Genomic DNA, 230,686 nt, shown 5'->3' with positions numbered 1-230,686 from the left:
TGCTGTTCGTCGGCGGCGCCGTGCTGGCGTACTTCGTGCTGTCCAAGGCGCTGGGCTTCCTGCTGACCGTCGGCAGCGACGTGCAGGTGACCGCGTTGTCCGGCGACCGCTACTTCGGCTTCCTGATCAACCTGCTGATCGTGTTCGGCGTCAGCTTCGAGTTCCCGTTGCTGATCGTCATGCTCAACATGGCGGGACTGCTGACCTACGAGCGGCTCAAGTCGTGGCGGCGCGGCCTGATCTTCGCGATGTTCGTGTTCGCGGCGGTGTTCACGCCCGGATCAGACCCGTTTTCGATGACGGCGCTCGGCGTCGCGCTGTCGGTGCTGCTCGAGCTCGCCATTCAGATCGCCCGGCTGCACGACAAGCGCAAGGCCAAGCGCGAGGCCCAGGCCACCATCCCCGACGACGAGGCGTCGGTCGTCGAGCCGCCCGAGCCGATACCCGAGCCGTCGCTGTCCGCCGGGCAACATGACGACGTCACCTGAGCTGACCGAGCTTGCCCGGTTCGCCGCGGAGCTGCCGTTTGCGCTCGACGACTTTCAGCAGCGGGCCTGCGCGGCGCTGGAACGGGGCCACGGCGTGCTGGTCTGCGCGCCGACCGGGGCCGGCAAGACGGTGGTCGGCGAATTCGCCGTGCACCTGGCGCTGGCGGCCGGCGGCAAGTGCTTTTACACCACACCGCTGAAGGCACTGAGCAACCAGAAGCACACCGACCTGACGCTGCGCTACGGCCGCGACCGCATCGGGCTGCTCACCGGCGACATGTCGGTCAACGCCGACGCGCCGGTGGTGGTGATGACCACCGAGGTGCTGCGCAACATGCTCTACGCCGATTCGCATGCGCTGCAAGGACTTTCGTATGTGGTGATGGACGAGGTGCATTTCCTGGCCGACCGGATGCGGGGCCCGGTGTGGGAGGAGGTGATCCTGCACCTGCCCGACGAGGTGCGGGTGGTCAGCCTGTCGGCGACGGTGAGCAACGCCGAGGAGTTCGGCGGCTGGATCCAGACGGTCCGCGGCGACACGACCGTCGTCGTCGACGAGCATCGGCCCGTTCCGCTGTGGCAACACGTGTTGGTGGGCAAGCGGCTGTTCGACCTGTTCGACTACCGCAAGACCGAAGCCGGCGAGCACCAGCCGCGCGTCGACCCCGATCTGCTGCGCCACATCGCGCATCGCCGGGAGGCCGACCGGATCTCGGACTGGCAGCCGCGCCGGGGACGTCGGGCAGGTCCCGGACGGCCCCGCTTCTACCGGCCGCCGTCGCGTCCGGACGTCATCGCGACCCTGGATGCCGAGGGGCTGCTGCCGGCGATCACGTTCGTGTTCTCCCGGGCGGGCTGCGACGCCGCGGTCCAGCAGTGCCTGCGGTCGCCGCTGCGGCTGACCAGCGAGGAGGAGCGCGCGCAGATCGCGGAGGTGATCGAGCACCGGTGCGGTGATCTCGCGGACTCCGATCTGGCGGTGCTGGGCTACTACGAGTGGCGCGAGGGGCTGCTGCGCGGGTTGGCGGCCCACCACGCCGGCATGCTGCCGGCGTTCCGGCACACCGTCGAGGAGCTGTTCACCGCCGGCTTGGTCAAGGCGGTGTTCGCCACCGAGACCCTGGCGCTGGGCATCAACATGCCCGCCCGCACAGTGGTGCTGGAGCGGCTGGTGAAGTTCAACGGCGAGCAGCATATGCCGCTGACGCCGGGGGAGTACACCCAGCTGACCGGGCGCGCCGGGCGGCGCGGCATCGATGTCGAGGGCCACGCGGTGGTGCTGTGGCATCCCGCCGAGGAGACCACCGAACCGTCGGCGGTGGCCGGCCTGGCCTCCACCCGGACGTTCCCGCTGCGCAGCTCGTTCGCGCCGTCGTACAACATGACCATCAACCTGGTCCAGCGGATGGGGCCCGAGCAGGCGCACCAGTTGCTGGAGCAGTCGTTCGCCCAATATCAGGCCGACCGGTCCGTCGTGGGCCTGGTGCGCGGCATCGAACGCGGGCGGCAGATGCTCGACGAGATCGCCGCAGAGCTCGGCGGGGCGGACGCGCCGATCTTCGAGTACGCCCGGCTGCGGGCCCGGGTGTCGGAGCTGGAGCGCGCGCAGTCGCGCGCGTCCCGGTTGCAGCGACGGCAGGCGGCCAGCGACGCGCTGGCCTCGCTGCGGCGCGGGGACATCATCAACATCACCCACGGGCGGCGCGGGGGGCTGGCGGTGGTGCTGGAGTCGGCCCGCGACAGCTCCGATCCCCGGCCGCTGGTGCTCACCGAACACAGGTGGGCGGGGCGCATCTCGTCGGCGGACTATTCGGGCGCCTCGGCGCCCGTCGGATCGATGTCGTTGCCCAAGCGGGTCGAACACCGGCAGCCGAGGGTGCGGCGCGACTTGGCCTCGGCGCTGCGCTCCGCCGCCGTCGGGCTGGCCATCCCGCCCACGCGCCGGCACGCCGCGGAGGACGGCGCGTTTCACGACCCGGAGTTGGCGTCGCTGCGGGAGGAGCTGCGCCGCCATCCCGCCCACAACAGCCCCGGCCTCGAGGAGCGGATGCGTCAGGCCGAGCGCTACCTGCGCATCGAGCGCGACAACGCGCAGCTGGAGAAAAAGGTTGCCGCGGCGACCAATTCGCTGGCGCGGACGTTCGACCGGATCGTGGGGCTGCTCACCGAGCGCGAGTTCATCCGGGGCCCGGCCACCGACCCGCGCGTCACCGACGACGGCCGCTTGTTGGCCCGCATCTACAGCGAGAGCGACCTGCTGGTCGCCGAATGCCTGCGCACCGGGGCCTGGGCGGACCTGAAACCGGCCGAGCTGGCGGCGGTGGTCTCGGCGGTGCTCTATGAGAGCCGGGGCGGCGACGGACCCGGCGGGCCGTTCGCCGCCGACGCGCCCACACCCCGATTGCGCCAGGCGCTGCAGCAGACGTCGCGGCTGTCGCTGGCGCTGCGCGCCGACGAGCAAACCCACCGGATTGCCCCGACCCGCGAGCCCGACGACGGCTTCGTCACCGTCATCTATCGCTGGGCGCGCACCGGCGACCTGGCCGCGGCGCTGGCCGCCGCCGACCCGGCGGGCACCGGTTCGCCGTTGCTGGCCGGCGATTTTGTACGGTGGTGCCGCCAGGTGCTCGACCTGTTGGACCAGGTTCGCAACGCCGCCCCGGATGCCGAGTTGCGGGCAACCGCCAAACGTGCCATCAATGACGTCCGGCGCGGCGTCGTCGCAGTTGACGCCGGGTAGGCTGGGCCCGAGCTACCGTTGCACCCGGGATGTGAACACCGACCCGTTCGGGCCAGACAGGGACTGAGGAGAAACGATGAGCGGACCGCAGGGATCGGACCAGCAGTGGCAGCCGCCCGGCGAGGGCGGCGATCGGTCCCAGGAACCGACCCAGGTGGGATCGCCGTGGCAACAGCAGCAGCCGGCCCAGGAGCCGACCTGGCAGGCGCCGGCGTACACGCCGCCCGCCGAGTACCCGCAGTACCAACAGCCGACCGAGCAGGCCTACCCGCAGCAGCCCGGCCAGTACGGGCAGCCGGGCCAGTACGGCTACGGCCAGCCGGGCCAGCCGCAGTACGGCCAGCCGGGGCAGTACGGGCAGCCGGGCCAGTACGGCTATGGCCAGCCGGGCCAGCCGCAGTACGGCCAGCCCGGCCAGTACGGGCAGCCCGCTCAGTACGGTCAGCCGGGCCAGTACCCGCAGCAGTACCCGCCCTATGAACAGCCGGGCAAGAAGCGTTCGATGGCGCTGATCGGCGGTGTCGCCGGTGTGATCGCCTTTCTGCTCATCGCGGTCGTGCTGGTGCTCGGCTTCTGGGAGCCCGGGTTCTTCGTCACCACCAAACTGGACGTCAACAAGGCGCAGGCCGGGGTGCAGCAGATCCTCAGCGACGAGACCAACGGGTACGGCGCGAAGAACGTCAAGGACGTCAAGTGCAACAAGGGCCAAGACCCCACCGTCACCAAGGGCGGCACCTTCGACTGCAGTGTCAGCATCGACGGCGCCCAGAAGCACGTCACGGTGACCTTCCAGGACAACAAGGGCACTTACGAGGTGGGCCGGCCCCAGTAGGGCCTCACGCGGGCAGCGCGTCGAGCGCTTTCTGCAAGCGGCCGATCGACGACCCGACGCCCAGTTCGGTCGCCAGCTTGGCGGTGCGTCTTGGGTGCGCGGCGGCCAGCGGCAGCTCGTCGGTGCGCGTCGACAGCGTGACCGGCGCGTCGGTGGCCACCCGGACGACCCGTCCCGCGGCCTCGATGTAATCGGTGGCGGCAAGCAGTTTCGCCCGCAGGCCCTTGGCCATCTTGGATTTGGGATCGTGCGCGGCGGCCAGGATCCGCTCCAGCGAGCCGTGCTGGGCCAGCAGGGTGGCCGCCGTCTTCTCGCCGACGCCGGGCACGCCGGGCAGCCCGTCGGACGGGTCGCCGCGCAGCAGCGCCAGTTCGGCGTAGGCCGCCCCGGCCCGATTCGCCGGCACGCCATAGAGTTCGGCCACCTCGGCGGGCCCGAACAGCGTGGCCTTCGACAGCCCGCGGCCCAGGTAGAGCACCCGAACCGGGACGGGATCGTCGGCGACCACTTGCAGCAGGTCGCGGTCCCCGCTGACCACGACGACGGGGTCGCGGCGCTCCTGCGCGGCCAGCGTGCCCAGCACGTCGTCGGCCTCGAAACCCTCCGCGCCCGCCGTCGGAATCCCGAACGCGTCCAGCAGCTCCAGGATCATGTCGATCTGCGGGGTCAGGTCGTCGGGCACCTCCTCGATGTCGGGCTCGCCCGGCGGTTCCGGCTCGGCCACCCGATGCGCCTTGTACGACGGGATGAGGTCCACCCGGAATTGCGGGCGCCAATCCAGGTCGAGGCAGACCACCAGCCGGGCGGGCCGCTGCTGGCTGATCACCACCGCCATCGAGTCGATGAACCCGCGCACGGCGTTGACCGGCCGGCCGTCGGGGGCGGTGATCGACGACGGCACCCCAAAGTACGAGCGGAACCACATGCTGGCGCCGTCGAGCAGCAACACGGGTGTGGGCATGCGGGCTATGGTCTCACGGTTGCTTGGCCGCGCGGTTAGCCTGGCTGCCGTGGGTTCTGACCGATTCGACGCCGCGGTGTACGCCCGACGGCTTGCGGCCGCCGCCGGCGCGACCGCCGCCGCCGGGCTGGCCGGCCTGGTCATCACCCCGGGATACGACCTGCGCTACCTGATGGGGTCGCGGGCACAGACGTTCGAGCGGCTCACCGCGCTGGTGCTGCCGGCCTCCGGTGACCCGACGGTCGTGGTGCCGCGGCTGGAGTTGGCGTCGCTGCGCGGGTCGGCCGTCGCGGAACTGGGCCTGGCGGTGCGTGATTGGGTCGACGGCGACGACCCGTATCGGTTGGTGGCCGACGCCCTGGGCCGCGGTGCACCGGTCGCGACCGCCGTCACCGATTCCATGCCGGCGCTGCACCTGTTGCCGCTGGCCGGTGTGCTCGGCGCGATGCCGGTGCTGGCCACCGACGTGCTGCGCACCCTGCGGATGGTCAAGGAGCAGTGCGAGATCGACGCGCTGCGCAAGGCCGGGGCGGCCATCGACCGGGTGCACGCCCGGGTGCCGGAGTTCTTGCGTCCGGGCCGCACCGAGGCCGACGTCGCCGCCGACATCGCCGAAGCCATTGTGGCCGAAGGGCATTCGGATGTGGCCTTCGTCATCGTCGGCTCCGGCCCGCATGGCGCCGACCCGCACCACGGTTATTCGGATCGCGAACTACAGGCCGGCGACATCGTCGTCGTCGACATCGGCGGAGCCTACGAGCCCGGATATCATTCGGACTGCACCCGCACCTATAGCATCGGCGCCCCGGAACCCGAAGTGGCCCAACAGTATTCAGCGTTGCAGCGCGCCCAGCGCGCGGCGTTCGACGCGGTGCGCCCGGGGGTGACGGCCGAGCAGGTCGACGCCGCCGCCCGCGGCGTGCTGGCCGAGGCCGGGCTCGCGGAGTTCTTCGTGCACCGCACCGGGCACGGCATCGGGCTGTCGGTGCACGAAGAGCCCTACATCGTCGCGGGCAACGACCTGCCGCTGGCCGCGGGCATGGCGTTTTCCATCGAGCCGGGCATCTACTTCCCCGGCCGCTGGGGCGCGCGGGTGGAAGACATCGTCATGGTGACCGAGGACGGCGCGGTGGCCGTCAACAACCGGCCGCGCGAGCTGGTCGTGGTGCACGCGTAGGTTGGGCTTGGTGTCGATCCTGGACCTGGCCCTGCTCCCGATCCGCATTGCCCGACATGTCACCGACGCGGTGTTGCGCCCCGCCCCTCCATCACCGGCGCCGCCGGCCGAGCTCGTCGTGCTCGACGGCATGCCCGAGGGCGCGCCGGCCGCGCGCCGGCCCGAGCCGCGGCTTCGGTCGCCGTCGGGATGGCCGTTCGGCGAGGAGTTCCCGCGCACCTGCGGCAGCGGCCGGGTGGCCGGGGGTGCCCTGTTCTGGACCGACTTCCTCTACGACGACCACGGCGCGACCGGCCTGCCCGTCGGCGACCTGAAAATCCAGGCGCCGCCGCGCGGCACCTACGTCTATCCCGACGGCCCCGCCGCGGGCAACGGCGCCGACATCTTTCGCGTCGCCATCGGGCTCACCGAAACCGACACGTGGTGGCGGATCGACTGGAACACGCTGGTGGACGCCTCGGTGCCGATCGCGCTGTTCGCGTTCGACACGGACGCGCGCCGGGAGGGGTCGGGGCAGTGGCCGGCCGGGGCGGGCGTGCGCTCGCCGGGCATCGACCTGGCACTGCGGGTTTCGGATTCCGGGGCCGCGCTGATCGACCTGGCCACTGGGATGAGCACGCCCGTGGAGCACAGCGTGGACATGGCGTCGCGGTCGTTTGTGGCGCGGGTTCCGCGGTCGCTGGTGGATCCCGTCGGCGCCTGGACGGTGCGGCTGGTCGCCGGCTTGGCCAACGCGGCGGGCGACGGGTTCGCCGACGTGCCCGCCGGGCATGGCGCGCTGCCCGGGCAACCGAACGTGTACAACGTGGCGTTCCGGACCAACGAGCAGGAGCCGCCGCATCTGAACTTCTGGTCCGATGCGGCCCAGGCCGCGGCCCTGACCCGCGGCGACGTCTCGGACTTTGCGGTGACGGTGCAGTGGGACCGGCTAGCGGCCGGCGAAACCACGCCCGAACCGGTGATCACCGGGCCGTCGACGCGGTGGTACGTGTCGTCGATCGAGCTCGGGCAGGGCGTCGCGTCGTCCGACGACATTTTGAGCACCAAGCCGCAATTCCTCGGCAGGGTACAGCCGTATGCGATATGCGTGCCGTCGACATATGCGCCCGGCCGGGTGTTGCCGCTGACCCTGCTGCTGCACTCGCTTGCGTTGGGGCAGAGCCAGTTTGCGGCGATCGACCCGCGGCTGCTGCACGAGGTGTGCGAGGGCCGCGACTCGGTGGTGGTCACGCCGCTGGCCCGGGGGCCGTCGACGTGGTATTTCGACACCGGCGAACTCGACGTCTGGGAAGTGTGGGCGCGGGTGGCCGAACAGCTGGGCACCGACCCCAATCGCACTGTGGTTTCCGGTTATTCGATGGGCGGCTATGCGGCGTACAAGTTCGGGTTGAGCTATCCGGAGGTGTTCGCACAGGCGGTGGTGCTGGCCGGACCGCCGACGTGTGGTGTGCGTCTGCTGCCCGACGTCGACGTCCCGGCCGACCTGGACCCGGACTCGCCGTGCGCCCGCGAGGGCGACACGTGGAAGTCGTTGGTGAACGCCCGTTGGCTTCCGTATGTCATTGCCCACGGGCTGGTCGACGAGCTGGTGCCGTTCGCGTCGGCCGCCGAGCAGGTGCTCGAGCTTGACCGGCTCGGCTACCGCCACCGCTTCACCGTGTATCCGTTCGAGGATCACATCGCCTGGGTGTTCCAGGATAGGTTCGAGGATCCGATCGCCCACATGGGAACGGGTCTGCGCCAAGCGGATCCGGGACACATCACGTTCGCGTGGTATCCGCAGCTGGTGCGGGCCGACCTGGGCATCGGGCCCGATCGGGTGTGGTGGCTGTCGGGCCTGACCGCGGATCCGTCGGTGGCGGCGCGGCGCGGGGCCGTCGCGGAGGTCGACGCGCGGTCGTATGCCCGCCCGGACCCGACGCACACCGTTCGGCATCGCCGCGGCGTGGTCCTCGACTTCGACCCGTCGCCGGGGGTGTACAGCGAATTGGATTGGCGGATCGGGTTGCCCGTCGACCCGTTGCCGTATCTGACGCTGCGGCTCAGCGGGGTCGCCGCTGTTACGGTGGACTTGCAGCGCGCCGGGTTGGCGTCGTTGCCGTCGTCGACGATCACGGTGTCCACAGATGCGGTGGTGCAGATCACGCTGGGCGAGCTACCCGCGGGGGTTCGGGTGCGACTCGATGGTCAGCCGGCGGGCCCGACGGTGGCCGTATCGCCCGGGCGGCACCGGATTATGTTGGGGGAGCAGGTGACTCGCTAATTGGTTTCGGCTGGGCCGGGGCGCACCGACCGCAGCTGCGCGGCGTTGCGTCGCTCCATGTCGGTGAACCCGTCGGCGGCAGTGTGTGCGTTCTTGCCTACTGTAGTCAGCGTTTCCTGGTGGCCCTGAAGGGTTTTCGCGTGGCGGGCTTGCGCCGAGGTGACCGCCTCGTGAAACGATTCGGCCGCGGCGAACTGTCCGAACATCCCGGGCGTCAGCGACCCCCGCGATAGGTTATTCGCCGCCTCTTGGGCGTGCTCACCCGCGCGGTGCGACTCGTTGCCTCCCGAATGCAGCAACCCCGTATCGACTTCCATCACAACCCCTTCCGAGCAGGTGTGACATTACTACCGCTGATTTGCTCGTCAATTCACCCTTGGCGGGGCTTGTCCGGTTGCCGTTGTGCTGCAGGCCTTGAACCAGGCGAGGTGATAATTCGCGGCGGTCTTGTCGCCGGCCACCAGCGCGTCAATGGCGGCCAGCAGCTGCCAGTTGCCAACGTCGTTGGAATCCACGTTGTCGGGATAGCTGTCGAGGACGCGGGCTGTGATTGCGGTCAGGTGTTCGCGCAGTTGGTCGACTTCCTTGTCCAGCACGCCGGTACCGGCCGATGCGGCTTTGGCCAGTGTGTGGGCAAGCCGCGGCAGTCCGTCGCGCCACTGGGTCGCCTGATTGAGTTCCCAGCCGAGCTCCTCGATGTCGGGTACACGCCGGGGCCGCGGTGACGTGGCGACCGGCTCGTCATCCTCGGGGATGTGGTGGATGGGGGTATAGGCGGCGGCGACGCTGACTTCGCCGAGGAGGGATGCCAGATCGCCTCGGCGTCGCTCCGGGGGCAGCAATTTGACCGCGGCGGGGAGGTCGATGCCCGGCGGTATCCAGCCGCTCGCGAGATCGGTCGCCAGCACGGTGGTGTCATCTGGACGATCCCCTGCCGCCCAGGCCAGCCGCGGTTGTTGGCGGGCCACCGCAAATACCAGACGCTGCAGCCGCGCACGCGCCGTCGCGTCCGCCGATGCCGCGCCGGCCACCGCGCCGGTGGCAGTCGCCGTGACGGCTTGGGTTCCCAGGCTTGACGGTGACGACGGCGGCACCGGCGGGGCCTCTCGACGCACGACCGTGGGTTGAGCCGGGCTGCTCTGCCCGGCCGACGGGTGGACCGGCGCCGACGCCGGCATCGTCGACGGGGGAGGGGTTGGCGGTGCGGCGGGTGTCGTGGCCGCCGAGATCGTCGGTCGCAGGTCGGAGGCGTATGCCGGTAGTGGGCCCGACGGCGGGGGCGTCGCCGCGACCGGTCCAGATGTGGCCGCCGGCCCTGCCACCACCTGCGGTGCGGGGGTTGCGTCGGCCGTCGGCGCGTGCGCGACCGGCGGCGGCGAGTCAAACACCGGCGCGTTGACCACCGGTGCGCCCGCGCCCGCCGACGGGTTCGTCGCGGCCGTCGGGTCGGTCGGCGCCATCTGGGCCGGCGGTATCGCACCGGCTGCATTCGAGAACGGTGCGCCTGTCTGCAATCCCTTGTCGAAGCTTTGCATCAGTTCGCTCGGCGTCACGCCTTGGACAGGGCTGGTCGGCGCGAGTGGTGTGCCGCCGGTTAGAGGCCCGATACCAGCGGAAGGCATCGAACCGGTGCCAGGCGTTGACAGGCCTGCAGTTGGGATCGAAGCGCCGTGGCCAGTGAGCGTAACGGGTGGCGATGCTGATGCCGGAGTCGACGCAGGAACTGGTGTTGGCGGGACGCCACCGGTTTGGGTAAAGCTCATCGGCGAGCCCGTCGGCTGTCTTGGCGCAGGTGGTCCTGGTGGTGCGACGGCAGTGTTAGTGAAGGCCAGTGGGCCAGAAGAAGGGATTTCTTGTGCCGGAGGCGCTTGAGTTGAAGGAGCTTGAGACGGTGCGAGGTTGGTGAGTCCTTGTTGTGTTCCAGCGTTATTGGAAATTCCCGCGGTTGAACTGGTGGAATTCTGCAACATCGTACGCACGCGGTCAGTCAGTTCGTTCTCGCCCTGGGATTGTCGAAACATTTGCCCGACATCGAGGCCGTGAGTTTGCGCGAACTGACGGGCTGACTGCCCGGGCGCTTCTTCGTCCAAGATCCGCTGCATCGCATCGAATACGTTGCCGCTGTATTTCGCTGCTGCGATATTGGCCAGCGCGCGATACTGGTTTATCGCGGCCACAATCTGCGGAACCTTGGCTTCCACGGGCTCTTTCGAGTCTTGGATCTCTTTGATCCGTTGGTTGCCTTCGTCGGCCAAAGCCGTCAGATCGTGCTGGAGGCTTTGCATGCTGTCGTAGGCAGAGTCATAAGCGCTCTGCTTAACCCCGTTCTTTTCAGCAACCCGACGCGCTTGCACCTCACCCTGGCGGAAAACATCGCGGAGATCGTCAGCTGTGTAACCCTGCTGCTCGGCAAGCGGCCCGGTTTGCGCATTGCGCAGCATATCTGCAAAATGCACGAATCCAGTTTTGATCTGTCCGCGATTCATCTTTCCATGGGAAAGCGCCATCAGGTCTTGGTCATCAGGCCATTGATCGCCGACAAGCAAGAATGACCATTCGCCAGGTGGGAAAATCATTTGCACAGACTTTCAATTGTTGAATGGGCTTCATCTCCCGCCTGGAGTAGCGGACCTAGTTGCGGGTCGGAATTAGAAAGGCCGTCCAGGTAATCAATCGTCATTTCTTGATAGACCTCAGCCAGCTTTCGAACCGCTGCCGCGAGATCAGGCGGCGTTGCTGGCTCCTTGGCCAGTTTCGTACTGAGGTAGCGGCTCCCTACATCGAGCACTTGCCGCGTGCTCGTGGCCACCGTCAGTATTGCCGTCGGGTCTGAACCACCAGATCGCGTACCCGCCATATCGCCTGCTTTCCGTACTTGCTCATAGGCGGCGCACACACTTGACTTGGCGTCGGCGACTTGCTGCTGGCTGTATGTCACCGCGGGTGGTGGAGAAGTGGGTTTGTGGTCCTGCGCAGGATGGAACCAGGCGCCTATCGCGACACCCAGCGCTGCCAACGCGATCAGCAGGGCGGCAATCGCAGGCCACGACGGGCGACGCGTGGGTGCCATTGGCGGCCCAGGCGGCCAAGAAGGAGGTGGCAGAGGAGAAGGTGGCATAGGAGGCAGCTGCGACACAGAGCCAATGGTATCGCCCTCAGGCGAGTGTGCTAGTCACTCACTATTGGCGAACAAATATCGCCAATCGAAATTCGGCTGCCGGTAATCGATGGAGATATCATATTGCTCTGGGCTTCACACAGCTTCACCAGCATCAATTAGCAAGTGAGCAGGCTTATTTGCAGAGTCTTTCAATTGTTAATGTCGCGTCATTTCCTGCTTGTAAAGGCGACGCCATTTGAGATTCGTTCCAGCCATTCAGGTAGTCGACTACAAGTTCCTGGAACACATCCGTGAGTTTTCGGATCGTCGTCGAGAGTTCATTCGGCGCTGCCGGTTCAGCGGAAAGCACAGTCCGAAGATATTCGCTGGCGGCAAGAAGTGCTTGTCGCCCATTCAAAGCGAACGCCAGTTGGGAAGTCGGGTCGGTGCCCTCGTCTCGTGCTGAGCTCGCTTTGATTGCGCCGTGGACTTTGTCATACGCTGCGCACACTTTGGCTTTAGCATCGGCGGCCTGCTGGTCAGTGTACGTAGGTGCGGGCGGTGGCTTGGTTGGTAGAGGCCGAAACCAGCCGACGATTGCTACGCCGAGTGTTATCAGCAGAGCGCCAATCAATAGGGCGAGGATGGGCCACTGCCGCGTGCGTGGGACCGGCATTGCAGGTGGCCAAGGGGGCGGGACAGGCGGCACAGTTTGGGATGGTGGCAGGTCCGGCACGCTCTGATCGTATCGTCCAACAGCAAAGGGCTGCCGTTCTGACACGGTCGAGATAAACCGGCAGCCAAGAGAAGCAGCCGAAACTCATTCCTTCACAGTGGCTCTGACGCGCAGCCGGTCGTAATGAACGTCCCAGCAGCGACTGTGGCTACCGGCTTGAGTCCGTGTCCTCGTCGCGTTTGTGATCGGGCAGCAGAATCCGCCGACTCGCAATCGGTTTGCCCTCAACCCGTTTGGTCACCTCCGGTGTCGGCGGTGGCGTGGTGATGCGCCCCTGCACGGGGGCACCGTTCTTCACCGACGGCGCGACGACGCGTTTGGTGTCGGGCTTCGCATCACTGCCCGCCCCGGCCGCGCCGTGCATGGCGCCCGGCGGCACCATCGGCATCGCACCCATCGCACCCCTCGGCCCGGCGGGCGGCGTCGACGGATTGGAAGGCGGTGGCGAAGCGATGTGCGCCGACGCAGGCTCTGTACCCGCGGATGGGGCGGGAAGCGGCCCGAGCATCGCAGTCGGCGTGGTGGCGCCAAGGCCGCCGCCTAAACCGCCGCCACCACCGCCAAGCTCACCCGCGGAACCGGTAGCTCCGAGCAATTCACCAGGGATGGCCTCGCCCGTCCCTGCCGCTGCTCCGGCCGCGTGTTGCAGTCCTCCCATACCCGCTTGCATCACTTGCTGGCCGATCTGAGCGACCTGCTGCGAGATCTGGCCCAGCGGTTGCATGAGGCCGCCGAGGGCACCCGAGAGGCCGCCGGCAAGCCCAGACGCCATCTGCGGAATCTGCTGCAGCATCTGTGACATCTGGTCTTGACCGCCGACACCGGCCATCTTCGCCGACGAGTCTGCTTCGTTGGCAGGGAATTTCGTAAGTGCGTCACCGGTTTTCAGGCTGCGTTCGTCATATCCTGCCAGCGCCGCGCTGATGTCGGCGGGATCGCCGCTATTGGAAGCTATACCAAGCACTTTCAGTAGCTGGCTGATCATCGAGGGGCCCGGCGCCAGCGGATCGGGCGTGATTCCTGGCGGTGGCGGCGAATCACTCAACTGCGCGAGTCGGTCAAGGATTATTCGTAGTTGGTCGTCGCCCCCAGCCATCTAGTCCTCCCGCGCAGTATGGTCTGCTTCAGCAACGTGGGCATGTCCACGTCGTGGCGTCTTGCTGAGCCGTCTCCGGTATCAGCCGATGGTATCGCCGATACGGTGTTCAAGTTATTCAGGTTTGCGGCGACCAGGCATTTGGTGGTCCCACGCGGCTCACCACCAAGCTTCAGTTGGCGATAACGCTGGGCATGTAGCACCAAGGCGGCTGAGGGGACACGTCTGGCTCAACGGTGTAGCTGCTCGCCACATCTATACCCAATACAGGATCGCAAATAGAGCCACAAAAATAGAGACGCCAAAAAAGGCAGCGAAGGCACCGACTGAGAACGCGGTCGTCCGTCGGAAGATCATCGTCACCCCGCAAAGCAAGAGAGGAAATATTGGAGCGAAGAACCAAAGGAAACCGAAGGTCAGCATCGTCGACATTACACCGACAAATAGGCCAGCGACGAGTTGCACCGGTCGGCTCCGGGCCTGGTCGAACGGACTTACATATTCTGAAGAGGCCACGTTAGTGCGTCCTGTGCATCGGAAGGACGATGGTCAGCGTAACGAACAGCAGGATCGACCATCCTGTCAGGGGAGCCAAGACAACTCCGATCGCCGTACTGCGCCAAAATGAAGTTCGCGTACAAAAGTAAAAAACTACTCCGAGCAGAAGGACACCAAGGGAGGCTGAGGAGAGAAACACGTAAAGGTAGCGAGTCGATATTTCGCCGTGCGTTAGTACGGACAACACCTTCACCATGATTGCCCACAGAAGTCCACCAAAGATTGCGCCGGAAAACACCGCACGTATCCAATCGATTGGCTCTTTCATGTGACTCCACTTGCCCTTTCTCATCTCGCCGGCAATGGCGGCAGCATGACGACGGGATCGTGCACTCCGATTTCAGGCGGATGATCCACGGGCCCGAGGGGATACGTCCCCGGTGGGCTCGCCACAAGCGGTGGGGCAATAGGCGCTACGTGCGGCACCTGTCCTGCGTGGGGGGCGGGAATCCTCGGAGCCGGATATTGATCGTTAAAGCCCAGTTCAATGCTCGCGTCTCCAATCGGCTTGTGCCACCAGAGCCCCGTTGCGGGCCCGGCGGCCCGGGCCTCGACAAGAGGCCACGATTGAACGAGCGGCGTCGTCCTTCCTGCCCGGTCACTGTAGATCTCGATTGCCGGGAAATTCGTCGCCGTTCCACCGACCCGGGGGCCTCCAGGCGTCGGCTCAATCGCGATAGTCCCATTCACGTCGAACGACGTCGCCTTGGCGAGACCTTCGCCCCCGGGTGAGAACGGGTCGGCGGCGCTGTACTTGACCAGGACCGAGCCGTTACTTTGTTGGACCGCTGAGATGGTGGGTGTGCCGGCCCGAATCTGTCCGGTCGTCGCGTCGACCGAAGGATTCTGTCGGGCGACAATGATGCCGTTCTCGTAATCGACAAATATTGACACCCGCGACGCCTCGGGACCGGCTGTGGGAGAGAAACCTCGGTTATCACCCAAATTGTCGTGGTACGGCGGCAAATCGACCTGGGGGTCCCAAACTGCTCGGCCGGGGATGAACAGGTTTGTACGTACCACGCCCTGGCCAGGCACTGGCTTGATTCGCCCGACAACGATGCTAGGAGGCACGCCGCCGTTCTTCGGGTCGTAGCTATGTGGATCCAGAGCCGCGGCGGTCTCCCAGTCGGCCGAGGAACTCGGTGGTCGGCCGAAAACCTTTGCGAACGCATCGATCTGGTTTTGCTGTCGGTTGGCCTCGGGTTCGGCCTTCGACGGCATTCCATGCGCGTCCACAGGCTGAATCACGCCGGGGTCATAGCCTTCGTTGCGCAAGGAATTCAGCGAGCCTTGTAGGCAGTCGGAGTAACCGTTGCGTATTGACTGAACTTGGCCCAGCGCTGATTTGGTGTCATCGATGGCTTGTTGCTCGAGATGAGAGATCAGCGCATCGAGCGCGGTTATGTCGGCCGCACTGAGACGGATATCTCTCTCCTGTTCTACCGCTTGGCCGATTTCATTGTCGAGCTGCTGGAGTTGGCCCTCCAGGGTCGAGATCACCCCAGCGCTCATTCGCTGCGCTTCGGCAAGGGTGGCGGCGATGTTTTCCAGGTCGACGCCGATCTTGGGCAGCTGTAGCGACTGGGCCCCCAGCGACGCGGTCACCCGTTGCACTTCGGCGGAGTCGTTGATCGGGTTCTCGCCGTTGTCCCGATTCCACGACGCCTCAAAGCGGCGACGGGCCTCGTCGAAGGCGTTGCTGGACTCGGCGGTGCATCGGCCCGCGGCGTGAAAGGCCTCGGCCAGATCGGAAACCTGCGCGGGACGGCCGGCTTGCAGGCTTTGGTTGATCGCCCAGGGATCCCCACCGGCCTCGGCGATCAGCGCCGCGACGCTTATGTAGCCCAGCTTCATCGCACCGCCTTGGGCTTCTCGGCACCGCGCTCATCCATGTTCGAACTGCCTACCGTGCGCCTCGCTTGTCTTGGTGGTGAGGCTAACCAGGGCAAATGATGCTGGTCAATTCAGTGTTGCCCCCGCAAAATCGGGCCCGACCACCCAAAGAGCTACTCGCTGCGGTCGAGCAGATCCGACGACCCCAGCACCCGTTCCACCTGGACTTCGATGACCACCCGGCGCGGGTTGGGACGTGGGGTGCGATAGCGCTGGGCATAGCGCAGCTCGGCGTCGCGCACGGCGTCGACGTCGCTGTTGACCTTGGACCGGCCCTCCAGCGACAGCCACCGGGCTCCGTCGACCTGACTGAGCACGGCCATCCCGGCACGATCGGCGTTGATGGCCTTCTGCGACCCGCCGGTGGTGATGACCCGCGCGATATGCGTCTTGGGGTCGAAGGTGAAACCGACGGCCACCACATGCGGCGAATTGTCGGCACGCAGCGTGGTCAGCATGGCCAGATGACGCTCGGAGAGAAACGCCAAGGCGTCGTCGGTGAGCCGCGTGGTGGTGTTCGTCATCACCGCTCACGCTAGCGCAGGTGATAATCGCAGCCGTGGATGACACGGGCGCAGGTCCGGTACTAATTCTGGGCGGCCGCAGCGAGATCGGCATCGAACTCGCGCGACTCCTGGCCAAAGGGGCGACGGTGATCCTGGCCGCGCGGAATGCCGACCGCCTGGACGAGCAGGTCGCCGCGCTGAAAGAAGCCGGGGCCGAGGCGGTGCACACCAGGGAGTTCGACGCCGACGACCTGGCCTCTCACGGCCCGCTGGTCGCTTCGATCGTCGCTGATCATGGCCCCATCGGCGTCGCGGTGCTGGCCTTCGGCATCCTCGGCGACCAGGCCCGCGCCGAGGCCGACGCAGCCCACGCGATCTCCATCGTGCACACCGACTACGTCGCCCAGGTCAGCATGCTCACCCACCTGGCGACCGCGATGCGTACGGCCGGCAAGGGGTCACTGGTGGTGTTCTCCTCGATCGCGGGCGCGCGGGTGCGTCGCGCCAACTACGTCTACGGCTCGGCCAAGGCCGGGCTGGACGGCTTCGCCAGCGGGTTGGCCGACGCCCTGCACGGCAGCGGCGTCAAACTGCTGATCGCGCGCCCGGGTTTTGTGATCGGACGCATGACGGAGGGCATGACGCCCGCACCGCTGTCCAGCACCCCGCAGCGAGTCGCCGCGGCCACCGCGCGTGCGCTGGCCAAGGGCAAAAGGACGGTCTGGATACCCTGGGCGCTGAGACCCGCCTCCGCCGTCATGCGGCTACTCCCGCAATCCATCTGGCGCAGGATGCCGCGATGATCACCGTGGTCGGCATCGGCGCCGACGGCATGGCGGGGCTTGGCGAAGCATCACTCGCCGAATTACGAAGGGCAACAGTGATTTACGGCGCGAAACGACAACTCGCCCTGCTCGACGACACGCTTCGCGCCGACCGCCGGGAGTGGCCCTCGCCGATGCTGCCCGCCCTGCAGGCGCTCCCCGTCGACGACGACGTCCACATCGTCGCCAGCGGCGACCCGCTGATGCACGGCATCGGCGGCACCCTGATCCGCCTCTACGGCGCAGAAAAGATACGGGTCCTGCCGCACGTGTCTTGCGTGACGCTGGCCTGCGCGCGGATGGGCTGGAACGTCCACGACACCGAAGTGATCAGCCTCGTCGCCGCCCCGCCGCGCGCCGCGGTGCGCCGCGGCGGCCAGGCGATCGTGCTGTCGCAGAACGGATCCACACCCAAGGAACTGGCGGCACTGCTCACCGAACACGGCCGCGGGGACTCCCACCTCACCGTCCTCGAGCAACTCGGCGGCCCAAGCGAACGGCGCCGCGACGCCACCGCGCACCAATGGGCCCACGACGCGCCCGCCGACGTCGACGACCTCAACGTCATCGCCGTCCGCTACCTGCCCGACGAGCGCATGTCGCCGCTGTCCGACGATGCCTTCGTCCACGACGGGCAGATCACCAAATACGGAATCCGGGCGGTGACGTTGGCGGCGCTGCAGCCGCGGCCGGGGGAGCGGCTCTGGGACGTGGGTGCGGGATCGGGCAGCATCGCGGTCGAGTGGTGCCGAAGCCACCGAGGCTGCAGCGCAGTGGCTTTCGAACGCGACGAGCGCCGCCGCAACAACATCGGGTTCAACTCCGCGGGCCTGGACATCGACGTGCGCGGCGAGGCCCCCGATGCGTTCGACGGCGCCCCACCGCCGTCCGTGCTCTTCATCGGCGGCGGCCTGACCCGGCCGGGCCTCCTGGACGCCTGCCTCGACCACCTGCCCACCGGCGGACGGCTGGTCGCCAACACCGTCACCACCGAGTCCGAAGCCGTTCTGCTGCAGGCACATTCACGCCTCGGCGGACAACTGCGAAAATTCCAGCACTATCAGGGCGAGCCGCTGGGCGGCTTCACCGGCTGGCGACCACAGCGCCCGGTCACGCAGTGGTCGGTGACAAAGTGACGGTGTACTTCATCGGCGCCGGGCCCGGTGCCGCCGACCTGATCACCGTGCGCGGCCAACGACTGCTCCAACGCTGCAAGACGTGCCTCTACGCGGGTTCGATCATGCCCGACGACCTGCTGGCCCTGTGCCCGCCCGACGCGAAGATCATCGACACCGGCCCGCTCACGCTCGACCAGATCATCGCCGAACTCCAGAACGCCGACGCCGCCGGCCACGACGTGGCGCGGCTGCACTCCGGTGACCCCTCGCTCTACAGCGCGCTGGCCGAGCAGTGCCGCCGGCTCGACGCGCTGGGCATCGGCTACGAAATCGTCCCGGGTGTACCGGCTTTCGCCGCGGCCGCCGCCGCCCTGAAGCGCGAGCTCACCGTCCCGGGGGTGGCGCAGACCGTGACGTTGACCCGAATCGCCACGCTGTCGACACCGATGCCGCAAGGAGAAGACCTGCAAAACCTCGCCCGGTCCGGCGGCGCCCTCGTGCTGCACCTGGCCGCGGCCCAGATCGACAACATCGTCCCGCAACTACTCGAAGGCGGCTACCCACCCGAAACCCCCACCGCGGTGGTGGCTTTCGCGAGCTGGCCGCGAGAGATCGTGCTGCGCGGCACGCTCGAAAGCATCGCCGCACAGATGCACGACGCCGACGTCACCAAGACCGCGGTGATCATCGTCGGCGACGTGCTGGCCGCCGAGGGATTCACCGACAGCTACCTCTACTCAAAAGCGCGCCGCGCCAAAGGCGCACACTGATGCGGGTGTTGTTGCTCGGCGGCACCGCCGAGGCCCGCGCCCTGGCCAAAATCCTGCACCCGCGGGTCGACATCGTCAGCTCGCTGGCCGGCCGGGTGCCGGAGCCGGCGCTGCCGGTGGGGCCGGTGCGCATCGGCGGATTCGGCGGCGTCGACGGGCTGCGGCGCTGGCTACAGGAGGAGCGCATCGGCGCCGTCGTCGACGCCACCCACCCGTTCGCGGCGACGATGACCGCGCACGCCGCCGAAGCATGTGCGCAAACACAGATACCCCACCTCGTGCTGGCCCGCCCGGCGTGGGATCCCGGCGCCGCAACAGTCGTACAGTCCGACACCGAAGCCGCGAAAACCATCGATCAACAACAATATTCGCGCATATTCCTGACCACCGGCCGGTCCGGCGTCAACGCCTTCGCGAACAGCGACGCGTGGTTCCTCATCCGCACAGTCACCGAAGCGGACGCGGCCGCGCTGCCGCGCCACCACGAGCTGCTGCTGTCCCGCGGCCCCTACCGATACGACGACGAACTCGCCATCATGCGCGAGCACCGCATCGACGCGCTGGTCACCAAGAACAGCGGCGGCGACATGACCCGCGCGAAGCTGGATGCCGCTGCCGCCCTGGGCATTCCGGTGGTGATGGTGGCCCGCCCGCCGCTGCCGGACGGCGTCCGAGCGGTGGGCACCGTGCAAGAGGCGGCCGACTGGGTCGCCGAGCTGACTAAGGACTAACCGGTCAGGTCGTCGCGCTCGGTGTCGGCGAGCAGCGCATCGCGGGCGCGGGCAACCCGGGACCGGATGGTGCCAACCGGGCAACCGCAGACCGCCGCGGCGTCGGCGTAGGGCAGCCCCAGCAGCTGGGTGAGCAACAGGGCTTCCCGTTGTTCGGTGGTCAGGCCGGCGATCATCGTCGTCACCTCCACCAGGTCTTCGAATCCGCGGGCGTGGCGATCGCCGGTGAGCACCTGCTCGGGATCGGCGCCGGGAGCGGTGCGGGGCCGCGCTTGGACGTGGCGGATGTGATCGGCCACCACCCGACGCGCGATGGCCAGCAACCAGGTTCGGGCCGTGGAGCGCGCGGAAAATCGTTCGATGGCGCTGATCGCCCGCAGGTACGTTTCCTGGGTCAGATCGTCGGCGCTGCCCGCGTCGGACAGGTAGGCCACGAAGCGCCACACGTCTTGCTGGGTGGCCTTGATGAACGCCTCGAGCGCCCGCGCATTCCCCCGTGCGGCTGCCAAAGCGAGTTCGGTAACGGCCTCGTCGTCGCTTGACGCGGTCATGGCCAACCACCTTAGTTGCGCGGGCGCGGTCAGTCTACGACGGATTGTCGTAGGCCCTGAGCCCGGATGCGACGACCGGTTGATCGGCCACAGGTGCCCGCGCCGCCGGACGGCGTTCGACGCGGCGCGGGGGCGATCGGCCGAAGCATCGGAGCCATCGGTGTCGCGCCGGCGCGATCCGTGCGAGCCGGCACGCTCGCGCGCCACCAGCAGCGTGAACACCAGACCCAGCAACAAGGGCACGTGGCTGGCGATGCGCGCCGCGGTCACCTCGCCGTTGAACGCGTCGACGACGACGTAGCCCAACAGCGCGACCGAATACACACCGGTGATCGCCGCGACGCCGATCGCGGTGACGGGCCAGATGCCGGCGGCCATCATCGCCAGGCCCAACGCCAGCAGCCACGCGGTGGACTCGTGCATCAGATGCTCGCCGGACATCGCGCCGTGCATGTGAGCCGCCACCATGCCGAAATCGGTTCCACTGATTTGCGCCGCGGCGATCGCCACCTGGAACGCGCCAACGCCGATCAGGCCCCACCGCCGATAGTGCGATCGCAACCAGCGCATCCCGCGGCGATAGGTACCGGATTCGGCGGCGCTGGCCAGAATCTTGTCGACCAGGTCCGGCGCGTCGCCGGGCTCCATCGAGGCCAGCCGCCGGGTCTGCACGGCCGCGCCGATCAGCCATGTCCGGCAACTCCGGCACGACTGAAGATGGGCGTCCACCTGCTGCGCGAGCACTTGGGGCCGCTCGCCGTCCAATCGCGCGGAAAGCGCCTCACGTGCAACGTCACACCGCATCTCTGCATCGTTGCGCATGCCCGGGCCGCGCGCAAAGGCCGCGCGCAAAGGAAGCGGGGAACCAAACCGCTCCGCAAACCGACCACTGGAGGCAAGCAACAGCCCCTTGAGAACCGAAGAGGTATCCGTGTCCCCGCTCGACGGCCGCCGACGATGACCGCCCCGATCTGGATCGCCTTTCCGCCGGAGGTGCATTCGACATTGCTCAGCAGCGGCCCGGGACCCGGGCCGCTGCTCGCCGCTGCGGCGGCGTGGTCGGCGCTGGGCACCGAATATGCAGCTGCGGCAGACGAACTCACCGCGCTACTGGGCGCCGTGCAGGGCGGCGCCTGGGACGGCCCCAGCGCCGAACGGTACGTGGCGGCGCATGCCCCCTACCTGAGCTGGCTGCTCGAAAGCGCCACCAAGAGCTCGGCCGCGGCCACATTGCACACGACGGCGGCCACCGCCTACACCACCGCGCTGGCCACCATGCCGACGCTCGCCGAGCTCGCGGCAAACCACGCCACCCACGCCGCCCTCGTCGCCACCAATTTCTTTGGCGTCAACACCATCCCGATCGCCGTGAACGAGGCCGACTACGCGCGCATGTGGGTGCAGGCAGCCACGACGATGAGCACCTACCAGGCCGTCAGCGAATCCGCACTCGCCGCGGTTCCGGCGACCACGCCCGCGCCGCAGATCGTGGCCCCGGGCGGCGAGGTTCAGGCAGCGGCAGCGAATACCGCTTCCGAGACTCCTACCGCCACCTCGTGGCAGGACGAGCTAGCGAAGCAACTTTCGGACTTCACCCAAAACGTCCTCTGGCCGCTCGGGAAGGAGATATACCCCAACGGCTGGCCAATTGACGCGGTTCCATTTGCCAACGCGGTGTCCTCCTTCTTCATGCAAATTCCCGGCATGAGCCCCGCGCTGGCCACAGCGTTGGGTTGGTTCATCTTTCACTCGTTGATGCTCGTCTGGCCCTTAGTACAAACGGCTCAGCTGGGAGTAATGCTTGCTCCGGTCATGATCGCGGCTGTTTCCGCCGCCGCTGCCGCAGGCGTGGCCGCAGCTGTCGCCGGTGCTGTGAGCGCCGCCGCCGCCGCGCCGGCGGTAAGCGTGCCGTTGGCAACGGCACCGCCGGCGCCGATGGCCACCACGCCGGCTCCGACGCCGACAATGTCCGCCAGTACCCCGGCGAATGCGAGCAGCGCCACGGCTTCCAGCCCGGCGCCAAGTGTGGCCACGGCGTCGGGTGGCGGACCGGTCGGCGGCGGTCCGGGCGTCGGCTTCGGTCCGACGGCCACCGACGGAGTCGGCGCGGGAATCGGCGCGGGCATCTCCGACTCGCTGTATGCCGTGGGCCTGACGGGATCGTCGGCGCATTCCAGCGCGAGCAGCCGGGCACGTCGCAAGTCCGAGGAGCCGGCGCCCGACGACGTCGACGCGCCCGCCGCGGCCGCGGCGGCGGACAAAGACCGGGCCCGGGCCCGTCGGCGCGCCACGGCCAAGGATCGCGCGCACCGCTACGAATTCATGGAACTACACGAACCGGACCCCGTGCACACCTCCGAGCAGGGGGCCGGATCGCTCGGATTCGCCGGTGCCGCAGCCAAATCCGGCGATCCCGGGCCCGCCGGGCTGATCTCCCTGGCCGGCGACGGGCTGGGCGAACGTCCGACCCTGCCCATGGTGCCGCGCAGCTGGGACCGGGACTAAACCGCGGCCCTCAGCCGGCGGCCCACTCCGTGGCGCGCTCGAGCTCGTCCAGGCCGAACACCGCGAGCTCGCCGGGAATCATCCACGCCAGCGCATGCAGGGTGTGGGCGACCCATTCCTTGTCGGACACGACCGCGATTCGCTTGAAGGCCGAATGATGCCGGAAGAGGGCGCCGAGGCCCAGCCTTAGGTCCTCGGCCAACCCGCCCGGCCCGAAGCCCTCGTAATCAGGCGCGATGACCTCCACGATCCTGATCTCGCCGGTGTTCAGCATTTCCTCCATCTGCGGCTTGAACTCGCGGAGATCGTCACCGCGCAGCCGGCCCGACACCCGGATACCGGTCACACCGTCCGGCATGTCCGGCAGCATTTCGATCATCGAATTCTCCTTCCGCGTTGACGGCCCCGTCAGCCAGGGTAGCGGCGTGGGGTGAACACCCGGTCCCCGGAATCGTCTGAGTACCACTGGGTTTGCGAAGATCCGACGATCAGCAGGCAGCGCATGTCGACCTCGTCGGGGTCGAGATCGGCCAGCCGCACCACGCGCACCTCTTCGTCGGGCCCGGAGACACTGCGGCCGATCACCACCGGCGTGCCGGGTTCGCGATGCGCCAGCAGCACATCGCGCATCGCACCGACCTGCCAGCGTCGCGACTTCGAGGCCGGGTTGTAGATGGCCAGCACCAGATCGGCGGCGGCCGCGGCGGCCAGCCGCGCCGAGATCACCTCCCACGGCTTGAGCCGGTCGGACAGCGAGATCACCGCGTAGTCGTGACCCAGCGGCGCGCCAACCCGGCTGGCGACGGCCTGCGCGGCGGTCATCGCCGGGATTACCCGGATCCGCACCCCCGGCCACTGTTTGGCCTCTTCCAACACGGCGGTGGCCATCGCGAACACGCCTGGATCGCCCGACGACACCACCGCGACGGTGTGCCCCTTCTCGGCCAGAGTGCACGCCAGCCGGGCGCGGGCGGGCTCGTCGGTGTTGTCGCTGGGGTGGCGCCGCTGCCCGTCGCGGACCGGAACTCGGTCCAGGTAGCCGCCGTAGCCGATCAGGTCGGTCGCCGCGGCCAGCTCGCGTCGGCTCTGCGGCGTCATCCAGTCGAGGTCGCCGGGGCCCAGGCCCACCACCGCGACGGTGCCGGCCAGCGACGGCTCACCGCGCCGCCCACCCGGCAGCATCGCCAGCGAGAAGTACGGGACGCTGCTCTCGTCGACCTCGGCGGCGGGCAGTATGCGCTCGCCGGCGGTGCTGGCGCGCTCCACGTAGAACGCCCCGTCGAGCTGCCCGGCGGCCGAAAGCGCTTCCCGCACAGCGTGATACGAGCGCCCCAGTTTGAGCACGACGGCGGCGTCGGCGTCGGCGAGCCGGCGGGTCAGCTCGGCGACCGGCAGGGTGCCCGGCAGCACCGACAGCACCTCGTCGCCGGCCACCAGCGGCGTCGCGATGGCCGCCGAGGCGGCGCTCACCGACGTCACACCCGGCACGATCACGGCTTCGAACCGCTGCGTCAGCCGGGTGTGCAAATGCATATACGAGCTGTAGAACAGCGGGTCGCCCTCGGCGAGCAGCGCCACGTTGCGGCCCGCGTCGAGGTGCGCGGCGATCCGCCGGGTGGCGTCGGCGTAGAAGTCCTCGATCGCGCCGGCGTAGCCGCCGGGATGATCGGTCACCTCGGTGGTCACCGGGTAGATCAGGTGCTCCTCGACCTGGCCGGGCCGCAGGTACGGCTCGGCGATGCCGCGCGCGATGCTGCGGCCGTGCCGGGCGCTGTGATACGCGACGACGTCCGCCTCGCCGATCACTCGGGCCGCCTTGACGGTGACCAGCTCCGGGTCGCCGGGCCCCAGGCCGACTCCCCACAGGGTGCCGCGCTTGGTCATTCGCTGCGGCTCGCGATCGCGTTGACGGCGGCGGCGGCCATGGCGCTGCCGCCGCGGCGGCCCCGCACCACCAGATACGACATCCCGCGCGGGTTTTCGACGAGCTCCTGCTTGGATTGCGCCGACCCGACGAACCCGACCGGCCCACCCAGCACCGCGACCGGCGGCGACGCGCCCTCGTCGATCAGCTCGAGCAGCCGAAACAGCGCGGTCGGCGCGTTGCCGATCGCCAGCACGGCCCCGGCCAGCCGGTCGGCCCACAGCTCCACCCCGGCCGCCGAGCGGGTGGTCTGCCGGCGCGCGGCCAGGTCGGCCGCGCGCGGGTCGGCCACCAGCGACACCACCCGGTTGTCGGCGGGCAGCCGCGCGGTGGTGATCCCGGCGGCCACCATCGACGAGTCGCACAGCACCGGCGCGCCATGGCGCAGGGCGGCGCCGGTCCGCTCGACGACGTCGTCGGTGAAGGCGACGTGCTCGGCGACGTCGACCTGTCCGCAGGTGTGGATCAGCCGGACCACGACGCGCGCGACGTCGTCGGGAAATCGCGTCAGGTCGGCCTCGGCGCGGATGGCCGCGAACGACTGGCGATAGATCTCGGCCGCGTCGCGGATGTAGTCGAGCACCCGATTACCGTAGCCGCCGGTATCCGTCGCCCGTCGCCAGCAGCACCTCACCGGCCGGCGGGCTGCCGCAGGCCCGTTCGCAGCCGACGAAGTGCCGGTGCACCGCCGAATCCTCCTCGAGCAACAGCGCCGCGTCGGCCCGCACGTCGGCGGCCGAGCGTGCGCATCCCGGGCTGCCGATGCAGGCGCTGACGTTCAGCCAGGGGGAGTTCTCGTCGAACACCAGGCCCGACGGCGCGAGCGCGCGCAGCGCGGCGTCGGCGGAAGGCTCGTCGAGGTCGCACACCAGCACCGACCGCCACGGCGTGACCACCAGCGGCGCCCCGACGGCGGCGAGCAACTCCGCGACGGTTGCCGGCAGCGCCCCGAACGGCACCGCGGCGCCCAGCGCGACCCGGCCGTCGTCCTGGTCCATCCAGCCAACCGGGGCCCTGGTGACGGGCGGAAAGGGGGCGTCACCGAGCGCGGCACCGGGCAGCAGCCCCGCGGCATCGCCCAATTCGTTGACACGCCAAGCCCTTCCGCGCATCTGCACGAACCGGACGGCAACGCCGACGAGGGCCTCGACCGCGGAGCCCACACCCACCCGGACGCCGGTGTCGCGCCCCGCCAGCAGCACCGCGCAGTCGTCGCCCAGGACGTGCGCGCCGACGTCGGCGCCCAGCCCGGACACGTCGGCGCGGCCGTCGTCGAGGCTGAACCAGAACCGCCCGCCGAGCTCCGCGAGCCGCGGCTCGGCGCGGATCGCCGCGTCCAGCACGCCGACCAACGGACGCACGTCGAGTTTGCCGTCGGCCCGGCCCGACAGCGGCGACGCGACGATGTTGCGGGCCCGCTCGTGCGTCGTCGACGGCAACAGGCCGGCGCCGGCGATCGCCTCGGCGGCCGCCGTCACGTCGGTGATGCCGCGCAGCTGCACGTTGCCCCGCGATGTCAGCTCCAGCGTCCCCGAGCCGAACCGCTGCGACACCAAGGACAGCGTCGCCAGCTGGGCGGCCGTGATCATGCCGCCGGGTAGCCGCACCCGAACCAGCGCGCCGTCGGCCGCCTGATGCACCTGCAGCGCACCCGGGCAGCCGTCGACGTCGCGGGCCCTGGCCATCCGCCTACGGTACGCACAGGGGGCAATCCGGCGTAACGTGCGCACCAGCGAGAGGTCGGGTGATTGCTATGACACCGAAGCGCCCACTGAAGGTCGCGATCATCGGCGCCGGGATGTCCGGCATCTGCATGGCCGCCAAGCTGCAGGACGCCGGCATCGACTCCTTCACCATTTACGAGAAGGCCGACGACGTCGGCGGCACCTGGCGCGACAACACGTATCCGGGACTCACCTGCGACGTCCCGTCGCGCTACTACTCCTATTCGTTCCGGCCGAACCCCAACTGGTCGCACTGGCTGCCGCCGGGTCCGGAGATCCAGGCGTATTTCCGGCAGGTTGCCGCCGAACGCGGCATCCGCAAGAACATCCGGTTCGGCGCCAACGTCACCAGGGCCGAATACGACGACGGCCGCTGGCGGCTCGCCACCCCCGACGGCGAGGAGACGTTCGACGTGCTCGTCACCGCGACGGGGGTGTTGCGGGTGCCCCGTTACCCGGACATCCCCGGGCGGGAGTCGTTCGCCGGCCCGGCCTTTCACTCGTCGCGCTGGGACCACTCGGTCTCGTTGCCGGACAAGAGGATCGGTTTGATCGGGACCGGGTCGACGGGCGTGCAGATCGTCGCGGAGCTCGGCGGCAAAGTGCGCCAGCTGAAAGTCTTCCAGCGCACCGCGCAGTGGGTTTACCCATTCCCCAACCCGCGTTATTCAAAGTTGGCTCAGGCGGCGCTGTCGAGGTGGCCGGCGCTGAACGGTCTGCCTTATCGCTTCTGGGGGTGGCTGATGCGGCACTGGTTCGGCGTGGCGCCGATCCGCCCGGGCTGGCAGCGCCGTCAGATCCAGGCGTGGTGTCGGTGGAACCTGCGGCTGTCGGTGCGCGACCCGCAGCTCCGGGCCAAGCTGACCCCCAGTTACCAACCGATGTGCAAGCGGCAGGTGATGGCCGGGCATTTCTATCGGTCCGTGCAGAAGCCCGGCGTCGAGATCATCACCGACTCGATCGACCACATCGAGCCGCGCGGCATCGTCACCGCCGACGGCAGCCTGCACGAACTCGACCTGCTGGTCTACGCCACCGGCTTTGATGCCCGCGCCTACGTGCGCCCGCTGGAGGTGATCGGGGAGGGCGGGCTCTCTCTGGACGAGGCGTGGGCCGACGGCCCGATGGCGTACCGGTCGGTCGCGGTGCCCGGGTTCCCGAACCTGTTCATGCTGATGGGCCCGCATTCGCCGATCGGCAACCAGTCACTGGTGCCGATCGCCGAAGACCAGGCCGACTACGTGATGTGGTGGATCGAGCAACTCCGTGATGGTGTCGTACGCGCCGCGGCGCCGACCGAGGCGGCCACCAAGGAATACAACGAGCGCATGAAAGCCGCCATGCCGCAGACCATCTGGGTTAGCGGCTGCAACAGCTGGTATCTCGGCAAGGATGGCCTGCCGGAGCTCTTTCCGTGGTCACCCGATACCCACCGCGAGCTGTTGCGCCGACCAGAGCCGGCGCACTTCGAGGTGCGCACCGCCTGACGATCACGACGTCCCGGTCCGGCGGGCGTATGACGCGCGCTTGGCCACGTCGAGGTCGCTGGTGCAAACGCGATCCGTGCCCAACGCGCGCCCGAGCGCCTCAGCTACCCCTTGCGGCATGAGGCGCTGAGCCGAGACGACGATGCCCATCGAACGGGGAACCACCACACGGGGTTTCGGCTTGGCGATCACCGCGGCGACCGCCCGGGCGACGTCGTCCGGCTCGGCGTTCTTGAATCCCCTCGCGTGTCCGAATCCGGCGACCATCTCGGTGTTCGTCAAAGTCGGCATGATCACCGAGAAGTGCACACCGCGCCCGCGGTTCTCCATGCGAACGGTTTCGGTGTACCCGAGCACGGCATGCTTTGTGGCGCAGTAGGTTGCGAGGCCGGCGGTTGGCAGCACGCTACCCAGCGACCCGATGTTGACGACGTGACCGCGACCGCGGGGCAGCATGCGTTGCGCGGCCAGCTTGGTGCCCAGGATGACGCCGTGGACGTTGACATCGAACACCCGTCGGGTGACGGCGTCGGGCTCGTCGACCGCGCTACCGACCGCGATCACGCCGGCGTTGTTCACGACGACGTCGACGGGCCCGAGTTCGTTTTCGACGCCGTCGAGAAAATCGGTGAAGGATTGGCGATCCGTCACGTCCAGCCCGCGGCAGACCTCGAGCCCCAACCGGGCGCCCGCCTCCTTGACGGCGGACTCGTCGATGTCTCCGATGGCCACCCGGCCGCCGAGACCCTGCAGAACCGTGGCAATCGCCAGGCCGATTCCGCGCGCTCCGCCCGTGACGGCGATGACCTTGTCTGCAACCGCGGCATTCCTCATGGCCCCACGCTAGCGGTGCCGCCGCGAATCACCGAGTCCCGCTGCGGTACGAATGGTGGGTGGCCGAGCCGACCATCCTGCTGCTGTCGACGTCCGACACCGACCTGATCAGCGCCCGGTCCAGCGGCAAGAACTATCGATGGGCCAATCCGTCGCGGCTGTCAGAGGACGAGCTGCCCGACCTGCTGGCCGGCGCCGCGGTGGTGGTGGTCCGGATTCTCGGCGGCTACCGCGCCTGGCAGAGCGGCATCGACGCCGTCGTCGCCAGCGGCGTCCCGGCGGTGCTGGTCAGCGGCGAGCAGGCCGCCGACGCCGAGCTGACCGGCCTGTCCACGCTGGCCGCGGGGATCGCGGTGCAGGCGCACATCTACCTGGCCCACGGCGGGGTGGACAACCTGCGCCAGCTGCATGCGTTCCTGTCGGACACCGTGCTGATGACCGGCTTCGGGTTCACGCCGCCGGTGGTGACCCCGACCTGGGGTGAGCTGGAACGGCCGAATGCCAAGGACGCCCAGGGCCCGACGATCGCGGTGCTGTACTACCGCGCGCAGCACCTGGCCGGCAATACCGCCTACATCGAGTCGCTGTGCCGGGCCATCGAGGACGAGGGCGCCCGCCCGCTGCCCGTCTACTGCGCGTCGTTGCGCACCGCCGAACCCGAACTGCTGCAACGGCTCGGCGACGCCGATGCCATGGTCGTCACGGTGCTGGCCGCCGGGGGACTGAAGCCCGCCGCGGTGGCCGCCGGGGGTGACGACGACAGCTGGAACGTCGAACACCTTGCGGCCCTGGACATCCCGATCCTGCAGGGCCTGTGTTTGACCAGCCCGCGGGACCAATGGCGCGCCAACGACGACGGGCTCAGCCCGCTGGACGTGGCCAGCCAGGTGGCGGTCCCGGAGTTCGACGGCCGCATCATCACGGTCCCGTTCTCGTTCAAGGAGATCGACGACGACGGCTTGATCTCCTATGTCGCCGACCCGGAGCGCTGCGCGCGCGTCGCGGGCCTGGCGGTGCGGCACGGGCGGCTGCGCCACGTCGCGCCGGCCGATAAGCGGGTGGCCCTGGTGTTTTCGGCGTATCCCACCAAGCACGCCCGCATCGGCAACGCGGTCGGGCTGGACACCCCGGCCAGCGCGGTGGCGCTGCTGCGTGCGCTGCGCGAGCGCGGGTATCGGATCGGCGAGCTGCCCGGGGTGGATGCCAACGACGGCGACGCCCTGATCCACGCGCTGATCGAACGCGGCGGCCAGGATCCCGACTGGCTCACCGAGGGGCAGCTGGCCGGCAACCCGATCCGGGTGTCCGCCAAGGACTATCGGGCCTGGTTTGCGAAGCTGCCCGCGGAACTCGCCGACACCGTGCAGGAGCATTGGGGCCCGCCGCCCGGCGATCTGTTCGTCGACCGCAGCAACGATCCCGACGGCGAGATCGTCGTCGCCGCAATGCAAGCGGGCAACCTGGTGCTGATGGTGCAGCCGCCGCGCGGCTTCGGGGACAACCCGGTGGCCATCTACCACGACCCGGACCTGCCGCCCAGCCACCACTACCTCGCCGCCTACCGCTGGCTGGAAACCGGGTTCAAGGCCGACGCGGTGGTGCATCTGGGCAAGCACGGCAACCTCGAGTGGCTGCCCGGAAAGACGCTGGGCATGTCGGCGGCCTGCGGGCCCGACGCCGCGCTGGGCAACCTGCCGCTGATCTACCCGTTCCTGGTCAACGACCCCGGCGAGGGCACCCAGGCCAAGCGGCGCGCACACGCGGTGCTCGTCGACCATCTCATCCCGCCGATGGCGCGCGCCGAAACCTACGGCGACATCGCGCGATTGGAGCAATTGCTCGACGAACACGCCACGGTCGCCGCCCTCGACCCGGGCAAGCTGCCCGCGATCCGCCAGCAGATCTGGACGCTGATCCGGGCCGCCAGGATGGACCACGACCTCGGCCTGACCGAGCGGCCCGCGGAGGACTCGTTCGACGACATGATCCTGCACATCGACGGCTGGCTGTGCGAGATCAAGGATGTCCAGATCCGCGACGGATTGCACATCCTGGGCCAAAAGCCAACCGGCGAACAGGAACTCGATCTGGTGCTGGCCATCCTGCGCGCCCGGCAGCTGTTCGGCGGTGCGCACGTCATCCCCGGCCTGCGGCAGGCGCTGGGCCTGGCCGAGGACGGCCACGATGACCGGTCCGCGGTCGACCGGGCCGAGGCCGCCGCGCGTGAGCTCGTCGCGGCACTGCAGGCAGCCGGGTGGGATCCCGATGCCGCCGACCGGATCACCGACAACCCCGAGGTGGCAACAGTGCTGCGGTTTGCGGCCACCGAGGTGGTGCCCCGCCTGGCCGGCACGGCATCCGAAATCGACCAGGTGCTGCGGGCGCTGGACGGCCGGTTCATCCCGGCGGGTCCGTCGGGTTCACCGCTGCGCGGCCTGATCAACGTGCTGCCCACCGGACGCAACTTCTATTCCGTCGACCCCAAGGCGATACCGTCCCGGCTCGCGTGGGAAGCCGGTGTGGCCCTCGCGGATTCGCTGCTGGCCCGCTACCGCGGCGACCACGGGCGCTGGCCGCAGTCGGTGGGGCTGTCGGTCTGGGGCACCTCGGCGATGCGCACCGCGGGTGACGACATCGCCGAAGTCCTTGCGCTGCTGGGCGTCCGGCCGGTCTGGGACGACGCGTCGCGGCGGGTCGTCGGGCTGACGCCGATCCCGCTCGCCGAGCTGGGCCGGCCGCGGATCGACGTGACGGTGCGGATCTCGGGCTTCTTCCGCGACGCCTTCCCGCACGTCGTCACCATGCTCGACGACGCCGTGCGCCTGGTCGCCGACCTCGACGAACCGGCCGACCAAAACTACATAAGGGCGCACGCCCGGGCCGACCTCGCGCAGCACGGCGATCAACGGCGGTCCACCACAAGGATTTTCGGCTCCAAGCCCGGAACGTACGGAGCCGGTCTGCTGCAGCTCATTGACAGCCGCAACTGGCGCGACGACGCGGACCTCGCGCAGGTGTACACCGCCTGGGGCGGCTTCGCCTACGGCCGCGACCTCGACGGTCGCGAGGCGGTCGACGACATGAACCGCCAGTACCGGCGAATCGCGGTGGCCGCCAAGAACACCGACACCCGCGAGCACGACATCGCCGACTCCGACGACTACTTCCAGTACCACGGCGGCATGGTGGCCACGGTGCGCGCGCTGACCGGCCAGGCGCCCGCCGCCTACATCGGCGACAACACCAGGCCCGACGCGATCCGCACGCGGACCCTGTCGGAGGAGACCACGCGGGTATTCCGCGCCCGCGTGGTCAACCCGCGCTGGATGGCCGCCATGCGCCGGCACGGCTACAAGGGCGCGTTCGAGATGGCCGCCACCGTCGACTACCTATTCGGCTACGACGCCACCGCGGGCGTAATGGCCGACTGGATGTACGAACAGCTCACCGAGCGCTACGTGCTGGACGCCGAGAACCGGAAGTTCATGGCGGAGTCCAACCCGTGGGCACTGCACGGCATGGCCGAGCGGCTGCTGGAGGCCGCCGGCCGCGGCATGTGGGCGGACCCGCAACCGGAAACGCTCGACGGGCTGCGCCGGGCGCTGCTGGAAACCGAGGGCGACCTGGAGGGCTGAGGTTCCCTGCCGAGCAGACGCAAAAGCACCCAAAACCCGTGGTTTTGAGGTGCTTTTGCGTCTGCTCGCCGGCAGGGCAGCACTCAGACGAAATCCGACCCGCCGTCGACGTTGACCGTGGCGCCCGTGACATAGCCGTTGCGCCGCGACACCAGGTACGCGGTGAGGGATGCGACCTCCTCGGGAAGGCCGGCGCGACCGAGGTCGCACGGTTGGTGAAAGTTGTTGTCGATCCACGTCATGACGTCGCGCGGATTCGTGGCGTCGAGGCCCTCGGCCGCGAGGATGTCCTTGAGCACCTCGGTGAAGCTCGCGGTCACGATGGTTCCGGGGCACACGCAGTTGACCAGGATGCCGTCCTTGGCAAGGCTTTTGGACAGGTTCTTGGTGATGCTGGCCAGCGCCGCTTTCGACGCCGTGTAGGCGACGAGGCGCGGATTCTGCCGCTGAATCGAGTGCGCCGACAGGGTCACGATGCGCGCCCAATCCGCAGCGCGCAGCAGCGGCAGGGCGGCGCGGATCGATCGCACGGCCGACATGGTGCCCAGCGTGAACGCGGCGTCCCATTCGGCGTCGTCCATCTGCTCGAAATAGCCGTCGCCCGGCCCGATCGTGTGGACCAGGCAATTGAGTTGACCCCACCGCTGCGAGACCGCGGCGAAACCGTCGGCAATCGATTCGGCATCGGCCATGTCCACGCTGATCCCCACCGCGTCCGGGGCGCCGGCCTCGCGCAGCGACGCGACGGCGGCGTCGAGTGCCCCTTGGCCGCGCGCCATCACCGCGACTCTGGCCCCTTCGGCCGCAAGGGCTTCGGCGATCGCCAGCCCCATCCCCTTGCTGCCGCCCGTGACCACGGCCGTCGATCCGGTGAAACCCAGGTCCATCGAATGCCTCCCTCTGTTTGATTCTCAGGCGCCGGCGCCCAGCCCGCGCAGGCAAAACCGGAGCATGCGGTCGCGGATCTCGTCGCGGTCGCAATCGCCCGTCGCCCATTGCTGGTTGATGCCCGCCCACACCACCCCGTGAATGAACTGCGCGTCGGTCACGGGGTCGATGTGCGGGAACGCCCCGCCCTGCAGACCGCGCCGAAGCGCGTCGCGCAGCGGCTTGAGCATTACCGCGTAAGCGGGCTGAACCAGCGCGGGGGACTGCGACTGAGCCTCCAACGACATGCGACGCAAATCGGATTCGACGCTGTCGTCGAACGCCAGGTCGAGCCGCCCATCGATCCACGCCGCGACCGCATCGATCTCCGTTGTGGCGGAGGCCATTCGGCGTCGCAGCCGCCGTTCCTCCGCGCGGGCCGCGTCGAGGAAGAGCGCGGCCACCAATTCGTCCTTCGAATCGAAATGCCGATAGAACGCGCGGGTTCCCAGCGCGGTCCGTTCCAAGACCGCGCCGACGCTGAGCTTGCCGATTCCCTGCTCGCGCACGACGGTCGACGCGGCCGCCAGGATCGCGCGACGCACCGCCGCGTCGGGAGCCAGCTTGTCGCGTCGCCTCGCGCGGGGGGCGCTCACGGGGTCAGGCGCTCGCATCGTAGGTGGCGAGGTAGTCCGCGAACCGCTCGCGAACACCCTCCGGGGTCAGGCCGTAGTCGGCGAGGTCGTATTCGTGCGCCCCGCGCGAGCCCGGCTGGTGTGCCCGCGCCCATTGCTGGACCGAGCGCAGAGTGGCATCGGTGAACGTCAAACCCAGCCTCTCGTAACCGGTTTGCAGCGCGCGCACCGGATCGGTCTGCAAATCGGCGAAGGAGACATCGGCGAATCGGTCTTTGCCATCTTTCGAGCCCACCCGTCGACGGAAATCCATGGCCCGCCGCACGCCCTCGGCCCAGCTGTCGACTTGTTCCGCGCCCAGCTCCCTGGCGTCGTCGCGGTCGCTGCTCCAGCTGCGCACGTACCGGATGAGGCTACACACCGAGCCCATCACCTTGGCCGGATCGCGATGGCTCCACAGGAATTTGGCGTTCGGGTAGGCGGCGACGAGCGCGTCGAGGGCGAACATGTGCACCGGGGTCTTGAGGTGCCACAGCACCGGCGGGCAATGCCATTGCAGCAACTTGAGCACTCGCCGGTGATAGGTGTACGTCTCACGCATGTCGCAGCCCATCAGCCAGGCCAGGTAGCCCGGCGCGTGGACGGCGCCGTCGAAGTGGAAGGTGCGAAAGCTCATGCCCATCAGGTCCTGACATTCGGTCGGGGCCGTGGGCTCGGAGTTGTACATCGTCTTCATCAACGGGAACATGTCGTTGAGCATCTTCAGACCGGCCTCGGCCTGGGCGATCCGCGGATCGGTGTGCTGGGTGGCGGCCTCCGGCGGCGGGGTGGGCGCCTGGGATTCCCACATTCGCAGCGACCGGAATTGCGGATCGGCGGCCACCAGCTGGCTCAGCGCCGTCGTCCCGGTGCGAGGTAAACCGATGACGAAAACGGGGCCGCCGACCACCTGGTCGTCGATCTCGGGGTGCCGGCGGTAGGTGTCCTCGATCTTGAGCCGCTGAATCAGGGCGTTGCTGATGGTGGCGTGCTGGATGACCCGGCCGATGTCGTTGAGGTCCGCCTCGGTGTTCAGCGCATCGACGATGCGTTCCAGACCCTCCCGGTAGTAGGGGGAGCCGAAGTCATCCAGACCCGTTGCGGCGCGGGCGCCTTCCTCCAACTCGTCGGCGTCGAACGTCACCGTCCGAACCTTTCGCGCACGGCGCGCCGACGCGCCGCGAGGACGGCTGCCCGTTCGTCCGTCGTGACCGTCGCCGTGCCCGGGGGCAACTCGGTGCGCACGTCGTCGAACGACACCAGCCGCGTCGTCGGTGTCGGCGCCGTCTTGGTTCGCACGCAGCGCAGGATGATCGGGCCGTTGCTGTGGCCCGCGGTGTCGAGCCAATTCGCGATCCCGGGATCCTCGGCGCACAGCACCACACGCACCCGCCCGTCGGAGTCCACCGCGGCCTGATGGGCGTTCAGGCTGGACTGGTGGTGCCCGTAGTGAATCGTTTCCCACCACGGGTTGCCGATGGAAAAGCTCCAGTAAATCCCTTCGGGCGGTTCGACTTCCACGATCAGCGCCTCGCCCCGGTCCAGTTCCCACCGACCGATGACCGGCTTGTTCTCCGCCGCAGCGCCGATGTCGGTGCGGTCGATCGGGGGCAGGAAGCCGTTCGGCGGCGGCGCGGCGCCGAATTGCAGAAAAAAGGCCAGGTTGTCCTGAACGAAGTCGCCCAGGGCGATCAGCTGGCGCGAGAGCGCGGCGTCGGGATCGACGGCCGGGCGGGTCGCCGGCGCCGCGTCGCCCAGTCGTTCGATGCGCAGCGACGACGCCGTCTCGGTCTCCCAGTCGTAGAAGAAGTGCCGCACCGTAAGCGTGGGGTGCTTGCCCTCGATGCGCATCCAATTTCCCGCTCGCCCCGTCGGCTCCGAGGCCGACAGCACCACCTCGAAGTTTCCGTCGGCGTCCACCTCGAGTTCGTCGACCAGTTCGTTCGCGGTCGCCGCAATGCCGTTCATCGTCTGCAGCCCGACGTAGCGGGCGGTGCCGCGATTGCCGAACAGCCGGTATCTCTCCCCGCCCCGCAGCACGGCCCGGGTGTAAAGGCAGTCCGGGCACTCCATTCCCCAGGTCAGGATGTCGTCGGTGCTGGTGCGTTGGACGCACAGCACCGGATCGGGATCGAACCGCAGCGCCTCGTCGATGCCCGCGGCGAGCAGGACGAGCAGATGACGCATGCCCGCGGCGAAATCGGCCCGATTCCGGCACGCCGGATCGGATTCCACGACCCGGGCGGCGTCGCGAAGCCCGTCCATCAGGTGCGACCACGCCCGGGACGGATCGTCGTCGCCCGCCGCCCCCGATAACGCCGCCTCGGCGATCGAGAACGGCAACCACGCCAACGGCTTCTTCGGGTCGCCCACGTTGCCCCGCTCCGGTCGTAGCTGTAAGCCCTTAAGCGAAAATATAATTTTCACTTAATCCGGTCGACTATTGCAGCCGAGGGCGGCGAAGTCAACGGCACGATCACCCGGCGGTAGGTTGACAGCGTGACGCCCACCCTCGCCGACCTCGCCAAGGCGCAATACATCCTGCTGACCACCTTCACCAAGGACGGCCGGCCCAAGCCGGTTCCGATTTGGGCCGCGGCCGACGGCGAGCGGCTGCTCGTCATCACCGAGGGAAAGTCGTGGAAGGTCAAGCGAATCCGCAACACCCCCCGCGTGACGCTGGCCACCTGCACCCTGCGCGGCCGCCCGACCAGCGAGGCGGTCGAGGGCACCGCGGCGATCCTGGACAAGTCGCAGACCCGGGCCGTCTACGACGCGATCGGCAAGCGCTACGGCATCCAGGGCCGGCTGTTCAACTTCGTCAGCAAGCTGCGCGGCGGGATGGAGAACAACGTCGGCCTCGAGCTGAAAGTGCTTGGAAGCTAACCGGACACAGATCATGGGCGCCGTCCTGATCCCGATCCCGGACCGCGACTTCGACCCTACCGAGGTCGCGGTCAGCTGGCGGGTTCTGACGCGCAACGGTCATCGGGTTCTGTTCGCCACCCAGAGCGGCGCCCCGGGCGTGGCCGACGACATCATGGTCACCGGCCGCGGCCTCGACATCTGGTCCGCGCTACCGATATTGGGCGCGGTCCCGGCGATCGGGCTGGCGCTGCGGGCGAACAAGGACGGCCGCGAGGCCTATGCCGCGATGGTCGGCTCCACCGAATTCCGCCGTCCCGCCAGCTGGTCGCGGGCCACCCTCGACGACGTCGACGCGCTGCTGCTGCCCGGCGGGCACCGCGCCCGCGGCATGCGCGGCTACATCGACAGCGACATCCTGCAGCGCCTGGTCGTGGACGCCTTCGCCCGCGGCCTGGTGGTGGCCGCGATCTGTCACGGTGCGCTGCTCGCCGCGCGCAGCGTCGATCCCGCCACGGGCCACTCGGTGCTCTACGGGCACAAGACCACGGCGTTGACGTGGGCGATGGAGCGGCTCGCCTGGCGGCTGACCCGCGTCACCCGATTCTGGGACCCCGACTACTACCGGACCTACACCGAGGAGCCCGGCCAGCCCGGCGGGTACATGTCGGTTCAGTCCGAGGTCACCCGCGCCCTGAAGGACCCGGCGGATTTCTGCGACGTCGTCCGCGGATCGCCGCACTGGCGGCGCAAGTCCTCGGGAATCGCACGCGACACCGCGACGGACTCGCGGCCCGCATTCGTCGTCGACGACGGCAACTACCTGTCGGCGCGCTGGCCCGGCGACACGCACACCTTCGCCACCGTGTTGTCGCGCAAGCTGCGGCCCTAGCTATAGCTAAGGTGCTCGCCGAAGAACGCGAACACCCGGCTCCACGCATCGTCGGCCGCGTCCCGGTTGTAGCCGAAACCGGCCACGCGAAGCAGCGGCTGGCCGGGCAGCTGGTTCGCGAAGCTGTGACCCGCGCCGGGGTAGGACTTGATGTCGGCGGTGATCTGCTTGGCCGCGGTCACCTCCCGCAACTTCTTGGCCGCGCCGATTCCCAGCGGGTCACGGCTGCCGAAGCTGGCCACGATCGGGCACGCTCCGTCCAGCGTCTCGCTCAGGTGGCGCGGCAGCGGCGTGCCGTAGAACGGCGCGGAGGCGCCAAAACCCTTGGGCGACATGATGAGTGCGAAGCCACCGCCCATGCAGAACCCGGCGATGCCGACGCGGCCGGAACACTCCGGCATCGACTGCAGGTGATCCCGAGCGGCCAGGACGTCGTCGAGTGCGCGACCACGCTTGGTCATCAGCTCGCGCATGACCCGCGTGATGCATCGCGCGCGGCCGCCCCGGGCGTACATGTTCGGGGTCAGCGCCAGGTAGCCCGCCTGCGCGATGCGCCGCGAAATCATTTCATTGTCCGGGCCATAGCCGACCGCGTCGTGGATCACCACCACGCCCGGCCACGGGCCGGTTCCCTCGGGGATGCCGAGCAGCGCATCGATCGGTCCGTCGGGGGCCTCGATCTGAATCGTCGTCATAGCGTCATCTAACTGCAGCCGAGTTGTGCATCACCAGGGGAACTCGGGAGCGATCCGCAGACGTTGGCGTGACATGCTGTCGCGGCTGTTGCTCGTCTACGCGGTCGTCGAACTGGCGGTGATCTTCGCGCTGGTGTCGACGATCGGGTGGGGCTGGACCCTGCTGGTGCTGCTGGCCACCTTCCTGCTCGGGTGGGGCCTGCTGGCGCCGATGGCCGGATCGCAGCTCATCCGCCAACTCGGGCAGCTCCGATCCGGCCTGGCCGAACCGCAGTCCGCCGTTAACGACGGCGCAATGGTCGGCCTGGCCATGGCGCTGGTGCTGGTGCCCGGGTTGGTCACCTCGGCGTTGGGCCTGTTGTTGCTGATGCCGCCGATCCGGACGCTCGCCGGGCCCGGCCTGGCCGGGATCGCCCTGCGCGGTTTGCAGCGGCGGGTACCGCTGATCACCGAAAGGGTGACCTTCACGGCCGACTCGGGCTACGCCGGCGACGGCCGCGACTACATCGACGGCGAAGTCATCGACGTCACGGACGTCGAGCCGCCACCGCGGCCCCCGTTGTCACCGGGCCCCATCTAAGTTTTGGCGTGTGGCGCAATCCGATCGTCGGGCCATGACGATTTCTACGACGCTGCTGGTGAACGGCCGGGTGCACAGCCCCAGCCACCCCGACGCCACCGCCATGGCGGTGCGCGGCGACGTCGTCGCGTGGTTGGGCAGCGACGACGTCGGCCGCGGCCAGTTCCCGGACGCGCAGGTCGTCGACCTGGACGGCGGCTTCGTCGCGCCGGGATTCGTGGACAGCCACATCCACCTGAGCGCGACCGGCCTGGCCCTCACCGGCCTCGACCTGCGGCCCGCCACGTCGCGCGCGCAGTGCGTGCGGATGATCGCCGACCACGCCGCCGCTCACCCCGGCCGGCCGGTGTGGGGGCACGGCTGGGACGAGTCGTCGTGGCCCGACAACACGGCGCCGAGCACCACCGACCTCGACGCGGCGCTCGGTGACCGGCCGGCCTACCTGGCCCGCGTCGACGTCCACTCGGCGCTGGCCACCTCGGCGCTGCGACGCCTGGTCCCGGAGCTCCCGGCGGCCGCCGGCTTCAGCGCGGAGCGGCCGCTGACCGCCGACGCGCACCACCTGGTCCGCGCCGCCGCCCGGGAGCTGCTGACCGCCGAGCAGCTTTCCGACGCCCGGGCCGCGGCGCTGCGGGCCGCCGCGGCGGCGGGCATCGTCGCGGTGCACGAATGCGCCGGCCCCGAGATCGGCGGGCTCGACGACTGGCTGCAGCTTCGCGCCCTCGATCATGGCGTCGAGGTGATCGGCTATTGGGGTGAGGCGGTGAGCACCCCGGCGCAGGCCCGCGCGCTGATCGACCGGACCGGGGCCCGCGGGCTGGCCGGTGACCTGTTCGTCGACGGGGCGCTCGGGTCACGCACCGCCTGGCTGCACGAGCCGTACGCCGACGCGCCCGACCGCGTCGGCAGCCGCTACCTGGAACCCGACGCCATCGAGGCGCACCTGCGGGCCTGCACCCAGGCGGAGGTGACGGCCGGTTTCCACGTCATCGGGGACGCCGCGGTCGCGGCGGTGGTCGACGCCCTGGAACGGGTCGTGGAGGACCTCGGCGTGGCCGCCGTCGCCCGCTGCGGGCACCGGCTCGAGCATGTGGAGATGGTGACGGCCGAGCAGGCCGCCAAACTGGGCGCGTGGGGCGTCATCGCCAGCGTGCAGCCCAATTTCGATGCGCAATGGGGCGGCGCCGACGGCATGTACGCCCGCCGGCTTGGCCCCGAACGAGGCGGCCGGCTCAACCCACTCGCGCTGTTAGCATCCCAAGGCGTGCCCCTCGCGCTCGGTACCGACGCCCCGGTGACGGGTCTCGACCCGTGGGAAAGCGTGCGCGCGGCCGTCAACCATCGCACCCCGGGCAGCGCGGTGTCGCCGCGGGCCGCGTTCGCCGCCGCGACCCGCGGCGGCTGGCGGGCGGCCGGTGTCCGCGACGGCACGACCGGGACCCTGGTGCCCGGCGCGCCCGCCTCCTACGCCATCTGGGACGCCGGACCCCTCGACGTGAGCGCACCGCGCGACGCCGTCCAGCGCTGGTCCACCGACCCGCGCTCGCGGGTGCCCGCGTTGCCGCGCCTGGGCCCGGCCGACGCCCTGCCGCGCTGCCGCCGGACCGTGCACAGGGGCGCGGTCATCTATGGCTAGGGGCCGGCACGAGCGGCCCGACGAGCCCGACGAGCTCGAGCCGGGGCCGGAGACCCGGGAAGGTGCGACGAGGCGCGTCGGCGCGCTGGCACGTCGGGCGCTGGCCGGGGCCGTCGCCGCGGCGGCCGCGCGGTTGCCGGGTCTGCGGGCGGCGCTGCGGCCACGGCTGTCGCGGCTGCTGGTCACCATCGTGGCCGGATTGCTGCTGTGCGCCAGCTTCCCGTCGCTGAGTTGGTGGTGGGCCGCCGTCGTCGCCGCCGCGCTGTTGGCCTGGGTGCTCAAGCACCCCGCCACCACGGTCATGGGCGGCCTGGGCTACGGATTTCTGTTCGGGCTCGCGTTCTACCTGCCGCTGCTGCCGTGGATCAGCCTGCTGGTGGGCGCCGTGCCGTGGCTGGCGCTGGCGACGACGTGCGCGCTGTTTCCCGCGCTCTTCGGCCTCTTCGCCGTCGTCGTCCGGGACCTGCCCGGCTGGCCCGTCTGGTTCGCGTTGGTGTGGGCCGGCCAGGAGTGGGTGAAGTCGGTCTTCCCGTTCGGCGGCTTTCCCTGGGGATCGGTGGCCTTCGGCCAGGCGGACGGCCCGCTGCTTCCGTTGGTCAAGCTCGGCGGCGTCGCGCTGCTGTCGACGGCGGTCGTGCTGGTGGGATTCAGCGCGACCGCGATCGCCCAGGAGATCGCGACATGGTGGCGAACCGGTGCCCGCCCCCGCGACACGGCCCCCGAGCAACAGCCGCCCGCGGTGCTGCTGCCGGGCATCTGTATCTGCCTGGTGCTGTTCACCGCCGTCATCGTCTGGCCGCAGGTGCGGCACGCCGGCGCCGGATCGGGCGGCGAGCCCACAGTCACCGTCGCCGCCGTGCAGGGCAACGTGCCCCGGCTCGGAATCGACTTCAATGCGCAGCGCCGGGCGGTGCTGGACAACCACGTCCAGGAGACGCTGCGGCTGGCCGACGACGTGCGTTCCGGAGCCGCCGCGCAACCCCAGTTCGTCATCTGGCCGGAGAACGCGTCGGACATCGACCCCCTGCTCGACGCCGACGCGGGCCAGCAGATCGCGCAGGCGGCCCACGCGATCGGCGCGCCGATCCTGCTGGGAACCGTCCTCGCGGTGCCGGGCCACCCCCAGGATCCCGAGCAGTACACCAACACGGTGATCGTCTGGAACCCCGTCACCGGCCCGGCCGACCGCCACGACAAGGAGATCGTGCAGCCGTTCGGCGAATACCTGCCCATGCCGTGGCTGTTCACCCACCTGTCCGGATACGCCGGCCGGGCCGGCCACATGGTCCCCGGCAAGAGCAGCGACGTGGTGCAGATCGCCGGGGTTCCGGTGGGCGTGGCCACCTGCTGGGAGGTGATCTTCGACCGTCAGCCGCGAAAGGCGGTCCGCAACGGCGCCCAGTTGCTGGCCGTGCCCGCCAACAACGCCACCTTCAACCGGCGGATGAGCGAGCAACAGCTGGCGTTCGCCAAGGTGCGGGCCGTGGAGCACGACCGATACGTCGTGGTCGCCGGGACCACCGGCATCAGCGCGGTGATCGCGCCGGATGGCGCCGAGTTGGTCCGCACCGGCTTCTTCGAGCCCGGCTATCTGGACATTCAGGTCCGCCTCAAGACGCAGCTGACACCGGCGACGCGCTGGGGCGCGATCCTGCAATGGGTGCTGGCCGCGGCGGCCGGAGCGGTGATTCTGGTCGCGATACGGCACAATGGGTGGTTCCCGCGTCCCATTCGGCGGAGGTCTAGGCGGTCGAGGCCCGGGCCCGACGACGACGGCGACCACACCCCGCCAGCAGACGGCGGCGACGACACCGGGCCCGCCGACGAGGGCGGCCGACCCGATTTCGGGCGAGACAGAGGAGCTACATGACCACCGGCCAGCAGGCACCCCGCGTCCCGGGCAATCGCCCGAGCCAGCGCGTCCTGGTGATCATCCCCACCTTCAACGAGCTGGAGAACCTGCCGGTGATTCACCGGCGGCTCAGGGACGCCTGCCCCGACGTGCACCTGCTCATCGTGGACGACAACAGCCCCGACGGCACCGGCAAGCTCGCCGACGAGTTGGCCGCGGCCGACCCGGGCCGCACCCACGTCATGCATCGCACCACCAAGGACGGCCTGGGCGCGGCCTACCTCGCGGGTTTCGCCTGGGGTCTGAGCCGGCAGTACTCGGTGCTCGTCGAGATGGACGCCGACGGCAGCCACGCGCCCGAACAGCTGCACCGCCTGCTCGACGCCGTCGACGCCGGGGCCGACCTGGCCATCGGTTCGCGCTACGTCGAGGGCGGAGCGGTGCGCAACTGGCCGTGGCGGCGCTGGGCCCTGTCCTGGACGGCCAACACCTATGCGCGGCTGGCCCTCGGCATCGGGGTGCACGACATCACCGCCGGCTACCGCGCCTACCGCCGCGAGGTCCTGGAGGCGATCGACCTCGACGCCGTCGACTCCAAGGGCTACTGCTTCCAGATCGACCTGACCTGGCGGACGGTGTGCAACGGGTTCGTCATCGTCGAGGTGCCGATCACCTTCACCGAACGCGAGCTCGGCGTGTCCAAGATGAGCGGCTCCAACATCCGCGAGGCGCTGGTCAAGGTCAGCCGGTGGGGCGTCCAGGGGCGAACCCCGAGCGCCCGCGCGGCGCGCGCCGAAAACCGCACGAAGTCGGCCGGGGCGTAACCGGTCAGCCGCGGCGCTTCGACCTGATCAGCTCGAGCCGCTCCTTGAGCAGCTCCTCGAGTTCCTCGATCGAGCGGCGCTCCAGCAACATGTCCCAGTGCGTCCGCGGGGGCTTGACCTTCTTCGGCTCGGGCAGGTCGCCCTCGATCAGGGTGCCCTCCATGCCGTTGCGGCACAGCCAGGTGCCGGGGATCTCGGCGTCGTCGGCGAACGGAACCTCGAATTCCTCGCCGTTCTCGGTGCGGTACCGCGCGATCTGCCGCGGCGCCAGGTCGTGGTTGCGGTCGGTTTCGTAGCTCACGGCTCCGAGGCGACTGCCCCTAAGTACGCGATCAGCCATGGGGGCTACTCCTTAGGTCCTTTGGGCTGGTGGGATTGTCTCCGCTTGGCAAACGTTACGGCGCCCGGCGTAGTTCCCGGGCCGACACGCGGCCCACGCGGCGCGACCATCAATGATACCGGGATCGCGCGGCGGGCCCGACTAAAGTCGGCAGGCGTGACCCGCCGTACCCGCCCGCAGCCCTGCCGCTGGTGCGGCCGGGACGTGGCCGACGCCGGGATGGGCCGTCGCCGCCAGTACTGCCGGCAGTCCTGCCGGCAGCGGGCATACGAGCAGCGGGCCTCGCTGAGCAGGGGCGAGGTGGCGGCGCTGCCCGCCGACGCGGTGGTGCTGTCGGCCGACGAGGCGGCCGACCTGTCGGACCGCGTCTACCAGGTGCGATGCGCGGCCGAGGACGTCGCCACGGCGCTCGACGAGGGCGCCGGCGCGGCCGAGCTGCGCGAGCTGTGCGATGTGCTGATCCGCGCCGCCCGGGCCGCCGACGGCTGGCGCCGCGTGGGTGTCTGACCGCGACGCCGCGCGGCCATGCGCCTGACCACCGCCGATGCGTAGCCAGGTACAGTCACGCCATGGGCGTGGCGCCGGATGTGAGGCACTTCGGGGCCGCCGCGCGTGTCGCGGAGCATCGGACGTTTTGAAATCCCGCCGGAGTTGGCCATACTCACCAGCGACATTCTTGGGTCGGACAGCAGCACGGCGCTGGTCGAAAAATCCACCGGGCCGCTTCGTGCAGCAACTTCCGTGACTTGGCGAGAGCCGCACCCGGCGGTTGCAGACGGCCAATGGTAGGCGAGGGGTAGTGATGGCGGATCAACTCCAGCATGCGACCGAGGCGCTGCGCAAGGCGCTGGTCCAGGTTGAGCGCCTGAAGCGCACCAACCGCGCACTGCTGGAGCGGTCGAGCGAGCCGATCGCGATCGTCGGCATGTCCTGCCGCTTCCCGGGCGGCGTCGACAGCCCCGAGGCCCTGTGGCAGATGGTTGCCGACGGCCGCGACGTGATATCGGAGTTTCCCACCGACCGCGGCTGGGACCTGGCGGCGCTGTTCGACCCCGACCCCGACGCCCGCCACAAGTGCTACGTGAACACCGGAGGCTTCGTCGACAACGTCGGGGACTTCGACGCCGCGTTCTTCGGGATCGCGCCGAGTGAGGCCCTGGCGATGGATCCCCAGCATCGGATGTTGCTGGAGCTGTCGTGGGAAGCGTTGGAGCGGGCCGGGATTGACCCCAGCGGGCTACGCGGCAGCGCCACCGGGGTGTTCGCCGGTCTCATCGTCCAGGGCTACGGCATGCTCGCCGAGGAGATCGAGGGCTACCGGCTCACCGGCATGACCTCCAGCGTCGCCTCGGGGCGGGTCTCGTATGTGCTGGGCCTGGAGGGCCCGGCGGTGTCGGTGGACACGGCGTGCTCCTCGTCGCTGGTGGCGTTGCACATGGCCGTGCAGTCGCTGCGCTCGGGGGAGTGCGACCTGGCGCTGGCCGGCGGCGCGACCGTGAACGCCACCCCGACGGTCTTCGTCGAGTTCAGCCGGCACCGCGGACTCGCGCCCGACGGGCGGTGCAAGGCGTACGCCGGCGCGGCCGACGGCGTGGGCTGGTCCGAGGGCGGGGCGATCCTGGTCGTGGAGCGGTTGTCGGACGCCCAGCGGCTGGGGCACCCGGTGTTGGCGGTGGTCCGCGGTTCGGCGGTCAACCAGGACGGCGCGTCCAACGGGTTGACCGCGCCCAACGGCCCGTCGCAGCAGCGGGTGGTGCGGGCGGCGCTGGCCAACGCGGGGCTGTCGGCCGCCGAGGTCGACGTGGTCGAAGGGCACGGCACCGGGACCACACTGGGCGACCCGATCGAGGCGCAGGCGCTGCTGGCGACCTACGGGCAGGATCGCGACGAGCCGCTCTGGCTCGGGTCGATCAAGTCGAACATGGGTCACACCCAGGCCGCGGCCGGCGCGGCCGGCGTGATCAAGATGGTGCAGGCGATGCGCCACGGGCTGCTGCCGGCGACGCTGCACGTGGACGCGCCCAGCCCGCACGTCGACTGGACGGCGGGATTGGTGTCACTGCTTACCGAGGCGCGGCCATGGAAGGCCGAACGCCCGCGCCGGGCGGGCATCTCGTCGTTCGGGATCAGCGGCACCAACGCCCACGTGATCGTCGAGGCCGCCCCCGCGCAGCCGGCACGCGAGGCGGCCCCGGCGCCGCCGGTTGTCCCGTGGGCGATCTCGGCGAAGTCGGCGCCGGCGCTGGCGGCGCAGGCCGCGCGGTTGGCCGAATATCTGCGCGCCCATGGCGAATTGGACATCGCCGACGTGGGATGGACGTTGGCGGGGCGTTCGAGGTTCGAGCACCGGGCCGTCGTCGTCGGCGGTGACCGGGACCGGCTGCTGGCCGGGCTGGACGAACTGGCCAACGACGATCCGACGGGCTCCGTCGTTCGGGGCACCGCGACCCCGGCGGGCAAGACCGCGTTCGTGTTCCCCGGCCAGGGCTCCCAATGGCTGGGCATGGGCATCGAATTGCTCGATGCCGCACCGGTATTCGCGCAGCACATCCGGGCGTGCGAGGACGCCTTCTCGGAATTCGTGGACTGGTCGCTGACCGACGTGCTGCGCGGCGCGCCCGGTGCCCCCGGGCTGGACCGCGTGGACGTCGTGCAGCCGGCGCTCTTCGCCGTGATGGTGTCGCTGGCCGAACTGTGGAAGTCGCTCGGGGTGAGCCCGGACGCCGTGATCGGGCATTCGCAGGGCGAGATCGCCGCGGCCTACGTCGCCGGCGCGCTGTCGTTGCGGGACGCCGCCCGCGTGGTCACGTTGCGCAGCAAGCTGCTGACGTCGCTGGCCGGCCCCGGCGGCATGCTGTCCATCGCCTGCAGCACCGAGCGGGCCCGGGAGTTGTTGGCGCCCTACGGCAATCGCGTCGGCATCGCCGCGGTCAACGGCCGTTCGGCCGTCGTGGTGTCGGGCGACGTCGCCGCGCTCGACGAGCTCGTCGGCTTTTGCGCCGACCTGGAGCTGCGAACCAGGCGCATCGACGTGGACTACGCCTCGCATTCGGTCGAGGTCGAGGCGATCCGCGCCGAGCTCGCCGAGGCGCTGGCCGGCATCGAGTTGCGTTCCTCGCGCGTCGCCTTCTTCTCCACGGTCACCGGAAACCGCTTGGACACAGCGGGGTTGGATGCCGACTACTGGTATCGCAACATCCGGCAGACCGTGCAGTTCGATCAGGCGGTGCGCAGCGCGTGCGAGCACGGGTACCGAACCTTCATCGAATCCAGTCCGCACCCGGCCCTGGTCGCCGGGATCGAGGACACCGTCAACGACTGCATCGGCGGCGGCGCCGAGGCCGCCGAGGCCACCGTCGTTCCCACATTGGGCCGCGACGACGGCGGGCTGGATCGGTTCGTGAGCTCGGCGGCCACCGCGTTCGTCGCGGGGGTTGGCGTGGACTGGCGCGGCGCGCTGGATGGCGCCGGCTTCGTGGAGCTGCCGACGTATTCCTTTGACCGCCGGCGGTTTTGGCTGTCCGGCGAGGGCGTGGCGGCCGACGCGGCGGGCCTGGGGCTCGGCAGCAGCGAGCACCCGCTGCTGAGCGCGGTGGTGGAGCTGCCGGCCTCGGGTGGGGTGGTGCTGACGGGCCGGCTGTCGCCCAGCTTGCAGGGCTGGCTGGCCGATCACGCCGTGTCCGGCACGGTCGTGTTCCCCGGCGCCGGGTTCGTGGAGCTGGCGATCCGCGCCGGTGACGAGGTGGGTTGCTCGACGGTCGACGAGCTCACCCTGCAGGCGCCGCTGATGTTGCCGGCCGGCGAGTCCGGGCTCGGCTCGGTCGCCGTGCAGGTGGTGGTGGGCCCCGCCGAGGAGTCGGGCCGGCGAAGCGTCTCGATTTTCTCGCGCGCCGATGCGGGCGTCGCGTGGGTGTGCCACGCCGAGGGCGCGTTGAGCCCCGAGCCGGTCGAGCCGAACGCCGACCTGTCGGCGTGGCCGCCGGCGGACGCGGTCGCGGTCGACCCGGCCGACGGCTACGAGCGGTTGGCGGCGCGCGGGTACGGCTACGGCCCGGCGTTTCGGGGGCTGACCGCGACGTGGGTGCGCGGTGACGAGGTGTTCGCCGAGGTGCGACTGCCCGACGCCGCCGGCGGCGTCAACGGGTACGGCGTGCACCCGGCGCTGCTCGACGCGGCGCTGCACGCGCTGGCTCACCAGATCGCCGGCCGGACCGACGATGTCGTGCTGCCGTTCTCGTGGCAGGGCGTGTCGCTGCACGCCGCGGGCGCGTCGGCGGTACGCGCGCGCATCGCGCCGGCGGGCGGATCGGCGGCCTCCCGGGCGGTCTCGATCGAGCTGGCCGACGGGCTGGGACTCCCGGTGCTGTCGGTGCGCGCGATGGTGGCACGCCCGGTGAGCGAGCGGCAGCTGCGCGCGGCGGTGTTGAGCGCGGGCCCGGACCGGCTGTTCGAGGTGGTGTGGTCGCCGACGACGAAGACCAACGCCGAGGCACCAGCGCACGAGGTGTTCGAATCCGTTGCAGCAGAGGATGATCCGGTCGCCGCGACGCACGACCGCACGCACCGGGCGCTGGGTGCCGTGCAGTCGTGGCTGACCGAGCGCGACTCCGGGGTGCTGGTCGTGGCGACCCGGGGCGCCGTGGGATTGCCGGGCGAGGACGTCACCGATTTGGCCGGCGCGGCGGTGTGGGGCCTGGTGCGCTCTGCGCAGACCGAGCACCCTGGCCGGATCGTGCTGGTGGATTCCGATGTCGCCCTTGATGACAGCGCCGTGGCGAAGGCTCTGGCCGCCGGTGAACCCCAGGTGCTCGTGCGCGACGGCAAGGTGTACACCGCGCGGGTGCGCGGCAGCCGCGCGGTCGACGGCGTCCTGGTGCCCCCCGCCGAGGGACCCTGGCGGCTGGGCATCAGCAGCGCGGGCACCTTCGAAAACCTGCAACTCGAGCCGGTTCCCAACGCCGATGCGCCGCTGGAGCCGGGCCAGGTTCGGGTGGCGCTGCGCGCCATCGCCACCAACTTCCGCGACGTCATGATCACCCTGGGCATGTTCACCCACGACGCCCTGCTCGGCGGCGAGGGCGCCGGCGTCGTCGTCGAGGTCGGGCCGGGGGTCACCGAATTCGCGGTCGGCGATTCGGTGTACGGATTCTTCCCCGACGGCAGCGGCACACTGGTGCCCGGCGACGTCCGCCTGCTGCAGCCGATGCCCGCCGGCTGGTCCTACACCGAAGCCGCCGGCATCTCAGCGGTTTTCACCACGGCGTACATGGCGTTCGTCCACCTGGCTGACGTGAAGCCGGGGCAGCGGGTGCTGGTGCACGCCGCCGCCGGGGGAGTGGGGATGGCGGCGGTCCAGCTGGCCAGGCACCTGGGCCTCGAGGTGTTCGGGACGGCAAGCCGCGGTAAGTGGGACACGTTGCGGGCCATGGGCTTCGACGAGAACCACATCGCGGACTCGCGCAGCCTGGACTTCGAGGACAAGTTCCGCGCCGCCACGGGCGGCCGCGGCATGGACGTCGTGCTGGACTCGCTGGCCGGCGAATTCGTCGACGCATCGCTGCGCCTGGTCGCCCCCGGCGGGCTGTTCCTGGAGATGGGCAAGACCGACATTCGCGACCCGGGCGTGGTCGCCCGGGACTACCCGGGCGTGCGCTACCGCGCCTTCGACCTGTTCGAGCCCGGCCGCCCCCGGATGCATCAGTGGATGCTCGAGCTCGCCGGGCTCTTCGACGCGGGGGTGCTGAAGCCGTTGCCGGTGACGACATTCGACGTGCGACGCGCGCGCACCGCGTTGCGCTACCTGAGCCAGGCCCGCCACATCGGCAAGGTCGTGATGACCATGCCGGGCGCTCTGAGCGAGGGCGCGGTGCTGATCACCGGCGGGACCGGCATGGCGGGCTCGACCCTGGCGCGGCACCTCGTGGCGCGGCACGGCGTGCGGGACCTGGTGCTGCTGAGCCGCGGCGGCCCGGACGCGCCGGGGGCCGCCGCCTTGGTCGCCGAATTGGAAGCCGCCGGTGCGCGGGTGCGGACGGTCGCCTGCGACGCCGCCGACCGCGACGCGCTGGCGAGGGTGATCGCCGAGATCCCCGCGCAGCGGCCGCTTTCCGGCGTCATTCACGCCGCCGGCGTGCTGGACGACGCGGTGGTCACCTCGCTCACGCCCGAACGCGTCGACGCCGTGTTGCGGGCCAAGGTGGACGCGGCGTGGAACCTGCACGAATTGACCCGCGACCTGAACCTGTCCGCGTTCGTGATGTTTTCGTCGATGGCGGGGCTGGTGGGCTCGTCGGGCCAGGCCAACTACGCCGCGGCCAACGCGTTCCTCGACGGGTTGGTCGCCCACCGGCGGGCGCACGGCCTGCCGGCGGTCTCGCTGGCGTGGGGGCTGTGGGACCAGGCCAGCGCGATGACCGGCGGGCTGGACGCGGCCGACCGCGCCCGGCTGGGCCGCGACGGCATCCTGGCGTTGTCGTCGGACGAGGCGATGGAATTGTTCGACACCGCACTGATCGTCGACGAGCCGTTCCTCGCGCCCGCCCGCATCGATCTCGGCGCGCTGCGCGCCCACGCGGTCGCGGTGCCCCCGATGTTCACCGACCTGCTCAACGCGCCGGCCCGGCGCCGGGTCGACGACTCGCTGGCGGCGGCGAAATCGAAATCGGCTCTGGCGCATCGCCTGGACGGGCTGCCGGAGGCGGAGCAGCACGCCGTGCTGCTGGACCTGGTGCGTTCGCACATCGCGACCGTGCTGGGGAACACCACGGCCGAGGCGATCGACCCGGACAAGGCGTTTCAGGAGTTGGGCTTCGACTCGCTGACCGCGGTCGAAATGCGCAACCGGCTGAAAACCGCTACCGGGCTGGCGCTTTCGCCCACGCTCATCTTCGACTACCCGACCCCGAACGGCCTGGTGGGCTACATCCGCACCGAGCTCGCCGGGGTGCCGCGGGAGATCAAGCAAGCCCCGGCCGCCCGCGTAACAGGCGACGACCCGATCGCGATCGTCGGCATGTCGTGCCGCTACCCGGGCGGGGTGAATTCCCCCGACGACCTGTGGGACATGCTGGCCGAGGGGCGCGACGTGCTCTCGGAATTCCCGACCGATCGCGGCTGGGACCTGGCCGGGCTGTACAACCCGGATCCCGACGTTCCGGGGACGTGCTCGACCCGCACCGGCGGGTTCGTGGACGGCGTCGCCGACTTCGATCCCGCCTTCTTTGGCATCACGCCGACCGAGGCGCTCGCGATGGACCCGCAGCAGCGGATGTTCCTCGAACTGTCCTGGGAAGCCTTGGAGCGGGCGGGGATTGAGCCCGGCGCGTTGCGCGGCAGCGCCACCGGCGTGTTTGCCGGCGTATACACGCAGGGCTATGGCATGGGCGCCGCACAGGCCGCCGAGGGCTTCCGGCTGACCGGCCAGTCGTCGAGCGTGGCCTCGGGGCGGGTGTCGTACGCGCTGGGGCTGGAGGGCCCGGCGGTATCGGTGGACACGGCGTGCTCGTCGTCGTTGGTGGCGCTGCACATGGCGGCGCAGTCGCTGCGCTCGGGCGAGTGCGACCTGGCACTGGCCGGCGGCGTCACCGTCAACGCCACGCCGGACATCTTCGTGGAGTTCAGCCGCATGCGCGGGCTGTCCGCGGACGGCCGGTGCAAGGCGTACGCCGGCGCGGCCGACGGCACCGGGTTCTCCGAGGGCGGCGGCATGCTCGTCGTCGAGCGCCTGTCGGACGCGCGGCGGTTAGGGCACCCGGTGCTGGCGGTGCTGCGCGGCTCGGCCATCAACCAGGACGGCGCCTCCAACGGGTTGACCGCGCCCAACGGTCCGTCGCAGCAGCGGGTGGTGCGCGCCGCGCTGGCCGGCGCCGGCCTGTCGGCGGCCGACGTGGACGCGGTCGAGGGCCACGGCACCGGAACAACATTGGGCGATCCGATCGAGGCCCAAGCCCTGTTGGCGACCTACGGACAGGACCGCGGCGAGCCGCTGTGGCTGGGGTCGATCAAGTCCAACATGGGCCACACGCAGGCCGCTGCGGGTGTGGCCGGTGTCATCAAGATGGTTCTGGCGATGCGCCACGAGACGTTGCCGGCGACGTTGCACGTCGACGAGCCCAGCCCGCACGTGGACTGGTCGACGGGCTCCGTGTCGTTGCTGACCGAGGCCCGGCCCTGGAAGGGCGAACCGGGTCGGCCACGCCGGGCCGGGGTGTCGTCGTTCGGGATCAGCGGCACCAACGCGCACGTCATCATCGAGGCGGTCCCGAATGAGGAGCCCGCCGAACCGGAACCCCGCCCCAAGGCGCCGGTGCTGCCGTGGCCGGTGTCGGCGAAGTCGCCGTCGGCGTTGCGGTCTCAGGCCGCGCGGTTGGCGGCCCACCTGCGCGCCCACGGGGACCTGGACATCGCCGACGTGGCGTGGTCGCTGGCGGGCCGCTCCACCTTCGAGCATCGGGCCGTCATCGTCGGAAGTGACCGCGACGGCTTGCTTTCCGGGCTGGACGAGCTGGCCGGGGACGACCTGGCAGGCTCGATCGTTCGCGGCGCCGCGACGCAAGGCGGCAAGACCGTCTTCGTCTTCCCGGGCCAGGGCTCCCAAACGCTGGGCATGGGAATGGGATTGCATGCCGCCTACCCGGTGTTCGCCGAGGCGTTCGACAGCGTCGTGGCCGAACTCGACCGGCACCTGCTTCGGCCGCTTCGCGACGTCATGTGGGGCGACGACGAAAACGTCTTGCACACCACCGAATTCGCGCAGCCCGCGCTGTTCGCGGTGGAGGTCGCCCTGTTCCGGCTCCTCGAATCCTGGGGCGTGCGCCCCGATTTCGTGATGGGCCACTCGATCGGGGAGCTGTCGGCCGCGCACGTCGCCGGAGTCCTGTCGCTGGAGAACGCCGCGGTGCTGGTGGCGGCCCGGGGCCGGTTCATGCAGGCGCTGCCGGAGGGCGGGGCGATGGTCGCCGTGCAGGCCACCGAGGACGAGGTGCGGCCGCTGCTCCCGCCGCAGGTCGGCATCGCCGCGGTCAACGGGCCCGCCTCCGTGGTGATCTCGGGCGCACAAGAGGCGGTGACGGCAATAGCGGACCGGCTCCGCGCCGACGGGCGCCGCGTCCACCGGCTCGCCGTCTCGCACGCGTTCCACTCCCCGCTGATGGACCCGATGATCGACGAATTCGGAACCGTCGCCGCCGGACTCGCGGTCGGCAAGCCCGCCATCCCGATCGTGTCGAACGTGACCGGGCAGCTCGCGGGGGGCGACTTCGCGTCGGCGGCGTACTGGAAGCGGCACGTGCGCGAGGCGGTGCGATTCGCCGACAGCGTCCGGTTCGTGCACTCGGCCGGCGCATCCCGTTTCCTCGAAGTCGGGCCGAGCGGCGGGCTTACGGCGTCGATCGAGGAATCGCTTGCCGACGCACCGGTCGTGACGATGTCCGCGCTGCGCAAGGACCGCCCGGAACCGGTGGCCCTGGCCACCGCGCTCTCGCAAGGTTTCGTAACCGGGATGGACGTGGACTGGCGCGGGGCGATCGGCGCGGCCAAGTTCGTCGAGCTGCCCACGTATGCCTTTGACCGGCGGCGCTTTTGGCTCTCCGGCGCCGGCGCCCCGGCCGATGCCGCCGGCCTGGGCCTGGCCGCCGGCGAGCACGCCCTGCTGGGCGCGGTGGTGGAACTGCCGGACTCCGGCGGCGTGGTGCTGACCGGCCGGTTGTCGCAGGGCGCGCAGGGCTGGTTGGCGGATCACGCCGTCGGCGGTGTCGTGCTGTTCCCCGGCGCGGGGTTTGTCGAGTTGGCGATCCGCGCCGGCGACGAGGTGGGCTGTGGCGTTGTCGACGAGCTGAATCTCGCTGCGCCACTGGTGTTGCCGGCCGACGGATCGGTCGCGGTTCGGGTGGTGGTCGGCGGCCCGGACGATTCCGCCGCCCGCCAGGTATCGGTGTTCTCGCGGGCCGACGCGGGGTCCGGCTGGTCGTTGCACGCCGAGGGCGTGCTGCGCGCGGGATCGGTGCAGCCGAGCGGGGACCTGTCGGCCTGGCCGCCGGTGGGCGCGGTCCCGGTGGAGGTCGGCGACGGATACGAGCGACTCGCCGAGCGCGGCTACGGGTACGGTCCCGCGTTCCGCGGCCTGACATCGATGTGGCGTCGCGGCGAGGAGGTGTTCGCCGAAGTGGCGCTGCCGGCGGACGCGGGGGTGTCGACGGCCGGATTCGGCGTCCACCCGGCGATGCTCGACGCGGCACTGCACGCGGTCATGCTGGCCTCCGACGGCGAGGAACTGCCCGAAGGTTCGATGCTGGTGCCGTTCTCCTGGCAGCGGGTGTCGCTGCACGCCGCGGGGGCGGGCGCGGTGCGGGCGCGGATCGCGCCGGTCAGCAGGTCGGCGGTGTCGATCGAATTGGCCGACGGGCTTGGCCTTCCGGTGCTCTCGGTCGCGTCGATGGTGGCCCGCCCGGTCACCGACAAGCAGCTCCTGGCCGCGGTGACGAGCTCGGGGCCGGATCGGCTCTTCGAGGTCATCTGGTCGGCTCAGCCGTTGTCGGCGGTGCAGCCGGTATCGGTGTGCCCTTGGGGCGCACCGGAATCCGGCAATTCCGATGACGCCGAGGCCGAGCGATCGGCGGTGCTGTTCGAGTCGCAACCGGTGTCCGGCGACGTCATCGCCGAGGTGTATGCGGCCACGCGCGCGGTGCTGTCGGTGCTGCAGTCGTGGCTGGCGCGCGACGGCGCGGGAACCCTGGTGGTGTCGACGCGGGGCGCGGTGGCGCTGCCGGGGGAGGACGTCACCGATTTGGCGGGCGCGGCGGTCTGGGGTCTGGTGCGGTCGGCGCAGACCGAACACCCCGGCCGAATCGTGCTGGTCGACACCGACGCAACCCCGGATCCCGACGCGATAGCCGCGGTTTTGGCGGTCGGCGAGCCGCAGGTGGTGCTGCGCAACGGGACGGTTCACACCGCGCGGGTGCTCGGCAGCCGCGCCGTCGGCGGCCTGCTGGTGCCACCCGACGACGGACCGTGGCGGCTGGGCATGAGCAGCCGGGGCACCATCGAGAACCTGCGGCTGGAACCGATTCCCGACGCCGACGCACCGCTGGGGCCGGGTCAGGTGCGGGTCGCGCTGTCGGCCATCGCCGCCAACTTCCGCGACGTCATGATCGCGCTGGGCCTCTATCCCGACCCGGACGCCGTCATGGGCATCGAGGCCGCAGGCGTCGTGGTCGAAACCGCCTCGCAGGGCGGTCGTTTCGCGGTCGGCGACCGCGTGATGGGCCTGTTCCCGGACGGGACCGGAACCATCGCCACCACCGACCAGCGGCTGCTCGTCAAGGTGCCGGCCGGGTGGTCGCACACCGCGGCCGCGACAGCCTCGGTGGTGTTCGCCACGGCGTGCTACGCGCTCGTGGACCTGGCGCGCGTCAAGCCCGGTCAGCGGGTGCTGGTGCACGCCGCCGCCGGCGGGGTGGGCATGGCCGCGGTCCAGCTGGCCCGCCACTTCGGCCTGGAGGTGTTCGCGACCGCCAGCCGCGGCAAGTGGGACACGTTGCGGGCCATGGGCTTTGACGACGATCACATCTCCGACTCGCGCAGCCTCGAGTTCGAGGACAAGTTCCGGGCGGTGACCGGCGGGCGGGGAGTCGACGTGGTACTCGACTCGCTGTCCGGTGATTTCGTGGACGCCTCGCTCCGGCTGGTAGCCCCCGACGGGGTGTTCCTGGAGATGGGCAAGACCGACATCCGTGACCCCGAGGTCGTCGCCCGAGACCACGCCGGCGTGCGCTACCGCGCCTTCGACCTCTTCGAGGCGGGACCGGAACGCATCGCGCAGATGCTCGACGAGTTGGCCGCCCTGTTCGGCGAGGACGTGCTGCGGCCGCTGCCGGTGACGAGGTTCGATGTGCGACGGGCACCCGCCGCGCTGCGGTATCTAAGCCAGGCCCGTCACGTGGGCAAGGTCGTGATGACCATGCCCGACGCGTGGACGGCGGGAACGGTGTTGGTCACCGGCGCCACCGGGATGGCCGGCTCGGCGGTCGCGCGGCACGTCGTGACGCGCCACGGGGCGCGCAACGTGGTGCTAGTCAGCCGGCGCGGCCTGGACGCGCCGGGGGCCGCGGAGCTGGTGTTCGAGCTGAGCTCGGCCGGCGCCGAGGTGAAGGTGGTGGCCTGTGACGCCGCGGATCGCGAGGCGCTGGCCAAGGTGATCGCGGATATCCCGGTGCAGCGCCCGCTGACCGGGGTGATTCATGCCGCCGGGGTGCTGGACGACGCGGTGGTGACGTCGCTGACTCCCCAGCGGCTCGACGCCGTGCTGCGCGCCAAGGTCGACGCGGCCTGGAACCTGCACGAGTTGACCCGCGACCTGGATGTGTCGGCCTTCGTGATGTTTTCGTCGATCGCCGGGCTGGCCGGCGCGTCGGGCCAGGGCAACTACGCGGCGGGCAACTCGTTCCTGGACGGGTTGGCCGCCCACCGGCGGGCCCACCGGTTGCCCGCGATCTCGCTGGGCTGGGGGCTGTGGGATCAGGCCAGCGCCATGACCGGTGGGCTGGGAGCCGCCGACCTTGCCCGATTCGGCCGCGACGGGATCGTGGCGATGTCCTCGGACCAGGCGCTGGAATTGATGGACACCGCGCTCATCGTCGACGAGCCGTTCATGCTGCCCGCCCACATCGACCTGGCGGCCTTGCGGGCCAAGTTCGACGCGGGCACCCTGCCGCCGATGTTCGTCGACCTGATCAACGCGCCCACCCGCCGCCAGGTCGACGACTCGCTGGCCGCCGCCAAATCGAAATCGGCTCTGCTGCAACGCCTGGAGGGGCTGCCCGAGGACGAGCAACAGGCCGTCCTGCTGGACCTGGTGCGCTCCAACATCGCCACGGTGCTGGGCAGCTCCAGCGCCGAGGCGATCCACCCGGACCGGGCGTTCCAGGAGTTGGGCTTCGACTCGCTGACCGCCGTCGAGATGCGCAACCGGCTCAAATCCGCCACCGGACTGGCGCTGTCGCCGACGCTGATCTTCGACTACCCCAACTCCGCCGCGCTGGCCGGTTACATGCACCGCGAGCTCGTCGGCGCATCCGAGCAACAGGCTTTCGCCGCCGCGCCCGGGGAAGCCGAGATCCAGCGCGTCGTCGGGTCGATTCCGGTCAAGCGCCTGCGCCAGGCCGGAGTCCTGGAACTGTTGCTGGCGTTGGCGAACGAGACCGACGGCCAGGCGGCAACCCCCGCGGTGACCACCGAGAAGGACATCGCGGACATGGACCTCGACGCACTGGTCAACGCGGCCTTGCGCGACGATGACGACGACGATTAAGGGCAGTCCGTGAGAGTCGCGGTCACCGGGGCGAGCGGTGTGCTCGGCCGCGGCCTCGCCGCCCGATTGCTCAGCCAGGGCCATGACGTCGTCGGAATCGCCCGGCATCGGCCCGAAAGCTGGCCGACCGTAGCCGATTTCGCCGAGGCGGACATCCGCGACGCGGAAGCGGTCAAGCGCGCCATCTCCGGTGCGGAGGTCGTCGCGCATTGCGCGTGGGCAATCGACAGCGAGCAGGTCAATATCGGTGGAACGCTCAACGTCCTCGCGGCGACGGCGGAATCCGGAACGCGGCGCATCGTTTTCCCGTCGTCGGCGCACGTCTACGGCGGGGGAGACGCGCCCAAGACCGAGCATGACGCGAGAACCCCCGTCATTGCCGACGGCCGGCACAAGGCGCGCGTCGAGCAGCTGCTCGAGGATTCGGACCTGGAATGGGTCGTCATCCGCTCCGCGCTCATCCTCGGCCGCAGCGTCGACAACTGGGTGCGCCGGGTGTTGGCATTACCGGCGTTTCCCGCCGCGGCGGTCGATCGGCGCATGCAGGTTGTCCACCTCGACGACGCGCTTCGGCTGTTCAATCGTGCGATCGTGGACACCGAAGTCGGCAGCGGCCCGGTCAATCTCGCCGCACCGGGCGAATTGACCTTCCGGCGGGTTGCCGCGGCGCTCGGGCGCCCGATCGTGCGGTCGGGCATACGACCCGCCGAGCTGCAACTCGTGCAGAGCGCGCCGTTCATGGATACCGCACGATTGCGCGAACAGTGGGAATTCCGACCGGCGTGGAACTCCGCCGAGTGTGTCGAGGATTTCGCCATCGCGGTACGGGGCCGGGTCACCGTGGGCAAGCGGGTGGTGTCGCTGCCCTGGCGGATGACCAACATCCAGGAGTTGCCCGCCGTCGACGCCCCGAGCGAGGACGGCGTGAAGCCCAATTGGGCTGGCCCGGCGGGGGATAACGGGGAGTTCGACACCCCGATCGACCCGCGCTTTCCCACTTTTCTGGCCACCAATCTGTCGGAGGCATTGCCCGGCCCGTTCTCTCCGGCATCGGCCTCGGTGACGGTGCGCGGGCTGCGCGCCGGCGGCGTGGCGATCGCCCAGCGGCTGCGACCGGGCGGCGTCATCCAGCGTGAGATCGCGATGCGAACCGTCGCGGTGTTCGCCAACCGGCTGTACGGCGCCATCACCTCGGCGCATTTCATGGCCGAGACGGTGCCGTTCGCCAAACCCGCGACGATCGTCAGCAATAGCGGATTCTTCGGCCCAAGCATGGCGTCGTTGCCCATCTTCGGTGCGGAGCGTCCACGCTCCGAAACCGGCCGTCTGCGAAGGCAATTGCGGACCGTTCGCAATATCGGGGTATTCGGAGTCAACCTGATCGGCCTGTCCGCCGGGTCGGCCGACGACACCCACGAGTTCGTCGCCGATGTCGATCGCCTGGAAGGCCTGGCCGGCGACGACGTCACCCGGCTCGACGATCGCCGGCTGCTGAGCCTGATCGCGTTGGCGCGTGACGATGTGGTGCATGGCTGGGTGCTGGCATCGGCTTCGTTCATGCTGTGCGCCGCGTTCAACGTGTTGTTGCGCGGTTTGTGTGGGCGAGACACCGCCGCGCCGGCGGGACCGGAACTGGTCAGTGCGCGATCGGTCGAGGCGATGCAGCGGTTGGTGGTCGCCGCACAGCGCGACCCGAAAGTGACGGCGCTGCTTGCCGAACCGGGGGAGCGGCTGGGCAAGCTGGCGGTCGAGGCGCCGGAGTTTCACGCCGCGGTGCTGGCCGAGCTGGCGCTGATCGGGCATCGCGGCCCGGCCGAACTCGAGATGCTGTCGAGCAGCTATGCGGACGATCCCGAATTGCTGGTACGCATGGTGGCCAGAGCGATGAGCGCACCTCCCGCACCGCAGCCGGAACCCGCCCGGATCCCACTGCGGGCCAAGCCCATTGCGCGCCTGGCCGGACGCCAACTTCGCGATCGGGAAGTCCGTCGCGACAAAGTTGTGCGGGCCAACTGGGTGCTGCGCAACCTGATGCGCGAGTACGGGCGCAGGTTGGTCGAGGCCGGCGTCCTGCAGACCGTCGACGATGTGTTCTATCTGCTGGTCGACGAGTTGGATGCGCTCCCCGCGGACGTAGGGGGCCTGGTGGCCCGGCGCCGAGCCGAACGAGGCAGGCTGGCCACCGTCGTTCCGCCGACGGTGTTCAGCGGCAGCTGGCAGCCGACCACAACGACGTCGGCGGCCCTGGCCGGCGGGGACACCCTGCGCGGTGTCGGCGTCTGCGGGGGACGGGTGCGCGGCCGCGTCCGCATAGTGCGGCCGGAGACGATCGACGACCTGCAGCCCGGCGAGATCCTGGTCGCCGAGGTCACCGACGTCGGCTACACGGCCGCGTTCTGCTACGCCGCCGCCGTGGTCACCGAACTCGGCGGCCCGATGTCCCACGCCGCGGTGGTGGCCCGCGAGTTCGGCTTCCCGTGCGTGGTGGATGTTCAGGGGGCCACCAAGATGTTGCCGCCCGGCGCCCTCATCGAGGTCGACGGCACGACGGGCGAGATTCACATGCTCGAAGCACCGACCCCCTGAGAGAACTCGATGTGCAAACGGGTGGGGCCGCTCATGCCGAGAAGCGGCCTCCACGGCGGGTCTTCCACGCACCGTGGGTTCGGCAGCCGGCGTGCCAGGATCTTGAGCGCCTCGGAGAGTTCGCGCCTCGCGAGATTCGCGCCCAGGCAGTAGTGAGCCCCGCCGCCGAACGTCAGGATGGGCGGCGGATCGTTGCGGGTGATGTCGAACCGCGTGGGGTCGTCGTAGATGGACGGATCTCTATTGGCGGCATAGGTGTTCACGATGATGAACGTGCCGGCCGGGAACGTGTAGTCGCCGATCGTGACGTCGTCGGTGACGCTGCGCAGGGTGCTGCACATCGACGGGGAGTGGCGCATGGTTTCCTCGACGGCTTTCATGCCGAGGTCGGGCCTGTCGCGAAGCAGCGCCCACTGTTCCGGGTGCTTGCACAACACCTGCATCGAGGCCGCCAATTGGGTACGGGTGGTGTCGGTTCCGGCCAGCAGGATGCTGAACGCCAACATCCGGACTTCGCCGGCGTCGAGCCGGTCGCCGCGATCTTCGGCCCGGATGAGTTCGGAGAGTAGGTCGTCGGTCAGGGCCTTGCGCCGATCGGCGATCATCCCGTCGATGTAGTCGTCGAAGGCATCCCAGGCCTTCAGGACCTTAGGCTCTTCCTCGGCGAGATTGCAGTCGAAGCTGACTACCTTGAATATGTCCTCCGCCCATTTCGAGAACAGCTGCCAGTCCTGCCGCGGCGCACCCAGCAGGGCGCAGATGACCGGGATCGGGTACGGTCGCGCGATCGCCTCGACGAACTCACAATTCCCCTCCGCGACAACGGCATCGGCGAGCTCGTTGATGACGGCGTGGATCGTCTCGTCCATGCGCGCGGTCGCCCGTGGGGTAAAGGCCCTCGACACCAGGCCGCGCAACCGACGATGCTCGGCGCCGTCCATGCAGAGGATGCTGCGCACCACCCGGTCCCACAGCTCACCCGACGTCACGCCGTGCGCGGTGAGGTGGATGCCCGGGGGAATCCCGAACCGCGGGTCGCCGAGCACGGTTCGAGCAAGTTCGTAGGAGAGCACCTCGGGCCCGACGGGACCCAGCGCGATGGGCGCCACCTGCTGGGCAGCCCGAAACTGCGGGTAGATCTGCTGAGGCGGGTCCGTGACGTCGTAGTCCAGTACCGGCAGCCCGGCCTCGAAGACACTGGGCTTCGCCGTACCGACGGGTCCGTCGACGATCACGGGATGTCCGTCGCCAGAAACGTCAGCGGAAGTCCGAACACCGACAGGTCGACCTCGTCGAGATAGGAGCCCTCACCCGCAAAGCTCTGCCGGAAGCGCGTTGTCGCCCCGTAGCGCTCGGCGACCGCTTCGGCCGCCGCGGCCGCCGGAACGCGCACCACCACGGTGTACACGCCGTCACCGTGACGCTCGAGGAATTCGTTCACCGAAGCGGCCACCGCCCCGGCCGATCCCGGAATCGGGCTGATCAGCTCGATACCGCGATTCCAGTCCAGGCACACGTGCAGGCCCAGCTCGGCCAATTCGAAGTCCTCGAAACCGAATCCGAGATCGGTGAACATTCTCGTCACGTCCGCATGCCGATCCGGCGCCACGGCGAACACGACGTGATGGAGCAGCGGCGACGAGCCTGGTGTGGCTGGTTCTTCGGGCATCGAGGTCTTCCTCTCAAGCGTTGGCGCGCAGGACTCCACGCGGAAGCAGCAGGGGCAGGTCGTTGTAGGTGGCGATGCCGGGACGGGCCGCGACGACCGCGGGAATCGCGGTGATCGCCGGCATGGCGACGATCGTGAGACCCATCATGATGTAGTCGTCCAACGTCTCGCCCTGAAAGTCCGGCGGCGGAAGGAAACTCAGCGTTGTCTTGATGGTCGGCGTGCCTTGCACCTCGATCGTGTAGCCCATGTCGAGCTGCCAATCCGGTTCCAATGTCTGGCCTTTGCGCCAGCGCCCACGGATCTCGATGACATCTCGGCCACCGACGATTCCGTTCCAGCTGACATCCACCCCCGCCACACAGCCCTTCGGGATCGTCCAGTCACCCGGCAGCTGAAGATCCTGGGTGGTCTGGGCATACTCGGCGTCGCAGCGCACCTCGTCGAGCTGCACTCCGAGCGCGTCGGCGATCAGCAACACGCCGTCACGGAAGATGCCCGAACCCTTCGCGGTGATGGCCTTGAGATCCGGCTGATCGATGGGATAGCCGAAACCCATTGGTTTCTCGGTCGCGGGCGAGTTGTAGATCGTGGTGTCGATGGCTTCCACGACGGACACCTTGTCCACGCGGTCGGACAGCCCGGCCGACACGATGGCCAGCAGCTGAATGAAGCCGGGGTTGATTCCGCTGCCGAAGATGGTGGAGCCGCCGGCTTCGCATGCCCCGGCGATGCGCTCCCGACCGTCGCCCAGGAAGTGGCCGGTGACGAACTCCGACGTGGACACCACGTTGACGCCCGCGGACAGGATGCGGACCAGCTCGTCGACGTCGGCGAACATCGGGTTGTAGACCACGCAGTCGGGCTCGAGCGCGAGCAAGGCCTCAACGTCGTTGGTGGCCGTCACGTTCAGCGGTTCGATACCGCACAGCTCGCCGACGTCGCGGCCGACCTTGTCGTCGGACCACGCATAGCATCCGACGAGCCGCAAGTTCGGGTTCGAGGCGATCGCCCGCACCGAACGCTTGCCGACGTTGCCCGTCGTCCACTGAACGACGCGGTAGGTCATGGGTGCGGCGTCGCGTGCTGCTGGGCCGCCTGGCGGGCGAGCCTTTCGTTGTGGATCCTGACCAGTTCGCGGAAGCCCAGCCGGTGGTACTTCGGTATCGGCTGAATGCCCCACACGTCCTGCGCGGTGGCCTTGCCCTCGGCGCCCTCCGGCGGCCCGAACGGCGGGTAGGGGTACTTGCACTCCAAGGTGTCGTTGGAGTACCGGATCTTCAGCAGCTCGCTGCAGATTTCGGTGAGGCTGAGCGTGGGGTAGCCGTAATAGACCGCCATGAACGGCAACGTGAACGCGCCCTCGATCACCAGTGCGACCAGGCACACCAACACGGCCCGCTTGATCCATTTGTGCATCCGCGCGTAGTACGGCGTCGTGCCCGGCTCGAGGTCCTCGGAATCCGCGGCCGTGGTTGGTGAGGATTCGGTCATAGCAATGCTCCTTGAAGCTGTTCAGTCGGAGAAGATTTCGCGGTTCACGGTGTGCAGGTACGGGATCGCGAGGAAGGGGGTGATGTAGAAGATGTCGTAGAGCCACCAGCCGACGACGGGGAACACCACCCCGGCGTAGCGCACGTCGGCGAACATGGTCATGTTGAACACATAGGCCGACCAGATCACCACGCCCATCCAGCAGGTGACCACCATCCACTGATGACCCCACCGCTTCATCTGCAAAAACCCGATCGCCGCGGCCACCCGCATGGAGAACACCGTGAGGATCAGCCCCGCCACATAGGCCTTCTCGCCCGGCCCCGCCGCGCCGCCGACCCACAGCTCGTTGTAATGCCAGAAGTAGCCCGCGTCGAACATGTTGCCCCACCCGACCATCAGCACGCGGTTGATCAGCGTGTGGTTGGCGACCAGGTCCAGGGCCCAGCCCAGGCTGTTGAGCATTCCGTCGATCAGGACCAGGTAACCGATCAGGGTCACGATCATCGGGCGAACCGACAGGCCGGCGCGCAGGGCCTGGCGCTGCAGCCACACCCCACGCATGAAGATGGGGAATCCGATCAGGCCCGGAGCCCACATGCCCATCAGGGCGGCGCCGGCGATCATCCACTTGTCGGCACGGCGCTGCGCCTGGCGGGATTCGTCGTGGTGATCGTCCAGGCTGACCGAGCTTGCCGGCTGCGTCACAACAGGTTTCACAAGTTCCACCACCCGCGGGCGAAGGACATGTACAGCTGGATGCCGAACATCACCGCCAGGTAGCCGTAGATGAATATTTGGAAGACGATGAGTGCCCGCTTACGTTTCCGCTCTTTCAGATCCATGCGTTGCTCCTTTCTAGGGTGCGGTCGCCAGGCTGGCCGCCGCGACCTCACGTAGACCATCGGTGACCGCGCCGTCGGTGCTCAGGGGGGCGAGTATGCATGCGTCGGCCGCATCCAATTCGGTTGCGCCGGAGGCGATCAGGTGTGCGGCCGTGACCAGCACCCTGGTCGACGGAGGCTCGAAGTGGAAGGCCTCGTCGGCGGTGCGGATCGCAACGGCGCATCCGACCAGCCGTCGCGCCGTGCTCATCGGGATTCCGGCTTCGGCGACGATCACCTCGGCCTCGCGGTCGGGCGGCAGATACGTCATCGTGAGCGTGACGAACCGTTGCCGGAACGACGGCTTGAGCTCCTTGAGCGAGCTGCGATACGCCGGGTTGTACGAACACACCAGCATGAACTCGTCGGGCGCCTGCACCACCTCGCCGGCGCGGTCCAGGTACAGCGAACGCCGGTGATCGGTGAGCGAATGCAGGATCGCCAACGAGTCGTGGCGGGCTTCGACGACCTCGTCGAGATAGCAGATCGCGCCGGCCTTGACGGCCCGCGTCAACGGGCCATCGGTCCACACCACGTCGCCGCCGGTCACCATGAAGCGGCCGACGAGATCGGAGCTGGTGAGGTCGTCGTGGCAGCTGATGGTGACGACGGGCCGCCGCAACAGCACGCCCAAGTGCTCGACGAAGCGCGTCTTGCCGCACCCGGTCGGACCGGTGAGCATCACGGGCAGCCGCCGATGGAAGGCCTGCTCGAAAAGCTGGACCTCATTGCCGTTTGCCAAATAGGTATCCGTCATGCGGCCACCAGCTCCCGATGGACATGGGCCAACACCCGCGGGAGTTCCTCGACCCGCCGAATCCGTTGAGACCGCCGCGGTCCGAACACCTCCGGGAGGGGATCGACTCGCGTCGGTCCCACGCCCACGTAGTACGTCGACACGCCGGCATCGTTGGCCTCCTCGACGGCATGTGCCGTGTCCGCCCAGGCGTAACGGCCCTCGTAGCCCTCGTCGGAGATCAGACCGTCGCCGATCACGATCAGCAGGCGCCGCTCGGAGGGCTGCGCCAGCAGCCGGCTCGTCAAATGGCGAAGTGGCGCACCGAGTCTGGTGTATCCGCGGGTGGACAGTCCCAGCCCGCTCGGCGGCACGACCCCGCGGTCTTCGAAGTCCTTCAGGCAGTGCACTTCGACTCGATGACGGGTGTTGCCCGTGAACACGAAGACGCCGTGGCGTTCGCGCGCCAGCGTCATGGCACGCGAAAGCGCGTCGGCGCAGGCGAGTTCCAGCTGGAAGATTCGCCCACCGTGCACCCCCAGCGACGAGCTGCCGTCGAGCAGCAGAGCCGTGGTGACGTCGCGGCCGCCGGGCAGCAGGTCGCGGAAAATCCTCGGCTCCTTGGCCTCGCCGGTCGTCAGATCGATGTAGTGGCTGACGTATTGGTCGACATCCAGGTCGGAGCCGTCCTCGAGGCGGTTTGTCATCGCACGATGCGTGTGTTCCTCGAACCACTTGCGGACGTCAACGGTCACGGGCGCCGCACGGCCGATGCGCCGGGCGTCTGCGCTCTCGACCACGGCGACGTGGTCGCGCATGAATCGCTGCGTCCACACGTTCCATTCGGGATAGGGGATCCCGGGCCGGTGTTGTGGAGTGACGTCCAAATCATTGTCCTGCGGCCGGCTCGGCGGCGGCAGGTTGGGGTTGCGGACGCCTCCGTCGCCACCGACCGGAACCGAGTACGGCCGCGGCAGGCGCTGCTGCGTTGTGGTCCATGGCATCCTGCCAAAGCTGCGTCGCAACCTGTCGGCCCATCCCCGCGGCACCGTGTGTGCCAGCGGCAGGTTGCCCAGCAGTGGATGAACCGTCAATGCCCGCCCGGTGGCCGCCAAAGCGATCGCGCGGTTGAGCATCTCGCCGGCGTCCATGTCCCCGGCCCGGGCATCGACGTCCGGCAGTAGCCGTTGCAGCTCGGGTAGCAGGCCGGGCCACCGCGACGCTATCCAGCCAAGCGCGACGCCGCCCTCGACGAGTGTGAGTGCCCGCAGTTCGCGAGCGGACAGCTCGTTCAGCCGATATGCGGTGACGCGCTCCTTCGACGGCGAGCATTGCAGGGCCACACCACAAGTCAGGGCTCTGCGTGCCCAGCCGGACGGGGCGGGGTAGGGGACATGAACGAAGGTGAGCGCGGCATTCAAACCGAAAGCCCGGCGCTCGCCGGTGACGAGCCGGGCACCCTCGCGACGTTGCTCACTGAGTGCGACCGCCGTCACGGCGCAGCTTCGCTCGAGCGTCATCGCATCGGCATGGGAACGTTCAGTCATCGGCCGCGCTCAAAACGTGCCGATGTTGGAGAACAGCCAATACCAGAACCAGATGATCAGGCCGGTCCCGCCCCACGCGGCGACGTAGCGCAGGATCTCCCAGACATAGCCCATGTGACCTCCTCATCAAAGGTATTCAGTCGGTGAACATTTCGCGGTTGACGGTGTGCAGGTACGGGATGGCGAGGAAGGGGGTGATGTAGAAGATGTCGTAGAGCCACCAGCCGACGACCGGCAACACGACGCCGGCGAAGCGCACGTCGGCGAACATGGTCATGTTGAAGACGTAACCGATCCAGATCACCACACCCATCCAGCAGGTGACGACCATCCACTGGTGGCCCCAGCGCTTCATCTGCAGGAAGCCGATGGCGGCGGCGATGCGCATGGTGAAGACGGTCAGGATGAGGCCGACCTCCCAGGCCTTTTCGCCGGGGCCGGCCGCGCCGCCGACCCACAGCTCGTTGTAGTGCCAGAAGTAGCCCGCGTCGAACATGTTGCCCCAGCCGTTCAACAGCACGCGGGCCAGCAGGGTGTGGTTTGCCACCAGGTCAAGCGCCCATCCCACGGTATTGATGGCGGCGTCGATGATGACGAGGTAACCGAGCAACGTGACCAGCATCGGCCGGACCGAGAGCCCATCCCGTTGCGCCCGGCGCTGTAACCGCACACCCCAGAGGAACAGCGGCAGCCCGAAGATGCCCAACGCCGCCGTCCCGATCAGGAGGCTGCCGGAGATGAGCCATTTGTCCGCCCGGCGCTGGGCCAGCTGCGATTGCTCCGTGTGCGCATCGAGCGTCAGCCCCGGCTGCACAGAGCCGCGCTGTTGCAGCTTCGACGGATTCACGAACCCTCCCCGTCATCGAAGATCAAACAGGTGCGAGCACTATAACAGGCTGACTGCAGTCAACATAAGAGCACGCCGGAGCAGTGCGGTAGGCCGTGTTTATGGCTCCCTCGCAGAGATTTCCCAGCCAGCCCGGCCCACTATTACTGACATAAGTCAGGAGTCGAACCGTTGACACGACATTTGGGGAGCGCCTACGCTCAGCGGGCGCTCAGCCCGTCATGACGCTATCGGTGTATGCAGAGGAGTAGCGATGACGCTCGAATCGCCGGCCGAGAAGAAGTATCGCGTAATCCAGTGGGGCATGGGCAATGTCGGAACGGTGGCGCTGCGCCACTTCGCCCACAACCCCGCCTTCGAGGTGGTCGGGGTGCTCTGCAATCGGCCGGAAAAGGTAGGTAAGGACGCCGGCGAGCTCGTCGGCACCGCGCCGATCGGGGTGCTCGCCACCACCGACAAGGCGGCGATCGAAGCGCTGGACGCCGATTGCGTCTTCTACGCGCCGCTGTGGTCCGACCCCGACGAGGTCTGTCGCCTGCTGCGCGGCGGCAAGAACGTCGTCGCCTCGGGTGGCGCGTGGTGGTATCGAACCGAGCACAGCAAGGCCGACATCGACAAGATCGACGCCGCCTGCCGCGAGGGCGGTACCTCGTTCCACGCGGGGGGTGTCAACCCGGGTTTCGCCGGGGACCTGCTCGTGTTGACGCTGGCCAGAATCGTCAGCCGGATCGACGCCATCCACATCTACGAGGTGGTGAATTTCGGCAAGGACACGTTGAAGTACCTGCACGAGATGGGGATGGGGAGCGATCCCGAAGAGTTCTTGGCCGGCCCGAATCTGCTGGGAAACGCGTGGCCCTTGTTCGCGCAATCGATGGCGATGGTGGTGGAGGGCTTAGGGAAGACGGTCGAAAAGTACACGACGGACGTCGAACTGGGGACGGCGGTTCGCGACATCCCCTACGAAGGGGGGCCGACAAGTGACATGCCGGGCTTCAGAGGCGTGATCAAGAAAGGCACCGTCGCCTCCCAGCATCACAAGTGGACGACGTGGGTCGACGACAAGCCGCTCATCACCTTCCACGAGATGTACACGATGGACGAATACGATGCCATTGAGCCGCAGCCTGATTGGGGCGGACACTATCATTACCGCATCGTGATCGAGGGCGATGAGCCCACCGAGCTGATCCTCCAGGCGCCGGCCGATCCGCAGGGCAATTACCCCAAGCCTGGGTACACCTGGACCGCGATGGGTCCGGCGAATACCGTTCCGGCCGTCTGCGATGCACCGCCGGGGTTCCTCACCCATAGGGAGCTCGGGCTGGTGCCGTTGCGCGGCCTGGTGCGCTAGTGGTTCAGGGCGCCATGCTCCGCAATGTCCTCGCGACGTAGTCCTCCAGCAGATCATGGCCGGTCGGCCAGTGGCTCGTGGTGATCAACAGGGAGTAGAGACCCAGCAAAAAGAACACCGCGCTGTTCATGGGATTGACGTGCGGATCCGTCTCGCCGCGTTCGCGAGCAAGCGCGATCTCCTGGGCGACCAACACGATCAAGGGGTGATCGGTGCCGTCCTCGACGGGTGGACGGGTTTGGGAGAAGTGCAGCGCGAGAAAGTCATTGAACAGCCGATCGCCCAGTCGACGTTCCAGCCCGACCACCAGGCGGACGGCCTCGTGTAAAGCGGCCGCAAGGTCGTGCTTGGACTTCAGGAACTGCGCGAACTGCTTGGCGATGCGGTCCTCTTCGCGGCGCTCGAGCTCCAGCAGAACGTGCTCCTTGGTGGGGAAGTGGAAGAAGAAGGTTCCGTGGGCGACCCCTGCCGCAGCCACGATCGCGCTGACGTCGGCCTCGGCCATTCCGGCCCGGGCGAACTCGGCGATCGCGGCGCCCATCAATCGCTCCCTCGTCTGCAGGCGCTTTGCCTCCCGCGCAGACAACCTGTCCGTCACAGCCATCTCGTTCCTAACTGTTGACCTGACTCATGTGAGAGTTCCGAGGGCAATTGAGCCATTATGACGTGCGTCCGCTAAAAAAGCTTGCATGCCTTGAGCATCGTTACGTTACACCACGGCGACGCCAACCTTGACTTCATGATTTCATTGACTTTAGTCAGGATGCATTCTTACAGTGAACGGCGCACACATCACTCGGTCGAGGGAGCCCCGCATGGCGTTGGAGCAGTTCCGGCTGGACGGACAGGTCGCGATCGTCACGGGTGCCGGGCGCGGTGTCGGTGCGGGCATCGCCCGGGTGTTGGCGGAGGCCGGCGCCACGGTTGTCGGGACCGCTCGCACCGAGTCCGAAATCGTCGGCTCGATCAAGGGCATCGAGGATGCCGGCGGCAAGGGGCTGGCGCTCGTCGCGGACGCGATGAGTCGTGCCGATGGCGAGCGCGTCGTGAACACGGCGATGGAACGATTCGGCCGCATCGACATTCTCGTCAACAACGTCGGTGGCTCCACCTACGCGCGGTTCCTGGACATCACCGACGACGATTTCCGGCATACCTTCGATTGGTGCGTGACGTCCGCCTTCATGATGAGTCAGCTGGTGGCCCCGCACATGCTCGATGCCGGGCACGGTTCCATCGTCAACATCTCGTCGGGTTCGGCCCGGTTCGGGATTCGGGCGCTGACCGCGTATTGCGTCGCTAAGGGCGGCCTCGAGGCCCTGACGCGTGCCATGGCCCAGGAACTCGCGCCGAAGATCCGCGTCAACGCCATCGCGCTTGGCTCGTTCGCCACCGACGGTCTGCAGAGCAGCCTGGACCTGATGCCGGGGTCGCTGGAAAAGATGAAAGAAGCCACGCCGCTGCATCGTCTGGGCGACGTCGAGGACCTCGGGAGGCTGACGGTGTACCTTTGCACGCGCGATTGTTATGCGACGAACGCGATCTTCCACGTCGACGGCGGCATCGACTCGAACAATTCGCCGCTGCCGATACCGGACTACTGAGGGCTACCAGTGCGCAAAGTCATTCAATTCTCGACCGGCAACGTGGGGCGGCACTCCTTGCGGGCGATCATCGGCAGACCCGATCTCGAGCTGGTCGGCGTGCATGCCGCGAGCTCCGAGAAGATCGGCCGGGACGCGGCGCAGCTGTGCGGACTGGACCAGCCCACCGGCGTCATCGCGACCGACGACATCGACGCCCTGGTCGGCCTCGGCGCAGACTGCGTCGTCTACACAGCGCAGGGGGAGACCCGGCCGATGGAGGCCATCGAGCAGATGGCCAAGTTCCTGGCCGCCGGCACCAATGTCGTTGGTACGTCCATGGTCTGGCTGGTCACTCCTCGCCACGCCGAAGACTGGCTCCGGGTGCCGCTCGAACAAGCCTGTGCGGCCGGCAACACCTCGCTCTACGTCAACGGCATCGACCCGGGCTTCTCCGGCGATACGCTGGTGCACTCGGCGGTCAGCCTGACCACCCGCGTCTCGTCGATCACGGTGCAGGAGATCTTCGACTACGGCAACTACGACGACGTCGAGTTCACCGGTGCCGCAATGGGGTTCGGAACTACCGCGGACGACGAGCCGGCGATGATGTTCCTGCCCGGTGTGATCGTGTCGATGTGGGGCGGTCAGGTGCGCAGCCTGGCGGACAATCTCGGCATCGAACTCGACGATGTTCGGCAGCGCACCGAACGCTGGTTCACACCGGAGCGCATCGACTGCACGATGATGACGGTGGAGCCGGGGCAGATGGCCGCCGTTCGGTTTGCCACCGAGGGTGTGCGCGACGGCGAACCGGTGATCACCCTGGAACATGTGACGAGGCTGACCCCGGCCGCGGCGCCCGACTGGGAGTACCCGCCCGACGGGCACACCGGCGTACACCGCGTTGTCGTGGAGGGCGAGCCGCGGGTGGAGATCAACACGCACGTTTCCCATCCGGTTCTCGATTCCACCGATGCCGGCTGCATCTCGACGGCGGGCCGCGCCGTCAACGCGATCGATTGGGTGTGCCGCGCGCCCTCGGGGCTGATCGGTGTGGAGGACATCCCGTTGTCCGCGACGATGCACGGCCTGATGTGGAGCGAGCGTTAGGTGCGCGTCGCCGATAAACGCGTTCTGATCACCGGCGCCGGCCGCGGTCTGGGGCGCAGTCATGCGCTGCGGCTCGCAGAGGAGGGTGCGGACCTGATCCTGGTCGACATCTGCCAATCCCTGCCGCAGATCGAATATCCCTTGGCCACAAGGGAAGATCTCGACGAAACGGCACGGATGGTCGACGAAATCGGTCGTCGCTGTGTCAGTTATGTCGTCGACGTCCGGGATGGTGAACAGTTACGCAAGGCGGTCGATGACGGCGTCGGCGAACTCGGCGGGCTGGACGGGGCGGTGGCCAACGCCGGCGTGTTGACGATCGCGCCGTGGGACAGAACGACGATCGAAGACTGGCGCACGGTGGTGGACGTGAACCTCATAGGTGTGTGGAACACGTGCGCGGCCGCGATTCCCCACCTGCTCGAACAGGGAGGCGGCAGCCTGGTGAACATCAGTTCGGCGGGCGCCGTCAAGGGTTTTCCGCTGCAAGCGCCTTACACCGCCGCGAAGTATGGTGTGGTGGGCCTGACGCTGGCGTTGGCCAACGAATTGGCCGCCCGGAACGTGCGGGTCAATGCTGTGCTTCCGACGGGCTGCCCTACCGGCATGATTCCGCCGTCGTTCGGAGCCCTACTGGGCGAGCAGCGGTCGGACCTGATCCCCATCTTCGTCAATGCGATGCCCACGCCGGCCGTCGAGCCCGTCGACGTCAGTAACGCAGTGCTTTTCCTGCTATCCGATGAGTCCAGATACGTGACGGGCCTGCAGTTCAAGGTCGACGCCGGCGTCACCATCAACTAAGCCGGTCACACCCGCCAGCTGCTCGGCTCGGCAAAACGAAGAGCGGGCGCAGAGGGCAGCGGTTGTCTATCCGAGTCCGATATCGCGTCGAGAATGAGGACGACGTATCGCCGCCAGCCATCGCTGGCCGAATCCATCGTCGGCAGCACGCCATAGAGCATCGCGATCAAACGCGGCAGATCGTCGGCCACCAAATCGGCGCGGACGACGCGGGCCTGCTGGCCGCGGCGGACCAGCTCGCCGAGCGCCTCATTCAGCGAGTCCGAGATGTCGGCGGTCAGCGACCCGGCCCGGTGCGCCGCGGTCAGCAGGTTGCGCTCGCGGGCGCCGAGCGATATCGCGGCTTCGATGAGCCGGCCGAGGCCGCGCAGCGGGTCGGCACTGCGGCGGGCTTCCTCGATCGCCGGGATGAGATCGTCGGCGATGCTCTGATCCAGGGCGGCGCGGACCAGGTCAGCCTTCGTCGGGAAGCGACGGTAGAGCGTTCGTTCACCGACGCCCGCCCGGCGCGCGACCGCCTCCACCGGTGCATCGGGCCCGAACTCCCCGTAGACGTCCCGCGCTGCGCGCAGGATCCGCTCGACGTTGCGTGCCGCGTCCGCGCGCAACGGCCGGTCCTCAACCGCGGTCATGGTGACAGCCTAACTGACGGTTGACTGTCAGTCGGCGGGGTTCTACGCTCACCTAATTGACAGCTATCTGCCACTTAACAGGAAATGCCGGTGATGTCAACAACTTCCGAGTTCCACCCGGACCTCGATCTTCCTGTGCTGCCCGTCCCGCGCGCTGCGCACTGCCCGCTTGCGCCGCCACCCGAATTCGCGAACTGGCGAGACGAGCCCGGGCTCCGCAAGGCGACGTTCCAGGGCAACCCCGTCTGGGTGGTGAGCCGCTACCAGGACATCAGGGCGGCGCTGGTCGATCCGCGACTGTCCGCGAAGACCATTTCTGACTCGATCATGCCGAAGGACGCCGACAACAAGGTTCCGGTGATGTTCGCCCGGACCGACGATCCCGAGCATCATCGATTGCGGCGCATGATGACAAGCAACTTCACCTTCAGGCGTTGCGAAGCCATGCGGCCGCAAATCCAGCAGATCGTCGACCACTACCTCGGCCAGATGGTCGCCAACGGTGCGCCGGCCGATCTGGTGCGCGAATTCGCCTTGCCGGTACCGTCATTGGTGATCGCGCTGCTGCTTGGGGTGCCGCCCGAAGACCTCGGGCTGTTCCAGCACCACACCACCGTGGGGTTGGACCAGAGGTCCTCCGACGAGGAGAGGGGCCAAGCCTTTGGGGCGATGTACGCCTACATCGAGGAGTTGGTGGAGCGCAAGGAACGCGAACCAGGCGACGACCTGATCAGCCGCCTCGTCACCGAATACGTGGCGACGGGCCAGCTCGACCATGCGACGACGGCCATGAGCAGCGTGATCATGATGCAGGCCGGCCACGAAACCACCGCCAACATGATCTCGTTGGGAACGGTTGCGCTGCTTGCGCATCCCGACGTGTTCGAGCGGCTCGGGCAAACCGACGATCCCGCCGTCATCGCGAATGCCGTCGAGGAGCTGATGCGATACCTGACCATCGTGCACAGTCAGGTCGATCGCGTGGCCACCGAAGACCTAACGATCGGAGGTCAGCTGATCCGCGCCGGGGAATTCGTGATGATGAACCTGCCCGCCGGCAACTGGGATCCAGAATTCGTGGAAGATCCGGAAGCGTTCGATGTCGATCGAAACACGCGCGGGCACTTGGGCTTTGGCTACGGCGTGCACCAATGCATCGGGGCAAACCTGGCCCGCGTGGAAATGCAGGTGGCGTTCACCACACTGGCGCGGCGGCTGCCGGGGCTGACGTTGGCGGTCTCGCCAGATCGGCTGAGCTTCAAGGTCTCCAACATCTATGGAATGAAACAGCTGCCGGTCAGCTGGTGACCAACGAGCTGCGATTCGACGGGCAGGTCGCCGTGATCACCGGCGCCGGCGGGGGATTGGGCAGACAGTACGCGCTGCTGCTCGCCTCGCGTGGCGCACGCATCGTCGTCAACGACACGGGCGGGTCGGTGACGGGCGACGGCTCGGACAGCGGGGCGGCGGACGCCGTTGCCGACGAGATTCGGCGGCGCGGCGGCGCCGCGGTTGCCGACACCCACAGCGTGACGACTCCCGAAGGCGGACAGGCGATCATCGATGCCGCGCTCGAAACCTGGGGCCGGGTGGACATCGTGGTCAACAACGCGGGAATCGTGCGCGACGCCCCGTTCGAGGACATGACCGCCGACCGGCTCGAGCCGCTGCTGGACGTCCACCTGAAGGGCGCGTTCTACGTGACCCGCCCGGCGTGGAAGGTCATGCGCGAGCGGCGGTATGGCCGGGTGGTCAACACCTGCTCGGCCGCCGGAATCCTCGGCGCCGAACGGATGAGCAACTACGGCGCGGCCAAGACGGGCCTGATCGGCTTCACCCGAGTGTTGGCCGCCGAAGGGGCCGAGCACGACATCAAGGTCAACGCCGTCGCGCCGATCGCATACACCCGGATGCTTGCGCGCGAAGTCGAGAACGCAACCGGTCGGCAGGACGTCGAAACAGACGCGTCCGCACAAGCGATGCTGGATGACCTTGTGGGCCAATACCTTCAGCGGCTCGATCCGGCGCTGGTGGCTCCGGTGGTCGCCTTCCTGGCCCACCGGGATTGCCCGGTCTCCGGGGAGATCTACACCGTCGGCGCCGGGCACGTCGCGCGCTTCTTCATCGGCAGGACAACGGGTTTCCACAGCCCCGAGCTGTCCATCGAGGATGTGCGCGACCATCTCGACGAGATCCGCGACGAAGCCGGCCACACCGTGCCCGGCGGACCTGCCGACGAGATGAGCGAGCTGTTCGCGACGATCATGGACAGCTGAACGCGGCGCCGACCCCGTCGGGCGGCGGCACCGACCGAAGGCAGCCGAACGGCACCACGCCCGTGGCGGCGAACCGCACCGCCGACTGGTGGGCGTAGTTCACGCAGACCACGCCGGCCTGGTCTGAGCGACAGCGATTGTCGTTGTATGACAACGAGTCCCCGTTCGCCAGCTCGGGCCCGTTGCCGCTGACGAACGGACCCGGGTCGCCACGGGCCGACCCGATCTGCAGGTTCGTCCCGTCGAAGTCGACCCAGCCGCCCTTCCATTCGCCGTAGGCCGTCTCGGGCCGGGGCGGGGGATTGGCGAGGTCGACCAGACAGGACAGCGCGTTGCCGGTGTGCTTGGAATCCGTCATGCACGCGACTTTCCCGGCCGCGGCGGTGAAGGCGACGTCGTTGCCCAACGGTGTGGCGACGCCGTCGCGCGTCGCCGTGTGGTAGCGGCCGGGATCGGCGGGGTGACCGGCCTCGATCCACGCGATGACGTCGGAGATCGCCGCCCCGGCTGCCGGCCCGGTCGACGGCGCCGGCGGTTTGCCCGACGGGGGAGCGGCGGCGGACGGGCCCGGCGGTGCTCCGCTCGTCTGCGTCTGACCCGGCCGGCCACCACCCCCGTGGGAGCATCCGGCGATCAGCAACGACAGGGCGATTAGCGCGGCGATCCGCATTCCGCCAGGCTAAAGGGGCGAGACCGGTGAACGAAAGCTGCCAAGCTTTTGTCGGTGGACCCTGCTACTCTCGAACGCATGTTCGATACTCGGCTTCATGAGCACTGGGATCCGCCGCGGACCGAGCGCTCGCGTGCGCTGGTGGACCGGATGTGCGCGTCGTGGCGTTGCGAGGCGCGGTCGGCCGCGGATCGGTTGGATGCCATTGGCGAGTTGTTCGAGCTGCGCCGCGCCCAGCGCGGTGAGGCGGCCGAGTGGGCGGTGGATACCTGGGCGGCGGTGGGTGCTGAGGTGGCCGCGGCGTTTCGGGTCAGCCTGGCCATGGCGGGCAGCTACCTGCGTTACGCGCTGGCCATGCGCGCGCGCTTACCGAGGGTGGCCGAGGTGTTTCGGGCGGGCGAGATCGACTATCGGATGTTTCAGACGTTGGTGTATCGCACCGATCTGATCACCGATGAGGCGGTGCTCGCGGCTGTGGATGCCACCCTGGCGGCCAGTGTGGTGCGCTGGCCGTCGATGACGCAGGGTCGGCTGGCCGCCCAGGTGGATCGGGTCGTGGCCCGCGCCGATGCCGATGCGGTGCGCCGGCGCCGAGAGGTCCAGCGTGATCGCGGGGTCTGGGTTGGTGATCGGGTCCACAGCGGGCTCGCCGAGATCAGCGGCACCCTGTTCGCCCCGGACGCGCACGCGCTGGATCAGCGGCTGGATGCGTTGGCGGCCACGGTGTGTGAGCACGATCGGCGTACCCGCGCCCAGCGCCGCGCCGATGCGCTGGGCGCGCTGGCCGCCGGCGCCGACCGGCTGGGCTGTCGGTGCGGGCGGCGCGATTGTGCGGCCGGGGCGCGGCCGGCGGCCGGCGCGGTGGCGATTCATGTGATCGCCGAGCAGGCCACCCTCGACGGGACCGGCACGGCCCCGGGCTCCGAACTCAATGCCGATGGGCTGATTCCCCCCGAACTCGTGGCCGAGTTGGCCAAGTCGGCCAAGCTGGTGCCGCTGGTCCATCCCGGCGACGCGCCCCCGGAACCGGGTTATGTGCCGTCGACTGCGTTGGCCGATTTTGTGCGGTGCCGGGATTTGACGTGTCGCTGGCCCGGTTGTGATGCCCCGGCCGCCGGGTGCGATCTCGACCACACCATCCCCTACAGCCAGGGCGGGGCCACGCATGCGTCAAACCTGAAGTGCTACTGCAGAACCCACCATTTGATCAAGACCTTCCTGGGCTGGGCCGAACAGCAACTGCCCGACGGCACGCTGATCCTGACCGCCCCGACCGGGCACACCTATGTCACCACCCCGGGCAGCGCGCTGCTGTTCCCCAGTTTGTGCCGCGCGGTCGGCGGGTTCGCCGCCGTCGAAGCCGACCCGGCGCCCGATTACTGCGCCGAGCGCACCGCGATGATGCCCAAACGACGCCGCACCCGCGCCCAGGACCGCGCCTACCGCATCGCCACCGAACGCAACCACAACCGCGAAGCCCGCACGGCCCGGCGCGAACAGCCAGTCAGCTTCGTCGGACCCGCCCCGCCCCAAACCGACGACGACCCTCCGCCTTTCTAGGCGCCGCAATCCCGCCCGAACCGCTGCGGATCGGTGTCCGCTAACGTCGGGTTATGCACGAGCGCACCATCCGCGCCCGCACCACCGCCGGCATCGTCGAAGGCTTCACCCGCGACGGCGTGCACCGCTGGCGATCCATTCCGTACGCCCGGCCGCCGGTCGGGCCGCTGCGGTTCCGGGCGCCGCTGCCTCCCCAGCCCTGGTCCGGTGTGCGGCACTGCCACGGCTTCACGCACTGCGCGCCCCAGCAGCGCCGCTACACCATGCTGGGCGTCGGCAAATACCAGCCGATGAGCGAGGACTGCCTGACGCTCAACGTCGTCGCACCCGAATCCCGCGAAGCCGAACCACTGCCGGTCATGGTCTTCATCCACGGCGGGGGGTACATCCTGGGCAGCTCGGCGACCCCGCTGTACGACGGCGCCGCGTTGGCCCGGCGCGGCTGCGTGTATGTGTCGGTGAACTACCGGCTGGGCGCGCTGGGCTGCCTGGACCTGTCGTCGCTGTCGACCCGGGAAATCACCATCGAGAGCAACCTGTACCTGCGCGATCTGGTGATGGCGCTGCAATGGGTCAAAGACAACATCGCGGGGTTCGGAGGCGACCCGGGCAACGTCACCATCTTTGGCGAAAGCGCCGGCGCCTGCATAACCGCGACGCTGCTGGCGGTGCCCGCGGCCGAAGGCCTGTTCGCCCGCGCGATCTCGGAAAGTCCGGCGTCGGGCCTGGTGCGGTCGAAGGAGGTTGCCGACGAGTTCGCGCATCGGTTCGCCAACCTCCTCGGGGCCCGCACCCGCGACGCCGCCGGTGCGCTGATGCAGGCCTCCGCCGCCCAACTGGTGGAAACCCAGCACCGGCTGATCGAGCAGGGCATGCAAAAAAGGTTGGGGGCCTTCCCAATTGGTCCGGTCACCGGTGACGACATCCTGCCGATGGATCCCGTCGAGGCGATGCGCGACGGCCGCGCGCATCCCGCCCCGCTCATCGTGGGCACCAACGCCGAAGAGGGCCGGCTGTTCACCCGCTTCCTGCGCATGCTGCCAACGAACCAGTCGATGATCGAGGAGCTGCTGGCCGACGCCGAACCGGCTGCGCGCGAACGCATTACCGCCGCGTACCCGGACTACCCGTCGTCGTCGGCGTGCATTCAGCTCGGCGGCGACTTCGCGTTCAGCTCGGCGGCCTGGCAGATCGCCGAGGCCCACGGCCGCCACGCGCCCACCTACCTGTACCGGTACGACTACGCCCCGCGAACGTTGCGGTGGTCGGGATTGGGCGCCACCCACGCCACCGAATTGCTGGCCGTCTTCGACTTCTATCGCACCAGGCTCGGCGCGTTGCTGACCGCCGCGGCCGATCAGCGCGCCGCCCTGCGGGTCAGCAACCAGGTGCAACGACGGTGGCGCAACTTCAGCCGCACCGGGGTGCCGCACGACGACTGGCCCGCCTACACGCCCACCCAGCGCGCCGTCATGGTCTTCGACCGCAGGAGCCGCATCGAGTTCGACCCGCACCCGCAGCGCCGGATGGCCTGGGACGGCTTCTCCTTGGCGCAGTGACCTGGCACGCTGACCCCCATGCACGCCGACACCGAACAAGTCATCGAACGCCCCGGTGACCTCACGGCCGCCTGGCTGACCGCGGCGATCGGCGCCGGCGTGGTCGCCGATTTCGCCGTCGAGCGCATCGGGACCGGCCAAATGAGCGAGTGCTACCGGGTCCGGCTGCGCTACGACGATGCGGGCCCGGGCGGTCCGGAGTCGGTGGTGCTGAAGGTCGCGGCAACCGATCCGGTGAGCCGGCAGACCGGATTGGCGCTGGGCCTCTACGAGCGCGAGGTCCGGTTCTACGGCGACATCGCGCCGCGGCTCGGCGGGCCGATCGCGCCCTGCTACCACGCGGCCATCGACGCCGCGACGGGAGCGTTCGACCTGCTGCTCGGAGACGCCGGTCCGGCGACCGTCGGCGACGAAATCGCCGGCGCCACAATCGAACAGGCCGGGCTCGCGGTGACCGAACTGGGGCGGCTGCACGGCCCGCTGCTCGGCGACACGTCGCTGGCCGAAGCGCCCTGGCTCAACCGTGACGCGCCGCTCGACCAGACCATGATCACCCAGCTCTACGCCGGCTTCGTCGAGCGCTACGGCGACCGGATCGCCCCGGAGCACCGCGCGGTGTGCGAACGCCTGGTCGCTGCCTTCGACGGCTACCTGGCCCAGGAGGCGGGCCGGATTCAGGGCCTGGTGCACGGTGACTACCGGCTGGACAACATGTTGTTCGGTACCGCCGAAGCCGACCGCCCGCTCACCGTCGTCGATTGGCAGACCGTGTCCTGGGGACCGGCCCTGACCGACCTGTCCTACTTCCTCGGCTGTGCGCTGTCGACGCGGGATCGTCGCGCCGCCTACGACGCGTTGCTGCGCGCCTACCACGAGGCGCTGGGACCGGCGGCCCCGATCACCGTCGACGACGTCGCCGAAGGTGTGCGCCGCCAAAGCTTTTTCGGCGTGATGATGGCGATCGTGTCGTCGATGTTGGTGGAGCGCACCGAGCGCGGCGACCGGTTGTTCATGACGATGCTGGAACGCCACTGCGACCACGTGCTGGACACCGACGCGTTGGCGACGCTGCCCGCCGCGGCGGCGCCGGAGCCGCTGCGACCGTCGGAGGAGGACGAACTCGCGCACGCGCCGACCGACGAACCGTTGTGGAGCGAGAGCTGGTACGCCGACTTCGTCGACGCGGCTCAGGGATTGGGCGGTTGGTTCCGCATCGGCCTGATCGCGAACGAGCGGACGGCGTGGGTTCATGCGCTGCTGTGCGGACCCGACATGCCGACCGTCGCCGTCGACGCGCGGGTCCCGCTGCCGGCGGATCCATGGGTGCTGCGCACCGATACTGTCGAGGTCGGCCACTCCGCAGGCGCGCCCCTGCGGACCTACAGCGTCGACGTGCGGGCCCGGGGCGAGGCCCATCAGGACCCGTCGGCCCTGTTGCGCGGCGAGCCCGGCACCCCCGTCGACATGACGATGCGGCTGGAGTGGGCCACCGCCGGCACCCCGTACAAGTACCGGATCACCACGCGCTATGAGATCCCGTGCACGGTTTCGGGCACCGTCACGGTCGGCGACACCAGCTATCGCCTCGACTCGGTTCCCGGGCAGCGCGACCACTCGTGGGGCGTGCGCGACTGGTGGAGCATGGACTGGCTGTGGAGCGCGCTGCATCTCGATGACGGCACCCACCTGCACGGCGTGAACATCCGGATTCCCGACGCGCCGGCTTTCAGCATCGGCTACATCCAGGGCGCCGACGGCAAGGTGAGCGAGCTGCGGACCATCACCTCCCGGGAACCGTTCGGCGCCAACGGGTTACCCCTGAACGCCACGCTGAGCTTCGAGCCGAGCGACATCGCCGCCGACGTCGACGTGCGCGGCCATGCGCCGGTGCGCCTGATCGCCGCCGATGGGCGGGTGAGCCAGTTCCCCCGCGCGTGGGCGAGTGTCAGCACACCGGACGGCCGCGCCGGCGTCGGCTGGGTGGAGTGGAACCGCAACCTGGGGGACCGGACATAAGCTCGGTCCGGGGCGCCGCGCCGTCACCAATCGTGGTGATGGGTGTCTCCGGGTCGGGCAAGTCGACGGTGGGTTGCGCACTCGCACAACGCTTGCGGGTGCCCTACCTCGACGCCGACACGCTGCACCCGGCGGCCAACATCGCCAAGATGACCGCCGGTGAACCGCTGAACGACGACGACCGTTATCCGTGGCTGGACAAGGTGGGCGAGTGGCTCGCCGGCCACCCGGCCGGCGGCGTGGTGAGTTGTTCGGCGCTCAAGCGCGACTACCGTGATCGGCTGCGGGCGCACTGCCCGAGCGTCGAGTTCTTGCACCTCAACGGCTCGCCGGAATTGATCGACCGCCGGATGTCGGCCAGGACCGGCCATTTCATGCCGCCGGCGTTGCTGCGGTCGCAATTCGACATCCTGGAACCGCTGGGCGCCGACGAGCGCGGGGTCACCGTCGACATCGGCCCCGATGTCGACGCCGTCGACGCCTTCCTGAAAAACCATGCACCACAGCGGGATTCGAGCGGCTGAGCCGTGTACCAATCGGTGGTCGGGCTCGTTGTCGCGCTGCACTTCGCCTTCATCGGTTACGTCGTGGCCGGTGGTTTCCTCGCGCTGCGCTGGCCACGCACGATCTGGCTGCACGTCGCCGCGGTGATCTGGGGTGCGGCCATCGCCACCAAAAGCGTCGACTGCCCATTGACCTGGGTGGAACGCTGGGCGCGGGCCCGCGCCGGAATGCCGCCGCTGCCGCCCGACGGTTTCATCGCCCACTACATCAACGGCGTGATCTACCCCGCGGGTTGGGTGGTGGGCGTCCAGCTCGTCTCGTTCGTGGTCGTGGTGCTCTCGTGGGCGCTCTACCTGCGGCGCCGCCAAGAGCGCCGCCACGCCGGCCGCTGAAGCGAGCGACTACCAGGGACGCCTGCGCCGGCGCGTCTTGACCTGGCCGCCCACCCGGTCGCGCGCGGTGTCGGCCAGCCGGCTGCCGCGCGCCCACGCCGTGTCGGCAAGCTCTTCGCCACGCTTGCGCGCCTTCTTCGCCAGCGGCCCGCTCTTTTCGGCGGCCGTGCTCGCCAGCTCTTCGGTGCGTTTGCGCGCCTTCTTCGCCAGTGGCGCGCCCCTTTCGGCCGCGGTGCTGGCCAGTTCGCGCCCGCGTTCGAGGGCGGCCTCGGCGTAGGGCGCGCCCCGTTCGGCGGCGGTGCTGGCGAGCTCGCGCCCGCGTTCGGCGCCGACCTGCAGGCGGTGCACGATCTTCTCGCCGAGTTCGCCGAGTTCGCCGTCCACCTGCGAGCCCGGCAGCGCGGAGGACACCCGCTCGGAGAGCCGTTCGGCCGCCCGGCGCCCGCGCCACCCCAGCGACGGCTTGCCCGCGGTGTCCGCGGACGCGATGACCAGCCCACCCAACAGGCTCAGGTCTTTCAGGAAGGCTTGGCGCAACTCGGCTTTGCGCTGCGGGTCGGTCTCGGCCCAGAACATGTGCGCGCCGAGGTTGGCCGGCAGTACCGTGACCGCCAGGGCGGCCGACGCCACTCGCGGCAACTTGCCGGTGGCGAGCAGCAGGCCGCCCCCGATCTGAACGGCGGCGGTGATTTGCGCGAACGTCTGCGGGTCGCTCGGAATCTTGCTGCCCACCGGATCCGGCAGCGACTGCAGGCCCTCCACCGCGGGCGCGGCGGCGTCCGCCGCCGGCTTCGGGTTGAGCAGCGATTCGACGCCTTGGCCGATGAACGCAACGGACAAGAGGGGACGTGCGATTCTCCGGATCAACATGGCAGGGGGGTTACCCGACGTGCCCGCAAACAAACCGTCGGACGCATCGTCCCAGCTATCCGCAGTGCCGCCGCCGCGACGAGGATAGGGTGGATTGGGTGCGAGCGTTGATCATCGTCGACGTGCAAAACGACTTCTGCGAGGGCGGCTCGCTGGCGGTGGCCGGTGGCGCCGCCCTGGCCCCCGCCATCAACGACTATCTCGCCGGCGGGCCGGGCTACCAGCACGTCGTCGCCACCCAGGACTTCCACGTCGACCCGGGCGACCACTTCTCCGACCACCCGGACTTCTCGTCGTCCTGGCCGCCGCACTGCGTCGCGGGAACCTTCGGCGCGGAGTTTCACCCCGACCTCGACACCGGCCCGATCGAGGCGACGTTCCGCAAGGGCGCCTACGCCGCGGCGTACAGCGGCTTCGAGGGCCGCGACGAGAACGGGACGTCGCTGCTCGACTGGTTGCGACAACACGATGCCGACGAGGTCGACGTGGCCGGGATCGCCACCGATCACTGCGTCCGGTGCACCGCAGAGGACGCCGCGCGCGCCGGCTTGACCACCAGGGTGCTCGTCGACCTGACGGCGGCCGTGGCGCCGGATTCGGCCGACGCGGCCCTGGCCGAGCTGCGATCCGCCGGCGTCGAGTTGGTCGAGGGCCGCTGATGGTGGTGCCCCTGGACCGTGAGCGTCTGCTCGCCGCCGTGGAGCGGTCGCCTCGGGCGGTCGCCGAGCACGACCGCGACGGCTGGGTGGGTGTCTTCACCACCGACGCCCGCGTCGAAGACCCGGTCGGGTCGCGGCCGCACGTGGGACGCGAGCAGATCTACCGCTTCTACGACACCTTCATCGGCCCGCACGACATCACGTTCCATCGCGGCAACGACATCGTCTTCGGCGCCGCAGTGCTGCGTGACCTCGAGCTCGAGGTGACGATGGGCCCGGCCGTGACGGTGCACATCCCCGCCTTGTTGCGCTATGACCTGCGAGAGGCCAACGGCCAGTGGCAGATTGCCCACCTGCGGGCCTACTGGGAACTGCCGGTGATGATGCTGCAGTTCGTGCGCGCCGGGACCCCGGCCCTGACGCCCGCCCTGCAACTGTCGCGCGGCCTGCTGGCCAACCAGGGGCTGCGGGGCACCGCGGGCTTCATGGCCGGCTTCCGGCGGGCCGGGGCGCGGCACAAGAGGCTGACGGAGGCGTTCCTCGGGGCCGTCGCGCGCAACGACCGGCCCGCCGCCGTGCGGACGCTATCACCCACTGCCGCAATAACTTTGGGCGACAACGATCCGCTCGAGCTCGCCGAGCTGGTCGAGCAACTCGACGGGGCCGGCTGGACCAAGGTGATCGGTGCGGGCGCAACGGTCGCGGTCGCCCTCAGCCAAGGGCGCGGCATTGTGTTCGCCGACATGGCGTGGCGGGCCGACACAATCAACCAGATTCGCTATTTTCCCGCCTGATCCCCGTCACCGCGCGACCATCAGCGCCAGCGACGCGGCCGACAGACACAGGAAGGCGCCGGGAAACGCGATGTTGTACAGGACGCGGGCCCGTAGATGCGTGAGCACGGCACCGACGAAGAACAGCACCAGGCCCGCGGCGGCCGCGATTCCCAACGCCCGCAGCCCCAGCAGCCCGACAACCAGCCCGACGGCGCCGGCCAGTTTCAGCCCCGCCAGCGCCGGCAGCCAGGAACGCGGCACACCGACCTCGGCCGAGTTTGCCAGCACGAACCCGGCCGGGATCAGGTCGGCGACGCCGGCGGCCGCGGTGATGGCCGCGGTGGCCACCGTGACGACGACGAATGTGGTGTTCATGGGCCTCCTTTGCTACAGATTTGCTATAGAGAGCTCGATGGACGTGGTCATCTCCTTGACGACCCCCGTGCGGAAAAGGTGACCTCTTGGGCGCTCCGGAAAGACTCGAGGAGCTGGCGCAACGGTTCGACGCGGATCGCCGGCATCTCAGATCGGTGGCCTATCAGCTGCTCGGCTCGTTGGCCGACGCGGACGACGCGGTGCAGTCGGCCTGGCTGAAGGCCAGCCGTTCCGACGCCGTCGACGAGATCGAAAACCTCACCGGCTGGTTCACGACCATCACCGCGCACGAGGCGCTGGATCAGCTGCGAACGCGCAAGCGGCGCGCCGAGCAACCGCTGGCCGACCCCGACGAGCTGGACCGGCTGGCCGGGACCGGGTCGCCGCCAGCCGACGAGGAAACGCTGTTGGCCGACTCGGTGAGTCGCGCGCTGCTGGTCGTGCTCGACCGGCTCTCACCGGCCCAGCGCGTCGCCTTCGTGCTGCACGACGTGTTCGCCGTGCCGTTCGAGACGATCGCCGGCCTGCTGGACCGGTCGCCGGCCGCCGCGAAGAAGCTGGCGAGCCGGGCCCGCGGGCGACTGCTCGGCGGCGCGCCCGCCCAACCGGGCCGGACGGCCCACCACGTCGAGGTCGTCGACGCCTTCCTGGCCGCGTCGCGCGGCGGCGACATCGCGACCCTGCTCGAGTTGCTCGCCCCCGACGTGGTGCGCCGGGTCGATCGGGGGCTGGTTCCGGCCGACGTGCCGACCGAGGTGCGCGGCGCCCGTGAGGTTGCCGAGGAGACCCGCCGCTTCGCCGGGCGCGCGAGGGTCGGCGCGGTCCTGCTCATCGACGGCGCGCCGGGCGTCGTGATCGCACCGCGCGGGCGTCCCCGGATCATGCTGCGGATCGGCATCGGGGCCGACAACCGCATCCACACCATCGACATCACGGGTGACGCCGAGCGGCTGCGCCGGGCCGTCCTCACGCTGCCGGCCCCGCCGTCGCGGGCACACCCGGGCCGCGTCGGGCAGGATCGGGAGCACCATGCTCGATAGCCCATTCGGACGGCGGGATCTGCTGCGGGGCGCCGGCGCGCTCGCCGCGGCCTCACTGGCGCCGTGGGCCGCCGGCTGCGCTCCCGACGACGACGCGCTGACGTTCTTCTTCGCGGCCAATCCCGACGAGCGGCAGGCCCGGATGCGCATCATCGACGAGTTCTGCCGCCGCCATCCCGACATCAAGGTGCGCGCGGTGCTGTCCGGGCCGGGCGTCATGCAGCAGCTGTCGACGTTCTGCGCCGGGGGCAAGTGCCCCGATGTCCTGATGGCGTGGGAGCTGACCTTCGCCGAGCTCGCCGACCGCGGGGTGCTGCTGGACCTGAACACGTTGTTGGCGCGGGATCCGGCCTTCGCCGCGCAGCTGAAATCGGACAGCATCGCCAACCTGTTTGACACCTTCACCTTCAACGACGGCCAGTACGCCCTCCCCGAGCAATGGTCGGGAAACTACCTCTTCTACAACCGACGACTATTCGCCGAGGCGAGCCTGCCGGCACCGCCCGGGACGTGGGAGCGGCCGTGGACTTTCACCGAATTCCTGGACACCGCCACCGCCCTGACCAAGCGCAGCGGATCCGGGCGGGCCACCCAGTGGGGCTTCGTCAACACATTTGTTTCCTACTATTCAGCCGGGTTGTTCGGGATGAACAACGGGGTACCGTGGTCCACGCCGCTGAAGAACCCGACACATTTCAACTTCGACAACGACGCCTTCATCGAGGCGGTGCAGTTCTACGCCGACCTGTCCAACAAACACCGGGTGGCGCCCAACGCATCCGAGACGCAGTCGATGTCGACGCCCGACCTGTTCGCCTCGGGCAAGGCGGCGATCGCGCTGGGCGGCCACTGGCGATATCAGACCTTCATCCGGGCCGAGGACCTGGATTTCGATGTCACCGCGTTGCCGGTCGGTCCGCGACGGCAGGGACAGCCCGCTCACTCCAATATCGGCACCACCGGGCTGGCCATCTCGGCGAGCACCCGACGCAAGGAGCAGGCGTGGGAATTCGTGAAGTTCGCGACGGGCCCGGTGGGGCAGGCGTTGATCGGGGAGTCCAACCTCTTCGTGCCGGTGCTGCGGTCCGCGCTCGACTCCGACGGATTCCGGCGGGCCCACGCCAGGGTCGGTAACCTCGCGGTGCTCACCGAGGGGCCGGCGTATTCGGAAGGGCTTCCGGTCAGCCCGGCGTGGGAAAAGATCTCCGCGCTGATGGACCGCAACATGGGACCCGTTCTGCGCGGGGCGCGACCGGCCACATCGCTGACCGGGCTGTCCCGCGCCGTCGACGAGGTGTTGCGGACCCCATGACATCGGCCGACACCACCGCGGCCCGTCGGCCCTCGCGCCGGCGCGCGCGGGCCGGGCGCCTGTTCGTCGCGCCCAACCTCGCGGCGGTCACCGTCTTCATGCTGTTTCCGCTCGGCTTCTCCCTCTACATGAGCTTCCAGCAGTGGGACGTGTTCAGGGCGCCGAAGTTCGTGGGGCTGAAGAACTTCGGGGAGCTGTTCACCTCGGACCCGCTGTTTCCGATCGCGCTGCGCAACAGCGTGGTCTTCACCGTCGGGACCGTGGTGCCGACCATCGCCATCAGCCTCGTCGTCGCCGGCGTGCTGAACCGGAAAGTCAAGGGCATCGGCGTCTTTCGCACGATCGTCTTTCTGCCCCTGGCCATCTCGTCGGTGGTGATGGCGGTCGTCTGGCAGTTCGTCTTCAACACCGACAACGGGCTGCTCAACATCATGCTCGGCTGGGTCGGGATCGGCCCGATCCCGTGGCTGGTGGACCCCGATTGGGCGATGGCCTCGCTGTGCACGGTCAGCGTGTGGCGCAGCGTGCCGTTCGCCACCGTCGTCCTGCTGGCCGCGATGCAGGGCGTTCCGGAAACGGTGTACGAGGCGGCCAGGATCGACGGGGCGGGCGAGATACGGCAGTTCGTGTCCATCACGGTGCCGTTGATCCGCGGGGCGATCTCGTTCGTGGTGGTCATCTCGATCATCCACGCGTTCCAGGCTTTTGACATCGTCTACGTCCTCAACGGCCCGAACGGAGGGCCGGAATCGGCGACGTATGTCCTGGGCATCATGCTCTTTCAGCACGCGTTCTCGTTCCTGGAATTCGGTTATGCGTCCGCGCTGGCGTGGGTGATGTTCGCCATCCTGCTGGTGCTGACGGTGCTGCAGCTGCGGATCACGCGGCGCCGCTCGTGGGAGGCTTCCGGTGCCCTCAGCTGAGCGCGTGGTCACGCGCAACCTCGTTCGTGGCGTCGCCGTCTACACCGCGCTGATCGCGATCGCGTGGTGCGCGCTGTTCCCGGTGACATGGGCGGTTTCGGGCTCGCTGAAACGGGATGGCGAGGTGAGCGAGCCCAGGCTGCTGCCGGCCCACCCGCGGTGGTCCAACTACACCGACGTGTTCGCGCTCATGCCCTTTGGGCGGATGTTCCTCAACACCGTGCTGTACGCCGGATGCGTCACGGCCGGGCACGTTTTCTTCTGCTCCCTGGCCGGATATGCGTTCGCCCGCCTGCAATTCCGCGGCCGCGACACGTTGTTCGTCTTGTACCTGGGCACGTTGATGGTGCCGCTGACCGTGACCGTGATCCCGCAGTTCATCCTGATGCGGACCGCGGGCTGGGTCGACACGCCGTGGGCGATGATCGTGCCCGGCCTGTTCGGCAGCGCGTTCGGCACCTACCTGATGCGGCAGTTCTTCCGCACGCTCCCAGGCGATCTCGAGGAGGCGGCGATTCTCGACGGGTGCTCGCCCTGGCAGATCTACTGGCGGATCCTGCTTCCCCATGCCAGGCCCGCGGTCATGGTGCTCGCGGTGCTCACCTGGGTCAACGTGTGGAACGATTTTCTCTGGCCGCTGTTGATGATCCAGCGCAACAGCCTGGCCACGCTGACGATCGGGCTGGTCAGGCTGCGCGGCGAGTACGTCGCGCGGTGGCCGGTGATCATGGCGACCTCGATGCTGATCATGCTGCCGCTCGTCATCATCTACGCGATCGCGCAGCGTTCCTTCGTGCGCGGCATCGCGGTGACGGGACTCGGTGGGTAGCCCATGGCCTCGGTGACTTTCGAACGAGCGACGCGGCGCTTCCCGGGCGCGGACCGACCCGCCCTGGACAGCCTCGAGTTGGCCGTCGGCGACGGCGAATTCGTCGTCCTGGTGGGGCCGTCGGGATGCGGCAAGACGACGTCGCTGCGGATGGTGGCCGGACTGGAGACGCTGGACTCCGGCCGGATCCTGATCGGCGACCGCGACGTCACCGACGTCGACCCCAAGGACCGCGATGTCGCGATGGTCTTTCAGAACTACGCGCTCTACCCGCACATGACCGTCGCGCAGAACATGGGCTTCGCGCTGAAGATCGCCAAGACACCCAAGGCCGAGATCCGCGAGCAGGTGCTGGCCGCGGCGAAACTGCTTGACCTGCAACCGTATCTGGATCGCAAGCCCAAGGACCTGTCGGGTGGGCAACGCCAGCGGGTGGCGATGGGGCGGGCGATCGTGCGCCGCCCGCAGGTGTTCCTGATGGACGAGCCGCTGTCCAACCTCGACGCCAAACTGCGGGTGCAGACCCGCAACCAGATCGCGGCGCTGCAGCGGCGGCTCGAGACCACCACCGTGTACGTCACCCACGACCAGGTCGAGGCCATGACGATGGGGGACAGGGTCGCGGTGCTGTGCGACGGCGTGCTGCAACAGTTCGCGACGCCCCGCGAGCTCTACCGCAACCCGGGCAACGTCTTCGTGGCGGGATTCATCGGGTCGCCGGCGATGAACCTGTTCACCCTGCCGATCGTGGATTCAACGGTGTCCCTGGGGGATTGGCCGATCCGGCTGCCGCGTGAGATCGCCGTCACTGCAGGCGAGGTCGTCGTCGGGGTCCGTCCCGAGCACTTCGAGCTGGGCGACCTCGGCGTCGAGATGGAGGTCGACGTGGTCGAGGAGCTGGGGGCGGACGCCTACCTGTATGGCCGAATCACCAGCTCCGGCAAGGCGATCGAGCAACACGTCGTCGCCCGCGCCGACGGCCGTCACCCGCCCGAGAAGGGCAGCCGCGTGCGCCTGCATCCGGAACCGGGGCACCTGCACTTCTTCGGCGTCGACGGCCGGCGAATCACCTAGTGCGCGGCGCGCCATAACGGCGTTCGGCCGCAACGCTTCCTAGTATTGCCGCGTGATGGATCGCTATGGGCCCGACGTTCTCGCCACCGGCCGGCGCAAGCCCCGTTCGACCGAGCACCCGGCCGAGTTGGGCCTCGTCGTGGAGGATGTCGAGACCGGCTATGTCGGAGCGGTGGTCCGCGTCGAACACGGCAGGCTCGAGCTGGAGGACCGGCACGGGCGCACCCGCGGTTTTCCGCTCGGCCCCGGGTATCTGCTCGACGGCCGCCCGGTGATCCTCACGGCGCCGCGCCCGTCGGCACCGGCCGCCGCGGGCAGGACGGCGTCGGGATCGGTCGCGGTGCCCGGCGTCCGCGCCCGGGTCGCCCGCGCCAGCCGGATCTATGTCGAGGGCCGCCACGACGCCGAGCTCGTCGCGCAGGTGTGGGGCGAGGACCTGCGGATCGAGGGCGTCGTCGTCGAGCACCTCGGTGGGGTGGACGACCTGGTGAGCATCGTCACCGAGTTCGAGCCCGGCCCCGGACGCCGGCTGGGCGTGCTCGTCGACCACCTCGTCGCGGGCTCGAAGGAGGCGCGGATCGCCGACGCGGTGCGCCGCGGGCCGGGCGGCGCGCACACCCTGGTCGTCGGCCACCCGTATGTCGACATCTGGCAGGCGGTGAAGCCGCAGCGGCTCGGCCTCAAGGCGTGGCCTGCGGTGCCGCGGCGCGTCGAGTGGAAGCGCGGCGCGTGCCAAGCGCTCGGCCTGCCGCACGCCAACCAGGCGGACATCGCCCGGGCCTGGCGGCGCATCCGTTCGCGCGTGCGCGACTGGAACGACCTGGAGCCGGCGCTGATCGGCCGGGTCGAGGAGGTCATCGACTTCGTGACGCAGCCGGCCGGCCCCTGAATACCGGTAAACTGCCCGCCTGAGCGCGGGACAGGAATCGGGTGGATGCAGGGCGTATACGGCGTTTTCATAGGCACTTTCCTCATCGGCCTGCGCGAGGGCCTGGAGGCGACGCTCATCGTGAGCATCGTGGGCGCCTTCCTCAAGCGCAACGGCCAGTCGGTGCGCCCGATGTTTGCCGGCGTCGGCTTGGCCGTGCTGATCAGCGTCGCGGTGGGGGTTGGGCTGGACCTGGTCTCGGCGACCCTGCCGCAGGCCCAGCAGGAGATGATGGAGACCGTCATCAACGCCATCGCGGTGGTGTTCGTGACCTCCATGATCATCTGGATGAACCGCAACGCCCCGCGGCTCAAGGGCGAGCTCGAGCGGGAGGCCCGCCAGGCGATCAACCGGGGCGGCGCTCTGGCCCTGGTCGCCATGGCCTTTCTCGCCGTCCTCAAGGAGGGCTTCGAGACGTCGGTGTTCCTGCTGGCGGCCGCCGAGACGTCGCACGGCAACCGCTGGTTCGCCGTGCTCGGCGGGACCGCCGGCATCGCGGTGTCGATCGCGCTCGGCGTCGGCCTGTACTTCGGTGGTCTGAAACTCAATCTCGGCCGGTTCTTCCGGGTCACCGGGGTGTTTTTGGTGCTGATCGCCGCGGGGCTGGTGATGGGCGGCCTGCGCACCGCGCACGAGGCGGGCTGGGTGACCATCGGCCAGCGACAGGTGTTCGACTTCTCGGCCTGGATGCCCAGCCAATCCATGCTGGGCGCGCTGATCACCGGCGTGTTCGGGCTGCCCGCCGACCCCCGGCTCATCGAGGTGCTGGGCTGGCTGCTCTACGCGGTTCCTGTGCTCGTCGTGTTCCTGTGGCCGGCCCGGCTCGGCGCGGCGCCGCGAACCCGGCGCCGGCTGCTGGCCGGAGCCTCGGCGGCCCTGCTCGTCGCCGCGGCGCTGCCGGCGATCATGGTGCCCGCCGGCGGCTCTGCGCCCGGGCCGCGGGCGCGCACCGTCACCGATCGCCTCGGCCACACCGCGGGCGTGTCGCTGCTCGCCACACCGGGCGGACGCTCGTTGGCGATCACGGGCGAGGGCGGGCCGAGCACCGTCGAACTCGCCGCCGGCGGCGACCAGACCCTGGGCGGGATCGCGGTCCGGGTGTGGCAGGCGACGGTTCCCACCGACCCCGGGCCCAGCCCGCCGACGGTCACCCTGCAGGAGTTGTCGAGCCTGACGGGCGGCCGGCTGCCGGTGGGCGTGACGCTCGCCCGCACCCCGGGCCCCTTCCAGGCGCAGTGGGCCGCGACCACCGCCTATACCGTTCTGGCCCAAGGTGATTCGGTGGTGAGCGCTCAAGCCGCCAGCAACCGCACGGCCGTGCTCACCGGCGGCGGCCTCACCGGACCCAAGACCGTCAGCGTCGGCGCGCTGCCCAGCGACTGGTCCACCGCCGCCGCCGAAGACCAGGCGACGGCGGCGCACATCTCGGCCTACGCGCACGAGCGCGACGAGCGGCAACTCTGGAAGGTCTGGCTTCCGTTGGTGCTGGGCGCTTTCGCGGTGGCCTGCGCCGTGGGCGCGGTGGCCTCGGGGCGCGGCGACCGCGCGATAGAACAGGAGAGGAGATCCATCGATGGTGAATCGCACCGTCCGGGCACGGTGCCGGTCCCGTGAATTCTGGCTGACCGCACCGGCTTTGGTTGCGGTCGCGGCGCTGGCCGCGGCGGCGTGCGGCCACTCGAGCGGCAGCTCCAGCCCCGCGAAACCCGGGCAAGCCAACGCCGTCAAGGTGACGATGGTCAACAACGGCGGCAAGGACAGCTGCGCGCTGGACACCACCAGCGTGCCGGCCGGGCCGGTGACCTTCACGGTGGTCAACGCCAGCGCGCCGGGGATCACCGAGATGGAGTTGCTCAGGGACCAGCGCATCGTCGGTGAGAAGGAGAACCTGGCGCCCGGGCTGGATCCGGTGTCGTTCACCGTCACCCTGGACGGCGGCTCCTATCAGCTGTATTGCCCCGGCGCCAGCACCGAGTATCAGACCCTCACGGTGACGGGTCAGGCGCCGGCGGGGCCGACGGGCACGGTGGCGAGCATCCTCGCCCAGGGCACCAAGGACTATGCCGCCTACATCGTCAACCAGATCGGTCAGCTTCAGGACGGCGTGAAGGCGCTCGACGCCGCGGTTCAATCGGGCAACGTCGACGCCGCGAAGACGGCCTACGCCAAGGCGCGGCTGCCCTGGGAGCGATCGGAATCCAGCGTGGAGGGCTTCGTCCTGCCGGGCTTCGCGGTCGGCGACAACGCCGGCAACCTCGACTACCTGATCGACATGCGGGCGTCCACCCCGGTGGACGCCAAGGTCGGGTGGAAGGGCTTCCACGCCATCGAACGCGACCTGTGGCAGGGCAACGCAATCACCCCGGCCACCAAGGCGTTGAGCACCGAATTGGTAAGCAACGTAGCCAAATTGAACACCACGGTGGCCACCCTGCAATACAAGCCCGAGGACTTGGCCAACGGTGCCAGCGACCTGATCGAAGAGGTGCAGAACACCAAGATCACCGGCGAGGAGGAGGCCTTCAGCCACATCGACCTGGTCGACTTCTCGGGCAATGTCGAAGGCGCCCAACAGGCCTACGCCTCGCTGCGGCCGGGCCTGGAGAAGATCGACGCCAACCTGGTCAACCAGATCGACCAGCAGTTCCAGGCGGTGCTGAAAGTGTTGGACGGCTACCGCGACCCGTCGGCGCTCGGTGGCTATCGGCCGTATACCCCCGCGCTACAGGCAAGCGACGCAACCAAACTCACCGCGGTGATCCAGCCGCTGCACCAGAGCCTGTCCACCGTCGCCCAAAAAGTCGTCTCGGCGCGCTGACATGACCGACGACGAACTCGCCGAACCCACGGACACCACCGAGGTGTCGCGCCGGCGCATGCTGGGCGGCGCCATGCTGGCCGGGCTGACCGGCACCGCAGTCGGCGCCGTCGGCGGCGGGTTCGCCGGCTACGCGACCGCGGCCGCACACCGCGGCGACGAAAATGACACCGTCGACCTGCGCCGCAGCTACCCCTTTTACGGCCAGGCGCACCAGGGCGGAATCGCCACGCTCCCACAGCGTTACGCCGTTTTCATGTCCTTCTCGCTGGCCGCCGGCGCCGGCCGTCGCGACCTGCAGAGCCTGCTGGCGCGCTGGTCGGCCGCGGCTTCGGTGCTGCAGCAGGGAAATCCCGTGGGCACCGTGCAGCCGCAGGTCGAGGTGCAGCCTCCCACCGACACGGGGGAGGCCTACGGGCTGAGCCCGGCCAGCCTCACGGTCACCATCGGGTTGGGGCCGTCGCTGTTCGGGGACCGGTTCGGGCTGGCCGCGCGGCGGCCCGCGGTGTTCACCGACCTGCCCTCGCTCAACGGGGACAACCTGGATCCCCGCCTGCATGGCGGCGACCTGTCGGTGCAGGCCTGCGCCGACGACCCGCAGGTGTGCTACCACGCCGTGCGCAACCTGGCTCGCCTCGGGCGCAACATCGTGTCACCGTTCTGGGCGGTGCTGGGGTTCGGGCGGGCCTCGGCCGGCCCGGGCCAGCACACCCCGCGAAACCTGTTGGGGTTCAAGGACGGTACCCGCAACATCAGCACCGACGCCGAGTATGACCGCTTCGTGTGGGTCGCCAACAGCGACCACCCCTGGATGAACGGCGGGACGTACCAAGTCGTCCGCAAGATCCGGATGCTGATGGAGACCTGGGACGTCGACCGGATCGGCAATCAGCAGAGGATCTTCGGGCGCACCAAGGAAGAGGGTGCGCCGCTGAGCGGCAAGACCGAGTTCGACACGCCGGATTTCGCCGCCAAGGGCGACGACGGCAATCCGCTCATCGACCCGCGGTCGCACGTCGGCCTGGCCGCCCGGGAAAACAACGACGGCATCATGATCCGCCGGCGGTCCTACAACTACACCGACGGCCTGGACGCCAACGGCCAACTCAACGCCGGTCTGCTGTTCGTCTCCTACCAGAACGATCCGCAGCATTTCATTCGGCTGCAGAACCGCCTCGGGGCCAACGACCTGCTCAACGAATACATCCGGCACATCGGCTCGGCCATCTTCGCGGTGCCGCCCGCACCGGCCGAGGGGCATTACATCGCGCAAAGCCTGTTCAGCTGAACATATTTCGCAACCGGTCAAACGGGTTCGTCGTCGTCTTGGCCGCGCAGGAATCGTTCGGGGTGGTGGAAGCTGTTTGTTCTGGGTTGGCCTCGGTCGAGGTGTGGGGGTGGTATCCATTCGGTTTCGCCTCTTGTGTTGGTGCGGGTGGTCCAGCCCTTCTCGACGAGTCTGTTGTCCGGGCCGCAGGCCAGGGTGAGGTCGGTGATGTCGGTGCGCCGCGTGTTCGTCCATCCTGTTACGTGGTGGACCTGGCTGTGATAGGCCGGGGCGTCGCAGCCCGGCCTGGTGCACCCGCGATCCTTGGCGTACAGCATGATGCGCTGGGCGGGGGAGGCCAGCCGCCTGGTGTGATACAGCGCCAGCGGCTTGGCGCCATCGAAGACCGCCAGGTAATGGTGGGCGTGGCCGGCCCAGCGGATCACATCGGTCATGGGCACCAGGGTGCCGCCGGCGGTCAGCGCCTTGCCCGCGGCGGCCTCCAACTCCCGCAGCGTGGCCATCGCGATGATCGACACCGGCAACCCGTTGTGCCGCCCCAACTTTCCGGAGGCGAACAAGCCACGCAGTGCGGCCAGGAACGCGTCGTGGTTGCGCTGGGCTGCGGTGCGGTGATCGCGGCGCACCGCCTCCTCATCCGGGGCTTGGTCGACGATCGGGGTTTGGTCGTCGGGGTTGCAGGCGCCGGGGGCGGCCAGCTTGGCCAGCATGGCCTCGATCGCGGCGCGCAGCTCGGGGGTGATCATGCCGCTGAGGCGCGACATGCCGTCGTATTCCTGGGCGCCCAAACTGATGCCGCGCTTGCGGGCGCGTTCGGTGTCGCTGAAGTCGCCGTCGGGGTGCAGCCAGTCCATGATCCGCTGGGCGTAGCGGGCCAGCTCGTCGGGGCGGTAGTGGGCGGCGTGCTTGGCCAAATCGGCGTCGGCGGCCTCCCGGATAGACAAATCCACCTCGGCGGGCAGGTGGGCAAAGAAACCCCGGATCACGCGCACGTGCCCGTCGCCGATGAGGCCCGCGGTGTTGGGCGGTGGCGGTCGCGGGCAACCGCGGCGCCAACAACTCGCCGGTCAGCGCGCGCCGCTCACCGAGGTCCTCGGCGTCGTCGATGCGCCGGGCGGCCTCGGTTCGGGTGATGCGCAGCCGGTCGGCCAGCGCGGTGCGCAGGGTGCCGCCCAGCTCTTCGGCGCAGGCGTGGGCGCCGATCTGGTTGATCAGGGTGTGTTGCGGGGCGCGCAGCCGCCGCGTCGCGCATTCGAGCAGCTCGAGGGTTCGCAGTCGTTCCGGGGTGGTCAACACCTCAAAGGACAACTGGCCCAACCGGTCCAGGGCGGTGTCGAGCGCGCCGAAGACCTCGACGATCTCCTCACGACTGCTCGCACCCATGCCCCCCAATCTATCGAACACCTGTGCGAATCAACATCGCCAATCGCGCAAACTGTGGATAAAGCCGCAACTGTGGACTAACTCGCTCCAGCGCCCGGCTGCAGCAGGAAGTCGGCGACGATCACGGCCATCGCGTCGATCGCGCCGCGGGCCATTACTTCGAAACCGTGGGTGCTCAGCGTGGGCAGGCACAGCAACCCCGCGCGCGGCGTCAGCCCGTTGGCCTTCGCGTGGGAGGCGTCCGACTCGAATGCGCCCAGCGCGGCCGCCTGCGGCGCAAGGTCCCGATCGGTCGCGATTTGCATCAGCCGGTCGGCGACATCCTTGTCGTAGACGCAGAGCGCGTCGCTGTAGCCGACGATCGGACCGCCGGCGACGCTGGTCCCGTATTCCTGTTCGGTGGGCCCGACCTCCAGGGCAAGGGTCAGCGTGCCGGGCAGCGACGCGCTGGCGTAGGAGCCGCCCACCCCGCCGATCTCCTCGTTGGTGGTGAACACGAAATAGGCGGCGCCGGCGGGTCGTTGGCCGCGCTCGCGCAATAGCTGGGCGGCGCGCAGCAGGGCGGTTGCGGCGGCGCGGTCGTCGAGGAAGTAGCTGCCGACATAGGCGCCCATGTCGACCAGCGTCCTCTTGCTGCGATCCACGCATACCCGGGTGCCCGCGTGCACCCCCGCGGCGGCCAGCTCCTCGGGGCTGCGGCCGGTGAAGACGTAGACATGCCCCCAGTCCAGCGCCCGGTCGCCCCCGTCGGGTTTGGTCTCCCAGATCCGCGGGCTCTCCTTGGTGGTGTGTTCCGAGCCGAGCGCCAGAACCCCGCTGAACGTCTCGTGATCGCCGAGGACGGCGACCGGGCCCAGCCCGAAGTTGCCGGGGTACATCGTGCCCAGCTGCGTCAGGTGCAGCGTGCCGTCGGGTTCGATGCGCTTGACGAGCATCGACAGCTCGTCCATGTGCGCCATGACCCGCGTCGCGGACCCGGCGAGATCGTCGGCGCCGCGGATGTGGCCGACCAGGTTGCCGGCGTCATCGGTCCACATGTCATCCACGAGGGGGAGCAGTTCGCGGGCGCACACGGCCCGCACCGCGTCTTCCTGGCCGCACGGTCCGTAGGTCCATAACAGTTCCTGCAACAGGCCGTCGGTGGAGTCGTGGTCGCGGTGTTCCATGAGGTCCCCCTTTATCTCACCGGCAACGGTATCGGCCCCCGACGCCGTTTACCCCGGTGGTTGAGGACCAAAGCCTCACGACGGACCATGGCCGCGGTGTATAGCGTCGCTCCTGACGACTCCTGACGAGAGGAGAACGAGATGTCGGCATCCGCCAAACAACTCGGCATCGTCGTCGCGGTCGACGGCTCGCCCGCATCGAACGCCGCCGTGAGCTGGGCGGCCCGCGAAGCGGCGATGCGAAACGTCTGCCTGACCGTGGTTCACGCGGTGGTGACGCCCACCACGACCTGGCCGCCGGTCCCATACCCCGACTCCTTCGTGGTGCGGCTGGAAGACGAGGGCAAGAAGCTCGTCATGCACGCGATCAAGATCGCCGAGGACGCGGCGGACCGGAAGGTCACCATCAACCGGGAGTTGGTGTATTCGACCCCGGCGCTGACGCTGCTCAAAATGTCCGACGAGGCGCAGATGGTGGTCGTCGGCAGTTCCGGACGAGGGTTGCTGGCCCGCGGCGTGCTCGGTTCGGTCAGTTCGACGGTGGTGCGGCACGCGAAGTGCCCGGTTGCGGTGATCCGTGACGACGACGAGTCGCCGCCGGATCCGCAGCACGCGCCCGTCCTGGTGGGGATCGACGGCTCACCGGCGTCCGAGCTCGCGACGGAGATCGCCTTCGACGAGGCGTCTCGCCGGGGCGTCGACCTGATGGCCCTGCACGCGTGGAGCGACGTTGCCGTGTTGGACCTGGCAGGTCTGGACTGGGCGGCGGTGGAGGCCGAAGCGGAACGCAGTCTGGCCGAGAGCCTGGCGGGCTGGCAAGAACGCTATCCCGACGTGGCGGTGTACCGGCTGCTCGTGCGCGACCGCCCGGCGCGACAAATCGTCGAAAAGTCCGAGGGCGCACAGCTTGTCGTCGTGGGTAGCCACGGCCGCGGCGGCCTGACCGGCATGCTGGGCTCGGTCAGCAACGCCGTCCTGCATTCGGTTCACCGGCCGTTGATCGTCGCCCGACCGTCGTGAGCGTCCACGCGCACAGCGCGGCAACGTCACGGTCGGCTCGCATGACCGTTCGGTCGGGACGCACGATCGCGGCCGCGGCGCCCCCGCGGTGCAGCCACGTCGAAAGCGCGGTGCCGGCCTCGACGGCCAGCACGGCGATGCCGCGCTGGCGCAGCGATGCTTCTGCCTGAGCACCCGGCGGGCTGCTCGTGATCATCGCGAAGCCCGCGCCAAGCACGTCGTCGAGCCGATGACGTTCGGGCAGGGGCGGATTCGGGCAGAGCGTGCCGGCGAGCTGGCGCGCCCGGCGGGTCTTGTGCACCAGCGCGGAAGAGTGCAACGCCGGGGTGGTGGAGTCGACGACCTTGTTGCGCAGGCCCGGGATTAGCCGCACCCGGGGAAGCAGCGCGCGGCGCAACAGGCTGCCCACCCGTCCGCCGCCGGTCATGGACCACCCGACGGTGAGCGCGAGCCGAATCATGGCCCGGGCGTGTGGCTTTCGCTCCTGCTCGTAGCTGTCCAGGATGTCTGCCGGGAGCGTGCCGTCGCGCACGGCGGCTATCTTCCAGGCGAGGTTCATGGCATCCCGCAGTCCCGCGCACATGCCCTGGCCGATGAAGGGGGGAGTGAGGTGGGCCGCATCGCCGAGGATGAAGATGTTGCCCCGGCGCCAGCGATCGGCGATCTGGGCGCGGAAGGTGTACTCGGCGACCCGCAGCAGCGTCAACTCAGCGTCCGCGATGTCGGCGGTCCACGGCGCGATCAGCGGCCGCAACGCCTCCAAAGTGCCGAAGTCGCCGGCGGTTTCGCCGGTCAGCAGCTGGAACTCCCAGCGGTAGCGCCCCGCTCCGATGCGCATGTAGGTTCCGGCGCGAACCGGGTCGCAGAGCTGATGTACGCCCTCCCACTGGTGCAGTTCGGCCTCGGCGGCGATATCGACAACGAGCCAGCGCTGCTCGAACCTCAAGTCCCGCATGACCGAGCCGATGTGCGTGCGCACCATGCTGTTGGCGCCGTCGCAGCCCAGCAGGTACTCGGCATCGACATGATGGGTCCGCCCGTCGCAGTGGTCGGTGTAGATGACGCGCACGAGATTCTCGCCCGCCGTCACCCCGGTGACTTCGGCGTTGCCGCGCAATTGCGCTTTCGGAAAGCGCTCGAGGTTCGCTCGCAGCAGCGCCTCGAACTCCGGCTGGTCGAACATGTTCGCCTGCGGGAAGCCGTTGCGGCTGCGGGATGTGTCGCGGTGGAACTCGGCGAGCACCCTGAATCGATTGTCCAGCAACCGCAAACCCGTCGTGGGCCGTGAAATGGCCGCGAATTTCTCGGCGACCCCGATACGGGCGATGATGCGGTAGATTTCGTCGTCCAGATGGACGGCACGGGGCTGCGGGTATACGCCGGGCCAGCGGTCCAGGACGAGGCATTCCACGCCGTATTGGGCCAACAGGGTGGCCGCGGTGATACCCGTCGGGCCGGCGCCGACTATGACGACGGGGACGACGGGGACGACGGGGACGACGGGAACGTGCCGAATAGCCTTGCCGGTCACGCGAATCGGACGGCGGTGCGCTGCGTCCCCAGGTCGATGGCCCCGTCGTCGGTGGCCACCGAGGCCTCCACGACGTCGCCGTGCCGCAGATATTTCGGGTTACCGGCCTGACGTTTGAAGAACACCTTCCATTTGATCGTCGGCGGCAACAGGTTTCCGATGAGCTGCAGCGGCTTGGGCGGCGCGCTCAGCGCGGTGCCGACCGGGGTGCCGGTGAGTATCAGGTCGCCCGGGGCGAGCTCCTGGAACTGGGTCAGCGATTGCAGCGCCTGCAATGGCCGGTACAGCATGTCCCCGTCGACGAGTGCGTTCTGCCGCTCCTCGCCGTTCACGCTCAGCCGCAGCCGAAGCTCGCCGAACCTGTCGAGCTCGTCGGCGCTCAGCAGCACCAACTCCGGGCCGACCGGCGTGAACGTCGGATAGGACTTCGCTTCGTAGAACTGCGTCTGCGGCAGCTGGATGTCGCGCGCGGAAACGTCGTTGGTGACGACCAGTCCGGCGATGAGCTCGGCGAGGTTGGCGTCGGAGATGCTGGTGCCGACCGGGATCGGGCGCCCGATCACCAGCCCGATCTCCACCTCGTAGTCGAGCAGCTTGACGTGTTCGGGTTTGACGATGTCGTCGAACGGGCCGTTGATCGACGCCGACGCCTTGCGAAAAAAGGTCAGCGGAACCGTCGCCGGGTCCATGCCGGCGTCCTTGACATGGGACGCGAAGTTGGTCATCTGGGCCACGACTCGGCACGGTCTGGTAACCGGCGAGACCAGTTTCAGGGTTTCGACCGCGACGGCGTCGGTGCCCGCGGCGGCGGCATCGATCGCCGCGCGGTCGGCCAGCAGCTGCGCGGTCGTGGTCGCGTCGGTGTCGATCTGCACCGCGCCCTTCGGCGTTTTGCGCCACCACGCGTCGGCGGTGCGCAGGATCGAGACACTCATGAGGTGGCCACCTTCAGCAGGCCGGCGAGGCGGCGAATGTCGAACTCGTTGCTGTCGCGAAGCGCGGCGATCATCGAAATCAGTTCGTGGGGGGCGGATTTGAGGTTGGTCCCGAGAAAGTCTCTGCTCGCCGGGGGCCCCCATTGGGCCAACCCGGATGCGGTGAAGGGCGCCCAGCCGGGTTCGAGCGTGTTGTCGAACAGGTCGCCGTCGGCGAAGTGCTCCACCAGGAAGCCATCGGGATCGCGCCAGTAGTCGAATATCTGGCTGCCCTGGATGTGCCTGCCGATTCCCCAGGACCGCAAATATCCCTTCTCCCTGAGGTATTCGCCACCGGCCGCGAGCGCGTCGAGGTCGCTGACTTGGTAAGCCGAGTGCACGTACCGGTTCGCCGGGCCCAGTGCGAGCGCCAGCGTGTGGTGATCGGCCGGCGTCGATCCCCGGTCGCAGCGGGTGAAGCTCATGGTGGGCCCGCGTCGGCGCTGGCCGGGAAAGAACAGGAAGTCGCTGACGATCATTCCCAGGTTGTCCAGATACCAGTTCAACGTCTGCAGGTACTTCGTCGACTGCACCACCAGGTGGCCCAGGCGCTGCACCCGCGCGGGCGCGCGCGGGGGACGTTGGGCGGCGTTGGTGCGCCGCGCGTCGCGTCCGAAGTTGAAAACGTGCGGCGGCTGGTCCGCAAGCTCGGGAAGCTCGTGCATGCCGGCGACGACGCGCACCGGCATGCCGCTGGGATCGGTGAGGTCGACCGACAATCCGCCGATGGTTTCCGGCAGCGGCCGCGCAGCGGCGCCGGATTTGTCGGCCAGCCGCAGCAGGTCGGCCTCGTCGCAGGCCCGGAACGCCACGCCGCTGAAGCGGGTCCGCGGACCTCGGCGCACGATCACACACGGTGCGCCGGCGCGGGTGCCGCGCAGCTGAAGCTCGTCCGGGCCGTGGTGTGCGGCGTGGAAGCCGAAGGCCCGCGCGAACGCCTCGGTGCGGGGCAGGTCCGGCTTCTCGAACTCCAGCCAGGCGATGTCGGCGATCTTGATGATCGGATTCCGCGAGCGGCCCGGGTGTTCATCGGGGAGCCCGCCGTGCTCACTGTGCAGGCCGCGGTGGGTGGCATTCGTCGGCATCATTCGTCGTCTCCTTTAACTGACGAAATCGTCACATACGAGGCAACGTTCAGTCAAGGCTAATGATGAAATCCTCAAAAGTGATGCATACTTCTACTCGTGAGCACGGTTCCCGACGAGTCGGCGCCGTCGTCCAACCGCCTGGAGCGGCGCAAACGGCGCACCAGGGCGGCGCTGGTCAAGGCCGCGCAGCGGTTGATCGCCGAGGGGCGGATCAACGTGCCGGTCCTGGAGATCACCCAGGCCGCCGACGTCGGAATGGGTTCCTTCTACAACCATTTCGACAGCAAGGAGCAGCTGTTCGAGGCCGCGGTCGCCGAGGTGCTCGACGCCCACGGGGCGATGCTGGACCGGCTCACCGAGTCGATCGACGACCCCGCCGAAACGTTCGCCACCAGCTTCCGGCTGACCGGCCGGCTGTTCCGGCGGCGCCCCCAGGAGAGCGAGATCTTGTTGGCGAACGGGCCCGCACTGCTGTCGTCGGACCGCGGCCTGGCGCCACGGGCGTTGCGCGACATCAAGGCCGGTGCCGACGCGGGCAGGTTCCGCGGTGAGGTTGCCGCGGACCCGGCACTCGCGCTGGCCGTGGCCGGCGGCGCGCTGTTGGGGCTGGGACAGCTGTTCCGCGACGATCCCGACCGTGACGACGGGCGCGCCGCCGACACGGTCACCGAGAACGTGCTGCGGCTCTTCGGGCTGAGCGCCGACGAGGCGCACGCGGTGTGCCTGCGCCCGCTGCCCGACGATGCGCTGGTCGAGTCCTAAACTGTTGTGCCGCTAGCGATTTCGTGTGTCGATCGACCACAGGTTGGCGCAACCCGGGCATTGCAGGCTGACCCGCGTGGCCCGATTGCCCAACAGGTACTGCCAGTGCGAGCCGCAGTTGCGGGTGCTTCGGCACTCCGAACACCTGTTGCGGCCCCATCCGCAGTTCGGACAGGTCAGCCAGGCACGCCGAGAGGCGTCGGCATGGGGAACGATCGGCCGCCAAATCGCCAACGGTGAGCCCTTCCGTCCAGAGTTCTGGTTAGGTTAGGCTAACCAACTGGACTGGGCAACTTAGGCAACCGTGTTTCCGCTCACACCCTCATCAGGCGGTCTTGCGTGCCTCGTTTCCGGCGGCCGACACGATGTGAGCAACCACCGCGCCGCCGCGGACGACGTCGAGCGTCTGGCCCGCCGCGACCCGATCGAGGCAGCGACCCGCACGCTTGCGCAGCTCGTCCAGCTCGATCTGCCGACCGGTGTCGGCCGGGATCGGAGCGGTCGCCGAGTCGCCGGCCGGCACGATCCGCGCCAGCAACGTGCCGCCACGGACGACGTAGATCGTCTCTCCGGCCGCAACCCGATCGAAGCACCGCCCGGCGCGGGTTCGAAGCTCGTCGAGCCCGACCCAACCGCCGGCGCTCGGGGCGAGGAGTTGGACGGATCGCGCGGGGATCGGGGCCACCCGCCAGTCGCCGACCGACACGATCCGGCCCACGAGCTTGCCGCGACGGACGACATCGATCGTCTCGCCGGCGGCCACCCGCTCGAGATACGCACACGCGTCGCTCCGGAGTTGGCCCAGGCCAATCACTTCCGGCATCTCGCTCCGATCTCCGGGGTTCACCGACCGGCCGCCGAGTGGGCGCGGCACCCGAACCCCGGCGCTAATTATATGACTGTACGTGCGGTCAGTGTCAAGCCGACCGGCCGCGCCGGACCGGTGCAAACCCGGGGCAGGCATCAACACCGCCGACGGTTCCATCTCGCGAGCGAAAAGAGTTGTGCCCCAGACGTTTAGCGGGGCGCGAGCATGTCCTTCCAGCCGTCGTCCCCCGTCTTGGTCGAGTTCTCGACCGCGTACCTGACCCCGTCGGGCGCCACCAGCTCGCCGCGCTGCGGGTTGTAGACGGCCGAGGGAGGCCCGCTGGGGGTGTAGACGCAGGGGTTCGGCTGCTGACCGTTGCATTGGACGGTGCCCGATCCCGGGCGCTGCAGCACGTCGCTGACGGGCGGCGGTGTCCCCGCCACCCGGTCGGAGGGCGCCGGGTTGACGCCGTTGTTGATCGACGGCGCGGGTATCACCAGGCCGGGTTTCACCGGCTGATCGCAGCGCGCCGCGGGCGCCGGGCACGTCAACAGCTGGTTCGGGTCGCCGTACCAGGGGTTGGTGCCCAACGGGATGTAGGGCTTCGGGTCGCGGCACTCCCGCGGCGTCGCGGCGCGCTTACCTGGCACGTCGACGCAGGGCAGGTTGCGCGCGCCGCGCACGGCGTTGGCCGGGGTGTCTTGCGGGATCTTGCAATAGGTTCCGGACGGCATCGGCGCCAGGCTGGTATCCGCGGGGGAGCGCCACTCGGATGCGGGCAGGAATCCGGTCAGGCACGGCGGCGGCTGGTTGATCGTCAGCGAGGTGCCGAGCGCGGCGTAGCCCGGGAAGGGCGCCGTCACCGTCTGGCCTTCGGCCCCGCCCTGCGGATAGGACACCAGCAGTTGCTCGACGCCCTTGTGGTAGCGCTTGAGCAGGTCCAGCACGATCTCGAGATTCGCCAGCGTCTGCGGTAGCGACTCGCGGACGTCGCCGAAGACCTCGTTGACCTGATCGGCGGTCGGGGTCGCTTGGGTCAGGATGCTTTGCAGGTGCTGATCGTTTTCCGCGCTCTGCGCCGCCAATGTGTTCAGGTTGTGCGACCAGCGCTCGATCGAGTCGCTGGAGTTGACCTGGCTGTCGATGACCGGCCCGGAGTTTTGGATGATGTCGTTGACGTCGGCGATGTTGGTCTTGAAGTCGCCGGCGATCGCCTGAGTCGCGTCGACCAGTCGTTGCAGCGCGGGGCCCAATCCGCCTACCGCTTGGGCCGTTTCGTCGAGCAGCGAGGCGATCTTGTCCTTGGGCAGCGCGGCCAGCCCGCGGTTGGCGGCGTCCAGCGCTGGCCCGATCTCGGTGGGCACGGTGCCCTTGGTGATGGTCTGTCCCGGCGAGAGGTATTCGCCGGGGTTGCCCACCGACACCAGGTCCAGATACTGCTCGCCGACCGCCGACACCGAATGCACGTTCGCCGAGGCGTCGACGGGGATCTTGTAGCGGCTGCCGATGCTCATGGTCACCCGCGCGCCCGTGTGGCTCGGCTCGACGGCGGTGACCGTGCCGATGGTCTCACCGCGATAGGTCACGTTGGCCGTCTTGTACAGCCCGCCCGACGTGGGCAGGTCCGCCTTCAGCGTGTACTGGCCGATTCCGACCGCGGTGGGGATCTGCAAGTAGTACCAGCCCAGCACGACGGCCGTGATCGCGCTCAGGATGCCGAAGATGATCAGCTGGCGCCAGATGAAGCGGGTCAGCATTGCCTGTCCGCCCTTTCGACCAGCGGCCCGCCCGGGGCGTCGTTCGGGTTCGGCGTGTAGCGGACGTCGGGGATCATCGTTTCGGGGTCACGGCCCCACGATTGCTCGAGCGCGCGCAGCGCTCCGGAGAACCCGGTCCCGGTGAGGACCGCGTTGTCGACCGCGCTCAGCGTGAGGTCGACCGTCAGCGACAGGTTGAAGTAGTCGCCGCGGAACGACTTCGGCACCGCGTCGACGTCGAACGGCCGGACGAGGATCAGCTTGAGCGCCTGGATCAGATACGGGGAGGAACGGCCGAGTTCCCGCAACGGGCACTGCAGCGACAGCAGGTCCTGGTGCAGGTCGCCACGCGAGGCGGACAGGTATTGGTCGACGAGTCCGCCGAACCGTCCCGTCGCGTCGACCGCGTTGATCAGCAGATTCTGTTTGTCGGCGAAATGTTTGATCAGCGGCGGGAATTCGGTGAGGACCCGCTCCAGGACGTCCGAGCGGGGACCCACGTACGCCAGCAGCCGGTTGGTGGAGTCGATGGCCCGGGTGATGTCGTTGCGTTGCTCGTCGAGCCGGGCGGTGAAGGTGTCCAGCTTGCCGAGGAAGGCGCGGATCTGGTCGGCTCGGCCGTGCAGGATGTTGTAGGCCTCGTTCTGCAGCACTTCGAGGTTGGGAATGCCGCCGCCGTGCAAGATCAGGGCGATGCTGGCCAGCGTCTGCTCGGTCGTGGGATACGCCGACGAATTCTTCAGCGGGATGGTGTCGCCGTCCTTCAGCAGCTCGGGGGACGGGTTGGGCGGCACCGCCAGCTCGATGTGCTGGGAGCCGAGCAGGCTCGTCTGCCCGATCTTGGCGGTGGCGTTCTTGGGCAACTTGACGCTCTTGTCCAGTCGCAGCGTCAGCGTGGCCACCCAGTTCTTCAGGGCGATCGCGCGCACCGTGCCGACGAACACGTCGGCCACCCGCACCCGGCTGTTGTCGTTCAGCGCCAGCGTGTCGGGCATCTGCACGTAGACGGTGTAGGAGCCGGGCCCGCTGCCCGGCCCACCGGGCATCGGCACGTTGGCGATCCCGTGCCACTTCGCGCACGACGTCAGCGCCACGGCACTCGCCAGCAGGGCCAGCCCCTGCCAGGCCCGGTGCCGGATCCGAATAGCCAAGGCGCCCATCATGATCCGGCTCCCGTCGCCGCGGCCGCCGGCGTCGGTGCGACGGGTCCGGGGATCACGCCCGGCGCCGGTGGCGGCGGCGGGATCGGCACCTGCGGCGGGTTCTGCCCGATGACGGGCACCACCGGGTTCTCGTCGTAGGCGTTCGGCGGTCCTGGCGGGGTCTGCAGCCCCGGCGGCGGGGGTCCAACATCCGGGCCGCCCATCAGTTCGGCCAGGGATTCGGGGGTCAACAGGCCGCCCGTGACCGGCCCCACCTGTGTGCCCTGCATGCCCGGCGCGACAACCCAGCCGGGCTGGGTGTTGCGGTGCGACAACGGGGTATCGGGCACCCAGATCCCGGGCACCGTGGTGTCCTTGTACCCGTTCGGCGGCTGCAGCCGGGGCTCGGAGTAGGCGACCTCCTTGGGCAGCGTCTCGGCGGTGCTGAACAGGTTCAGCCCGAACGGCGGGTAGTTGAACTTGATCGCATCGAGGATCGGCGCCAGGTATTGCGCACACAGCTCGGCGGATTCCTGATAGCCCAGCCGGCTACCGGCCTGAATCATGCTGCACAGGAACTGCATTGGGTTGGCGAAGTTCGGGATGGCCGGGATGGACATCACCGCGCCGTGCGACGGGTGGTAGATCTGGCTGAGGTTGGTCTCCAGCGTCGGCAGCACATGCAGGGCGGTCTCCAGCCCGTTCAGCGGATCGGGCTGGACCAGCGTGGTGGTCAGGGTGGCGAGGTTGTCGATGTCGTGCGCGAGCACCTCGCGGTTCTTGTCCAGGAACGGGCGCAGGGTGGACAGCAGGCTGTCGAACTGCTGTATCGCATCGGCGAGGCCCTGGTCGGATCCCGTTAGCCGGTCGGTGAATTGGGCCAGGTTGTGGTTCAGCGCGACGAACTGCTGGTCGTCCTTGTGCAGGGCGTTGACGAACATCGCCAGGCTGCGCACCACCGCGAAGAAGTCGCCCCGGCCCTCGTTCAGCGCGGTCAGCGAGCGCGACAGGCTGTTCAGCGTCGTGTTGATCTGCTTGCCCTTGCCGGCCAGCCCGTCGGCGAACGCCTCGATGACGTCACCGAACGGGCCCTTGGGCTGCTGCGGCGTCGGGCCGAGTTTGTCGATGACGTTGGCGACGCTCTCGCGCAGCTGGTCGAACTCCGTCGGCACCTGCGCGCGCTCGATGGGGATCACCGCGTGGTCGGCCATCACCGGGCCCCCCTTGTAGGTCGGCTCCAGCTGGATGCTCCGCGACGCCACCACCGTGGGGTTCACAATCACGGCGGACGCGTTGGCGGGCACCTTGTACTTGTTGTTGTAGTGAAACGTCACCTTCATCTTGTCGCCGGCCGGCTCGATCTTGTCGACCGAACCCACGCGTACGCCCATGATTTGGACCTTGTCCCCGGAATAGAGCGCGTTCGCCGCGGGGAAGTAGGCGACCACGGTGTTGGTGGTCAGCTTCTTGTAGAGCTGCCAGCCGATGAGCCCGGCGACCAGGGCCAGCGCGACCACCAGCGCAACGACGGTCCTCCGGCGCCGCAGGTTTCGGATGTCGAAGCGGGTGCTCAATTCTGGTTACCTCCCGTGATGCCGCTGCCTCCCGCGCCGCCCGGGTTGATGAACGGCGCCGGCAGCTGCTGCCCGGGTCCCGGCGGCGCGGGCGGCCCCGGGGGCAGCCCGGGCGCGAAGGTCGACGGCGGCGGAGCGGGTCCGGCCGGTTGCAGGTTTTCGGTGCGCGCCCCCGGCGGCGCCTGGGCGGGCAGCGGCACCGGCGTGCCCGGGAGGTCCGGGGGCGGCTCGCCCGGTCGCCCGGCGATCGGAATGCCGGGGGTCGGTGGCAGCCCGTTCGGGTTGGGCGGGGACGTCTGCACGTCGATCTGCGCCGGGAAGCTTCCGCCGAACGGGGCAACGTCAATACCCGCGCACGGCAACGGGTTCCACGGCCGCGGTGGCGCGTCGGGCGCCGGGGTGTAGGAGCACGCCGTTCCCGGCGGGACGGCCGGCCCCGGATGATCCGGGGTGCCCTCGAGCACCGGCGGTGCGGGCGGCGGCGCGCCGTTGGGGAACCGGGTGCCGTTCGGGTCGGGCCAGCGGAACGCGGGCAGCCCGGCGCTGCGCCAGAAGTTCTCCGGGTCGATGCCGCGCTTCTTGAAGGCGGCGTCGACCCACGGTTGCAGCGCCCAGTAGGGGAGCAGATTGGCCAGGACGATCTTGAAGTACGGTCCCGACGCGACGGATTCCCCCAGCGACGCGGCGAATTGGCTTACATACGTGAGGGTTTGGGCCAGGTCGTCCTTGCGCGCCACCAGCACGTCGCTGAGCGTGCGCAACTGCTCCAGCACGGGATTCAGGTTCGGGTTGTCGTTGATGAACCCCCGCACCTGAGCCGAGATCGCGGAGATGTTTCCCAGCAGGGCGTCGATGGCCCGTCCCCGTTCGTTGAACGCGGCCAGCAGCGTCTTCGCGTTGACCAGCAACCGGTTGATTTGCTCGCTTCGGTCACCGAGCACGCTGGCCACCTGGTGGGCCTGGGCGAGCAGGTGCTTGATCTGGTCGTCGCGCTTGCCGATGCTGTCGGAGAACTTGGCCAGGCCGTCGAGGGCGGGGCTCAGGTGTGGGTAGGTCTGATCGATGGTCTGCGTCAACACGTTCAGCGATTTCTTGACGCTCTCGATGTCCCAGCCCGTGGCGGCCTTGGTGACATCGAAGACCGCGTCGTAGAGCTGATAGGGGGTGGTGCTTTGGCCCAGCGGCAACACACCCCCGGGTGGCAATTTCTTGGCGCCGCGCGGCTCGATCTCGAGCACCTTCTTGCCCAGGATGGTGTCGGTCTTGATCGCGAGCCGGCTCTCGGTGCCGATGCTGTTGGTGCCGATGGAGAACTTGATCACGACGTGGTCGCCGTCGATGTCGAGCGCCTGCACGTTGCCGACATTCACGCCGGAGATGCGCACCTTGTCGTTCTTGTTCAGCTGACCGGTGTCGGTGAACTGCCCGTAGTAGACCGGACTGGCGAACAGCATCGGGACGCTGGTGAAGCTTTGGCCGACGGCGACGCCGAGCACCAGCACCGTGATGCCCATGAGACCGACACGGCCGCGGTTGAATTCCGTCAGCGTTCTCATTGCGGCGTGCACCTGCCCGTGGGCTGCTGCCAGAGCTTGACCGTGCGGACCGGGCCGCCGGGCTGCAACCCGTTCCATTTGATCGTCAGGTCGCAGACGTAGAAGTTCACCCAGTCGCCGTAGAGGCCGATGCTGCGCCCGATCAGGTTGAGGGCGGTCGGCGTCTTGTGGATCAGATCGCTGAGCCGATCCTTTTGGTCGATGAGCGGCTGCTGCAGGGCCTGCAGGTAGTTGATCTCCTTGTGCAGCAAGGCCCGGTTGTCCGCCAGCAGCTCGGCCACCGTTCCGGCGGCGTTGCTGATGTTCGCCGTGCCGGCGGCCAGCGGGTCGGCGTGGTTGCGCAGCCCGGTGATCAGCCGCTCGAAGTTGTCGACGGTCTGGTCGAGCTCGTTGCGATGCCGAACCGTGGTGTCCAGCACGACATTCAGGTTCTTGATCACCTCGCCGATCGCCTGGTCGCGCTCGGCGAGGTGCTCGGTCAGCTGCGCGGTCTGGTCGAGGATGTCGTTGATGGTGCCGCCCTGGCCCTGGAACACGGTGATGATGGCCGACGCGATCGTGTTGACCTTCTCCGGATCGAGCGCCCGGAACAGCGGCTTGAAGCCACCGATCAGGGCGTCGAGATCCAGCGCCGGCGACGTGCGGGACAGCGGGATGAACCCGCCCGGCGGCAGGATCCGGTCGGCGCCCTCGCCCTCGCCGCGCTTGAGCTCCAGGTAGCGGTCGGCGAACAGGTTGAGATAGCGGATCTGCGCGGTCGTCGACTGATAGAGCGGTATCGAGCGGTCGACGGCGAAGTCCACCATCACCCGGGTGCCGCCGTCGACCAGCCGCACCTTTTTGACCTTGCCGATCTCCACGCCGTCGGCGCGGACGAACTGGCCGTCCTTCAGGCCGGTGGCGTTGTGGAACTCGGCGGAATAGCTGTTGGTGCGGTTGAAGCGCATCTGGGCGAAGACCACGACGATCGACGCGGTGATCAGCGCCAGCACCAATGAGACGATGCCGAGTTTGAGGGCGGAGCCGGTGATTTTCATGGGTTGATCGTGTTGTCCCCGACTTGGCGGCCCCACACGTACTCGATCGCGTACGGCGAGCCGGTGTCCAGATGGTTATACGGCGCGAGGCTGGCACCGGTGTCCATGACCAGGGTCGGCGCCGGCCAGAAATCGCGGGTGATGGGCTGCCAGCAACCCGGCGCGCCCCCCGGGCCGCCGCGAGCGTTCACCCGGGGCAGATTGTCCGGATACACATAGGGATTCGGCGCGCCGCCGACCAGCCCGGCCACCCCCAGCAGCCCCGCTGTGGCCACCGTGCCGACCAGCCCGGGGAGGGTCAGAATGCCGCCCAATCCCGACGTCAGCTCGGTCATGGTCTTGAGCGCGTAGCCGTTGCCGCCGCCCGTCGTTTCGTAGCCCTTGGGTTCCGTGTCGTAATAGCCGCGGATGGTGCAGAAGATCTCCGGGCTGTAGGTGTCGAGCAGCTGGGCGGTGGGCACCAGGTCGGCGGCACCCCGCTGCAGGTAGGGCCCGCCGCGGGCGAAGATGTCCGCGCCGGTGTTGCCCAGCCCGGTCGCGGCCAGCAACGCAGCGTCCAGGTCGGCCTCCTGCCGGTGCAGCGTGCGCGCCGTGACCACCGCGTGGTTGAGGGAGTCGATCAGGTCCGGCGCCGCGTTGGCGTAGGTGTCGCCCAGGGCCGCCAGCTGCGCAATGTCGTGGCGGATCTGGGGCATCTGCGGGTTGATGTCGTCGAGGATGGCGTTGCCGTTGACGATCGACTGCCCGAACTTGTCGCCCAACCCGGCCAGCGCCTGCGCGGCCGCGGCCAAAGTCAGGTTCACCTTGACCGGGTCCACCTTGTCCGCGATCGTGGTGAGCGTCTCGAACAGGCTGTTGAACTCCGTCGTCACCGACCTCGCGTCGATCACCTGCTGCGGGTTGATGTGCTGTGGCGCAGGGTTTTTCGGCGAGGTCAACGCCACGTACTTGTTGCCGAACACCGTGGTCGCCTTGATGTTCGCGTCCACGTTGGCCGGGATCAGCTCGATGTATTTCGGATTCACGTCCATGACGACCTTGGCCGCCGGCTTGCCGTCATGCTGGATCTCCGAAATGCCGGCCACCCGCCCGATTTCCACGCCGTTGTAGGTGATCTTCGATCCCGGATCCATCACCAAGCCGGACCGGGGAGCCACCATCGTCAACCGCGTCGTCGGCGTGAGCTCGCCCCGAAACTGCAGCCACACCAACGCCAACGCCGCCGTGGAGATCACCAGGAACACCGCGGCCGCCGTCTTGTACGGCGGGATCCGTGGCGGGTTCTCCTTGAGTTTCGGGGCCGGGGCTGTCATGGCGGCTACACGGTGAGGTTGAAGTTCGGGTTTTTGCCGTAGACCGCCATCGCCGTCAGGACGACCACAACGACGATCGTGATCAGGGACAGCCGCATCGACCGGCCGACCGCTTCGCCGACGCCGACCGGCCCGCCGCGGGCCGTGTAGCCGTAGTAGCAGTGGGTGGTCATCACGACCACCGCGACCAGGATCACCTCCGCGAAGGACCAGCCCACGTCGTTGAGGCGCAGGAACGTGTGGAAGTAGTGGTTGTACGTGCCGATGGACTGCCCGTAGAACAACACCGTGGTGACCTGCTGGGACAGGAAGGCCAGGGTGATCGCCAGCCCGTAGAGCGGGATGATGACGACCAGGCCCGCCACCACCCGGGTGGACGCCAGGAAGGCGACCGACCGGATGCTCATCACCTCCAGGGCGTCGATCTCCTCGCTGATGCGCATGGCGCCCAATTCGGCGGTGGCGCCGGCGCCGACCGTGGCGGCCAGCGCCTGACCGGCGGCCACCGGCGCCACGAACCGCACATTGACCAGCGCGGCCAGAAATCCGGTGAACGCCTCGACGCCGATGTTGCCCAGGGTCGCGTAGCCCTGGATGGCGACCAGCGAGCCCGCGGACAGGGTGATGAATCCGACGATGGCGGCGGTGCCACCGACCACGGCCATCGCGCCGGTGCCCATCCCCATCTGGGCAACCATCCGCAGCACCTCTTTGCGGTAGCGGCGCATGGCGAAGGGGATCTGCGCGACGGTGGTCAGGGCAAACCAGACCATCTGCCCGATCTCGACCAGTAGCTTGACCGGGGCGTCCGCGTACCGGCTGAGGTTTGCCCGCGGGAAGCGGATGTGCGGTGCGGCGGCCGCCGTGGTCGCGGTCATGTCAGCGCCCCGTCCCGAACCGGACGCCGATGGTGGTCAGCGCCGCGTTCACCGCGAACAGCGCGATGAAGCACAGCACCACCGTCTCGTTGACGGCGGTGCCCAGGCCCTTGGACCCGCCGCGGACGATCAGCCCTCGGTAGCAGCCGACCAGGCCGGCGATCAGGCCGAACGTCGCCGCCTTGATGAACGCGATCACCACCTCGGGCAGGCCGGTGAGCGCCGTCAACGTCGAGAGGTAGGCGCCGCTCGAGACGTTCTGCAGGTACACGCTGAACAGGTAGCCGCCGCCCAGGCCGACGGCGATCACCAGCCCGTTGAGCAGCACCGCGACCACCGTGGAGGCGACGACGCGCGGCACCACCAGCCGGTGGATCGGGTCGATGCCGAGCACCTCGAGCGCATCGATCTCCTCGCGGATGGTGCGGGCGCCGAGGTCGGCACAGATGGCGGTGCCCCCGGCGCCGGCGACCACCAGCACCGTCACGATCGGGCCGAGCTGGGTGACCGCGCCGATCGCGGCGCCGGCGCCGGAGACGTCGGCCGCGCCGATCTCGGCCAGCAGCAGGTTGAGCGTGAAGATGAGCAGCACGGTTTCCGGGATGGACACCGCGATGGTCGGCAGCAGCGACACCCGCATGAGGAACCAGCCGACCCAGATGAATTCACGCCATTCGAACGGCTGCCGCAGCGCCTTGCCGGTCAGCACGCACATCCGGAAGAACCCGCCGGCGACTTCGGTGCCCGGCCGGATTCTCTCGAGTATCTTGCCGCCCATCACGGTCGAGGTAGTCATCGGCACGCCCTCGAAAAGTGGTTTGCCAGAAGAGCTTTCGGATTCGTCGGGGACGACGCCGCATCGCGACGCATCGTCTCGGGGGATGACGCGCTACGCGGCGAATCATCTCGGTCCCTGCGCACGTCGTCGGTTACCGCCGCCCGGTTCCATGTCGCCCTCGCTTGCGCCACGGAGCAACTATGGCATCAGACCGTACGGTCAGTCAATAACGGTGGTCGGGTGGTACTCGAACGCCGCGGGGCTTCGGGCGAATGACCGGACGACATGGCCCGCGCCGACGAATCTCTCGCGGCCAAATTACCTCCGCGCGCAAGGCATTCCGTCGCTGCGCGGTCAGCCTGAGCGGTCAGTCCGGCGCACCCGTTGCCGCGGCAAGGCATTCGCGTACCACCGCGATGAGGTCGGTGGCAGGGTCGGCCCACTTGCTGAGCCCCAGGCGGTCTAGCAGCAGGCCGCCGAGGAACACGTCGACGAAAGCGGCCCCCACCTGTTCGGGTGTTCGGGAAACGGCGCGGCCGAACCACACCCACATCCACTCCAGCGACCCCCACAGTTGCAGGGCCGCGAGTTCGGCGTCCACGCTGCGGAACACACCGCTTTCCATGCCGTTGCGGATCTCGTCGACCGCGAGAGTTTGCAGCTGGTGGCGCAGCTTTCGCACCTGCTGCATCGTCGGGTCGTCCGACAGCTGAACCACCTCGCGCTGGCTCGCCACCGCCGCGTCGGGGGCGATCACCTGCAGCAGCGCGGCCGCGTAAATGATCGCGGCGATGCGTTCGTGCGGCGCTTCCAGGCGATCCCACACCATCCCCAGCACGTCGAGCTGGCGGGTCAGGTGAGTCTCTTCGAGCTCCTGCAGCATCTGCGCTTTGGTTCCGAAGTGATGGACGATGGTGCCCTTGGACATGCCGAGCTCGTCGGCGATGTCGCCGAGATTTGTTCTCTCGTAACCACGTTCGGCGACATAGCGGACGAACGCGTCGAGGATCTCACTGCGTCGTCCCGGCGATCTGGGCATGGCAACCCTCCGGCATCACTAACCGTACGAACGGTCTATCATAGCCGCGAACATGTCGGGCGCCACAACCCCGGTTGGTGGGGCGGCGAATGCGGGCCCTGCCGTCGGCCCGCGCTTGCTTGGTTCCGCTCAGCTCGCCGTTCGGCGGCGATCGGCCGCGGGAGCGTCCGGTGCGGTTACGACGTACATGTTGGAACCGGGTGCCGACTTGATTTCGCCCGCGGTGTACACGGTCATGAGTTCTCCGCCATCGCTGTCGGCGATGCACACGTATGTGTCGGTCTCAGCGTCGTACTCGAAGCTGTCCCAGGCCAATACGAACGCCAAGCAGTTGCCGTCGTGGTCCGCGACGACGAGCTTGTGCACACCCGACTTCTTCAATAGCTCGGCATCCCGCAGCTGCTGAGGGGCGTGGTTGTTGTTGTGGACCGTTAGGGCGTTTGACATCGGTGTACTCCCTTAGCGAGGTGTTGGCCCGGGCGCTTGAGTGACCCCGAACCTAGTGACCGATCTTCCTCCCAAGTACCGCCTGCGACCAGGGCATTACGGCCTCTCATGGAATGGTCGTAAGTCGCTGTGCAAGGACTCGGCGAAGGGTCAGCCGACGTTGCTGGGACGAAGCGCCACCAGGCCCACCCCGGCCGCGAAGAGCAGGGCGGTCAGCCAGGGCAGATGCCCGTCCGGCGCGAAGCCCGCGTAGGAGAAAAAGTGCAGGCCAGCGGCGGCCATGGCGGCACCGGCCAGCATGAGCGGCTCGCCCCACCGATCGGGCTCGCCCCACCGACTGGGAAGGGGTATGCCGAACGTCGGAAGCGGGGCGGCGAGCAGGCGGCGGCCCCACCACAGCAGCGCCAGCTCGACCGCCGTCACGAGGCTGAGGATGGCCACCCATTCCAGCCGCGCCAGCCACCAGTCCGCCGTGCCTTCGGTGGGTTGCGGCAGCAGTCCGGCCGGATAGCCCACGACGGCCACGATCACGACGGGGATCATGTGCCACAGGTAGAGCGCCATCACGTTGTTGTTGGCGATCGACAGCACCCGCCGCACCGGGTCGGCGCGCAGGGCGCGGTTGAGCGCGGGCGCAAGCGCCATCGCTATGCCGGTCTGCGCACTGCCGAATGCCAGCAGCGCCACCGTGGGCGGCGTCGTGTTGTCGACGGTCTGCCCGGGGACGCCGATCATGCTCACCGGGTACAGCTTCAGCGAAATCAGCAGCGCCAGCGCGACGGCCGACCCGGCGGCGAGCAGCGCGGCCCTGCGGGTAGCCAATTGCCCGGCGTGCCAGGTGATCCCGAGCTGGTAGAACATTCCCCAGGCCAGCAGATAGTTCAGCCAGCCCAGGTACGGCACATGAGCGCCGATCGAGATGGCGTCCACCGCCACGACCGCGACGGCGAGCGCCGCGGGCGCCATGAGTCCCCAACGACGTTGCGCGGCAATGGCAATCGGCGTCAGCGAAACCACGACCAGGTATACGGCCAGGAACCACAAATGCATGGCCACCGCCCAGCCCGCGTATTCCAGGACGGAACCGGCGACGTGGTTGGCGTCCGCCGCGACGACCACTGCCGACACCAGCGCGGCGTACACCGCCGTCGGGCCCAGAACCCGGGCCAGCCGATGCCGCAGCCAGATCGGACGGGGCAGGCCGTCGGTGTCGTGCCGATGCGTCCACGACACCGCACCGGCGTAGCCGGCCGCCAGGAAGAACGTCGGGACCGCCTGGAAAGGCCAGGTCAGCCACTGCGTCCACGGCAGGTCGACGAGCGGGTTCTGGCGTCCGAACTGTCCGTCGTGATAGGTCACCGACCCGGCCAGCCAGTGTCCGAACACAATCAGGACGACGCCGGAGACCCGGTAGTAATCCACCGCCAGATTGCGGGCCGGGCGCGCGCTGGTTGCGTGGTCCATCAGATCGCGGGGAAGCTCAAGCGTCGGAAAACGTCAGAACCTCGTGAAGTGGCCGCCGCGGCGTCATGAGGGGCGCTTCGCCGAGCGCGGGGGCTTCGCCGACGCGGATCAGCACTTGCTGCATGGCTTCCCGGCCGGTCAGGGAGCCGATCAGGTTGCGGCTGGACCACAGCTCCGTGAGATGGGTCAGCGGGCATGTCGCCAACCCGGCCACCGTGCACTCCAACAACACCGCGGACAACGCTTCGCCACAGCGCAGGGCCGCGTCGCGGGTGTCCTCGTCGGTCGACAGAACGAGCACTTTGGACTCGTCTTGCCCGATGTAGGCACGCCGCAGGTCGTGCGGGCCGGCCGGGAATCGACGTGCGACGTCGACCTCACCACTTTCGGCCGCCGACGGCAGCGAGCTACCCGGGATTCCCTCGACAGATTCGAAATGATTTGTCCACCAGTCCAATTCGGTATGATACGAGGAATCGTACTCGCGCAGCGATTCGGTAAGCTGTGACGCCCTGGCCAGTTCCGGGCGCAGCTCGTCGGCTAGCACGTCGAGGTGAACGGTATCCGCGTCGACCGCGCCGACGGCGTTGCGCAGCACGGGCTCCAACGACTCCCAATTGCTCGGTGCGAGGAAGGGAAGCCGATCCGTGTGGCGGTGCAGGATCGCGTCGGCGCGGCGACGGCCGTCGTCGGTGACTACGCTCATCGGGCTGAAGCCCAGTGACGCGAGATGATCGCGGTCATCCGGGTCGGGAAACCTGTCGGTGCTGGCAGCCCACCCGGCTGCCGCCATCGCGACGCGCAGATGGTCGAGGACGGCGCCGCAGCTGATGAGGGCCTCCCGCCCAGACTTGTCGGTGGAGTAGAGAATCCGGGCGTGGTCGAGGTACAGGTGCAGCCTGGAGCGCTCGGCGACCCACCGCCAGGGCTGGCTGTTGTGCAACGACGGGGCCCGGCACGCCAACTCCACCGCGGCCTTGAGTACGTTGGTGTCCACCAACGTGTCGGGCATGGTCAACCTCCGGTTCCTGTCTAAGTCAACCCTGGAACACACCCGCGCACGGCGCCAGGGTCATTGGTCCCCGGGTCGGTCAGACACTAAACATAGGAGACGCGCCATGAAACAGGCCCACCTCGCCGACCTGCGGGTCGGACGCCTCGGGCTCGGCGCGATGGGCATGTCCGTGGCCTACGCCGGCGCGGGCAGCGACGACGCCGAGTCCATCCGCACGATTCATCGCGCCATCGACCTCGGCGTCACGCTGATCGACACCGCCGAGGTCTACGGCCCGTACGTCAACGAAGAACTCGTCGCACGCGCGCTACCGGGCCGCCGAGACCGGGTCGTGCTGGCCACCAAGTTCGGCCTGATCTCGCACACGGGCCGCGACGGCCTGGACAGCAGCCCCGCCAATATCCGCATCGCCGTGGACGGTTCCCTGCGGCGGCTGGGGACCGACCACATCGACCTGTACTACCAACACCGCCTCGATCGCGGCACGCCGATCGAAGACACCATCGGGGCATTGGCCGAGCTGGTGGCCGCCGGAAAGGTCCGGCACATCGGGCTTTCCGAAGTCGGAGTGAACACCATCCGCCGCGCCCACGCGGTGCATCCCATCACCGCGGTGCAATCCGAATACTCGCTGTGGACCCGTGACCCCGAAGACGGGGTGCTCGATGTGCTGCGCGAACTGGGCATCGGGTTCGTCGCCTACTCACCGCTGGGCCGTGGCTTCCTCACCGGCGCGATCCGCTCCACCGAGGAACTGCCCGACGGCGACTACCGCAAGACCAACCCCCGCTTCTTCGACGAGAACTTTCGGCACAACCTCGAGAGCGCCGACGAGCTGCGGGACATCAGCGCCGACGTCGGCGCCACCCCGGCCCAGGTCGCGCTGGCCTGGTTGCTGGCGAAAGGCCCCGATATCGTGCCCATCCCCGGAACCAAACGCGTTGCCCGCCTCGAGGAAAACGTCGGCGCCGACGCTCTGGAGCTGACCCCCGATCAACTGGCCAGGCTGGACCGCATCACCCCCGCCGTCGGGGGCCACCACGCGGCAGCGCAGATGGGCTGGATCGACCGCTAGTCGGCGCCTTTACTCGATCTTTACCGCGTGTTGAAACCGCCCACCGACGATGGGCTACGTGACTACGCTTTTGTCGGTGGAGCTGGGGGTATTGGGACCTCTCCAGGTCCGACAGGACGGGACGCCCGTCGTGATTCCGGGCGCGAAGCCGCGCGCCATTCTCACGATGCTCGGGTTGCACGGTGGGGCGGTCGTGTCCGCCGACACGCTCGTCGAGCTGATCTGGGGAAACGACCCGCCGCGCACCGCCGACAAGGCTCTGCAGACTCATATTTCCGCGCTTCGCCGTGCCTTGGGCGACGGTTTCGTGTTGACGCAGGGATCTGGCTGGACCGCTAACACGACGGAGATCGATGCGTCGCGCTACAAAGCGGCCGCCAAGAAGGCGCGTGACGCCGCGGCCGCCGGCGACACCAGCCAAGCGGTGGCCCGCTTCGAAGAGGCGCTGACGCTCTGGCGCGGCGTACCGGAACTGCCCGACACCCAGCGGGGGACATCCGAGAAGACACGCTGGATCGAAGGGCATGCCGCGCTGGTGGAGGATCGGGCCGACGCGCTGCTGGCGGCGGGTCGCGCCACGGAGATCATCGGCGAGCTGGAGGCCGCTGTGGCCGAGGCGCCGCTGCGCGAACGGCGTTGGGGGCAGTTGATGCTCGCGCTCTACCGCGCCGGCAGGCAGGGTGACGCCCTGAGCGCTTATCAACGGGCGCGGTCGATGCTGGCGAACGAGCTGGGTGTCGACCCTGGGCCTAACCTTCGGCGGCTGGAGGCCGCGATCGTCTCACAGGACGCAATGCTGGACGCCCCTGTGGCACAACACATGTCGGCGGTGACGCGCTCCGTGACGTTCTTGCTCACCGATATCGAGGGGTCGACTGCCGCCTGGGAAGCCGACTACAAGGCGATGGCTGTGGCTCTGGCCCGCCATGACGAACTCATCGAGCAGGTCGTGACGTCACGTGGAGGAAAGCTGATCAAGACTCGCGGCGAGGGTGACGCGACATTCTCGGTCTTCGAGCGGCCGTCGGCGGCGGCCGCCGCCGCCATCGAGCTGCAGGACGCGATCACTCGGGAGCCGTGGGCGCTGGCCGAGCCCTTGCGCATTCGCATCGCGCTGCACACCGGCGAGGTCGAGCTTCGCGACGGCGATTACTTCGGCCGGGCGGTCAACCGTGCCGCGCGCCTGCGATCGCTGGCCACGGGGGGCCAGATCCTGTGCTCGGGTGTGACCGCCGAGCTCGCCATCGACTCCCTGTCCGATGAGGTCGTCCTCGTCGACTTGGGGACGCGCCAGCTGAAGAACCTCGCGCGCCCAGAGCACGTTTTCGAGCTCCGTTCGGAAAACGGTGCCGCCGTTCCTGAGGCCGAAACGGTCGACATGCCTCTGCAGCGTCCTGCCCTTCCGTCGGTATTCACCGGCCCCGGCCCGTTCGTCGGACGGGGCGACGAGCTGGGGCGACTCCTGTCCGCATGGAATAGCGCACTCGACGGGGGTGTGCGTGCGGTGCTGATCGCAGGTGAACCGGGTGTCGGCAAGACGCGGCTGGCCGCGGAATGGTCGCGGCAGGCCTACGAGCAGGGTGGCGTCGTGCTGTATGGCCGTTGCGACGAGGACCTCGGTGCGCCGTACCAGCCGTTTGCGGAAGCGCTACGCGCGCTCGTGCCCTGCCTCGGTACCGAGCGACTGCGGAGGCTGCGTGGCGTCGAAGCGTTGCTTCCGCTGATTCCCGGGCTGACCGATGTCGTGCCCGATGTGGCAGCGCCGCCCCATGCCGACCCGGACACCGAACGCTACGCGCTGTTCGACGCCGTCGTCGCACTGCTCGAAGTCGCATCGGCGAGTGTGCCCATCGTTCTGATACTCGACGACCTGCACTGGGCGGCCAAGCCCACACTTCTGTTGTTGCGGCATCTGTTGCGCTTCGGCGAGAACGGCCGCGTGCAGATCGTCGGCACGTACCGCAGCACCGACCTCGACCGCTCGCATCCACTGGCGGCGATGCTCGCCGACCTTCATCGCAGTGCCGACTCCGGCACTCGTCTGCAACTCAGCGGACTCGACGAGGACGCCGTGACCGCGTACGTGGCCGAGGCCGGCTACGACGACGAAGAACTCGCACGCGCACTGGCCTCGGTGACCGGCGGCAACCCGTTCTTCCTCATCGAGGCCCTGCGTCATGTCGACGAAAGCGGCGGCGTATGGAATCCGAGCACCCTGCCGCAGGGCGTGAGAGAAGCCGTGAGCCGCAGGCTTTCTCGGCTTCCGGGGGGAACCAACAAGGCCCTTGCCGCCGCCGCGGTGGTCGGCAGCCGGTTCTCGATCGAACTCGTCGAGCGTGTGGTGGAGGAAGATCTGGTCGACGCGTTCGACGAAGCGTGCAAGGCCGGCATCATCATCGAGGAGCCCGGCGGGTACTACCGGTTCAACCACGCACTCATCCGGCAGTCGCTGCTGACCGAGCTGCCGTCGGTGCGCCGCATGCGGTTGCACCAGCGCATTGCCACCACGCTGGAGACCCAGCCCGGCGCCGACGACGAGCGGCTGGCCGAGCTGGCGCACCACTATTTCGAATGTGCGTGGGCGGGCAACGCGGCCAAGGCCGTTGAATACTGCCGCCGCGCCGCGGACCAGGCGATGGCACGACTCGCTTACGAGGGTGCTGCCGATCTCTACGACCGAGCCCTGCATGCGCTCGAGGAACTCGACGACGAACTGCCCGACCGCGGCGACCAGATCGTTGAGCTACTGGTCGCCCGGTGCGAAGCGCTGCTGGCCGCGGGCGACGTGGCATCGGCGGCGGGCGCGGTTTCGCAACTGCAAGAGGCGGCGCATGATTCGGCTCGTCTCGCGGCATGGGCGACGTGCTTCGACGGCGAGCTGTCGATGTTGACGCACCCGGAGCGGTTGGACGAGATCGAGGCGGCCGTAGGCGCGGCGGCCAGCAAGCTGGCCGAATTGGATGACGCCGCGGGCGAGGCGAAGGCCCACACCGTGCGGGCCCAGTGCCTGGGGCGCCTCGGACGAGTCGCCGACTGCGAGACCGCGCTGGACGACGCCTTGACGGCCGCTCGGCGCGCGCGGGAGCACCGGCGGGTGAACGCGGTATTGGCGAGCGCGCCACTCGCGGCGCTGTGGGGCCCGAATCCTGTTCCGCGCGCGGGCGGACGGTGCCTTGACGTGGTGCGGCTGCTGCGGATCACGACGGACTCGCCGGCGGTGGAGGCGACGTCGACGCGGTGCCAGGCGGTGTTGGAGGCTTTCCGGGGCCGCGCGGAGGCGGCGCGTCGGATGATCGACTCGGCCCGGCGTACCGTCACCGAGCTCGGCTTACGCCACGCAATGCTCGAGGTTGAACAATTTGCCGGGATAGTCGAGTTGGTTGTCGACGATCCTGGTGCGGCCGAGCCGCATTTACGTAAGGCGTACAACGGTTTTCGTCGCATGGGGATCGACGCCGACACCGCGGAGACGGCCGCGCTGCTGGGACGCGTGTGCCTTGCGCTCGGGCGGGATGCCGAGGCTGACGAATTGTGTGCGGAGAGTGAGCGACTCGCGGGGCACGCACTGGCCCCTTCGATTGCTTGGCGCATGCTTCGGGCTCAGCTGCTGGCGCGCCGCAATGATCACAAGGAGGCCCGGCGGATTGCCGAGGCCGCGGTGACGCTTGCCGAGCGCACCGACGCGCTGGTCCATCACGGTGACGCGTGTCTGGCGCTCGCGACGGTGTTGGGTGCCGCTGGCGACACCGCAGGGGCGCGAGCCGCCGCGGAGCGGGCGGCCGACCTCTACGAGCGAAAAGGGGCTGCGGCACTTGCCGATAAGGCGCGCCAGCTGCTCGACGAGCGCGAACCCCCGACCGCTCGGGCTGAAGCGCCGGCCGTCGAACCGACCAACACTTGCGTGCAGGCGGGCAACCGGTTGATCGATGCCGTCAATCGCGAGGCCTGGGACGAGGTGGCGCAGCTACTCGCGCCGTACGTGTCGACCGAAAGTCGCCGGAAGATCGTCGGCTTTTCGCGGATCGACGTCCCTGCGAGCCAGTGGCCCGAGGATATGAAGCGTTATCTGGAGAAGGGCCTGGTGCGCTACCGCCACACGGCTCTCGCAGTGCGTGGCGAGCGACTTGCCCTCAGCCGGTTGGAGATAGGCACCACAGATCAGAGTTCAGGGTCGCCGCAGGACGAGATGCTCCAGGTATTCGGCATTGACGAGCAGGGTCGAATAGCGGTGCAAGTGAAGTTCGACGTCGAAGACGTCGACGCCGCGATTGCCGAACTCGACGCGATGCATGCGCAGTTCGAGCAGGAACAGCCGCCAGCGCTGCAATTGGAAAACGAATGTGCGCGGGTGATCCGGCGTGGGGAGGCTGCGATCGATCGCGGGGCATTCGACGAATTCGAGCAGTTGTTTGCAGCCGAGGGCTTCATCGAGAGTCGGCGCAAGATCACCGGCGGCTTTGCCCGGGACGACTATTCGGCTGGCGAAGCGCGGCGCCTAGCCCAGAATGGGGGACTGCGAATTCGGAGCCCGGTCATCGCCGTCCGAGGCGAGCGCCTGGCCCTCGCCCGACTTGAAATCGGCACGGCCGATGTGAGCCCAGGAGCGCCGCGTGACGAAATGCTCGCTCTATATGGCCTGGACGAAGACGGGCGAATCGCGCGGCAGATCATCTTCGACATCGATGACATGGACGCCGCGATGGCCGAACTCGAGGCGATGCACGCCAGATTCGGGGCGGAGCAACCAACCGTTCGCCGCCTGGCAAACAACGCAAGCCAAGCGTACGAGCGCATGCGAGCATGCTTTACCAGCCGCGACTGGGACAGACTCGCGCAGATACTGGCCGACGACATCGTTAGTGAGGACCGCCGTCGGATCGTGAATATGGGATTCCGGCAGGGCCGGGATGCTGCAATTGCCGACATGCGAGTGAACATCGACCTCGGTGTCAGAGATCTCACAGACACCGTCATCGCGACCCGCGGAGACCACCTTGCGCTCATGCGTCTCCGCGCAGGACACACCCAGGAGCCCGAAGCATTCCATGCCGAGGTGCTCAACATCATCGAGACCGATGCCGATGACCGGATCAATGCAAGCGTGACGTTCGACCTCGACGACATCGACGCTGCGTTTGTGGAGCTCGACGCCCGATACCTCGCCGGCGAAGCGGCCGCCCACGCGCATACGTGGTCGATCGTCGGACATGCTTATGCCGCGTTCAATCGACGCGAGCCTCCTTCGACGACGCCGGATTGGGTGAACATCGACCGCCGTCGCGGAGCAGCTTTCGCGCCCGGCGACACGATCGCGTATATCCAAGCGGCGTGGGAAGACTCGCCTGACACCAAGATCTACATCGCGGCGGTGCATCAGCTCAGCAACATCGGAGCTGTTGTCACTCATATGATGCATGGGACTGCGCAAGAGGGCTTCGACGCCGAGTGGCAGGACATCAACCTCGTGACCATCGAGGGCGATCTGATCAACCACTGCGAGATCTTCGATGAGGCAGACCTCGACGCCGCGCTCGCGAGGTTCGATGAGCTCAGCCGGCCGGCACCGCGGCTGGCAAACGCGGCAAGCCAGGTGGCCGACCGGTTCCTCGCACAATTCGCGGCGTGCGATTGGGACGCGATTGCGGAGCTTTTGACCGACGACTTCTCGAATGACGACCGTCGTCGGGTAGTGGGGGCGAGTATGCAACACGGCCGCGATGCCACAATCGATGATCTGCGGGCGATCGCGGACCTCTGGAGCACCACAGTGTCTTCGACCGTCGTTGCGACCCGCGGCGAGCGTCTCGCCCTAATGCGCTTTGGCTTCTCGGATAGTCAGGGATCCGAAGCGTTCCTCAGTGACATATTCGGTGTCGCGCAGATCACCGCCGATGAACGCGTCGCGGCGTTCGTGGCGTTCGACGCCGACGATTTCGACGCAGCCGTCGCCGAGCTCGACGCTCGGTACGTCGCGGGCGAAGCGGCCGCCTATGCGGAGACTTGGTCGGTGATCACGCGGGCTTACGGTGCAGTCAACCGGCTTGAGCCACCGCAGATCACACGGGACTTGGTGAACATCGACCATCGAGGCGAGACAGCGTTCGGGCCCGATGAGCTGTTCGCATACCTTCGCGCCCATCGGGAAGCCGACCAAGTCACCCATACATATGTCGAGTCGGTCCATCGACTGAACAACCGCGGAGCGGTCATCACGTACGCGGCGTATGAGACCTCGCGAGAGGGTTTCGACGCCGAGTGGCGGGGCGTCGCCCTTCTGACCGTCGAAGGTGAAATGGTCAACCGCACAGAAGTATTCGACGAGACAGACCTCGACGCCGCGCTTGCGAGATTCGATGAGCTCAACCGGCCGGCGCCGCGGCTGGAAAACGCGGCAAGCCGTGTGGACGATCGCCTAAGGGCGTACCTCGCGGCCCGCGAGTGGGCCGCGATGGCGAGCCTTCTGACTGAAGACACTTGTACCGACGACCGCCGTCGGATCGTGAATGTTGGGGTCCAGCACGGTCGTGCAGTCGCGATCGCGCAAGCCGAGGCAATGGCCGACCACGGGGTCAAGTTCGTAGCTTCGGAAGTCGTGGCAATTCGAGGAGAACGTCTCTTGCTCAGTCGTGCCCGATGGTCGGAGCCAGATCAGATGACTGAGGCGTACCACACCGAGGTGCTCGGCGTCATCGAGATCGACGCCGAGGAACGGATCGCGGCGCGGGTCTTGTACGACCCTGACGATTTCGGCGCCGCGCTCGAGGAACTCGACGCACGATACCTCGCGGGCGAAGCAGCCGCCTACTCCCGCGCGTGGTCGATAGTCACGAACGGTATAGCCGCAATCAACCGGCACGAGGTACCGCCGACCACGCCGGACTGCGTGAACGCCGACCACCGGCGAGGCAGGTCGATCGCGCCCGGCGATCTGATTCCGTATGCCCATGCCGCGTGGGACCTCACGCCGAACCTCAACATCTACGCCGAGGCCGTGCATCGCCTAAACAGCCTCGGAGCCGTCATCGCCGTCGCCGCCCGCGGCACCTCGCAGGAAGGGTTCGACGCCGAGTGGCGCGAAATCCACCTTCTGATGTTCGACGGCGACATGACAAGCAGGGGCGAGTTTTTCGAAGAGGAAGACCTTGACGCCGCCCTCGCAAGATTTGAACAGCTCACTCGGCCGGCACCCCAACTAGAAAGCGCGGCAAGCGAACTGATAGATCGTTTTGTCGCATACGTCTCGGCCCGCGACTGGGACGCCTTGGCGCAGTTATTCGCCGAGGACTATTACCACGACGATCGTCGCCGAGTAGTGAACGCCGGACTCCGAGAAGGTCGAGATGCCGCGATCGAAGACCTGCGGCTTGCCGCCGATGTCGGCTTTTCGACGAACGTGACGTTGAGAGTCATCGCGAACCGAGGCGACCACCTCGTTCTCACGCGCTCGTCCACGTCAGGCCGCGAAACCGACGCGATTCAAGTCGACGCCCTTCAGGTCATCGAGCACGCCGACGGACGAGTCACATCGGCAATTTGGTTCGATCCCGAAGACATCGACGCCGCGTTCGGAGAACTCGACGCCCGATATCTCGCAGGCGAAGCGGCAGCCCACGCGCGCACATGGTCACTCCTGGCGCAAACCTATACCGCATTCAACCGGCACGAGGTGAGCGCGACGACGCCGGACTGGATAAGCATCGACCACCGCCGGGGGATAGGTTTCGCACCCGGCGACATGATCAGTTACATCCACGCGGCGTGGGACGTCGCCCCTGATGCCAAGGTCTTCATCGAGGCAGCGCCTCGACTCAGCGCTCTTGGAGCGGTCGTCATTATCGCGGGATACGGGACCTCGCAAGAAGGATTCGACGCCGAATGGCGGGAGATCCACCTTATGACGTTCGCCGGCGACCTGATCAATCGCTGCGAGATATTCGATGAGGAAGATCTCGATGCCGCCCTAGCACGGTTCGAGGAACTCAACCGGCCGGCGCCACGATCGGAAAACATTGCAAGCCAAGTAATCAAGCGCTACTTGTCTCACTTCGCATCGCGCGAATGGAATGCCATTGCGCAGATGCTAAGCGACGATTCTGTCATCGACGATCGTCGGAGAACCGTGAACGCAGGGGTCCGCCGCGGCCAGGATGCCGTGATCGAAGACCTGCAAGCCGCCGCCAACGTGGGCTTCATGGCGATGACGGCTTCTGGCGTCATCGCTACCCGCGGTGAACGCCTTGCCCTCACGCGTTTTCGCGCCTCCGGCCGAGATGTCGAGACGACCCAGGTCGAGGGTCTTCTCGTCGTGGAGATCGACACTGACGAGCGGCTGGCCGCGGTCGTCGTGTTCGAGTCAGGTGACTTTGACGCGGCCTTCGCAGAACTCGACGCACGGTACGTGTCTGGCGAAGCGGCCGACCACACGCACACGTGGTCAGTCATCGCGGGCGCTTTCGCCGCGGTTAACAGGCATGAATTTCCCAGGCTCGCACCGGATTTGGTGAGCGTCGACCACCGCCGAGGAATGACTTTCGCGCCAGGTGAAATGGCTGCATACCTTCACGCTTCAATCGACGACGCGCCTGAAATCAGGATCTACAGCGAGTCCGTCCATCGGCTGACCAACCGCGGCGCGGTTGTCACCCTGGCGGCGCATAACAGGTCGCAACACGGCTTCCAAGCCGAGTGGCGCCTGATTAGCTTGTCGACGGTCGACGGCGACCTGATCGATCGCTGCGAACTATTCGACGAGTCGGACCTCGACGCCGCGCTTGCGAAGTTCGACGAGCTCGATCGGCAGGCACCGCGGTTGGAAAACGCGGCAAGTCGCGCCTACGAGCGCTTCTGGCGGTGCTTCGGTGCCCGCGATTGGGTGGGCATGGCGGAGGCGTGCGTCGAGGACATTGTTTCCGAGGATCGCCGCCGGGTGGTGAACGCGGGGATCAGACAAGGCCGAAATGTCATCATCGCCGACATGAAGGTCGTCGCCGAGGTCGGGACCGCCGACAACGTAACGTCGATCGTGGTTGCGACCCGCGGGGATCTCCTCACCCTCAATCGGGTTCACTCCCCGGCGCTCGAAACTGAATTGCTCAATATGGTCGAGGTCGACGCGGACAGACTGATCGAGACGGTTGTCGTGTTCGACTCCGACGACATCGATGCCGCCTTTGAGGAACTCGACGCTCGGTACCTCGCCGGCGAAGCAGCCGCTCACGCGCACATGTGGTCACTCGTTACGGCTGGGTACGACGCACTCAACCGTCACGATCAGCTCGTGACGGCACCCGACGACTACGTCATCGTCGACCACAGGCTGCGTACGAGGATCGACGTTGCCGATCTCACGGCATATCTCCGCGCGTCGTGGGACCTCACCCCGGACCTCCGCATGTACATCGAGGCGGTGCATCGGCTGAGCGACTCTGTAGCGGTCGTCACGCATACGGCATATGGCAAGTCGCGGGAGGGCTTGGATGTCGAGTGGCGAATGATCAACCTCGTTGCAAGTGACGGCGACCTAATCAATCGTTGCGAACTGTTCAATGAGGCGGACCTCGATGCCGCACTCGCGACATTTGAGGAATTGCAGACTCGAGCATCTCGGCTCGGAAATATTGCGAGCCAGGTGAACGACCGCTTCGACGCATATTTCGCCTCCCGCGACTGGGACGCGATGGCAGAGATGCTGGCTGACGACGTTTGCATCGACGATCGCCGGCGGGTCGTGAACGCCGGGACCCGCCATGGCCGGGATGCCGAGATCGCGGTCATGCGAGCGATCGCGGACGTAGGAACCGAAAACATAAAGTCTGTCGTCGTAGCGACCCGCGGTCAGCGGCTGGCTCTCCTCCGTACCCGCTTCAGCGGCAGCGACCGACGGCCCGAAGCCTTTCACTTGCACATGCTCGATATCATCGAGATCGACTCGGAACAAAGGATTCTCGCGCGCATCGCATTCGACCTTGACAACATCGACGGTGCTTTCGCAGAACTGAACGCCCGATACCTCGCCGGCGAAGCGGCCGCCCACGCGCAGACTTGGTCGGCCATCGTGCGGGCCTACTCGTCGCTCAACCGACGCGAACTACCCGCGACGACACCCGGCTGGACGAGCATTGACCATCGGCGGTTCGCCACGCTTGAAGATGATGCGTTTACCGCGAACATCCGTGCCTGGTGGGATCTCACGTCGGAAGCTCGAATCGACGTCGAGGCTGTGCATCGCCTGAGCAATTTGGGCGCAGTCATCAGCCAGGCGCCGTATATGACGTGGCAAGAAGGCGCCCAAGCAGAGTCGCGTGAGGTCTGCATGTTGACGGTCGACGGCGATCGGATCAGCCGTTGCGAGCTCTTTGACGAGGAAAACCTCGATGCCGCTCTTGCCCGCTTTGACGAGCTGCAGACACAAACCCCAAGGCTGGAAAACTTGGCAAGCCGGGTGGACCAACGATTTTGGGCTTGCATCGCGACCTGTGACTGGGACGCAACCGCGGAGCTCATAGCCGATGACATTTGCATCGAGGACCGCCGAAAGACGGTGAATGCCGGAGTCCGGCAGGGTCGGGATGCCTATATCGCGGACCTGCGAACGATCGCCGAATTCTCTCAGAACACGACGTCGACCGTCGTCGCGACTCGCGGAGCCCGCTTGGCCCTCACCCACATCCGCACCTCAAATCGCAACCTCGGGTTTGCGGCCGAACTGCTCTGCGTCGTCGAAATCGACGCCGACGGCCGGATGGTCGCGCGGATCGGATTCGACATCGACGACATCGATGCCGCGCTCGAAGAGCTCGATGCGCGGTATATCACAGGAGAGGCCACGGCCCACGCGCATACCTGGTCTGTCATCGCAGACGCCCACGCCGCGCTCAATCGGCGCGAACTTCCTGCGACGACGCCGGACTGCGTGAACAGCGACCACCGACAGGGGGCAGCGTTCGGGTCAGGCGACCTATTCGCATACATCCGTTCCGCGTGGGACCTCATGCCGGAAATTCGTGGCTATGTCGAGGCCGTGCATCGATTGCGCGATGCCGGAGCGGTCGTTACCCACGCGATCCACGGGACTTCACAAGACGGATTCGATGCCGAGTGGCGGCAGATCAACCTCTTGACAGTCGATGGCGACCTGATCAACTGCATTGAGCTCTTCGACGAGGCCGATATCGAGTCGGCAATCGCTCGCTTTGAGGAATTACAGCCGTCGGCGCCACGGCTGGAAAACGCGGCGGTCCGGGTGGGCGAGCGCTTGGCCGCGGACGTCGTGGCCCGCGATTGGGAAGCCATAGCGGAATCACTGGTCGACGACTTCATGTTCGACGATCGTCGACGAACGGTGAATGTCGGCGTCCGACGTGGCCGAGATGCCTACATGGAAGATCAGAAGGCGGTCGCCGCCCTCGGGTTCACGAACATGACGTGGGAAGTAATTGCGATCCGCGGAGAGCGCCTCGCGTTGACGCGCGCCCGCTACTCGGGCCGCGACGACGTGTTCGAAATCGAAGCCCTCCACATCCTTGAGACCGATGCCAACAACAGGTGCACGGCGGTTTTTTCATTCGACCTCGACGACATCGACTCAGCTTTAGAAGAGCTCGAAAACCGTTACCTCGCGGGCGAAGCGGCCGCCCACGCGCACACGTGGTCGGTGATTGCACACATCGTCGCCGCGGTCAACCAGCGTGAGCTACCCGCAACGACGCCAGACTGGGTAAACGTCGACCATCGCCGGGGAACAGCATTCGCGCCCGGTGATGCGATCCCATTCCTCTGTGCCACGTGGGATGAGACGCCGGACTTGGCCATTCACATCGAGACCGTCCATCGGCTAACCGACCTCGGAGCCGCCTATTCCGTGGCGGGGCGCGGAACCTCGCAAGACGGCTTCGACGCCGAGTGGCGATTGGTTCAAATTATGACAGTGGATGGCGACCTGCTCAGCCGCTGCGAGATCTTCGACGAGGCAGACCTCGACACCGTCCTCGCACGCTTCGACGAACTGCAGCCACAAACACCGCGATTGGAGAACGCCGCCAGCCGAGTGTTCGAGCGATTCCTTGCCCGCTACGCAGCCTATGACTGGGACGCCATAACGGAGATGCTGGCGGACGACATTTGCAACGAGGATCGTCGGCGAGTCGTTAACCAGGGGATCCGACACGGCCGGGATGCCACCGTCGCCAGCATGCGGGCAACTGCCGATATCGGAGGCTCGATTAGCGCGGCAACTGTCATCGCGACCCGCGGGGAGCGCCTCGTCCTCACTCGGGACTCCTTCCGTGACCAACAGTGGGAAGTCCTCGTCGAGGTGCTCGGCATCATCGAGATCGATGCCGACGAAAGGATCGTGGGACGCGTCGCGTTCGACGCCGACGACATCGACGCCGCCTTCGAGGAACTCGATGCCCGATACCTCGCAGGTGAAGCGGCGCCGCACTCACACACGTGGCGAGTAATCGCGGATGCTTGCACGGCATTCAACCGCCGCGAGATGTTCCCAACGACGCCGGACTGGGTCAGCATCGATCACCGGCCCGCGGTAGGTTTCGCGCCCGGTGACATGACCGCATACATCGGCGCCACGTGGGACGTCGCGCCAAACATCAAGGATCGCCTCGAGGTTGTGCATCGACTGAGCGACCTCGGAGCGGTCGTCACGCACGCCTCGAAGGGGACTTCGAAAGACGGCGTCGTCGCGGAATGGCGGGAGATCGCCATTCTGACTGTCGAAGGCGATTTGGTCAATCGTATCGAGTTATTCAACGAGGCAGACCTCGACGCCGCGCTGGCACGATTCGACGAGCTCGATCGGCCGGCACCGCAGCTCGAGAACGCCGCGACTCGTGCCCGTGCGCGTGTAGTCGACGCGTTGAATCGCCGTGATGTGGACGGGCTTCTGGCTGTCGCTACGGCCGACGGGGGCTATGAGGATCGGCGAAGAATCCTGCGCGACGAGGGAACGGCTCGCCCGGAATTCGTCCGCGCGCTGTTCGAGGCGACACGGGGAATGAGGTTGGAATCAGAGCCCGTCGCCGTCCGAGGATCGCGCCTCGCGCTGACCCGTGACACGTACCGCGACATCGAGGATGCCAGCCTACCCGTTACCGCCGAACACTTGACGCTCACGGAAATCAGCGGCGATGACTTGGTTCGCAGCACAGTGATTTTCGACCCTGACGACATCGATGCCGCATTCGAGGAACTCGAGACCCGGTATGTCGCCGGGGAAGCGGCGGCCCACGGCTAAGCCTCGGTCGGGGCAGCGTGGGCAGCGACGACAAGGTCGAGCGCGCTCAGAATTCCCGGGGTGGCGGCACAGACTGTGGGGATCGCGTTAACCACGCGGGCAGCTGTCGCGGCTGAACCGGGTAGCTCGCCGCCGTTGAGGGCGAAGTCGACCTGAACGGGTGGATTGCCGTCGACCGTGATCCGGGTGAGCCGTCGCGTGTCGCTGCCCGCAGCAATAGCGGGCGGCCAGTCTTCCACCGCTTCGTCAGGTATCGACCAGATCGATGAAAAGTGCAGCCGCGGTTGGCCGTCGACCATGCCTTCGAATCGCATTCGCACGCTGGCGATCGTGCCGGCGGGAATGTCCCCGGCGTCAAAGCTGTAGTGACGATCGGCAATGGCGACGTCTCGATGCTCGCGAACTGCGTCGAGAGTCAAGCCCAGTCCTTGGGCGAGGAGTCGAAGCGGCGGAGTGATGGTGCCAATCATTGCCCCGGGCGGATACATCTGGGCGTCTTGCTCGCGAGTTCGACCGAACCCCAGCATCGCGAAGAAGCCCCGCACTTTATAGGCACCGCACGGGATGCGTTCTTCGATAGATACCCGCGTGGGCAGCTCACTCATGCTCGCCGCATGCACGGCAAGGATGTCGGTGGTGAAACCCGGCGCAATGCCCGTGGCGAACAATGAGCTGTTGCCTCGGCGGCATGCGGCGTCCAGCTTCTCCCGTGATGCGACATCGAGCGATGGAGGATGAAACAGCGGGTGATATGACGGCGTGACGACGTTCTTTCCGCTCGCCAGGATCGCGCACAATTGGTCAACGACTTCGTTGGCATCGCGTCCGGATACTGCCGCGAAGTACGTGACGCAGTCGGCGTCAACCGCAAGGAAATCCTCGACGCTGTCAGTGGCCATCACCCCGACGGCCGACTCGCCAACCAGCTCGCCCGAGTCGCGGTTTACCTTATCGGCGCTGTGCACCAGTTGGCCGACCAACTCCAAACTCGGCGACCGCAGGATATGCCGAAGCGCGATCGATCCGGTGTAACCGGTACCGACATGCGCTACCCGATACATTCGTCCCATATCAAGACCGCTCCTAGCTGACGGTGCGCGGACCAAGTTACGGTACGCCGCGCCCACCCACTTCACACGAGATCAACATGTCGTGATGGTCGTCGGCGTCGAGCACTTCTCCTTGCTCCGCGACAACCTCGACGCAGGTCTGGGCCGGACGTGGTAGAGATTTCCTGGAGCCAACCAGAAGCAACCGAAAGGCACGAGAACATGGCGGAAACGCCCTCGCAACTGATCGACGCCCGAATCAAGGAGCTGGGCGACTGGCGCGGCGAAACACTCGCCCGCATCAGGAAATTGATCAAGCAGGCCGATCCCGAAGTGGTCGAGGAGTGGAAGTGGAGGGGCGTGCCTACCTGGTATGACGACGGGATGATCTGCACCGGCGAGACGTACAAGGACGTCGTGAAGGTCACCTTCGCCAAGGGCGCCTCGCTGGACGATCCCTCCGGCCTGTTCAACTCCAGCCTCGGCGGCAACACCCGGCGCGCGATCGACTTCCGCGAGGGTGACACGATCGACGACAAGGCGTTCACGGCGCTCATTCGTGCCGCGGTGGAGCTGAACAAGTCCTGACAGCCGCCCTGTACAGCACTTCACAAGGTGCTGTACAGTCGCTCAGCACGAGCGAACCATCCAGCAGGAGGCCGTCGGCGATGACGCGGGGACGAGATCGGCGCCGCCGGTGATCGCCGAGTCAGTCGAGGAGTTCCGGAGCCGGGCCAGGGCCTGGCTGGCCGGGAACATGCCGCGACTCGACCCGGTCAAGGCGGCGCTGCTCGAGCGCGACGCAGAGTCGTCCTGGCGGCGTGCCCGTGAGCTGCAAAAGGCGTTGTACGACGGCGGATTCGCCGGAATCTGCTTCCCCCGGGAGTATGGCGGGCTCGGACTGGGCTATGAGTACAAGAAGGCGTTCGACGCCGAGTCGGCGGCGTATGAGACCCCGATCCTGCTCAACGTGCCGTCGTTCGCCATCTGCTGCGCGACGATCCTCGACATGGGCAGCGAGGAACAGAAACGCACCCACATCCGAGCGGCGCTGCGTGGCGACGAGGTCCTCGTGCAGCTGCTGTCGGAACCCAGCGGCGGCTCGGACCTGGCCGGCGTCATCACCCGCGCCGAGCGCCGCGACGGGCGATGGGTCATCAACGGCGCAAAGACGTGGAGCACCTGGGCGTTCGCCGCCGACTATGGCCTGTGCCTGGCCCGGACCGACTGGGAGGTGCCCAAACACGAGGGGCTGACGATGTTCCTCGTCCCGCTTCGGCATCCCGGGATAACCATCAACCGCATCCGGCAGGTGAACGGATCGGTCGAATTCTGCGAGGAGTTTCTCGACGACGTGGACGTGGGCGACGACGCCGTCGTCGGGGAACCGGGCAAGGGCTGGGAGGTGGCCTCGCGGCAGCTCTACCACGAGCGCCGCACCATGGGCGACGGTTCGGAGTACACCAGCGGACCGGGAATCGCTGCGGCCGAAGACGTTTCGATCGACCTGATGAACCTGGTCGACAGGACCAACCAAGCAGACAACGAACGGGTCCGGGAGATGGTCGGCCGGGCCCTGGTCCACCGGGCGGTGCAGGGGCAACTCAGCGAGCATGTCTACCACGCCGTGGCGAATGGATCCCTGCCGCCCGCCGCGGGATCGATCATCCGGCTGTACATGGCCGAGGCCCACAATGTCGAGACCGACACCGCCTACGCGATCGCGGGCTCGTCGGCGGTGGTCGAGGACGCCGCCGGACAGCTCGACATCGGCACCCGCTACCTGGGCCGCCAGATCGCCAGCATCGGCGGCGGCACCACCGAAATGGCGCGCAACGTGATCGGCGAGCGGGTCCTGAACTTTCCGCGTGAGTACGCCGCCGACCGCGGCGTGCCCTTCAAACAGGTGCGGCGGAACAGGGCCGGGGAAGGCGAACGACCTTGAGCGACCATCTTCGCGACATCCGGGAGTTGATGAACGACGTCGACGCGTACCGCGACGAGCTGTACCGTCGCTGGACCGGCCTGCTCAGCTACCGGTACATCGGCCGCAACCACTCGTCGATGAACCTCGGCGAGACCGACGACACCGTCACGATCCGCCGCGACATGCGCAACGAGGCCGGCGGCATCATGGTTGCGCCGCTTGCTATTTCGTCCCCGGAGGGGTGTCAGACCGACATGGTCGCGGTGCCCAACCCGGTGATCGCGTCCGTCCAGATCATCGACCCCGGCTACGACGTCACCAGGATCGAGATCGTCGGGTCCGGCATCGTGCACCAGGGCCGGACCATGGGCTACGGGCGGTGCAAGATCGTCGACGCCGACAACCCCGAGCGGGTGATCGCCTTCAACGAGGGGCAGGGCGCGATCATCGGCACCCCACCGGAAGGCCTGGACAAGATGGACGTCTCGGGCACCGAGCTGGTCATCGAGGATTCGCCCGACCTCCCGCCGCTGTGGCAGGCCTTCGGCGCCGCCAAGCGCGACGACGGCCACTGGGTGCTGCCGGCGCTGAGCGCCGAACTCGCGTCACCGGATGCGGCCCTGCACATCGGACCCCAGCACGTCGTCCTCGAGACCGCCGCGACCGACCTTGCCGCCGACATCGCCGGAACGCGGAAGGTGCAGGTCATCAGCTGGCACGTGATGTTCATGTCGCGCGGCAAGGTGGGCCCGTTCCGGGTGCAGGGCACCGCCCACGCCGGTGCGCCCGGACGCGTCGGTGTGCGCATGCTGCTGCACGACGAGGGAAACGGCGACAAGGCCATCACCTCGGCGGCGGCGGTGTTCGACGTCGTGGGCTGACCCGACACCGGGTACTGTCCGGGCATGCAGGGGTTCGGCTTCGGCACGCTGGCGATGCTGACCGCGGTGGGTTTCGCGGGTCCGCTGCTGGCGTCGTTGCCGCGCTTGCGAATTCCCGTCGTCATCGGTGAGCTCGTCGCCGGCCTGATCCTGGGCAGGACCGGTTTCGGCGTGGTCAATCCCGCCAATCCGACGCTTCAGCTGTTCGCGAATATCGGCTTCGCGCTGGTGATGTTCGTGGTGGGCACCCACGTTCCGATGCGCGGCCGCGAGATGCGCTCCGCGGTGCCGCTGGCGCTCACCCGGGCGCTGCTCGCCGGTGTCGTCGCGGTGGCCCTCGGTATCGCGCTGGCGGCGGAGTTCGGCACGGGGCACGCGGCACTGTATGCGGTTCTGATGGCGTCGTCGTCGGCGGCGCTGGCGTTACCGGTGATCGGTGCACTGAAGTTGCGCGGGCCGCACGTGCTGTCGGTGACCACGCAGATCGCCATCGCGGACGCCGCATGTATTGTGTTGCTGCCGTTGGTGATCGACTTCCGCCGCACACCGACCGCGGCGTTGACGGCGCTGGTGATCGCGGGCGCCGCGATGCTGTTCTTTGTCCTCCTGCGCGCCGCCGACCGCAAGGGGTGGCGCAAGCGCCTGCACCACTATTCCGAGAAACACCGGCTCGCGCTGGAATTGCGCACCAACCTGCTCGTCCTGTTCGCGCTGGCGGCGCTGGCCGTCAACTCGCACGTGTCGATCATGTTGGCCGGCTTCGCGGTGGGCCTGGTGATCGCGGCGGTCGGCGAACCGCGACGGCTGGCGCGTCAGCTTTTCGGCATGACCGAGGGCTTCTTCAGCCCGCTGTTCTTCGTGTGGCTGGGCGCTTCGCTCCAGGTGCGCGAGCTCGGCTCGCACCCGAAGCTCATCCTGCTCGGGGTGGGTCTGGGGGTGGGGGCGGTCCTGGCGCACTGCGCGGGCAGGCTGCTCGGTCAGCCGCTCACGTTCGCGGTGCTGTCGGCCGCCCAGCTCGGCGTGCCGGTGGCCGCGGCCACCATCGGGACCGAGGAGCACCTGCTCGCCGCGGGCGAGGCGTCGGCGCTGATGTTCGGCGCCCTGCTGACGATCGCCTCCACCTCGATCGCCGGCGCGCTGGCGGCGCGGGGCCGGACCGCCGCGACCGTCTCGACCGCCGCGAGGGCAGACAAACCCGCCGCCACCGACCGGCCCGGGTAGCGTGGCGGCTGATCGACCGAAACGGGCGTGGCCGAAGGGGCTTTTCATGGTGGGCGGTACCGCCGGGCGCTGGATCACGCGGGCGCGGCCGCTGGTCGAACCGGCCTTGCTGGTGGGCACGCTGGGCGCCCTGGCGGCCGGCGGGATCGCGTGGCTGGGCGGTCGCCGCGACGTTGCCGACGGCTGCTGGATCGCCGGCACGGTCCTCGCGATCGCGCCGGCGTCGGTGTGGGTCGTTTCGGCGTTGCGCAGGCGGCGCGGCGGTGTCGACCTCATCGCGGTCCTGTCGCTGATCGGCACCCTGCTGGTCGGTGAGTACCTGGCCGGCGCGCTGATCGCAGTGATGCTGGCGGGTGGCCGCGCGCTGGACGCGGCGGCCGAGCGCCGCGCGTCCCGCGACCTGCGGGCCCTGCTCGAACGCGCGCCACGGTTCGCGCGCCGACGGGTCGGGGCGCAGGTCAGCGTGATCCCGCTGGCCGACGTGGCCGTCGGCGACCTGCTGGTGGTCGGCCCCGGCGAGGTGGTGCCGGTGGACGGCCGGGTCAGCGACGTCGTCGCGGTGCTGGACGAGTCCGCGCTCACCGGGGAGCCGCTGCAGGTCGAACGCGGCGTCGGCGAACCGATCCGAAGCGGTGTGGTCAACGCCGGCAGCGCTTTTGAGCTGCGCGCCACCGCCACCGCGGACCAGAGCACGTATGCGGGCATCGTGCAATTGGCCCAGCAGGCCGGCGCGGAAAACGCGCCGATCGTGCGGTTGGCCGACCGTTACGCGGCCTGGTTTCTGCCGCTGGCGCTGCTGCTCGCCGCCACCGCGTGGTTGGCCAGCGGATCGGCGGTGCGAGCCGTCGCGGTGCTGGTCGTGGCGACGCCATGCCCGCTGCTGCTGGCCGCGCCGGTGGCGATCGTCTCGGGCCTGTCCAGGGCGTCGCGCGCGGGCGTGGTGATCCGCGGCGGTGGCGCGCTGGAAAACCTCGGCCACGCAACGACTTTGGTGATGGACAAGACCGGAACCATGACGATGGGACGGCCGGTGGTCGTCGACGTGATCGCCGCCGCGGGCGGCGACGCGAGTTCGATACTGCGGCTGGCCGCTTCGGCGGACCAGCTTTCGCCGCACGTGCTGGCCGAGGCCATCGTGACCGAGGCGCTGCGCCGCGGCCAGGAGCTGTCGCTGCCCACCGACGTCGAAGAACAGCCGGGCCGTGGCGTCGCCGCGACCGTCGACGGCCGCCGGATCACGGTGGGCAAACTGCCGCCGGACGCGCAGAGCAACGCCTGGATGCGAACGGTGCTCAATCGCGCCCGCCTCGACAGCGCGGCCATCGCCTGGGTCTGCGTCGACGACGACCCCGCGGGCGCGGTGTTGCTGCGAGACCCGTTGCGCCGCCAGGCGCCCCGCACCGTGCGGCGGTTGCGCGAGGCCGGGCTGAATCGGTTGATCATGCTCACCGGGGACCGGCCCGAGCCGACTCGCGAGATCGCCACGATCCTGGGGCTGGACGAGGTGTACGCCGAGCAGACGCCGGCCGACAAGTTCGCCGCGGTGCGCGCCGAAAGCGAACGCGCGGTGACGGTGATGGTGGGCGACGGCGTCAACGACGCTCCGGCGTTGGCCGCGGCCACGGTCGGTGTGGCGATGGGCGCCCGCGGCGCCACCGCATCGTCCGAGGCCGCCGACGTCGTGCTGACCACCGATCGCATCGACCGGCTCGCCGACGCGATGGACGTCGCCCGCTGGTCTCGGCGCATCGCCGTGCAGAGCGCGGTCATCGGCATGGCCCTGTCGCTGATGGCCATGGTGATCGCCACGCTGGGGTGGTTGCCGCCGGCCCCGGGCGCGCTGCTGCAGGAGGGCATCGACGTCGCGGTGATCCTCAATGCGTTGCGGGCACTGCGGGGCAACCCGACGACCGAGGCGCCGTTGGCCGCCGACACCGAACGGATGCTGCACCGCTTCGCCGCCGAACACGAGGAGCTGCGCGACACGCTCGGGCTGCTGCGCGACAGCGCGGATCGGCTCGCCGCCGGCCCGGGCACCGCGGGATTGGAATCGCTGACCGCCGCGCATGCCCTGCTGGTCGACCGGATCCTGCCCCATGAACAGGCCGAGGAGAGCCTGCTCTACCCGGCGCTGGCCCGCCCGCTCGGCAGCGAGGCCACCGCGACGATGAGCCGGACGCACGCCGAGATTCAGCGTCTTTCCGATCGCATCGGCACGCATCTGGCCCTCGCGCAGGCCGCCGGGGCGATCCAGCCCGACCAGGTCGACGACTTGCTCGCCTGCCTCTACGGTCTCTACGCGCTCCTGCGGCTGCACTTCGTTCAGGAAGAGGAAAGCTATTTCGTTCTCGCGGAGGACGATAGCGAGTCCGCCCAGACACACCACCCGGCAACCTGAACCGTTTGCCGGCACCCCGCCCGTGGCACAAAGTCCCTTCGGAGTGGGGACGTGATGCCCTCGCGCGGTCCCCGGGATCGGCCGATCGTGGACACCAGGACGCGATACGGAAGGAACCACTGCCATGAATGCGCGCTTTCCCGACGCGGGCACGATCCAGACGGTGCTGGCGCTGGCGTCTCGAGCTCCCTCCGTCCACAACACGCAACCATGGCGGTGGCTGGTCGGGGAGGAGAGCCTGCATCTCTACGCCGATGCGAGCCGGCAACTGCCCAACACCGATCCCGACGGCCGGGATCTGATCCTGAGTTGTGGTGCCGCACTGAATCATCTCGTCGTTGCGGCCGCGGCCGTCGGGTGGCAGGCCAAGGTGGCCCGCCTGCCGAATCCGGCAGACCCCGAACACCTCGCCGCGATCGAATTGTCCCGCTCCACACCCGATCCCGTCGACATCGCGCTCGCCGCGGCGATACCACGGCGCCGAACCGACCGTCGCCACTACAGTTCCTGGCCGGTGCCGGTGGGTGACATCGCACTGATGGCCGCGCGGGCCGCCCGCAACGGTGTGACGCTGTGCCAGGTCGAGGACACCGACAAGCTGCACGAGATCGTGGCGCAGTCCGTCGTGGATCACATGACCCAGGATTATCTCGCCGAGCTCTCGGCGTGGAGCGGGCGTTACGCCTCGGTGGCCGGCGTTCCGGCCCGCAACACCCCGGTGGCCGACCCGACCGCGAAGATACCGGGACGGCTGTTTTCCGGTCCGGTGCTTTCGATGCCGCCGGGATCATCGGCCGCCGACGACAATGCCGTGGTCCTTGCGCTCGGAACCCGCAGCGACGATCGGCTGGCCCGGCTGCGCGCCGGGGAGGCCACCAGCCTGGTGCTGCTGACCGCGACGTCGACGGGGTTGGCCAGCTGCCCGGTCACCGAACCGCTCGAGGTGGCCGAGACGCGAGAGGCGGTGCGCTCCGAGATCTTCGGCAACGGCCACTATCCCCAGATGCTGCTCCGGGTGGGCTGGGCGCCGATCAATGCGGACCCGCTGCCGTCGACACCGCGGCGCGAGCTCTCCGACATCGTCGATTGGATGGCCGACGGCGAGTAGACCCGGCTGGTGGGGGCCGCCGCCCCTATACAGCGGGCCTCGGTGGGGCGGATGATGGTGGCGATGAGCGGATACGGCGACGAGTCCGATGTGGTCTTTTTGGATACGGCAGCGCTGCACCGACTTGTCGAAGTGCTGATCGAGCGAAGCTACCGCGTGGTCGGTCCGACCTTGCGGGACAACGCAATCGTGCTGGCCGAACTCGACTCGGCGGACGACCTGCCCCGTGGTTGGGGCGTCGACGTGGCACCGGGGCATTATCGGGTGCGCCGCCGCGGCGACGACGCGGTCTTCGGGCATTCGGCGGGGCCCGGATCGTGGAAACAATTCCTCCACCCGCCGCGGCAGCGGCTGTGGGCCGGCACCCGCGACGGGACCAGCGCCGCGCCGGAGGAGGAGGCCCCCCGGTACGCGTTCCTCGGCGTGCGCGGGTGCGACCTGGCGGCGATCGCCACCCTCGACGGGGTGCTCGGCCGTCCCGATTACCCGGACGGCTCCTTTGTCGCGCGCCGGCGGCGCGCGTTCATCATTGCGGTGAACTGCACGGAGCCGGGCGGGCTGTGCTTCTGCACGTCGATGGGCACCGGCCCGGCGGCCGGACCGGGCTACGACCTCGCCCTCACGGAGCGGCTCGACGGGGACGCGCCGTCGTACCTTGTCGATGTCGGCACTCCGGAGGGCGCCGACGTGCTCGCGGCGGTGCCGCAACGGCCCGCCGATGCCAGCGAGATCGGTTGCGCGCGAGCCGATGTCGAGGCCGCGGCGCACCGGATGGGTCGCCAGATGCCGGACGCGGACCTGCGAGACCTGCTCATTCGTCACCGCGAGTCCCCGCAGTGGGACGAGGTGGCCAGTCGCTGCCTGACGTGCGGCAACTGCACCATGGTGTGCCCGACCTGCTTTTGCACCAGCACCGAGGACGTCAGCGACCTCACCGGGGAGCACGCCGAGCGCTGGCGGAGCTGGGCGTCGTGCTTCGAGTTCGACTTCACCTACATCCACGGTGGCGGCAGCGTCCGCCAGTCCGGCGCGTCGCGCTATCGGCACTGGATTACCCACAAGCTGGGCACCTGGCACGATCAGTTCGGCATGTCGGGCTGCGTCGGCTGCGGGCGTTGTATCGCGTGGTGTCCCACCGGAATTGACATCACCGCAGAGATGAACAAGATGGCCGACGATGACTGAGGCGGCGGTCGGTTCTGCCGCGACGCCGTCGGCCATGGCGCCCGTGCCGTATCGGGTGCGCACCCGCGTGGTGGAGAGCCCCGACTCGGCCACGCTCACCCTGGAGCCGGTCGGCGAGGCGCTGCGAACCCCGCAACCCGGCGAGTTCATGATGCTGTACGCGTTCGGAGTGGGCGAGGCGGCGATCTCGATCAGCGGGGATCCCACCGTCACCGACGGATCGATCACGCACACCATTCGCGCGGTCGGCGCGGTCAGCCGGGCATTGCACGACTCCAACCCGGGAAGCGTTGTCGGGGTGCGAGGTCCGTTCGGGACGACGTGGGGACTGGACGAGGCGGCCGGCAGGGATCTGGTGATGGTCGCCGGCGGCGTGGGCCTGTGCCCGCTGCGGCCGGCGGTGCTGGGCGCGCTGGCGCGGCGGGAGCGCTACGGCAAGGTGACGCTCATCGTGGGGGCGCGGTCACGGACCGACTTCGTGTTCGCCGCCCAACTCGAAAAGTGGGCCCAAGAGCCGCAGATCGAATTGCATCTGATCGTCGACGCCCCGACGCCCGGCTGGGACGGCGAGGTCGGGTTGGTCACCGCGCCGCTGGGCCGACTGGAGCTGGATGTCGATCGCACCACCGCGTTCCTGTGCGGGCCGGAGCCGATGCTGCGCTTCGGGGCCGAGGCTCTGTTGGCGAAAGGCGTTGCCGCGCAAGATATTCGCGTGTCACTGGAACGCAACATGCAGTGCGGGGTCGGTTGGTGCGGTCACTGCCAGTTGGGGCCGCTACTGCTGTGCCGCGACGGGCCCGTCGTCACCTACGACATAGCGGGCCCGCTGCTGCGCGTGAGGGAGCTCTAGATGAATCGACCCACCCTGGCCGTGTGGAAGTTCGCCTCCTGTGACGGTTGCCAGCTGACGCTGCTGGACTGCGAGGACGAGCTGCTCACCCTCGCCGGCCAAGTCGAAATCGCCACCTTCGCCGAGGCTTCCAGCGCGATGGTCGGCGGACCCTACGACGTGTCGCTGGTCGAGGGCTCGGTCACCACCCGACACGATGAGCAACGGATCCGCGAGATCCGCGACCAATCGAAAATACTGGTCACCATCGGCGCGTGCGCGACGGCCGGCGGAGTGCAGGCGCTGCGCAACTTCGCCGACATCGCCGAGTTCACGTCCCTCGTCTACGCCAATCCCGAGTACATCGACACGCTGGCCACCTCCACGCCGGCGTCGGCGCACGTCAAGGTCGACTACCAGTTGCAAGGCTGCCCGATCGACCGGGGGCAACTGCTCGACACCCTCGCCGCGCTGCTCATCGGGCGCAAGCCGCGGCTGCCGGCCAAGACGGTGTGCACCGAATGCAAGCTTCGCGGCGTGACGTGTGTGCTGGTCGCCGACGGCACCCCGTGTCTGGGTCCGGTGACCCACGCCGGCTGCGGGGCGCTGTGTCCGCGGCATCGCCGCGGCTGTTACGGGTGTTTCGGCCCGTCGGCGGTGCCCAGGACCGCGACGCTGATCCCGCTGCTGCGCCGCGACGGCATGTCCGACGGTGACGTGGACCGGGTGTTCTCGACGTTCAACGTCGCCCCCTTCACCGACGAGCGGAGCAAGCAGTGAACCCGGAGACCCGAACCCTGAGTGTCGGCACACTCACCCGGGTGGAAGGCGAAGGCGCGCTGCACATCACGCTGAAGGACGATGCGCTGGACAGCGTCCGGCTCAACATCTATGAGCCGCCAAGGTTTTTCGAGGCCTTCCTGCGTGGACGCGCCTACACCGAGCCGCCGGACCTGACCGCGCGGGTCTGTGGAATCTGTCCGGTCGCCTATCAGGTCAGCGCCTGCAACGCGATCGAAGAGGCCTGCGGCGTGGACGTCGACGAGGGCCTTATTGCGCTGCGGCGGCTGCTGTATTGCGGTGAATGGATCAACAGTCATGCCCTGCACATCTATCTGCTGCACGCGCCGGACTTCCTCGGCTACCCCGACATCGTGGCGATGGCGCGCGATCACGCCGCGACGGTGGAGCGCGGGCTGGCGCTCAAGAAGGCCGGCAACCGGTTGATGGAGTTCGTCGGCGGGCGGGCGATACATCCCATCAACGTGCGGCTGGGCGGATTCTATTCGGTGCCAACCAAGTCCGACTTCAAGCCGATCGCCGAACAATTGCGCCGGGCGCTGGACGACGCGGTGGCCACGGTCGAGTGGGTGTCCGGGTTCGACTTCCCCGACCTCGAACTCGAGCACGAGTTCCTGGCGCTCACGGCGCCCGGTCGGTACCCGATCGAAAACGGCACCATCGTGCGCAGCGCGGGCCCGGTGTTTCCGGTCGCGGATTTCACCAGCCACGTCGCCGAGTCGCAGGTGCCGCACTCCACCGCGCTGCACGCGACTCTCGACGGCCGCCGCCACCTGACCGGCCCGCTGGCCCGGTTCTCGCTGAACTCGTCGGCGCTGTCGCCCGTCGCCGCGGAGGCCGCGGCCAACGCGGGGCTGTCATCCGAATGCCGAAACCCGTTCCGCAGCATCGTCGTCCGGGCCGTCGAGGTGGTCTACGCGATCGAAGAGTCGCTGCGGATCATCGACGCCTACGAGCGTCCGTCGCGGCCGTTCGTCGACGTCGCGCCCCGAGCGGGGGTGGGACACGGTGTCAGCGAGGCGCCCCGCGGCCTGCTGTATCACCGATATGAGATCGACGCCGATGGGCTGGTGTCGGCGGCGACGATCATCCCGCCCACCTCCCAGAATCAGGCGGCCATCGAGGCGGACCTGGCCCGCGTCGTCGCGGACAACCTGTCGCTGGACGACGCCGCGCTGACCTCGCTGTGCGAGAGGGTGATTCGCAGCTACGACCCGTGCATCTCGTGCTCGGCGCACTTCTTGACCGTGACGGTGCAGCGGCGGTGACGGGGGAGATCGTCGTCGTCGGCCTCGGCAACAGCTACCGAAGCGACGACGGCGTGGGCATCGCCGCCGCCGCCGCGCTGGACGGGCTGGCGTTGCCGGGGGTTCGCGTGGTGACGGGCATCCCGGAGCCGATGACGCTGCTGGAGGCGTGGTCGGGCGCCAGGCTCGCCGTGGTGATCGACGCCGCGATCGCGACCCCGTCGGTGCCGGGCCGCATTCGCCGCAGCACCGCGGGCGACGCCTTCGAGCCACCCGACGGGTTGAGCTCGCACGGCATCGACATCGGCCGCACCCACGAGCTGGGCCGGGTGCTCGGCCGAGTGCCCGACGAGCTGGTGGTGTTCACCGTCGAGGTGGCGGCCACCGGGCATGGCGTCGGTTTGACCCGTGAGGTCGCGGACGCGGTGCCCGAAGTGGTGCGTATGGCGGCGGCCGAAATCAACCGTAGCTGGGGACCAGCGACGCGATCGCCGCGCCCAGCTTCGCGGTGACTTCCTCGGCGATGCCCCTCAGGGCGGGCTCCCCGGTCACCTCGATCAGCAGGCCCGGGTCCATCGCCTCGACAATCACCGTGCCGTCGTCATCGGGGTCGGCGCGCAGCAGGACGTTGCAGGGGAGGAGCAGTCCGATCTCCCGATCCACGTTGATCGCGCGGTAGGCCAACTCCGGGTTACAGGCACCGAGGATCAGGTAGTCCTCGATGTCGACGCCGAGCTTGGCTTTCAGCGTTGCGGTCATGTCGACCTCGGTGAGCACGCCAAAACCCTCTTCCAGAAGGGCTTCTCGGGTGCGCGAGACGGCATCCTCGAAGCCGGTCGCCAGGCGTGCCGACAATGCGATGCTCATTTCGATCCCCCATCATGCGCGCGGTTAGGGTTCATCCCACCGTTCGAACGCTGCCCCGCGATAGGGACGGAAGTCCCAAGAATCGGGCTCACCCGGCCGTCGGCCGAGGCGTCGGCCGAGACGGCAAGGGACCTTTGGCCATTCAACTCGGTGACGTGGTACTCCTGCCCGCGGCGCCCCGCAGCGCGCACGATTGGACCGGAAAAGGCGAAAGGAGAGGCACGTGAGGGCAAAGGTCGGCGACTGGCTGGTGATCAAGGGCACCACGACCGATCGGCCGGACCAGCGGGGGCTGATCACCGAGGTTCACTCACCCGAGGGCGCACCACCGTATGTGGTGCGATGGCTCGCCACGGACCACGAGGCGATCGTTTTTCCCGGCCCGGACGCCGTCGTCGTCACGGCCGCAGAGCAGTCCGACGCCGACGAGCGTGCGCGGCATCGGTTCGGTGCCGTGCAGGCGGCCATCTCCCACAAGAGCGCGTAGGCGGCCATGAGCAATCGAAACTTCGGTCTGGGTCCCGCGCCGGGCGAGTACAGCGCGGACGACGACAACCAGCTCCAGCCACAGGACACGCTGATCGATCGCGGCGTCGATGACGTTCTCGACGAGGGATATTCGCCGCCCGACCGGCTCTACGGCCGCGGCGCGTTCGGGCCGCGGGAAACCCTCGACCAGCACCTCGCGGAAGAGGAGCAGGACCCGCTGTCGCGCATCGGCAACCCGTTCGACCCGGACGAACGGCAACGGTCCGACGAGGCCGAGCGTGAATTCGAGTTCCCGCGGCGACGCGAGGTGGGGCGGGCGCGGGCCGGCCGGCTTGTCGCTCCCGACAGGGGTTTTGGCGAAGACACCGAAGCGGAGCTGGTGGCCGAGGATGTCGGGGTCAGCGGGGGAGCGGCGTCCGCCGAAGAGGCAGCGGTTCACATCGTCGACGACGACTAGGCAAGGAGAGTCAGATGGCGGGCAACGACGCCGGCACGAAGGCGTGTCGGATCGACGTGCTGATCGACGAGCACGAGGAGCGCACCCGGGCGAAGGCGCGGCTGTCATGGGCGGGCAAGGAGTTCGTCGGTGTTGGTTTGGCGCGGCTGGACCCGCGCGACGAGCCGGTGGCCCAGATCGGTGACGAACTCGCGATCGCCCGGGCGTTGTCCGATTTGGCGAACCAGCTGTTCGCCTTGACGTCGAACGACATCCAGGCCAGCACCCATGAGCCGATCACCGGTCTGCACCACTGACATGAAACAGCCCCAAGATTTCCCAGCCGCCCTCGAAGTCGAGGTGACGACGCACGGCCGCCTGCCCGGCATCGAGGACTACGCGAGGGCCAAGATCGGCGAGCTCGCTCGCTTCACCCACCAACGGGTGTTGCGCGCGCACGTCAAATTGAGCGAGCACGGCGACCCGGCCGTGCAACGGCGGGTGATCGCCCAGGCGAACCTCGACGTCAACGGCCGGCTGGCGCGTGCCCAAGTCGAAGCGACCACCGCGCGCGAGGCGATCGATCTGCTGCAGGCGCGGTTGCGCCGTCGGCTGGAACGCGGCGCCGAACATCGGGACGCCAAGCGGCACGAACGGAATCATCGGCCGGGGTATTTCCCCAGGCCCGAAAGCGAACGCCGGATCGTGCGCCACAAGTCGTACGGCCTGAACACCTGCACGGTCGAAGAAGCCGCGCTCGAGATGGAACTGCTCGACTACGACTTCCACCTCTTCACGGAGGAGCGCACCAAGCAGGACAGCGTGCTGTACCGCGGCCGGTCCACGGAATACCGCCTGGCACAGGTCAATCCGGAACACGCCGGCCAGCTGGCGCCGTCCGAGTTGTCCCTGAGCGTCAGCCCGCAGCCGGCTCCGCGGCTGACGGTCGAGCAGGCAATCGAGCGGATCGAGCTGCTCGGCCTGCCGTTCGTGTTCTTCGTCGACGCTGCCCGAAACCGTGGGTGCGTGCTATATCACCGCTACGACGGGCATTACGGGCTCATCGCGCCGGCGAGCTGACGGACTCGTAGAGCGCCGACAGGCGGTCGGAAAACTTCTCGATGACGGCCTTGCGGCGCAGCTTCAGGCTGGGCGTTAGGTCCCCGGCCTCCACCGACAGCTCGCGGTCGAGGATCGCGAATCTCTTGACCTGCTCCCAGCGATTGAGCTCCTGGTTCAGCGCGTCGATGTACCCGGCGATCAGTTGCTCGGTTTTCTCGTCGCGCGCTATCTCGGCGAAGGACCTGCCCGCCAGGCCGTTCTTGCCGGCCCACTCGGTAATGGCTTCGCCGTCGAGGCTGACCAGCGCCACGCAATACGGCTTGGCCTCGCCGTAGACGAGAAGCTCGCTCACATACGGGCACAGGCCCTTGAACCTCGCGTCGATAGCCGACGGCGCCACGTACTTGCCCTGCGAGGTCTTGAACATGTCCTTCTTGCGGTCGGTGATCCGCAGGAAGCCGTCGGCGTCGATCTCCCCGATGTCGCCCGTGTGGAACCAGCCGTCCGCGTCGAGCGCCTCGCTGGTGGCGTCCGGCAGGTCGTGGTAGGAGGTCATCAATCCGGGCCCCCTGAGCAGGATTTCGCCGTCGTCGGCGATCTTGACGTCGGTGGCCGGGAATGGCCAGCCGACGGTTCCGAACCGGTATGCGTTGGGGCGGTTGATGAATGACGCGGCCGCGGTCTCGGTCAGTCCGTAGCCCTCGAGCACGATGATGCCGACGGCGTCGAACCACTGCGCGACCTCACGGTCCAGCGCGGCGGCCGCGGACACGAAGAAGCGCAACCGGCCACCGAAGCGTTCCCGGATGGTGGAGAACACCAACCGGTCGGCGACCCGATAGGCCAGCGATGACGCCAAAGACGGCTTCTTGCCGGCCTGCAGGGTTCGCGACCTCTTCAGGCCGACTCTGATAGCCCAGGCGAATACCTTCTTGGCCAGCCGGCCCTGCTCGGCCACCATCCCCTCGATGCGGGCATGCGCCTTCTCGAAGATCCGCGGTGCCGCGCCCATGATGGTGGGATGCAGGGCCGCGAGGTTGTCGACGATCCGTTCGACGCGGCCGTCGATCGCGGTGGGGAAGCCGATCTGTAGCGGCAGCGCGAGCATCACCTTGCCGAATGCGTGCGCCAGCGGCAGCCAGAGAAAGTTCAGATCGTCGGGGCCGAGGATGCCGAGCGAGTCGATGGCCGCGGCGGTGTATGTCCACGCCCCGTGGGTCAGGCGCACGCCCTTGGGTCGCCCGGTGGTGCCGGAGGTATAGATGAGGCTGGCGAGCTGGCCGGGACCGACGCTGGCGACACGTTCCGTGACGGCGTCGGGCGAATCGGCGAGCAATTGCTTCCCCAGTTGCTCGAGCTCGCTCAGGGTGATCGCCCAGTCGCCGTCCCCGCTGCCGTCCATCATCACGACCTTGCTCACGTACGGCAGTTCGTCGCGGTGCTCGAGCAGCTTGTCGAGCTGGGTCTGGTTCTCGGCGACCACCACCCGGCTGCCCGAATTGGCGACGATGTACGCGACGTCGCCGGCATTCGTCGTGGGATACACGGTGGTGGTGGCGGCACCCGCGCACATCACGGCGAAATCGACGAGCACCCACTCGTAGCGGGTCGACGACGCGAGCGCCACCCGATCCTCCGGGGCGATTCCCAGCGAGATCAGCCCGGCGGCAATGTTCTCGACGCGCTCGCCAACCTGCTGCCAGGTCACGCTCTCCCAGCTGTGGTCCTGTGGGTACCGAAAGGCCTCCGCGTGCGGGGTGGCCGCCACACGGTCGAGGAACATGTGCGCCACGGACGGCGCACGATTCTCGATCTTGGCTAAGTCCGGCCTCTCCCTCGAGGCGAGCTTTGTGGTCATGTCGCTAATCCATTAGTGCCGAGTCGAATACCGCTGGTGTATGCGGTAGCAGTTCGATACTGCTGGGGCGTCACCCCTGGACGATAGTGACAAAAGTCATCCGCACAATCGGCAGACGGCCCGTCTCGAGACGCTCAGTTGGCAACCGCTATGTCAACGGACAAGCGCTCGCTTATGGCATACGCTGTGGGCCAATCGCCGCCACGCACCGCGCGCTCGAGGTCGTCTACCAACGGGCTGTGCGCGCCCAACTCGTCCAGCCACGTGGAGACCGTGGCCGTGATCTGGTGCGCGGGGACCCGAGCTGTGTGGCCGTCGTGCAGGCGATCGGTCAACTGATAGATCGTGGTCGTGGGCTTGCGGTGTGGCAAATGATTCCGCCATGTCGCTGCGCTCATGATCCCTCCCCCTTAGCCTTACCCGACCCATTCGACCAGTGCCGCATACCTAGCCGTAGGGGCTAATAGCACGGCTGACGGCATGCTTTGGTCCCGCGTCAGACACGCCGAAAGCCTATCGCGGCGGGGCCCTTCGTCACCGCGCTTTGCGCGAACTGCCCGGGTACCGTCTTGGTGAGATGGCAGCTGCGTCAACCGATCACCGTCAGGCCGAGTGTGAGCGCCGTTAGCCCCCAGGAGCTGACGGCGCTGGATGCCTTTACCGGCATCCCGGCGCAGGAGCTGGCGGCATTGGCCGGCGCCCTGGAGCCGCTGCGCGCGGCCGCCGGCCAGGTCCTGATGCGACAGGGTGAGCGCGCGGTGTCCTTTTCGATCATCACGTCCGGCCGCGTCGAGGTCAGGCACACCGGCGCGGACGGTGAGGTGATGACGACCGAGCTTTTGCCGGGGACGATCGTCGGCGAAATCGCCTTGCTGCGAGACGCACCCCGAACGGCGACCGTGGTCGCGAAGGACGATGTGTGCGGCTATGTGGGATACCAGGGCGCGTTCGAGCGGATGCTCGCCATGCCGGTCGTCGCGGAACGGATGGTGCGGACCGCGCGGCAGCGATTGGCCGCATACATCGCACCGATCCCGGTGCCGGTCAAATGCGGCGCCAAGCTGTTGTTGCGGCCGGTCCTGCCCGGCGACGCCGAGCGCTTCAAGGGCAGCGGGTCATTCTCGCGGGAGACGCTGTATCACCGATACCAGGGCGGTGCCCCGACCGAGGCACGGTTGGCCTACCTGTTCGAGGTCGATTACGTCGACCATTTCGTCTGGGTCGTCACCGACGGCGCGGACGGGCCGGTCGTCGCCGATGCCCGCTTCATCCGGGACGAAGACGACCCGGGTTCGGCGGAGGTCGCCCTCACCGTGGCGGACCCGCTTCAGGGCCGCGGCATCGGAACGCTGCTGCTGGTCGCGCTGGCGGTGGCCGCCCGCGTCGACGGCGTCGAGCGGTTTCATGCGCGGGTGCTTTCCGACAACCCGCCCGCGCGGGTGTTGGGCGACAAGGTCAATGCCCATTGGGAGCAGGAGGAACCCGGCGTGATCACCACGACGGGAGAGATCCCGGCCTTCGACGACCTGCCCCTCGACCGCGACACGCGCCGACAAATCCGGCGCGTGGCCCGGCAGGTGATCCACGCGTTCGACTGACTCCTTTGCGGTCAGTGACCCTCGTGACTTTCGTCGGGTCGTAAGTCCCTAACCCGCGGAGTCGGCGGGGTGTTAGCGTGCCGCCATGGCAACTCGAGCCGGCAATGACGAGCAACTACCGGGCGCTTCTCGGAATGTGCCGGGCATCGGTGTTTTGGGTGGGGCGATCTCACCGTTCACAAATGCCGGCCTGTTCTTCGCTCGGTCGTGGCGCGACTACCTCGGTCGGGGACCGGATGAACTTCCGATCGCGCGACCCACGGTCGCCTTGGCCGCGCATGCTTTTCGCGACGAGGTCGTGCTGGTGGGCCTCAAGGCGCGCCGCCCGGTCAGCCAGCCCAAGCTGTTCGAACGGATCGGCCGGGAAGTGGCGGCCGCAGTGGATTTCTACGGGGACAAAGGATGGTTCGAGGACCCGAAAGGGTTTCTCGGTCAACCCCCGCCGCTCACCGACGCCACGGTCCGGAAGGTCAAGGGACGCAGATCCTCCTTTCATCGCATGGTCTTCGACAGCGGGTACGCCCCGCATCCGGGCGAACCGGGCGGGGATCGCTGGCTGGAGTACACGGCCAACGACCGCGAGTACGCGCTGCTGCTGCGTCACCCCGAACCGCGTCCCTGGTTGGTGTGTGTGCACGGAGCCGAAATGGGCCGGGCCACTCTCGATCCCGCCATATTTCGCGCCTGGAAACTGCACGACGAACTCGGTCTCAACGTCGTCATGCCCGTCCTCCCGATGCACGGGCCGCGAGCGCGCGGCCTCCCCAAAGGAGCAGTGTTTCCGGGAGAGGATGTGCTCGACGACGTGCATGCCACGGCGCAGGCGGTGTGGGACATTCGCCGGCTGCTGTCCTGGATACGGCTGCAGGAGCCAGAGTCGCTGATCGGCTTGAACAGCCTTTCGCTCGGCGGCTACATCGCCTCTTTGGTCGCCAGCCTCGAAACCGGGCTCACCTGTGCGATTCTCGGCGTGCCCGTCGCCGACCTGGTCGAGCTGCTGGGACGGCACTCCGGCCTCCGTTCCGACGATCCGCGCCGTCACACAATGGAGTTGGCCGAACCCATCGGGCGGATGGTGTCACCGCTGTCGCTCACCCCGCTGGTGCCGATGCAGGGCCGCTTCATCTACGCCGGCGTCGCCGACCGGCTTGTGCATCCACGCGAGCAGGTGATCCGGCTCTGGGAGCACTGGGGCAAACCGGAGATCGTCTGGTACCCGGGCGGTCATACCGGATTCTTCCGCTCGCGACCGGTGCAACGGTTCGTGTGGGATGCGCTGCGGCAGTCGGGCCTTCTCGAGCAGCCACCGACGGAGCGCGACCAACCCGCCTAGGCTTCACATGATTCCGATGGATCCGCTGGACGCCGCGATGATGACCGCGGAGTTGGTGGCCAGCCCGATGCATGTCGGCGCGGTGCTGATCCTGTCACCGCCGGCGGATGCCGGCCCCGACTTCGTCGACAATCTGCATCGAGCAGCGCTCGCCGGCAACGACTCGATCGATCCGAGGCTTCGCCGTTACGCGCATCGGGGGATGGACACCGGCGGCATGTGGGTGTGGCGCGACATGGACACCGTCGATGTGGGCCGACATTGCCAGCGCCGCACCGTATCCGGTGGGGACGGCGAGTTCTGGCGGCTGATCGGCGAGCTGGATGCGACGCGCCTCGACCGGTCCCGCCCGATGTGGATGTCGTATCTGATCGACGGCCTCGACGACGGCCGATTCGCCTTCTACATCAAGGTGCATCACACCGTCGTCGACGGTGTCGCCGGTTTCCAGATGATCGCCGACGCGCTGAGCACCGATCCGACGCATCGGTCGATGCCACCCTTCTACGCGGACCGTCGTGAAGAATCCACGCCTGCGCGGACATCGACCGGATTCGTGCCTCGCCTGCTCGCACCGATACGCGCGCTCGCCGGCGCGACCATGTCGGGCGTCGGGCTGGTCGAGCGGGTCGTTGCGGGTGAGCTGTCGACGATGGTGGACAGCCTGGTCGGGCACACGACGGTCCTGCCGTTCGGAGCGCCGTACACGCGATTCAACCGTCGTCTGGGGCCGGAGCGTGCCGTGTGCGCGGGAAGCTGGGCCAAGGAGCGCATCCGGGCCGTGCAAGAGGCGGCCGGGGTCACCGGAAACGATGTCGTCAACGCCGTCGTTGCCGATGTTGTGCGCCGCTGGCTGCGGGATCGTGGGGAACTGCCCCGGCGGTCATTGGTGGCCGCCTGCCCGATCACGGTGCGCGATCGCACCCGCCTCGCCGCAAATGACCAGCACGGCAACAGGTTCGGCCTGTGGCTGTGTCCGTTGGGCACCAACCTGGACGACCCCGTCGCGCGGCTGGATCTGATCCACCGGTCGATGGCGGAGGGGAAACAGTGGGTGGCGGGCCGCGGATCGGCGGCGTCGCTGCTGACGGCCGCGGGCAGCATCGCAGCGACGGTGATTTTCCCGATGCTGCCGTTCACGCCCAAGATCCGCACCGGGTACAACCTGCCGATCTCGCACGTTCCTGGCCCGCAGCGCGAAATGTATTGGAACGGGGCGCATATCGACGAGATGTACCCGGTGTCGGCGGTTTACGACGGCCAGACACTCAACGTGACGACGTGCTCGTACGCCGACCGCATCGGGTTCGGATACGTTGCGGGCCGCGAGGTTGTGCCCGACATCGAGTCCCTGATACCGCTGACAGAGCAGTGTCTGAGCGAATTGGAATCCGCCTTGGGTGTGGAGGCGCATGCCCAGGCTTAGGCGACCTTCGGCGCGGACGCCCACCCCGTATAGGTCAGATACAGGCCGACCAGGGCGATCGCGATGAAGCCCGCCCGCCACGAGGTGCCCGTGTCGAGCGCGGTGCAGTCAGACGCGCGAGCGCGCTCATATGTACGGGGACACGCCGTCCAGGCCGGCATTTTGAGGACGCTCGGCTAGGGCCCTAAACGCCCTAGGGCCGAGGCGCGACGCCCCCGTAGGCCATGATGCGATGCAGCACGACATGGGACGCGTCGCCGTTGTTGGCGACGTGGGAGAACCCCTGCCGCCTGAGAAAGGTGTCGAGACGTCGATCGACCGACCAGTCGGCATAAGTCGGGCCGGCGTATGGCGAGTGCAGGAATTCCCGAGCGAAAGCGTCTACGTCAGAATCGGTGAACGATGGTGGGTGTTCACCCATAATCGTTCGGCTCCTTTGTTCGGCCATTACCGCCGCAGCAACGTTACGTGAGACCAGGCCGTTGTTTTGTCACGTTCGGATTGCGGATCGGGCCCAGAGTCATCAACGAAGCAACGGTATGCGCGGGGCACATTGCCAATGGTCGCGAGGACCATTGGCCCTGGCGAAGAGGCGCGACCCCATCCAGACTGGCGCCATGGGCAACATGAAGAAACGGACAGCTCAGGCGGCGATGCTGCTGGCGATGCTGTATGGCGCCCGACGGTACTACCGCAATTGGGGCACGACCAAGGCCGAATGCCGGATGCCGCTGCCCGGCGATAATTTGGTGGCCGACCCGGCCATTCAGACAACCGAAGCCGTGTACATCGACGCGCCGATATCCGCCGTCTGGCCATGGCTGCTGCAGATGGGCCAGGAGCGGGGCGGCTTCTACGGCTGTGAGTGGCTGAAAAACCTCGCCGGACTGAACCATCACGATGCCGATCGCATCCACCCGGAGTGGCAGCGACTCGAGGTCGGCGACGGCGTGCGCCTGGCCCCCGCAGGCTGGATGGGGCTACCGGACGGGGTGACATTGACCGTCGCCGAGGTCGTGCCCGAGAAGTACATCGTGCTCAACGCGACGCGCCCCGACCAGCGCTGGAATGCGGTGTGGTCGTTCCACCTCCAGCCGCACTGGGAGGACCGCGTCCGGCTCCTCACCCGCGCCAGGATCGCGTTGCGTCACCCGGGCGAGGTGTTTCTCATGGAACTGGTCAGGCCCGTGATCGCACTGGGGACGCGCGGCTTGCTGCTGGGCATCAAGCACCGGGTCGAGAGGCCGGTGACGCCGAGCCCCGACCGAAACCGCGACACGGCAGCGAGCCTCAGCGAAGGCCTATAAGGCCTATAAGGCCCTGCCCGTCAACATTTTTGGAGATTACGAGAATGCGCGACGCGATCCCGCTGGGGCGAATCGCCGGGTTCGAAGTGAAGGTGCACTGGAGCGTCATCGTCATCCTGTGGTTGTTCACCTGGAGCCTGGCCACCACGTTGCCCGATGCCGTTGCGGGTTATGCGCGGGCGATCTACTGGCTGGCCGGGGCGTGCGGCGCGGTGGTGTTGTTGGCATCGCTGTTGGCCCACGAACTCGCGCACGCGGTCGTCGCGCGTCGCGTGGGGGTGAGCGTGGGCAGCGTGACGCTCTGGCTGTTCGGCGGTGTGACGACGCTGCACGGAGAGGCGAAGACACCGAAGGCGGCGTTCCGGATCGCGTTCGCGGGTCCGGCCACCAGCCTGGCCCTGTCCGCGGCATTCGCGACGGTGGCCCTGGCGCTCGTCACCGTGCGCGCCACGGCCATCGTGGTCAGCGTCGCCTGGTGGTTGGCCGCCATCAACTTGCTGCTGGGACTGTTCAACCTGCTGCCGGGTGCCCCGTTGGATGGCGGTCGGCTGGTGCGTGCTTACCTGTGGCGCCGGCACGGGGATAGTGTGCGCGCCGCGGTCGGTGCGGCACATGCCGGGCGCGTGCTCGCAATCATCCTGATCACGCTGGGATTGGCCGAGTTCTTGGTGGGCGGGCTTTTCAGCGGCGTTTGGCTGGCGTTCATCGGGTGGTTCATCTTCGCCGCCGCGCGCGAGGAAGAACTGCAAGTGACGACCAAGCAGGCCCTGACCGGGGTGCGCGTTGCCGACGCCATGACAGCCAACCCGCACGCGGCGCCCGGCTGGCTTACCGTGGAGGAGTTCATCGAGCGCTATCTGCTCGGCGACCGTCACTCCGCGTATCCGGTGGCCGAGCGGGATGGATCCATCATGGGGCTGGTCACGCTGAGGCAACTGCGCGACGTCGCGCCCGCCCGGCGGGCCACGACCAGCGTGCGCGAGATCGCCCTGCCCCTGGACAGCGTGCCGACCGCGGCGCCGCTCGAGCCGCTCAGCGCGCTCATCGAGCGGCTGGGCAGCGCCGGGCACGGCAGCCGCGCGCTGGTCATGGACCAGGGCAGGGTGGTCGGCATCGTCACGCCGAGCGACCTCGCGCGGCTGATCGACGTCTACCGGCTCGCCCACCCGGAACCGTGGGGACACCGCGGCGACGCGGAAAAGTATTCCAACGCCGGTTGATCCCGGCACCGACTCCGGGAGGAGCGCAGACGATGAAACCGATCATCGCGTGTATCGACGGCTCGGACGCGGCGATCGCGGCGGCACTGTGGGGCATCGACGAGGCCATCAGTCGCGCCGTTCCGCTGCGTCTCGTCTCGGTGATCAAGCAGACACATCCGTCCCCGGACGACTACGCCCGCGACCTCGCCCATGCCGAGAAATCGCTTCGCAAAGCACAATTGGCGGTCGAGAGCAGCCGAACGCCCTTCGACATCGAAACCGAGATCCCCCGCGGGCCGGCGGGACCCGTTCTGGTGGAGGCCTCCCGGGACGCCGAGATGGTGTGCGTCGGCTCCGTCGGGATCGGGCGCTACGCTCGCGCGCTCCTGGGCTCCACGGCAACCGAGCTCGCCGCAAAGGCGCATTGTCCCGTCGCGGTCGTGCGTACGGGATCCGAGCTGCCGGCGCCGGCCATCAATTGGGTCGTGGTCCGAATGACCGACGCACCCGACAACGACGCCGTCATCGAATGCGCCGAATGGGAGGCGAAGTTGCGCAACGCGCCGATGCTCGTCCTGGGCGGCCGACCGGAGGAACTCACCGAATATGCGGACGGCCGGTTCGAACGGCGGGTGGAGGATTGGCGGCACCGTCATCCCGAGGTGCGCGTGTACCCGATCGCAACCAAGTTCGCGATCGCCGACTTTTTGAAGGCCAACAACGAGCGGGTTCAGCTCGCGGTCATCAGCGGCGCCGAGGCCGATCAGCTGGCGCGGCTCGTCGGCCCCTCCGGGCATCCGCTGTTTCGCCACCCGGAATGTTCGGTGCTCGTGGTCCGCGGCTAAAGCCCCTCTATTCCACGGACTCGCGCGCCACGATCACCGGCACCCGCGCCATCTCGGCGACGGTTTCGCCAACCGAACCCACCAGCATCCCGGCGAATCCGCCGCGGCCGCGGCTGCCGACCACGATCAGCTGGGCATCCTCCGAGCGTTTGACAAGCTGGCGCGCCGGCTGGTCGCGCACGACGGTGCGCTCAACGCGGACATCCGGATACCGTTCCTGCCAGCCCGCCAAACGCTCGGCCAATACCTCTTCCGCCATCGACTCTGTTGCCGGCCAATCGATTCCGGGCCACTCCGAGACGTCGGCATCGCTCCATGCGTGCAGCGCGACCAACTCCACATTCCTGCGCGACGCCTCGTCGAACGCGACCGCGGTGGCGAGCTCGGATGCCGGCGAGCCGTCGACGCCGACCAGCACCGGCGCCTGACTCGAATGCCGGATCGGCGGGTCGTCGTCGTGGACGATCGCCACCGGACAATGGGCGTATCGGAGCAACCCGGAACTGACCGAACCGATCAGCCGGCCGGGCCAGCGGCCGCTTCCTCGGCAACCCAGGACGACCAGCTGCGCGTTCTTGGACAGGTCGACCAACGTGGGAACCGCTGCGGAGGACAAGATTTCGGTGTGCACCGCGGCGGGACCGCCGCGCTGCGACGCCTCTTTGACGACCCCGAGCGCGTCGTCGACCAGCCGGCGGCCACGATCGTGCTGCCAGCGCTCCAGTCCCGCGGGCAGCCGCGCGGTCGCCCACGTCGCGACCTCCGGAGAGATCGCATGCACGAGGGTCAGCGGAATCTTGCGCAGCTCGGCGTCGCGCGCTGCCCACCGCACCGCTACTTTGGTGGCCGGTGATTCATCGACGCCGACGACGATTCCCAACGATGCGTTGCGCGATGACATGGCGGTTCCTCTGCGGACGTCATGCAGCGCGCCGAACGTCCGGAGCCGATGACTCCGCCTGCGGCACAGGTTCGTTCGGCACCGGCCGCCAGCCGACGTACGTGAGGTACAGCCCGACCAATCCGACGAGGATGTCGACGCTCACCCACAGGGCGCTCATCCGGATCGCGGCGTCGGCGGCGCGCATGAAGGCATGCGGGAAGGCCATGAGGAACACCGCGCGCAGCGCGAACACCCAGCCCAGCACGGACACGGTGATCGCGGCCGCGCCCCGCCAGTACTGGTGCAGCCCGACGATGACAAGGGCTGCCAGAAGCAGGAACGCGCCCGTCACCCAGGGCCACGCGGCGCTGGCCTCGAAGTCCGATAGCAGCTTTCGCATGTCGGATGCGCGGGCCACCGTCGTGGCGACCACGATGACCAGGAACGGGCCGAGCACGCGGGCGAACATCCGAGTCCGGAGTTGCTGTCGTTCTGTGGCGCTCATTGGTCACACCTCCGTCAATTGGCGATGAGATTCGCATCCCATAGCCACATCTGAGCATTGACCGGTGTGCAGGGGGAGGGGCTGAAGTCCCACACTGTCGGGACATTCGTCGCGAATATCGCAGCCGCTCACCGGTAGGCCCATATCCCGAGGGACGAAGGGCTCTCGCGGCGCGTCGGCAGCGCGAATACGGTCGACATAGTTGCCCGCGACCGCGAGAAGGTTGACCCGTGTCCGATCAGGAGCCAGGCGCCCGCCGCCAGCCGGCTGCGATCCCGACCCGGATGAGGGAGGTCAGGACGCACCGCAGCCACACGAGCGGTGTTGGCGACCAAAGCGCTTCGGCCCTGGCCCTGGACCCGGAGGAGGCGGCCGACCGGCTGTTGCGGGATCTGCGGAGCACGCCCGAGGGGCTGTCGACACGCGAGGCGCAGCGGCGCCTGCTGCAGTACGGGCCGAACACCCTGCAGCGACGGCACAAGCGCCGCTGGCCCACCGAGTTGGCCCGCCAATTCACCCATCCGCTGGCCCTGTTGCTGTGGCTGGCGGCGGGACTGTTGCTGATCGTCGGCTCGAATGTCGTTGCCGCCGCGGTGGTGTTGATCATCCTGCTCAACGCGGGGTTCTCGTTCGCCCAGGAGCTGCAGGCCGAGCGGGCGGTCGAAGAGCTCGCGAAATACTTGCCGCAGCGCGCCAGGGTGGAACGCGACGGCGTGATCACCGACGTCGACGCGACCCAACTGGTGCCCGGCGACATCGTGGTGATCCGTGAGGGCGACCGCATCGCCGCCGACGTCCGCCTGCTCAGCGGCGCGGTCGAGGTCGACATGTCCGCGGTGACCGGGGAATCGGTGCCGGCCTCGCGGTCGGCGGCAACCGCGGACGTCAACGTGCCGCTGTTGTCGGCGCACGAGCTGGTGTTCAGCGGAACCACCTGCACCGGCGGCGAGGCGCGCGGCGTGGCGTTCGCGACCGGGATGGCCACCGAGATCGGCCGCATCGCCGCTCTGTCGGAGCGGGTCAAACCCGATCCCAGCCCGCTGGAGCGACAGGTCCGCCGGGTGGCCTGGCTGATCGCGGCGGTCTCGGTGATGCTGGCGCTGTCGTTCATTCCGGCGGCCACCCTGGCCGCGCACCTGACGCTGATCAACTCGCTGGTGTTCGCCGCCGGCCTGCTGGCCGGGATGGTGCCCGAGGGTTTGCTGCCGGTCATCACGCTCGCGCTGGCGGTGGCGGTGCGGCAACTGGCCGGGCGCGGCGCCCTGGTCAAGCGGCTGTCCGCGGTGGAGACGCTGGGCTCCACCGACGTGATCTGCACCGACAAGACGGGCACGCTGACCGAGAACCGGATGATCCCCGTCGCCGCGTGGGTGCCCGCACGACGAATCGACCTCGAGGACGGCACCTCTGCGGCCCTGGACGGGGTCCCGCCCTCATCGGTCGAGGCCCTGCGCCGCATCGCCGTGCGCTGCAACAACGCGCAGCTGGACGAGTCGGGTGAGGCGGTCGGAGACCCCACCGAGATCGCGATCCTAAGGGCCGCAAGCAAATTGGGCGCGGATATCGACAACACGCGTCGAGAGACCCAGCGCCGCTGGCAGTTTCACTTCGACCCCGAGCGCAAGCTGATGTCCACGATCGATCAGCCGCCCGGCGCGTCCACCGTCGTGCACACCAAGGGCGCCCCCGAAGCGGTGTTGTCGCTGTGCAGCCACACACTCGGCACCGACGGTCGGCCCGTCGCCCTCGATGACCAGGCGCGTCGCGGGGTCGAGGAGGCCGTCAACGGGTTCGCCGCCGAAGGCCTGCGGGTGCTCGGCTTCGCCTACCGCGACCTGCCCGACGAAGCGGCACCGCAGCGGCGCGCCGACGCGGAACGGGATCTGTGCTTCGCCGGCCTGATCGCGATGCTGGACCCGCCGCGCGAGGGCGTCGCCGACGCGGTTGCGCAATGCCGCACGGCCGGCATCCGCATCATCGTGATCACCGGCGATCACCCGCTCACCGCGCGGGCCATCGCCCAGCGCGTCGGAATCACCGGGAACCGCCCCGCCGTCGTGACCGGAGACCAGTTCGAGCGCCTCACCGAGCAACAACTCGCCGCGCTCATCAAGGACAACCCCGAGGTGATATTCGCCCGAGCCTCGCCGGAGGCCAAACTGCACATCGCGCAGGCGTTGCGCGACGACGGGCATGTGGTCGCGATGACCGGCGACGGCGTCAACGACGCCCCCGCGCTGCGGTGCGCGGACATCGGTGTGGCGATGGGGAAGTCCGGCACCGACGTCGCCCGGGAAGCCGCGACGATGGTGCTCACCGACGACAACTTCAGCACCATCGTCACCGCGATACACGCGGGGCGACGCGTCTACGACAACGTTCGCAAGTTCATCCTCTACATCTTCGCGCACGCCACACCGGAGACGGTGCCGTTCCTGGTGTTCGCGATCGGCGGGGGATTGGTGCCGCTGCCGCTGACCATCATGCAGATCTTGGCCTTCGACGTGGGCAGCGAAACGCTGCCGGCGCTGTCGCTGAGCCGTGAACCCGCCGAACCGGGCATCATGGTCCGCCCGCCGCGCCCGCGCAACGAGGGCGTGATCCAGGCGCCAATGCTGTTGCGGGCGTGGCTGTTTCTCGGCGCCATCGTCGCCGCGCTGCAGATGGCCGGGTTCTTCTACGTGCTGCTCAAGGCGGGCTGGCATCCGGGTGCCCCCGTCGGTGCGGGCGCCCCGCTGCACCACGCCTACCGGCAGGCGACCACCATGACGTTCCTGGGCATGATGGCCGGGCAGATCGGCACCGCCTTCGCGGTGCGCACCCAGCGGGCCTCGTTGCGGTCGGTGGGCGTCTTCAGCAATCGCTACCTGTTGGCCGGCATCGCGGCCGAGATACTGCTCGCCGCCGTGTTCGTGTACGCCCCGCCGATGCAGGCGTTGCTGGGCACCGCGCCGCTGCCCGTCTCGGACCTCGCGCTGCTGTTGGCGTATCCGGTGATCGTGTGGGGCGCCGACGAATTCATGCGGTACCTGCTCAGGAGGCGGGCGCGATGAGTCAGGGCAGCGGCGCCGCCTAGCTTCGGCGGTCCTTGTCCGGCGCCGGGCCGAATTGGAACCGGCGGCCCGTGACCGCCTCGGGGAGGATCCGCACGTAGTGCGACTTCTCATACGGCGTCCACGACAAGACCTGGGCGCTCTCGGCGTCCTCGATCTGTTCGTTGGTGCGAAGGGTGCGTGCAATGCCCTTGACGACGACACTCCAGCCCTCGGCGACGTTGTGGTCATCGACCTCGAACACCACGTGATTGTTGATCGCGGTGCTGATCAACTTGGTGCCCTCCGCGGTCCGAAACAGGATCGTCCGGCGCTGCACGACGTAGTTCACCGGGAAGATCTCGGGCTGGCCGTCGACGCTGGTGACCAGCCGCCCCAGCGTCATGCTGGAGAGCAAATCCCAGCATTCGTGCACGGGCAGGATGGAGACCCCTTCGGCGTGTGGCAACGGATAACTCATAGCCACCACGCTATTGCAGAAAGCCGGGCACCGCGCCTGCCAAAGGTCCTACCGCGCGGGGACAAAAGTTACCGCCGCGGATCGTCGGCGATCAGCCGGGAGGGGTGGACGCGTTCTTTTCCACGTAGCCGACCACGTCGGCCAGCGTTCGCAGCGAGGCGTAGTCGGCTTCCGGAATGTCGACGTGCAACCGCCGATGGATGCCGCGCAGGAAGTTCAGCCAGTCCATGGAATCGAGGTCGACCTGGTCCCGCAGCAGGACGTCGTCGCGGATGTCGTCGGGTTCGACCTCGGGGGCAATGGTCGTCAGCACGGACAGGACCGCGCCGCGGGTGTCTTCAGTGGTCATGGCGCATCACTTCTCTAGGAGATCGGGCTGCTGGAGCAGATCGTTGACTGCGGTGAGGAACAGCGCGCCGCGGTGGCCGTCGCTGGCCCGGTGGTCGGCGGCGAGGGTGGATTGCACGGCGGTGACGACCCGGATCCCCCCGTCGATCACGCACACCCGCTGGGCGGGCCTGCCGAACCCGACGATGGCCACCTGCGGCGGGTAGATCACGCCGAACACCTGATCGACGCCCTGGTCGCCCAGGTTGGTCACCGTGATGGTCGGGTCCGACATCTCCGAACTGCGCAGCGAGAAGGAGCGGGCCCGCGCCACCAGATCGGTCAGGTCTTCCATCAACTCGTCCAGCTTCTTGTCCGGGACGTCGTGGATGGCCGGTGCGACGAGTCCGCCGCCGCGCAGCGAGATCCCGACGCCGACGTGAACACCGGTCGCGGGCTGGAACCCGTCGTCTCGCCAGAATCCGTTGAACTCGCCGAATCGTTGCGCGGCCATGCCCACGGCCTTCAGCAGCAAGACGGCCGGCAGCACCCGTTCGTCGATGGAACGCTGCGCATTTCGCGCGGTCAGCCAGCTCAGCGCGGTTTCCAGGATGATCTCGTCGGCGAGGTAGTAATGCGGAATCTCCCGCTTGCTCCGGCTCATCGCCGCGGCGATCGACTTGCGCATCTGCGTGGCGCGTTCGGCCGGCGAAGCCTTGGCCTGCGCTCTCGGGGCCGGCTTTTCGGCGGCGGCCGCGTGCTCGATCGTGGCGGCGGCGTGTTCGACGTCGCTGATGGTAACCGCGCCCTGCGGGCCGGTTCCGCTCACCGCGTCGATGTCGACGTGCAGCGATTGGGCCAGCCGACGCGCCGCCGGCGACACCCACCGACGATGTTGCGGGACACTCGGGGGAGCGGTGGGCGCCCCCCGGGGCGTCGAGGGTGCCACCGCCGGCTTTGCCGCGGGCGCGACCGCCGGCCGGGACCGTTTGCGGGCCGGTTTTTCCGCGCGCTCGCCCGGTTCCAGCAGCGTCGCCAATACCGTTCCCACCTGGACGGTTTCACCGACACCGACGATGAGCTCGCTGACCGTGCCCTCCTGCCAGCACTCGATTTCGACTGCGGCCTTGGTGGTTTCGACCACCGCCACGATCTGACCGCGGGTCACCTTGTCGCCGGGTTTGACCAACCATTCGTCCAGGGTGCCTTCGTCCATGTCGGAGCCCAGGGCGGGCATCTTGAACTCGATCATCGCGGTTCACCGAAGAGGCTTTGCACGGCGGCGACGATCTTGGCGGTCTGGGGCAGGGCCGCCTGCTCCAGGTGCTTCGCGTACGGCATGGGAACCTCAGTGCTGCACACCCGGGCGACGGGCGCGTCCAGGTCGTAGAACGCACCCTCCATCACCCGCGCCATGACCTCGGCCGCCAGACTGCCCGTGTGCCAGGCCTCGTCGACGACGACGGCGCGATGTGTCTTGCGCACGGATTCCAGGATGGTGTCGTCGTCGAGTGGGCGCAAGACCCGCAAATCGACTACCTCGCAGTCGATTCCGGACAGCGACAACTCGTTGGCGGCGTCCAGCGCCTTCGGGAGGGAGCCGCCGTAGGCGATGACGGTGACGTCGGCGCCGCCGCGGCGCACGGCCGCCCGCGAGATGTCCGTCGGGGTGAGAGCCTCGGCGTCGGTCGACGTGTTGTACAGCTGGACGTGCTCGAAGATCACCACCGGATCCGGGTCGGCCAGCGCCGGGCCGAGCATCCCGTAGGCGTCTTCGACGGTGGCCGGCGCCACCACCTTGATGCCCGGGATGTGCGCATACCAGGGCTCGAGGCTGTGCGAATGCTGGGCGGCCAACTGCCGCCCCGCCCCGGTGGCCATGCGGACGACGAGCGGCACCGAGAATTGACCACCCGACATATGGCGAAGCGCGGCAGCGGTATTGACGACCTGGTCGAGCGCCAGCAGGCTGAAGTTCACCGTCATGACTTCCACGATCGGTCGAAGCCCGTTGAGCGCGGCGCCGATTCCGATCCCGACGAAGCCGAGTTCGGACAGCGGGGTGTCGCGCACCCGCTCCGGGCCGAACTCGTCCAGCAGGCCCTTGGAGGCGGCGTACGTTCCGCCGTAGCGTCCGACGTCCTCACCCATCAGGACGACGCGCGGGTCGTCGCGCAGCGCGTCGCGAATCGCGTCGTGCACGGCGGTGCGGTAGGTGATCTTCATTTCGCCGCCTCCGGGGTCATCACGTCGCGCTCGAGATCGGCCACGTCCTCCCATGTTCCGGCCTCGGCGAACGCCACCGCCTCGTCGATCTCGGCGGCGGCCGCATCCTCGATCTCGCGCACGTCGGCCGCCGACAGCGTGCCGTCCTCCAGGCACTTTGCGGTGAAGGTCTGGATCGGGTCGCGCTCGCGCCACCGGGCCACCTCGGCCTTGTCCCGATACAGTTCCGGGTCGAACATCGAATGCGCGCGGAACCGGTAGGTGCGGAACTCGATGAAGAACGGGCCGCCGGTGTCGCGGACGTGATCGACGCCCTGTTGCGCGGCGGTGTGGCAGGCCTCGACGTCCATCCCGTCGACGGCCAGCGTCGGGACGCGGTACGCGGCCGCCTTGACGGTGAGGTCGGTCTGCGACTGCGCCCGCTCCAGCGCGGTGCCCATCGCGTAAAGGTTGTTCTCGCAACAGAACAACACCGGCAGGTTCCACAGCGCGGCCATGTTCAACGACTCGTGAAACGCGCCCTCGGCCACCGCGCCGTCGCCGAAGTAGCAGGCGGTCACCCGCTTCTGCTGCAGCATGGCGTCCGCCAGCGCGATGCCCACCGCCAGCGGCAGGCCGCCGGCGACGATCGCGTTACCCCCATAGAAGCGCTTGGCCGCGTCGAACAGGTGCATCGACCCGCCGCGCCCGCGCGAGCAGCCCTCCTGCTTGCCGAACATCTCGGCCATGATCGAGGTCATCGGTATCCCGCGCAGCAGCGCGTGCGCGTGCTCGCGGTAGGTCGCCACCACCGCGTCATCGTCGGCCAGCGCGCGCAGCGAGCCCGCGGCGACGGCCTCCTGCCCGACGTAAAGGTGCAGGAATCCGCGAATCTTGGCCGCGCTGTAGAGCTCCGCGCACTTTTCCTCCATGCGGCGCACGCGAACCATGTCCGACAGGAGTTCGTGCGCCAGCTTCACGCCGGCCGCCGGGCGCCGCTCCTCCTCATCGCTTCGCTTTGCATCGTCGCTGGCGCGGGTCATGACGGCACCCCTTCGGCGTGGTGGTCGGGTTGTCGCTCGACGGTGGAGGTGTCGCCCTCGGGCAACCCGAGCTCGCGAGCCTTCAGCAGCCGCCGCATGATCTTGCCGCTGCTGGTGTGCGGCAACGTGTCGACGAACTCGAGTTCCTTGGGCGCCACGGCGGCCCCGAGCCGCTTGCGGGCGTGGCCTATGAGTTCCAGGCGCAGGTCCTCGTCGCCGACGACGCCGTTCTTCAGCGTGACAAAGGCTTTGATCATCTCGCCCATCGTCGGGTCGGGCTTGCCGATGACCGCCGCCTCGGCGACGGCCGGATGATCGGTGAGCGCGCTCTCCACCTCGAAGGGGCCGATCAGGTGTCCGGCGGACTTGATTACGTCGTCCTTGCGTCCGACGAACCAGAAGTAGCCGTCCGCGTCCTTCTCGGCGAGATCCCCTGTCAGATAGAGCCCGTCGGCGAAGCAGCTCCGGTATCGCTCCGCATTGTCCAGGTAGCCGCGGAACATCGACGGCCAGCCCGGCTTGAGGGCGAGCTCACCCTCCACCCCGGGCTCGTCGACGACCGTCGTCGTGCCGTCGTCGTTGTGGCGCACGATGTACGCGTCCACGCCGGGCAGCGGCCGGCCCATCGAGCCGGGCTTGATGTCGAACGCGGGGGTGTTCGCGATCATGATGCCGCCGGTCTCGGTCTGCCACCAGTTGTCGTGAATCGGCAAGCCCAGCACGCGCTTTCCCCACCACACCGCCTCCGGGTTCAGCGGCTCACCCACGCTGGCGATGAAACGAAGCCGCGGAAAGCGGTAGTGCGCCGGCAGTTCGGCGCCCGCCTTGATCAGCATCCTGATCGCGGTCGGCGCGGTGTACCACACCGACACGCCCTGGTCCTGCAGGATCCCGTACCACCGCTCGGCGTCGAACTCGGCCTCGTCGACGATGGAGGTGACGCCGTGCAGCAGCGGGCTGATGATGCCGTAGGAGGTTCCGGTGACCCAGCCGGGATCGGCCGTGCACCAATAGGTGTCGTCGGGATGCAGGTCGAGCGCGTACAGGCCGGTGACGTAGTGCATGGCGACGGCGCCGTGCACGTGGATGGCGCCCTTCGGGGTGCCGGTGGTGCCGCTGGTGAAGTGCAGCAGCGCCGGGTCATCCGCGGTCGTCGGCTCGATCGGTGCGTTCTCGTTGGCCGCGTTCATCCAGTTCCAGAAGTTCAGCGTTCCGGGCAGCTGGACGTCGGCCTTGCCCTCGTCGACGACCAAGACGTGCCGGACCGACGGCATCCGGTCACGAATCTTGGCGATCTTGCGCTGGTAGATCGCCAGGGTGGTGACCAGCACGTCGGCCTGCCCGATGTTGACCCTGGTGGCGATGGGTTCGGGGCCGAACGCCGAAAACAACGGCGAAACGATGCTGCCGTTCCGCAACGCACCGAGCATGGTGATGTAGAGCTCGGGGATGCGGCCCATGATCGTGAACACGCGGTTGCCCTTGTTGATGCCGAGCGAGCGCAGCATCCCGGAGAATCGGTTGGCGAGCCGGCCGAGCTCCGCGTAGCTGAGATCGCGGGTGGCGGTCGCACCGTCCCAACCCTTGTCGGTGACGAACCGCAACGCCGTGCGTCTTGCGTTCGGGCCCGTCGCGTGGCGGTCGACCGCGGCGTAGGCGATGTTGCACCCACCGGCCCCCATGCCCTCGCACAACGCAGGGACATCGGACCAGCGGAACTGTGCGCGCGCCCGCTCGTAGTCCGAGAGGTTGGGCTGCACGCGGCAGTCGTGGGGCGTTTTGCGGATGATGTCCATGACGGGTCCTAGATCGCGTGCAGCCGTTTCGCTTGGGCGTCTTCATCGTTTGCCGGGCGCTTCGCGCCGCAATAGAGAAGAAAGTCATCACTGCGCGCGCGTTTCGTCCCCGGGGCCGGTTCGGGACCTAGGACTCTGGCGCCGCTCGCTCGCATGCGCGAGGGTCGTAGGCATACGGGAGGTGAAGACGATGACCCAAACGGTGGCGGACCCCAAGGTGATCACGGCGGCGATCGAGTTGGCATGTCGCGCTCCCTCGCTGCACAACAGTCAGCCGTGGCGGTGGGTTGCCGGCCCGGGCGGCGTGGACCTGTTCGTCGACCCGCAGAGGAAGGTGACGGCTACCGACAGGTCGGGGCGCGAGGCGATCATGAGCTGTGGCGCCGCGCTGGATCACTTCCGGGTGGCGATGGGCGCGGCGGGCTGGGAGACCAGCGTCGAGCAGTTTCCCAACCCGAACGATCTCGACCACCTCGCCTCGATGGACTTCGCCTCGGTCGACTACGTGGCGCCGGCCCGGCGCGAGCGCGCCGACGCGATATTGCGTCGCCGGACCAACCGGCTGCCGTTCCGTGCGCCCAAGCACTGGTCGTCGTTCGAACCGGTGCTGCGCAACTCCTTCGACACCGATCTCGTCGCGCTCGACGTGCTGGCCGACGACGCGCGACCGCGGTTGGCGGAAGCCTCTCGCCTCACCGAGGCGCTGCGCCGCTACGACGACCGATACCACCGCGAATTGGATTGGTGGACATCGCCGTTGCGACACGCGGAGGGGATACCCGAAAGCGCGCTCCTGTCGGTGTCGGACGACCGCCGGGTCGACGTGAACCGCCGGTTCCCCGTCGATCCCCTCGACGAGCGCAGCTCCGCCGGCGCCTACGACGAGGCCAAAATCCTGGTGCTGTCCACGCCCATGGACACTCGCGTCGATGCCCTGAATTGTGGCGAGGCGCTGTCGGCGGTCCTGCTCGAGTGCACGATGGCGGGGCTGGCGACTTGCCCGGTCACACACGTCACCGAGCTGGAATCCAGCCGCGAATTGGTTCGGGATCTCACCAGCGGCCCCGCGGCCGTACCCCAGGTCCTGATCCGGGTCGGCATCGCGCCCGAGGAGGAGTTGGCCCCCGAGCCGACGCCGCGGAGACCCCTCGACGAAGTTCTGCAGATCCGCCGCTAAAGACCCGTGCGTCAGCCGATTGCGGTGCCGAACAGGTGCCCGACCCCGTAGGTGAACGCCAGGCCCGCGGCACCACCGATGACGATGCGCAGCACCGCGCGGTGCACGTTGCCGCCGCCGATGCGGGCGCTCAGAGCGCCCGCGAGCCCCAGGGCGACCAGCACGGCGACGAACGCCACTGGAACCCGCCAAGCCACCGGCGGCAGCAGAATCGCCAGCAGCGGCAGCACCGCGCCGGCGACGAACGAGGTTGCGGACGCCGCCGACGCCTGCCACGGATTGGCCAGTTCCTCGGGGTTGATGTTGAGCTCGGCGTGGGCGTGCGCGGTGAACGCATCGTGCGCGGTCAACTCGTCGGCCACCTGCGCCGCGGTCTCCGGCGACAGGCCCTTGGCCTCGAAGATGGCGGTGAGTTCGGCCAGTTCCGTGTCGGGCATGTGGCGCAGTTCGTGGCGCTCCTGGGCCAGCAGGGCCTGCTCGCTGTCGCGCTGACTGGACACGGAGATGTATTCGCCCAACGCCATCGACACCGCGCCGGCGACCAGGCCGGCCAGCCCGGCGGTGAAGATCGGGCCGCGCTGCGTCGTGGCCCCCGCGACTCCGAGCACGATGCCGGCCACCGAGACGATGCCGTCGTTGGCGCCCAGCACCGCGGCGCGCAGCCAATTCAAGCGTGTCGATGTGCCGTGAGCGTGCGGTTCGGCCGGATGGATGTCGTCTCGCTGATCGTCAACCACGGTGTAAAGCCAATAGCATTGCCGCCCGTCTCGCCAGCTAGCAAAGCCTCACCAAAGTCGCACGTTAACGGCTGCGCGGGGGAACGGTATCCGGGCGGCATGGGTAAGTCGTAGCCTTCGGTACGGGAGGTGACCGTGTTCGACAGGTATCCACCGAAGTCGGTCGTGGTCGGTGTCGACGGATCCCACGCGGCGATTCGCGCCGCGCGGTGGGCGGTAGACGAGGTGGCCGGCACGGACATTCCGCTGCGCCTGCTCTACGTGACCGAGGCGGACCGGGGCGCCGGCCCGCTCGAGGCACGAGCGGCGCTGGCGGCGGCCGAGGAGGTCGTCCACGAGGCGTACAGCGCGGTCGACGCGATGGGCAAGCCGCTGAAGGTCGAGACCGAGGTTCTGCACGGGCTCCCGGTGCCGGCGCTGATCGCGGCTTCACGTTCGACGTCATTGCTCTGCGTCGGGGACACCGGAGCCGCGCAGCACCCGGACGCCTGGTTGGGTTCCACGGCAAGGGAATTGGCGCGGCTGGGCCATTGCTCGGTCGCGATCGTCCGGGGTGGGGGCCGGGGCGTGGGCGCGACGGGCGGCGATTGGATCGTCGCGCTCGTGGACGAGTCGCCGGATGGCATCGACGTTCTGCAGATGTCGATCCACGAGGCGCAGCACCGACGCGCCCCGCTGCGGGTGTTGACGGCGGCACCAACCGGCGAGTCCCACGTGAGGCGCTGCATCGCCGACTACCCCGAGGCCGAGATCGACATGGTCGCCTTGGAGGGTTCTTTCGTCGACCATCTCGCCGAGCATGCCTCCGCCGTCCAACTGGTCATGATCGGCGCCGCCCGCACCGCCGACGTGGGGGAGTTGCTGGGCGGCGCCGGCGCTTTGCGCCTGCGGGACAGCGATTTCTCCTTGCTGGTCGTCGGGTTGCAACGGCCGGGCCGATGACAGATGTGACTTTCGTCCCTATCGCCGCGCGCTCATCGCCCGAAATGATGCGGGGCGAAATGACCTCTCCGCCTTTCGATCCACCGTTGCCGACGGATTCGGACATCGACGCGCTCGTGTGGCAATTCACGAATTCGGCCTATGCCGACGACATCTATGCGGATTGGCCGCTGGATCGGCGTCTCGACGGCTTTCTCCGTGACCGCGGACTCTCCCGCATCGCCGAGGACGGCGATGCATACGGTCTCGTCCTCAACCGTGTCATGGCCTACATCGGTGCCACGTCCCGACGGATGCGGCGCCGATAGGCCGTCTCGTGAGTGCTGACGAACGACCTACGCCCGGGTGACTTCGGTCCCTTTCGGCGATCGCTCCTGATTGGTGCGATGGAATCGCAAGCATCTCAAGTCTCGAAGTCAGGAGGCACTCATGGGCACCGTTTCGGTTCGGCGCCAGCCGATGTCGCTCTTCCCCGAGTTCTCGGAGTTGTTCGGCAGCTTCCCTTCCCTGGCCGGGCTGCGCCCTGCCTTCGACACCCGCGTGATGCGGCTCGAGGACGAGATGAAGGATGGCCGTTACGTCGTACGTGCGGAGATGCCGGGCATCGACCCCGCGAAGGACGTCGACATTACGGTGCGCGCTGGTCAACTGACCATCAAGGCCGAGCGTAGCGAGAAGAAGGACTTCGACGGGAGGTCGGAATTCACCTACGGCTCGTTTGCCCGCACCGTGTCCCTGCCGGCCGGAGCTGACGAGGACGACATCGAAGCCACCTACGACAAGGGCATCCTCACTGTGTCGGTGGGGGTTTCGGAGCCGAAGCCGGTCGAGCGGCGCATCGAGGTCCAGTCCGCCAACGGACACTGACCCTTCGATGACCAGAGCAGCTGATGTTGCCCGCCGGTCGCCGCGGCGCGTCTTCCGGGACCGCCGCGAGGCCGGCCGGGCGCTGGCGGACCTTCTCACCTCCTACCGCGACCGATCGGATGTGATCGTCCTGGGCCTGGCGCGGGGCGGCATACCCGTCGCGTGGGAGGTGGCGGCCGCGCTACACGCCCCGCTGGACGCCTTCATCGTTCGCAAACTCGGCGCCCCCGGCCACGAAGAATTCGCCGTCGGGGCATTGGCGAGCGGTGGGCGCGTCGTGATCAACGACGACGTCGTGCGGGGTTTGCGGATCACGCCGCAGCAGTTGCGCGACATCGCCGAGAGCGAGGGGCGGGAGCTGGGCCGGCGCGAGGCCGCCTACCGCGAGGGACGTCCGCCCGTCGATGTGGCGGGCAAGACGGTCATTCTGGTCGACGACGGTCTGGCCACGGGCGCGAGCATGTTCGCCGCGGTCCAGGCGCTGGCCGAGGCCCAGCCCGCCCACATCGTGATCGCGGTGCCCGCGGCGCCCGAGTCGACCTGCCGGGAGTTCGGCGGCCTCGTCGACGAGGTGGTGTGCGCGAGCATGCCCACGCCGTTTCTCGCGGTCGGGGAGTCGTTCTGGGATTTCCGCCAGGTGACCGACGACGAGGTTCGTCAGCTGCTGGCCACCCCGACGACGGGCCCCCCCACGGCGCCCGTGGCGAGGCCGGCGGCCCGGACCCCGGCCGAGGTGGTCAGCAGCGTCGCGATCGACGCCCCCGCGGGTGTCCCGCCGCGCGCGGCATTGGAGGAGCTGATAGGCGACGCCCGCGTCGTGCTGATCGGCGAGAGTTCGCACGGCACCCACGAGTTCTACGCGGCCCGGGCCGAGATCACGAAATGGCTGATCGAGGAGAAGGGCTTCTGCGCCGTCGCCGCGGAGGCGGACTGGCCGGACGCCTACCGGGTGAACCGGTACGTCCGCGGCCTGGGCGAGGACGAGACCGCCGACGAGGCGTTGAGCGGGTTCGAACGCTTCCCGGCCTGGATGTGGCGCAACACCGTCGTCCGCGACTTCGTCGAGTGGCTGCGGACGCGCAACCAGGCGTCGAACGGTCGGCCACCGGCGGGCTTCTACGGCCTGGACCTGTACAGCCTGCACCGGTCGATGCAGGAGGTGATCGCCTACCTCGACAAGATCGACCCGAGGGCGGCGGAGCGGGCCCGGGAGCGTTACGCGTGCTTCGACCACACGTCGGCCGACGACGGCCAGGCGTACGGGTTCGCGGCGGCCTTCGGCGCCGGCCCGTCGTGCGAAACCCAGGCGATCGAGCAGCTGGTCGACATCCAGCGCAACGCGTTGGCCTACGCGCGCCGGGACGGGCTGCTCGCCGAAGACGAGCTGTTCTATGCCGAGCAGAACGCGCAAACCGTCCGCAACGCGGAGGTGTACTACCGCGCGATGTTCGGCGGTCGCGTCACCTCGTGGAATCTGCGTGACCAACACATGGCGCAGACCCTCGAGGCGCTGCTGAAACACCTCGATCGCCACCGTGACGCCGGATCAGCGCGAATAGTGGTGTGGGCCCACAACTCTCACATCGGGGACGCGCGGGCGACCGAAGTGTGGGCCGACGGGCAGCTCACGCTCGGTCAACTCGTCCGTCAGCGATACGGCGACGAGTCGCGCCTGATCGGGTTGAGCACCTACGACGGAACCGTCACGGCCGCCAGCGAATGGGGCGGCATTGCCGAACGAAAGGCCGTTCGGCCGGCGCTCAACGGCAGCATCGAGGAGCTGCTGCACGAGACGGGCAGGGGCGCGTTCCTGGTATCGCCGCGCATCAGTCCGGAGGCGGCGGAGCCGCTCGGCGTCGTGCGATTGGGACGCGCCATCGGGGTGATCTACCTGCCCGCCACGGAACGGCAAAGCCACTACTTCCATGTCCGGCCCGCCGACCAATTCGACGCGATGATCCACATCGACAGAACGCGGGCGCTCGAACCGCTCGAGCCCACGAGCCTGTGGATTGCCGGCGAGACGCCGGAAACGTATCCGACCGGGCTGTAACCGACGACGAGCGGAGTTCACATGGAGACGCCAGCCGAGCCGGTTTCCCGCCCGGCGCAGATCGTCACGTTGACCATGAACCCGGCGCTGGACGTCACCACAAGCGTCGACGTGGTGCGGCCGACGGACAAATTACGTTGCGAGACAACGCGTTACGACCCCGGCGGTGGCGGGATCAACGTCGCACGCGTCGCGCATGTCCTCGGTGCATCGGTGACGGCCGTGTTTCCCGCCGGCGGGGCGACCGGCGATGTCGTCATGTCACTTCTCAATGATGCGGAGGTGCCCTTTCAACACGTCCCTATCAACCCGCCGACGCGCGAGAGTTTCACCGTCAACGAGACCAGCACCGGCCAGCAGTACCGCTTCGTCCTTCCCGGGCCGCGGCTGACGTTCACGGAACAGACCCGATGTCTCGACCTGCTGCGAATCTCGGCGGAGTCGGCCCAATTCGTCGTGGCGAGCGGGAGTCTGCCGCCGGGCGTGCCGCCCGACTTCTATCAGCGCGTCGCCGACGTCTGCGCGGACCTGGGCGTCCGGTTGATCCTGGACACCTCCGGTCGCGGCCTGCGATGCGTTTCCTCGGGCGTGTATCTGCTCAAGGCGAGCGTGCGCGAACTGCGCGAATGTGTCGGGCGTCCGCTGACCACCGAGACGGAACAGTTCGACGCCGCACATGGACTCATCGAAAGCGGCCGCGCGCAAGTGGTGCTGGTGTCGCTGGGATCTCATGGCGCGCTGCTTGCGACGCCGGAGGCGAGCCAACGATTCCCCGCGATCCCGATGGGTTTCGGCAGCGGCGTCGGGGCCGGTGACGCGATGGTCGGCGCCATCGCGACGGGGCTGAGCCTCGGCTGGCCACTGGTCAAGTCGGTGCGGTGGGGGATCGCGGCGGGCGCGGCCATGCTGATGACACCGGGCACCGCGGTGTGCAACCGAGCCGACGTGGAGAAGCTGTTCGCTCTGTCCGCGGAACCGTCCGACATGGCGCGATCCTGCTGAGCCCGCCGCATCCAGTGTCGCGAGTCGTTAGTTCGCCGGCAGAATCCGCTTCGGCTCACCGAACGTGGGGGATATGGACGAAAAGCGGTCGCTTTGTGTGCATATCCCCCACGCTGGACGCGGTTTCGATTGGTTCAGCCCAGCCGCCGGGGACGAATGGACGCCGATCTGAGGCCTAAGGACTCCTGCGCGAACAGGCGCTGCTGAATAGCGTGGCATCAGGGCGAGCTGTGATCGACCGTCAACCAGCGAGTCAGGGAGTGTCCATGAATCGGCTGCACGCGAAGTCGGTGGTCGTGGGCGTCGACGGATCGCAAGCCGCGGTCAACGCCGCCAAATGGGCGGTCGAAGAGGCGGTCAACCGGCAAATCCCCGTCCGCCTCGTCCATGTCGTGGGGCGCAAAGGGATTTCGGACTGGCAGGTCGAGTGTGGTGAGACGGCGCTGAGCCAGGCGGAAGTCGCCGTGCAGGGCGTGGGAAGGCCGGTGGAGGTCGAAACGGTTCTGCTCTCCGGCGACCCCGAGCAGGTGTTGATCGACGAATCGCGCGATGCGGCGCTGGTCTGTGTCGGCACCGACCAACGCGGGTGGGCGGCCGGCAAGTTGCTGGGCGCCACCGAGGCCGCCTTGGCCACGCGGGCACACTGCCCGGTGGCGATCATCCGGACCAACCCCGACGGGACGACGGCGAGGCCCGGTGTGATCACGGTCGTGCTCAACGACGAGCCCGACAACGACGAGGTGGTGCACCAGGCCATGGAGGAAGGACGGCGGCGCAACGCCACGGTGCGGCAGATCGATCGGCGAGTGAACAGCTGGGTCCGACGCTATCCGGACGTCCCCGTCCAGGTCGTCGCCGCGGGAACCGGCACGAAATCCATCGAAAACCACAGCAGCGCAATCGAACTGGCCGTCGTCGGCAGGGCCGACGCCGAGCAGGTCGCCGAGCTTGCCACCCCCAACAGCCACCCGATCGTGGGCTATCCCGACTGCTCGGTGCTGATCGTCCGTGACTGAATCCGAAAGCCTGATGACCGAGCCGCCCGTGCCGCGGCCAGTTGTCGTCGGCGTCGACGGCTCGCCGGCGGCGATACGCGCGGCGCTCTGGGCGGTCGACGAGGCGCTGAGCCGCGACGTTCCGCTGCGCCTGCTCTACGCGATAGAGCAGCCGAATGCCCGGGAAGCGGGGCCGGGGGACCTGGCGCACCAGCTCTCGGTCGCCGAAACCGCGGTGGGCCGCGCGGTCGCGGCGATCGAAGCCACCGGCAAGCCCGTGAAGATCGAAACGGAGATCGCCCAGGGTCCGCCGATCGCGTCGTTGGTCCGGGCGTCCGCGGCGGCCGCCCTGGTGTGTGTGGGCGCATTCGGGCTCCGGCATTTCCGGCCGGGCCGGGTGGGATCGACCGCCGAAGCCCTGGCGATTTCGGCGCACTGCCCGGTCGCCATCATCCGCGGCCACGACGGTCGAGGCGGACGGGCGGAGCACCCGCTCGTCGTCGAGGTGGACGGGTCGCCGGACAACGGCGTATTGCTGGGCGCCGCAATGGAAGAGGGCCGGCTACGCAACGCCACCGTTCGGGCAATCACCTGCCGCCGGACCGCGCGGGGCGACGCGACGACAGAAGGCGACGACGACCGCGCGGCGCGCGCCGACCTGGATCGGCGGCTGGCCCGGTGGAAGCGTCGCTACCCGGATCTGCGGGTCGAGTCGGCGGTGGTACACGGCACCCTGCTGGAGTATCTGGCCCGCAATCACCGATCCGTGGGCGTCGTGATGATCGGCGCACACAACCGTCAGCACGTGCGGGAACTCGTCGGACCGGTCGGCAGCGCAATCCTGCAGGAGGCCGACTGCTCGCTGCTTGTCGTCAATCGCCAGCATTTGTGAAAGCTCATTTGGGAGAATCGGGGATATCGAGACGGGCCTCGATGATCCTTGCCCCGAGCGACCGGCAGGAAGGACTGGCAATGGTGAAGGTTTTCCTGGTCGACGACCATGAGGTGGTTCGGCGCGGCCTTGCCGATCTGCTCGCGTCGGACCCCGACCTGGAAGTCATCGGCGACGCGGGCTCGGTGTCCGAGGCGATGGTGCGGATCCCGGCGGCGAAGCCCGACGTCGCCGTCCTCGACGTGCGACTCCCGGACGGCAACGGGATCGAGCTGTGCCGCGACCTGCTGTCGGAAATCCCGGGGCTGCGCTGTCTGATGCTGACGTCGTTCACCTCCGATGAGGCGATGCTCGAAGCGATCCTGGCCGGCGCCAGCGGCTACGTCGTCAAGGACATCAGGGGGATGGAGCTGGCCCAAGCGATCAAGGACGTCGGCGCGGGCAAGTCGCTGCTGGACAACCGGGCGGCCGCCGCGCTGATGGCCAAGCTCCGCGGCGCCGCCGAGCACAACGACCCGCTCTCCGCCCTGACCGAGCGGGAGCGAACCCTGCTCGCGCTGCTCAGCGAGGGCCTGACCAACAGGCAGATCGCCGCCCGGATGTTCCTGGCCGAGAAAACCGTCAAGAACTACGTATCGCGTTTGCTGGCCAAGCTCGGCATGGAGCGGCGGACCCAAGCCGCGGTGTTTGCTTCCAAGCTGGGCCAGCGCTCGGCCCCGCACGCGCCGAGCTGATCGCGACGCCGGAGCGCACCACGGGCTTCTTAGGCCCGGCTTAGCTCCGTGAAGATGCGCTCCGGCGCCCGCGCAAGCTCGCCAATGGTGGTTTCAACGGTGTTTTCCGTGTACTAGCGACAAAGCGTAGCGAAGCCTCCATTCGCAAAATGGGTAGTTTCATGTATTGACGAAACGCGCTTATGCGTTTCACGTTGAACGCCTAAGCTGGCTGAAGGCACCCTCGTATTGCGTTTTGTACTCGCAATTTCGCGCGTACTCGAGCTGCCGGTAGGCCGAACTGTCGTGGAGGTATCGGGTCGGGTGGCCAGCGACGAAAGCGGCTCAGCTTTTGCTGGGCTAGGCCAGCGTGGGCTGGTCAGCAGGATGCACGAGCAACTCGACGAGTTGCTGGCGGCGCGCGACCAAATGGAGCAGCTGCTGCAGGTGATCATCGAGATCGGCTCGGATCTCGATGTGGACGCAACGCTGCGCCGGATCGTCCGCGCGGCCAGAAAATTGACGTCGGCCCCCTATGCGGCCCTCGCCATCCGTGACCCGGACGGCATGTTGATGTCGTTTGTGCACGACGGAGTCGACGCCGAGACCGTGCAACGAATCGGGCCGCTGCCGGTTGGCAAGGGGCTCCTCAGCCTGTCGCTGCTCGACACGCCGGCGCTGCGCCTGGACGATCTGACCAAGCACCCGGCCGCGGCCGGATTTCCACCGCATCATCCGGCGATGCAGGCGTTCCTCGGTGTGCCAATCACCATCCGCGGGACGATCTTCGGCAACCTGTATCTGACCCACGACGAGCCGGGCCGGCGGTTCTCCGAACCCGATGAGGTCGCCGCCCGCGCATTGGCGTTCGCGGCGGCGGTCGCGATCGACAACGCGCAACTATTCGAGCGCGAGCGCACGTCGGTGAAGTGGATGGACGCCAGTCGGGAGATCACGACCGCGCTGCTGTCCGGCGTCGAGTCCGATGTCCCGCCCTTGCAGTTGATCGCCGAACGCGCGTGCGCTCTCACCGAAGCCGAGCAGGCGATCGTGCTCGTCCCGGTCGATCCCGACCTGTCCATCGATGAAATCGACACGCTCTTCGTGTCCGCGGCGGTGGGGCGGAACGCTTCCGAGGTCATCGGGCAACGGATCCCGGTGGACGGCTCCACGAGCGGCGATGTCTTCCGCTCCGGGAAGCCGTTGATCACCGAGTCGTTGAGTCACCCGATTCAGGCGTTCACCGATGTCGGGCAGCGCTCCGCGATCGTGATGCCGCTGCGGGCCCACGACGAGGTCGCCGGAGTGATCGCCATCGCCCGCGGCGCGGCGCAGCCACCGTTCGACGACAGCTACCTCGACCTGGTGAGCGATTTCGCCACCCACGCGGCGATAGCTCTCATGCTGGCGTCGGGGCGCGAGCACGCGCGTCAGCTGACCCTCGTGGCCGAGCGTGAGCGCATCGCGCACGACTTGCACGATCACGTCATCCAAAGACTGTTCGCGGCGGGCATGGATCTGCAGGGAACGGTCGCGCGGGCCCGCTCGCCAGAGGTGATCGACCGGCTCAACCGCACGCTGGACGACCTCCAAACCATCATCGAGGAAATCCGCACGACCATCTTCCAGCTGAAATCCCCGGCGGAGAACGAGGGCAGCTTCCGGAATCGGATTCAACGGGTCCTCACCGATCTCACCGAAAACCGCGACATCGTCACCACCTTGCGGATGCACGGGCCGACGACCGCCGTGGGCGGCGAGCTTGCCGAGCACGCCGAAGCGGTTGCCGCCGAGGCCGTCAGCAACGCCGTCCGGCACTCCGGGGCCTCACGGGTGACCGTCGAGGTCGATGTCGCCGACATGTTGACGCTCGACATCGCCGACAACGGATGCGGCATTCCCGTCGACAATCCGCGCCGCAGCGGCCTTGCCAACATGTTGTACCGCGCCGAACAGGTCGGCGGCCGTTGCGAGATCTCCAATCAACCGGCGGGCGGTACCCGGGTTCGCTGGACCGCTCCGCTGACAGTTCACTAAGCCGCGGCGGTGCGGGACCATTGGCTCAGGGGCAGGGCCCAACGGCCCTGCCGAATCGCTTGGGCCGCGCATAACGTCATACCTAGTCGATGCGGTGGGTAGCGGCGCCGTGAGGAGGAGTGCGAAATGCCGAGCAGCACAGGAAAACACGGAATACTGGTCTGCGTTGACGGGTCCTCGGCATCTGACGCGGCGGTGGCCTGGGCGGCCCGCGAGGCCACCATGCGCCATCTGCCCATCACGCTGATGCACGCCGTTGCCCCGGTGGTCGTCGGCTGGCCGGCGGGGCAGGTATATGTCACCATGCCCGGTTGGCAGCAGGAAACCGCGCAGCAGGTTGTCGACCAGGCCCGCAAGACGCTCGGCGCCAGCCTGGGTGATGCCGAGCCACCCGAAATACACACGGAGATGGTGTATTCCAACGTTGTGCCGGCACTGATCGAGGCCTCCAAGGACGCTTGGATGGTCGTGGTCGGCAGCCAGGGCCTGGGGGCGTTGGGCCACCTGTTGGTGGGCTCGGTCACCAGCGCGTTGCTTCACCACGCGCACTGCCCGGTCGCGGTGATTCACGATGCGACCCCCGATCCCGACGCGCCGGTGCTGGTGGGGGTCGACGGGTCACCCGCCTCGGAGAAGGCGTTGACCCTGGCCTTCGATGAGGCGTCCCGCCGCGGCGTTGAGCTGATGGCGCTGCACGCGTGGAGCGATGTGGGCGTGTTTCCGATGCTGGGGATGGACTGGCGCGACAGCGAGGCCAAGGGGGAGGAGATCCTCGCCGAACGCCTCGCCGGATGGCAAGAGCAGTATCCGGATGTGCGCGTGCAGCGATTGATCTTCTGCGACAAGCCCGCCCGGTGGCTCATCCAGGAGTCCGAGCGGGCTCAGCTGGTCGTGGTCGGTAGCCACGGCCGCGGCGGGTTTGCCGGCATGCTGTTGGGTTCGGTCGGCTCCCATGTTGCCCAATCGGCAAGGGTGCCGGTGATTGTCGTGCGCGGAGACTAACGCACCACGAGTACCGAACAGCCGGACCGCCCGAAGTGCGGGGCGACCGGGCCGACCATCCGCGCCACCTTGTCGGCGTCCCCGCTTGCCACCACCGCGAGTTGCACGGGTTCCTGCGTGCCGGCCAGGAATTCAGCGGCCCCACGTCTGGCGACAACCGGGACGACGTGTACCTCGGGATGCGCAGTGACCCAACGGCCCAGCCGGCGGTTCAGCTTGTGGTAGGGAATCTCGCCCAAGCTCCATCGCCAGACCCCCATCGCCAGGATCGGGGCCTTTCGAAGGACCGCTTCCCGGAAGCCTTGCTCGAGCACCGCGTCGTTGCCACGTGAATCGTCGACGACGACGGCGATCGATCCGGCGGGCGGCTCGCCGGCTGCACGGTCCGTCCGAATGACGGCAACCGGGCAGTGTGCGTTCCGGGCGACGGCATCGGCGGTCGAACCGATGACCTTGCGGGCGACCTGTCCGATCCCCACCGAACCCAGGCAAACCATAGCCGCATCACGGGATTCGCCGATCAGACCGCCGGCCGGCGATCCGTGCACGAGGTCGGTTTCGATCTTGACCGACTCGTCCATGGCGTGAAGTGCGGCGGCGGCGGCGCGCAGGGCCGTTTCGCCGTACTCGATATCGAGACTGTCATCGTCGGCGGGCGCCTCCGCTCGTCGCTCCGGGATCACGTGGACCAGATGAAGCGGGACGTCACGGCTCGTCGCCTCGGCGACCGCCCACTTCGCCGCGTTGATCGCGGCGTCGGAGCCGTCGATGCCCACGACGATCCTCGATTGCGGATGGTTCATCGCATCCTCCCGGTAGCGGCTAGGGGATACCTGCGGTCACTGGGACACGCTATTGGGCGTCGCCGCGCGCCGGCAGGGCCGTTCGGCCTTCTTTTTTCGGGCGATGGTCACCGGCGGGCTTCGGTCACGCGACCTCGATCGTGCGCCCGGGCTGCAGCTGCTGCACGCGACCGCGGCACTCGACCAGGACCGGTCCGGTGTTCCCGGCCTCGGAGGTCAGCCTCCCGGCTCGTCCGCTGATCCGAAGGTGAACACGCTGGCCGCGGTACACGAACGCGAATCCGATGGGGCCCAGTGACTTAGGCCATTGCGGGTTGAGAATCAGCCGGTCGTCGCGTGTTTCGAGCCCGGTGAAGCACCGCTGCAGCACATCCACGCTGCCGGCCATGGCGGCCAGGTGTATTCCCTCCGAAGTGGTACCGCCCTGGATGTCGACGATGTCGGAGGCGAGCACCTGCACGAAGTACTTCATGGCGTGGTGGCGGTGGGCGCGGGCGATGACCCAGGAGTGGACCAGCGAGCTCAGGGTCGACCCGTCCGAGGTGCGCGCGAGGTAGTAATCGATGGTCTTCGGGATCTGCTCGGGCGCGAACCGGTAGCCAAGCCGGCCGAACAATCCCAGCAATTCCTCGGACGACAGCAGATAGAACAGCATCAGCACGTCGGCCTGCTTGGACGCCTTGTAGTTGTTCACGCTGTCGTTTTCGGCTTCCAGGATGCGATCGAGCCGCTGAATGTTCCCGTACCGCTGCCGATACTGATCCCAATCCAGTTCCGCCAGCTCGGAATAGCCCTCGAACTGACTGATCACGTCGTCGTGGAAGGGGACGAACATTCGCCGCGTCACGCGGTCCCACCGCTGGAGTTCCTCCGCGGTCAAATCGACCTTCCCGACAAGGTCGAGCCGGTCGCGCAGCGGCAGCAGGCGCAGTGTGTCCATCGCCCGCAGGATCACCCAGACCGCCATCACATTGGTGTAGGCGTTGTTGTCTATCCCGTCGTATTCCTTGCCCGGGTAGCCCGAATGGAACTCGTCGGGCCCGATGATTCCCCGGATCATGTAGCGTCCGCGGCTGTCGTCGAAACTGGCCAGGCCCACCCAGAACCGCGCGATCTCGACCAGCATCTCGGCCCCGTAGTCGACGAGGAACTGCCGGTCGCCGGTCACCTGGTAGTGCTGCCACGCGTTGTAGGCGATCGCAAGACCGACGTGATGTGCGCGCGCGCTGGCATCGGGGTTCCACCGGCCGGACTCGGGATTGAGGTGCAATTCCTGGCTGACCTCGCAGCCGTCGCTGCCCGATTGCCACGGATACATCGCCCCGAGGTAGCCCGCCGCGCGCGCCGCGCGCCTCGCCTCGGGAAGCCGCCGATACCGGTAGAGCAGCAGCGATCGGGCCACGTTCGGCATCCGGATGCTCAGCACGGGGGAGACGAAGAGCGAGTCCCAGAAGACGTGCCCGCGGTAGGCCTCACCATGTAGCCCGCGGGCGGGAACCCCGGCGTCGAGCTCGGCGGTGTGCGGCGAAAGGGTCTGCAGCACATGCACCAAATGCAGCCGCAGAACCCGTAACGCGTCGGTGTTGTCGGCCAGGCCGACGTGGCACTGCTCCCACAGCCGAGCCCACGCCCGGGCGTGCTCGGCGTGCAGTTCCTCGTATCGGCCCGCCCCGTCGAGGTAGCGCTGCGCGGCGCTCGCCGGTTCCGATATCGCGGGGTCGCGACCGGTGAAGATCATCGCCACCTTCTCGCACGTGACGGACTGCCCGGCGGACAGCGCGACCTGGATGTCGTGCCCGCCCCGGTTGTCTTCCCGCACGATGGTGTACCGGGCATCGGCCAGGGCGCCGTCGCACCAGACGGTGCTGCGCGCGCCGACCGCGATCGCGATGCGTGACTGCGACGTTTCGGTGCGCAGTATCACCGCGTCGGGAGTTACCTCGTCGATGGCCGCTGGCGCGAGGTGCGTGCTCGACAGGGAACGATAGCGTTCGACCATGGTGTTACGCACGCCTCCGTCGAGCAGGGATCTGAATTCGACCGTGCCGGACCAGTTTTCGGCAACGACGGTGGTCTGCAGGGCAAGCACGTGCGGCTCGTGCATCGACGCGAACCGTTGCTGGGTCAGGGCCGTGACTTGGCCGGCGCCGTCCCGAAATCGAAGTGTCCGGGTCAGCGTCGCGTGCCGGAGGTCGAATGTCTGCCGGTAGAACAACAATTCGACGTCGTCGACGTGAAACCACGGCCCGCCGTTTATCCGGAACGTCAGCGACAGCCAGTTGGGCAGGTTGACCAGGCTTTCGTTCTCGATCGTCCGGCCGGCGACCCGATCCGACAACGTGTTGTACACGCCACTGGCATAGGTGCCGGGGTAATGCGCCTCGGACGCCACCGCCTCCGGTGCGCAGCCACGGGTGGCGACGTAGCCGTTGCCGACGGTGCACAGCGCCTCGCGTAGCCTCTCACTGTTGGGGTCGTAACCCTCATAGACGAGTTCCCAGGGGTCGCTCGGCGCGGTCGCCGCCTTCTGCAGGTCGTCCGCCAGCTGTCGAATGAACACACACGCCGCCGACGGGCTTTCGAGGCTGAATTGCGCAGCGGATGGGCGATCGCCGTGTTCCTGATGTCGCACCACGATTCCCACGCCGTCGAATTGGATCGCGTCGAAGGCGTCCTCGTCGGAGATGTCGTCGCCGAGGTAAATCGGCAAAACCGCGCCGGAGTCGGCGGGGTCGGTTCCACCGACCTGGTCGAGGAGCCAGTTGAGCGTCGAGCCCTTGTCCCAATCGACGTCGGGGCGCAGTTCGATGACCTTCCGACCGGTGGTGACCCGCAAACCCAGGGCGCGCCCGATGTTTCGGACCCTCGCGACGACGTGGTCGACGTCCGCCGGATCGGTGTTGCGATAATGGACGGCGACCGCAAAGCGCTTGTGCTCCACGAGTATTCCCGAGACGTCACTCAGCGTCTCGGCCAATCGGGTGGCGGCGCACTCCAAGGTGTCGACGACGTCGGCAGCGGCATTCTCGTGGTGACTGCCGTCCGGCGCGACCAGTTCGAAGCCGTGGCTGCCGGCGTACCACAGTCCGTCGACCTTGACCCGCTGACGAATATCGGACAGATCGCGGCCGCTGATCACCGCGACGGGACACTGCGCGGCCAGCGCGCGCAGCGCCTCGTCGGCGCCCTCGACCGGTGTGGCCGACTCCGGATGCTCGACGATGTCGGACAGCGTGCCGTCGAAGTCGAGGAACACCGCCGGCCGCCGGCCCGCCACCAGTTCCTTGAGCTGGCTGTAGACCTGCAGGGCGTCGGCGATGGTCGACATGGCGGCGTCACCGCTGCGCACCGAGATCTCGGCGAGCCCGGCGATGACGGTGTCGGCTCCGCTCGACAGCAGGTCGTCGGCGCGTCCGTTCCCGGCGAGACCGATGACCAGGCTGAAACCCGCGTCGCCACCGGCTCGCACGGCGGCCGGCTCGCAGGCGATGAGCACGCAACGGCCGGGACTGATCCCAAGCTGGCTTGTCGCCCGGGTCAGCACCGAGGGCTCCCCGATGGCCACGCCGTTGTCGACGGTGATGCTGGCAAGACCGTCGAAACCCGCGGCGCGCAGAGTCTCAGCGCAATCCCGGGTCGACGAGTAGACCGCTGTGGCGATACCGCCGTCGCGCAACCGGCGCAGGAATGGGACCGCCGAATCGAGTGCCTGAAGTTGGCCCTTCTCAGGCTCGATGACCACGCAGTCCAGGTCGAGGATCACCGCGTCGTGGTAGCGCCTGTCGATGGTGACGGGCCATTCGGTCACCTCTGCGACGATGCCACAGCGCCGGCCCCGATCAAGGGCTGGCGACCGATGAAGGCCTCTCGTCCATGCGGTTGAGGACGAAAGTCTCCTGACCGGCGGGCGTGCGGGCAATAGCGTTTGCTGTGACTGAGGGAGAACGAAATGCCTGGATCCGAGAAGCGATACGGCATCGTCGTCGGGGTCGACGGATCGCCCGCGTCGAACTTCGCCGTCTGCTGGGCCGCGCGCGACGCGGCGCTGCGTCATGTCCCGCTGACCTTGGTTCACATGCTGAACGCCACGACGATGTGGCCGCAGGTGCCGATGTCGGCCGAGGCCCTGGCGTGGCAGGAGGACGACGGCCGCCGGGTTCTCGAGGAGGCGGTCAAGATCGCCGAGGACGCCACCAAGACGTCCCGGAGGATCGAGATCTCCCGTGAGCTAAGGCAATCACCGCCCGTGCCGACGTTGGCCGAGATGTCCGAAGAGGCGGAGATGGTCGTCGTCGGCAGCACCGGGCGCGGAGCGGTCGCCCGGGTGCTGCTCGGTTCGGTCAGCTCCGGTGTGGTCCGCCGCGCGAGTTGCCCCGTCGCGGTCGTTCGCGACGAAGACCCGTTGATGCCGTATCCGCTTCATGCGCCCGTGCTGGTGGGAATCGATGGCTCGCCGGCCTCGGAACAGGCGACGGCCGTCGCCTTCGACGAAGCCTCGCGGCGCGGCGTCGACCTCGTCGCACTGCACGCGTGGAGCGACGTCGAGATTTTCGAACTCCCCGGGTCGGACTGGTCGGCGGTGCGCGGGGAGGCCGAGCGCAGCCTGGCCGAGCGCCTGGCCGGGTGGCAGGAGCGCTACCCCGATGTCACCGTGCACCGGATCGTCGTTTGCGACCGCCCGGCGCGTCAGCTGGTCGAGCAGTCGGAATCGGCCCAGCTGGTCGTCGTGGGCAGCCACGGCCGCGGCGGCCTGACCGGCGTGCTGCTGGGTTCGGTCAGCAACGCCGTCGTGCACTCGGTGCGCATGCCCGTGATCGTGGCCCGGGCGTCGTGAGGCGCTCACGAAATGTTCGGTGACCGAGCGTACGTCGCCCGGGACGGTCGATCCTGATTTCAGAAGGAGTAGAAATGGCAACCAAAACACTCGCCAGCCAGTACGTCTCGGATATCGCGGCGTTGCGCCTAGCGGATTCCGAGGAGGCCGGCGGCAAGGGTGCCAACATGGGCGAGCTGGTGGCGGCGGGGCTTCCGGTACCCCCGGGGTTCGTCCTGATGCGCAGCAGCTACCTGGCTTCCATGCAGGCGGGCGGCGTCGACGCGGAGCTCGCGGCGCTGCATCGCGAGGCCCTGGCCCAGGTCGACAACAGTGCCCGCCTGGCCGAGCTCTGCCAACGGATGCGGAAGCTGGTGAAGGAGGCAGGTGTGAGCGAGGACGTGCGCGATCAGCTCCTCGACTCCTACCGTGCGCTCGGGCCGGATTGCGTTGTGGCCGTGCGGTCTTCGGCGACCGGGGAGGACGGCCGCGACGCGTCGTTTGCCGGCATGAATCAGACGGTGACGAACGTGGTGGGTGAGGACGCGCTCATCGATGCGGTGAAGACGTGCTGGGCTTCGTTGTTCAGCCCCCGCGTGATCACCTATCGGGCCAGCAGGGGATTCGGCGCCGACCCCGCGATGGCCGTGGTCGTGCAGCAGATGATCGCCTCCGAGCAGTCGGGGGTCGCATTCACCACCGATCCCAGCACGAAGGAAGCGGGCCACATCGTCATCGAGGCCGCCCAAGGCTTGGGTGAGGTCGTGGTGTCCGGGAAGGTCCAGCCCGACACCTACGTCGTCGACAAGAAGACGCTCGAGGTGCTCGACGTCAAGGTCGGCTACCAGGCATTCAAGATCGTGCGCGGTCCCGACGGCCACGACGCCGTCGTGGACCTGAGCCCCGCACAGGCCGAAGCGCGCGTCCTCGACGACACGTCGTTGCGCCGCATCGCCGAACTGGCGATCGCCGTCGAGGCGCACCACGGTTGCCCGCAAGACGTGGAATGGGCGATCGCCGCCGGCAAGACCTGGCTGGTGCAAGCCAGGCCCATCACCACGTTGGACACCGGCACACCCGATGGTTCCGATGCGACGGGCGTCCTGGTCCGCGGCCTGCCCGCGGCGCCGGGGTCGGCCTCCGGGCGGGTGCGGGTCCTGCGCACTCCGGACGAGGGCAACCGGCTGGTCGACGGCGAAATCCTGGTCGCCCCGATGACCAATCCGGATTGGCTTCCGGCGATCCGGCGCGCGGCGGCGCTGGTGACCGAGACCGGCGGCATGACGTGCCACGCGGCCATCGTGGCCCGCGAGCTCAGGGTTCCGTGCGTGGTGGGGGCCCGCGATGCGACCCGCATTCTGCGCGACGGCCAGACGGTCACCGTGGACGGTGAGCGGGGCAGCGTCAGCGCCGGCAGCCTGCGCCCCGAGGCTCACGCCTCGACGATCGAGCGGCCGGTGGCGATGGCGGTAAGCCGCGAGACGACGGGCACCAAGATCTATGTCAACCTGGCGATACCCGACACGGCCGAATCGGTCGCGGCGCAGGACGTCGACGGTGTCGGGTTGCTACGCGCCGAATTCCTGCTCACCCAAGCGCTTTCGGGGCGGCATCCACGCGACCTCATCGCACGCGGCGAGCAGGCCGACCTGGTCGGCGCGATGGTGGCGTCCATCGGCCGCATCGCGTCGGCCTTCGGGTCCCGGCCGGTCGTCTACCGCGCCACCGACTTCCGCAGCAACGAATTCCGCGGGCTGATCGGCGGCGAGGAGTACGAGCCGGTCGAGCACAACCCGATGATCGGCTACCGGGGTTGCTATCGATACGTCCAGGACCCGCATCTGTTCGGTCTGGAGCTCGAGGCGCTGGCTCGGGTGCGCGAACGGAATCCCAACGTGCATCTGATGATTCCGTTCGTGCGGACGCGGTGGGAACTGGAAGCCTGCCTGTCCCTGGTCGACGCGAGCCCGCTCGGCTCCCAGCGCGGGTTCCATCGCTGGGTGATGGCCGAGGTGCCGTCGGTGATGTACTGGCTTCCCGAGTACGTCGGGCTGGGCGTCGACGGCGTCTCCATCGGTAGCAACGACCTGACCCAGCTGATCCTGGGCGTCGACCGCGATTCCGACATCTGCGCCGAGCTGTTCGACGAGTCCGACGGAGCCGTACTCGATGCCATCGGCCGCATCGTGGCGATAGCGCGCAAACACGGCATCACCTCGTCCCTGTGCGGCCAGGCGCCGTCGACCAACCCGGCCTTCGCGGAACACCTGGTCCGGATGGGCATCACGTCGGTGTCGGTCAACCCGGACGCGGTCGACGCCACCCGGCATACGGTTGCCGCGGTCGAGCGCCGCCTGCTGCTGGAAGCCGCGCGGGGCTCCGGTGATCGCAATGGCCGGGGCGGCTGAGCCGAAGTGGAGTCGAACGGCTTCTCGGTGGGGACCTACGGCCCTGTCAGCAAGCACGCCGAATTCCTAGTGTCGAAATCACGGACTACTCGAAGCGGTGGTTGATGTGACGACGAAGGCGCCTGACACCCAGGTGATCCGCGATGCGGTGGCCCTGGCGTGTCATGCTCCTTCGCTGCACAACAGCCAGCCGTGGCGCTTTGTCGCCGACGGCGTGGCGCTGCAGTTGTGGGCCGATCCCTACCGGGTGGTGTACGCGATCGATGATGCGCGCCGGGAGCTGATCCTGAGTTGCGGCGCGGTCCTCGACCACGTCCGGGTCGCCATGGCCGCCGCCGGCTGGGACAGCGTCACGAAGCGTCTTCCCGACCCGGGCGAACCGAATCATCTTGCGACGCTTCAGTTCCAGCCCACCGAGGCGGTCAGCGAGGCGGATCGGCGGCGGGCGGATGCCATCCTTCGCCGCCACACCGATCGACTGCCGTTCAGCGCGCCTACCGGGTGGCCGGCCCTGGAGTCGGCGCTGCGCCGCGCGGTCGCCCCGCATGAGGTGATGCTGCATGTGGTGTCGGACGACGCGCGTCCGGAGCTGGCCGAGGCGTCGCGCGTCACCGAGACGATGCGGCGCTATGACGCCTACTACCAGGACGAGCTTCGTTGGTGGACATCGCCGTTCGCATCGGACACCCGGCTGCCGGCCGACGAGCTCGTGTCGAGCTCGGACGCGGCCCGCGTCGACATCGCTCGCACGTTTCCGCCGGCGGGTGGCGGGGGGCGGCACGCCACCGTCGACCACGACCAGTCCAAGATCCTGGTGCTGTCCACCCAGCACGACGACGAGCGCCTGGCCGTGCTGCGCTGCGGTGAGGCGCTGTCGGCGGTGCTGCTGGAGTGCACCATGGCCGGCATGGCCACCTGCACGTTGACCCACATGACCGAGCTCGAGGCCAGCCGCGACATCGTCGGGCGGGTGACCGGGAACGTCGGCCGGCCGCAGCTGCTGATCCGAGTCGGCGGATCGCCCGAGATGCACCCCCGGGCCGGCGACACCTCTCGGCGTCCGCTGACCGAGGTCCTCGAGTTTCGTGATCGATGAGCAGCCGCGAACGGAGGTGTCGCCGATGGCTCGGCATTGGCTGGTGATGGAAGCCGACGGGGAAGGCGCTCCGGCGCCGTTCGTCGCCCGGTTGGCCGGGGCCGGTCGGCACCTGCCCGAGACACACCTCACCACAGACGAATTGATGGCCACCACCCGGCACCGCACCCACATCGATCTGGAGCGGTTGACCGGGATCCACGAGCGCCGGGTCTCGGTGGGTGACGAGGATTCGTATAGCCTCGCGACCTCGGCCGCGCGGAACTGTCTGGCCACCGCGGAACAGGACCCCGCGTCGCTCGACGTCGTGATCAGCTGCAGCATCACGAAATTCCGCGGCGGCCTCACCCAGTGGGTCGAGCCCACGATGAGCAGCGCCGTGGCCCGGGGGATAGGGGCACCCCAGGCGATGACCTTCGACGTGTCCAACGCGTGCGCCGGGATGCTCACCGGGGTCACCATTTTGAACAACTGGATCAGGCAGGGGGTCGTCGAGCGGGGCCTGGTCGTCAGTGGGGAGTACATCTCGCAGCTGAGCCACAACGCCGCCCGGCACATCCGCAACATCATGAGCAAGGAACTGGCCTGCCTGACCCTCGGTGACGCCGGCGCGGCGCTGCTGCTCGAGCGGGCGCCCGCGGGGTCCGCGGGGATCACCCTCGCCGGGTTCACCACGGTCGCTGACTACAGCCGGCTCTGCCTGGCCTATCCGCAGGGCCATGACCCGGGCGCGCGGATGTTCACCAACTCGCGCGCCATCCAGAAGGCCGCGATCGCCAACACCCCGCTGCTGTTGAGCGAAGTGCTTGACACCGTAGGCCTTTCGATTCACGACATCGATCATGTGATCACCCACCAGACGTCGGCGCGGGCCATCCGCAAGGGAATGGCGCGCATGTCGGAGTCGTTCGGCGACAGCCCCCGGCACGACGCCGTGATCACCGTCGACCGGTACGGCAACACGGCGTCGACGACTCACACGGTTGCCCTGATCGAGGAACTCGAGGCCGGACACATCGAGCCCAAAGAGACGGTCGCGCTGCTCGCGCTGGCCTCCGGACTGGAGATCGGCGTGGTCTTGTTGACCCTGGACGAGGATTTGGTGAGCCGCTATGGGCACAGTCATTGACCGGGTCGACCTTGCCCATGCGCGGTGGCGCGACCGGCACAGCGCGCTGCACCTCGCGGTGACCGCCGCCAAGGACTGCCTGCGGCGGGCCGAATTGGACGCCGACGAGCTGGATCTCGTGGTCAACGCGGGGATCTACCGCGACCGCAATCTGGGGGAGCCGGCGCTGGCCGCACTCATCCAGGACGACATCGGGGCCAACCCCGAGGATCCGCACGCCGGCGCCCACGGGACGTTCTCGTTCGACATCGCCAACGGCGCGTGCGGGGTGCTGACCGCGCTGCAGATCGTCGACGGATTCCTGCGGACACACAGCATCCACCGCGCGCTCATCGTGGCCAGCGACGCCGATCCCGGCCACGGCATGAGCGAGCACTTTCCGTTTTCGCCCGCCGGGGCGGCGCTGCTGTGCGGCTGGACCGAGGACGATTACGGCCTGAGCCGCGTGTCTTGGGTGAACGCGGACGATGGCCCGGACGGCGCCGAGACATTCTCCGCCACAGTGGGCTTCGCCGACGCGCGCAACGTGCTGCGCTTCAATCAATCGGCCGCCATGGACGAGCGGTTCGCCGCGGCCGCCGCACAGGCGGTGCGCGCGTGCCTGGACGCCCAGTCGGTGCGCTTGGCCGACATCGACCTGATCGTCGCCGCCCCCGCCCGCCCCGAGTTTCGCGCCGCGCTGAGCAGGCTGCTCGACGTGCCCGTCGAAAAGGTCTGCGTCGCAGACGATCAGCGCATGCACACCGCTGCGCTCGCGGCGGCGTACGAACGGGAGGCCGACAGGCTGCCGGAGGGTGCGCGGGTGCTGATCGTGGCCGCCGGCGCGGGCGTTACCGCCGGCGCCGCCTTGTACAACCGGCCGCCGGGAAGGGCAGGGACCACATGGAGCAATTGACGGCGCTGGATGCCACGTTCCTGGAAGTCGAGGACTCCGATCCGCATGTGAGCCTGGCGGTCGGCGGTGTGTCGATCATGGAGGGGCCGGCTCCCAGCTTTGACGAGTTCGTTTCCGCCTTCGCCGAACGCGTGCCTACCATCCCGCGATGCAGGCAGGTGCTGCGCACCCATCCGCTGGACCTGGGGGCGCCCGAATGGGTCGACGACCCACACTTCGACATCTCGCGGCACCTGCACCGGCTGGCGCTGCCGCGACCCGGTGGCGATGCCGAACTGTTCCAGGCGATCGCAGCCATCATGGAGCGGCGCCTCGACCGCGAGCGCCCGCTGTGGGAGTGCTATGTCATCGAGGGGCTGAGCGACGACCGGTGGGCCGTGCTGACCAAGATCCACCACTGCATCGCCGACGGCATCGCGACAACGCAGATGATGGCGCGGTTCGGCGACGACGACGGCGGCGGGGAGACGTTCGCCACCGACCTTCGCGCCGCCCGGGAGCCAGCCCCGGAGGGGCTCCACCTGCCCAGGCCGAGCCTGAACCCGCTGAACTGGGTGCGCAGCGCGCTCGCCGCGGCGGCGGCGGCCGAACACGTCGCGGTGGGCGCGGCTGAATTGACGGCCAGCCTGTTCAGCGCCGCACCGGATTCGTCGCTGCATGGGTCGGTCACGACGATGCGACGTTTCAGTGCGGCCCGGGTCCGGTTGGCCGACCTGCAGCAGGTGGCTCGCGCGTTCGACGTGACGTTCAATGACGTCGCGCTGGCCGCCATCACCGACAGCTACCGCAAGATGCTGCTCGACCGCGGCGAACAGCCCAGCCGCAACTCACTGCGGACGCTCGTTCCGGTTTCGGTTCGTCCGACCAACCAGTTCCACGCGACCGACAACCAGGTGTCGGCGATGCTGCCGTTGTTACCGGTCGATGAGGGCGACCCCGTCGAGCAGCTGCGGTTGGTGCACAGCCGCCTTGCCCGGGCCAAGGCCAGCGGCCAGCGCGAAGGGGGGTCGGCGCTGGTGTCGGCGGCCGGGAGCGTCCCATTCGCGTTCTCCGCGTGGGCGATTCGATTGCTTGCGCGGTTGCCCCAACGGGCGGTGGTCGCCTTGGCCACCAACGTTCCGGGGCCGCGAAAACAGCAGACGCTGCTGGGCCGTCGGGTGCTGGAGATCCTGCCGATTCCCCCCATCGCCCTTCAGCTGCGCACCGGCATCGCGATGCTGAGCTACGCCGACAAGTTCATCTTCGGCATCACCGGCGACTTCGACACCGCGCCCGACATCGACGCCCTCGCCGCCGGGATCGAGCACGGGGTGGCGCAGTTGGTCGCGGCCAGCCGTAAGCGCAGACGCAAGCAAGCTACGTCAGCTATCGCCGTGAGAGGAGTGGCCGATGATGGCGCCCGCCAGGAGGGCTAACGTGATTGTCCTTCAGTCACACCCGGTTTGGATCGCAGCTCAAAGGTGGGCACGCGAGCGCAGCGAGGCGATGCGCCGTCATCCGTCATTCGGGGCCCACCGCGTAGCCGCGCAGGGCGACAACGGACGGCCCGGGGCCTGACTGCCGCTAACCGGCTTTCAGCAGGGCCATGAACCCGAAGTCCATGTGCAGCTGTTGGTGGCAGTGCAGCAGCGACAGGCCGGGCTGGTCGGCGGTGAAGTCGATGTCGATCGCCTGATAGCCCCCGACCAGTGCGACGTCCTTGCGCAGCCCGGCGCTCGGCGTCCCGGCGATGTGGGTGACCTCGAAGGTGTGCCGGTGCAGGTGAATGGGGTGGACATCGTCGCTGCTGTTGCGTAGCCCTCGAACCCGTGCGGTTTTCCGGAGGTGAGCGAGGCGGCCATCGCCGCCTCGCCCTTGTCGTACAGCTCCGGGATCGGTTGGCCGGCCAGGAAATTGGTGGCGATGTCGCCGCCCCTGCTGAGGGCGGGCTCGAACTCCTTGAGGGTGAGGAATATTTCTTGGTCGTAGGAGCCGGGATTTTGTCTGGGCTCGATGAAGACCGGGCCGGCCAAGCCGTTGTACTGGCCCAGGCTCAGGTCGGCTCCAGCGACGAGGTGGGTGTGGTAGAAGCGCAACCCCGACGGTCCCGGGGTGAACGACAGCCGGCGCATCCCGTGCGCGGGGATGTAGGGGGTGCCTTCCTCGGCGGAGCCGTCGACGTCGACGGCCAGCGTCTGGCCGTGCCAGTGCAGTTGTTCGGGGGTGTCGGTGTCGTTGTGGACATCGACCACGACGGGTTTGCCTTCCGTGAACCGCAGCAGCGGCCCGGGGAACTCGCCGTTGTAGAGCGTGGTCGACACCACCCGGTCGGGCGCCAGCTCCACCAGGCCGTGTCCGATGCGAAGCGTGTAGTCGACCTTGGCGGGCGGGCCTTGGCGGCCGCATCCCGCCGCGGCGGCGGCCGAACCGCCGGCGGCAAGCACCGCCGCGGCCGCGCCGCGCTTCAGGAATTCGCGCCGGTCCATGCGTGCCACCCAACCATCCGGACCTGGTCATCCATCGATCCGCATATGTATGGTGCCAGTACGCGTACCGACATGACAGGAGAATCGAAGTGGCAGAACGGTTGGCGGGAAAGGTCGCACTCGTCAGTGGCGGTGCGCGGGGGATGGGCGCCTCGCATGTGCGCGCGATGGTGGCCGAGGGGGCCAAGGTGGTGTTCGGCGACATCCTGGACGACGAGGGCAAGGCCGTCGCGGCGGAACTCGGCGAGGCCGTCCGCTATGTACATCTCGACGTCACCCAGCCCGAGCAGTGGGAGGCGGCGGTGGGCACCGCCATCGGCGAGTTCGGCGGCATCGATGTGCTGGTGAACAACGCGGGCATCCTCAATGTCGGCACCTTCGAGGACTACGAGATCTCCGAGTGGCAAAAGATCCTCGACGTGAATCTGACCGGGGTGTTTCTCGGCATCCGCGCGGTGGTCAAGCCCATGAAGGAGGCGGGTCGGGGGTCGATCATCAACATCTCGTCGATCGAGGGAATGGCGGGCACCATGGCCTGCCACGGCTACACGGCGAGCAAGTTCGGCGTCCGTGGGCTGACGAAGTCGGCGGCAATGGAGTTGGGGCTCAACGGCATCAGGGTCAACTCGATTCACCCGGGGCTGATCAAGACGCCGATGACGCAATGGGTTCCCGACGACATCTTCCAGACCGCGTTGGGCCGCGCCGCGGACCCCAAGGAGGTCTCCAACCTCGTGGTCTACCTGGCCAGTGACGAATCCAGCTATTCGACCGGCGCCGAGTTCGTCGTCGACGGCGGCACCACGGCCGGCCTGGGCCACAAGGACTTCTCCGCCGTCGACGTCGCCGAACAACCCGAGTGGGTCACGTAGGCATCTTCCGCGAGACTGTAACTCTCGACGGTGCTACTCGAGAAACGCGTCGGCAGTTACAGTCTCGCGCGAATCATTGTCGGGCGCCGGCCGTTTCGGGTGCGTTGACCTGTTGCTGCTCGGGTTTCGGCCAGGGCGATGGGACCGGGCGTTGCCGCACCCGCTGTGGCCACCAGAACCACTTGCCCAGCAGCGCCGCGATGGACGGCGTCATCAGCGACCGCACGATCAGCGTGTCGAAGAGCAGGCCGAGGCCGATGGTGGTGCCGACCTGACCGATGACCGTCAGCTGGCTGACCGCCATGGTCATCATCGTGAAGGCGAACACCAGTCCCGCCGAGGTGACCACCGAGCCGGTGCCGCCCATCGACCGGATGATGCCGGTGTTCAGCCCGGCGTGGATCTCCTCCTTGAACCGCGCCACCAACAACAGGTTGTAGTCGGCGCCGACGGCCAGCAGGATGATGACCGACATCGCGAGCACCATCCAGTGCAACTCGATGCCGATCAGGTGCTGCCAGATCAGCACGGAGAGCCCGAACGACGCGCCCAGCGAGAGCAGGACGGTGCCCACGATGACCGCCGACGCCACCACACCCCGGGTGATGATCAGCATGATGATGAAAATCAGGCACAGTGAGGCGATTCCGGCGATCAACAGGTCGTAGTTGTTGCCGTCACTGAGGTCCTTGTAGATGGACGCGGTGCCCGCGAGGTAGATCTTCGAGCCCTCCAGCGGCGTGCCCTTGAGCGCCTCGTACGCGGCCTTCTTGATCGCGCCGATGTGCGAAATGCCTTCCTGCGACATCGGATCGCCGTCATGGCTGATGATGAAGCGCACCGCATGCCCGTCGGGAGAGATGAAATTCTTCATGCCCCGCTTGAACTCGGCATTGTTGAAGGTCTCCGGGGGCAGGTAGAACGAATCGTCGTTCTTGGACGCGTCGAACGCCTTACCCATCGCGCTGGAGTTCTTCTGCGCCTCGTTCTGCTGATCCTGCAGACCCTTCTGGGTCGAATACATGGTCAGCATCGTCGTTTTCATGGCCTTCATGTTGTCGATCATCGACGGCATCAGCGCCACCATCTGTGGCATCAGCGTGTCGAGGTGATCCATGACGGGCAACAGGCTCTGGATGTCGTCGGTCATCGTGTCGATACCGTCGAGCGCGTCGAAGACCGAGCGCAGCGACCAGCACACCGGGATGTCGTAGCAGTGCTTCTCCCAGTAGAAGTAGCTGCGGATGGGCCGGAAGAAGTCCTCGAAATCGGCCATCTTGTTCCGCAAGTCGTTGATGTCGATGGTCATGTCGTGCATCTTCTGCACCATCACATGCATGTCGTTGGACATCTGCACGGTGATGCTCTGCATCTTGACCATGCTGTCGATGGTCGTCTGCATCATGTCGGCCTGGCGGAGCATGTCGGCCATCTGGTCCTCTTGGTACTTCTGGTTCATCTGCTGGGTGACGCCCTGCATGCTGATCTGGAACGGGATCGAGGTGTGCTCGATCGGCGTGCCCTGCGGCCGGGTGATGGCCTGCACGCGGCCGATCCCCGGCACGCGGAAGACCGTCTTCGCGATCTTGTCGATGACCAGGAAGTCCGCCGAGTTCCGCAGATCGTGGTCGCTTTCGATCATCAGCACCTCGGGATTCATGCGCGCCTGCGAGAAGTGCCGGTCCGCGGCGGCGTATCCCTCGTTGGCGGGCAGATCGTCGGGCAGATAGTTGCGGTCGTTGTAGTTGGTGCGGTAGCCGGGCAGGGTGAGCAGGCCGACGAGTGCCACGCCGATCGTCATGACCAGCACCGGCCCGGGCCAGCGCACCACGACGGCGCCGACCTTGCGCCACCCCCGAATCCGTTGCGTGCGTTTGGGTTCCAGTGTCTGACGGAAACGCGAGGCCACCGAGACGACGGCGGGGCCCAGCGTCAACGCCGCTCCCACCACGACCACCATGCCGATGGCCAACGGAACGCCCAGCGTCTGGAAATACGGCAGGTTGGTGAAGTGCAGGCAGAACGTCGCGCCGGCGATCGTCAGGCCCGAGCCGGCCACCACGTGCGCGGTGCCCTTGTACATGGTGTAGTACGCGTCTTTCCGGGATTCGCCGATGGAGCGGGCCTCCTGATAACGGCCGATCAAGAAGATCGCGTAGTCGGTGGCTGCCGCGATCGCCAACGTGACCAACAGGTTGGTGGCGAACGTCGACAGCCCGATGATCTTGAAGTAACCCAGGAACGCGACCATTCCGCGGGCGGCCGACAGCTCGAGAACCACCATCAGGAGCGTCAGCAACACCGTGATGACCGAGCGGTAGACCAGCAGCAGCATCCCGATGATGACCGTGAAGGTGGCCGCGGTGATGAGCTGCAGGCTGCGGTCGCCGGCCTCGTGCTGATCCGCCGACAGCGCCGCCGGCCCGGTGACATAGGCCTTCACCCCTTTCGGCGCCGGCACGCTCTTGACGACGTTCTGCACGGCCTCGACCGACTCGTTGGCCAGTGCCTCACCCTGGTTGCCCGCGAGGTAGACCTGGACGTAGGACGCCTTGCCGTCGTTGCTCTGCGCGCCCGCCCCGGTCAGCGGATCACTCCACATATCCTGAACGTGCTCAACGTGTTTGGTGTCCGCGTTGAGCTTGCTGACGATCTGGTCGTAGTAGGCGTGGGCGTCGGCGCCCAGGGGGTTCTGGCCCTCCAGCACGATCATCACCGAGCTGTTGGACTTGTACTCGTTGAACACCGCGCCCATGCGCTTCGTCGCGACCACCGACTGGGCATCGTCGGGGGCCATCGACACCGACCGCATCTTCCCGACCTCGTCCAGCTGGGGGACGACGACGTTGAGCACCGCGATGATCGCGAGCCAGCCCAGGATGATCGGCACCGCGAACGCTCGGATGAAGCGCGGGATCGCCGGCCGCACTGGTTTTTTGGCGACGGGTAGTTCGTCGGTGCCGGCATCGTCGAACGTTGTGCTCATGCGGATTTCACCAGGCAGAAGGTCAGGGCGTGCACGCCGTTGGTAATTTTCTCGTCCTTGACTTCGTCGTCGATGGTGATGCGGCAACCGAGGTAGTCACCGTCGCTTTGCGCCGAGAGGTTCGGGAAGACCGAGGGCGCGGTGGTGCTGAGGACCAGCGTCCACGGCAGCGGCGTCCCGTCGAGCCGTTTCGGGTCGGCGTTGAGATCCAGGTAGTTCACGTTGGCGTGGCTGGCCGAACCGAAGACCTCGTACTTGACGACCTTGGGCTTGAACGGCTTGGAATCATCCAGCCGCGGGCTCGTCAGCACGCCGGTGTCGTGCGCCCCGAAGAATGACTTGACCCGGACCACGGCAAAGCCGCCGACCACCAGGACCGCCACGATCAGCAGCGGCAACCACGCGTTTCGCAGAACCTTCGACGTCTGCACTGCGGTGATTCCCTCCCTTACCGCGCAACGGTGATGTGATCGGTCCCAGCATGGGCGTCCGACTTACACGGCCCAGCAACGAAATTCGGCGATTGCCGCGCGTGGCGCACCCGGTCGTCAAGCGCCACTGCTTGTGCACACCGGCCGTCGCACCCGGTACCGACCCGCGCCCCGCATCGCGGACGCCTCCCCGAGCACCGCAACCAGGCCATAGTACATGATGTGCATTTGTTGCACAGTATGCAATATTCGGCCGCGGTGTTTCAGATCACTTCGTGAAGATGCTGTTGACCAGGGCGGCCGCGCGCTCCACGTACGGCATGGGCGTGTCGTCGGGGTCCTTCGGTTTCCCGCTGGCCCACTTTTCGATACCCGAACGCACCGCCGTCAGGGCCAGCGCGGAGATCAACGCGGCCATCTCGTCGTCGGGACGCATCCCTTGGCGGCGGACGATGATGTCGGTCAACTGATGCTGGAAGCGCTCCAGGTCCGCGAGGAACGCCGCCAGCACCGCCGGGGAGGTCTTGGCCAGTTCCAGCATGTGGGCCGCCTGTTCGCGCGGCGGGGGCACATCGCGCAGATGGTGGGCCGCCAGGGTGATCAGCTCCGCCAGCACCACGGAGTAGGGGGCGGGTCCGGCCGCGACGAAATCCGCTACCAGCTCGGGGGGTATGTCCGAGGGGCCATAGGCGATCGCGGACTCCTTGTTCGGGAAGTAGTTGAAGAAGGTGCGCGTCGAGATGCCGGCCTCGGTGCAGATCTCCTCGATGGTCACCTTGTCGAAGCCGCGTTCCAGCGCCAGTCGCACCGCGGCGTCGCGGATGTCCGCACTGGTCTGGCGGCGACGGCGCTCGCGCAGACCCACCTGATTGGCCATATCCATATAGTTGCACGTTCTGCATACTTTGCAGTCAATCGGCGCGGCCCGGGTTCGGACGGCCTCCGGTGGGTGCGACGAGCGCGGCCCACAGGTGATCGCGTTGGCTGGCGAAGAAGTCGACCGATATCGGGGCCCTGTCGGCGATCTGGTCGAACGCGTGGAACGCGCCGGGAACGATTTCCTCGTGGACGGTCACGCCCGCCGCACGCAGGCGCCGCGCGTACTCCACACACTCCGGATAGAACAGGTCGAGCGTCCCGACGCCGATCCAGGCCGGGGGCAGGCCGGTCAAATCCGCACGGCGAGCGGGCACCGCCTCGTTCGGATCGGCTCCGTCGAGGTACCACCGCCAGGCCAGCTGGTTGTCGGTCTCGGTCCACATGATGCGCTTCTGGCCGTCGGGGTTGGCGCCCGTGCGATCGTCGAGCATCGGGTACACCAGCATCTGGTATGCGAGTTTGACGTCGCCGCGATCGCGCGCCCGCTGCGCGACCGCCGCCGCGAAATGTCCACCGGCACTGGCCCCGCCGACGGCGACGCGATCGGGGTCCACCCATGGCTGGCGCGCCAGCCACAGCAGCGCCGCGTAACAATCGTCGAGCGGCGCGGGATACGGGTGCTCGGGAGCCAGTCGGTGTTCCACCGCCGCCACCGCGACACCGGTGAGGCGGGACAGCTTTCGGCAGTACTTGTCGTCCTGCACCGCGGTGCCCATGATGGTGCCCCCGCCGTGAATCCACAGCAGCGCGGGCGCCCGGTCGGGAAGACCGGTCGGACGGTGCAGGCGAACCTTGACGTGCTCGTTCACCGCGACAACCGGTACGTGGCGGATTCGGCCGGCGTTTCCCATCAGCTGCATGAGTGCCCGCTGGACTTTGTAACCGCGGTGCAGGGCGTATCCGCGGGGCAGGAAGCGGGCCACGTTGCGCAGGCCGGGGTCCAACGCCTGCCGCGAGGTGAAGGCGTTGCCGGACAATCTGCTTGCCATGGTCAGGGCCGCTCGAGGTCGAGCAGTACGCGCTTGGCGGCCGGCCCGCCGCGGTAAGCGCCGACGGCTCCGTCGGATCGGATCACCCGGTGGCACGGCACCACGATGGGGATCGGGTTGGTCGCGCACGCGGTGCCGACGGCGCGCACCGCCCTCGGGGAGCCGGACAGGCGGGCCAGGGCGGCGTAGCTGGTGGTGGTGCCGTAGCCGACATCGGTGTTGAGGCGTTCCAGCACGGTGCGCCGAAACCCTTGTGACAGCGACCAATCCAGCGCAACGTCGAAGCGCTGCCGGCGGCGGGTGAAGAATTCCTCGAGTTGCCGCGCGACCGGATCCAGCCGCGCCGGTGCCTCGAGTACCCGCGGGCTGATGCGCGCGGAGAGGTTCTGCAGCACGCTGTCGTGGCCCTCACTGGCGAAGGCGACCCGCAGCAACCCGAGTGGGGTGGCGGCCAAAAGCAGTGGGCCGACGGCGGAATCCACAGTGCGGTAGGCGATGTCGAGCAGACCGCCGGCTTGTGCATCCCGCTCCAAGCGGGCGTGCAGCCGCTCGAGATGGTCCCGGTCGACGGGGAAGTGCCGGGTGAGGTCAGATGCGGTCATCGCTGTTTCCTTGGGGTGTCATCGGATAGGTGCGTCGCAGTGTGGCGATCCCGTCGGCGGCGGCGCGCCGCGCGGCGGCCACGCTGCTGTCGAGGATTCGCGCGATCTCCGCATACGGGAGACCGGCCAGGTAATGGTAGGCGACGGCCTGGCGCTGTTTGGGTGGTAGCGCACCCACCGCGGCGTCGAGGTCGAGATCGTGGGCATCGGCGTGCTCGGGTGCGGGGGAGTCGGGTGGATCGGCAACCGGGATCGCCCGGCGCGACGCGGTGCGGGTGATGTCGATGGCTTTGCGATGAGCGATCGTCACCAGCCACGCCTCGATGTTGGCGTCGGACGGCAGTCGCGGATAGGCCTTCAAGGCGGCCAGGAAGGTGTCCGACCAGGCGTCGTCGGCGTCGCTGTGGCCGACCACCGCGCGAACGACGCGCAGTACCGTGGCGCCGTGCCGCGCCACGACGGCCTCGAACGGCGGCTTGACGTGCCGATCGGCGCTCACGCTGAAGTCATCGGCAGGCTCGGGTATGCATTCGGGGTCCTCCATACGGATTAAACAACTTCCGCCATGAAGACGTCGGCGCTCCAAGGAATGTGAGAAGCGATCGCTGATTGGATTCCGCTATGCCCGGGCACACTCGTGTCCGTGAGGACGGTCGAGTACGCCCCGGGACGGTTGGCTGATGTCTTCGGCGATGCGACGCAACCCACGGTCTTGCGGTGGCACGGCATGCAGCCCGATGCGCGCGCAGTCGTGCGCCCGCTTGCCGGTTTGCTCGCCGGCCACGGCGTGGCGGTGGTCGCGCCCGACTGGAACTTCCACGCCCGCGGCGATACTCGGCCGCTCATCTCACGCCGCCGGACCGGTCGTCGTTTACTCATCAGGAGGTTCAACGATGACAACGCGACACACGATGATCGACACTCGCCTGGGCGAGCTGATGCTCGTCGCCGACGACGACGGCCTGACCGGCGTGTATTTCCGCAATCACTGGCACCCGCCCGCGGCGGACGCCCTGGGCCGGTACGTCGAGGCCACCGCCGACGAGCTGTTCGAGCGCGCCAGTAAACAACTCGACGAATACCTCGCCGGGGAGCGGACGCGGTTCGACCTCCCCCTTGCTCCCAGCGTCGACCCGGGCCAGCGGCGAATCCGGGATCTGCTGGCCGGCATCGCCTACGGCCAGACCATCACCTACGGCGAGCTGGCCGCCAAACTGGCCGACGGCACCACCGCATACGATGTCGGCCAGGCCGTGGGGCGCAATCCACTCAGCATCATCGTCCCGTGCCACCGCGTGGTCGGAAAGAACGGCGCGCTAACCGGTTACGCTGGCGGCCTGAAGCGCAAACGATTCCTGCTGGGCCTCGAGGAGCCGGCGCCCGCGGCGGCCGGCAGGTTGTTTTGATGCCGTCGACGTGGCGCCGGCGCGTCGATGCCGCCGACTGGGACGCCGTCGCCGCGGGCATGAACGATCTCGGCGGTGCCCTGCTCCCGCGGCTGCTGACTACCGCCGAGTGCCGCGCGGTCCGCGACCTCTATCCGAACGGCAACCTGTTTCGCGCCACTGTCGACATGGCTCGCCACCGCTACGGGCAGGGCGAATACCGCTACTTCAAGCGGCCCTACCCACACCCGATCGACGCACTGAAACAGGCCCTCTACCCCCGGCTTTTGCCGATCGCCCGCGACTGGTGGACCAAGCTGCGCCGCGAACCGCCGTGGCCCGACACTCTCGACGAGTGGCTGGAAATGTGCCACCGCGCCGGACAAACCAAACCCACCGCCCTGATGCTGAAGTACGGGCCCGGGGACTGGAATGCGCTGCATCGAGACCTCTACGGAGACTTGGTCTTTCCGCTGCAGGTCGTCATCAACCTCGACGAGCCCGGCGTGGCGCACACCGGTGGCGAATTCCTGCTCGTCGAGCAGCGACCCCGGGCGCAGTCCCGCGGCACGGCCACGACGCTGCCGCGAGGACACGGTTACGTCTTCACGACCAGGGAACGCCCGGTTCGCTCGACGCGGGGATGGTCGGCCGCCGCGGTGCGCCACGGAGTTTCCGCCGTCCGCTCCGGCGAGCGCTACACCCTGGGCCTGATCTTTCACGACGCCGCGTGAATGCCGCCCGGCTGGGGCAGCATGATCCTCATGGAACTCTACGACGTCATGCGATCCACGCCCGCGGTGCGCGAATTCACCGGCGACCCGCTCCCCGACGAGGTTCTCGGACGGATCCTCGACGGCGCCCGGTTCGCACCGACCGGCGGTAATCGGCAGGGCGTGCGCGTCATTGTGGTTCGCGATCGGGACACCCGGTCGGCCCTGGCGGACCTGGGGCTTGCCGCCGCCCGCCGCTACACCGCGCAGCTCGCCAATGGCGAGTTACCGTGGAATCCGTTGCAGCCGAGTGCCTTAGACCGATCGACGATCGAGGCGACCGAGCCGCCGCCGCAGATGTCGGCTCCGATGCGGGCGGCTCCGGTCGTGCTGGTGATCTGCCTGGATCTCGCCGTCGTCGCCGCCACCGATCAGGATCTCGATCGCATCGCCGTGGTACCGGGAGCATCGGTGTACCCGTTCGTGTGGAACGTGTTGCTGGCGGCGCGCAACGAGGGCTACGGCGGCGTATTGACGACGATGGCCGTGGCCGAGGAGCCGCGCGTCAAGGACCTTCTCGGCGTGCCCGATACGTTCGCCGTCGCCGCGATCGTGCCGCTGGGCAAACCGGTGCGCCAAGTGACGAAGCTGCGGCGGCGGTCCGTCCCCGAGTTCGCTACCCGTGAGCGCTTCGACGGAACGCCCTTCATCGGGTAGTCGTCGGCGATCTCGCTCCCCATCGAAGGCGGCCCGCGAGGTGGCGTGCGCGCGGCGGAACGACTCTCGGTAGGCTGGACAAGATGTGTGGAGCCACCGGTGAGGTGCGACTCGACGGCCGGGTGCCCGATTTGGCCGCGGTATCGGCGATGGCCGTTGTGATGGCAGCCAGGGGGCCGGACGGGGCGGGTGCCTGGTCACAGGGCCGGGTTGCCCTCGGTCACCGTCGTCTGAAGATCATCGACCTGACCGAGCACGGCGCCCAGCCGATGGTCGATTCCGAGTTGCGCCTCGCGCTCGCGTGGAACGGCTGCATCTACAACTACAAGGAGTTGCGCCGCGAGCTCGTCGACCACGGCTACCGGTTCTTTTCGACCAGCGACACCGAGGTGCTGATCAAGGCCTATCACCGCTGGGGCGACGACTTCGTCAGCCGCCTCAAGGGGATGTTCGCCTTCGCAATCGTGGAGACCGACAGCGGTCGAGTGTTGCTGGGTCGGGACCGGCTCGGTATCAAGCCGCTGTACCTGACTGAAGACGCTCAGCGGATCCGGTTCGCCTCGACTTTGCCGGCATTGCTTGCCGGTGGCGGCGTGGACACGCGGATCGACCCCGTCGCGCTGCATCACTACATGTCGTTTCACTCCGTCGTGCCGGCACCGCTGACCATCCTGCGTGGTGTGCGCAAGGTCCCGCCCGGTTCGCTCATCGCCTTCGAGCCCGACGGCACACGCACCACGACCACGTACTGGACGCCCGACTTCACCAGGCGAGCCGATCGGTCGGACTGGTCCGAACGCGACTGGGAGGACGCGGTGCTGTCCTCCCTGCGTGTCGCGGTGGAGCGCCGACTCGTTGCCGACGTGCCGGTCGGCTGTCTGCTCTCGGGCGGCGTCGACTCCAGCCTGATCGTCGGTCTCCTCGCCGAGGCCGGGCAGCATGGGCTGTCCACCTTCTCGATCGGCTTCGAATCGACCGGCGGGGTCGCCGGTGACGAGTTCCGCTGGTCGGACATCATCGCCGAACGCTTCGACACCGATCATCATCAGATCCGCATCGGAACCGACCGCATGCTGCCCGCGCTCGACGGGGCGATCGGCGCGATGAGCGAGCCGATGGTCAGCCACGACTGCGTCGCCTTCTACCTGCTCAGCCAGGAAGTGTCGCGCCACGTCAAGGTCGTGCAGTCGGGTCAGGGCGCCGACGAGGTGTTCGCCGGCTATCACTGGTACCCGCCGATGTGTTCACCCGCCGCGGCCACCCTGGAGGGTGCGGTCGCGCAGTATCGAAGCGCCTTCTTCGATCGCGACGCGGCCGGGGTTGCGGCGCTTCTCGGGCCGGGTAACGCTGTCCCTGGTGATCCCAGTGTGCGTTTTGTCACAGAACATTTCGCGCAGGCCAACGCCGATACCGGTGTCGATCGTGCGCTCCGGCTCGACACGACGGTGATGTTGGTCGACGACCCGGTGAAACGAGTGGACAACATGACGATGGCCTGGGGGCTTGAGGGCCGGGTCCCATTCCTCGACCACGAGCTGGTCGAGCTGGCGGCCACCTGTCCGCCGGAGCTGAAGATCGCGCAGGGCGGCAAGGGAGTCCTCAAAGAGGCCGCGCGGCGGGTGATCCCGTCGGAGGTGATCGATCGGCCCAAGGGCTATTTCCCGGTGCCCGCGCTGACTCACTTGGAGGGCCCGTACCTCGATCTGGTTCGCAATGCGCTGTATTCGCCCGAGGCCAAGGAACGCGGGCTGTTCGACACCGACGCGGTCGACGCGCTGCTGGCCGATCCCAACGGCCGGCTGACGCCGCTGCGCGGCAATGAACTCTGGCAGATCGCATTGCTCGAACTCTGGTTGCAACGCCACGGTGTGACGGGAGCTGCGGCATGACCGCCATCGAACCCTCAGAGGACAACCCCGAGGCGATCACACTCAGCCTGCACGACGCGTCGCCGTCGCACTTGGCGGAGGCGATGGCCGAGGACGTCGAGCTCGAATTGGGTTGGGGGCGGCTTATTTTCGGCCAGACCTTCGTCGATGCCGACAAGCTGACCGAGGCGTTGCGCCGGGAAGCGCCCGGGCGGCGTGACATCTGCATCTACGCGCACGAATCCCACGTGGTGGTCGCCGGGTCCCCGAGTGAGCTGTTCATCGACCCCAGCCATACCTACCGGCTGCGCTTCGGCGAAACCGATCGGCAGGACCTGACGCCCTCGCCGCTCGGCGTCACCGTGCGCACACTGAGCGGCCCCGACGATGCCGATGCGATGAACCGCGTGTTCGTGCGTTGCGGGATGGTACCCGCGCCGGTCGAGACGATTTGGGACAACCACCAGCACAAGGAGGCGGTGACCTACCTACTTGCGGTGCGCGACAACGACGGTGCCGTGGTGGGCACCGTCACCGGTGTCGACCATGAGTTGCTGTTCAAGGATCCCGAGCGAGGATCCAGCCTGTGGACACTGGCCGTCGACCCCGGGGCGGCTCTTCCCGGAATCGGTGAGGCGCTGACCCGGGCCCTGGCCGAGCACTTCCGCAGGCGGGGCCGTGCCTACATGGACCTGTCGGTGGCGCACGACAATGCCGGCGCGATCGCCCTTTACGAGAAGCTCGGCTTTCAACGCATCCCGGTGCTGGCCATCAAGCGGAAGAACGCGATCAACGAGCCGTTGTTCACCCCGCCACCCGAGACGGTCGAGGATCTCAACCCCTACGCCCGGATCATCGCGGACGAGGCGCTGCGCCGCGGCATCTGGGTCGAGGTCCTCGATGCCGAAACCGGCGAGATGCGCCTTACCCACGGTGGCCGCACGGTGATCACCCGCGAATCGCTGTCCGAGTTCACGTCGGCGGTCGCGATGTCCCGTTGCGACGACAAGCGTTTGACGCGACGCCTGGTCTCGGGGGTCGGCATCAATGTGCCCCGCGCCCGGTTGGCCACCTTCGACAAGACCGACTTCGACTTCGTCACCGAGGTCGACGAGGTCGTCGTCAAACCGACGCGTGGCGAGCAAGGTAACGGGATCACCGTCGGCATCACCGTCGACGACGGTCCCGACGAGCTCACCGCCGCCCTCAGAAGGGCGCGCGCGGAGTACCCCGAGGTGCTGATCGAGGAGCGGGTACCCGGCGACGATCTCCGGCTGGTCGTCATCGATGGCCGGGTCGTGGCCGCCGCGCTGCGGATGCCGCCCGAGATCATCGGCACGGGTGACCACAGTGTGCGGGACTTGATTGCGGCCGAGAGTCGACGGCGTTCCGCGGCCACCGGTGGCGAGTCCCGCATCCCGCTCGACGGGGTCACCGAGGCGACCGTCGCCGAGGCCGGCTGGGCGCTGGATGACGTGCTGCCCAAGGGAACTCGGCTCCGCGTCCGTCATACCGCCAACCTGCATCAGGGCGGCACGATCCACGACGTCACCGCCCAGGTGAACCCGGAACTGTGTCAGGTCGCGGTGGCGGCGGCCGAAGCGATTGGTATCCCGGTGACGGGCATCGACCTCATCGTCCCGGACGTCACCGGCACCGAGTACGCCTTCATCGAAGCCAACGAGCGACCCGGCCTGGCCAACCATGAGCCGCAACCCACGGCCGCGGCCTTCATCGACTATCTCTTTCCCAGCCAGCCGGGTAATCCACTCGCCTGGACACCCGAGGAGGCCCAGCACCTGCGTGACTGACCGCCCGTGCGCCCCAGGGGATTTCATCACTGTGACGATTCGGTGGGGCAGTGGCGGCCCTGGCAGGTCCCGGGTAGGAGGGGGATCCGACTGGCCACATCGCAACGGCGAATTGCCTACCGGTTATACCGGGTTATACTTCATTCTATGAAGACCGCTATTTCCCTGCCGGATGAGACGTTCGACCGTGTATCTCGGCGCGCGAGTGACCTGGGCATGAGCCGATCGGAGTTCTTCACTCGCGCCGTGCAGCGCTACATGGACGAGTTGGACGCCCAATCGCTGACTGGGCAGATCGACACAGCTCTAGAGAGCCTTCACGGCACCGACGAGGCGGAGGCCGCCGCCGTGGCTGCCGGGCGTCACGTGTTAGACGCCGTGGACGATGAGTGGTGATCAGGCGTGCTGAGGTCTACTGGGCCGACCTGGGACCGCCGTCCGGAAGCCGCCCAGCCAAGCGCCGACCGGTCTTAGTAATCCAGTCGGATCCGTACAACGCCAGTCGCCTTGCGACCGTGCTCGCGGCGGTGATCACCTCCAATACGGCGCTCGCGACGATGCCGGGCAACGTATTTTTGCCCGCGACCGCGACAAAGCTGCCACGTGATTCGGTTGTGAACGTCACGGCGATCGTAACGCTGAACAAGACCGACCTCACCGATCGAGTCGGGGAGGTAGCCCCGAACTTGATGCATGAAGTTGACCGAGGACTTCGTCACGTACTTGACCTTTAATTGCCGACGCAAACCCCTGGCGGCCACCCGAAGTGGGGTCGGTTGCCAACCTGACTCGCTGACTCAATAGCCCTGCACCACAAGGCAATTCGTCACTGTGACGTTATGATGGCGGTACGAGGGGGAGAAGGACGGGTGGTCGCTCGCCGGCTGAGGGGCGGCCAGCAGGGGGCACGTCCACGCTTTCGGCTAACGAATGGTTCATTGAGTGATTGAACTGTGTGCGTGCGTCAGCCCTCGCAGTATGAAACAACCGCGGGTCCGGCGGGGAATGAGTAGGCAGAATCGTGTTCAGGTTGGTCAATCGCTAAGGGGCGGGTGCCACTTTCGCTTCAAATTCACTTCAAAGCACCTGCTGCGACAAGTACCGATAAGCGACACTATGTCAAGTAATTACCGCATATTGCATCAGGCGGGCGAGCACGCTTATCCCCTGTGCTGCAGATCATTCCGTGCAAGGATGCCGGCTTAGGGCTGGACGTGATCTGGATGTGGGACAGCGCGTAGCTCTAGTTGCGGGATTGCGTCGAAGTCTGCCGGGTTGCAGCTATATAACGGCAGGCCATATGCGATCGCGCTAGCAGCGATCAGGGCATCGAAGGCCCGTGCGGCGGGCTTGCGGCCAGACGCTCGCAGTGCAGCGGCGACTGCGCCAAATGCGCGCGCCGACTCGGCATCGAAGGCCAGGACGTCGAAGTCCGATTCGGCCTGCTGCAGATGTGCCTGTCGTGCCGCACGATCCTCTTCACGCCGGGCGACGTGAGGCCCCACAGATAACTCAGCCAGGGTGATGGCGCTGATCAAGGATTCGTCGGGAAGCGTCGCAGGATCCTCAATCCGCCCAAGCAGGATCACCGTCGACGTGTCGAGGATTCCTTTCGTGGCCACTGAGGTCATCACAGCGATGTATCGAGCACGCCGTCGATATCGCGACGCAGCACATCTGGATCGACTGGCGGCAATCGCTTCCTTCGTCCGATGAGTTCGGCAGGTCCGGCGCTGCGGCTCGGCACTGGGCGCAACTCTGCGACGGCGCGGCCGTCACGGGTGACGATAAGGCGTTCACCGCGCTCCACGCGGTCGAGCACTTCCCCACCCTTGTTACGGAGCTCGCGCACGGTAACTGATCGCATGTGCGCCATTGTATCACCGGTGAGACGGCGCGCCAGCCTCATCTGTCCGGTCTCGGCAACCGCACGTCCAGGAGGCGGCGGGTCGCGCGTCGCGCCGGCGCACCAGCTACTGCCCGCTCGGGTTTGAAGTTCCGGGCTGTGGATACACCTCACAGGTGAATCAGCTGCCGCTCGCCGACAGCTAGCGCCTCATGAAGGGAGCCCGACGTGGCGTTCTCACACATTGCATCGAAAACGACGGCAGCGACAGCTGTATTGGCAGCGGCCGGAATCCTCGCGGCGACACCGGCATTCGCCGATCCACAAGTGCTGCGATTCGGCCAGATGGCAGAGCTTTCCAGTAATGGTGGCACGATCGACTACACCGTGAGCAATCTGCAGCCCAGCGGCCACAACGACGGCATATGGTATTCCGACGTCACCGCCAAAGGTGTGAGCGGCAACGCGATTCCGAACATTGCCGACTTCAACGCTCGGGCCGTGAACAGCTCCACGTACGCGGTGATGAAGGGCAACCAGATCGACGGCCTTCCTGAGGGGCCACTCCCCTTGGGCAGCCCTGTTACGGGACGCATTTACTTCGACGTGCGCAACGGTACGAACCCCGACAGTGTCGTCTACCGGGACGCCGGAGGGACGGACAAGGTCGTCTGGAAGAGCTAACGACTCGCCCACTAGTGAGAAGACTCGCGCGACGCCCGCCGACTGGTGGTGGTGCGAACCGTTTCAATCCCAACCGCCACCGACGACCAACTAGGTTGGCCAGCGCCTGATTCGGGCTACAGCCCGGACGGTACGGCCTTGCCGTTTACGGTCACCTCGACCTGGCCGGTTTTCGGGTTGTACTCGATGGTGCCGTGCTCGAAGTTCGACACGAGCAGATCGCCGACGGCGTTCTGGTCGTTGGTAGGGAAGCCCAACGGACCGGCCGAACCGTTAGTGCCGGTGATCGCGGGCACGCCGTCCGGGTTGCGTGGGACATTCCAGGCCTCGCGGATTTTGCCCAGCGTGATATATGCGGGCGTGCCGGCCTCGTTGTTCCGGGCTGTGATCACGCCGCCCTGGAACTGCTGGAATACCAGGCCGCTCTCCCGTGTCCCCGCGTTGCGGTCACCCGTTAACGGCTTACCGAGAGCCTTCTTCTGGTCCTCGGTTGCCGATGAGTACTTGGCAGCGATCGGGCCGGTCAGAGTCACCTCGACGTCGCCCTCCCCGATGAGCCTCACCTCGGTGGGCTGCGCTGGGGCTTTGGGCGTGGAGGTCGCGTTCACCCCAACCCGAGGCGGTGTCGACGCGTCGACGCTCTTGCCATTGCTGCAGCCCACGGTGATCAGCGCGACGGTGGCCAGGCCGACGACTGCTGTGTGTCGGTATGCGTTGGTTCTCATGGACTTCCCCTTGCGTCTTCCGGTGGTGGATCAAGTTTCGGCTGACCTCCCCGTCCGGCCGGGACTGTAATCGAACCAGTTGAGTGGCGCAGGGCGGTCGCGGTCATTGGCTCCGAACGAACTTACGCCGCGGGCATCGACGGCGAGCCAGAGCACCTGAGTAAGGCCCAACCGGCACGCGACTCCCCCGTTTCTTCCACAAGCCGGACCCGCAGATGACCCCGTTTCGGACTGTGCCCCAACAATTTACGTATGTCGGCCGTCATTGAGCGGTGCTGGCCGTTACCTCGCGGCGGCGTCCCACGGATTCACCGTGCCGATGCCGGTGTCGACGAAGTCATCGACGTTGCGAGTCGCGAGTCGAACGCTCCAGTTGCGGCAGATTGCTGCTATCTGGGCGTCCGCCATACTGATCGGGCGTCCGGTCCGTTCGCGGGACGCAACGATTAACGCGTAATGCGTGGCCGCCGACGCATCAAACGGCAGAATCTGGTCCTGAAAATCCTCTGTCAGCACTCCCTCGACCTTGATGTGCAGTTCCCGCTTGCGGCGGCCGTCCCGCAACCGGGCAACTCCGTACATGAGCTCGGCCGCCGTAACGGCGGTGACCAGTACATCCGAGGCGGGGAATGCGTCAACCCAACTTGCGACGCGGCGTTCTGGTGCCTTCCGCATCAACGCCGACAAGACATTGGTGTCAAGGACGATCATCCGCCAAACTCCGCGGCCCGTGGGCGCTCCGTTCGGTTCGGCAATTCAAGCTCTGCACCCCCGGCGACGTCAGAGAACCGCCGTCGAATCCGTGTAGCCATCCCCGGACCACCCGACGAACGCTCCAAAACAGTACGCAATATCTCTCGCACCTCGGATTCCATGGAGCGACCGTGCTCAGCTGCGCGCACACGGAGTGCCGCTTTGAGGTCGTCGTCAAAATCGCGAATCGTCAGCGTTGCCATTAGCCCTCCTGTGCTGTCATTGCAGTCAATGCTAGCATCGCTGTCGAGAGTCGTCAGACCATCGATGGACGCAAGTCGTGATGATCTAAAGATGGAACGGTGCCATCGGGACTCCCCCGCAAGGGGATTTGTGCGGAGACCAATTTTTCTGGTCCAGTCGCCGTACGGCCAGGGGTCGGCGGGTTTCGGAGCCGGCGAGCCTCGGTGCGCGTCGGACTCTTAGGTGCAGGGATATTGCCCGTTGAGCACACAATTCGACGGTGGCACGTAGGAACCGCTCAGCACGCCCCTGAAACCGCCCGTGGCTGAACCACCGGGTGAAATGGTGCGATTCCAATTCGCGGGGGCGAGAACATAGTGTGTGCCAGATTGGGCGAAGGTGCTATTCCACGTGTGCGAGATACCTTCTCCCGCCGGTAAGTCGAATTCAATCTTCCAATCGCTCAGCGGCGCGGTGCTCAGGTTGGTGACGGCGAAGCGGGCGATGAAGCCGGTCTGCCACGTATGTTCCACCGACAATGTGGCCGTGGCCGCAGCCGCATGAGCTGCGGGGCTGACGGCCAGTCCGAGGATGGCAAGCATCAATGCCGACACGGCTACGTGAAGCGCTGTGCGGCAGCGCTTCACGCAATTGTCCAGTCCGCCCATAGCGGCAACACTAAAGCCAAACAGGCGATATCGGCCCTCGCATCGCGGGTACGCTGCAGCACCTTTGCTCAACTGAAACCGTCATGAAATGTTGGCCTCGAGGCGCGACCGCCCTGGCGCTCGACCGACGTGTTTAGCTAACGGCATGAAACGTTCGACGGCCATCGGGCATCTCGTCGAGATGGCGGAGGTCGCCTCAGAGTGGCTGGAAGTCGTCGACAGACGTGAATGGCCCCTGACGGAAATGTGGGTGACCGGCGAGCTGCTTTCATTGGCAGCCACTCTGGACGCGGGAACGGTCGTGCTCGTCCTCGATCTCCCCGCTGAGGATCTCCCCTGGCTGGCCAAGCATCCCACCGGTGAAGCGATCGGTCACCAACTACGACTGGGTAAGCGGCCAATGCTCTGGTGCTACCGACCCCGCGCGTGGCCGGTATGGAGCTATGAGCATCGGCGGGTGGCGAGGTTCTGGTCCGCCAAAAGCGGCGTTGATGAACCCGCGATTGAGGCGCTCCGATCACGGCGCCTTGAGCACCTAACCGTCGTCGAGCCGTCCGACGACGAACTGACGACACAGCTGCATAAGGAGTTCGCAGTGTCCCGGGAGCACCTCCGGTCGGTTCTCGAGGGCTACTGGGACCGCGACTGGCGCCGACGCCACAAGGGCTATGACGAATCTCCGGAGGACCACCTGTGGCGGGCGGCGACCGCTGTGTCGGAAATGCTGGATGCCATCGGCGACCCGAAGCGGTGACAAGCTGCGTGGGCCCGTCGCCGTGGGTGGCGCATCAGTGCCTGGCATACGCGGCAAATCATGGCATGAATCGCATCCGCTCGAGCACCGCCTTGCGCCGCCAAGTCATTTGGCTGTCATCCTGAAGCCATGGTGCAGTATCGCGACCCCGGGTCAGTCGTCTTCGATGCTGTGATCGAAAACCCCGGCGGCCCAGGAGCCTACGTAACGTTCCCCTTCGATACGGTCGAAGTCTTCGGTGTGCGGGCGCGCGTGCCGGTGAAAGCGCGGTTCGACGACCGCGTGGCCTACACCGGCTCACTGGCCCCTTACGGTGGTCAGCATCGGCTCGGCGTGCGCAAAGATATCCAGCAGTCCTTGGGCAAGACCCACGGTGACACCGTTAGGGTCGAGTTGGTCCTCGACACCGAGCGTGCTGACGTTGCCGGTGACGACAAGTCGGGAACAACCTGACGCCGCTGTCCCGACAAAGACGCCAATGCGCATAGGCAGAGTTAGGAGTCAGGGCCGAGATTCGGGCACCGGCGTCAACTCGGCGTGTATCGTGCGGCCGAACTTGAACCGCAGGAGCCGGTGCAGCGACGGCACCACCACGCCGTGCAGGATCGGATACTTCTGCCGCAGCAGGCGCGCCGCAATCCGATACTCCTGCCCGTCCAGCAGACGCACGGTGCCGGGGAGCGTTGGTCCGGTCGGTTTGCCCGATGCCGTCGCCGGGCCGAATTCGACGTTGGCGTTACGTCGAAGCCGGCGCACCTTGATCGCCCGCTCGAAACTGCGAAAGTAGGCGCGATCTCCGTCCACCGCGATGCTGACGGGGCTGGAGCCGGGAGTGCCGTCCTTGCGAAAGGTGGTGAGGCTGATCGTCTTTTGCCGCACGAACGGCGCCAACGTCGAATTGGTCGCCGTGCCAACGGTGCCCAGAACATAGCCGAGTTGGCGCAACCGCAGCGCGAACGCCAGCACCAGTGCCACCGACATCACACCGAGAATCCACGCTTGCGCCGGCGAGCCACCCACGTCCAGGTCCTCGACGTGGTTCACCGTGTGCACGGTGTTCGCCACAAGGAATCCGGCGAGCGCGGTGGCCAGCGCGTCAGCCCAGATCAGCGCGAGCAGCAGCGTCGCGCCCAAACCAAGCTGGAACGCGCCCACGTCATGCAGGAAGTGCCGGTGCGCCTCGAATCCGACGGCGTCGGCGAACGAATTCGGATCGGTCAGGCACCAGATTCCAATGCCGGCGGTGACCACCCCGACCGTCGCGGTCACCGCGACCAGATACATCCGCGCCAGCCTGCCCAAAGGTTTCATCGTGCTGCCCTCCCGGTAAAGCGTTCGTCTCTTCCTTAGTCGCTAGACGGAACAGGGCATCGATATGTGACGTGAGGCGCGGCCGACGAGCTCGGCCTCCCCTATCGCCGACGGTTGAACCCGACGCGCTGGGCGTTGCGCTGCTCGATTACTCGCTTCTGATGACGTTGGTGCGCCGCCCACCATGCCCGCAGGGCGTGAACATCGATCGGCGTAGTGGGCTCGTCAAAGGGCGACGGTGCGCTGTACATGGGCCTTCGTTCCCCGCTCAATTGTAGACGATTCCGTTCACTATTAGCCGAGAGCTTACTCCGGTCGGCGAGGGAACGCCAGCGGCTACTAATGGACTTTTCGGAAGGCACGTGTCCGCCTAGCCGGCCGGCGGTACGACGGGCGGACGGCAGACGTTGGCGCCCGGATCCCACCACCAGCCGTCGTCGCATGCCAGCGGTTGCGGGCCGACGCCGAGGGGCCGGCATACGTTTGCCGTGGGGTCCCACCACTGGCCCGGGTCGCATGCCAGGGGTTGCGGTCCGACGCCCAGCGGCCGGCAGACCTTGCCGGTCGGGTCCCACCACTGTCCGGGGTCGCATTCCTCGGCCAGCGCAGTGCCCGGGAGTCGCACGGCGGCCAGCGCCACCATGGCGACGGGAATCAAATAGCGGACGAACGGCCTCATCGCAAACCTCCCCCCGGGGCGTATGCATTATCGAACCGGCCCCGGGCGCACAGGTCAAGAGCGACATGCGCGATTCGGCCGACGCCCCCACGGTGTGGCTCGGCTACCGTGAATTCCGTGACGACGGCATCCGACGCTGCCGAGGCTGACGTTCGGCGGCGGATTGACGCGCTGGTCGCCGCGATTCGCGCCGGGGATCTCGAGGCGGTGATGTCGATCTACGCGACGGACGTCGTGTCGTTCGACATCGAGCCACCCCTGCGACACGTGGGGGCAGAAGCGAAACGGAGGAACTGGGAGCGCGTGTTCGCTGCGTATCAGCACCCGCTGGCTTACGAGGTTCGCGACCTCGCCATCACCGTGCGCGACGACGTGGCATTTGCGCACAGCCTCAACCGGCTCAGCGGCACGCTGAAGAACGGAACCACGACCACCGGTTTCTGGATCCGGGCGACGATGTGCCTTCGGAAGGCCAACGGCGACTGGTTCATTGCGCACGACCACGCGTCGACGCCTCTGGACCCGGCGACCGGCCGCGCGCTGCTGAACCTCGAGCCGTAACCGGAGGGTTGGCAGTGCTTGGCCGGGGGTTGAGCGCCAACGCTGAACGCCCAGCGGCCCTTAGCGTGGCGAGGCCGTCGCCAACCCCAGATCGGCTGCCGCCGAAAGCATTCGAACGTCGTAGGTGACCACGGCCCGCAATGTGTCACCGGCTCGTCGTGCGGCAACGAGATGGATGGCGTCCAGGCTGCGCAGGCCAAACGGCTGCAATGTGCCCGCGTCATCGAGGACTTGGCGAGTCAGCAAAACTATGTCCAGGGCGCCCAACAGCTTTCGAGCATCGGCGATGGCTCGAGGTCCATTCAGTGCGACCGCGCGCACGAGCTCGGTGCGCGCCAAAGCCGCCGAGAAGAGGGCGTCCTCACGTCGCTCATTGAGATAGGACCTCAGCGCTGGTGACTCATCCTCGGCGACAACGAGTTTGACCAAGGCAGAGGTGTCCAGGTAGATGCGCATCTGCGGCTAGCGTTCGTTGCTGCGCAATTCCTCGAGGGACTTAGACGCGCTGTGCCGGTATGCGCGGGGTTCGATGTCATCGACGCTCACGGGACGAGCCGCTCTGACCACCTCACCGGCGGTGATGAGGTCTTGCCAGGGATCGCCCGTGATCGGCACGAGGCGCGCAACGGGGCGGCCACGGTCGGTGATCTCGATCGACTCCCCCGTCGCCACTTCTGCGAGGTACTTACTGGCGTTCTGCCGCAGCTCACGCACCCCGATAGCCTTCATGTGCTACATGATAGCACATTGTAGCCGCGGCGATGAATTTCGGCAGCGCCGGCGGTCAGACCTTCCAGACGGAAGAAATCGAAAGGTGGACCCATGACCTCGCAGCACATACAAGCTCTGCCACCTGTCGTCGACCACCAAACCTGGCGCGCCGCGCTCGACGAACTGCGCAAGCGCGAGAAGGCGGCCACCCGGGAACTGGATGCGATCGCCGCCCAGCGGCGGCGTCTGCCGATGGTCGAGCTGCCCGACTACACGCTGATCGGCGCCGACGGGCCGGTCCGGCTGGCGGATGTGTTCGACGGCCGCTCGCAGCTCATCGTCTACCACCACATGTGGTCGGACGGCGCGGAGTGGCAGTGCGGCGGGTGCACCGGCTTCACGTCGCAGTTCACCCGGCTGGAGTTTCTCGACAACTACGACGCCCGCTTCGTCATCGTGACCAACGGGCCGATCGACGAGGCGATCGCCTACAAGGCGAAGGTCGGCAACCGCATGGAGTGGTACTCGTCGTCGGAGAGCAGCTTCGGCGCGGACATGGACGCACCACCGAATGGGGGCTTCGCGGTCAACGTGTTCCTGCGCGACGGCGACACCGTGTACCGCACCTGGCACACCAACGGGCGGGGCACCGAGCAGCTCAGCCACACGTTCGGCCTGATCGACATCCTGCCCTGGGGCCGGCAGGAGGAGTGGCTCGATTCGCCTGAGGGCTGGCCGTCACGACCGACATACTCGGGTTGGCTCGGCTCCCCCGATATCGCCCGGGCCTACGGACCCAAGGACAACTCATGACCGCGACCACCGAACGCTACGTCGTCACCCGCACCATCCCCGCCACCGCTGCGACAATCTTCGCCGTCCTCGCCGACCCGTCGCGCCATCGGGGCACCGAACCCACCGACTGGGTACGCGAAGCGGTGGACACCGCGCCGATCACCGGGGCCGGACAGATGTTCGCGATGAACATGTATCTCACCCGGGCGGGCGGTGACTACGTCACATACAACCTGGTCAACGTCTTCGAGAAGGACCGTGCGATCGGGTGGATGCCGGGCGTGCTCGACGACAACGGCAACCACAGTCCCGGCGGTTGGTTTTGGCGCTACGACCTCGCTCCGAACGGCGACGGCACTGACGTCACCCTCACCTATGACTGGACCGCGACGCCGCAGGATTTCCGCGACCGGGTCGGTGGGATGCCCATTTTTCCGGAGGACTACCTCGCCGCTTCCCTGGCGACCCTCGAGCAATCCGTCGCGGGCTAACTCGGCCCGTCAAGGTGGCCAATTCGCACGACGAGGGCCCTATCCTATTGACGTGTTGTGGGGCGTGGAGCCTGAGCCGTCAGCGAGGCGCATGCACGCCATCGGCGTGATCGCATTCCTTGTGCTGCTCGTGCTGTACGCCGCGGCCGCGGTGCACGCCCGCGGTGGCTGGGTCGACGCTGCGCTGTACTGGCTCCTCGGCGTGGCCGCAGTGCTGGCGGGGGTCGCGGTCCTGGTCGGCCGGTTGCGCGGCTGGCAAGAGCGGCGCGACCTGCTCGTCTGGTGGCCGGTGGCGGCGCTGCTCGTCACGGCCATGGCCGGGGCCATCGAACCGCGCGCCACCCAGGACTTCCCCGGCACGGTCACGATCGCGTTCGCCTACATCGGCCTCACTTGCCCGCGCTGGCGATCGCTCGTGGTCCTCCCCCTCGGCGTCGTGGCTTTCGTCCTGGGTACCGCCAAGGTCCTGCCCGGCGCGACGGTGACCGTGGTGTTGGCCGCGATCATGTGGGTGCTCGTCGCGGAGGTCCCGGCCTGGCTGGTCGCCCGATTAGAGCAACAGAGCGCGATGCTCCGCGAGATCGCGCAGACCGACGCGCTCACCCAGCTGCTCAACCGGAGCACGCTCAGCCCTCGGCTGTCGATGCACGCCAGGGGGTCGTCCGTCGTGCTCATCGACCTTGACAACTTCAAGCAGTACAACGACCGCCACGGCCACGAGGGCGGCGACCAACTCCTGGTCACCTTCGCCGATGCGCTGCGCAGCTCGGTCCGCGAGGACGACGTCGTCTTCCGTATCGGCGGCGACGAGTTCCTCCTTATGCTCGTCGGCGCCGACCGCGCCGAGGCCGAGCGGATCCTCGAACGGCTCCGCCAGCGCTGGTCCGAAATGGGGGCGCCGGTCGGCTTCAGCGCAGGGATCGCCGTGGGTGAGCAGGACCTGCTGCGCCTCGCGGACGAGCACATGTACGCCAACAAGCGCGCCCGTGACCTGCCCGGCGAATTGACCCGACACGAGCCGCCGGGTCAGCGCGTTACCGCCTCGAACGTGGACTCGAATGTGGAGATGCAACGCGAGAAACCCGGTCGGGCTGTCTAGTCACGCGGGCGGTGCAAATGCGAAAAGCAAACTGATCTGCTGAAACCAGCGTTAGGCTCCTCGATGTCACGGTCACATCGCGCATCGGGAGCCCGCTATGAAGTCAGACCCGAAGTCGGACGCGGAGGAATCGGGCAAATACGCCCGCCGACTACGTGAATTCAGCGCCTTCGACAAGTTTTCCGATGACGAGCTGGACCGTCTGGTCCGAGCAGCGCATCACACTTCTCGGTCGGTGCCATGGCCGCTGATTCGCGAGCAGACCCCGTCGCACGACTGTTTCATCCTGCTCAGCGGGGAGGTGGGCGTGTACGTCGGCGACGACCGCATCGCCGTGTTGGGGCCCGGCGAGGTCATCGGCGAATCCGCGCTTCGCCGTGGGAAATTGCGCTCCGCGACCGTGACGACGATGGGGCCGGCCGAGGTGCTGCGGATCGAGCGCGACGATCTCGACCGCTTGCTCAAGCAGATACCCGCCCTGCGCGAAACCATGGAAGCGACCGCCGCGCGACACGCGCCCGTCGCGCCGCCGCCGAAGCCGAAACCGGCACGCTCCAAGGTGAACGCCTCGGCCCCGACGGAGCTGGTCGAACGGTTCGAACGGGCGGCCGACGCCGCCGGCGTCGGCGTCGCGGGCGCGCTCGAGGCGGCGCTTACCCAGTGGATCGAAAGCAACGGCGCACCGAAGTAGCGGGGGCTTACTGCGGGTGGTTCGCCAGGTACTCCGCGACCGGGATCGGTGACGTTGCGGCGTAGCCGATGGGCAGCAACACGTCGCCGGCGGTCGTGTAGCAATAGACGTCCCACCGGTAATAGTCGGCAAACGCGGCGGGATCGGCGGCCAGCAGCGTCGCATATTGGTTGACCGCGCGCACGTATTCGTTTGCGTGGTTGTACCGGTAGATCGCGTGATCGCGATCGTTGGCGAAGCCGTTGGCGGCGAGGTAGCGGCCCGCTGCCAGGATGCTGTCGTGCGGCGACTGGATGTCGCCGCCCTGCCCGTAGGTTGCGAACGTCGGCGGCAAGAATTGCATGGGTCCTTGCGCGCCGGCGGTGCTGGTGCCGACGATGCTGCCGAACCGGGTCTCGATGAAGTTGATGGCGGCCAAGTAGTTCCAGCCGACGCCGGTTTCCGACTCCGCCTGGTGGTAGTAACCCAGCAACTGGTCGGCGGGGGCAGGGGGCTCCACGCGCCACGCGGGCAGGGTGTCCCGCACCGGCGTCATCGCGGAGAGCTGGCGCCGGGCATCGACGTTGCGGTCGTAGACATCGATCAACTCCGGCGGGATCCGCGGTCGTGTCGTCGCATCCCATTCGGGGTGCCGCCCGATCGCGCGATAGGCCGCCTGTTGACGGTGCGCCGCGGCCACGAGCGCTGCCTCCCCCGTCGACGGGTCGTGCAATGCGTGCTCGTCCGCCACAAGGTCGTCGGCCAGCTGCGCGGGGTCCGACGCCAGGCGCGGCTGCGCGCCGGCCACCGCCGTCGGCTGCATGGACCCGACGAGTGCGAAGACGATCGCACCGAGCACGAGCCAAGAAGCCCAGTTGCGGCTCATGGTGCTCACCTCCGTCGTCGGCGTACGTCAACGGTAGCCATACCCGCCTACGACCCCGTCAGTGCGTCCACGCGGTAGCGGCCGGCGGTCCACGGCGGGGCGCTGGGAATAGGCGTGAGGGTGACGGCGATGCGGTCCTTGCCCGCGCTGAGCGACTCGGGCACCAGGAACGTGTCGTCGAGCCAGCGGTGAAAGGTGTTGCTGCGCGGCTGCAGCCAAGTACCGGCGCGCACGCCGTCGATGGCCACGTCGGCCGATTGGTAGCCAATCGCCTGGTCGGACGTGCGGCGCAGCAGCACGCCGTGGTTGTCGGGACGGATCTGGGCATTGAAGGTGATCGCGCTCTGGGTGGCACGGACCAACCCGGCCACGGGCCGGGCGTCGTCACTGCCCTCGTACGTGCCGACCAGCATCTGGTCGGCGGCGTCGGCGTCGGTATAGATGTGCAGGATCCGGCTCATCGGGTCGGAAGGGACGATTTCGTCGCCGCGCGCGGTGGTCTCGTTCGGTTGCGTGTAAAGGAATGCCGTTGAGCTGTAATCGGGTTCGACCAGGTTCCGCTTGCCGTGCTCGATGCCGAACCGGATTGCGGAGTGGTAGCCAACGGCGTCGGCGAGCATGAGGCGATAGGTGGCGACGCAGTAGTCCGCGCATCCGCCGGCCTGCGTGCGCTGATCGGGTTGACCGGTCAACGGGTCGCTGAAGTGCGTGCCGCCCTTGAAGTACCAGCCGCCCTCGTAGAAGTCCTCGGTGCCGGTGCCGTACCACTGGGGCGACGCGGAACCGTCGGTGTACACGCGTTCGGCGCCCTCGAGAAAGTAGGGGGCGTCGTCGCTGAAGGACGTCCTGATCCGGGAGCCCCTGATGGTGTGGCTGACGCCGACGAACTTGCCGTGGCCGGGCTCGTCGGCGAACAACCAGTCCTGGCCGGGGGCTGTCGGCCCGGCGTGCGAGCGTGCGGTGAAGTATCCGACACGGTCGCCGGCGATCGCGGGCCCCCACTGCGGATCCGGCGCGGTCACGACGTCGCTGTCGATCCCCGCCACCGAATCGGCCGTCGTGTTGACCAGGGTGACGCGGGCCGTGTGCGCGAAAGGCATCGGCCACCACGCCGACAACGAGAGCGAACCGGGCCGTGGAATCGCCGAGAACATCAGCGATTTCACGGTGTTGGTGCCCAGCCCGGCGCCGAAGAATTCCCCCAGTGGCGAGTCGACCGTGGTTTGGCCGTCGAACTCGATCTGCAGCCGCAACCCGGCCAGGAGCTGATCCGCCGGTTCCGGCAGCCGCAGCCGCAGCTCCGAGATCGTCGCCGGCCCAGTCGATTCCGCTATCGTCGACCCGGCATCGGCGGGGACCTCGACCACCCGATTGTGATGCGCCGTGGCCGGCGGCGCCGGTTTGGGATCGGCGGTGCCCGCGGCGCGCAGCGTGGCGATCACGTCGAGCGCGGGATCGGCGGGCGAAAAGGTGGCGACGCCGTGGGCGCTGGAAAACTGCCGATAGTCGACGTGGTAGTACTGCAGATTCTGCGCGACGCTGATCCGCATCGACTGCCGGTACGGCATCGGCACCTTGATGTAAACGCCGGCCGGCGACTGCGCGGCGTCGGCGACCAGGGGCCACACGAATGGCGCACCCAGCTCGCCGTCGACCAACGATTGCAGCGGCGCGTCGATCACCGTCTGCCCGTCCAGATCGATGCGGATGGTTCCCATCCGGGTGACATTGCCGCCGTCGCGGGTGAACCAGATCGAGTCGACCTCGCCGGCGCCGCGATCCTCGGCGATGACGCAGCCGGCGCCGCCCGAGGCCAGGCATCCCCCGCTGCCGTTCTGGTTGCCGGTGGAGATGTCGAAGTCGCCGCCGCTGCGATCGAAGCTCGACACCTGCAGCGTCTGCGTGTCGGCGCTCAGGTACGGCAACCGGTCCAATCGGCGATAGGTGTCCCAGCCGACCAGCCTGTCGCCGGATCCGCCCGTGGCGCCCGGCTCGGCACGCGATGGGCCGGCGGCCGCGACACCGGTCACCCCCAACAGCAGCAGCGCGAACATCGCCGAGAACACCCGCGCGCCCATGGGTCGCGACTCGACCGCGTGGTCCGTCAGCTCTGGGGGCCTTGCGAGGGCGGCCACGGCGAGCCGGGCGACGGCTCGCCGGGGTCGGCGTGCTCGCCTCGGGACAGAGGCACCCACTGCTCGCTCGGCGCCGGCTGCTTCGACGAGGGGAAGTCGCGCAGCTTGCCCGACGGCTTGGCGTCCCATTGGGCGAATGTCAGCGGCGTCTGCAGCCAGGCGTGCAGCAGGTTGTACGTCGCCTCCAGCGAGTCCATGTGGGTGCGCTCCCAGCCGTGGCTGCCGTCGAGGCCGAAGCCGACCAGGGCGGCCCGGGTGCCGGCACCCGCCTCGATCGCGGCGGCGGCGTCGGAACGGTAGTAGCGGAACACATCCCGCGCGTACGGTATGCCCCGCTCCTCCGCGAGCCGGCAGAGCTTTCGGGTCAGGTGGTAGTCGAACGGGCCGTGCATGTCGGCCATCGGGATCGTCACGCCGTCCTCGATGGACTGCTGGCCGGGCGCACACACCGCGTTGTCCACCGAGATGAGCTCGGCGGCGTCCGCGGGCAGGCCGTGGCTGGCGCCGTGGCCGACCTCCTCGGTGATGGTGACCATGATCATGGTGCGGTGCGGCAGCACCACCTTGTTCTCGCAGAAGTTCTTGGCCAGCGCCAGCGCGATCGCGATGCCGGCCTTCCCGTCGAGGTGTCGGGAAACGATGAAGCCGTCGGCGGTGAGCTCGGGGCTGGTGATCAACGCGACGAAGTCGCCGACCTGCAGGCCGAGCCGGACCAGGTCCTCCCGCGAGGACACCCTGCGGTCGACGCGCACCTCGACGTTGTCCCAGTCGGTGGGCTGGGTGTCGATCTCATGGCCGAACGCGTGCCCGCTGGACTTGAGCGGCAGGACCGTGCCCGTGATGAATTCGTCGGGGTCGTCGGGGAAGATCCGCACGCGGGCGCCGGCGGCGAACCGCGCCGAGAAGGTGCCGACCGGCACCACCTCGAGTCGGCCGTTGTCCTTGAGCCTGCGCACCATGCACCCGATCGTGTCCGCGTGAACCACCAGCGCACGATCGGTGGTCGGCGACTCCCCCGCGAGCTCGGCGGTCAGCGCCCCCCGGCGGGTCAGCGAGAACGGGACGCCGAAGTCATCGAATATGTCGCCGATCAGCTGCATCACCGCGTCCGTTCGCCCCGACGGGCTCGGGGTCTGCAGCAGCGCGAGCAGCGTGTCGACCATCCACGCGCGGTCGACCTCGGCCATCGCCGCGGTTTGGCGCAAGGTGTCTCCCTTCGCGGTTGTGCGGAATCGCGTTCAACCTACCGCGTGGTCAGCCGATATAGGCCGGGCGGGCGCTAATGCCTCCCCAAGACCCGCGAGCGCGCTCATTTGTACGCCGACACGCCGTCCAAGCCGGCATTTTGGGGACGCTCGGCAAGCGGATTGCTAGCGCTTGGACTCGCGCCATCCCCGCTCGAACGGTAACCGCCACGCGTTGGGCGCGATCAACTGGTGGATGGCGTTGGGGCCCCAGGTGCCGGGCTGGTACATCTTGGCCGGCGGCGGGTCGTCGAGCAGTTCCTGCGAACGCTCCCACAACGATTCGATGCCCTCGGCGGTGTTGAACAGCGTGTGGTCGCCCCGCATCGCGTCGAGGATGAGCCGTTCGTAGGCCTCCAGCACGTCGACGACGGTCTCGATCTCCTGCGAGGAAAACTGCATGGACAGCTTGTCCAGCTTCATCCCGGGGCCCGGTCGCTTCCCGTAGAACGACAGCGAGACCCTCGAGTTGTCGGCGAGATCGAAGGTGAGGTGATCCGGGCCCTGGGTCCCCACCCCCGACCCGGGCGGGAACATGGTGCGGGGCGCCTCTTTGAACGCGATCGAGATGATGCGGATGCCCTCGGCCATCTTCTTGCCGGTGCGCAGATAGACCGGCACGCCGGCCCAGCGCCAGTTGTCGATGCCGACCTTGAGCGCGATGAACGTCTCGGTGTCGGAATCCTTTGCCACCCCGGCCTCTTGGCGGTACCCGTTGTACTGGCCGCGCACCACGTTCGACGGCTTGACCGGCAGCATGGAGCGGAACACCTTGTTCTTCTCCTCGCTGATGGCATACGGCTCGAGGGCCGTCGGCGGTTCCATCACGACGAACGCCATCACCTGGAAAAGGTGCGTCACAACCATGTCCTTGTAGGCGCCCGTGGCTTCGTAGAAGTTGGCGCGCTGGTCCAGACCGAGGGCCTCGGGAATGTCGATCTGGATGTGGTCGATGAAGTTGCGGTTCCAGATCGGTTCGAACAGACCGTTGGCGAAGCGGAACGCCAAGATGTTTTGGGCCGCCTCCTTGCCCAGGAAGTGGTCGATCCGGAAAATCTGGGATTCCTCGAATGTTTCGTGCAGGAAGTCGTTGAGCGACACCGCGCTGGCAAGGTCGGTGCCGAACGGCTTCTCCATGACGACGCGGGACCGCTCGACGAGCTTGGCGTCGCGCAGCATGATGATGACGTCGCGGGCAGCCTTCGGCGGGACCGACAGGTAGTGCAGCCGCCGCACGTTCTGGCCCAAGTTCGTCTCGGCTTCGGCGACAGCGGCCGCGAGGGCTTCGGGCCCGGCCGATTGCGGGACGTACCTGACGATCTTTGCGAAGCTGGCCCACTCTTCGGAGGTGAGCTTATGCATGCCGAACGAGTCGATCGCGTTCTTGGCCAGGTCGCGGAACTCGTCGTCGGTGAAGTCCTCCAGCGACGTCGCCACGATCTGGATATCGGGCGCGAGCTCGGACTGATCCAGGTAGGCCAGGCCGGGCAGCAGCTTGCGCTTGGCCAGGTCCCCCGTCGCGCCGAACAGGACGATGACATGGGGGTCGAGCGGCTGCTCGCCGTGGCGGTGCGGGCGGGAGCCGGGCGCCGGGTACGAGATCGTCTGCGGTTTCTTGGTGGCCACCTCTGCGATACTTCCACCGCCGCGCCGCGTGTGCACGACCGGCGGCAGACCATCCGCCCGCGCCGCGGCCGCCGGCCGTATGTCAGGATTTCGGGCATGACTGCACGCAGCTTTGCCCGCATTGGCGGTGTTCTCGTCGCGACGATGTGGGCACTGCTCGCTGCGCCCCTCGGCGGTCCCGCCGCTTCCGCGGATCCATGCTCCGACGTCGCCGTGGTTTTCGCGCGCGGCACCCATCAGGAGCCCGGTCTCGGCAACATCGGACAGGCCTTCGTCGACTCGCTCACCTCGCAGGTCGGCGGGCGGTCCGTGGGGACGTACGCGGTCAACTACCCGGCGAACGACGACTACCACAACAGCGCGAACGCCGGCGCCAACGACGCCGCCGCCCACGTCCAGGACACCGTCGCCAGCTGCCCGAACAGCAGAATCGTGCTCGGCGGATACTCCCAGGGTTCGACGGTGATCGATCTGGCCACCAACGCGATGCCCGCGTCGGTCGCCGATCACGTCGCCGCGGTCGCGCTCTTCGGCGAGCCGTCCAGCGGCTTTTCCACCATGTTGTGGGGCGGTCAGCCGCTGCCGACGATCAACCCGCTCTACGGCGGCAAGACCATCAGCTTGTGCGCGCCCGACGACCCCATCTGCTCCGGGGGCGGCAACATCATGGCGCACGTGTCCTACATCGACGCCGGGATGACCAACCAGGCCGCGACATTCGCGGCCAATCACCTCAACCAGGGTCCGCGCACGTAGCGACTGCTCACCGTGGCTGCGGCAGTGACCCTGGTCAAGTTGTTCCGCGACACCGTCGCGGTTCGGATGTCGGTGGCCGTGGCGCTCGGCGTCGCCGTCGCCGTCGTGGTCGGAAACACGGCCGGCTGGCGGTTCGCGCTTGTCGGCTGGGTCGTGACGGCCGGGGTGTACGTGGCGTGGACGCAGCTCATCCTGTTCGGGATGGATGCGGAGCAAACCCGCACCTGGGCGACGCGGGAGGATCCCACCCGCTGGGTCGCCGACGCGGTCATCCTGTCGGCCAGCGTCGCGAGCGTCGCCGGGGTCGGCTATGTGGTGGCCGCCGGGACGCACACCGGCGCTCGAGCCGTCACGGCCGCCGTTCTGGGCGTCCTGACGGTCGCGGCGTCCTGGTTCGCCGTCCACACCCTGTTCACCGTGCACTACGCGCGGCTCTACTACACAGACCAACCCGGCGGGATCAACTTCCACGACCCCGAGCCGCCCCGCTTTCGGGACTTCGCGTATGTGGCCTTCACCATCGGCATGACCTTCCAGGTGTCGGACACCGAGATCGGGCTGACCTCCATCAGGGCGACGGTGTTGCGCCACGCGCTGCTGTCCTACCTGCTCGGCGCAGTGATCCTGGCGGTCACGATCAACTTGATCGCGGGGCTGGGCTCCAAGCTCTGATCGGTCCGGTGCGTCGTGGCGGTTAGCCTGGCGGAATGGCAATCGAGTCCACCATGCTCGCCCTCGGAACCCCCGCGCCACGGTTCACGCTGCCCGACCCGGCGACCGGCGCCACGGTCAGCCTCGACGACCTGACGGGTCCCGCGCTGGTCGTGACCTTCATCTGCAACCACTGCCCGTACGTCCAGCACGTCGCGGCCGGGCTCGCCGCGCTCGGGCGAGACCTCGCCGAGCGGGGCGTCGCGATGGTCGGCATCTCCAGCAATGACGTCGTCAGCTACCCACAGGACGGGCCGGATCGGATGGTCGCCGAGGCCCGCCGCCACGGCTGGACGTTTCCGTACCTCTACGACGAGACCCAGGACGTGGCCCGCGCCTTCTCCGCCGCGTGCACGCCGGACACCTTCGTCTTCGACGGTGATCGCCGGCTCGTCTACCGCGGGCAGCTCGACGACTCGCGGCCGGGGAACGACCTGCCGGTGACGGCCGCCGACGTCCGGGCGGCGGTCGACGCCGTGCTCGCCGGGCGGCCGGTCGATCCGGACCAGCGCCCGTCGATCGGGTGCGGCATCAAGTGGCGCTGAACCCGGCGCACATGGGCGGCCACCGGGTGGCGATACTGGACGACTACGCGGGCGTGGCCCTCCAGCTCGCCGACTGGTCGCAGGTGCAGAAGCAATGCGAGGTCAGCGTCTTCGAGCGGCACCTTTCCGAGGCGGAAGCCGCAGATGCATTGCGGCCATTCGATGTGGTTTGCACCCTGCGCGAGCGGATGGCGTTCCCGCGCAACCTCATCGAGCGGCTGCCGAACCTGAAGCTGATCACCATCGTCGGCAAGACCCTGCCGAACTTGGACGTGGCCGCGGCCACCGAACACGGGATTCTGGTCGCCCACACGGATTTCGCCCACCCGCGATTCAGGTCCGTCCGCGATGCGACTCCGGAACTGGCGTGGGGGTTGCTGATCGCGACGGTGCGCAACCTGGCGGAAGAGCATCGGCGCATGCGGGAGGGCGCGTGGCAGACCACCACCGGTATGACGCTGTCCGGCAAGACGCTTGGGCTCCTCGGCCTGGGCAGGGTCGGCACGCGCATGGCCGAATACGCGAAAGCCTTTGGCATGCAAGTCATCGCGTGGAGCCAAAACCTCACCGATGAGGCCGCCGCGGCGGTCGGCGCGCGCCGGGTCGACAAGGCGACCCTGTTCGAACAGTCCGACGTGGTCTCCATCCACCTGGTGCTCTCGGAGCGCACGCGGGGCCTGGTGGCCGCGCCCGAGTTGGCGCGGATTCGGCCCCACGCCTACCTGATCAACACGTCCAGGGGTCCGATCGTGGACGAGGCCGCCCTGATCGACGCGCTCAGAACCGGGCGCATCGCCGGAGCCGGCCTCGACGTCTACGACATCGAACCGCTCCCCCCGGATCATCCATTGAGACTGCTGCCGAACGTGACATTGTCTCCGCACCTGGGCTATGTCACCCGCGAAATGCTGAGCGCCTTCTACGCCGACACCGTCGAAGCCGTGGCCGCCTGGTTGAACGGGACGCCGATCAGAATCGCCAACCCAGAAGCGGTGCGAACTTCGAATTGACGCAAATCCGGCTCGCCGGCCGGATTAGCCCGGGCAATAAGTCGATTCCGCGGCGCTCACCATGGACGTGACATCCGCGAACGAGATACCTTTCGCGCCCAAAGTGGAGTGGATGTCCGAGGCGATCGCGTCCGGCGTTTTGCCTGCCATGCGGTCGGCGCAGATTTGGTGACCCATCGCGACGATGTCGGAGTCGTCCCCCGCCGGCCAGGTAAAGCCGAGGGTGGCGAGGTGAGGGCATTTGACCCGCTTCCTTTCTTCGGGGCGTTGAGGACGCTCAAGTATGAGCGTTCAAAGAGGCGCAAATGTGAAAAATAGGGAAAGCTGTTATTTTCTAGGGCAATTTGTGTAAATCCAGCGTGACCGGGTCGCCGACGCGGATGACCCCCTCCCCGACCACCGCGAGGTAGACCCCCGCGCAGGGCTGCGCACCGGAACCGCCTGCCTGCAAACGGTTTTCGGCCGCGGGCGTGCGAAGCGCCTGCGGAGCTCGTGCGAGCGGGCCGTGCTCGAGCGTGGGCACCACGCACCGAGACGTGGACGCAAGGACGCGCAGCCGGGCCTCGCCGACGGTCAATTCCCGCCCGAGCCAGTCGTGTTCGGCGTATGGCGGGTAACCCGGCGGGGTCGCGATCACCAGGTTGGGCCGGTAGCGCAGCGCCTCCACGCCGATGTGCTCGAGCGTGGCCGTGGTGATCGCGTGCAGCGGGGCATCGTCGGTGAACGAGTCGCCCGGGGTCGCCTGGCCGATCTCGACGAAGCGGCCGGCGACGTCGGCGTCCAGTCCGAGCTCGAGCAGCTTCTCCGGGTCCGGGCGTTCCAGCGTTGCGCCGTCCGGTCGTTGACCGATCAGCCGGACCGTCCGTCCCAGCAGCCGCGACAGCAGCTCGTCGACGCCGGGGTCATCGGCCGCGACGCTCGTCCCGTCGGGCAGCCCGATGTTCACCCGCCCGGCGCTTCCGTTCGCGGTGCACTTCAGCAGGCCGCGCCAGAGCCGGGCGTTCTTGGCGCTGGCCACGTACCCGGTGACCGCGTCGACAAGCGCCAGCCGCCGGTCCCCTTCGGCGCCTCGCTCGTCGACGAACAGGCTGCTCACCACCTCGCCGAGCATCGATTTCACCGGGTAGCGGCGCAAGCTCGCGACCCGCATCTGGTATTCCACGACACATCCCCGCTCGGCGACACCGCACACTGTCAAAGACCAGTATGCGGCCGCCGCGGCTGTCCCAGAACCCGGCCGGCCAACGCGGCGCGGGTGCCGAGCGGTACCGTTCCGCCGATGAAATTCGCACTGGCCGCCTATGGAAGTCGGGGTGATGTCGAGCCCTGCGTCACCGTCGGTAGGGAGCTGGCGCTTCGGGGCAACGAGGTACGCATGGCCGTCCCGCCCAACATGCTTGACTTCGCGAAGTCCGCGGGGCTCACCGCCGTCGTCTACGGGCCGGACACGCGAGAGCAGATGAACGAGGCCATGGATTTCGTTGGTGGCGTTGGCAATCTGATCACGGCGTTGCCCCAACTCGTCGAGCGGGTCAGCCGGGTCTGGGCGGACAAGAGCGCGGCGCTGACGTCCCTGGCGGATGGGGTTGACCTGTTAGTGGCGGGAATGAACGAACAAGAGCTGGCCACCAACGTCGCGGAGTATCACGGCATTCCGCTGGCCGCGCTGCACTTCTTCCCGGTGCGGCTTTTGCCATCCGGGTGGCTGTCCTCGGGCGTCACAAAAGAGGCTGCTGATGCCCAACGCCGTGCGCTCGGCCTGCCCGAGGCGACCGAGTCCGCAACGCGCGCGGACGGTGGATCGCTGGAGATCCAGGCCTACGACGAGCTCTGCTTGCCCTCGGTGGCAGCCGACTGGGCGGAAAAGGGGACGCGACGGCCCTTCGTCGGCGCGCTGACGCTGGAACTACCGGCGGCTGCCGACGACGAGGTCTCGGCGTGGATCGCGGCCGGAACGCCGCCCATCTACTTCGGCTTTGGCGGCACCCCCGTCGCATCTCCGGCGGACACCGTCGCCATGATCGGCGAGACCTGCACGCAGTTGGGCGAGCGGGCGTTGATTTGTGGCGGGGCGAATGACCTCACCGGCATCGGGCATCTCGACCACGTCAAGGTGGTGGACGCGGTCAACCACGCGGCCGTCTTTCCGGCCTGCCGGGCGGTCGTCCACCATGGGGGTGCCGGCACCACGGCCGCGGGCCTGCGGGCCGGGGTCCCCACCTTGATCCTCTGGGTATGGCTCGATCAGCCGTTCTGGGCGGCCGCCGTCGAACACCTGAAAGTCGGCTCGGGCCACCAGTTTTCGGCTACAACCAAGGAATCACTGGTCGCGGACCTGCGTTCGATCCTGACGCCGCAGTGCGCCGCTCGGGCCCGCGAGGTCGCCTCCCGAATGACGACGGCCGCCGAAAGCATAACTAGGGCTGCCGATCTGCTCGAAGACGCCGCCCGCTCCGGCGCCTAGCCGACCGCCAAACCCGGCCGATCCATCGCTGGTGCAAAGCGGGTCGGGTCGTGTAGAAGGGTCTGGTGGAGGATCGCGCCCCAAGGTCTTTCGATCCGTCGGTGCTGCGCGAAGCGATGGCCCGGCGCTTGTATCGCCGCGCCGAGGCCGAGGGTCAGATCAGGCTGCCGGCCGTTCCGGGATTGCTCGACGAGTACCTCACGATGTGCCAGAACCTCTTTGCGAGCCTGGGCATACCGTACACGGCCGAGCAATCCGCCCGGCTCAGGGCGGTGCTGCAGCACGAGTTGGAAAAGGCGTTCAAGGCGTCGTCGCGTTCGAACATCGTCATCTCATTCGAGACGCCGTTCGGGACGGGGTTGAAGTACCGCGTCAAGGCCGAAGTGTCAACGATCGCAGTCGAATACGACCATTGGGTGACCAGCCGCGAAGGTCCGCTGTTCGGCACGGAAGCCGATGCGCGGGTGTTGGCGCTGGCCGGTGAGGCCACGGATCCCGCTGCCAGCCGGGTGCTCGACATCGGCGCCGGGACCGGTCGCAACGCCCTGGCGCTGGCCCGCCGCGGCCACCCGGTGGACGCGATCGAGATGGCCGCGAAGTTCGCCGAGATCATTCGTTCGGAGGCAGAACGGGATTCGCTTCCGGTGCGCGTGGTCGAGAGTGACGTCTTTACCGCCGTCGAGGGCGTCCGCGACGAGTATCAGCTCATCGTGGCCTCGGAGTTGGTGCCCGACTTCCGGACGACGCGGGAGCTGCGCGGCATGTTCGAGCTCGCCGCCGACTGCCTGGCCCCCGGAGGACGCCTGGTGTTCAACGCTTTCCTGGCGCGCGAGGGCTACACGCCGGATGACGCCGCGCGGGAATTCGCACAGCAGTGCAACAGCACCATCTTCACCCGCGACGAGCTCGCGGGGGCGGCGGCCGAGCTTTCACTCGTGCTCGTGGCCGACGACTTCGCCTACGAGTACGAGAAAACCCATCTGCCGGCAAGCGCCTGGCCGCCCACCGCCTGGTTCGAGGGCTGGGCCCATGGCCTGGACGTGTTCGACGTGGAGCGCGACGAGTCACCCATCGAGTTGCGCTGGCTCGTCTACCAGAAGCGGGGCTGAGCCACGCGCCGAGGGATCGCTCAGCGCGAGGCGGTCAGATCACGGGTGGCCGGACCCTCCAGCAGCGTGCCGTCCGGCGCGAACCGCGACCCGTGCAGCGGGCATTCCCACGCCTGGTCCGCGTCGTTCCAGTTCACGATCCCGCCGAGGTGCGGGCACACCGGGGAGACGCGGTGCTCGGCGCCGTCGACCCGGCATCTGGCCTCGAGATTCCACGGGAGCCCGCTCACCACGCCGCCCTCGCCGTCGATGGGGCTGCGCCGGCCGGTGCGTATCGCCGGGGTGATCCAGCCCTTGGTCAAGTTGAAGCCGACCTCGAGGTTGGCCGCCATGGCGGTCAGCAGGCCCGACAGCTCGTGGGGGCTCCAGCTGGCGAACGCGCCGGCCCAGTCCATCCGGCCGCCCAGGATTCGGCTGGACAACGCCAACGCCGCGGCGGGGCCGTTAGTCATGCCCCATTTGTTGAAACCCGTTGCGACGAAGATGCTT

General features: G+C 68.1%; 197 protein-coding genes and 6 pseudogenes (2 of these 203 running past the window's edge). 109 read left to right on the top strand and 94 right to left on the bottom strand.

The genetic code is table 11. The features are described 5' to 3' along the window. From tatC to AC5Y6X_RS18840, 3 genes are all read left to right on the top strand, one after another. Positions 1-488, top strand: partial view of a twin-arginine translocase subunit TatC gene (gene tatC, locus AC5Y6X_RS18850; protein ID WP_499988319.1) — the 3' portion only. Its footprint begins 469 nt before the window's first position; 488 of the gene's 957 nt are visible here — the last part of the coding sequence; its start codon lies off the left edge, out of view; its stop codon occupies positions 486-488. After that, positions 472-3,228: a DEAD/DEAH box helicase gene (locus tag AC5Y6X_RS18845; protein WP_499988317.1), complete on the top strand. Its 2,757-nt coding sequence runs from the start codon at positions 472-474 to the stop codon at positions 3,226-3,228. The genes tatC and AC5Y6X_RS18845 overlap by 17 nt, the downstream gene beginning before the upstream one ends. A 76-nt stretch (positions 3,229-3,304) precedes the next feature. Beyond that, complete coding sequence (locus AC5Y6X_RS18840; protein WP_499988314.1) at positions 3,305-4,060, top strand: DUF4333 domain-containing protein; 756 nt, start codon at positions 3,305-3,307, stop codon at positions 4,058-4,060. A gap of 4 nt (positions 4,061-4,064) precedes the next feature. Here the strand turns inward: AC5Y6X_RS18840 and AC5Y6X_RS18835 are convergent, their stop codons facing one another. After that, positions 4,065-5,021, bottom strand: a complete 957-nt coding sequence (locus tag AC5Y6X_RS18835; protein ID WP_499988313.1) for a 5'-3' exonuclease — start codon at positions 5,019-5,021, stop codon at positions 4,065-4,067. A 49-nt stretch (positions 5,022-5,070) separates the two neighbouring features. Here AC5Y6X_RS18835 and AC5Y6X_RS18830 point away from each other — a divergent pair, with 49 nt between their 5' ends. Together AC5Y6X_RS18830 and AC5Y6X_RS18825 are read left to right on the top strand one after the other, a co-directional pair. Beyond that, the gene (locus AC5Y6X_RS18830; RefSeq protein WP_499988312.1) at positions 5,071-6,198 is read left to right on the top strand and encodes a M24 family metallopeptidase; all 1,128 of its coding nucleotides are present in this window, start codon (positions 5,071-5,073) and stop codon (positions 6,196-6,198) included. Positions 6,199-6,208: 10 nt separating this feature from the next. Further along, entirely contained in the window at positions 6,209-8,461 is a 2,253-nt protein-coding gene (locus AC5Y6X_RS18825) for a prolyl oligopeptidase family serine peptidase (protein ID WP_499988310.1), read from the top strand. Here the strand turns inward: AC5Y6X_RS18825 and AC5Y6X_RS18820 are convergent. From AC5Y6X_RS18820 to AC5Y6X_RS18790, 7 genes are all read right to left on the bottom strand, one after another. Beyond that, positions 8,458-8,778, bottom strand: coding sequence for a DUF2563 family protein (locus tag AC5Y6X_RS18820; protein WP_499988308.1), 321 nt, complete (start codon positions 8,776-8,778; stop codon positions 8,458-8,460). The genes AC5Y6X_RS18825 and AC5Y6X_RS18820 overlap by 4 nt on opposite strands. A 48-nt stretch (positions 8,779-8,826) precedes the next feature. Continuing rightward, positions 8,827-11,037, bottom strand: coding sequence for a DUF5631 domain-containing protein (locus AC5Y6X_RS18815; protein WP_499988306.1), 2,211 nt, complete (start codon positions 11,035-11,037; stop codon positions 8,827-8,829). Further along, positions 11,034-11,531: a hypothetical protein gene (locus tag AC5Y6X_RS18810; RefSeq protein ID WP_499988305.1), complete on the bottom strand. Its 498-nt coding sequence runs from the start codon at positions 11,529-11,531 to the stop codon at positions 11,034-11,036. The genes AC5Y6X_RS18815 and AC5Y6X_RS18810 overlap by 4 nt, the downstream gene beginning before the upstream one ends. A 223-nt stretch (positions 11,532-11,754) precedes the next feature. Continuing rightward, entirely contained in the window at positions 11,755-12,195 is a 441-nt protein-coding gene (locus AC5Y6X_RS18805; protein ID WP_499988303.1) for a hypothetical protein, read from the bottom strand. Between the two features lie 250 nt (positions 12,196-12,445). Beyond that, the gene (locus AC5Y6X_RS18800) at positions 12,446-13,393 is read right to left on the bottom strand and encodes a hypothetical protein (RefSeq protein WP_499988302.1); all 948 of its coding nucleotides are present in this window, start codon (positions 13,391-13,393) and stop codon (positions 12,446-12,448) included. Between the two features lie 846 nt (positions 13,394-14,239). Then, positions 14,240-15,808, bottom strand: a complete 1,569-nt coding sequence (locus AC5Y6X_RS18795; protein WP_499988299.1) for a putative alpha/beta hydrolase — start codon at positions 15,806-15,808, stop codon at positions 14,240-14,242. A 152-nt stretch (positions 15,809-15,960) separates the two neighbouring features. Next, positions 15,961-16,371 carry a F420-dependent biliverdin reductase gene (locus AC5Y6X_RS18790; protein WP_324677330.1) on the bottom strand — a complete coding sequence of 137 codons (411 nt, stop codon included), beginning with the start codon at positions 16,369-16,371 and terminating at the stop codon, positions 15,961-15,963. 35 nt (positions 16,372-16,406) lie between these two features. Here AC5Y6X_RS18790 and dprE2 point away from each other — a divergent pair, with 35 nt between their 5' ends. Genes dprE2 through AC5Y6X_RS18770 form a run of 4 tightly spaced genes read left to right on the top strand, consistent with a single transcriptional unit; the run spans position 16,407 to position 19,796 of the window. Continuing rightward, a complete protein-coding gene (dprE2, locus tag AC5Y6X_RS18785) occupies positions 16,407-17,156 on the top strand; it encodes a decaprenylphospho-beta-D-erythro-pentofuranosid-2-ulose 2-reductase (protein WP_499988297.1) in 750 nt (249 codons plus the stop codon). Further along, positions 17,153-18,313, top strand: coding sequence for a precorrin-6y C5,15-methyltransferase (decarboxylating) subunit CbiE (cbiE, locus tag AC5Y6X_RS18780; protein ID WP_499988295.1), 1,161 nt, complete (start codon positions 17,153-17,155; stop codon positions 18,311-18,313). Before dprE2 ends, cbiE begins: the two co-directional genes overlap by 4 nt. Continuing rightward, positions 18,310-19,065: a precorrin-4 C(11)-methyltransferase gene (gene cobM, locus AC5Y6X_RS18775; protein WP_499988294.1), complete on the top strand. Its 756-nt coding sequence runs from the start codon at positions 18,310-18,312 to the stop codon at positions 19,063-19,065. Before cbiE ends, cobM begins: the two co-directional genes overlap by 4 nt. Further along, positions 19,065-19,796, top strand: a complete 732-nt coding sequence (locus AC5Y6X_RS18770; RefSeq protein WP_499988292.1) for a cobalt-precorrin-6A reductase — start codon at positions 19,065-19,067, stop codon at positions 19,794-19,796. Before cobM ends, AC5Y6X_RS18770 begins: the two co-directional genes overlap by 1 nt. On the opposite strand, the gene sigC is transcribed toward AC5Y6X_RS18770, so the two are convergent. Continuing rightward, positions 19,793-20,347 (bottom strand): RNA polymerase sigma factor SigC, encoded by a 555-nt coding sequence (sigC, locus tag AC5Y6X_RS18765; protein WP_499988435.1) that lies wholly within the window; start codon positions 20,345-20,347, stop codon positions 19,793-19,795. The genes AC5Y6X_RS18770 and sigC overlap by 4 nt on opposite strands. Before the next feature lie 195 nt (positions 20,348-20,542). Continuing rightward, positions 20,543-21,151, bottom strand: a pseudogene (locus AC5Y6X_RS18760) (DUF2275 domain-containing protein); the annotation flags it as partial. 153 nt (positions 21,152-21,304) lie between these two features. On the opposite strand from AC5Y6X_RS18760, the gene AC5Y6X_RS18755 reads away from it, so the two are divergent. Then, positions 21,305-22,852, top strand: coding sequence for a PPE family protein (locus tag AC5Y6X_RS18755; RefSeq protein ID WP_499988290.1), 1,548 nt, complete (start codon positions 21,305-21,307; stop codon positions 22,850-22,852). Positions 22,853-22,862: 10 nt separating this feature from the next. Here AC5Y6X_RS18755 and AC5Y6X_RS18750 read toward each other — a convergent pair whose 3' ends face one another. From AC5Y6X_RS18750 to cobG, 4 genes are read right to left on the bottom strand one after another with little or no spacing between them, the layout of a single operon-like run. After that, entirely contained in the window at positions 22,863-23,231 is a 369-nt protein-coding gene (locus AC5Y6X_RS18750) for a SpoIIAA family protein (RefSeq protein ID WP_499988288.1), read from the bottom strand. A gap of 29 nt (positions 23,232-23,260) precedes the next feature. Then, the gene (locus AC5Y6X_RS18745; protein ID WP_499988285.1) at positions 23,261-24,736 is read right to left on the bottom strand and encodes a precorrin-2 C(20)-methyltransferase; all 1,476 of its coding nucleotides are present in this window, start codon (positions 24,734-24,736) and stop codon (positions 23,261-23,263) included. Continuing rightward, positions 24,733-25,359 (bottom strand): precorrin-8X methylmutase, encoded by a 627-nt coding sequence (locus tag AC5Y6X_RS18740; protein ID WP_499988283.1) that lies wholly within the window; start codon positions 25,357-25,359, stop codon positions 24,733-24,735. Before AC5Y6X_RS18740 ends, AC5Y6X_RS18745 begins: the two co-directional genes overlap by 4 nt. Positions 25,360-25,363: 4 nt before the next feature. After that, the gene (cobG, locus tag AC5Y6X_RS18735) at positions 25,364-26,461 is read right to left on the bottom strand and encodes a precorrin-3B synthase (RefSeq protein ID WP_499988281.1); all 1,098 of its coding nucleotides are present in this window, start codon (positions 26,459-26,461) and stop codon (positions 25,364-25,366) included. A gap of 68 nt (positions 26,462-26,529) precedes the next feature. Here cobG and AC5Y6X_RS18730 point away from each other — a divergent pair, with 68 nt between their 5' ends. Next, positions 26,530-27,987 carry a flavin-containing monooxygenase gene (locus tag AC5Y6X_RS18730; RefSeq protein ID WP_499988279.1) on the top strand — a complete coding sequence of 486 codons (1,458 nt, stop codon included), beginning with the start codon at positions 26,530-26,532 and terminating at the stop codon, positions 27,985-27,987. Between the two features lie 3 nt (positions 27,988-27,990). Here the strand turns inward: AC5Y6X_RS18730 and AC5Y6X_RS18725 are convergent, their stop codons facing one another. Continuing rightward, positions 27,991-28,821: an SDR family oxidoreductase gene (locus AC5Y6X_RS18725; RefSeq protein ID WP_499988277.1), complete on the bottom strand. Its 831-nt coding sequence runs from the start codon at positions 28,819-28,821 to the stop codon at positions 27,991-27,993. Between the two features lie 59 nt (positions 28,822-28,880). Between AC5Y6X_RS18725 and cobN the strand changes: the two genes are divergently transcribed. Next, complete coding sequence (gene cobN / locus AC5Y6X_RS18720; protein WP_499988275.1) at positions 28,881-32,456, top strand: cobaltochelatase subunit CobN; 3,576 nt, start codon at positions 28,881-28,883, stop codon at positions 32,454-32,456. An 83-nt stretch (positions 32,457-32,539) separates the two neighbouring features. Here the strand turns inward: cobN and AC5Y6X_RS18715 are convergent, their stop codons facing one another. Genes AC5Y6X_RS18715 through AC5Y6X_RS18700 form a run of 4 tightly spaced genes read right to left on the bottom strand, consistent with a single transcriptional unit; the run spans position 32,540 to position 36,370 of the window. Continuing rightward, positions 32,540-33,343 (bottom strand): SDR family NAD(P)-dependent oxidoreductase, encoded by an 804-nt coding sequence (locus AC5Y6X_RS18715; protein ID WP_499988273.1) that lies wholly within the window; start codon positions 33,341-33,343, stop codon positions 32,540-32,542. A gap of 24 nt (positions 33,344-33,367) precedes the next feature. Continuing rightward, positions 33,368-33,979, bottom strand: a complete 612-nt coding sequence (locus AC5Y6X_RS18710) for a TetR/AcrR family transcriptional regulator (RefSeq protein WP_499988271.1) — start codon at positions 33,977-33,979, stop codon at positions 33,368-33,370. 4 nt (positions 33,980-33,983) lie between these two features. After that, entirely contained in the window at positions 33,984-35,141 is a 1,158-nt protein-coding gene (locus tag AC5Y6X_RS18705; RefSeq protein WP_499988269.1) for a sulfotransferase family protein, read from the bottom strand. After that, entirely contained in the window at positions 35,138-36,370 is a 1,233-nt protein-coding gene (locus AC5Y6X_RS18700) for a DUF1214 domain-containing protein (protein WP_499988267.1), read from the bottom strand. The genes AC5Y6X_RS18705 and AC5Y6X_RS18700 overlap by 4 nt, the downstream gene beginning before the upstream one ends. A 126-nt stretch (positions 36,371-36,496) precedes the next feature. Here AC5Y6X_RS18700 and AC5Y6X_RS18695 point away from each other — a divergent pair, with 126 nt between their 5' ends. Both AC5Y6X_RS18695 and AC5Y6X_RS18690 read left to right on the top strand, forming a co-directional pair. After that, positions 36,497-36,883, top strand: coding sequence for a PPOX class F420-dependent oxidoreductase (locus AC5Y6X_RS18695; protein ID WP_499988265.1), 387 nt, complete (start codon positions 36,497-36,499; stop codon positions 36,881-36,883). A gap of 13 nt (positions 36,884-36,896) precedes the next feature. Next, positions 36,897-37,754 carry a type 1 glutamine amidotransferase domain-containing protein gene (locus AC5Y6X_RS18690; RefSeq protein WP_499988263.1) on the top strand — a complete coding sequence of 286 codons (858 nt, stop codon included), beginning with the start codon at positions 36,897-36,899 and terminating at the stop codon, positions 37,752-37,754. Here the strand turns inward: AC5Y6X_RS18690 and AC5Y6X_RS18685 are convergent. Further along, entirely contained in the window at positions 37,751-38,449 is a 699-nt protein-coding gene (locus AC5Y6X_RS18685; protein ID WP_499988261.1) for a dienelactone hydrolase family protein, read from the bottom strand. The genes AC5Y6X_RS18690 and AC5Y6X_RS18685 overlap by 4 nt on opposite strands. A gap of 73 nt (positions 38,450-38,522) precedes the next feature. On the opposite strand from AC5Y6X_RS18685, the gene AC5Y6X_RS18680 reads away from it, so the two are divergent. The 4 genes and pseudogenes from AC5Y6X_RS18680 to AC5Y6X_RS18665 all read left to right on the top strand — a co-directional run. Further along, positions 38,523-39,029 (top strand): FxsA family protein, encoded by a 507-nt coding sequence (locus AC5Y6X_RS18680; protein WP_499988260.1) that lies wholly within the window; start codon positions 38,523-38,525, stop codon positions 39,027-39,029. A gap of 34 nt (positions 39,030-39,063) precedes the next feature. Then, on the top strand, positions 39,064-40,665 hold the full coding sequence (locus tag AC5Y6X_RS18675; RefSeq protein WP_499988258.1) for an amidohydrolase: 1,602 nt from the start codon (positions 39,064-39,066) through the stop codon (positions 40,663-40,665). 100 nt (positions 40,666-40,765) lie between these two features. Then, positions 40,766-42,445 (top strand): annotated as a pseudogene (gene lnt, locus AC5Y6X_RS18670) (apolipoprotein N-acyltransferase); the annotation flags it as partial. Between the two features lie 59 nt (positions 42,446-42,504). Next, positions 42,505-43,341, top strand: a pseudogene (locus AC5Y6X_RS18665) (polyprenol monophosphomannose synthase); the annotation flags it as partial. 4 nt (positions 43,342-43,345) lie between these two features. Here the strand turns inward: AC5Y6X_RS18665 and rbpA are convergent. Further along, positions 43,346-43,681 carry an RNA polymerase-binding protein RbpA gene (rbpA, locus tag AC5Y6X_RS18660; protein ID WP_324677289.1) on the bottom strand — a complete coding sequence of 112 codons (336 nt, stop codon included), beginning with the start codon at positions 43,679-43,681 and terminating at the stop codon, positions 43,346-43,348. A gap of 156 nt (positions 43,682-43,837) precedes the next feature. Here rbpA and AC5Y6X_RS18655 point away from each other — a divergent pair, with 156 nt between their 5' ends. From AC5Y6X_RS18655 to AC5Y6X_RS18645, 3 genes are all read left to right on the top strand, one after another. After that, complete coding sequence (locus AC5Y6X_RS18655; RefSeq protein ID WP_499988255.1) at positions 43,838-44,188, top strand: hypothetical protein; 351 nt, start codon at positions 43,838-43,840, stop codon at positions 44,186-44,188. Between the two features lie 295 nt (positions 44,189-44,483). Beyond that, positions 44,484-56,987 carry a type I polyketide synthase gene (locus AC5Y6X_RS18650; RefSeq protein ID WP_499988253.1) on the top strand — a complete coding sequence of 4,168 codons (12,504 nt, stop codon included), beginning with the start codon at positions 44,484-44,486 and terminating at the stop codon, positions 56,985-56,987. 9 nt (positions 56,988-56,996) lie between these two features. Further along, positions 56,997-59,573 carry a sugar epimerase family protein gene (locus tag AC5Y6X_RS18645; protein WP_499988251.1) on the top strand — a complete coding sequence of 859 codons (2,577 nt, stop codon included), beginning with the start codon at positions 56,997-56,999 and terminating at the stop codon, positions 59,571-59,573. Here the strand turns inward: AC5Y6X_RS18645 and AC5Y6X_RS18640 are convergent. The 9 genes from AC5Y6X_RS18640 to AC5Y6X_RS18600 form a co-directional block, all read right to left on the bottom strand. Then, positions 59,546-60,805: a cytochrome P450 gene (locus tag AC5Y6X_RS18640; RefSeq protein WP_499988433.1), complete on the bottom strand. Its 1,260-nt coding sequence runs from the start codon at positions 60,803-60,805 to the stop codon at positions 59,546-59,548. The genes AC5Y6X_RS18645 and AC5Y6X_RS18640 overlap by 28 nt on opposite strands. Further along, entirely contained in the window at positions 60,805-61,242 is a 438-nt protein-coding gene (locus tag AC5Y6X_RS18635) for a hypothetical protein (RefSeq protein WP_499988249.1), read from the bottom strand. The genes AC5Y6X_RS18640 and AC5Y6X_RS18635 overlap by 1 nt, the downstream gene beginning before the upstream one ends. A gap of 13 nt (positions 61,243-61,255) precedes the next feature. Further along, entirely contained in the window at positions 61,256-62,311 is a 1,056-nt protein-coding gene (locus AC5Y6X_RS18630; RefSeq protein ID WP_499988247.1) for an NAD(P)H-dependent amine dehydrogenase family protein, read from the bottom strand. Further along, entirely contained in the window at positions 62,308-62,736 is a 429-nt protein-coding gene (locus AC5Y6X_RS18625) for a hypothetical protein (RefSeq protein ID WP_499988246.1), read from the bottom strand. The genes AC5Y6X_RS18630 and AC5Y6X_RS18625 overlap by 4 nt, the downstream gene beginning before the upstream one ends. 21 nt (positions 62,737-62,757) lie before the next feature. After that, the gene (locus AC5Y6X_RS18620; protein ID WP_499988431.1) at positions 62,758-63,363 is read right to left on the bottom strand and encodes a hypothetical protein; all 606 of its coding nucleotides are present in this window, start codon (positions 63,361-63,363) and stop codon (positions 62,758-62,760) included. A gap of 89 nt (positions 63,364-63,452) precedes the next feature. Beyond that, on the bottom strand, positions 63,453-63,581 hold the full coding sequence (locus AC5Y6X_RS18615; RefSeq protein WP_324677272.1) for a hypothetical protein: 129 nt from the start codon (positions 63,579-63,581) through the stop codon (positions 63,453-63,455). Between the two features lie 13 nt (positions 63,582-63,594). Next, positions 63,595-64,377, bottom strand: coding sequence for a CbbQ/NirQ/NorQ/GpvN family protein (locus tag AC5Y6X_RS18610; RefSeq protein WP_499988244.1), 783 nt, complete (start codon positions 64,375-64,377; stop codon positions 63,595-63,597). Beyond that, on the bottom strand, positions 64,374-65,903 hold the full coding sequence (locus tag AC5Y6X_RS18605; protein WP_499988242.1) for a nitric oxide reductase activation protein NorD: 1,530 nt from the start codon (positions 65,901-65,903) through the stop codon (positions 64,374-64,376). The genes AC5Y6X_RS18610 and AC5Y6X_RS18605 overlap by 4 nt, the downstream gene beginning before the upstream one ends. A 136-nt stretch (positions 65,904-66,039) precedes the next feature. Then, entirely contained in the window at positions 66,040-66,735 is a 696-nt protein-coding gene (locus AC5Y6X_RS18600; protein WP_499988429.1) for a hypothetical protein, read from the bottom strand. Positions 66,736-67,003: 268 nt separating this feature from the next. On the opposite strand from AC5Y6X_RS18600, the gene AC5Y6X_RS18595 reads away from it, so the two are divergent. Further along, positions 67,004-68,104, top strand: a complete 1,101-nt coding sequence (locus AC5Y6X_RS18595; protein ID WP_499988240.1) for an NAD(P)H-dependent amine dehydrogenase family protein — start codon at positions 67,004-67,006, stop codon at positions 68,102-68,104. A 4-nt stretch (positions 68,105-68,108) separates the two neighbouring features. Here AC5Y6X_RS18595 and AC5Y6X_RS18590 read toward each other — a convergent pair whose 3' ends face one another. Continuing rightward, on the bottom strand, positions 68,109-68,708 hold the full coding sequence (locus AC5Y6X_RS18590) for a TetR family transcriptional regulator (protein ID WP_499988238.1): 600 nt from the start codon (positions 68,706-68,708) through the stop codon (positions 68,109-68,111). Positions 68,709-68,919: 211 nt separating this feature from the next. Here AC5Y6X_RS18590 and AC5Y6X_RS18585 point away from each other — a divergent pair, with 211 nt between their 5' ends. The 3 genes from AC5Y6X_RS18585 to AC5Y6X_RS18575 are packed head-to-tail and all read left to right on the top strand — an operon-like array spanning position 68,920 to position 71,601. Next, positions 68,920-69,708, top strand: a complete 789-nt coding sequence (locus AC5Y6X_RS18585) for an SDR family NAD(P)-dependent oxidoreductase (protein ID WP_499988235.1) — start codon at positions 68,920-68,922, stop codon at positions 69,706-69,708. Positions 69,709-69,717: 9 nt separating this feature from the next. Continuing rightward, a complete protein-coding gene (locus AC5Y6X_RS18580) occupies positions 69,718-70,800 on the top strand; it encodes an NAD(P)H-dependent amine dehydrogenase family protein (protein WP_499988232.1) in 1,083 nt (360 codons plus the stop codon). Further along, the gene (locus AC5Y6X_RS18575; protein ID WP_499988229.1) at positions 70,801-71,601 is read left to right on the top strand and encodes a mycofactocin-coupled SDR family oxidoreductase; all 801 of its coding nucleotides are present in this window, start codon (positions 70,801-70,803) and stop codon (positions 71,599-71,601) included. Between the two features lie 5 nt (positions 71,602-71,606). Here the strand turns inward: AC5Y6X_RS18575 and AC5Y6X_RS18570 are convergent, their stop codons facing one another. Continuing rightward, the gene (locus AC5Y6X_RS18570) at positions 71,607-72,233 is read right to left on the bottom strand and encodes a TetR/AcrR family transcriptional regulator (RefSeq protein ID WP_499988227.1); all 627 of its coding nucleotides are present in this window, start codon (positions 72,231-72,233) and stop codon (positions 71,607-71,609) included. 93 nt (positions 72,234-72,326) lie between these two features. On the opposite strand from AC5Y6X_RS18570, the gene AC5Y6X_RS18565 reads away from it, so the two are divergent. After that, complete coding sequence (locus AC5Y6X_RS18565) at positions 72,327-73,541, top strand: cytochrome P450 (RefSeq protein WP_499988225.1); 1,215 nt, start codon at positions 72,327-72,329, stop codon at positions 73,539-73,541. Then, complete coding sequence (locus tag AC5Y6X_RS18560) at positions 73,538-74,509, top strand: SDR family NAD(P)-dependent oxidoreductase (protein WP_499988224.1); 972 nt, start codon at positions 73,538-73,540, stop codon at positions 74,507-74,509. Before AC5Y6X_RS18565 ends, AC5Y6X_RS18560 begins: the two co-directional genes overlap by 4 nt. Here the strand turns inward: AC5Y6X_RS18560 and AC5Y6X_RS18555 are convergent. Then, on the bottom strand, positions 74,496-75,179 hold the full coding sequence (locus AC5Y6X_RS18555) for a hypothetical protein (RefSeq protein ID WP_499988223.1): 684 nt from the start codon (positions 75,177-75,179) through the stop codon (positions 74,496-74,498). The genes AC5Y6X_RS18560 and AC5Y6X_RS18555 overlap by 14 nt on opposite strands. 78 nt (positions 75,180-75,257) lie before the next feature. On the opposite strand from AC5Y6X_RS18555, the gene AC5Y6X_RS18550 reads away from it, so the two are divergent. Genes AC5Y6X_RS18550 through AC5Y6X_RS18530 form a run of 5 tightly spaced genes read left to right on the top strand, consistent with a single transcriptional unit; the run spans position 75,258 to position 81,210 of the window. Then, positions 75,258-76,739: an HNH endonuclease signature motif containing protein gene (locus AC5Y6X_RS18550; protein ID WP_499988221.1), complete on the top strand. Its 1,482-nt coding sequence runs from the start codon at positions 75,258-75,260 to the stop codon at positions 76,737-76,739. 53 nt (positions 76,740-76,792) lie between these two features. Further along, positions 76,793-78,298, top strand: a complete 1,506-nt coding sequence (locus tag AC5Y6X_RS18545) for a carboxylesterase/lipase family protein (protein WP_499988220.1) — start codon at positions 76,793-76,795, stop codon at positions 78,296-78,298. Positions 78,299-78,316: 18 nt separating this feature from the next. After that, the gene (locus AC5Y6X_RS18540) at positions 78,317-80,314 is read left to right on the top strand and encodes a DUF7064 domain-containing protein (protein WP_499988218.1); all 1,998 of its coding nucleotides are present in this window, start codon (positions 78,317-78,319) and stop codon (positions 80,312-80,314) included. Between the two features lie 38 nt (positions 80,315-80,352). Then, entirely contained in the window at positions 80,353-80,838 is a 486-nt protein-coding gene (locus tag AC5Y6X_RS18535) for a gluconokinase (RefSeq protein ID WP_499988215.1), read from the top strand. Between the two features lie 3 nt (positions 80,839-80,841). Continuing rightward, positions 80,842-81,210 carry a DUF2784 domain-containing protein gene (locus AC5Y6X_RS18530; RefSeq protein ID WP_499988214.1) on the top strand — a complete coding sequence of 123 codons (369 nt, stop codon included), beginning with the start codon at positions 80,842-80,844 and terminating at the stop codon, positions 81,208-81,210. A 9-nt stretch (positions 81,211-81,219) separates the two neighbouring features. On the opposite strand, the gene AC5Y6X_RS18525 is transcribed toward AC5Y6X_RS18530, so the two are convergent. After that, positions 81,220-82,080 (bottom strand): DoxX family protein, encoded by an 861-nt coding sequence (locus AC5Y6X_RS18525; protein WP_499988211.1) that lies wholly within the window; start codon positions 82,078-82,080, stop codon positions 81,220-81,222. Between the two features lie 98 nt (positions 82,081-82,178). On the opposite strand from AC5Y6X_RS18525, the gene pncA reads away from it, so the two are divergent. Both pncA and AC5Y6X_RS18515 read left to right on the top strand, forming a co-directional pair. Further along, on the top strand, positions 82,179-82,739 hold the full coding sequence (gene pncA / locus AC5Y6X_RS18520) for a pyrazinamidase PncA (RefSeq protein WP_499988427.1): 561 nt from the start codon (positions 82,179-82,181) through the stop codon (positions 82,737-82,739). Next, positions 82,739-83,533: a nuclear transport factor 2 family protein gene (locus AC5Y6X_RS18515; RefSeq protein ID WP_499988209.1), complete on the top strand. Its 795-nt coding sequence runs from the start codon at positions 82,739-82,741 to the stop codon at positions 83,531-83,533. The genes pncA and AC5Y6X_RS18515 overlap by 1 nt, the downstream gene beginning before the upstream one ends. Before the next feature lie 6 nt (positions 83,534-83,539). Here the strand turns inward: AC5Y6X_RS18515 and AC5Y6X_RS18510 are convergent, their stop codons facing one another. Next, positions 83,540-83,890 (bottom strand): DoxX family protein, encoded by a 351-nt coding sequence (locus AC5Y6X_RS18510; protein WP_499988208.1) that lies wholly within the window; start codon positions 83,888-83,890, stop codon positions 83,540-83,542. Positions 83,891-83,976: 86 nt separating this feature from the next. On the opposite strand from AC5Y6X_RS18510, the gene AC5Y6X_RS18505 reads away from it, so the two are divergent. From AC5Y6X_RS18505 to efeB, 9 genes are read left to right on the top strand one after another with little or no spacing between them, the layout of a single operon-like run. Further along, on the top strand, positions 83,977-84,930 hold the full coding sequence (locus AC5Y6X_RS18505; RefSeq protein ID WP_499988206.1) for a sigma-70 family RNA polymerase sigma factor: 954 nt from the start codon (positions 83,977-83,979) through the stop codon (positions 84,928-84,930). Next, positions 84,920-86,242 carry an ABC transporter substrate-binding protein gene (locus AC5Y6X_RS18500; RefSeq protein WP_499988204.1) on the top strand — a complete coding sequence of 441 codons (1,323 nt, stop codon included), beginning with the start codon at positions 84,920-84,922 and terminating at the stop codon, positions 86,240-86,242. The genes AC5Y6X_RS18505 and AC5Y6X_RS18500 overlap by 11 nt, the downstream gene beginning before the upstream one ends. Beyond that, positions 86,239-87,165, top strand: coding sequence for a carbohydrate ABC transporter permease (locus AC5Y6X_RS18495; protein ID WP_499988202.1), 927 nt, complete (start codon positions 86,239-86,241; stop codon positions 87,163-87,165). Before AC5Y6X_RS18500 ends, AC5Y6X_RS18495 begins: the two co-directional genes overlap by 4 nt. After that, the gene (locus tag AC5Y6X_RS18490; protein ID WP_499988200.1) at positions 87,152-87,994 is read left to right on the top strand and encodes a carbohydrate ABC transporter permease; all 843 of its coding nucleotides are present in this window, start codon (positions 87,152-87,154) and stop codon (positions 87,992-87,994) included. Before AC5Y6X_RS18495 ends, AC5Y6X_RS18490 begins: the two co-directional genes overlap by 14 nt. Positions 87,995-87,997: 3 nt before the next feature. Further along, a complete protein-coding gene (locus tag AC5Y6X_RS18485; RefSeq protein WP_499988198.1) occupies positions 87,998-89,068 on the top strand; it encodes an ABC transporter ATP-binding protein in 1,071 nt (356 codons plus the stop codon). 52 nt (positions 89,069-89,120) lie between these two features. After that, positions 89,121-89,957 carry a DUF3097 domain-containing protein gene (locus AC5Y6X_RS18480; protein ID WP_499988196.1) on the top strand — a complete coding sequence of 279 codons (837 nt, stop codon included), beginning with the start codon at positions 89,121-89,123 and terminating at the stop codon, positions 89,955-89,957. Positions 89,958-90,002: 45 nt separating this feature from the next. Continuing rightward, on the top strand, positions 90,003-91,610 hold the full coding sequence (gene efeU / locus AC5Y6X_RS18475) for an iron uptake transporter permease EfeU (protein ID WP_499988194.1): 1,608 nt from the start codon (positions 90,003-90,005) through the stop codon (positions 91,608-91,610). Continuing rightward, positions 91,570-92,814 carry an iron uptake system protein EfeO gene (gene efeO, locus AC5Y6X_RS18470; protein WP_499988192.1) on the top strand — a complete coding sequence of 415 codons (1,245 nt, stop codon included), beginning with the start codon at positions 91,570-91,572 and terminating at the stop codon, positions 92,812-92,814. Before efeU ends, efeO begins: the two co-directional genes overlap by 41 nt. 1 nt (position 92,815) lies before the next feature. Then, a complete protein-coding gene (gene efeB, locus AC5Y6X_RS18465) occupies positions 92,816-94,102 on the top strand; it encodes an iron uptake transporter deferrochelatase/peroxidase subunit (RefSeq protein WP_499988191.1) in 1,287 nt (428 codons plus the stop codon). Positions 94,103-94,119: 17 nt separating this feature from the next. Here the strand turns inward: efeB and AC5Y6X_RS18460 are convergent. Both AC5Y6X_RS18460 and AC5Y6X_RS18455 read right to left on the bottom strand, forming a co-directional pair. Beyond that, a pseudogene (locus AC5Y6X_RS18460) lies at positions 94,120-95,485 on the bottom strand (HNH endonuclease signature motif containing protein). 77 nt (positions 95,486-95,562) lie between these two features. Continuing rightward, positions 95,563-96,651, bottom strand: a complete 1,089-nt coding sequence (locus tag AC5Y6X_RS18455; RefSeq protein ID WP_499988189.1) for a peptidase M42 — start codon at positions 96,649-96,651, stop codon at positions 95,563-95,565. Positions 96,652-96,792: 141 nt separating this feature from the next. Between AC5Y6X_RS18455 and AC5Y6X_RS18450 the strand changes: the two genes are divergently transcribed. Further along, positions 96,793-97,671, top strand: a complete 879-nt coding sequence (locus AC5Y6X_RS18450; protein WP_499988187.1) for a universal stress protein — start codon at positions 96,793-96,795, stop codon at positions 97,669-97,671. On the opposite strand, the gene mhpA is transcribed toward AC5Y6X_RS18450, so the two are convergent. The 3 genes from mhpA to AC5Y6X_RS18435 are packed head-to-tail and all read right to left on the bottom strand — an operon-like array spanning position 97,613 to position 101,264. Further along, positions 97,613-99,202 (bottom strand): bifunctional 3-(3-hydroxy-phenyl)propionate/3-hydroxycinnamic acid hydroxylase MhpA, encoded by a 1,590-nt coding sequence (gene mhpA / locus AC5Y6X_RS18445; RefSeq protein ID WP_499988186.1) that lies wholly within the window; start codon positions 99,200-99,202, stop codon positions 97,613-97,615. The two genes, AC5Y6X_RS18450 and mhpA, sit on opposite strands and share 59 nt — an antisense overlap. Further along, positions 99,199-100,137, bottom strand: coding sequence for a fumarylacetoacetate hydrolase family protein (locus AC5Y6X_RS18440; RefSeq protein ID WP_499988185.1), 939 nt, complete (start codon positions 100,135-100,137; stop codon positions 99,199-99,201). Before AC5Y6X_RS18440 ends, mhpA begins: the two co-directional genes overlap by 4 nt. Next, the gene (locus AC5Y6X_RS18435; protein ID WP_499988183.1) at positions 100,134-101,264 is read right to left on the bottom strand and encodes a VOC family protein; all 1,131 of its coding nucleotides are present in this window, start codon (positions 101,262-101,264) and stop codon (positions 100,134-100,136) included. The genes AC5Y6X_RS18440 and AC5Y6X_RS18435 overlap by 4 nt, the downstream gene beginning before the upstream one ends. Before the next feature lie 96 nt (positions 101,265-101,360). Here AC5Y6X_RS18435 and AC5Y6X_RS18430 point away from each other — a divergent pair, with 96 nt between their 5' ends. Next, positions 101,361-102,026 carry a TetR/AcrR family transcriptional regulator gene (locus tag AC5Y6X_RS18430; RefSeq protein ID WP_499988181.1) on the top strand — a complete coding sequence of 222 codons (666 nt, stop codon included), beginning with the start codon at positions 101,361-101,363 and terminating at the stop codon, positions 102,024-102,026. A gap of 325 nt (positions 102,027-102,351) precedes the next feature. Here the strand turns inward: AC5Y6X_RS18430 and AC5Y6X_RS18425 are convergent, their stop codons facing one another. The 13 genes from AC5Y6X_RS18425 to AC5Y6X_RS18365 all read right to left on the bottom strand — a co-directional run bounded on the left by AC5Y6X_RS18425 (position 102,352) and on the right by AC5Y6X_RS18365 (position 116,831). Continuing rightward, a complete protein-coding gene (locus AC5Y6X_RS18425; RefSeq protein ID WP_499988180.1) occupies positions 102,352-102,849 on the bottom strand; it encodes a hypothetical protein in 498 nt (165 codons plus the stop codon). 194 nt (positions 102,850-103,043) lie between these two features. After that, positions 103,044-104,591: a virulence factor Mce family protein gene (locus AC5Y6X_RS18420; RefSeq protein ID WP_499988178.1), complete on the bottom strand. Its 1,548-nt coding sequence runs from the start codon at positions 104,589-104,591 to the stop codon at positions 103,044-103,046. Beyond that, entirely contained in the window at positions 104,585-105,754 is a 1,170-nt protein-coding gene (locus AC5Y6X_RS18415) for a virulence factor Mce family protein (protein ID WP_499988176.1), read from the bottom strand. Before AC5Y6X_RS18415 ends, AC5Y6X_RS18420 begins: the two co-directional genes overlap by 7 nt. After that, positions 105,751-107,307 (bottom strand): virulence factor Mce family protein, encoded by a 1,557-nt coding sequence (locus tag AC5Y6X_RS18410; RefSeq protein WP_499988175.1) that lies wholly within the window; start codon positions 107,305-107,307, stop codon positions 105,751-105,753. Before AC5Y6X_RS18410 ends, AC5Y6X_RS18415 begins: the two co-directional genes overlap by 4 nt. Then, positions 107,304-108,863: a virulence factor Mce family protein gene (locus AC5Y6X_RS18405; protein WP_499988173.1), complete on the bottom strand. Its 1,560-nt coding sequence runs from the start codon at positions 108,861-108,863 to the stop codon at positions 107,304-107,306. Before AC5Y6X_RS18405 ends, AC5Y6X_RS18410 begins: the two co-directional genes overlap by 4 nt. Next, on the bottom strand, positions 108,860-109,900 hold the full coding sequence (locus AC5Y6X_RS18400; RefSeq protein WP_324677197.1) for a virulence factor Mce family protein: 1,041 nt from the start codon (positions 109,898-109,900) through the stop codon (positions 108,860-108,862). Before AC5Y6X_RS18400 ends, AC5Y6X_RS18405 begins: the two co-directional genes overlap by 4 nt. Continuing rightward, positions 109,897-111,213: an MCE family protein gene (locus tag AC5Y6X_RS18395; RefSeq protein WP_499988171.1), complete on the bottom strand. Its 1,317-nt coding sequence runs from the start codon at positions 111,211-111,213 to the stop codon at positions 109,897-109,899. The genes AC5Y6X_RS18400 and AC5Y6X_RS18395 overlap by 4 nt, the downstream gene beginning before the upstream one ends. Before the next feature lie 5 nt (positions 111,214-111,218). After that, a complete protein-coding gene (locus AC5Y6X_RS18390) occupies positions 111,219-112,091 on the bottom strand; it encodes an ABC transporter permease (RefSeq protein WP_499988169.1) in 873 nt (290 codons plus the stop codon). 1 nt (position 112,092) lies between these two features. Continuing rightward, entirely contained in the window at positions 112,093-112,887 is a 795-nt protein-coding gene (locus tag AC5Y6X_RS18385) for an MlaE family ABC transporter permease (RefSeq protein ID WP_499988166.1), read from the bottom strand. Between the two features lie 349 nt (positions 112,888-113,236). Next, positions 113,237-113,908 (bottom strand): TetR/AcrR family transcriptional regulator, encoded by a 672-nt coding sequence (locus tag AC5Y6X_RS18380; RefSeq protein ID WP_499988164.1) that lies wholly within the window; start codon positions 113,906-113,908, stop codon positions 113,237-113,239. 129 nt (positions 113,909-114,037) lie between these two features. Next, on the bottom strand, positions 114,038-114,355 hold the full coding sequence (locus AC5Y6X_RS18375) for a hypothetical protein (RefSeq protein WP_324677187.1): 318 nt from the start codon (positions 114,353-114,355) through the stop codon (positions 114,038-114,040). A 150-nt stretch (positions 114,356-114,505) separates the two neighbouring features. After that, positions 114,506-115,819: an acyltransferase family protein gene (locus AC5Y6X_RS18370; protein ID WP_499988163.1), complete on the bottom strand. Its 1,314-nt coding sequence runs from the start codon at positions 115,817-115,819 to the stop codon at positions 114,506-114,508. Positions 115,820-115,835: 16 nt separating this feature from the next. Beyond that, the gene (locus AC5Y6X_RS18365; protein ID WP_499988161.1) at positions 115,836-116,831 is read right to left on the bottom strand and encodes an Acg family FMN-binding oxidoreductase; all 996 of its coding nucleotides are present in this window, start codon (positions 116,829-116,831) and stop codon (positions 115,836-115,838) included. Between the two features lie 106 nt (positions 116,832-116,937). Between AC5Y6X_RS18365 and AC5Y6X_RS18360 the strand changes: the two genes are divergently transcribed. Next, the gene (locus AC5Y6X_RS18360) at positions 116,938-117,909 is read left to right on the top strand and encodes an aldo/keto reductase (RefSeq protein WP_499988159.1); all 972 of its coding nucleotides are present in this window, start codon (positions 116,938-116,940) and stop codon (positions 117,907-117,909) included. 76 nt (positions 117,910-117,985) lie between these two features. Further along, a complete protein-coding gene (locus AC5Y6X_RS18355) occupies positions 117,986-131,161 on the top strand; it encodes a nuclear transport factor 2 family protein (RefSeq protein WP_499988157.1) in 13,176 nt (4,391 codons plus the stop codon). Here the strand turns inward: AC5Y6X_RS18355 and AC5Y6X_RS18350 are convergent. Then, on the bottom strand, positions 131,158-132,222 hold the full coding sequence (locus tag AC5Y6X_RS18350) for an NAD(P)H-dependent amine dehydrogenase family protein (RefSeq protein WP_499988156.1): 1,065 nt from the start codon (positions 132,220-132,222) through the stop codon (positions 131,158-131,160). The two genes, AC5Y6X_RS18355 and AC5Y6X_RS18350, sit on opposite strands and share 4 nt — an antisense overlap. Positions 132,223-132,432: 210 nt before the next feature. On the opposite strand from AC5Y6X_RS18350, the gene AC5Y6X_RS18345 reads away from it, so the two are divergent. The 11 genes from AC5Y6X_RS18345 to AC5Y6X_RS18295 all read left to right on the top strand — a co-directional run bounded on the left by AC5Y6X_RS18345 (position 132,433) and on the right by AC5Y6X_RS18295 (position 144,319). Continuing rightward, on the top strand, positions 132,433-132,798 hold the full coding sequence (locus AC5Y6X_RS18345; RefSeq protein WP_499988155.1) for a DUF1801 domain-containing protein: 366 nt from the start codon (positions 132,433-132,435) through the stop codon (positions 132,796-132,798). A 109-nt stretch (positions 132,799-132,907) separates the two neighbouring features. Continuing rightward, positions 132,908-134,155 carry an acyl-CoA dehydrogenase family protein gene (locus tag AC5Y6X_RS18340; RefSeq protein ID WP_499988151.1) on the top strand — a complete coding sequence of 416 codons (1,248 nt, stop codon included), beginning with the start codon at positions 132,908-132,910 and terminating at the stop codon, positions 134,153-134,155. Beyond that, positions 134,152-135,018: a hypothetical protein gene (locus tag AC5Y6X_RS18335; protein WP_499988147.1), complete on the top strand. Its 867-nt coding sequence runs from the start codon at positions 134,152-134,154 to the stop codon at positions 135,016-135,018. The genes AC5Y6X_RS18340 and AC5Y6X_RS18335 overlap by 4 nt, the downstream gene beginning before the upstream one ends. A gap of 24 nt (positions 135,019-135,042) precedes the next feature. After that, complete coding sequence (locus AC5Y6X_RS18330; protein ID WP_499988142.1) at positions 135,043-136,239, top strand: cation:proton antiporter; 1,197 nt, start codon at positions 135,043-135,045, stop codon at positions 136,237-136,239. A 46-nt stretch (positions 136,240-136,285) separates the two neighbouring features. Further along, positions 136,286-138,637 (top strand): heavy metal translocating P-type ATPase, encoded by a 2,352-nt coding sequence (locus AC5Y6X_RS18325; protein WP_499988139.1) that lies wholly within the window; start codon positions 136,286-136,288, stop codon positions 138,635-138,637. 124 nt (positions 138,638-138,761) lie between these two features. Further along, positions 138,762-139,745 (top strand): Acg family FMN-binding oxidoreductase, encoded by a 984-nt coding sequence (locus tag AC5Y6X_RS18320; protein ID WP_499988137.1) that lies wholly within the window; start codon positions 138,762-138,764, stop codon positions 139,743-139,745. 63 nt (positions 139,746-139,808) lie between these two features. After that, on the top strand, positions 139,809-140,930 hold the full coding sequence (locus AC5Y6X_RS18315; RefSeq protein WP_499988135.1) for a 4Fe-4S dicluster domain-containing protein: 1,122 nt from the start codon (positions 139,809-139,811) through the stop codon (positions 140,928-140,930). Continuing rightward, positions 140,923-141,780, top strand: coding sequence for an FAD/NAD(P)-binding protein (locus AC5Y6X_RS18310; protein WP_499988131.1), 858 nt, complete (start codon positions 140,923-140,925; stop codon positions 141,778-141,780). The genes AC5Y6X_RS18315 and AC5Y6X_RS18310 overlap by 8 nt, the downstream gene beginning before the upstream one ends. After that, positions 141,781-142,539, top strand: coding sequence for an NADH-quinone oxidoreductase subunit B family protein (locus AC5Y6X_RS18305; RefSeq protein ID WP_499988130.1), 759 nt, complete (start codon positions 141,781-141,783; stop codon positions 142,537-142,539). Further along, positions 142,536-143,828: a Ni/Fe hydrogenase subunit alpha gene (locus tag AC5Y6X_RS18300; RefSeq protein WP_499988129.1), complete on the top strand. Its 1,293-nt coding sequence runs from the start codon at positions 142,536-142,538 to the stop codon at positions 143,826-143,828. The genes AC5Y6X_RS18305 and AC5Y6X_RS18300 overlap by 4 nt, the downstream gene beginning before the upstream one ends. Beyond that, positions 143,825-144,319 (top strand): hydrogenase maturation protease, encoded by a 495-nt coding sequence (locus AC5Y6X_RS18295; protein ID WP_499988128.1) that lies wholly within the window; start codon positions 143,825-143,827, stop codon positions 144,317-144,319. The genes AC5Y6X_RS18300 and AC5Y6X_RS18295 overlap by 4 nt, the downstream gene beginning before the upstream one ends. On the opposite strand, the gene AC5Y6X_RS18290 is transcribed toward AC5Y6X_RS18295, so the two are convergent. Further along, entirely contained in the window at positions 144,267-144,674 is a 408-nt protein-coding gene (locus AC5Y6X_RS18290; RefSeq protein WP_499988127.1) for a DUF302 domain-containing protein, read from the bottom strand. The genes AC5Y6X_RS18295 and AC5Y6X_RS18290 overlap by 53 nt on opposite strands. 223 nt (positions 144,675-144,897) lie before the next feature. Between AC5Y6X_RS18290 and AC5Y6X_RS18285 the strand changes: the two genes are divergently transcribed. Genes AC5Y6X_RS18285 through AC5Y6X_RS18270 form a run of 4 tightly spaced genes read left to right on the top strand, consistent with a single transcriptional unit; the run spans position 144,898 to position 146,679 of the window. Beyond that, positions 144,898-145,161: a DUF1918 domain-containing protein gene (locus AC5Y6X_RS18285; protein ID WP_499988126.1), complete on the top strand. Its 264-nt coding sequence runs from the start codon at positions 144,898-144,900 to the stop codon at positions 145,159-145,161. 6 nt (positions 145,162-145,167) lie between these two features. Continuing rightward, complete coding sequence (locus AC5Y6X_RS18280) at positions 145,168-145,620, top strand: DUF5709 domain-containing protein (protein WP_324677149.1); 453 nt, start codon at positions 145,168-145,170, stop codon at positions 145,618-145,620. Between the two features lie 14 nt (positions 145,621-145,634). Then, complete coding sequence (locus AC5Y6X_RS18275) at positions 145,635-145,916, top strand: DUF1876 domain-containing protein (protein ID WP_499988124.1); 282 nt, start codon at positions 145,635-145,637, stop codon at positions 145,914-145,916. A 1-nt stretch (position 145,917) separates the two neighbouring features. Beyond that, entirely contained in the window at positions 145,918-146,679 is a 762-nt protein-coding gene (locus AC5Y6X_RS18270) for a ribosome hibernation promotion factor (protein WP_499988122.1), read from the top strand. Here the strand turns inward: AC5Y6X_RS18270 and AC5Y6X_RS18265 are convergent. Both AC5Y6X_RS18265 and AC5Y6X_RS18260 read right to left on the bottom strand, forming a co-directional pair. After that, positions 146,660-148,519, bottom strand: coding sequence for an AMP-dependent synthetase/ligase (locus AC5Y6X_RS18265; protein ID WP_499988121.1), 1,860 nt, complete (start codon positions 148,517-148,519; stop codon positions 146,660-146,662). The two genes, AC5Y6X_RS18270 and AC5Y6X_RS18265, sit on opposite strands and share 20 nt — an antisense overlap. Positions 148,520-148,653: 134 nt before the next feature. Continuing rightward, a complete protein-coding gene (locus AC5Y6X_RS18260; RefSeq protein ID WP_499988119.1) occupies positions 148,654-148,917 on the bottom strand; it encodes an Rv2628 protein family in 264 nt (87 codons plus the stop codon). Between the two features lie 216 nt (positions 148,918-149,133). Between AC5Y6X_RS18260 and pat the strand changes: the two genes are divergently transcribed. The 3 genes from pat to AC5Y6X_RS18245 all read left to right on the top strand — a co-directional run bounded on the left by pat (position 149,134) and on the right by AC5Y6X_RS18245 (position 152,876). Continuing rightward, positions 149,134-150,117 carry an acetyltransferase Pat gene (gene pat / locus AC5Y6X_RS18255; protein WP_499988118.1) on the top strand — a complete coding sequence of 328 codons (984 nt, stop codon included), beginning with the start codon at positions 149,134-149,136 and terminating at the stop codon, positions 150,115-150,117. An 85-nt stretch (positions 150,118-150,202) separates the two neighbouring features. After that, the gene (locus AC5Y6X_RS18250; RefSeq protein ID WP_499988116.1) at positions 150,203-151,450 is read left to right on the top strand and encodes an alpha/beta hydrolase family protein; all 1,248 of its coding nucleotides are present in this window, start codon (positions 150,203-150,205) and stop codon (positions 151,448-151,450) included. A gap of 7 nt (positions 151,451-151,457) precedes the next feature. Beyond that, a complete protein-coding gene (locus tag AC5Y6X_RS18245) occupies positions 151,458-152,876 on the top strand; it encodes a wax ester/triacylglycerol synthase family O-acyltransferase (RefSeq protein WP_499988114.1) in 1,419 nt (472 codons plus the stop codon). A 193-nt stretch (positions 152,877-153,069) separates the two neighbouring features. Here the strand turns inward: AC5Y6X_RS18245 and AC5Y6X_RS18240 are convergent, their stop codons facing one another. Further along, positions 153,070-153,297, bottom strand: coding sequence for a hypothetical protein (locus AC5Y6X_RS18240; protein ID WP_499988113.1), 228 nt, complete (start codon positions 153,295-153,297; stop codon positions 153,070-153,072). Between the two features lie 196 nt (positions 153,298-153,493). Between AC5Y6X_RS18240 and AC5Y6X_RS18235 the strand changes: the two genes are divergently transcribed. Genes AC5Y6X_RS18235 through AC5Y6X_RS18225 form a run of 3 tightly spaced genes read left to right on the top strand, consistent with a single transcriptional unit; the run spans position 153,494 to position 156,230 of the window. Then, a complete protein-coding gene (locus AC5Y6X_RS18235; RefSeq protein ID WP_499988111.1) occupies positions 153,494-154,183 on the top strand; it encodes an SRPBCC family protein in 690 nt (229 codons plus the stop codon). 44 nt (positions 154,184-154,227) lie between these two features. After that, complete coding sequence (locus AC5Y6X_RS18230) at positions 154,228-155,403, top strand: site-2 protease family protein (protein WP_499988110.1); 1,176 nt, start codon at positions 154,228-154,230, stop codon at positions 155,401-155,403. 32 nt (positions 155,404-155,435) lie between these two features. Continuing rightward, positions 155,436-156,230 carry a universal stress protein gene (locus AC5Y6X_RS18225; RefSeq protein WP_499988109.1) on the top strand — a complete coding sequence of 265 codons (795 nt, stop codon included), beginning with the start codon at positions 155,436-155,438 and terminating at the stop codon, positions 156,228-156,230. 7 nt (positions 156,231-156,237) lie between these two features. Here the strand turns inward: AC5Y6X_RS18225 and AC5Y6X_RS18220 are convergent, their stop codons facing one another. Then, positions 156,238-157,131 (bottom strand): universal stress protein, encoded by an 894-nt coding sequence (locus AC5Y6X_RS18220; protein ID WP_499988108.1) that lies wholly within the window; start codon positions 157,129-157,131, stop codon positions 156,238-156,240. 19 nt (positions 157,132-157,150) lie between these two features. Further along, positions 157,151-157,582 (bottom strand): hypothetical protein, encoded by a 432-nt coding sequence (locus tag AC5Y6X_RS18215; protein ID WP_499988425.1) that lies wholly within the window; start codon positions 157,580-157,582, stop codon positions 157,151-157,153. Positions 157,583-157,848: 266 nt separating this feature from the next. On the opposite strand from AC5Y6X_RS18215, the gene AC5Y6X_RS18210 reads away from it, so the two are divergent. Continuing rightward, positions 157,849-160,671: a cation-translocating P-type ATPase gene (locus tag AC5Y6X_RS18210; protein WP_499988107.1), complete on the top strand. Its 2,823-nt coding sequence runs from the start codon at positions 157,849-157,851 to the stop codon at positions 160,669-160,671. A gap of 19 nt (positions 160,672-160,690) precedes the next feature. Here the strand turns inward: AC5Y6X_RS18210 and AC5Y6X_RS18205 are convergent, their stop codons facing one another. The 6 genes from AC5Y6X_RS18205 to acsA form a co-directional block, all read right to left on the bottom strand. Then, the gene (locus AC5Y6X_RS18205) at positions 160,691-161,131 is read right to left on the bottom strand and encodes a pyridoxamine 5'-phosphate oxidase family protein (protein ID WP_499988105.1); all 441 of its coding nucleotides are present in this window, start codon (positions 161,129-161,131) and stop codon (positions 160,691-160,693) included. A gap of 91 nt (positions 161,132-161,222) precedes the next feature. After that, a complete protein-coding gene (locus AC5Y6X_RS18200) occupies positions 161,223-161,480 on the bottom strand; it encodes an acyl carrier protein (protein WP_499988103.1) in 258 nt (85 codons plus the stop codon). Between the two features lie 6 nt (positions 161,481-161,486). After that, the gene (locus AC5Y6X_RS18195) at positions 161,487-162,710 is read right to left on the bottom strand and encodes a dihydrolipoamide acetyltransferase family protein (RefSeq protein WP_499988102.1); all 1,224 of its coding nucleotides are present in this window, start codon (positions 162,708-162,710) and stop codon (positions 161,487-161,489) included. Continuing rightward, positions 162,707-163,684, bottom strand: coding sequence for an alpha-ketoacid dehydrogenase subunit beta (locus AC5Y6X_RS18190; protein WP_324677116.1), 978 nt, complete (start codon positions 163,682-163,684; stop codon positions 162,707-162,709). The genes AC5Y6X_RS18195 and AC5Y6X_RS18190 overlap by 4 nt, the downstream gene beginning before the upstream one ends. Then, the gene (gene pdhA, locus AC5Y6X_RS18185; RefSeq protein WP_499988100.1) at positions 163,681-164,706 is read right to left on the bottom strand and encodes a pyruvate dehydrogenase (acetyl-transferring) E1 component subunit alpha; all 1,026 of its coding nucleotides are present in this window, start codon (positions 164,704-164,706) and stop codon (positions 163,681-163,683) included. Before pdhA ends, AC5Y6X_RS18190 begins: the two co-directional genes overlap by 4 nt. After that, on the bottom strand, positions 164,703-166,502 hold the full coding sequence (gene acsA, locus AC5Y6X_RS18180; protein ID WP_499988099.1) for an acetate--CoA ligase: 1,800 nt from the start codon (positions 166,500-166,502) through the stop codon (positions 164,703-164,705). Before acsA ends, pdhA begins: the two co-directional genes overlap by 4 nt. 190 nt (positions 166,503-166,692) lie before the next feature. Here acsA and AC5Y6X_RS18175 point away from each other — a divergent pair, with 190 nt between their 5' ends. After that, the gene (locus tag AC5Y6X_RS18175; RefSeq protein ID WP_499988098.1) at positions 166,693-167,679 is read left to right on the top strand and encodes an Acg family FMN-binding oxidoreductase; all 987 of its coding nucleotides are present in this window, start codon (positions 166,693-166,695) and stop codon (positions 167,677-167,679) included. Between the two features lie 11 nt (positions 167,680-167,690). Here the strand turns inward: AC5Y6X_RS18175 and AC5Y6X_RS18170 are convergent, their stop codons facing one another. Further along, positions 167,691-168,416, bottom strand: coding sequence for a VIT1/CCC1 transporter family protein (locus tag AC5Y6X_RS18170; protein WP_324677110.1), 726 nt, complete (start codon positions 168,414-168,416; stop codon positions 167,691-167,693). A gap of 129 nt (positions 168,417-168,545) precedes the next feature. Here AC5Y6X_RS18170 and AC5Y6X_RS18165 point away from each other — a divergent pair, with 129 nt between their 5' ends. From AC5Y6X_RS18165 to AC5Y6X_RS18120, 10 genes are all read left to right on the top strand, one after another. Next, positions 168,546-169,358 carry a universal stress protein gene (locus AC5Y6X_RS18165; protein WP_499988096.1) on the top strand — a complete coding sequence of 271 codons (813 nt, stop codon included), beginning with the start codon at positions 168,546-168,548 and terminating at the stop codon, positions 169,356-169,358. Further along, positions 169,355-169,666 carry a hypothetical protein gene (locus tag AC5Y6X_RS18160; protein WP_499988095.1) on the top strand — a complete coding sequence of 104 codons (312 nt, stop codon included), beginning with the start codon at positions 169,355-169,357 and terminating at the stop codon, positions 169,664-169,666. Before AC5Y6X_RS18165 ends, AC5Y6X_RS18160 begins: the two co-directional genes overlap by 4 nt. A 121-nt stretch (positions 169,667-169,787) precedes the next feature. Continuing rightward, positions 169,788-170,225 carry an Hsp20/alpha crystallin family protein gene (locus AC5Y6X_RS18155; protein WP_499988093.1) on the top strand — a complete coding sequence of 146 codons (438 nt, stop codon included), beginning with the start codon at positions 169,788-169,790 and terminating at the stop codon, positions 170,223-170,225. 7 nt (positions 170,226-170,232) lie between these two features. Further along, positions 170,233-172,278, top strand: a complete 2,046-nt coding sequence (locus tag AC5Y6X_RS18150; protein WP_499988091.1) for an erythromycin esterase family protein — start codon at positions 170,233-170,235, stop codon at positions 172,276-172,278. 21 nt (positions 172,279-172,299) lie between these two features. Then, positions 172,300-173,280, top strand: a complete 981-nt coding sequence (locus tag AC5Y6X_RS18145) for a 1-phosphofructokinase family hexose kinase (RefSeq protein WP_499988090.1) — start codon at positions 172,300-172,302, stop codon at positions 173,278-173,280. Positions 173,281-173,546: 266 nt separating this feature from the next. After that, positions 173,547-174,296 carry a universal stress protein gene (locus AC5Y6X_RS18140; RefSeq protein WP_499988089.1) on the top strand — a complete coding sequence of 250 codons (750 nt, stop codon included), beginning with the start codon at positions 173,547-173,549 and terminating at the stop codon, positions 174,294-174,296. Continuing rightward, complete coding sequence (locus AC5Y6X_RS18135; protein ID WP_420715869.1) at positions 174,289-175,167, top strand: universal stress protein; 879 nt, start codon at positions 174,289-174,291, stop codon at positions 175,165-175,167. The genes AC5Y6X_RS18140 and AC5Y6X_RS18135 overlap by 8 nt, the downstream gene beginning before the upstream one ends. An 80-nt stretch (positions 175,168-175,247) precedes the next feature. Further along, positions 175,248-175,901, top strand: coding sequence for a response regulator (locus AC5Y6X_RS18130; protein WP_499988086.1), 654 nt, complete (start codon positions 175,248-175,250; stop codon positions 175,899-175,901). Positions 175,902-176,267: 366 nt separating this feature from the next. After that, complete coding sequence (locus AC5Y6X_RS18125; protein ID WP_499988423.1) at positions 176,268-177,917, top strand: GAF domain-containing sensor histidine kinase; 1,650 nt, start codon at positions 176,268-176,270, stop codon at positions 177,915-177,917. 126 nt (positions 177,918-178,043) lie between these two features. Further along, positions 178,044-178,919, top strand: a complete 876-nt coding sequence (locus tag AC5Y6X_RS18120; RefSeq protein ID WP_499988085.1) for a universal stress protein — start codon at positions 178,044-178,046, stop codon at positions 178,917-178,919. Here AC5Y6X_RS18120 and AC5Y6X_RS18115 read toward each other — a convergent pair. Further along, positions 178,916-179,695, bottom strand: a complete 780-nt coding sequence (locus AC5Y6X_RS18115) for a universal stress protein (RefSeq protein WP_499988083.1) — start codon at positions 179,693-179,695, stop codon at positions 178,916-178,918. The genes AC5Y6X_RS18120 and AC5Y6X_RS18115 overlap by 4 nt on opposite strands. 151 nt (positions 179,696-179,846) lie before the next feature. Continuing rightward, positions 179,847-183,485 (bottom strand): trehalose-phosphatase, encoded by a 3,639-nt coding sequence (gene otsB / locus AC5Y6X_RS18110; protein ID WP_499988420.1) that lies wholly within the window; start codon positions 183,483-183,485, stop codon positions 179,847-179,849. 186 nt (positions 183,486-183,671) lie between these two features. On the opposite strand from otsB, the gene AC5Y6X_RS18105 reads away from it, so the two are divergent. The 6 genes from AC5Y6X_RS18105 to AC5Y6X_RS18080 all read left to right on the top strand — a co-directional run bounded on the left by AC5Y6X_RS18105 (position 183,672) and on the right by AC5Y6X_RS18080 (position 191,478). Next, positions 183,672-184,556 carry a universal stress protein gene (locus AC5Y6X_RS18105; protein ID WP_499988081.1) on the top strand — a complete coding sequence of 295 codons (885 nt, stop codon included), beginning with the start codon at positions 183,672-183,674 and terminating at the stop codon, positions 184,554-184,556. A gap of 74 nt (positions 184,557-184,630) precedes the next feature. Next, positions 184,631-186,943 carry a phosphoenolpyruvate synthase gene (gene ppsA, locus AC5Y6X_RS18100; RefSeq protein ID WP_499988079.1) on the top strand — a complete coding sequence of 771 codons (2,313 nt, stop codon included), beginning with the start codon at positions 184,631-184,633 and terminating at the stop codon, positions 186,941-186,943. 106 nt (positions 186,944-187,049) lie between these two features. Then, on the top strand, positions 187,050-188,039 hold the full coding sequence (locus tag AC5Y6X_RS18095) for an Acg family FMN-binding oxidoreductase (protein WP_499988078.1): 990 nt from the start codon (positions 187,050-187,052) through the stop codon (positions 188,037-188,039). 25 nt (positions 188,040-188,064) lie between these two features. Next, positions 188,065-189,168, top strand: coding sequence for a 3-oxoacyl-ACP synthase III family protein (locus AC5Y6X_RS18090; protein WP_499988077.1), 1,104 nt, complete (start codon positions 188,065-188,067; stop codon positions 189,166-189,168). Further along, complete coding sequence (locus tag AC5Y6X_RS18085; protein WP_324677081.1) at positions 189,152-190,063, top strand: 3-oxoacyl-ACP synthase; 912 nt, start codon at positions 189,152-189,154, stop codon at positions 190,061-190,063. The genes AC5Y6X_RS18090 and AC5Y6X_RS18085 overlap by 17 nt, the downstream gene beginning before the upstream one ends. Beyond that, the gene (locus AC5Y6X_RS18080; protein WP_499988075.1) at positions 190,051-191,478 is read left to right on the top strand and encodes a WS/DGAT/MGAT family O-acyltransferase; all 1,428 of its coding nucleotides are present in this window, start codon (positions 190,051-190,053) and stop codon (positions 191,476-191,478) included. Before AC5Y6X_RS18085 ends, AC5Y6X_RS18080 begins: the two co-directional genes overlap by 13 nt. Before the next feature lie 148 nt (positions 191,479-191,626). On the opposite strand, the gene AC5Y6X_RS18075 is transcribed toward AC5Y6X_RS18080, so the two are convergent. Together AC5Y6X_RS18075 and AC5Y6X_RS18070 are read right to left on the bottom strand one after the other, a co-directional pair. Beyond that, positions 191,627-191,824, bottom strand: coding sequence for a multicopper oxidase domain-containing protein (locus AC5Y6X_RS18075; RefSeq protein WP_499988418.1), 198 nt, complete (start codon positions 191,822-191,824; stop codon positions 191,627-191,629). A 278-nt stretch (positions 191,825-192,102) separates the two neighbouring features. Next, positions 192,103-192,528: pseudogene (locus AC5Y6X_RS18070) on the bottom strand (multicopper oxidase domain-containing protein); the annotation flags it as partial. Between the two features lie 89 nt (positions 192,529-192,617). Here AC5Y6X_RS18070 and AC5Y6X_RS18065 point away from each other — a divergent pair. Then, positions 192,618-193,400 (top strand): SDR family oxidoreductase, encoded by a 783-nt coding sequence (locus AC5Y6X_RS18065; RefSeq protein WP_499988073.1) that lies wholly within the window; start codon positions 192,618-192,620, stop codon positions 193,398-193,400. Between the two features lie 73 nt (positions 193,401-193,473). Here the strand turns inward: AC5Y6X_RS18065 and AC5Y6X_RS18060 are convergent, their stop codons facing one another. The 6 genes from AC5Y6X_RS18060 to AC5Y6X_RS18035 all read right to left on the bottom strand — a co-directional run bounded on the left by AC5Y6X_RS18060 (position 193,474) and on the right by AC5Y6X_RS18035 (position 199,786). Further along, complete coding sequence (locus tag AC5Y6X_RS18060; RefSeq protein ID WP_499988071.1) at positions 193,474-196,386, bottom strand: MMPL/RND family transporter; 2,913 nt, start codon at positions 196,384-196,386, stop codon at positions 193,474-193,476. Further along, positions 196,383-196,799 carry an MmpS family transport accessory protein gene (locus AC5Y6X_RS18055; RefSeq protein ID WP_420715881.1) on the bottom strand — a complete coding sequence of 139 codons (417 nt, stop codon included), beginning with the start codon at positions 196,797-196,799 and terminating at the stop codon, positions 196,383-196,385. Before AC5Y6X_RS18055 ends, AC5Y6X_RS18060 begins: the two co-directional genes overlap by 4 nt. Positions 196,800-197,085: 286 nt before the next feature. After that, a complete protein-coding gene (locus AC5Y6X_RS18050; RefSeq protein ID WP_499988070.1) occupies positions 197,086-197,694 on the bottom strand; it encodes a TetR/AcrR family transcriptional regulator in 609 nt (202 codons plus the stop codon). Positions 197,695-197,728: 34 nt separating this feature from the next. Then, entirely contained in the window at positions 197,729-198,685 is a 957-nt protein-coding gene (locus tag AC5Y6X_RS18045; RefSeq protein ID WP_499988068.1) for an alpha/beta hydrolase, read from the bottom strand. A gap of 2 nt (positions 198,686-198,687) precedes the next feature. Further along, positions 198,688-199,287, bottom strand: a complete 600-nt coding sequence (locus AC5Y6X_RS18040; protein ID WP_499988066.1) for a methylated-DNA--[protein]-cysteine S-methyltransferase — start codon at positions 199,285-199,287, stop codon at positions 198,688-198,690. Then, positions 199,274-199,786 (bottom strand): RNA polymerase sigma factor, encoded by a 513-nt coding sequence (locus tag AC5Y6X_RS18035; protein ID WP_499988063.1) that lies wholly within the window; start codon positions 199,784-199,786, stop codon positions 199,274-199,276. The genes AC5Y6X_RS18040 and AC5Y6X_RS18035 overlap by 14 nt, the downstream gene beginning before the upstream one ends. 144 nt (positions 199,787-199,930) lie before the next feature. Between AC5Y6X_RS18035 and AC5Y6X_RS18030 the strand changes: the two are divergent. The 8 genes and pseudogenes from AC5Y6X_RS18030 to AC5Y6X_RS17995 form a co-directional block, all read left to right on the top strand. Further along, positions 199,931-200,110 (top strand): annotated as a pseudogene (locus AC5Y6X_RS18030) (esterase); the annotation flags it as partial. 70 nt (positions 200,111-200,180) lie between these two features. Next, on the top strand, positions 200,181-200,693 hold the full coding sequence (locus AC5Y6X_RS18025) for a methylated-DNA--[protein]-cysteine S-methyltransferase (protein ID WP_499988062.1): 513 nt from the start codon (positions 200,181-200,183) through the stop codon (positions 200,691-200,693). After that, on the top strand, positions 200,693-201,406 hold the full coding sequence (locus AC5Y6X_RS18020) for a 2OG-Fe(II) oxygenase (protein ID WP_499988058.1): 714 nt from the start codon (positions 200,693-200,695) through the stop codon (positions 201,404-201,406). The genes AC5Y6X_RS18025 and AC5Y6X_RS18020 overlap by 1 nt, the downstream gene beginning before the upstream one ends. 30 nt (positions 201,407-201,436) lie before the next feature. Next, entirely contained in the window at positions 201,437-202,102 is a 666-nt protein-coding gene (locus tag AC5Y6X_RS18015) for a nitroreductase family protein (RefSeq protein WP_499988416.1), read from the top strand. Positions 202,103-202,185: 83 nt separating this feature from the next. After that, the gene (locus AC5Y6X_RS18010; RefSeq protein ID WP_499988057.1) at positions 202,186-203,991 is read left to right on the top strand and encodes an N-acetylglutaminylglutamine amidotransferase; all 1,806 of its coding nucleotides are present in this window, start codon (positions 202,186-202,188) and stop codon (positions 203,989-203,991) included. Beyond that, positions 203,988-205,781 (top strand): N-acetylglutaminylglutamine synthetase, encoded by a 1,794-nt coding sequence (gene ngg / locus AC5Y6X_RS18005; RefSeq protein WP_499988056.1) that lies wholly within the window; start codon positions 203,988-203,990, stop codon positions 205,779-205,781. Before AC5Y6X_RS18010 ends, ngg begins: the two co-directional genes overlap by 4 nt. A 147-nt stretch (positions 205,782-205,928) precedes the next feature. Next, positions 205,929-206,177 carry a ribbon-helix-helix protein, CopG family gene (locus tag AC5Y6X_RS18000; protein WP_499988054.1) on the top strand — a complete coding sequence of 83 codons (249 nt, stop codon included), beginning with the start codon at positions 205,929-205,931 and terminating at the stop codon, positions 206,175-206,177. Further along, positions 206,171-206,515 (top strand): type II toxin-antitoxin system PemK/MazF family toxin, encoded by a 345-nt coding sequence (locus AC5Y6X_RS17995; RefSeq protein ID WP_499988052.1) that lies wholly within the window; start codon positions 206,171-206,173, stop codon positions 206,513-206,515. The genes AC5Y6X_RS18000 and AC5Y6X_RS17995 overlap by 7 nt, the downstream gene beginning before the upstream one ends. A gap of 468 nt (positions 206,516-206,983) precedes the next feature. Here the strand turns inward: AC5Y6X_RS17995 and AC5Y6X_RS17990 are convergent, their stop codons facing one another. Then, positions 206,984-207,412 carry a type II toxin-antitoxin system VapC family toxin gene (locus AC5Y6X_RS17990; protein ID WP_499988051.1) on the bottom strand — a complete coding sequence of 143 codons (429 nt, stop codon included), beginning with the start codon at positions 207,410-207,412 and terminating at the stop codon, positions 206,984-206,986. Further along, positions 207,412-207,648, bottom strand: a complete 237-nt coding sequence (locus AC5Y6X_RS17985) for a type II toxin-antitoxin system Phd/YefM family antitoxin (protein ID WP_499988049.1) — start codon at positions 207,646-207,648, stop codon at positions 207,412-207,414. Before AC5Y6X_RS17985 ends, AC5Y6X_RS17990 begins: the two co-directional genes overlap by 1 nt. A 207-nt stretch (positions 207,649-207,855) precedes the next feature. On the opposite strand from AC5Y6X_RS17985, the gene AC5Y6X_RS17980 reads away from it, so the two are divergent. Continuing rightward, positions 207,856-208,311, top strand: a complete 456-nt coding sequence (locus tag AC5Y6X_RS17980; RefSeq protein WP_499988048.1) for an MPT63 family protein — start codon at positions 207,856-207,858, stop codon at positions 208,309-208,311. Positions 208,312-208,427: 116 nt separating this feature from the next. Here AC5Y6X_RS17980 and AC5Y6X_RS17975 read toward each other — a convergent pair whose 3' ends face one another. From AC5Y6X_RS17975 to AC5Y6X_RS17960, 4 genes are all read right to left on the bottom strand, one after another. Next, entirely contained in the window at positions 208,428-209,036 is a 609-nt protein-coding gene (locus AC5Y6X_RS17975; RefSeq protein ID WP_499988046.1) for an LGFP repeat-containing protein, read from the bottom strand. Positions 209,037-209,318: 282 nt separating this feature from the next. After that, on the bottom strand, positions 209,319-209,747 hold the full coding sequence (locus AC5Y6X_RS17970) for a type II toxin-antitoxin system VapC family toxin (RefSeq protein WP_499988044.1): 429 nt from the start codon (positions 209,745-209,747) through the stop codon (positions 209,319-209,321). Continuing rightward, on the bottom strand, positions 209,744-209,992 hold the full coding sequence (locus AC5Y6X_RS17965; RefSeq protein ID WP_499988043.1) for a FitA-like ribbon-helix-helix domain-containing protein: 249 nt from the start codon (positions 209,990-209,992) through the stop codon (positions 209,744-209,746). The genes AC5Y6X_RS17970 and AC5Y6X_RS17965 overlap by 4 nt, the downstream gene beginning before the upstream one ends. Positions 209,993-210,211: 219 nt before the next feature. Then, positions 210,212-210,640, bottom strand: coding sequence for a cellulose-binding domain-containing protein (locus AC5Y6X_RS17960; RefSeq protein ID WP_499988042.1), 429 nt, complete (start codon positions 210,638-210,640; stop codon positions 210,212-210,214). Positions 210,641-210,785: 145 nt separating this feature from the next. Here AC5Y6X_RS17960 and AC5Y6X_RS17955 point away from each other — a divergent pair, with 145 nt between their 5' ends. Beyond that, on the top strand, positions 210,786-211,394 hold the full coding sequence (locus AC5Y6X_RS17955; protein WP_499988040.1) for a DUF7711 family protein: 609 nt from the start codon (positions 210,786-210,788) through the stop codon (positions 211,392-211,394). A 129-nt stretch (positions 211,395-211,523) separates the two neighbouring features. Continuing rightward, positions 211,524-211,847, top strand: coding sequence for a DUF1905 domain-containing protein (locus tag AC5Y6X_RS17950; RefSeq protein WP_499988038.1), 324 nt, complete (start codon positions 211,524-211,526; stop codon positions 211,845-211,847). 48 nt (positions 211,848-211,895) lie between these two features. On the opposite strand, the gene AC5Y6X_RS17945 is transcribed toward AC5Y6X_RS17950, so the two are convergent. Continuing rightward, complete coding sequence (locus AC5Y6X_RS17945) at positions 211,896-212,705, bottom strand: PPOX class F420-dependent oxidoreductase (protein ID WP_499988036.1); 810 nt, start codon at positions 212,703-212,705, stop codon at positions 211,896-211,898. Positions 212,706-213,075: 370 nt separating this feature from the next. Beyond that, the gene (locus AC5Y6X_RS17940; RefSeq protein WP_499988033.1) at positions 213,076-213,384 is read right to left on the bottom strand and encodes a hypothetical protein; all 309 of its coding nucleotides are present in this window, start codon (positions 213,382-213,384) and stop codon (positions 213,076-213,078) included. Positions 213,385-213,501: 117 nt separating this feature from the next. On the opposite strand from AC5Y6X_RS17940, the gene AC5Y6X_RS17935 reads away from it, so the two are divergent. After that, the gene (locus AC5Y6X_RS17935) at positions 213,502-213,945 is read left to right on the top strand and encodes a YybH family protein (RefSeq protein WP_499988031.1); all 444 of its coding nucleotides are present in this window, start codon (positions 213,502-213,504) and stop codon (positions 213,943-213,945) included. 60 nt (positions 213,946-214,005) lie between these two features. On the opposite strand, the gene AC5Y6X_RS17930 is transcribed toward AC5Y6X_RS17935, so the two are convergent. Continuing rightward, on the bottom strand, positions 214,006-214,401 hold the full coding sequence (locus tag AC5Y6X_RS17930) for a type II toxin-antitoxin system VapC family toxin (protein ID WP_499988029.1): 396 nt from the start codon (positions 214,399-214,401) through the stop codon (positions 214,006-214,008). Between the two features lie 6 nt (positions 214,402-214,407). Further along, on the bottom strand, positions 214,408-214,674 hold the full coding sequence (locus AC5Y6X_RS17925; RefSeq protein WP_499988027.1) for a type II toxin-antitoxin system Phd/YefM family antitoxin: 267 nt from the start codon (positions 214,672-214,674) through the stop codon (positions 214,408-214,410). Positions 214,675-214,767: 93 nt separating this feature from the next. Between AC5Y6X_RS17925 and AC5Y6X_RS17920 the strand changes: the two genes are divergently transcribed. From AC5Y6X_RS17920 to AC5Y6X_RS17905, 4 genes are all read left to right on the top strand, one after another. After that, positions 214,768-215,469: a DUF899 domain-containing protein gene (locus AC5Y6X_RS17920; protein ID WP_499988026.1), complete on the top strand. Its 702-nt coding sequence runs from the start codon at positions 214,768-214,770 to the stop codon at positions 215,467-215,469. Further along, a complete protein-coding gene (locus AC5Y6X_RS17915; protein WP_324677024.1) occupies positions 215,466-215,942 on the top strand; it encodes an SRPBCC family protein in 477 nt (158 codons plus the stop codon). The genes AC5Y6X_RS17920 and AC5Y6X_RS17915 overlap by 4 nt, the downstream gene beginning before the upstream one ends. A gap of 91 nt (positions 215,943-216,033) precedes the next feature. Next, positions 216,034-217,041, top strand: coding sequence for a GGDEF domain-containing protein (locus AC5Y6X_RS17910; RefSeq protein ID WP_499988024.1), 1,008 nt, complete (start codon positions 216,034-216,036; stop codon positions 217,039-217,041). 97 nt (positions 217,042-217,138) lie between these two features. Next, positions 217,139-217,732 (top strand): cyclic nucleotide-binding domain-containing protein, encoded by a 594-nt coding sequence (locus AC5Y6X_RS17905; protein WP_499988022.1) that lies wholly within the window; start codon positions 217,139-217,141, stop codon positions 217,730-217,732. A gap of 7 nt (positions 217,733-217,739) precedes the next feature. Here AC5Y6X_RS17905 and AC5Y6X_RS17900 read toward each other — a convergent pair whose 3' ends face one another. The 4 genes from AC5Y6X_RS17900 to zwf form a co-directional block, all read right to left on the bottom strand. Next, entirely contained in the window at positions 217,740-218,534 is a 795-nt protein-coding gene (locus AC5Y6X_RS17900; protein ID WP_499988414.1) for a lytic transglycosylase domain-containing protein, read from the bottom strand. Between the two features lie 110 nt (positions 218,535-218,644). After that, positions 218,645-220,651: a glycoside hydrolase family 172 protein gene (locus tag AC5Y6X_RS17895; protein ID WP_499988396.1), complete on the bottom strand. Its 2,007-nt coding sequence runs from the start codon at positions 220,649-220,651 to the stop codon at positions 218,645-218,647. Between the two features lie 50 nt (positions 220,652-220,701). Continuing rightward, positions 220,702-221,937, bottom strand: a complete 1,236-nt coding sequence (locus AC5Y6X_RS17890; RefSeq protein WP_324677016.1) for an osmoprotectant NAGGN system M42 family peptidase — start codon at positions 221,935-221,937, stop codon at positions 220,702-220,704. Positions 221,938-222,102: 165 nt separating this feature from the next. Further along, complete coding sequence (gene zwf, locus AC5Y6X_RS17885; protein ID WP_499988018.1) at positions 222,103-223,602, bottom strand: glucose-6-phosphate dehydrogenase; 1,500 nt, start codon at positions 223,600-223,602, stop codon at positions 222,103-222,105. A 96-nt stretch (positions 223,603-223,698) separates the two neighbouring features. Here zwf and AC5Y6X_RS17880 point away from each other — a divergent pair, with 96 nt between their 5' ends. The 4 genes from AC5Y6X_RS17880 to AC5Y6X_RS17865 are packed head-to-tail and all read left to right on the top strand — an operon-like array spanning position 223,699 to position 226,624. Next, positions 223,699-224,358, top strand: coding sequence for a cutinase family protein (locus AC5Y6X_RS17880; protein WP_499988016.1), 660 nt, complete (start codon positions 223,699-223,701; stop codon positions 224,356-224,358). Positions 224,359-224,370: 12 nt separating this feature from the next. Next, positions 224,371-225,030: a DUF1345 domain-containing protein gene (locus tag AC5Y6X_RS17875; protein ID WP_499988014.1), complete on the top strand. Its 660-nt coding sequence runs from the start codon at positions 224,371-224,373 to the stop codon at positions 225,028-225,030. A gap of 35 nt (positions 225,031-225,065) precedes the next feature. After that, positions 225,066-225,614, top strand: a complete 549-nt coding sequence (locus AC5Y6X_RS17870) for a thioredoxin family protein (protein WP_499988012.1) — start codon at positions 225,066-225,068, stop codon at positions 225,612-225,614. 11 nt (positions 225,615-225,625) lie between these two features. After that, positions 225,626-226,624, top strand: a complete 999-nt coding sequence (locus AC5Y6X_RS17865) for a D-2-hydroxyacid dehydrogenase family protein (protein ID WP_499988392.1) — start codon at positions 225,626-225,628, stop codon at positions 226,622-226,624. A gap of 24 nt (positions 226,625-226,648) precedes the next feature. Here AC5Y6X_RS17865 and AC5Y6X_RS17860 read toward each other — a convergent pair whose 3' ends face one another. Beyond that, positions 226,649-226,909, bottom strand: a complete 261-nt coding sequence (locus AC5Y6X_RS17860; RefSeq protein ID WP_499988391.1) for a DUF732 domain-containing protein — start codon at positions 226,907-226,909, stop codon at positions 226,649-226,651. 49 nt (positions 226,910-226,958) lie between these two features. Further along, a complete protein-coding gene (locus AC5Y6X_RS17855; protein ID WP_499988011.1) occupies positions 226,959-227,774 on the bottom strand; it encodes an MOSC domain-containing protein in 816 nt (271 codons plus the stop codon). 129 nt (positions 227,775-227,903) lie between these two features. Here AC5Y6X_RS17855 and AC5Y6X_RS17850 point away from each other — a divergent pair, with 129 nt between their 5' ends. Continuing rightward, positions 227,904-229,088, top strand: a complete 1,185-nt coding sequence (locus AC5Y6X_RS17850) for a glycosyltransferase (RefSeq protein WP_499988009.1) — start codon at positions 227,904-227,906, stop codon at positions 229,086-229,088. Positions 229,089-229,153: 65 nt separating this feature from the next. After that, entirely contained in the window at positions 229,154-230,197 is a 1,044-nt protein-coding gene (locus AC5Y6X_RS17845; RefSeq protein ID WP_499988008.1) for a class I SAM-dependent methyltransferase, read from the top strand. Positions 230,198-230,217: 20 nt separating this feature from the next. Here AC5Y6X_RS17845 and AC5Y6X_RS17840 read toward each other — a convergent pair whose 3' ends face one another. Continuing rightward, positions 230,218-230,686: the final stretch of an FAD-dependent oxidoreductase gene (locus AC5Y6X_RS17840; RefSeq protein WP_499988007.1), read on the bottom strand. It continues 1,043 nt past the right edge of the window; 469 of the gene's 1,512 nt are visible here — the last part of the coding sequence; its start codon lies off the right edge, out of view; it ends in the stop codon at positions 230,218-230,220.

The organism is Mycobacterium sp. NGS26, from assembly GCF_059813025.1.
This window is presented reverse-complemented; position numbering and strand designations above follow the sequence as displayed.

What these genes read in the sequence shown, in the direction of transcription:
- AC5Y6X_RS17870 (WP_499988012.1), top strand. Translation starts at nt 225,066, where the DNA reads ATGGCAATCGAGTCCACCATGCTCGCCCTCGGAACCCCCGCGCCACGG.
- AC5Y6X_RS17925 (WP_499988027.1), bottom strand. Translation starts at nt 214,674, where the DNA reads ATGAAGGCTATCGGGGTGCGTGAGCTGCGGCAGAACGCCAGTAAGTAC.
- AC5Y6X_RS18140 (WP_499988089.1), top strand. Translation starts at nt 173,547, where the DNA reads ATGAATCGGCTGCACGCGAAGTCGGTGGTCGTGGGCGTCGACGGATCG.
- ppsA (WP_499988079.1), top strand. Translation starts at nt 184,631, where the DNA reads ATGGCAACCAAAACACTCGCCAGCCAGTACGTCTCGGATATCGCGGCG.
- AC5Y6X_RS17905 (WP_499988022.1), top strand. Translation starts at nt 217,139, where the DNA reads ATGAAGTCAGACCCGAAGTCGGACGCGGAGGAATCGGGCAAATACGCC.
- AC5Y6X_RS18360 (WP_499988159.1), top strand. Translation starts at nt 116,938, where the DNA reads ATGAAACAGGCCCACCTCGCCGACCTGCGGGTCGGACGCCTCGGGCTC.
- AC5Y6X_RS18230 (WP_499988110.1), top strand. Translation starts at nt 154,228, where the DNA reads ATGCGCGACGCGATCCCGCTGGGGCGAATCGCCGGGTTCGAAGTGAAG.
- AC5Y6X_RS18565 (WP_499988225.1), top strand. Translation starts at nt 72,327, where the DNA reads ATGTCAACAACTTCCGAGTTCCACCCGGACCTCGATCTTCCTGTGCTG.
- AC5Y6X_RS18500 (WP_499988204.1), top strand. Translation starts at nt 84,920, where the DNA reads ATGCTCGATAGCCCATTCGGACGGCGGGATCTGCTGCGGGGCGCCGGC.
- AC5Y6X_RS18630 (WP_499988247.1), bottom strand. Translation starts at nt 62,311, where the DNA reads ATGACCTACCGCGTCGTTCAGTGGACGACGGGCAACGTCGGCAAGCGT.
- AC5Y6X_RS18215 (WP_499988425.1), bottom strand. Translation starts at nt 157,582, where the DNA reads ATGTTCGCCCGCGTGCTCGGCCCGTTCCTGGTCATCGTGGTCGCCACG.
- efeB (WP_499988191.1), top strand. Translation starts at nt 92,816, where the DNA reads ATGACCGACGACGAACTCGCCGAACCCACGGACACCACCGAGGTGTCG.
- AC5Y6X_RS17895 (WP_499988396.1), bottom strand. Translation starts at nt 220,651, where the DNA reads ATGTTCGCGCTGCTGCTGTTGGGGGTGACCGGTGTCGCGGCCGCCGGC.
- AC5Y6X_RS18320 (WP_499988137.1), top strand. Translation starts at nt 138,762, where the DNA reads ATGAATGCGCGCTTTCCCGACGCGGGCACGATCCAGACGGTGCTGGCG.
- AC5Y6X_RS18815 (WP_499988306.1), bottom strand. Translation starts at nt 11,037, where the DNA reads ATGATTTTCCCACCTGGCGAATGGTCATTCTTGCTTGTCGGCGATCAA.
- AC5Y6X_RS18000 (WP_499988054.1), top strand. Translation starts at nt 205,929, where the DNA reads ATGAAGACCGCTATTTCCCTGCCGGATGAGACGTTCGACCGTGTATCT.
- AC5Y6X_RS18045 (WP_499988068.1), bottom strand. Translation starts at nt 198,685, where the DNA reads ATGGCAAGCAGATTGTCCGGCAACGCCTTCACCTCGCGGCAGGCGTTG.
- AC5Y6X_RS18745 (WP_499988285.1), bottom strand. Translation starts at nt 24,736, where the DNA reads ATGACCAAGCGCGGCACCCTGTGGGGAGTCGGCCTGGGGCCCGGCGAC.
- AC5Y6X_RS18420 (WP_499988178.1), bottom strand. Translation starts at nt 104,591, where the DNA reads ATGCTGACCCGCTTCATCTGGCGCCAGCTGATCATCTTCGGCATCCTG.
- AC5Y6X_RS18280 (WP_324677149.1), top strand. Translation starts at nt 145,168, where the DNA reads ATGAGCAATCGAAACTTCGGTCTGGGTCCCGCGCCGGGCGAGTACAGC.
- AC5Y6X_RS18350 (WP_499988156.1), bottom strand. Translation starts at nt 132,222, where the DNA reads ATGTATCGGGTAGCGCATGTCGGTACCGGTTACACCGGATCGATCGCG.
- AC5Y6X_RS17955 (WP_499988040.1), top strand. Translation starts at nt 210,786, where the DNA reads ATGAAACGTTCGACGGCCATCGGGCATCTCGTCGAGATGGCGGAGGTC.
- AC5Y6X_RS18325 (WP_499988139.1), top strand. Translation starts at nt 136,286, where the DNA reads ATGGTGGGCGGTACCGCCGGGCGCTGGATCACGCGGGCGCGGCCGCTG.
- AC5Y6X_RS18680 (WP_499988260.1), top strand. Translation starts at nt 38,523, where the DNA reads ATGCTGTCGCGGCTGTTGCTCGTCTACGCGGTCGTCGAACTGGCGGTG.
- AC5Y6X_RS18555 (WP_499988223.1), bottom strand. Translation starts at nt 75,179, where the DNA reads ATGCGGATCGCCGCGCTAATCGCCCTGTCGTTGCTGATCGCCGGATGC.
- AC5Y6X_RS18200 (WP_499988103.1), bottom strand. Translation starts at nt 161,480, where the DNA reads ATGACCACTGAAGACACCCGCGGCGCGGTCCTGTCCGTGCTGACGACC.
- AC5Y6X_RS18525 (WP_499988211.1), bottom strand. Translation starts at nt 82,080, where the DNA reads ATGTTGATCCGGAGAATCGCACGTCCCCTCTTGTCCGTTGCGTTCATC.
- AC5Y6X_RS18820 (WP_499988308.1), bottom strand. Translation starts at nt 8,778, where the DNA reads ATGGAAGTCGATACGGGGTTGCTGCATTCGGGAGGCAACGAGTCGCAC.
- AC5Y6X_RS18650 (WP_499988253.1), top strand. Translation starts at nt 44,484, where the DNA reads ATGGCGGATCAACTCCAGCATGCGACCGAGGCGCTGCGCAAGGCGCTG.
- AC5Y6X_RS18220 (WP_499988108.1), bottom strand. Translation starts at nt 157,131, where the DNA reads ATGTCATCGCGCAACGCATCGTTGGGAATCGTCGTCGGCGTCGATGAA.
- AC5Y6X_RS18050 (WP_499988070.1), bottom strand. Translation starts at nt 197,694, where the DNA reads ATGGCCAATCAGGTGGGTCTGCGCGAGCGCCGTCGCCGCCAGACCAGT.
- AC5Y6X_RS17970 (WP_499988044.1), bottom strand. Translation starts at nt 209,747, where the DNA reads ATGATCGTCCTTGACACCAATGTCTTGTCGGCGTTGATGCGGAAGGCA.
- AC5Y6X_RS18425 (WP_499988180.1), bottom strand. Translation starts at nt 102,849, where the DNA reads ATGCCGGAAGTGATTGGCCTGGGCCAACTCCGGAGCGACGCGTGTGCG.
- AC5Y6X_RS18015 (WP_499988416.1), top strand. Translation starts at nt 201,437, where the DNA reads ATGGAACTCTACGACGTCATGCGATCCACGCCCGCGGTGCGCGAATTC.
- AC5Y6X_RS18390 (WP_499988169.1), bottom strand. Translation starts at nt 112,091, where the DNA reads ATGACCGCGACCACGGCGGCCGCCGCACCGCACATCCGCTTCCCGCGG.
- AC5Y6X_RS18810 (WP_499988305.1), bottom strand. Translation starts at nt 11,531, where the DNA reads ATGGCACCCACGCGTCGCCCGTCGTGGCCTGCGATTGCCGCCCTGCTG.
- AC5Y6X_RS18190 (WP_324677116.1), bottom strand. Translation starts at nt 163,684, where the DNA reads ATGAAGATCACCTACCGCACCGCCGTGCACGACGCGATTCGCGACGCG.
- AC5Y6X_RS18240 (WP_499988113.1), bottom strand. Translation starts at nt 153,297, where the DNA reads ATGGGTGAACACCCACCATCGTTCACCGATTCTGACGTAGACGCTTTC.
- sigC (WP_499988435.1), bottom strand. Translation starts at nt 20,347, where the DNA reads ATGACCGCGTCAAGCGACGACGAGGCCGTTACCGAACTCGCTTTGGCA.
- AC5Y6X_RS18060 (WP_499988071.1), bottom strand. Translation starts at nt 196,386, where the DNA reads ATGAGCACAACGTTCGACGATGCCGGCACCGACGAACTACCCGTCGCC.
- AC5Y6X_RS18545 (WP_499988220.1), top strand. Translation starts at nt 76,793, where the DNA reads ATGCACGAGCGCACCATCCGCGCCCGCACCACCGCCGGCATCGTCGAA.
- AC5Y6X_RS18840 (WP_499988314.1), top strand. Translation starts at nt 3,305, where the DNA reads ATGAGCGGACCGCAGGGATCGGACCAGCAGTGGCAGCCGCCCGGCGAG.
- AC5Y6X_RS17865 (WP_499988392.1), top strand. Translation starts at nt 225,626, where the DNA reads ATGGGCGGCCACCGGGTGGCGATACTGGACGACTACGCGGGCGTGGCC.
- AC5Y6X_RS18730 (WP_499988279.1), top strand. Translation starts at nt 26,530, where the DNA reads ATGACACCGAAGCGCCCACTGAAGGTCGCGATCATCGGCGCCGGGATG.
- AC5Y6X_RS18550 (WP_499988221.1), top strand. Translation starts at nt 75,258, where the DNA reads ATGTTCGATACTCGGCTTCATGAGCACTGGGATCCGCCGCGGACCGAG.
- AC5Y6X_RS18125 (WP_499988423.1), top strand. Translation starts at nt 176,268, where the DNA reads ATGCACGAGCAACTCGACGAGTTGCTGGCGGCGCGCGACCAAATGGAG.
- AC5Y6X_RS18105 (WP_499988081.1), top strand. Translation starts at nt 183,672, where the DNA reads ATGCCTGGATCCGAGAAGCGATACGGCATCGTCGTCGGGGTCGACGGA.
- AC5Y6X_RS18160 (WP_499988095.1), top strand. Translation starts at nt 169,355, where the DNA reads ATGACAGATGTGACTTTCGTCCCTATCGCCGCGCGCTCATCGCCCGAA.
- AC5Y6X_RS18455 (WP_499988189.1), bottom strand. Translation starts at nt 96,651, where the DNA reads ATGGAACACCGCGACCACGACTCCACCGACGGCCTGTTGCAGGAACTG.
- AC5Y6X_RS18450 (WP_499988187.1), top strand. Translation starts at nt 96,793, where the DNA reads ATGTCGGCATCCGCCAAACAACTCGGCATCGTCGTCGCGGTCGACGGC.
- AC5Y6X_RS18315 (WP_499988135.1), top strand. Translation starts at nt 139,809, where the DNA reads ATGAGCGGATACGGCGACGAGTCCGATGTGGTCTTTTTGGATACGGCA.
- AC5Y6X_RS17855 (WP_499988011.1), bottom strand. Translation starts at nt 227,774, where the DNA reads ATGCGGGTCGCGAGCTTGCGCCGCTACCCGGTGAAATCGATGCTCGGC.
- AC5Y6X_RS18305 (WP_499988130.1), top strand. Translation starts at nt 141,781, where the DNA reads ATGAATCGACCCACCCTGGCCGTGTGGAAGTTCGCCTCCTGTGACGGT.
- AC5Y6X_RS18620 (WP_499988431.1), bottom strand. Translation starts at nt 63,363, where the DNA reads ATGATCGCCGGCGCCGCCCTGATGGGCATGTGGGCTCCGGGCCTGATC.
- AC5Y6X_RS18395 (WP_499988171.1), bottom strand. Translation starts at nt 111,213, where the DNA reads ATGACAGCCCCGGCCCCGAAACTCAAGGAGAACCCGCCACGGATCCCG.
- AC5Y6X_RS18130 (WP_499988086.1), top strand. Translation starts at nt 175,248, where the DNA reads ATGGTGAAGGTTTTCCTGGTCGACGACCATGAGGTGGTTCGGCGCGGC.
- AC5Y6X_RS18635 (WP_499988249.1), bottom strand. Translation starts at nt 61,242, where the DNA reads ATGCCCGAAGAACCAGCCACACCAGGCTCGTCGCCGCTGCTCCATCAC.
- pdhA (WP_499988100.1), bottom strand. Translation starts at nt 164,706, where the DNA reads ATGACCCGCGCCAGCGACGATGCAAAGCGAAGCGATGAGGAGGAGCGG.
- AC5Y6X_RS18755 (WP_499988290.1), top strand. Translation starts at nt 21,305, where the DNA reads ATGACCGCCCCGATCTGGATCGCCTTTCCGCCGGAGGTGCATTCGACA.
- AC5Y6X_RS17880 (WP_499988016.1), top strand. Translation starts at nt 223,699, where the DNA reads ATGACTGCACGCAGCTTTGCCCGCATTGGCGGTGTTCTCGTCGCGACG.
- AC5Y6X_RS18835 (WP_499988313.1), bottom strand. Translation starts at nt 5,021, where the DNA reads ATGCCCACACCCGTGTTGCTGCTCGACGGCGCCAGCATGTGGTTCCGC.
- AC5Y6X_RS18195 (WP_499988102.1), bottom strand. Translation starts at nt 162,710, where the DNA reads ATGATCGAGTTCAAGATGCCCGCCCTGGGCTCCGACATGGACGAAGGC.
- AC5Y6X_RS18290 (WP_499988127.1), bottom strand. Translation starts at nt 144,674, where the DNA reads ATGAGCATCGCATTGTCGGCACGCCTGGCGACCGGCTTCGAGGATGCC.
- AC5Y6X_RS18625 (WP_499988246.1), bottom strand. Translation starts at nt 62,736, where the DNA reads ATGACCGAATCCTCACCAACCACGGCCGCGGATTCCGAGGACCTCGAG.
- AC5Y6X_RS17900 (WP_499988414.1), bottom strand. Translation starts at nt 218,534, where the DNA reads ATGCAGCCGACGGCGGTGGCCGGCGCGCAGCCGCGCCTGGCGTCGGAC.
- AC5Y6X_RS17960 (WP_499988042.1), bottom strand. Translation starts at nt 210,640, where the DNA reads ATGGGCGGACTGGACAATTGCGTGAAGCGCTGCCGCACAGCGCTTCAC.
- AC5Y6X_RS18615 (WP_324677272.1), bottom strand. Translation starts at nt 63,581, where the DNA reads ATGGATCTGAAAGAGCGGAAACGTAAGCGGGCACTCATCGTCTTCCAA.
- AC5Y6X_RS18795 (WP_499988299.1), bottom strand. Translation starts at nt 15,808, where the DNA reads ATGAAGCTGGGCTACATAAGCGTCGCGGCGCTGATCGCCGAGGCCGGT.
- AC5Y6X_RS18385 (WP_499988166.1), bottom strand. Translation starts at nt 112,887, where the DNA reads ATGACTACCTCGACCGTGATGGGCGGCAAGATACTCGAGAGAATCCGG.
- efeU (WP_499988194.1), top strand. Translation starts at nt 90,003, where the DNA reads ATGCAGGGCGTATACGGCGTTTTCATAGGCACTTTCCTCATCGGCCTG.
- AC5Y6X_RS18770 (WP_499988292.1), top strand. Translation starts at nt 19,065, where the DNA reads ATGCGGGTGTTGTTGCTCGGCGGCACCGCCGAGGCCCGCGCCCTGGCC.
- cobG (WP_499988281.1), bottom strand. Translation starts at nt 26,461, where the DNA reads ATGGCCAGGGCCCGCGACGTCGACGGCTGCCCGGGTGCGCTGCAGGTG.
- AC5Y6X_RS18085 (WP_324677081.1), top strand. Translation starts at nt 189,152, where the DNA reads ATGGGCACAGTCATTGACCGGGTCGACCTTGCCCATGCGCGGTGGCGC.
- AC5Y6X_RS18590 (WP_499988238.1), bottom strand. Translation starts at nt 68,708, where the DNA reads ATGGCTGTGACGGACAGGTTGTCTGCGCGGGAGGCAAAGCGCCTGCAG.
- AC5Y6X_RS18010 (WP_499988057.1), top strand. Translation starts at nt 202,186, where the DNA reads ATGTGTGGAGCCACCGGTGAGGTGCGACTCGACGGCCGGGTGCCCGAT.
- AC5Y6X_RS18155 (WP_499988093.1), top strand. Translation starts at nt 169,788, where the DNA reads ATGGGCACCGTTTCGGTTCGGCGCCAGCCGATGTCGCTCTTCCCCGAG.
- AC5Y6X_RS18025 (WP_499988062.1), top strand. Translation starts at nt 200,181, where the DNA reads ATGACAACGCGACACACGATGATCGACACTCGCCTGGGCGAGCTGATG.
- rbpA (WP_324677289.1), bottom strand. Translation starts at nt 43,681, where the DNA reads ATGGCTGATCGCGTACTTAGGGGCAGTCGCCTCGGAGCCGTGAGCTAC.
- AC5Y6X_RS18510 (WP_499988208.1), bottom strand. Translation starts at nt 83,890, where the DNA reads ATGAACACCACATTCGTCGTCGTCACGGTGGCCACCGCGGCCATCACC.
- AC5Y6X_RS18570 (WP_499988227.1), bottom strand. Translation starts at nt 72,233, where the DNA reads ATGACCGCGGTTGAGGACCGGCCGTTGCGCGCGGACGCGGCACGCAAC.
- AC5Y6X_RS17985 (WP_499988049.1), bottom strand. Translation starts at nt 207,648, where the DNA reads ATGCGATCAGTTACCGTGCGCGAGCTCCGTAACAAGGGTGGGGAAGTG.
- AC5Y6X_RS18345 (WP_499988155.1), top strand. Translation starts at nt 132,433, where the DNA reads ATGGCGGAAACGCCCTCGCAACTGATCGACGCCCGAATCAAGGAGCTG.
- AC5Y6X_RS18040 (WP_499988066.1), bottom strand. Translation starts at nt 199,287, where the DNA reads ATGACCGCATCTGACCTCACCCGGCACTTCCCCGTCGACCGGGACCAT.
- AC5Y6X_RS18260 (WP_499988119.1), bottom strand. Translation starts at nt 148,917, where the DNA reads ATGAGCGCAGCGACATGGCGGAATCATTTGCCACACCGCAAGCCCACG.
- AC5Y6X_RS18205 (WP_499988105.1), bottom strand. Translation starts at nt 161,131, where the DNA reads ATGAGTTATCCGTTGCCACACGCCGAAGGGGTCTCCATCCTGCCCGTG.
- AC5Y6X_RS17940 (WP_499988033.1), bottom strand. Translation starts at nt 213,384, where the DNA reads ATGAGGCCGTTCGTCCGCTATTTGATTCCCGTCGCCATGGTGGCGCTG.
- AC5Y6X_RS18790 (WP_324677330.1), bottom strand. Translation starts at nt 16,371, where the DNA reads ATGACGAACACCACCACGCGGCTCACCGACGACGCCTTGGCGTTTCTC.
- AC5Y6X_RS18715 (WP_499988273.1), bottom strand. Translation starts at nt 33,343, where the DNA reads ATGGACCTGGGTTTCACCGGATCGACGGCCGTGGTCACGGGCGGCAGC.
- AC5Y6X_RS17950 (WP_499988038.1), top strand. Translation starts at nt 211,524, where the DNA reads ATGGTGCAGTATCGCGACCCCGGGTCAGTCGTCTTCGATGCTGTGATC.
- AC5Y6X_RS18375 (WP_324677187.1), bottom strand. Translation starts at nt 114,355, where the DNA reads ATGTCAAACGCCCTAACGGTCCACAACAACAACCACGCCCCTCAGCAG.
- efeO (WP_499988192.1), top strand. Translation starts at nt 91,570, where the DNA reads ATGGTGAATCGCACCGTCCGGGCACGGTGCCGGTCCCGTGAATTCTGG.
- AC5Y6X_RS18435 (WP_499988183.1), bottom strand. Translation starts at nt 101,264, where the DNA reads ATGATGCCGACGAATGCCACCCACCGCGGCCTGCACAGTGAGCACGGC.
- AC5Y6X_RS18515 (WP_499988209.1), top strand. Translation starts at nt 82,739, where the DNA reads ATGGTGGTGCCCCTGGACCGTGAGCGTCTGCTCGCCGCCGTGGAGCGG.
- AC5Y6X_RS18365 (WP_499988161.1), bottom strand. Translation starts at nt 116,831, where the DNA reads ATGCCCGACACGTTGGTGGACACCAACGTACTCAAGGCCGCGGTGGAG.
- AC5Y6X_RS18310 (WP_499988131.1), top strand. Translation starts at nt 140,923, where the DNA reads ATGACTGAGGCGGCGGTCGGTTCTGCCGCGACGCCGTCGGCCATGGCG.
- AC5Y6X_RS18750 (WP_499988288.1), bottom strand. Translation starts at nt 23,231, where the DNA reads ATGATCGAAATGCTGCCGGACATGCCGGACGGTGTGACCGGTATCCGG.
- acsA (WP_499988099.1), bottom strand. Translation starts at nt 166,502, where the DNA reads ATGGACATCATCCGCAAAACGCCCCACGACTGCCGCGTGCAGCCCAAC.
- AC5Y6X_RS18380 (WP_499988164.1), bottom strand. Translation starts at nt 113,908, where the DNA reads ATGCCCAGATCGCCGGGACGACGCAGTGAGATCCTCGACGCGTTCGTC.
- AC5Y6X_RS18800 (WP_499988302.1), bottom strand. Translation starts at nt 13,393, where the DNA reads ATGGCTGGGGGCGACGACCAACTACGAATAATCCTTGACCGACTCGCG.
- AC5Y6X_RS18415 (WP_499988176.1), bottom strand. Translation starts at nt 105,754, where the DNA reads ATGATGGGCGCCTTGGCTATTCGGATCCGGCACCGGGCCTGGCAGGGG.
- AC5Y6X_RS18370 (WP_499988163.1), bottom strand. Translation starts at nt 115,819, where the DNA reads ATGGACCACGCAACCAGCGCGCGCCCGGCCCGCAATCTGGCGGTGGAT.
- AC5Y6X_RS18090 (WP_499988077.1), top strand. Translation starts at nt 188,065, where the DNA reads ATGGCTCGGCATTGGCTGGTGATGGAAGCCGACGGGGAAGGCGCTCCG.
- AC5Y6X_RS18330 (WP_499988142.1), top strand. Translation starts at nt 135,043, where the DNA reads ATGCAGGGGTTCGGCTTCGGCACGCTGGCGATGCTGACCGCGGTGGGT.
- AC5Y6X_RS18495 (WP_499988202.1), top strand. Translation starts at nt 86,239, where the DNA reads ATGACATCGGCCGACACCACCGCGGCCCGTCGGCCCTCGCGCCGGCGC.
- AC5Y6X_RS18690 (WP_499988263.1), top strand. Translation starts at nt 36,897, where the DNA reads ATGGGCGCCGTCCTGATCCCGATCCCGGACCGCGACTTCGACCCTACC.
- AC5Y6X_RS18595 (WP_499988240.1), top strand. Translation starts at nt 67,004, where the DNA reads ATGACGCTCGAATCGCCGGCCGAGAAGAAGTATCGCGTAATCCAGTGG.
- AC5Y6X_RS17990 (WP_499988051.1), bottom strand. Translation starts at nt 207,412, where the DNA reads ATGACCTCAGTGGCCACGAAAGGAATCCTCGACACGTCGACGGTGATC.
- AC5Y6X_RS18235 (WP_499988111.1), top strand. Translation starts at nt 153,494, where the DNA reads ATGGGCAACATGAAGAAACGGACAGCTCAGGCGGCGATGCTGCTGGCG.
- AC5Y6X_RS18535 (WP_499988215.1), top strand. Translation starts at nt 80,353, where the DNA reads ATGGGTGTCTCCGGGTCGGGCAAGTCGACGGTGGGTTGCGCACTCGCA.
- AC5Y6X_RS18610 (WP_499988244.1), bottom strand. Translation starts at nt 64,377, where the DNA reads ATGACGGATACCTATTTGGCAAACGGCAATGAGGTCCAGCTTTTCGAG.
- AC5Y6X_RS17920 (WP_499988026.1), top strand. Translation starts at nt 214,768, where the DNA reads ATGACCTCGCAGCACATACAAGCTCTGCCACCTGTCGTCGACCACCAA.
- AC5Y6X_RS18265 (WP_499988121.1), bottom strand. Translation starts at nt 148,519, where the DNA reads ATGACCACAAAGCTCGCCTCGAGGGAGAGGCCGGACTTAGCCAAGATC.
- AC5Y6X_RS18145 (WP_499988090.1), top strand. Translation starts at nt 172,300, where the DNA reads ATGGAGACGCCAGCCGAGCCGGTTTCCCGCCCGGCGCAGATCGTCACG.
- AC5Y6X_RS18020 (WP_499988058.1), top strand. Translation starts at nt 200,693, where the DNA reads ATGCCGTCGACGTGGCGCCGGCGCGTCGATGCCGCCGACTGGGACGCC.
- AC5Y6X_RS18845 (WP_499988317.1), top strand. Translation starts at nt 472, where the DNA reads ATGACGACGTCACCTGAGCTGACCGAGCTTGCCCGGTTCGCCGCGGAG.
- AC5Y6X_RS18245 (WP_499988114.1), top strand. Translation starts at nt 151,458, where the DNA reads ATGATTCCGATGGATCCGCTGGACGCCGCGATGATGACCGCGGAGTTG.
- AC5Y6X_RS18270 (WP_499988122.1), top strand. Translation starts at nt 145,918, where the DNA reads ATGAAACAGCCCCAAGATTTCCCAGCCGCCCTCGAAGTCGAGGTGACG.
- AC5Y6X_RS17930 (WP_499988029.1), bottom strand. Translation starts at nt 214,401, where the DNA reads ATGCGCATCTACCTGGACACCTCTGCCTTGGTCAAACTCGTTGTCGCC.
- AC5Y6X_RS18725 (WP_499988277.1), bottom strand. Translation starts at nt 28,821, where the DNA reads ATGAGGAATGCCGCGGTTGCAGACAAGGTCATCGCCGTCACGGGCGGA.
- AC5Y6X_RS18485 (WP_499988198.1), top strand. Translation starts at nt 87,998, where the DNA reads ATGGCCTCGGTGACTTTCGAACGAGCGACGCGGCGCTTCCCGGGCGCG.
- AC5Y6X_RS18175 (WP_499988098.1), top strand. Translation starts at nt 166,693, where the DNA reads ATGACCCAAACGGTGGCGGACCCCAAGGTGATCACGGCGGCGATCGAG.
- AC5Y6X_RS17915 (WP_324677024.1), top strand. Translation starts at nt 215,466, where the DNA reads ATGACCGCGACCACCGAACGCTACGTCGTCACCCGCACCATCCCCGCC.
- AC5Y6X_RS18120 (WP_499988085.1), top strand. Translation starts at nt 178,044, where the DNA reads ATGCCGAGCAGCACAGGAAAACACGGAATACTGGTCTGCGTTGACGGG.
- AC5Y6X_RS18405 (WP_499988173.1), bottom strand. Translation starts at nt 108,863, where the DNA reads ATGAGAACGCTGACGGAATTCAACCGCGGCCGTGTCGGTCTCATGGGC.
- AC5Y6X_RS18400 (WP_324677197.1), bottom strand. Translation starts at nt 109,900, where the DNA reads ATGAAAATCACCGGCTCCGCCCTCAAACTCGGCATCGTCTCATTGGTG.
- AC5Y6X_RS17975 (WP_499988046.1), bottom strand. Translation starts at nt 209,036, where the DNA reads ATGAGAACCAACGCATACCGACACACAGCAGTCGTCGGCCTGGCCACC.
- AC5Y6X_RS17910 (WP_499988024.1), top strand. Translation starts at nt 216,034, where the DNA reads ATGCACGCCATCGGCGTGATCGCATTCCTTGTGCTGCTCGTGCTGTAC.
- AC5Y6X_RS18080 (WP_499988075.1), top strand. Translation starts at nt 190,051, where the DNA reads ATGGAGCAATTGACGGCGCTGGATGCCACGTTCCTGGAAGTCGAGGAC.
- AC5Y6X_RS18675 (WP_499988258.1), top strand. Translation starts at nt 39,064, where the DNA reads ATGACGATTTCTACGACGCTGCTGGTGAACGGCCGGGTGCACAGCCCC.
- AC5Y6X_RS18250 (WP_499988116.1), top strand. Translation starts at nt 150,203, where the DNA reads ATGGCAACTCGAGCCGGCAATGACGAGCAACTACCGGGCGCTTCTCGG.
- AC5Y6X_RS18440 (WP_499988185.1), bottom strand. Translation starts at nt 100,137, where the DNA reads ATGAGTGTCTCGATCCTGCGCACCGCCGACGCGTGGTGGCGCAAAACG.
- AC5Y6X_RS18605 (WP_499988242.1), bottom strand. Translation starts at nt 65,903, where the DNA reads ATGACTGAACGTTCCCATGCCGATGCGATGACGCTCGAGCGAAGCTGC.
- AC5Y6X_RS18275 (WP_499988124.1), top strand. Translation starts at nt 145,635, where the DNA reads ATGGCGGGCAACGACGCCGGCACGAAGGCGTGTCGGATCGACGTGCTG.
- AC5Y6X_RS18150 (WP_499988091.1), top strand. Translation starts at nt 170,233, where the DNA reads ATGACCAGAGCAGCTGATGTTGCCCGCCGGTCGCCGCGGCGCGTCTTC.
- AC5Y6X_RS18540 (WP_499988218.1), top strand. Translation starts at nt 78,317, where the DNA reads ATGCACGCCGACACCGAACAAGTCATCGAACGCCCCGGTGACCTCACG.
- AC5Y6X_RS18585 (WP_499988235.1), top strand. Translation starts at nt 68,920, where the DNA reads ATGGCGTTGGAGCAGTTCCGGCTGGACGGACAGGTCGCGATCGTCACG.
- AC5Y6X_RS17850 (WP_499988009.1), top strand. Translation starts at nt 227,904, where the DNA reads ATGAAATTCGCACTGGCCGCCTATGGAAGTCGGGGTGATGTCGAGCCC.
- AC5Y6X_RS18685 (WP_499988261.1), bottom strand. Translation starts at nt 38,449, where the DNA reads ATGACGACGATTCAGATCGAGGCCCCCGACGGACCGATCGATGCGCTG.
- AC5Y6X_RS17965 (WP_499988043.1), bottom strand. Translation starts at nt 209,992, where the DNA reads ATGGCAACGCTGACGATTCGCGATTTTGACGACGACCTCAAAGCGGCA.
- AC5Y6X_RS18225 (WP_499988109.1), top strand. Translation starts at nt 155,436, where the DNA reads ATGAAACCGATCATCGCGTGTATCGACGGCTCGGACGCGGCGATCGCG.
- ngg (WP_499988056.1), top strand. Translation starts at nt 203,988, where the DNA reads ATGACCGCCATCGAACCCTCAGAGGACAACCCCGAGGCGATCACACTC.
- cbiE (WP_499988295.1), top strand. Translation starts at nt 17,153, where the DNA reads ATGATCACCGTGGTCGGCATCGGCGCCGACGGCATGGCGGGGCTTGGC.
- AC5Y6X_RS17945 (WP_499988036.1), bottom strand. Translation starts at nt 212,705, where the DNA reads ATGAAACCTTTGGGCAGGCTGGCGCGGATGTATCTGGTCGCGGTGACC.